The 202,287-nt window shown below is 47.3% G+C and carries 134 protein-coding genes and 1 tRNA gene (1 of these 135 cut by a window edge); 100 read left to right on the top strand and 35 right to left on the bottom strand.

Features of this window, described 5'->3' with window-relative positions; genetic code table 11:
• Positions 1–593 precede the first annotated feature (593 nt).
• The gene (locus DSZ37_RS08035) at positions 594–2,210 is read left to right on the top strand and encodes a carbohydrate binding domain-containing protein (protein WP_109726398.1); all 1,617 of its coding nucleotides are present in this window, start codon (positions 594–596) and stop codon (positions 2,208–2,210) included.
• Positions 2,211–2,510: 300 nt separating this feature from the next.
• Here the strand turns inward: DSZ37_RS08035 and DSZ37_RS08030 are convergent, their stop codons facing one another.
• Positions 2,511–4,049: a hypothetical protein gene (locus DSZ37_RS08030; RefSeq protein WP_109726397.1), complete on the bottom strand. Its 1,539-nt coding sequence runs from the start codon at positions 4,047–4,049 to the stop codon at positions 2,511–2,513.
• 219 nt (positions 4,050–4,268) lie between these two features.
• On the opposite strand from DSZ37_RS08030, the gene DSZ37_RS08025 reads away from it, so the two are divergent.
• The 11 genes from DSZ37_RS08025 (at position 4,269) to DSZ37_RS07975 (ending at position 17,298) form a co-directional block, all read left to right on the top strand.
• Positions 4,269–4,841 carry a 3'-5' exonuclease gene (locus DSZ37_RS08025; protein WP_181380279.1) on the top strand — a complete coding sequence of 191 codons (573 nt, stop codon included), beginning with the start codon at positions 4,269–4,271 and terminating at the stop codon, positions 4,839–4,841.
• A 1-nt stretch (position 4,842) separates the two neighbouring features.
• Positions 4,843–5,628, top strand: a complete 786-nt coding sequence (locus tag DSZ37_RS08020; protein ID WP_109726395.1) for an MmcQ/YjbR family DNA-binding protein — start codon at positions 4,843–4,845, stop codon at positions 5,626–5,628.
• A 207-nt stretch (positions 5,629–5,835) separates the two neighbouring features.
• On the top strand, positions 5,836–6,858 hold the full coding sequence (locus DSZ37_RS08015; RefSeq protein ID WP_109726394.1) for an alpha/beta fold hydrolase: 1,023 nt from the start codon (positions 5,836–5,838) through the stop codon (positions 6,856–6,858).
• Between the two features lie 67 nt (positions 6,859–6,925).
• Complete coding sequence (locus DSZ37_RS08010; protein ID WP_109726393.1) at positions 6,926–9,202, top strand: Tex family protein; 2,277 nt, start codon at positions 6,926–6,928, stop codon at positions 9,200–9,202.
• Between the two features lie 153 nt (positions 9,203–9,355).
• Positions 9,356–9,892 (top strand): hypothetical protein, encoded by a 537-nt coding sequence (locus DSZ37_RS08005; RefSeq protein WP_109726392.1) that lies wholly within the window; start codon positions 9,356–9,358, stop codon positions 9,890–9,892.
• Between the two features lie 11 nt (positions 9,893–9,903).
• The gene (locus DSZ37_RS08000; protein ID WP_109726391.1) at positions 9,904–10,320 is read left to right on the top strand and encodes a Fur family transcriptional regulator; all 417 of its coding nucleotides are present in this window, start codon (positions 9,904–9,906) and stop codon (positions 10,318–10,320) included.
• 124 nt (positions 10,321–10,444) lie between these two features.
• On the top strand, positions 10,445–10,954 hold the full coding sequence (locus DSZ37_RS07995; protein ID WP_109726390.1) for a hypothetical protein: 510 nt from the start codon (positions 10,445–10,447) through the stop codon (positions 10,952–10,954).
• 141 nt (positions 10,955–11,095) lie between these two features.
• Positions 11,096–12,145 (top strand): hypothetical protein, encoded by a 1,050-nt coding sequence (locus DSZ37_RS07990; RefSeq protein ID WP_109726389.1) that lies wholly within the window; start codon positions 11,096–11,098, stop codon positions 12,143–12,145.
• Between the two features lie 108 nt (positions 12,146–12,253).
• Positions 12,254–14,908, top strand: a complete 2,655-nt coding sequence (locus DSZ37_RS07985) for a YfhO family protein (RefSeq protein WP_181380278.1) — start codon at positions 12,254–12,256, stop codon at positions 14,906–14,908.
• 1 nt (position 14,909) lies between these two features.
• Positions 14,910–15,842 carry an AEC family transporter gene (locus tag DSZ37_RS07980; protein ID WP_109726387.1) on the top strand — a complete coding sequence of 311 codons (933 nt, stop codon included), beginning with the start codon at positions 14,910–14,912 and terminating at the stop codon, positions 15,840–15,842.
• Between the two features lie 235 nt (positions 15,843–16,077).
• Positions 16,078–17,298, top strand: a complete 1,221-nt coding sequence (locus DSZ37_RS07975) for a MarR family transcriptional regulator (RefSeq protein ID WP_109726386.1) — start codon at positions 16,078–16,080, stop codon at positions 17,296–17,298.
• A gap of 80 nt (positions 17,299–17,378) precedes the next feature.
• On the opposite strand, the gene DSZ37_RS07970 is transcribed toward DSZ37_RS07975, so the two are convergent.
• Positions 17,379–17,894 carry a VanZ family protein gene (locus DSZ37_RS07970; RefSeq protein WP_109726385.1) on the bottom strand — a complete coding sequence of 172 codons (516 nt, stop codon included), beginning with the start codon at positions 17,892–17,894 and terminating at the stop codon, positions 17,379–17,381.
• Between the two features lie 186 nt (positions 17,895–18,080).
• On the opposite strand from DSZ37_RS07970, the gene DSZ37_RS07965 reads away from it, so the two are divergent.
• The 9 genes from DSZ37_RS07965 to DSZ37_RS07925 all read left to right on the top strand — a co-directional run bounded on the left by DSZ37_RS07965 (position 18,081) and on the right by DSZ37_RS07925 (position 28,726).
• A complete protein-coding gene (locus tag DSZ37_RS07965; protein ID WP_109726384.1) occupies positions 18,081–19,382 on the top strand; it encodes a hypothetical protein in 1,302 nt (433 codons plus the stop codon).
• A gap of 146 nt (positions 19,383–19,528) precedes the next feature.
• Positions 19,529–21,052: a xylulokinase gene (gene xylB / locus DSZ37_RS07960; protein ID WP_109726383.1), complete on the top strand. Its 1,524-nt coding sequence runs from the start codon at positions 19,529–19,531 to the stop codon at positions 21,050–21,052.
• Between the two features lie 3 nt (positions 21,053–21,055).
• Positions 21,056–21,559 (top strand): GNAT family N-acetyltransferase, encoded by a 504-nt coding sequence (locus tag DSZ37_RS07955; RefSeq protein ID WP_109726382.1) that lies wholly within the window; start codon positions 21,056–21,058, stop codon positions 21,557–21,559.
• Positions 21,560–21,608: 49 nt separating this feature from the next.
• Positions 21,609–23,666 carry an Eco57I restriction-modification methylase domain-containing protein gene (locus tag DSZ37_RS07950; protein ID WP_181380277.1) on the top strand — a complete coding sequence of 686 codons (2,058 nt, stop codon included), beginning with the start codon at positions 21,609–21,611 and terminating at the stop codon, positions 23,664–23,666.
• A gap of 172 nt (positions 23,667–23,838) precedes the next feature.
• A complete protein-coding gene (locus tag DSZ37_RS07945; RefSeq protein WP_109726380.1) occupies positions 23,839–24,228 on the top strand; it encodes a metal-dependent transcriptional regulator in 390 nt (129 codons plus the stop codon).
• A gap of 22 nt (positions 24,229–24,250) precedes the next feature.
• Entirely contained in the window at positions 24,251–25,633 is a 1,383-nt protein-coding gene (locus DSZ37_RS07940) for a hypothetical protein (protein ID WP_109726379.1), read from the top strand.
• Positions 25,630–26,979, top strand: coding sequence for a UDP-N-acetylmuramoyl-L-alanine--D-glutamate ligase (gene murD, locus DSZ37_RS07935; protein WP_109726378.1), 1,350 nt, complete (start codon positions 25,630–25,632; stop codon positions 26,977–26,979). The genes DSZ37_RS07940 and murD overlap by 4 nt, the downstream gene beginning before the upstream one ends.
• A gap of 320 nt (positions 26,980–27,299) precedes the next feature.
• A complete protein-coding gene (locus DSZ37_RS07930) occupies positions 27,300–28,085 on the top strand; it encodes a M23 family metallopeptidase (protein WP_109726377.1) in 786 nt (261 codons plus the stop codon).
• Positions 28,086–28,186: 101 nt separating this feature from the next.
• Positions 28,187–28,726, top strand: coding sequence for a flavodoxin family protein (locus tag DSZ37_RS07925; protein ID WP_181380276.1), 540 nt, complete (start codon positions 28,187–28,189; stop codon positions 28,724–28,726).
• Positions 28,727–28,765: 39 nt separating this feature from the next.
• On the opposite strand, the gene DSZ37_RS07920 is transcribed toward DSZ37_RS07925, so the two are convergent.
• The 3 genes from DSZ37_RS07920 to DSZ37_RS07910 form a co-directional block, all read right to left on the bottom strand.
• A complete protein-coding gene (locus DSZ37_RS07920; protein WP_109726375.1) occupies positions 28,766–29,095 on the bottom strand; it encodes a hypothetical protein in 330 nt (109 codons plus the stop codon).
• A gap of 20 nt (positions 29,096–29,115) precedes the next feature.
• Positions 29,116–29,979, bottom strand: a complete 864-nt coding sequence (gene fba, locus DSZ37_RS07915; RefSeq protein ID WP_109726374.1) for a class II fructose-1,6-bisphosphate aldolase — start codon at positions 29,977–29,979, stop codon at positions 29,116–29,118.
• A 228-nt stretch (positions 29,980–30,207) separates the two neighbouring features.
• A complete protein-coding gene (locus tag DSZ37_RS07910) occupies positions 30,208–30,546 on the bottom strand; it encodes a hypothetical protein (RefSeq protein ID WP_109726373.1) in 339 nt (112 codons plus the stop codon).
• 137 nt (positions 30,547–30,683) lie between these two features.
• Between DSZ37_RS07910 and DSZ37_RS07905 the strand changes: the two genes are divergently transcribed.
• Positions 30,684–30,902, top strand: coding sequence for a helix-turn-helix domain-containing protein (locus DSZ37_RS07905; protein ID WP_109726372.1), 219 nt, complete (start codon positions 30,684–30,686; stop codon positions 30,900–30,902).
• Positions 30,903–31,105: 203 nt separating this feature from the next.
• Here the strand turns inward: DSZ37_RS07905 and DSZ37_RS07900 are convergent, their stop codons facing one another.
• From DSZ37_RS07900 to murC, 12 genes are all read right to left on the bottom strand, one after another.
• Positions 31,106–31,951: a VanW family protein gene (locus DSZ37_RS07900; protein ID WP_205521493.1), complete on the bottom strand. Its 846-nt coding sequence runs from the start codon at positions 31,949–31,951 to the stop codon at positions 31,106–31,108.
• Between the two features lie 116 nt (positions 31,952–32,067).
• Positions 32,068–34,341: a penicillin-binding transpeptidase domain-containing protein gene (locus tag DSZ37_RS07895; protein ID WP_109726371.1), complete on the bottom strand. Its 2,274-nt coding sequence runs from the start codon at positions 34,339–34,341 to the stop codon at positions 32,068–32,070.
• Positions 34,342–34,393: 52 nt separating this feature from the next.
• Positions 34,394–34,972: a rod shape-determining protein MreD gene (mreD, locus tag DSZ37_RS07890; protein WP_109726370.1), complete on the bottom strand. Its 579-nt coding sequence runs from the start codon at positions 34,970–34,972 to the stop codon at positions 34,394–34,396.
• Positions 34,962–35,828 (bottom strand): rod shape-determining protein MreC, encoded by an 867-nt coding sequence (gene mreC, locus DSZ37_RS07885; RefSeq protein ID WP_109726369.1) that lies wholly within the window; start codon positions 35,826–35,828, stop codon positions 34,962–34,964. The genes mreD and mreC overlap by 11 nt, the downstream gene beginning before the upstream one ends.
• 11 nt (positions 35,829–35,839) lie before the next feature.
• Positions 35,840–36,856, bottom strand: a complete 1,017-nt coding sequence (locus tag DSZ37_RS07880) for a rod shape-determining protein (RefSeq protein ID WP_109726368.1) — start codon at positions 36,854–36,856, stop codon at positions 35,840–35,842.
• Positions 36,857–37,032: 176 nt separating this feature from the next.
• Positions 37,033–37,293: a DUF4321 domain-containing protein gene (locus tag DSZ37_RS07875; RefSeq protein WP_109726367.1), complete on the bottom strand. Its 261-nt coding sequence runs from the start codon at positions 37,291–37,293 to the stop codon at positions 37,033–37,035.
• A gap of 34 nt (positions 37,294–37,327) precedes the next feature.
• A complete protein-coding gene (gene dut, locus DSZ37_RS07870) occupies positions 37,328–37,765 on the bottom strand; it encodes a dUTP diphosphatase (RefSeq protein WP_109726366.1) in 438 nt (145 codons plus the stop codon).
• Complete coding sequence (locus tag DSZ37_RS07865; protein WP_109726365.1) at positions 37,765–39,798, bottom strand: U32 family peptidase; 2,034 nt, start codon at positions 39,796–39,798, stop codon at positions 37,765–37,767. The genes dut and DSZ37_RS07865 overlap by 1 nt, the downstream gene beginning before the upstream one ends.
• On the bottom strand, positions 39,798–40,160 hold the full coding sequence (locus tag DSZ37_RS07860) for a cell division protein ZapA (protein ID WP_109726364.1): 363 nt from the start codon (positions 40,158–40,160) through the stop codon (positions 39,798–39,800). The genes DSZ37_RS07865 and DSZ37_RS07860 overlap by 1 nt, the downstream gene beginning before the upstream one ends.
• Before the next feature lie 287 nt (positions 40,161–40,447).
• On the bottom strand, positions 40,448–40,834 hold the full coding sequence (locus DSZ37_RS07855; RefSeq protein ID WP_109726363.1) for a hypothetical protein: 387 nt from the start codon (positions 40,832–40,834) through the stop codon (positions 40,448–40,450).
• Positions 40,835–41,099: 265 nt separating this feature from the next.
• Positions 41,100–41,681, bottom strand: coding sequence for a transcriptional repressor LexA (lexA, locus tag DSZ37_RS07850; RefSeq protein ID WP_109726362.1), 582 nt, complete (start codon positions 41,679–41,681; stop codon positions 41,100–41,102).
• Positions 41,682–41,684: 3 nt separating this feature from the next.
• Positions 41,685–43,100: a UDP-N-acetylmuramate--L-alanine ligase gene (gene murC, locus DSZ37_RS07845; RefSeq protein ID WP_109726361.1), complete on the bottom strand. Its 1,416-nt coding sequence runs from the start codon at positions 43,098–43,100 to the stop codon at positions 41,685–41,687.
• Between the two features lie 386 nt (positions 43,101–43,486).
• Here murC and spoVG point away from each other — a divergent pair, with 386 nt between their 5' ends.
• Positions 43,487–43,795 (top strand): septation regulator SpoVG, encoded by a 309-nt coding sequence (gene spoVG, locus DSZ37_RS07840; protein ID WP_028521108.1) that lies wholly within the window; start codon positions 43,487–43,489, stop codon positions 43,793–43,795.
• A 45-nt stretch (positions 43,796–43,840) separates the two neighbouring features.
• Here the strand turns inward: spoVG and DSZ37_RS07835 are convergent, their stop codons facing one another.
• Positions 43,841–44,377: an NUDIX domain-containing protein gene (locus DSZ37_RS07835; RefSeq protein ID WP_109726360.1), complete on the bottom strand. Its 537-nt coding sequence runs from the start codon at positions 44,375–44,377 to the stop codon at positions 43,841–43,843.
• A 16-nt stretch (positions 44,378–44,393) separates the two neighbouring features.
• Entirely contained in the window at positions 44,394–46,910 is a 2,517-nt protein-coding gene (locus DSZ37_RS07830) for a YfhO family protein (protein WP_109726359.1), read from the bottom strand.
• 188 nt (positions 46,911–47,098) lie between these two features.
• On the opposite strand from DSZ37_RS07830, the gene DSZ37_RS07825 reads away from it, so the two are divergent.
• The 34 genes from DSZ37_RS07825 to DSZ37_RS17675 all read left to right on the top strand — a co-directional run bounded on the left by DSZ37_RS07825 (position 47,099) and on the right by DSZ37_RS17675 (position 86,235).
• Positions 47,099–48,229 carry a cysteine desulfurase family protein gene (locus tag DSZ37_RS07825; protein WP_109726358.1) on the top strand — a complete coding sequence of 377 codons (1,131 nt, stop codon included), beginning with the start codon at positions 47,099–47,101 and terminating at the stop codon, positions 48,227–48,229.
• A gap of 1 nt (position 48,230) precedes the next feature.
• Positions 48,231–48,749, top strand: a complete 519-nt coding sequence (locus DSZ37_RS07820; RefSeq protein ID WP_109726357.1) for a hypothetical protein — start codon at positions 48,231–48,233, stop codon at positions 48,747–48,749.
• A gap of 36 nt (positions 48,750–48,785) precedes the next feature.
• Positions 48,786–49,964, top strand: a complete 1,179-nt coding sequence (gene thiI / locus DSZ37_RS07815; protein ID WP_109726356.1) for a tRNA uracil 4-sulfurtransferase ThiI — start codon at positions 48,786–48,788, stop codon at positions 49,962–49,964.
• 70 nt (positions 49,965–50,034) lie between these two features.
• Entirely contained in the window at positions 50,035–50,571 is a 537-nt protein-coding gene (locus tag DSZ37_RS07810; protein WP_109726355.1) for a CinA family protein, read from the top strand.
• A complete protein-coding gene (locus DSZ37_RS07805; RefSeq protein WP_181380275.1) occupies positions 50,571–52,271 on the top strand; it encodes a class B sortase in 1,701 nt (566 codons plus the stop codon). Before DSZ37_RS07810 ends, DSZ37_RS07805 begins: the two co-directional genes overlap by 1 nt.
• A gap of 20 nt (positions 52,272–52,291) precedes the next feature.
• Positions 52,292–53,254: a class B sortase gene (locus DSZ37_RS07800; RefSeq protein ID WP_181380274.1), complete on the top strand. Its 963-nt coding sequence runs from the start codon at positions 52,292–52,294 to the stop codon at positions 53,252–53,254.
• 39 nt (positions 53,255–53,293) lie between these two features.
• Positions 53,294–54,589, top strand: coding sequence for a SpoIID/LytB domain-containing protein (locus DSZ37_RS18215; RefSeq protein WP_109726352.1), 1,296 nt, complete (start codon positions 53,294–53,296; stop codon positions 54,587–54,589).
• Positions 54,590–55,005: 416 nt separating this feature from the next.
• Positions 55,006–55,437 carry a division/cell wall cluster transcriptional repressor MraZ gene (locus DSZ37_RS07790; RefSeq protein ID WP_109726351.1) on the top strand — a complete coding sequence of 144 codons (432 nt, stop codon included), beginning with the start codon at positions 55,006–55,008 and terminating at the stop codon, positions 55,435–55,437.
• A gap of 56 nt (positions 55,438–55,493) precedes the next feature.
• Positions 55,494–56,435, top strand: coding sequence for a 16S rRNA (cytosine(1402)-N(4))-methyltransferase RsmH (rsmH, locus tag DSZ37_RS07785; RefSeq protein WP_109726350.1), 942 nt, complete (start codon positions 55,494–55,496; stop codon positions 56,433–56,435).
• Positions 56,428–56,928 (top strand): hypothetical protein, encoded by a 501-nt coding sequence (locus DSZ37_RS07780; protein ID WP_109726349.1) that lies wholly within the window; start codon positions 56,428–56,430, stop codon positions 56,926–56,928. Before rsmH ends, DSZ37_RS07780 begins: the two co-directional genes overlap by 8 nt.
• A gap of 318 nt (positions 56,929–57,246) precedes the next feature.
• Positions 57,247–59,673 carry a penicillin-binding transpeptidase domain-containing protein gene (locus tag DSZ37_RS07775; protein WP_109726401.1) on the top strand — a complete coding sequence of 809 codons (2,427 nt, stop codon included), beginning with the start codon at positions 57,247–57,249 and terminating at the stop codon, positions 59,671–59,673.
• A 32-nt stretch (positions 59,674–59,705) separates the two neighbouring features.
• Positions 59,706–61,145: a UDP-N-acetylmuramoyl-L-alanyl-D-glutamate--2,6-diaminopimelate ligase gene (locus DSZ37_RS07770; protein WP_109726348.1), complete on the top strand. Its 1,440-nt coding sequence runs from the start codon at positions 59,706–59,708 to the stop codon at positions 61,143–61,145.
• Positions 61,146–61,167: 22 nt separating this feature from the next.
• Positions 61,168–62,205 carry a phospho-N-acetylmuramoyl-pentapeptide-transferase gene (gene mraY, locus DSZ37_RS07765; protein ID WP_109726347.1) on the top strand — a complete coding sequence of 346 codons (1,038 nt, stop codon included), beginning with the start codon at positions 61,168–61,170 and terminating at the stop codon, positions 62,203–62,205.
• A 28-nt stretch (positions 62,206–62,233) separates the two neighbouring features.
• Complete coding sequence (locus DSZ37_RS07760) at positions 62,234–63,514, top strand: FtsW/RodA/SpoVE family cell cycle protein (protein WP_109726346.1); 1,281 nt, start codon at positions 62,234–62,236, stop codon at positions 63,512–63,514.
• A 2-nt stretch (positions 63,515–63,516) separates the two neighbouring features.
• Positions 63,517–64,659 (top strand): undecaprenyldiphospho-muramoylpentapeptide beta-N-acetylglucosaminyltransferase, encoded by a 1,143-nt coding sequence (gene murG, locus DSZ37_RS07755; RefSeq protein WP_109726345.1) that lies wholly within the window; start codon positions 63,517–63,519, stop codon positions 64,657–64,659.
• Positions 64,646–65,524: an alpha/beta fold hydrolase gene (locus DSZ37_RS07750; protein ID WP_109726344.1), complete on the top strand. Its 879-nt coding sequence runs from the start codon at positions 64,646–64,648 to the stop codon at positions 65,522–65,524. The genes murG and DSZ37_RS07750 overlap by 14 nt, the downstream gene beginning before the upstream one ends.
• Before the next feature lie 52 nt (positions 65,525–65,576).
• Positions 65,577–66,836 (top strand): UDP-N-acetylglucosamine 1-carboxyvinyltransferase, encoded by a 1,260-nt coding sequence (gene murA, locus DSZ37_RS07745; RefSeq protein WP_109726343.1) that lies wholly within the window; start codon positions 65,577–65,579, stop codon positions 66,834–66,836.
• A gap of 22 nt (positions 66,837–66,858) precedes the next feature.
• Positions 66,859–67,950 carry a cell division protein FtsQ/DivIB gene (locus DSZ37_RS07740; protein WP_109726342.1) on the top strand — a complete coding sequence of 364 codons (1,092 nt, stop codon included), beginning with the start codon at positions 66,859–66,861 and terminating at the stop codon, positions 67,948–67,950.
• A 181-nt stretch (positions 67,951–68,131) separates the two neighbouring features.
• On the top strand, positions 68,132–69,265 hold the full coding sequence (ftsZ, locus tag DSZ37_RS07735) for a cell division protein FtsZ (protein ID WP_109726341.1): 1,134 nt from the start codon (positions 68,132–68,134) through the stop codon (positions 69,263–69,265).
• 451 nt (positions 69,266–69,716) lie between these two features.
• Positions 69,717–71,255, top strand: a complete 1,539-nt coding sequence (locus DSZ37_RS07730) for a hypothetical protein (protein WP_109726340.1) — start codon at positions 69,717–69,719, stop codon at positions 71,253–71,255.
• 96 nt (positions 71,256–71,351) lie between these two features.
• The gene (locus DSZ37_RS07725; RefSeq protein ID WP_109726339.1) at positions 71,352–71,942 is read left to right on the top strand and encodes a sigma-70 family RNA polymerase sigma factor; all 591 of its coding nucleotides are present in this window, start codon (positions 71,352–71,354) and stop codon (positions 71,940–71,942) included.
• Positions 71,943–72,040: 98 nt separating this feature from the next.
• Positions 72,041–72,316 carry a zinc-ribbon domain containing protein gene (locus DSZ37_RS07720; protein WP_028521131.1) on the top strand — a complete coding sequence of 92 codons (276 nt, stop codon included), beginning with the start codon at positions 72,041–72,043 and terminating at the stop codon, positions 72,314–72,316.
• Between the two features lie 97 nt (positions 72,317–72,413).
• A complete protein-coding gene (locus tag DSZ37_RS07715; RefSeq protein ID WP_181380273.1) occupies positions 72,414–73,871 on the top strand; it encodes a Nif3-like dinuclear metal center hexameric protein in 1,458 nt (485 codons plus the stop codon).
• 9 nt (positions 73,872–73,880) lie between these two features.
• Positions 73,881–74,699: a putative RNA methyltransferase gene (locus DSZ37_RS07710; RefSeq protein ID WP_109726337.1), complete on the top strand. Its 819-nt coding sequence runs from the start codon at positions 73,881–73,883 to the stop codon at positions 74,697–74,699.
• A 119-nt stretch (positions 74,700–74,818) separates the two neighbouring features.
• Complete coding sequence (locus tag DSZ37_RS07705) at positions 74,819–76,570, top strand: Rqc2 family fibronectin-binding protein (RefSeq protein ID WP_109726336.1); 1,752 nt, start codon at positions 74,819–74,821, stop codon at positions 76,568–76,570.
• A 1-nt stretch (position 76,571) separates the two neighbouring features.
• Positions 76,572–77,090, top strand: a complete 519-nt coding sequence (locus tag DSZ37_RS07700; protein WP_109726335.1) for a DNA-3-methyladenine glycosylase — start codon at positions 76,572–76,574, stop codon at positions 77,088–77,090.
• 4 nt (positions 77,091–77,094) lie between these two features.
• Entirely contained in the window at positions 77,095–77,871 is a 777-nt protein-coding gene (locus DSZ37_RS07695; RefSeq protein ID WP_109726334.1) for a helix-turn-helix domain-containing protein, read from the top strand.
• Between the two features lie 418 nt (positions 77,872–78,289).
• Entirely contained in the window at positions 78,290–79,099 is an 810-nt protein-coding gene (locus tag DSZ37_RS07690; RefSeq protein ID WP_109726333.1) for a polyphosphate polymerase domain-containing protein, read from the top strand.
• 4 nt (positions 79,100–79,103) lie between these two features.
• Positions 79,104–79,847, top strand: a complete 744-nt coding sequence (locus DSZ37_RS07685; protein WP_109726332.1) for a DUF4956 domain-containing protein — start codon at positions 79,104–79,106, stop codon at positions 79,845–79,847.
• Positions 79,848–79,953: 106 nt separating this feature from the next.
• Positions 79,954–81,363 (top strand): carbohydrate-binding domain-containing protein, encoded by a 1,410-nt coding sequence (locus tag DSZ37_RS07680; protein ID WP_109726331.1) that lies wholly within the window; start codon positions 79,954–79,956, stop codon positions 81,361–81,363.
• 516 nt (positions 81,364–81,879) lie between these two features.
• Positions 81,880–82,524: a hypothetical protein gene (locus tag DSZ37_RS07675; protein ID WP_109726330.1), complete on the top strand. Its 645-nt coding sequence runs from the start codon at positions 81,880–81,882 to the stop codon at positions 82,522–82,524.
• 50 nt (positions 82,525–82,574) lie between these two features.
• Complete coding sequence (clpB, locus tag DSZ37_RS07670) at positions 82,575–85,172, top strand: ATP-dependent chaperone ClpB (RefSeq protein WP_109726329.1); 2,598 nt, start codon at positions 82,575–82,577, stop codon at positions 85,170–85,172.
• A gap of 339 nt (positions 85,173–85,511) precedes the next feature.
• Positions 85,512–85,787, top strand: a complete 276-nt coding sequence (locus tag DSZ37_RS07665; RefSeq protein ID WP_028521141.1) for an HU family DNA-binding protein — start codon at positions 85,512–85,514, stop codon at positions 85,785–85,787.
• 19 nt (positions 85,788–85,806) lie between these two features.
• On the top strand, positions 85,807–86,235 hold the full coding sequence (locus DSZ37_RS17675; RefSeq protein WP_181380272.1) for a DUF6465 family protein: 429 nt from the start codon (positions 85,807–85,809) through the stop codon (positions 86,233–86,235).
• A gap of 199 nt (positions 86,236–86,434) precedes the next feature.
• Here the strand turns inward: DSZ37_RS17675 and DSZ37_RS07655 are convergent, their stop codons facing one another.
• Together DSZ37_RS07655 and DSZ37_RS07650 are read right to left on the bottom strand one after the other, a co-directional pair.
• Positions 86,435–88,522: a glycosyl hydrolase gene (locus DSZ37_RS07655; protein ID WP_109726328.1), complete on the bottom strand. Its 2,088-nt coding sequence runs from the start codon at positions 88,520–88,522 to the stop codon at positions 86,435–86,437.
• A gap of 204 nt (positions 88,523–88,726) precedes the next feature.
• Positions 88,727–92,551, bottom strand: a complete 3,825-nt coding sequence (locus DSZ37_RS07650) for a right-handed parallel beta-helix repeat-containing protein (protein ID WP_109726327.1) — start codon at positions 92,549–92,551, stop codon at positions 88,727–88,729.
• Positions 92,552–92,863: 312 nt separating this feature from the next.
• On the opposite strand from DSZ37_RS07650, the gene DSZ37_RS07645 reads away from it, so the two are divergent.
• The 5 genes from DSZ37_RS07645 to DSZ37_RS07625 all read left to right on the top strand — a co-directional run bounded on the left by DSZ37_RS07645 (position 92,864) and on the right by DSZ37_RS07625 (position 105,021).
• The gene (locus DSZ37_RS07645) at positions 92,864–95,017 is read left to right on the top strand and encodes a hypothetical protein (RefSeq protein WP_109726326.1); all 2,154 of its coding nucleotides are present in this window, start codon (positions 92,864–92,866) and stop codon (positions 95,015–95,017) included.
• Positions 95,018–95,352: 335 nt separating this feature from the next.
• On the top strand, positions 95,353–99,645 hold the full coding sequence (locus DSZ37_RS07640) for a glycoside hydrolase family 2 TIM barrel-domain containing protein (RefSeq protein WP_109726325.1): 4,293 nt from the start codon (positions 95,353–95,355) through the stop codon (positions 99,643–99,645).
• Between the two features lie 162 nt (positions 99,646–99,807).
• On the top strand, positions 99,808–102,348 hold the full coding sequence (locus tag DSZ37_RS07635; protein ID WP_181380271.1) for a LamG-like jellyroll fold domain-containing protein: 2,541 nt from the start codon (positions 99,808–99,810) through the stop codon (positions 102,346–102,348).
• A gap of 194 nt (positions 102,349–102,542) precedes the next feature.
• Entirely contained in the window at positions 102,543–104,462 is a 1,920-nt protein-coding gene (locus DSZ37_RS07630) for a GGDEF domain-containing protein (protein ID WP_109726323.1), read from the top strand.
• Positions 104,463–104,469: 7 nt separating this feature from the next.
• Positions 104,470–105,021: a GNAT family N-acetyltransferase gene (locus tag DSZ37_RS07625; protein WP_109726322.1), complete on the top strand. Its 552-nt coding sequence runs from the start codon at positions 104,470–104,472 to the stop codon at positions 105,019–105,021.
• Here the strand turns inward: DSZ37_RS07625 and cls are convergent.
• A complete protein-coding gene (gene cls, locus DSZ37_RS07620) occupies positions 105,018–106,550 on the bottom strand; it encodes a cardiolipin synthase (RefSeq protein WP_109726321.1) in 1,533 nt (510 codons plus the stop codon). The two genes, DSZ37_RS07625 and cls, sit on opposite strands and share 4 nt — an antisense overlap.
• Positions 106,551–106,759: 209 nt before the next feature.
• Between cls and DSZ37_RS07615 the strand changes: the two genes are divergently transcribed.
• Positions 106,760–107,194 (top strand): acyl-CoA thioesterase, encoded by a 435-nt coding sequence (locus DSZ37_RS07615; RefSeq protein ID WP_109726320.1) that lies wholly within the window; start codon positions 106,760–106,762, stop codon positions 107,192–107,194.
• 59 nt (positions 107,195–107,253) lie between these two features.
• Here DSZ37_RS07615 and DSZ37_RS07610 read toward each other — a convergent pair whose 3' ends face one another.
• Together DSZ37_RS07610 and DSZ37_RS07605 are read right to left on the bottom strand one after the other, a co-directional pair.
• A complete protein-coding gene (locus DSZ37_RS07610) occupies positions 107,254–107,949 on the bottom strand; it encodes a GTP pyrophosphokinase (protein WP_109726319.1) in 696 nt (231 codons plus the stop codon).
• Positions 107,946–108,821, bottom strand: coding sequence for an NERD domain-containing protein (locus DSZ37_RS07605; protein WP_109726318.1), 876 nt, complete (start codon positions 108,819–108,821; stop codon positions 107,946–107,948). The genes DSZ37_RS07610 and DSZ37_RS07605 overlap by 4 nt, the downstream gene beginning before the upstream one ends.
• 233 nt (positions 108,822–109,054) lie before the next feature.
• Between DSZ37_RS07605 and DSZ37_RS07600 the strand changes: the two genes are divergently transcribed.
• The 4 genes from DSZ37_RS07600 to DSZ37_RS07585 all read left to right on the top strand — a co-directional run bounded on the left by DSZ37_RS07600 (position 109,055) and on the right by DSZ37_RS07585 (position 112,641).
• On the top strand, positions 109,055–109,924 hold the full coding sequence (locus DSZ37_RS07600; RefSeq protein ID WP_109726317.1) for a leucine-rich repeat domain-containing protein: 870 nt from the start codon (positions 109,055–109,057) through the stop codon (positions 109,922–109,924).
• A 217-nt stretch (positions 109,925–110,141) separates the two neighbouring features.
• Entirely contained in the window at positions 110,142–110,915 is a 774-nt protein-coding gene (locus DSZ37_RS07595) for a PhzF family phenazine biosynthesis protein (RefSeq protein WP_109726316.1), read from the top strand.
• A 132-nt stretch (positions 110,916–111,047) separates the two neighbouring features.
• Positions 111,048–111,773: a MerR family transcriptional regulator gene (locus tag DSZ37_RS07590; protein WP_109726315.1), complete on the top strand. Its 726-nt coding sequence runs from the start codon at positions 111,048–111,050 to the stop codon at positions 111,771–111,773.
• 82 nt (positions 111,774–111,855) lie between these two features.
• A complete protein-coding gene (locus tag DSZ37_RS07585) occupies positions 111,856–112,641 on the top strand; it encodes a class I SAM-dependent methyltransferase (RefSeq protein WP_109726314.1) in 786 nt (261 codons plus the stop codon).
• Positions 112,642–112,698: 57 nt separating this feature from the next.
• Here DSZ37_RS07585 and DSZ37_RS07580 read toward each other — a convergent pair whose 3' ends face one another.
• The 3 genes from DSZ37_RS07580 to DSZ37_RS07560 form a co-directional block, all read right to left on the bottom strand.
• The gene (locus DSZ37_RS07580; RefSeq protein WP_109726313.1) at positions 112,699–113,493 is read right to left on the bottom strand and encodes a class I SAM-dependent methyltransferase; all 795 of its coding nucleotides are present in this window, start codon (positions 113,491–113,493) and stop codon (positions 112,699–112,701) included.
• A gap of 179 nt (positions 113,494–113,672) precedes the next feature.
• Positions 113,673–116,345 carry a cellulose 1,4-beta-cellobiosidase gene (locus DSZ37_RS07570; protein WP_181380270.1) on the bottom strand — a complete coding sequence of 891 codons (2,673 nt, stop codon included), beginning with the start codon at positions 116,343–116,345 and terminating at the stop codon, positions 113,673–113,675.
• A 583-nt stretch (positions 116,346–116,928) separates the two neighbouring features.
• Positions 116,929–117,456 carry a nitroreductase gene (locus DSZ37_RS07560; protein WP_109726311.1) on the bottom strand — a complete coding sequence of 176 codons (528 nt, stop codon included), beginning with the start codon at positions 117,454–117,456 and terminating at the stop codon, positions 116,929–116,931.
• A gap of 193 nt (positions 117,457–117,649) precedes the next feature.
• On the opposite strand from DSZ37_RS07560, the gene DSZ37_RS07555 reads away from it, so the two are divergent.
• Positions 117,650–118,105, top strand: coding sequence for a GNAT family N-acetyltransferase (locus tag DSZ37_RS07555; protein ID WP_109726310.1), 456 nt, complete (start codon positions 117,650–117,652; stop codon positions 118,103–118,105).
• Between the two features lie 6 nt (positions 118,106–118,111).
• Here DSZ37_RS07555 and DSZ37_RS07550 read toward each other — a convergent pair whose 3' ends face one another.
• From DSZ37_RS07550 to DSZ37_RS07540, 3 genes are all read right to left on the bottom strand, one after another.
• Positions 118,112–118,894, bottom strand: a complete 783-nt coding sequence (locus DSZ37_RS07550; RefSeq protein WP_109726309.1) for a ZIP family metal transporter — start codon at positions 118,892–118,894, stop codon at positions 118,112–118,114.
• A 216-nt stretch (positions 118,895–119,110) separates the two neighbouring features.
• A complete protein-coding gene (locus DSZ37_RS07545; RefSeq protein WP_109726308.1) occupies positions 119,111–120,697 on the bottom strand; it encodes a DUF1653 domain-containing protein in 1,587 nt (528 codons plus the stop codon).
• A gap of 19 nt (positions 120,698–120,716) precedes the next feature.
• Positions 120,717–121,319 (bottom strand): HD domain-containing protein, encoded by a 603-nt coding sequence (locus DSZ37_RS07540; protein WP_109726307.1) that lies wholly within the window; start codon positions 121,317–121,319, stop codon positions 120,717–120,719.
• Positions 121,320–121,646: 327 nt separating this feature from the next.
• On the opposite strand from DSZ37_RS07540, the gene guaA reads away from it, so the two are divergent.
• Positions 121,647–123,200 carry a glutamine-hydrolyzing GMP synthase gene (gene guaA / locus DSZ37_RS07535; protein ID WP_109726306.1) on the top strand — a complete coding sequence of 518 codons (1,554 nt, stop codon included), beginning with the start codon at positions 121,647–121,649 and terminating at the stop codon, positions 123,198–123,200.
• Positions 123,201–123,371: 171 nt separating this feature from the next.
• On the opposite strand, the gene DSZ37_RS07530 is transcribed toward guaA, so the two are convergent.
• A complete protein-coding gene (locus DSZ37_RS07530) occupies positions 123,372–123,653 on the bottom strand; it encodes a hypothetical protein (protein WP_109726305.1) in 282 nt (93 codons plus the stop codon).
• Positions 123,654–123,703: 50 nt separating this feature from the next.
• Positions 123,704–125,008 (bottom strand): GH25 family lysozyme, encoded by a 1,305-nt coding sequence (locus DSZ37_RS07525; RefSeq protein ID WP_109726304.1) that lies wholly within the window; start codon positions 125,006–125,008, stop codon positions 123,704–123,706.
• Between the two features lie 222 nt (positions 125,009–125,230).
• On the opposite strand from DSZ37_RS07525, the gene DSZ37_RS07520 reads away from it, so the two are divergent.
• The 3 genes from DSZ37_RS07520 (at position 125,231) to DSZ37_RS07510 (ending at position 127,972) form a co-directional block, all read left to right on the top strand.
• A complete protein-coding gene (locus DSZ37_RS07520) occupies positions 125,231–125,521 on the top strand; it encodes a hypothetical protein (protein WP_109726303.1) in 291 nt (96 codons plus the stop codon).
• Positions 125,522–125,573: 52 nt separating this feature from the next.
• Positions 125,574–126,347 carry an amidohydrolase family protein gene (locus DSZ37_RS07515; RefSeq protein ID WP_109726302.1) on the top strand — a complete coding sequence of 258 codons (774 nt, stop codon included), beginning with the start codon at positions 125,574–125,576 and terminating at the stop codon, positions 126,345–126,347.
• 65 nt (positions 126,348–126,412) lie between these two features.
• Positions 126,413–127,972, top strand: a complete 1,560-nt coding sequence (locus DSZ37_RS07510) for a hypothetical protein (RefSeq protein WP_109726301.1) — start codon at positions 126,413–126,415, stop codon at positions 127,970–127,972.
• 343 nt (positions 127,973–128,315) lie between these two features.
• Here the strand turns inward: DSZ37_RS07510 and DSZ37_RS07505 are convergent, their stop codons facing one another.
• A complete protein-coding gene (locus DSZ37_RS07505) occupies positions 128,316–129,110 on the bottom strand; it encodes an AraC family transcriptional regulator (protein WP_109726300.1) in 795 nt (264 codons plus the stop codon).
• A gap of 160 nt (positions 129,111–129,270) precedes the next feature.
• Between DSZ37_RS07505 and DSZ37_RS07500 the strand changes: the two genes are divergently transcribed.
• Entirely contained in the window at positions 129,271–131,442 is a 2,172-nt protein-coding gene (locus DSZ37_RS07500) for a SulP family inorganic anion transporter (RefSeq protein ID WP_109726299.1), read from the top strand.
• Positions 131,443–131,508: 66 nt separating this feature from the next.
• Here DSZ37_RS07500 and DSZ37_RS07495 read toward each other — a convergent pair.
• Together DSZ37_RS07495 and DSZ37_RS07490 are read right to left on the bottom strand one after the other, a co-directional pair.
• Positions 131,509–131,581, bottom strand: a tRNA-Ala gene (locus tag DSZ37_RS07495).
• A gap of 83 nt (positions 131,582–131,664) precedes the next feature.
• Positions 131,665–132,402: a glycosyltransferase gene (locus DSZ37_RS07490; protein WP_109726298.1), complete on the bottom strand. Its 738-nt coding sequence runs from the start codon at positions 132,400–132,402 to the stop codon at positions 131,665–131,667.
• Between the two features lie 469 nt (positions 132,403–132,871).
• On the opposite strand from DSZ37_RS07490, the gene DSZ37_RS07485 reads away from it, so the two are divergent.
• The 27 genes from DSZ37_RS07485 to DSZ37_RS07355 form a co-directional block, all read left to right on the top strand.
• Complete coding sequence (locus DSZ37_RS07485) at positions 132,872–133,558, top strand: 4'-phosphopantetheinyl transferase family protein (protein WP_109726297.1); 687 nt, start codon at positions 132,872–132,874, stop codon at positions 133,556–133,558.
• Between the two features lie 138 nt (positions 133,559–133,696).
• Positions 133,697–133,930, top strand: coding sequence for an acyl carrier protein (locus DSZ37_RS07480; protein ID WP_242978588.1), 234 nt, complete (start codon positions 133,697–133,699; stop codon positions 133,928–133,930).
• Between the two features lie 20 nt (positions 133,931–133,950).
• Positions 133,951–135,171: an ACP S-malonyltransferase gene (locus tag DSZ37_RS07475; protein WP_109726296.1), complete on the top strand. Its 1,221-nt coding sequence runs from the start codon at positions 133,951–133,953 to the stop codon at positions 135,169–135,171.
• A gap of 13 nt (positions 135,172–135,184) precedes the next feature.
• Positions 135,185–140,728 (top strand): SDR family NAD(P)-dependent oxidoreductase, encoded by a 5,544-nt coding sequence (locus tag DSZ37_RS07470; protein WP_109726295.1) that lies wholly within the window; start codon positions 135,185–135,187, stop codon positions 140,726–140,728.
• On the top strand, positions 140,721–144,884 hold the full coding sequence (locus DSZ37_RS07465; protein ID WP_109726294.1) for a beta-ketoacyl synthase N-terminal-like domain-containing protein: 4,164 nt from the start codon (positions 140,721–140,723) through the stop codon (positions 144,882–144,884). Before DSZ37_RS07470 ends, DSZ37_RS07465 begins: the two co-directional genes overlap by 8 nt.
• A gap of 44 nt (positions 144,885–144,928) precedes the next feature.
• Complete coding sequence (locus DSZ37_RS07460; protein ID WP_181380268.1) at positions 144,929–146,983, top strand: beta-ketoacyl synthase N-terminal-like domain-containing protein; 2,055 nt, start codon at positions 144,929–144,931, stop codon at positions 146,981–146,983.
• An 89-nt stretch (positions 146,984–147,072) separates the two neighbouring features.
• Entirely contained in the window at positions 147,073–152,994 is a 5,922-nt protein-coding gene (locus DSZ37_RS07455) for a non-ribosomal peptide synthetase (protein ID WP_181380267.1), read from the top strand.
• A gap of 219 nt (positions 152,995–153,213) precedes the next feature.
• Complete coding sequence (locus DSZ37_RS07450; protein WP_109726399.1) at positions 153,214–154,005, top strand: ABC transporter ATP-binding protein; 792 nt, start codon at positions 153,214–153,216, stop codon at positions 154,003–154,005.
• Positions 153,999–156,269 carry an ABC transporter permease gene (locus DSZ37_RS07445; protein WP_109726291.1) on the top strand — a complete coding sequence of 757 codons (2,271 nt, stop codon included), beginning with the start codon at positions 153,999–154,001 and terminating at the stop codon, positions 156,267–156,269. Before DSZ37_RS07450 ends, DSZ37_RS07445 begins: the two co-directional genes overlap by 7 nt.
• Positions 156,270–156,346: 77 nt before the next feature.
• Positions 156,347–156,979, top strand: a complete 633-nt coding sequence (locus DSZ37_RS07440) for an MBL fold metallo-hydrolase (protein WP_181380266.1) — start codon at positions 156,347–156,349, stop codon at positions 156,977–156,979.
• 43 nt (positions 156,980–157,022) lie between these two features.
• The gene (locus DSZ37_RS07435; RefSeq protein WP_022495050.1) at positions 157,023–157,871 is read left to right on the top strand and encodes a 3-hydroxyacyl-CoA dehydrogenase family protein; all 849 of its coding nucleotides are present in this window, start codon (positions 157,023–157,025) and stop codon (positions 157,869–157,871) included.
• A 72-nt stretch (positions 157,872–157,943) separates the two neighbouring features.
• The gene (locus DSZ37_RS07430) at positions 157,944–158,972 is read left to right on the top strand and encodes an HAD-IIIC family phosphatase (protein WP_109726289.1); all 1,029 of its coding nucleotides are present in this window, start codon (positions 157,944–157,946) and stop codon (positions 158,970–158,972) included.
• 15 nt (positions 158,973–158,987) lie between these two features.
• Positions 158,988–160,121 (top strand): acyl-CoA dehydrogenase family protein, encoded by a 1,134-nt coding sequence (locus DSZ37_RS07425; protein ID WP_109726288.1) that lies wholly within the window; start codon positions 158,988–158,990, stop codon positions 160,119–160,121.
• A complete protein-coding gene (locus tag DSZ37_RS07420; protein WP_109726287.1) occupies positions 160,122–160,871 on the top strand; it encodes an electron transfer flavoprotein subunit beta/FixA family protein in 750 nt (249 codons plus the stop codon).
• 12 nt (positions 160,872–160,883) lie between these two features.
• The gene (locus DSZ37_RS07415; protein WP_109726286.1) at positions 160,884–161,849 is read left to right on the top strand and encodes an electron transfer flavoprotein subunit alpha/FixB family protein; all 966 of its coding nucleotides are present in this window, start codon (positions 160,884–160,886) and stop codon (positions 161,847–161,849) included.
• A gap of 32 nt (positions 161,850–161,881) precedes the next feature.
• Positions 161,882–165,172, top strand: a complete 3,291-nt coding sequence (gene fabD, locus DSZ37_RS07410; protein WP_109726285.1) for an ACP S-malonyltransferase — start codon at positions 161,882–161,884, stop codon at positions 165,170–165,172.
• A gap of 29 nt (positions 165,173–165,201) precedes the next feature.
• The gene (locus tag DSZ37_RS07405; protein ID WP_022495055.1) at positions 165,202–165,444 is read left to right on the top strand and encodes a phosphopantetheine-binding protein; all 243 of its coding nucleotides are present in this window, start codon (positions 165,202–165,204) and stop codon (positions 165,442–165,444) included.
• Positions 165,425–166,696 (top strand): beta-ketoacyl synthase N-terminal-like domain-containing protein, encoded by a 1,272-nt coding sequence (locus tag DSZ37_RS07400; RefSeq protein ID WP_109726284.1) that lies wholly within the window; start codon positions 165,425–165,427, stop codon positions 166,694–166,696. Before DSZ37_RS07405 ends, DSZ37_RS07400 begins: the two co-directional genes overlap by 20 nt.
• Before the next feature lie 43 nt (positions 166,697–166,739).
• The gene (locus tag DSZ37_RS07395) at positions 166,740–167,972 is read left to right on the top strand and encodes a hydroxymethylglutaryl-CoA synthase family protein (RefSeq protein WP_109726283.1); all 1,233 of its coding nucleotides are present in this window, start codon (positions 166,740–166,742) and stop codon (positions 167,970–167,972) included.
• 6 nt (positions 167,973–167,978) lie between these two features.
• Positions 167,979–168,737, top strand: coding sequence for an enoyl-CoA hydratase-related protein (locus tag DSZ37_RS07390; protein ID WP_022495056.1), 759 nt, complete (start codon positions 167,979–167,981; stop codon positions 168,735–168,737).
• Positions 168,738–168,783: 46 nt separating this feature from the next.
• Positions 168,784–175,734, top strand: coding sequence for an SDR family NAD(P)-dependent oxidoreductase (locus DSZ37_RS07385; protein WP_109726282.1), 6,951 nt, complete (start codon positions 168,784–168,786; stop codon positions 175,732–175,734).
• A gap of 12 nt (positions 175,735–175,746) precedes the next feature.
• Positions 175,747–180,159 carry an SDR family NAD(P)-dependent oxidoreductase gene (locus DSZ37_RS07380; protein WP_109726281.1) on the top strand — a complete coding sequence of 1,471 codons (4,413 nt, stop codon included), beginning with the start codon at positions 175,747–175,749 and terminating at the stop codon, positions 180,157–180,159.
• Positions 180,159–189,419, top strand: a complete 9,261-nt coding sequence (locus tag DSZ37_RS07375; protein ID WP_109726280.1) for an SDR family NAD(P)-dependent oxidoreductase — start codon at positions 180,159–180,161, stop codon at positions 189,417–189,419. Before DSZ37_RS07380 ends, DSZ37_RS07375 begins: the two co-directional genes overlap by 1 nt.
• 25 nt (positions 189,420–189,444) lie before the next feature.
• Positions 189,445–194,613 carry an SDR family NAD(P)-dependent oxidoreductase gene (locus DSZ37_RS07370; RefSeq protein ID WP_109726279.1) on the top strand — a complete coding sequence of 1,723 codons (5,169 nt, stop codon included), beginning with the start codon at positions 189,445–189,447 and terminating at the stop codon, positions 194,611–194,613.
• Complete coding sequence (locus tag DSZ37_RS07365) at positions 194,610–199,724, top strand: polyketide synthase (RefSeq protein ID WP_109726278.1); 5,115 nt, start codon at positions 194,610–194,612, stop codon at positions 199,722–199,724. Before DSZ37_RS07370 ends, DSZ37_RS07365 begins: the two co-directional genes overlap by 4 nt.
• An 11-nt stretch (positions 199,725–199,735) precedes the next feature.
• Positions 199,736–201,109: a PfaD family polyunsaturated fatty acid/polyketide biosynthesis protein gene (locus DSZ37_RS07360; protein ID WP_109726277.1), complete on the top strand. Its 1,374-nt coding sequence runs from the start codon at positions 199,736–199,738 to the stop codon at positions 201,107–201,109.
• A gap of 89 nt (positions 201,110–201,198) precedes the next feature.
• Positions 201,199–202,287, top strand: the 5' portion of a protein-coding gene (locus tag DSZ37_RS07355; protein ID WP_109726276.1) for a hydroxymethylglutaryl-CoA synthase family protein. 141 nt of this gene lie beyond the right edge of the window; only the first 1,089 of its 1,230 coding nucleotides appear in the window; the start codon lies at positions 201,199–201,201; its stop codon lies beyond the right edge, outside the window.

Here is a 202,287-nt window from a genome sequence, read left to right as displayed (position 1 = left end):
ACGCCCTCACTTGCAGGGCGTCCCCTCTCAAAAAACAGTCCACCGGACTGTTTTTTGATTCACCCCTTGCGGAGCGCTTTGTTTTATTTCGTCGCCTTAAAAGCTGAAAGCGACGACCAGAGGCGCTGCCTCTGGACTCCGCCAAAGGAACACAGTCCCTTTGGAATCCCTTACATAGGCTCGGCGTACTTATTGCGCTGTAAGCGATGTACAAATACCATTTTTGATATTATTAAGCGAGTTTACGAGCGACAACGTGGCAAGCGGTCGAGCTGGCTCAGCTCGAAATTCTGATTTGTGATAGTAACAAATATAGTATCAGAGCAGAATACTGCTTATGTTATATTGTAATTTCATGACACTGATATATTGTGCTGTTCGTAAACAGCTGCTAATGAAAAAATATCACCGCTACATCATAAAAATGTTATAATAGCACAAAAATAGTATTCATATTATTATAACGTAAAAAACAAATTCTCATTTGCACCTAATCTGCGTTTTGTGGGTTGACGGATGAAAAAATATATGTTAAAAAACAGTATATAATATGTTCTTTTATTATTAACAAAGACATAAAAGGAGGATTGGAAATGAAAAAAATATTACCACTCATCACTGCGGCAGCGCTTTCCCTCTCAGCTGTCGCATCAGTACCCGTGACCGCTGCGGATACTGATTATCTTCTTCACAGCACCTTTGAGGACGGCACAGAAAAGTGGACGGGACGCGGTTCTGCGTCGGTCAAGGTAGTCTCGGGCACCTCTCGCTCGGGAGAAGCTTCCCTCTACACCAGCGGCAGAGAAAACAACTGGAATGGTGCCACAGTAAGTCTCGGCTCCACATTCAGCGCAGGGCAGTCCTATGCTTTCAGCGCATATGTAATGACCGAGGACACTTCTTCTCCCGTGACCTTCTGCCTCACTTTGCAGTACAGTGACGGTACTACGGATAAGTACCCGAAGATCGCACAGGTAACTGCCGAAAAGGGCGAATGGGCTCATCTGGAAAATAATGATTTTACCATTCCCGAGGGTGCAGACAATATCCAGCTCTACATCGAGACTGAGGAGGGCAAATGCAGCTTCTACATCGACGAGATAGTGGGCGCCAAGAGCGGAACGACTATCGAGGAGCCGCCTGCTGCTGTTAAGATGAACAAGGGCGATATCAACTACGACGGAGTTATCGACTCTCTTGACATCGTGGCTGCCCGTAAGGGGCTCATCAACGGTATAACCGACAAGAGAACTCTCAAGGCGGCTGACGCTGACAGCAACGGCGTTTACGAGCTCAACGACGCTATCCTCATCATGCAGTTCGTTGCGGCAAAGATAACGGAGTTCCCCGTAGTTGAACCTGTTATTATCCCGGGTCAGCAGAAGTACACCACCGAGGAGCTGACAGAGCTCATGCAGAGTCAGGTAGTTAACAGCGAGCCTGCGGATTCTCACACCGAGAAGCCCGGAGTAAAGTACGGTACCATCAAGAAGGAGACCTACTTCTCCAAGAAGGCAAACAAGAACAAGCCCTACAACATTCTGCTTCCTGCTGATTACGACGAGAGCAAGGAATACCCCGTTCTTTACATTCTCCACGGCTTCTTCGAGAACGAGAACCGTATGATAACACAGGGCAACGGTCAGATGTACACCAAGCAGATAATCGGCAATGCCATAGCTTCGGGCGAGGCTAAGGACATGATCGTTGTAGTTCCCTTCGTATTCACCAGTGCAACCATGAATGACGCAACAGGCTTTGCAGATCCGGGCTCAAACGAGGGCTACGACAACTTCGTTGATGATATCGTTGACAGTCTTATGCCTCATATCGAGGAGAAGTACAGCGTCAAGACGGGCAGGGACTACACTGCGGTAACAGGCTTCTCAATGGGCGGACGTGAGTCTCTCCAGATAGGTATGAAGCACGGTGACAAGTTTGGCTATGTAGGCGCTATATGTGCAGCTCCCGGCGCACAGGGCGCGTTCAAGTGGAGCAATCCCGAGGATCAGCCCTACCTCTTGTTCATCACAGGCGGTACACAGGATGATGTAGTTCGTCTCGATACTCCTCAGGGCTACCATAACAACTTTGACAAGAACGGCGTTCCTCATGTATGGCACGTTGTTCAGGGCGGACACCATGGCGACGACTCTATCCATGCACATCTGTATACCTTTGTAAGGGGAATTTTCCAGGCAACAGACTGACAAAACATTTTTCAAACAGAGATCCATAAATAGCTTTGCCCCTGAGCGCTTTAAAGCGCTCAGGGGCATTGTATTATTTGCACTGCTCAAATAAATCAAAATTTAGCAAAGCTAAATTTTGATTTAAGCCGTTAGCCCATAGCCATTAGCCGTTAGCCCATAGCCATTAGCCGTTAGCCTGATGTAGGGGCGGCGTTCCGCCGCCCGATAATAAAGCGGCGAAGCCGCTTCCTAATGGCTAAAAGCTAAAGGCTAAGGGCTTCGGAATTTAACACCGAAGGTGTTAAATTCTGATTTATATCATTTTATTGCAAGGAGCCTATTCTGGATGGCGAGGGCGTCGTTTGCGGTGATACCGCCGCCTGCTTCGTAAACATCACCCTTGAATCTGCCGAGTGCAGAGAGCTCATACTTATCGGGATTTGCAAGGGACTGCATAATGAATATAGCATCTGCAAGATCGGTCTCTCCGTCGTTGTTTGCATCGCCGGTGCGGTCATCGTCTGTCATATTTGACATCTGACCGTCAGGACTGAACTTAAGGGGAGGGAGACTCTTTAATGAGGCAAGCTGAGCGGCATACTCATTGAGACGAGCCATATAATTATTGCAGATCTCATCCATTTCCTCCTCGGTCTTATCTTCTATGGAGATGAAAAGGTCGATGATTTCGAGGTCGTTCATATCGCCGCTGAGACCGTTGTCGTTAACATCCATATCATTTATGAACGTATTGCGCACATCCTTGGGAAGTATGGACTGTTCATCGGTGACGCCTGCTCTCTGCTCGCACTTGAAGATATATGTGTTGAAGGAGTCAAGTGAGTTGAGTATACCGTCATCATTGGTGTCGGGGAGTGACTTTTCGCCGTTATGCACCGCCTCCACAAAGGCATTGTACTCTCTGTCGAACATCTTGGCGTCGTAGTCGATGTACGGATCATTCTGAGGAACGTAGCTGAAGTAATCCTCTGTGACAAATCGAGTGAGCTCCAGCTTGGAGGCGCCCTCCAGAACGCTCTCAAAGAACTCGTCTGTTATCATATCCTTGGTAACATTGCCGTGCTCATAATAGTACATATTAGTGAAGTTGAATCTCCAGTCTCCGCCGGGGGCAGATTCGGGCAGAGCGTCATAAATAGCCTTGGCGCGGGCGAAAATGTCCTTATCCATGTTCTCGCTGATAGAGTTGTCCGCAGGATTAACGGAAAATACTTCTCTGTTGAGGGAATATGCCCAGAAATATGTAAGATCGGTCAGATCGCAGTTTCCGTCGGCGTTAAGGTCGGGGTCAATAGTGCCGTTATCCACATACTCGCAGTAGATATCGTAACCTGCCATAAGATAGGAACAGTCCATTTTGAGCTGACCGATAAAACCTTCTACCAGAGAATGGGTGGTTACAGAGGGCGAATGGCATACGAAGCCTGTATGTGTGACTTCGTATATCTGCTCATAGTCAGCATAGGTATCAGGATCGAAGTCCTTTAATGACATATGGTGAGTAGTGATGTAGTACCTGATGAGATGCTCTGCGTCATCCCAATTCTCCATGCCGTCACCGGTAAGGTCGCCCAGCGCTTCAAGTGTATCCTTGTATTCTTCGTTGTAGTCAAGTCTGTTGGTATATGCGAAATAGATAAGACAGTCGATGAGATCAAAGGTGCCGTCGCCGTTGACATCGGTAGGTATCTCGCCCTTGTCAAAGGCATCGAACATTTCTATTTCCTCATCCCATATCCTGCTCTGAGGAATGTGCTCATATGCAGCTGATGCAGGCAAAGAAGCTGCTCCTGCTGCGACAGTAAGTGCTGCGGTAAGTGCTAAAAGTTTCTTCATGGTTATTACCCCTTTCTGTAAGAAGTGGTTGGTGGGTGTATATTAATCTCCATTATAATGATAGCACTCTTTACGGTAATAATCAAGTATTTTTGATAAATAATGTGAAATATTTATTATCATTACAGTAAAACAGAGGAGAACAACTGCTGATTTGACAATTGCTCCGCTATATATTATAATTGTAGAGTATAATGCGGAAAGGGAAGGAGCATGAATGTGAGCGAGACTAAACGCCGCAAGGGAAAGAGCAGGATGGCTTTCCCCGAGGATTACTGCGTAGTGGATATAGAGACCACGGGACTTGCTCCCGAGGAGTGCGAGATAATCGAGATAGCGGCAGTACGTTACAGAAACGGCAGAAAAGCTGCGGTATTCAGCACTCTTATAAAGCCTCACAGCAGGATAACCCCGTTCATCACCGAGCTTACGGGCATAACAAACGATATGGTAAAGGATGCTCCCGATATAACCTCGGCTATCATGGATTTCTATGAGTTTGCAGGAAGTGATATGCTCATGGGCTACAATGTGAATTTCGATATAAACTTCCTCTATGACAATCTTCTCCGCTGCCACGGTATATATCTTACCAATGATTTTGTGGACGTGCTGAGATTTTCACGGAAGGCTCTGCCAATGCTGCCCAACAGGAGACAGACCACTGTGGCTGCTCATTACGGTATCGAGATAGAGGGCGCCCACCGAGCGGAAAAGGACTGCGAGATATGCAACGCCTGCTACCTGCGTCTCAGGGACGAGCTGAGGAAAATGACTGAGGAGACTGACTGATATGGGCGGACTGAAAGAAAGACTCTTTGGATATGCTCGTGAGCGTTACGGCTCCGAGCCCGAGTATCTGTGGAAAAGATACCCTGATTTTGCAGTGTTCCGCTGCGCTGCCAACAAGAAGTGGTATGCCATTTCCATGGGAGTTGACGGGAAAAGTCTCGGGCTGGAAAAGGGCGTTAAGTACGAAATAGTCAACGTGAAGTGCAGTCCACTGATGACAGGCTCTCTCCTTGCTATGAAAGGCATACTGCCTGCATACCATATGCAGAAGGAGCAGTGGGTGTCGGTGCTTCTTGACGGCACAGTGGACGAGGAGCAGCTGCTGGGACTGCTGGACATGAGCTATGAGCTTGCCTCACAGAGCGGCAGCGGCAAAAGGCTTCGCACAGACACAAAGGAATGGCTTATCCCTGCCGCACCTGCCATGTACGATGTTGAGCAGGATTTCCGACGGGACGGTGCTATAATCTGGAAGCAGACCTCGGATGTGATAGTGGGGGACACGGTCTATATCTATATGGCTGCACCAATCTCTGCCATAATGTACAGGTGCGTGGCTGAGGAGGTCAATATTCCCTACAACTACGATGACGGCAGCTACCGTATAAAAAAGGCTATGAAGCTGAAGCTTACCCACAGGCTCGCTCAGGAGGATATGCCTCTATCGGAGATGAGGAAGCTGGGAGTGTCAGCGGTAAGAGGAGCAAGAGGAGTCCCCAACACTCTTTCGTGCAGGCTCAGGGAGCTTTGCAGAAGCGGGGAGCCCCCGCAGGCTGTTTCGCGGTGAAGTGCGGCAGAAACGGAACTTTAACGCCGCGCTCTTTGCCTTTTTAAACCAGTTGTGTTATAAGCGGGGAGCCCCCGCAGGCTGTTGCGCAGCGAAGTACGGCAAAAGCGGAACTTTAATGCCGCGCCCCTTGCCTTTTTAAAACAATTATGATATAATTAACTGTATACACTTTATTTTTCCCCGATTTTTGACAGGAGGATCTTTATGCTTAATGCTGATCTGAAGGAATTTGTATTTACTTCCGATTATGACGAACTTGTTGTCTCAGCTGTACTGGCGGTGCCCTCGGGAGATATAAACGGCATTGTTCAGGTGATCCACGGCATGAATGAGCACAAGGAGCGCTATTACCCGTTTATGGACTACCTTGCGGAGCAGGGCTTCATTACGGTCATAAGCGACAACAGAGGACACGGAAAAAGTATCGTTGAGCCCGATGACATAGGCTTTATGTTCAGGAGAGGCGGAGAGGGTCTTATCAGCGATATTGCTCAGCTCAACCGCAAGGTGAAGGCTGCCTATCCCGATGTTCCCGTATTTATCGCCGCAAGCGGCATGGGAGCCGCAGCTGCAAGATGCTTCATGAAGGAGCACGATGCCGAAATAAACGGTATAGTTCTTCTGGGTACTATCTGCCACAGCGCATTTTCTCAGCCTGCCCGTATCATAGGGTCGGTATCTTCAAAGCGTCCCGGAAGCCGTTTCAGGAGCGAGAAGATATTCGATACTATCGATGACAGCTTCGGCAAGTTCTTTGAGGATCCCATAAATTCATGGAGATGCAGCGATCCCGACGCAGTCCTTGCGTACAACGAGGATCCGCTGTGCAACTTCAAGCCCACTCTCAATGCCTATCAGGAGCTGCTCTGGCTGGTGAAGCAGTCCGAGTCGGGACGCGGCTGGAATGTTGCCAATCCCTCGCTGCCCATACGCTTTATCTCGGGCAGGGACGACTCCGCTATGATATCGGAGAGAAAGTTCATGGGCTCCATGAAGAAGCTGGAAAAGCTGGGCTATGAGAGCATATCCCACCGTCTGTTTGACGGTATGAGACATGATGTGCTCATGGAGAAGAACTCCGTCAACGTGTATAAAGACATTGCAAAGACCCTGTTCTCGTGGCTGGATCGCTGGAACGACGAACGCTTTGAAGCCATGGCTGAGGAAGCTGCGGCAGAGGAGCTGCCCGTTCAGCAGGAGGAGCCTGCGGAAGAGGTAAACGAATAAATTACGGATAGCAGGACCGCGGCAGCACCCGTCGGTCCTTATCATCGTAAAAATGAAAGGATCAATTATGGATATCAACAAGACACTCGCAAAGGAATTCGGACTGAAGCAGGAGCAGGTGGACAACACTGTCGCTCTCATAGATGACGATAAGACCATACCCTTTATCGCCCGTTACCGTAAGGAGCTCACAGGCTCCCTCGATGACCAGATACTCCGTGAGCTCTACGACAGGCTCATGTACCTCCGCAACCTTGAAAAGCGCAAGGAGGAGGTAACAAACGCCATCACGGAGCAGGAGAAGATGACTCCCGAGATAGAGGCTGCCATAAGCGCTGCCGTAACTCTGGTAGAGGTGGAGGACATCTATCGTCCCTTCAAGCCCAAGCGCCGTACCCGTGCAAGCATTGCCCGTGAGAACGGTCTGGAGCCGCTGGCTGAGATGCTCATGGCGCAGGAAAATTCCACAGACCCCGAGAAGGAGGCAGAGGCTTTCATCGACGAGGAGAAGAAGATAAACGACGTCCAGACAGCACTTCAGGGAGCTATGGACATCATCGCGGAGGATATCTCCGACGATGCGGATATCAGAAAGAAGCTCCGTGCCCTTGCAGGCGAAAAGGGCGAGCTGGTATCGAAGGCTTCTGACCCCGAGGCTGAGAGCGTATATATGAACTACTACGAGTACTCCGAGGCTATCCCCAAGGTGGCTAATCACCGCGTTCTCGCACTTGACAGAGGCGAGAAGGAGGGCTTCCTCAAGGTAGCTGTTACCCTTGACGAGACTCTGGCTACGGACGTTATCTTCGGCAAGTACATAAAGGCTAACAACGCCTGCGGAGAGCTTGTGAGAGCTGCCGCCGCAGACAGCTACAAGAGACTTATATTCCCCTCAATCGAGCGCGAGATACGCTCCGAGATGAGCGCAAAGGCTGCGGAGGAGTCCATAAAGGTATTCGCAGCAAACCTCCGTCAGATGCTCCTTCAGCCCCCGCTCAAGAGCAGCATTATCCTCGGACTCGACCCCGGATACGCTCATGGCTGCAAGACCGCAGTTATCGACGGAACAGGCAAGGTGCTGGATACCGCTATCATCTACCCCGTTGGCTCTGCCGGAGCAGTTGAGGCTGCAAAGCGCAAGGTCAAGGAGTTCATACAGAAGTACAACGTAAACGTCATCTCCATCGGAAACGGCACCGCTTCACGCGAGACCGAGAGCTTTGCCGCAGAGATAGTCAAGGAAGTTCCTCAGGACGTAAGCTACATGGTAGTAAGCGAGGCTGGAGCCTCTGTATACTCAGCTTCCAAGGTAGCTGCCGAGGAGTTCCCCGAGTATGACGTATCCATAAGAGGAGCTATCTCCATCGCAAGACGTCTTCAGGACCCCCTTGCCGAGCTGGTAAAGATAGACCCCAAGGCTATCGGTGTAGGACAGTATCAGCATGATATGCCTCAGGCAAGAATGAGCGAGGCTCTGGGCGGCGTAGTCGAGGACTGCGTTAACTCGGTAGGTGTTGACCTGAATACAGCTTCGCATTCGCTCCTGTCATATGTTTCGGGAATTAATGCCACAGTTGCAAAGAACATCGTTACCTACCGTGAGGAGAACGGCAGATTTACCGACCGCAAGGAGCTCCTCAAGGTTCCCAAGTTGGGCAAGAAGGTTTTCGAGCAGTGTGCAGGCTTCCTGAGAGTCCGCGACGGCAAGAATCCTCTTGACAATACGGCAGTTCACCCCGAGAGCTATGCGGCAGCTTCTTCACTGCTCAGCGAGTGCGGCTTCACCCTTGCCGATATCGCAGGCGGCGGTGCAGAGGGCATAAACGAAAAGGCTGACAGCATCGGCATAGAGAATATCAGCAAGTCACTGGGAATAGGCGTTCCTACCCTCACCGATATCATCGGCGAGCTGAAGAAGCCGGGACGCGACCTCCGTGACGAGCTTCCCGCACCTCTCCTCAGAAGCGGCGACGTTATGGAGATAAAGGACTTAAAGCCCGGCATGGAGCTTGTGGGAACTGTCCGCAATATCATCGACTTCGGCTGCTTCGTGGACATCGGCGTTCACGAGGACGGTCTGGTGCATATCTCACAGATATGCAGCCGCTACATCAAGCACCCCCTCGAGGCTGTAAAGGTGGGCGAGGTAGTCAAGGTAAGAGTACTTGACGTTGACCTCAAGAGAAACCGTATATCCCTCACCATGCGTCTCAACGACGAGGAGGAGAAAAAGCAGCAGAAGTCCGAGCGCAGACCCAACAACAGAAAGCGCGAGGACCGCAAGCCCAAGGGCTTTGACGCTTCTCAGCTCCGCAACAGCAGCTTCCGCATAAAGCAGAAGTAAGGGGAAACAGTTTCCGTTAACACAGAAGACAGGACCTGTAACAGCCGCACCGAATGGTGCGGCTTTATGTCGGGATAATTCATTGACAACGACGCAGAATAGTGTTATAATCTGAATGAATGTACATAAACGATGATCACGGAGGATAATGAAATGAGAAGATCAGCAACAGTTCTTTTTGCCTGTGCCCTTGCTTTCTGCGGCTTAGCAGGCTGTCAGTCCAAGAGCAGCATCTCAACTGCCAAAGTCACCATGCAGGACGGCGCTTCCTATGAAGACGCACTGAAGGAGTGCTTCGATGCTATGCACACAAGCGGCGGCGGCGGGATTTTCTACGCCTATATGTTTCCCGACGAAGCGGTAAAGGCTATAAAGGACAGCGGTAAGTACGATGATCTCGTGCAGACCTTCAATGAAAGTCAGGAGAAGAGTTTTGCTCTTGAGGAGTCGGTGTATACCTTCGGCAGTGTGACCTCCTCACAGGAGCTCACCGATGAGCAGCGCAGCGGAATAAAGAGATATTTCGTTAATCTCTGCGATCCCTATATAAAAATGACCGAGAAGGAATTTGATATAAAGGAGGGCTACGAGCTCACCTTTGACTACCTCAGGAATGGCGAGAAAGGCGGAGAGGAGTCAGTAATCGTTCTCAGACTCAACGACGAGGGCTGGAAGATCATCACACAGTAACGGAGGGGAAAATGAAAAAGGACTCTGGATATAACACAAAGCAGAAGGAGAATCTTCTGTCGTACCTCATGAAGAATAAGGACAAGCACACCAACGTTCAGGAGATAAGCGCCTTTCTGTCGGCGGAGGGCACTCCCGTCGGCGTTGCGACTATTTACAGACAGCTCGACCGTCTGGTGGAGCAGGGGATCGTGCGTAAGTACGCCTTTGACGGCAAGACCTGTGCCTGCTATCAGTATATAGAGGACGAGGAGCAGTGCCGCAGTCATTTTCACCTGAAGTGTCTCAGCTGCGGCAGGCTCATACATCTTGACTGCGATCACCTTGCCGACCTCACCCGTCACATCGAGGAGGAACACGGCTTCGCAATAGATTATTCCCAGACAGTGTTCTACGGGCGCTGCTCGGACTGCTGCGGCAAGGACTGACCGCTGTCTGCGGAGCCCTTGGGAATGTATATCTTAACGTCCTGTTCGTCATTATCGTGCATAGTAACACCTCCGGTATTATTATGCGCGGAAAAAGGCTGAATATGCGCAGGAAGTGAAAGCCATGAGATCAAAGACCATAAAAGCCGTTGTGAGATATATTGCCGCACAGCTGCTCTGTCTGTTCGTGAATATAATGCTTGCGGCGCTCAAAGGCGGCGTTTTCAGGGCGATATGCCTTGTATGCACAGCTGCCGTACTGGTATGTATTCTGGCGGACCTCGGAATAAAGGAAGCAGCGGCAGACCTTAAAAGTGAACGTATCAGCGGCAAACCGATCCCGATGACAGGGATGTTATGTGCAGCGGCGGCAGTTACACTGTTTCCTGCGGTAAACAGGATAGTGCTGTTCATATCTGCGCTGGGCGGCGGTTTTGAGTTCTACGGCATATTCAAGCTGCTGGAGCCGTCGTTTTTGCAGCTGTGCAACTTTATAGAGCCGTCTGCGTTATCTGCAAACCTGTCTGCTGCGGAGCTGACTGCTTTGCTGCCGACAGCAGCGGTGCCCGGGGCGGCGCTTCTGTTATCCTATATCATCGCGCGTAAAAAACACATCAAGAGCACCGGCTTTTAAAGGAAAGTCGGTGCTTTTTGGCTTTTTTATGCAAACTGACGAAAAAGAATTTTTGCTTTCCAAAATAAATGGTTTTGCTTGACAATATATAGGATATATGATAAAATAATTATTGAAATTTTTTATTTTGGAGGTTATCTTATGGCATTTTGTAAGTACTGCGGAAAGCAGATCCCCGAAGGTGGCTCCTGCGACTGTGCAGGCGCTAAGGCAGCAGAAGAAGTTAAGGACACCGTAGAGAGCGGAGTCAACACTGCTGAAAACGCTGTAAGCGAAGTTAAGAACGAGGCAGCAGAGGCTGTAAGCAATGTTGCAGATAAGGCTGCTGACGCTGCTCAGAACGCAGAGCAGAAGGCAGCAGAGGCTGTAAGCGGTGTTGCTGACGGTGCTGCAAATGCAGTTAACAACGCTGTGAACGAAGTTAAGAACGACGCTGCTCAGGCTGTAAGCAATGCGGCTGATGCTGTTAACGACGTTAAGAATGACGCAGTACAGGCTGCTCAGGATGCAGGTCAGCAGGTAAACAATGCTGCTCAGAATGCAGGCAACGGCTTCAAGCAGCTCAACGGTGCTGACATCGCAAAGAAGGTTGACAACATCGCAGGCGGTATATCCGAGAACCTTCCCGGCGGAATGAAGAACAACAAGAATGCCGTTTATATAGCAGTAGCTGCTATTGCAGCTCTCATTTTACTGCTTCTCTGTGCACTCTGCTTAGGCGGCGGTGCAAAGGGCGCAGTAAAGAAGTATGTAAAGGCTGCTTCCAACAAGCACGGCGGTAAGGCAATGATGGAGCTCACTCTCCCCAAGTCCGTTATCAAGGAGCTCAAGGATGAGGACGAGTTTGAGGATAAGGTTGACAGCTACAACGAGATGATCGAGGATATGATCGACGATCTCGAGGACAAGGAGACTCTCCCCAAGTTTGACAAGATCTCTCGTAAGGAAAAGCTCAAGAAGTCCGATATCAGACAGGCTGAGAACTACTTCGAGGATATGTGTGAGGACTATGATGCTGATGATGACGATATCGAGATCTCACAGGGCTATGAGATGAAGGTCAAGACAAAGCACAAGGACGAGGACGGCGATACAAAGCACGAATCCACAAAGCTTTGCGTTGTAAAGATCAAGGGCGACGGCTGGAAGATCATTCCCATGTCAGCTGACGGTCTGGATTATTATGACTGATAAAGACTGAAGAATTTAAAGATCCGAAGCAGAAATGCTTCGGATTTTTTATTGACTATTGCGGCGAAATATGATAAAATAATTTGGTTAATGCAAAGGAGGGACAGCATGAAAAAACGTGATATTTCTTTATTTACCGCACCGCTCATGGCAGGAGCGGTTACGGCTGTGCTTTTCATGCTGTTCTATCTGATACACGGCTATTATCCCTTCGGGGAGCGCTCCGCGGCATGGTGCGATATGGATCAGCAGTACGTTCCGCTGCTTATGGAGCTGAAAACAGCCTTTTCAGACGGTTCTCTGCTGCTGGGACGCGGCGGAGGCATGATGAATTTCTACGGAGTCTTTCTGTTCTTCCTGTCCTCGCCGCTGTCTCTTATAAGCCTTGCGGTGGACAACTCTCATATGATATGGTTCGTGAACATCCTCATCGTCATTAAAGCTGGGCTGAGCGCGGCTTCTGCGGAATTTTATTTCCGAAGGGTGCTGCCGAAGCTTAATGTCCCCATGGGAGCCCTCATGTCGGTGATGTACGGCACAAGCGGCTATGTTATGCTGTATTATCAGAACGATATGTGGCTGGATATGATGATAGTATTCCCGCTGCTGCTGACGGCGCTGTTCAGGCTCCTGAGCAGCGGCAAATGGGGAGCTTATACTGTTTGTTTGTCGCTTTGTGTGGTCATGAACTTCTACATCAGCTTCATGGTCATCATTTTCACAGCAATGCTCGGTGGAGCTGCTCTGTACCTGTGCTGTGAGCCTGAAAAACGCGGCAGCAGAGCTCTGCGGCTCCTTGCTGCCGACCTGTGTGCTGCTCTTATAAGCGGAGCTGTCTGGCTGCCTGCCTTTGCGCAGTATACAGCCTCGGGCAGAGGAAATTCCCTCAGTGACGCCTTTTTCGGCGGATATTTTGTGGACAGGAACTTCGACAAGATGGCGGTGCTGTCGGGAAGCTCCCTTGTTTTTGCAGGAGCTGTGCTCATTTTAGTATTCAGGAAAAAGCTGAAGTCGGGAAAGGCGTTTTTATTCGGTGCTTCGGGAATAGCTGCCCTTATAGGTGTTTTTGCGGAGCCTGTGAACAAGCTGCTCCAGACGGGCAGCTATCAGGCGTATCCGCTGAGATACGGCTTTATCGTTATCCTGCTCATATTTTCAGCCTGCGGAGCGCTGCTCGAGGAGGAGCCCGAAAAGAACCACAGGCTCTCCGCCTGCGTCATATCTGCCGCGTCTGCGGCTTTGTACATAACCGCAGCCTTTATAGCTTATTTTCACCGAAGCTCTCTCAGCTCCTACGCTCACAGCCTTTGGGTGGACAAAAAGGACGGCATCATCATCTCGGTTCTGGGACTTTTCGGCGGAGCGGCTTATTTTATCTGCCTTTACAGCTTCCGCAGGGGCAGTATCCCGAAATGGCTCACGGTAACGGTCATGGCTGCCGTGGTTTTCAGCGAGAGCTTCATGACCTTCGGTATAAATGTTGCCGAGGCAGGGGAGTCCTCGGATTATTTCCGCGTTACCTGCGATTCCCTTGAGCGCATCCCCGACGAGGGATTTGTCCGCGTAAAGGAGACGAAACGCTATTACTATCCCAACTATGCCGAAGCCATGGGAAAATACTCCATCGGGCACTATACCTCCCTTACGGACAGTGATGTGCTCTACACCCTCAAGCGCATGGGCTACTCCTCCCACTGGCTGGATATGGACTCCACAGGGGGGACTATGCTGACCGATGAGCTGCTGCTCAATAAATACATTGTGGGCGACCCTTCGGGCAACCGTTTCTATGAGCCCTATGACCTCAGCGGTAATATTTCCATTCGCACAGACCCATATGTGCCAAAGGGAGCTGTTGTCTCCGAGGTCGCGCCCGAGGAGCTTTCCGACTATGAGGACTTACAGCGTATGGAGACTACAGACTTCATTGCCGACAGGCTTTTCGGCGAGGGCGGCACTGTTATGAAGCATTTCCCAAATACTGTCAGCGGAGCCGTCATTAGTCAGACTGACGGCGAGACTATGGTCTCGGTCATACCCGACGAGCCTGCGGAGCTTGCCTACGAGATAGATGTGACAGGCTGCAAAGAGCTGTATTTCGACCTTTTTGACCGCTATTCCACCGATGTTGAGGAGGAGTACTATAACAGCGTTGAGGTCAGTGTCAACGGCAGCCTTAAAGTGAGCAGCTACCCAAGCAGCTCTGTAAACGGCATAGTGGACCTCGGCACATATGAGGACGAGACTGTCACCGTAAAGGTGAGGGTGCTGAAGGACTTCACAGCCGCAAGCTTTGGCGTTTACACCTTTGACGCGGAGAGAGCGGCTAAGGCAATAGCCGCTGCGGAGACTGCTTCCGTCAGCGTTGAGGGCAATACCATTACTGCAAAGGCAGAGTCGGGCGGATATGTGTATCTTCCCGTGACATGGTCCGAGGGCTGGAGCTGCACTGTCAACGGTGAAAAGGCTGAGCTCATCAGGACGCTGGGAAGCTTCTGCGCCGTAAATCTGCCAGAGGGCGGCGGCACAGTGCGTATGCGGTTCTGCCCCAAGGGACTGAAAACGGGAGGGCTTCTCACCTGTGCGGGAGTGCTTCTCTTTGGAGTGCTGCTGATGGTGCTCCGCGGAAAAAACAGCGGCGTGACGGGAAAGGCAGCCGCAAGGGCTGTGTACGCCCTGAGCGCGGTCACTGTACTGATATTCTATGCGGCAGCTCCGCTGGTCTGGACTGTCGTCAATATAATCTACCTTATCGGAGGATAAAATGGTTTCATCGACTATCTTCAATCAGACGCTGATAATGCTGATACTCATAGCCATAGGCGTTATCTGTGCCAAAACAAAGCTTATAAGCGAGGCTTCCAACAAGGACCTGTCAAAGTTCGTGCTTCAGGTGGTGAACCCCGTGGTCATATTCATGTCCTACCAGAAGCCCTACCGCACGGAGCTTGCGAGAAATCTCCTCATAACCTTTGGCATCTCCGTGGCAGCCATGACCCTTGTGATACTGCTGTCATACCTGTTTGTCAGAAAAAAGCAGGGCAGGGAATTCGAGATAGAGCGCTTTTCGTCGGTGTACTCCAACTGCGGCTTCATGGGCATCCCTCTTGTAGACGCTATTTACCACGATGAGGGAGTTTTCTACCTGACCGCATTCATAACCGTGTTCAACCTTATCGTCTGGACTCACGGCGTTATACTCATATCGGGCAAAAAGGACTTCCGACAGGTGGTAAAGGTGTTCTACTCTCCCACCATAATCTCCATAGTCCTCGGACTTATCACATTCTTCTTCGAGATAAGGCTGCCCTCAACGGCGCTGAACGCACTGGGCTTCATCAAGGAGGTCAACACTCCCATGGCGATGATAGTTTCGGGAGTCACCATAGCTGCGACAAATGTGCCGAAGCTGCTGAAAAATCTCAGAGTGTACTACGTCTGCCTGCTGAAGCTCATAGTGGTGCCGCTGATACTGGCGGTGCCCCTGTCTCTGCTGACGGGAGTAGACGAAAAGGTACGCATGACAGTGCTCATAGCAGCCTCTGCACCTCCTGCGGCAATGTGTACACTCCTGAGCATAAGATACGGCAGAAATTCCGTGTACGCTTCGGAGATATTTACGGCAGGAACTATACTATCCGTAGTGACCCTTCCGCTGGTCGTTAAAGCTACGGAATATTTAACAAAAATACTCTGAGTACTTTGTCAAAAATGCTGATTTTATAAATATTTGCGTTAAAAGGTTTGAATTTTAATAATATTGTGTTATAATATAAATACGTTAAAAGAGATTGTCTTTTTTATAAAAAGATAAAATTATACGGGCAGTTATAACAGCCGAGGCTGTTTAAAACTCCTGTGGGGATATGCAGTTTGTACAGCGTGGGACATGGTCCCGAAACAGAATCAAGAAGAAATGGAGTTGTTGAAGTATGGAAAAAAGAGGTATTAGTAAGCTTGATCTGAAAAGACGTAACAGAATGCAGATACTCAGGGTCATCAGAGAATCAGGACCTATTTCCAGAGTGGATGTGGCAAGTGCTCTGGAGATAACAAGAGCTGCCGTTACTATCATCACTAACGAAATGATCGAGGAGGGAGTTCTCGTAGAGATCGGAGAAGCTCCCGTAAACACAGAAAAGCTTCAGAAGGGAAGAAGAAAGATACTTATCGACATCAACGTGAACAGCCGTTTTGCACTGGGCGCTACCGTTGATGAAAAGGAGGTAAGCATCGGTCTTACCAACCTTAATTCCGAGGTTCTCGACAAGGCAAGCATGGTCATCGACGACAGGACCACAAGCAAGGATATCATCAACTACATAATCAAGACCAGCAACGAAATGGTCGAGAACAGCGCTCTTACCAAGGATAAGATACTGGGTCTCGGTGTGGGCGTTGTGCCTTCTATGTGGGGCAAGCTGAAGATATTCTACAAGGACGGAGTGCTTGATTTCACAAACTTTATCGACAAGCTCTCGGGCGGTCTCAATTTCGAGATACACTGCGGAAATGCCATCGGTCTCATGGCTCTGGCAAGCAACGATTTCAGAACACAGAACGGCTATCAGACCAATCAGGCGTTCATCCACAACGGAAATCAGGTGAACCTTGCTATCATCAACAAGAACGAGCTGTCTGCGGACTACGTTTCGTATACGTCAACTATCGAGAGATATATCGTTTGTCCCAACGGAAAGTCCTATGAGGGCTATCCCAATGGCTCGGTAAAGGCAGAGCTCTCAAGAACAGCTATGCTCAATGCCTTCTATGAGATCTACTCGAAGGACAAGACCCCTGTGCTCTATGAGCTCACAGAGGGCGACAAGACCAGAATCAATACCGATAACGTATTCATGGCGCTCATGAGAGGTGAGGAGCCTGTCAAGAACGTTGTGGACGACCTTATCGCAAAGTATACGGTCCTCATCAACAATCTGGCTATCAGCCACTTTGCAAAGAGGATAGTTCTCCACAACTTCAAGCTCAACGAGAAGCAATTCGACTACTGCAAGCGTGAGATGATACGTCTTGTAAGCGAGGAGATCGCTGACAGAGTTGTCCTCAGCAAGCTGGACGGAAAGAACAATTTCCTCGGCGGCTGCGCACTTATCATTCAGGATAACTTCTATGTAAGAGGCGGAATGCAGTAAAAGCCAAAAACCTGAAGGAGCTTTGCTCTTTCAGGTTTTTTTGTCAGCATAAAGAAAAAAGAGTGCCTCAGGGCACTCTTTTACTGTTTTATCTTGGTTTTGCGGCGCTTGGCAGCTATTATACCGACGATCCCCATGACTGCAACTGATATGAGCATACCCAGCGCTGCTCCGCCCGTGTCTATCATCATGTCGCGGAATTCGCAGGAGCGGCCTGCGGAAAAGCTCTGGTGGAACTCGTCGGAGAGAGCGTACAGAAAGCCGAATAACACCGTTCCGAGGCTCCTTAGGGTAAAGAGCCTGCGTCTGCCTGCTGCAACGGACGCGCAGAAGCCCAGCACGGTGTATATGGAAAAGTGTGCCAGCTTTCGCACTATGAATGAAGCCTGATGCCAGATCTCCTGCTGCTTTGCAGGGGGCTCGTTATAGTAGTTCTTGTCGATGATGGTCACAGCCACCTTTGTCAGCGAGGAGCTGGTCTGAGAGGAGGTATCGGCGTCCTCTGAGGAGAAGACGAATATGGTGACCATTACTGCCAGAGTGAGGGCAGCGAATAATATCTGATATATTTTCAGCTTTTTAGTATTATCTGCCATTGTGTTTTCCTTTCATTTCTTGCTCTATATATTATACAATTATTGCGGACTTTTGTAAAGTGCGGTTTTTTTAATGAAAAAATTTCAAAAATGCCTTGTAAACCATAAAGAAAAATGATATAATATACTGTGTGTGACTTTATAGCCGCATAGCTTTTATATATAGATCAAATTTCGGAGGCAATAATGAAAAGTTTTTTTGGAAATGTCTGGACAAAAAGAGTCATTTCGGTTCTTAGCATAATCTACACCTATTTTGTCTGCAGGCTGGGTTACATATCCATATTCTATGATATGCACGTTCAGCAGCGTACATCACTCTGTCTTGCAGTCACTGGTATATCCCTTCTGGCGCTGATAATCATGCTGTATACCCGCCATCAGATAATCACGAGGATATGCAGCTTCATCATACTTCCTGCCATGCTCCCCGTTGTACTGCTGTACTTCGGCGAGTGGGGACTCATTATCCCCATAATCGTGGTGGGTATAGTCATACTTCTGCTTTCGGGCGCAGGAGAGGGCGTCAAGACAGCCCTTGCCACCATCATACTTCTTTTGTATATCTTCGGTGCACTGGGATATTTCCTCTTTACCACATTCTTTGTAGCTGCTACAAAGGAGGAGGTCATCGAGACGGGCGTGTCTCCCTCGGGAACATACCGATACAGGATAGTCAATACACAGGATACCTCAAACGGCAGCACAGCTATTTATGTTGAGCCTAATACAGCCGATCTCAAGTATTCTTTCGCTACTTTCACCCTCAAGAATATGGAGAGAGTAGTATATATGCACAGACCTACTCAGGACAATGTTACCGTGAACTGGACTTCACAGAACCGTCAGGAGATAACCGACCATCTCAACTCCATCTCCGACAAGATAGAGGTAACTGTCACCGATGCCGAGCTGGAGCATCTGGGCTACACCTATGACAATAAGCTCATGCTTGCAGACCTGTCCGCAAGCCGTAAGTTCGCTATAAACAAGACCGCTTCCGACGTTGATCCCGTGCCTATGGACACTCTCACCGATGAGCAGCTGGACTTCTTCGGCATAGGCAAGGATGCGGACGGCAGATATTACATCAAGCAGCCATCAAAGGAAGTCCTTGAGGAAATGGACTACACAGCAGGCAAGAGAGTTTACTTCAGCGATATGACTGCGAAAGCGCTCAAGCAGTACAACACAGAGCACGTTGACGAGGCTACGGGAATAACCTACTTCCATGTAAAAAAGAGCCATACGATAATGCTCAATACTCTGACCGACGAGCAGCTCGCATATCTGGGAGTTTCGGAAAGCGGCGACGTTATGACCGTATCGGCTGAGCCCCATGTTTACGCAGAGGGCGAGGAGGTCCCCGAGGGCGTCAACGATACCGAGGTCATTACCGACAAGGTGGTATTCCGCTACTATGTTGCCGAGCTTGAGGACTACTACGATGTGAACTCGAGACATTTCTCGGTAGATCTTCTCAACTGAGATGACAAAAGGCGCTGCGGACAGATCAGCTCCGTAAGTGAGCTGACCGCGGCGCTTAATTTATAAGCTTATCAGGGATATTATGATTTAGAGAACTATAATGCAGGGGAGGCTCCCTGTAAATATTCAAAAGGAGTTGCTAATCTATGGCATATGTAATTGGTGTGGACTGCGGTACCAGCGGTACAAAAACAGTCCTTTTTGACGAGAAGGGAAGCGTTATCGCTTCAAAGACTATCGAATATCCCATGTATCAGCCCAAGAACGGCTATGCGGAGCAGGATCCTGCGGACTGGGCAAACGCAATGATCGAGACCGTAAAGGCTGTTATGGCTAAGAGCGGTGTTAAGAAGGAGGACGTAAAGGGTATCGGTATCTCGGGACAGATGCACGGTCTCGTTATGCTGGACAAGGACAACAATGTTCTCCGTAAGTCCATAATCTGGTGCGACCAGAGAACAGCTGCCGAGGTTGAGGAGATGAACCGCATCGTCGGCAGAGAAAAGCTTGTTGATATCACAGCCAATCCCGCACTCACAGGCTGGACTGCTGCAAAGATACTCTGGGTAAAGAACAATGAGCCCGAGATATACTCCAAGGTAGCTCATATCCTTCTTCCCAAGGACTATCTGAGATTTATCCTCACAGGCGAGTATGCTACCGAGGTCTCTGACGCTTCCGGTATGCAGCTTCTTGATGTTCCCAACCGTAAGTGGTCCGACGAGCTCCTCAGCGCTTTCGAGATCGACAAGAACTGGCTGGGCAAGGTATACGAGAGCTGTGAGGTAACAGGAAAGCTCACAAAGAAAATGGCTGAGACCATCGGTCTCTGCGAGGGCACCATCGTTGTAGGCGGCGCAGGCGACAATGCAGCAGCTGCTGTCGGCACAGGCGTTGTTGAGGACGGCAAGGCTTTCACGACTATCGGTACTTCGGGCGTCGTATTTGCTCATACCTCCGATATATCCATCGATAAGCAGGGCAGAGTCCACACCTGCTGTGCTGCTGTTCCCAATGCATGGCACGTTATGGGCGTTACACAGGGTGCAGGTCTCTCACTGAAGTGGTTCAGAGACAACTTCTGCATGAGCGAGAAGGAGACTGCAAAGCTCATGGGCGTTGACGAGTACTACCTCATGGACAAGCAGGCTGAAACAGTTCCCGTAGGCGCTAACAGACTTCTCTATCTGCCCTACCTCATGGGCGAGAGAACTCCTCACCTTGACCCCGATGCAAGAGGAGTATTCTTCGGACTTTCAGCTATCCACACCAGAAAGGATATGCTCCGTGCTGTTCTTGAGGGTGTTACATATTCGCTCCGCGACTGCGTAGAGGTATTCCGTGAGATGAACGTAAACGTAAGCGACATGATGGCTTGCGGCGGCGGCGGTTCCTCACCCCTCTGGAGAAGTATGCTTGCCGACCTTTACAACTGCAACGTAAAGACAGTTGCCTCCAAGGAAGGTCCCGCACTGGGCGTAGCTATCCTTGCAAGCGTTGGCGCAGGCATCTACAGCAGCGTTACAGAGGCTTGCGGAGCTATCATCAAGACCGACAAGGTTCAGGCTCCCGACGAGAAGAACGTTCCCGAGTACGAGAAGTACTATCAGCTGTACAGAGAGATCTACCCTGCACTGAAGGCGCAGTTCGCAAAGCTGGCTTCACTCTGATAAATGGAAACAGTTACTACCGAAAGACTTATCATACGGCAGTTCCGTGAAACTGACGCCGAGGACGTTTATGAGCTTCGCTCTGATCCCGAGGTCAACAGGTTCATGCCCTATCCCTGCGACGCTGATATAAGCGAGACAAGGCTGAGGATAGCGGAGTGGATGGAGAAAAAGTACCGTATGGCTATTGAACTCAGGGAGAGCGGCAAGGTCATAGGAGATATCAGCCTTAGTCCTCGTGACGGCGACAAGCTTGTGGAGCTGGGCTATAATCTCAACCGAAGCTTCTGGGGCAAGGGATATGCCACTGAGGCGGCAAGAGCTGTAATACAGCAGGCTGTGTCCGAGGGTATCCGCGATTTCATGGCGTATTACGCCAAGGAGAACGGCGCTTCGGGGAGAGTTCTGGAGAAATGCGGCTTTGTGCCGGAATATACGGGGCAGTACTCCCGCGACAACGGGAAAGAGGTCTTTGAGGCAGTAATATCGGAGCTTCATATCAAATAAACAAAAGGCGGACTTAATGTCCGCCTTTGGAAATTGTGAGGATAACAAATTGGATATATCTCTTCTGAAAAAATTCGCAATGAATGCCCGCAGTGAGCTTATGGCGGAGTCCGACGAGAAAACTGCATATTTCGGCTTCATGCGCCTTTGTGCTTTGCATATGGCGGACCCGTCCTTTGTGGCGGAGCTTATGAGCAAGGCAGAGGAGCTTCGCAGTGCACTTTTCAAGGAAAAGTGCAGGCAGCTCGGCAGCAGATTTGGCGGTATATTCAAGCTTTCTCCCGAGCTGCCCGTTCCGCCGCAGCTGTTAGCTGACGGCGGAACAGCTGCGAAGCTCCTCTGCCTTGGCGGCGAGTACTTTGGCAGCGACATGGTACCGGGACAGCTTCACCAGTACTTTAACGAGCCATACAGGCAGGAGATAGCTGTGGGACTGAAAAACAGCAAGCGCCTCAGCGGTGACAAAGTTGCCGCAGCAACGCAGATATTCACTCCCGAGTGGGTGGTGCGGTACATGGTGCAGAACACGCTGATACGGTATATCCGCAGATGCGGACATGATATCGCCGAGGGGGAGCTGAGCTTTGGCAGTCCGCTGGGGACAAGCGTGACAGCTCCCGAGGGGATAAAGCTCATAGACCCGTGCATGGGCAGCGGCAATGTGCTGCTTTACGCCTTTGATGTGTTTATGGAGCTCTACCGCAGCTGCGGCTGTACGGACAAGGAGGCTGCGGAGAAGACTCTGACCCATAATCTGTTCGGTCTGGAGCTTGATCCACGTGCCTGCTGCCTTGCAGAGACCGTGCTGAGAATGAAAGCGGCGCGTTACGGAGCTGAGACTGCTCCACAGGTGTATGACTTTTCGGGAGTAAATGAGACAGTGGGCTCACTCATAAACAGCGATGAGCTTTCGGAGCAAGATAGTAAGAGCGCAATTATCGGTCAGCTCTTGCGACAAGAATACGACATAATCGTGACTAATCCGCCCTATCTGGGAAAGCCTGCAATGAATACTGAGCTCAGGGACTACATCTGCGGAAACTACGGCGATTACTGTGCGGATCTGTTTTCGGCATTCATGGCAAAAAGTGTGAAAATGCTGAAAGGCGGAGGATACATGGGATTTCTCACGCCTGCCACATGGCTGTTTCTCCAGTCCTATGAGAAGCTGCGAAGGCTAATATTTACGGAGTGCCCCGTAAGTACAATGATACATTTTGAATATTCCGCCTTTGATGACGCGACTGTGCCGCTGTGTGCATTTACGGCGGTGAAGGACAGCGCCGAAAGCAGAGGGATATATGTCAGACTTGCCGATGTCAGGGGAGATATGGAGCAGCAGCGCCGCAGTGTTATTGCTGCTGTCGGCAATGAAGGCTGCGGATATCGCTTTAATGCCGACGCAAAAAAGATGTCCGCGATCCCTACGGCTCCCGTGGCGTACTGGCTGGGAGAGGCTGTACTCAGGGCTTTTGAGGGCACAGCTCTTGGAGAGGTCGTACCCGTCAGGGAGGGCCTTATCACAGGAGACAATGACCGTTTCTTGCGGAGGTGGTTCGAGGTAGAAGCTGACAAGATAGCATTTTCGGGCAGTCAGAAATGCAAGTGGTACCTGCTCAACAAGGGCGGCAGCTACCGCAGGTGGTACGGCAACCGCGAATATGTGGTGAACTGGGAGAACAATGGCGAGGAGATAATGGATTTCCACGACGAAAAGGGGAAGCTGCGCTCCCGTCCTCAAGGGCTTTCCTACAATTTCCGCCCCTCTGTGAGCTGGTCACAGATAACCAGCGGAGCCATTTCTGTACGATATTTCAACGAAAACTTCATGTTCAACGTCGCAGGCACAAGCGCCTTTCCCGAGGACGGGGACAGCCTTGTCTTTCTGCTGGGACTCCTTAACAGCAAGCCTGTGCAGGTGCTTTCGGAGGTGCTGAACCCCACAATGAACATGAACCCCGGAGACATAGCAAGACTGCCGCTGCCCGAAAAAAGTGGACATATAGCGGAAATAAGCGCACTCGTCAAGGAGAATACCGAGCTTTGCCGTCAGGACTGGGACAGCTTCGAGACCTCATGGGACTTCAGCCGCCACCCTCTGGTCTGAATTATCAGCCAACGTCATAAGAATAAAGAGAAGCACTTCTGTTTCTGCGTTTTACATAAGAAAAACAGAACTTTTTCGCCGCGGCTGTTGCTATTTTTATAATTATATGATATAATGTATTTGTATACCATTATAACAATTGGCAATCATTATATTGCAAAGGAGAATCAGAATGGCTATTACTGAAGCAGTTGAAAATTATCTGGAGACTATACTCATACTCTCCCAGAAGCAGCCCGACGTTCATGCAATAGATATCTGTTCATATCTCGGATATTCACGCCCTACGGTTTCCATAATCCTCAAGAAGATGAAGGATGAGGGACTCGTTACCGTTGACGGCGATAATCACATACGCCTGACGGACGCAGGCAGGAGCGTTGCAGAACACATCTATGACCGCCATACTGTGCTCACCGATTTCTTCATTCTTCTCGGCGTTAACCGCGACGTTGCCGCTGAGGACGCCTGTAAGGTAGAGCATGATATTTCCGACGAAACTTTTGCCCTTCTGAAGGCACATTACAGAAAGCTTGCGGGAGAAGCAGAAAACAAAAAATGAACCCTGTCAGCGGAGGATAGTAATGGGTAAGTATGAAGAATTCAGGGAGAAATACCCCGTTTTTGTATACAGATCATATAATATAAACGAAACGGCTGAGACCGTGGAGATAGGCTATAAGTTCAAGATAGAAGGACTTGCTGAGTTCCGTCCCAGCTGGACCTTTGGCAAGCCTGCGGGAATGTCCGTCAAGGGCGACCTTAAATTTGAAAGGCTGGCTTTCTCACTGGGAATGGCAGAAGCCGTAAGCTACTGGAAGGCTGCCTGTTCACCGATATTCCGCGTGGAGTGCGGCGAGCTGGACGAGGACCAGAAGAAGTGGTGGAAAAAGCTGTGGTACATGGGACTGGGCGAGCTGTTCTTCGTAAACGGCATCAACGCTGATCCTGACAGCTTCGTGGAGATAATCTCCGAGGGAAGCTTTGACAGCTCACTCGTGGAAAGGGAGCGTCAGCCAAAGGGCTGTCTGGTTCCTATCGGCGGCGGAAAGGACTCCGCCCTCACTCTTGAGACTCTCGTGAACGCAGGAATGGACTGTATGTGCTATTCCATCAACAAGCGCCGCTCCATCAGCGGCACCGTTGCGGCAGCAGGACTTCCCGAGAGTTCACTTATCACTGCACAGCGCCATTTTGACCGCTCGCTGATAGAGCTGAACAACAAGGGCTTCATCAACGGTCATACGCCTTTTTCGGCAATAGTTGCCTTTTCTGCGGAGATAACCGCATACCTTAACAGTCTGAAATACATCGTTCTTTCCAACGAGTCCAGTGCCAATGAGAGCACCGTCGTGGGACAGGACGTTAATCACCAGTACTCCAAGAGCTTTGAGTTCGAGCAGGACTTCCACAGCTATGAGGAGAAATACCTGCGCACGGGACAGTATTATTTCAGCTTCCTGAGACCCCTTTCGGAGTTTCAGATAGCAAAGATGTTCGTGTCACACAGGAAGTACCTGTCCGTGTTCAGAAGCTGCAATCTGGGCAGCAAGGTATCGCCCGACATATGGTGCGGCGAGTGCCCAAAGTGCCTTTTTGTAAGCCTGATACTTTCCCCGTTTCTCAGCCTTTCGGAGCTCAGGGACATTTTCGGCAAGGATATGCTGGACGACCCGAAAATGAAGGAGTACTTCGTCGAGCTTATCGGACAGTCCCTGCATAAGCCATTTGAGTGCGTGGGAAGTATCGACGAGGTGAATTTAGCCGTATCACTTGCCATACGGAAGCTTGAACAGCAGGGCGAAAAGCTGCCGCTGCTGTTTGAGGAATACAAGTCCCGCGGACTCTACCGCCCCGAGACCATCGACGGTATCAATAAGGAGTACTGCGGCTCGTTCAACGAGCAGAACCTGCTGCCTGCTGAATTTGCAAAAATACTTAAAAATGAAATGGAGCGTCTGCTTTGAACAAATTCTGCGACTATATAAAGGAATACACCAAGGGAAAGAAAGTCTGCATACTCGGCTTCGGCAGAGAGGGCAGGTCAACATACAAGATACTGGAGAAGTACGGCGCACAGGCTTCACTTGCCATCGCCGACCTCAATCCTGTGGACGCCGCTGCAAACGGTCTTCCCGAAAATGTGGAGCTTATCTGCGGCGAGGACTATCAGAAGTGTCTGGACCGCTTTGACATGGTGTTCAAGAGCCCGGGTATCGTGCTGGAGAAGTCTCTTTCCGAGCTTAAATGCCTCATAACCTGCGAGACACAGGTGTTCTTCGAGGTGTTCCGCGAGCAGATAATCGGCATTACGGGCACCAAGGGCAAGAGCACGGTGACTTCACTTATCTACCATGTGCTGAAGGAGAGCGGTATAGACTGCCGTATCGCAGGAAATATCGGTATCCCCGTATTCGACATCGCCGAGGGCATGAACGAGGACACAGTTGTAGTCTGCGAGCTTTCCTGCCACCAGCTGGAGTATATGACGGTTTCGCCCAGATGTGCGGTATTCCTCAATCTCTATGAGGAGCACCTTGACCACTACGGCACCATGGAGAACTACTACAACGCTAAGAAGAACATCTACCTTCATCAGGACGTATGCGACGTTCTGTGGTGCAATAAAGCAATCAGGACTGACGATATACCGTCAATCGCGGTAACTGTGTCAAATACTGACAGCAGCGCCGATGTGTACGTTGCGGACGGTATCGTGTACGACTCCGACGATGAGGAGTACGAGATACCTGTGGACAGCATAAAGCTTCTGGGAACTCACAATCACTACAATATCGCAATTGCATGGGATGTATGCAAGGACAGGGTAGAGGAGGAGGACTTCACAAAGGCGCTTTGCAGCTTTGATTCTCTGGCTCACCGTCTGGAATATGTTGATACGGTAAAGGGCATTCGCTGGTATGACGACTCTATCTCGACAGCCTGCGCTACTGCGATATCAGCGCTTCAGAGCGTTCCCGAGGTGGGAACTATCCTCATCGGCGGTATGGACAGAGGTATCGACTACACCTCTCTTGTGGACTTCCTTGCAGACTTCGGTGTTCAGGTCATCTGCATGGAGGCTTCAGGCAGGAGAGTGTTCGATATGATACAGGCGAGGGAGGACTTCTCGGACAAGTCCCGCGTACACTACGCCGACCACCTTGACGGTGCAGTAAAGCTTGCTGCGGAGATAACTCCCGAGGGCATGAGCTGCGTAATGTCGCCTGCGGCTGCAAGCTACGGCATATTCAAGAACTTTGAGGAGCGCGGCGATGCTTTCAAGAAGCTGGTTTCCGAGCTTGGTAAATAAGCGCAATATGCTGATATAAAAGAATTGAGCCATAGTATTTCTGACAGGAGGTACTATGGCTTTTTCTGATTACATTTTAGCAGTATCATGATATAATGTGTCCTGATATAAATCGGATTTTAACACCGCAGGGTGTTAAAATCCGAAGCCCTTAGCCATCAGGAAGCGGCTTTGCCGCTTTATTATCGGGCGGCGGAACGCCGCCCCAACATCAGGCTAACGGCTTAAATCAGAAGTGTGTGATTTGGAACGCTTGAGGAACTTTTCATGCAATGTATATTTTCCGATTTTATGTCAAAAATAAAGTCGGAGGTGTTAGTGTGAAAAAAAACGAACTGACCGATAAGAATTACGCAAAAGTCTCAAAGGGCTTCTATGCCGCTCTGGTCATCAGCGTGGCAATGGTGGGAGCTGCCTGCCTTTTCGCTCATAAGCAAGGGGATAAGCTGTCTCAGAAGCCGAATTCTCCCGTTGTGCAGGATGCTCAGGTAAACAAGCCCGTCACCGACATACCCAAAGCAACTGCCCCTGCACAGAGAGCCACAGCTCCTGCGGTTACTGCTCCCGTTTTCAATGACGAGCCGCAGATCACCATTCCTGCCGCAGAGATAACCGTTGACGCAGCCGTTCCCGAGGAGCACGGCTTTGCTGAGCAGCCCGAGGCACCTGCCGCTGCCGTGGACAATATGTCCTCTGCAGCCGCTCCACTAAGTGATATGAGCAATGTGCTCTCTCCATTCAGCAGCGGTGAGCTTGTAAAAAACGAGACCACAGGCACATGGCAGACCCACAACGGCACGGATATCGCCGCTGAAGTGGGGGCAGATGTATTTGCTGCGGAAAACGGTGAGGTAGCTTCCGTGACCAACGACCCACTGTGGGGAGTCTCGGTCCTCATCGACCACAAGAACGGCTTTACCACCAGATATTGCGGACTGGGCGCCGATCTTGCAGTTCAGCAGGGCGACACCGTTGACTGCGGTGCTGTCATAGGAGCAGTAGGCGAAACTGCCGATATAGAAAGCTCTATGCCGCCCCATCTGCATATCGAGGTCACTCACAACGGCAAATTCATCGACCCCATGACAGTTCTCGGCTCACAGTAACAGAGGATCACTTCCGTAACGGCGGGAGTGATCTTTTTCTTGACAAATCAATGCTTCTGTGATATAATCATGTTTATATTTTTATAAACGGAGGTATTGTCATGAAAGCACTCGTTATCAATTGCAGCCCCGTCAGGAACGGCGCTACGGCGGAGATAGTAAGGATAGTCTCGGAGAAGCTGTCGGCGAGGTACGAAACCAAAAGCATATGTATTGACGACTATGAATTCAGCTTCTGCAAGGGCTGCCGCAGCTGCCATGAGACAGCCCGCTGTGTTCAGAGCGATGATATTGACCGTATAATGGAGGAGTTTGACAGCGCTGACATCATTGTTTCCGTGGCGCCCTCATACTGGGCAGATATCCCCGGGCAGTTCAAGGCGTTCATTGACAGATGTACTCCGTGGTGCAACACACATGAGCCCCATGCAGCTATAAAGAGCGGCAAGAAAGGATATTCCGTCGCCCTGAGGACAGGTCCCTCCATGAGAGAGTGCGAAAGGATAATCGGAAGTATCGAGCATTTCTACGGTCACCTTGAGATAGAATGCTGCGGCAGTCTGGGACTGTGCTCCGTGGAATACAGAGAGGCGGTTGAGCCGCGCAAAGCCGAGATAACCGCTTTCTGCGGTAACATATAAAAATAGCCTGAGGATCAACCCTCAGGCTATTATGCTTATTTATCTTGGCGGAAGGAAGAAATTGAGCGCATTTACCAATTTCAGTACATTGCTCTCGTTCCTTGACTTGGCAGCGATCTCTGTTCCGAGATTTGATGAGCTTCTGATGTTTACTCCCGTCTTTCCGTCGGGAAGGACTCCAAGAGTAACATAGACCTCCTCGCCCCATGTAAAGAGCGATATGCCCGTGCTGAACTTTACTCTGTAAGCAGCTCTGTCCGCAGACTTCAGCTTCAGCTTTACCTGTGCAGCTGCACGCATGACTGCATCAAGAACCGCATTTATGTCATAATTATAGACATAGTTCTGCTCATAATTACCCCAAGCCATATCTTATACCTTCTTTATGATCAAGCCTTGTTTACGCTGCCGAAGAGTTCCATCTTCTCCTTGACCTTAGCCTTGATAGCCTCAAAGCCGGGTGCGAGAAGCTTTCTGGGATCGAAGCCCTTGCCCTGCTTGTCCTTGCCTGCTTCAACATAGCCTCTTGTAGCCTCTGCGAATACCAGCTGGCACTCTGTGTTAACGTTGATCTTTGCAACGCCGAGAGAGATAGCCTTTGTGATCTGGTCGTCAGGGATACCTGTACCGCCGTGGAGAACGAGGGGCATTTCGCCGACTGTCTTGTTGATAGCCTCGAGAGTCTCAAAGCTGAGTCCCTCCCAGTTTGCGGGATATACACCGTGGATGTTACCGATACCTGCAGCGAGGAAATCTACGCCAAGATCAGCGATCTGCTTGCACTCTGCGGGATCTGCGCACTCGCCCTTACCGATAACGCCGTCCTCTTCACCGCCGATAGCGCCTACCTCAGCCTCGATTGAGAGACCAAGACCGTGAGCAACGTTAACGAGCTCAGTTGTCTTAGCAACGTTCTCGTCGATGGGGAAGTGTGAACCGTCGAACATGATAGATGTAAAGCCAGCCTTGATGCACTTGTAGCAGCCATCATATGAGCCGTGGTCGAGGTGAAGTGCAACAGGAACTGTGATACCGAGAGACTTGTCCATAGCTGCAACCATAGCTGCAACAGTCTCGAAACCGCACATATACTTGCCTGCGCCCTCAGAAACACCGAGGATAACGGGGCTATTGAGCTCCTGAGCTGTGAGAAGGATAGCCTTTGTCCACTCAAGGTTATTGATATTGAACTGACCTACTGCGTATTTGCCTGCTCTTGCTTTCTGGAGCATTTCTGTAGCTGAAGTTAACATAGATATAATTCCTCCTGAGAATTCATTTACGGGGCTCATGACCCCATCGTTAATATTATATCATAGCTTGCGGTGAATTGCAAGAGTTTCCGAAAATTTTAGCAATATAAGTTAACGATGGGCAATTATTGAGGGAAGCCGTATGATGTTAGCAGAAATAACTAATCGGAGTATAATAATTGCTATGCATAACAGAATTGAACTATTAGTTTTTATCTATACTTCCTTTTATTCTTCATCATGTTCTGGAGCATCATTTTTCTCAGCATTTAACTTTTTATTTATATTATAAATGTTTGTCGAAATGAAAACTATACCTTCGCTCATTGTTCCAGTGATATCGTCTTTTATTTCATTAACATTTTCACAAAGTTCAGCAAAAGCAAAAATAACAAGATGAATTATATAATTGGGAATTATTGCCACCAAAAAAATAATTAACCATAAAATATAATTTTGAGTTGTTTGATAAGCGATAAACATAAATAAGATAAATAATATAAGTGTGGATAAAGAGAATGATAGTACAATAATTGTCTTTAGTTTTCCACCTGCTTTTTTGAACATATTAACACCTCCTGATTGCCTGATATCCGATTGGATATATCACAATAATTATATACCTGTTTGGATATGCTGTCAATACAATCTTAGTAATCTATGATAAACTTTAGTTGATAATATAAAATAAAGGCGGTGCTTTTGTGTACTATTTACAACGGTTAAAAGATCTCCGTGAAGATAAAGACCTACAGCAAATAGATATAGCAAATCTTTTAAACACTACACAGCCACAGTATTCACGTTATGAAACAGGAGAAAGAGAATTGCCGATACGTCACCTTGTTACACTTGCAAATTTCTACGGTGTTTCCGCTGATTATATACTGGGAAGAACGAATGATAAAAGGCTATATAAATAAAAACGGGACTTTAACATATAAAAGCTCCCGTTTTTTCAATATTAAAGGGCGGATAGCTCCGCCCTTATTCTTATCGGTACACATTCTCAGTTTATCAGATTATCAGTTGCTTTTTAGCACAATGTACTTTATCATATTAAATCGTAATAGTGATAATCTGATAATGTGATAATGCTGTTCTCAGAGCCTTCGGGGCAACGTCATTATGAGTGAGCTTCCTCCCTTATCTCCAGACCTGCCGTATCGTACATGACCTTAGCGTGATTTTTTCGGATAAGCTTCTTCTCGATGTGGTTGCCTGTTTTGCAGTCCACCTTGTCGCGATATATCTCACCGTTGCGGTAGACGGTCCCGTTTTCACGGGAAAAGAAAACGTTTTCGGCGGAAATATGGTACTTGTAACGCTGACGCTTGTCCGCTCTCAGCTCACCGCAGAGGTACTCGTCCGTAGTGTGTACAAGGAGCTGATAAGTCCTGTCCGTATTATTGGTGAAGCGGTAGTCAAGGTAGTTATACATTATGGAAGTACCAGTGCCGAAGGGTATCTTTCGCTGAAAATCGGGGAAAAGGTCCAGACCGTCGTGGTGGTGGTGCTCGGTGATATCCATATCCGAGTGGAGTATCATCCAGTGTATGAGGTTGGTCATCTGGCACATTCCTCCGCCAACTCCCGAAGACGGGTGGTCCGCAAATATGGTGAGTCCCTCCTTGAAGCCCTTTTTCTCGGTGAGTTTGCCCACCAGATACCAGAAGGAGAAGGTCTCGTGGGGACGTATGATAATGCCGTTTATTCTGGGAGCAGCCAGTGACAGGTTTACCGCCTTGTTCTCCTGAAGCGCCATGTTTACGTTGCCGAGTCTTCGCCTGATGAGTGAATTATGTTTATAAATGAGATACTCCAGCGGCTCCTCCTGCTTGGAAGCGGCAAGATGCCTTGCAGTGAGGAGGTTCTTGACGGACCTGAGAAAAATGCATTTCTTCTCGGAAATAGCATAGGTCAGTGGGGATATCTCACAGAAAAGTCTGCGTTTTATAATTGTCATCTCCATGTTTGTTTTTTTTATAACAATTATACATCATATGCACAATAGTGTCAATACAATAATTGCGGTATGTGAAAATAATATTGCCCCCGAGTGCTCATCTGAACACACAGGGGCATTTATCAGTTATAGTTGGGGTCCTGAGAAGCCTCGGGAGCGTATGCATTGGGGTCATAGGGGATAACGGGTTCAGTGGGAACAGCTGCGGGATATTCTGTCCAAGGCTGCTGTTCCTGAGGTGTCCAAGGCTGCTGCTCGTTGTAGGGAGTCTCATTGGCAGGCTCGGTATAGGGCTCTGTGGTTATCTCCGCTGTGGTAGTTGTAGTAGTTGTTGTGGTAGATTCGGTAGAGGAGGTGGTGGTAAGCTCGGGACGTATCTCCTCGGGAAGCTTCTGCTTTGTGGGCTTTACGCCGTTAAGTCCGTAGCATTCCTGATAGGCGAGAATGATATCGCGTATCATATACTTTGAGTACTCACCGTCCTCGATGACGCCTGCGAAGGCTATCTCGGGGTTATTTGCGGGAGCAAAGCCGATGAAGAAGGAGTTCTGCTTTTCGAGGTTTGCGCCTGTCTGAGGAGTACCTGTCTTTATTGCCACATCAAAGCCAAGGTTGCTGAGAGAGTGGTTTGCAGGCATATTGTGAGATGCGTCTATCATACCGCCTATGATGAAGTCATAGAGGTCGGGAGTGTTGAGCTCGATCTGCTGAGCGATAGTGGGCTCGGTCTTTTTGATAAGACTGCCCGAGCCGTAGCTGTAGTAGCTGTCTACCAGATATGGCTGATATCTTACGCCGCGGTTAGCGATGGTGTTTGCCACAACAGCCATCTGAAGGGGAGTCATACCGCAGTCCTGGTTACCGATACCTGCCTGAATAACATAACCGACATACCATTCCTGACCGTTCTCGGCAAAGGTCTCGGGGTTACAGAGATAACCGGGAGCGTCCCCTGTCTCAATGCCCGTACTGGAGCCGAGTCCGTAGAGCTTTGCATACTTTGTGATGTTGTCGATACCCAGCATTCGGGAAACTTCATAGAAATAGGAGTTACATGATACCTCAATGGCACGGCGCACGGTGATATTGCCGTGATATCCCGTACAGGAGTAATGGGTGCCGTAGAAATCGTAGCCCTGATTACATACCAGAGGGGTTCCGCCTGTTACCACGCCCTCATTGAGAGCTGCCGTAGCGGTAACGGTCTTGAATGTGGAGCCGGGACGGTAGAGACCGTAGGTGCAGCGGTTTACCAGAGGCGAATTTGCAGCCTGAAGGAAGTAATCGTAGTTTTCCGAATAGTCCTTGAGGTTGTATGTGGGTGCGGAAGCCATGCCCTTAACGGCACCTGTTTTAGCGTCCAGTACGCAGATAGCTCCGCACTTGGCATCGAGTATGCCGGGCTTCGGGTTGATAGCAGGGAAGCCTGCGATGAAGTTATCAAGTATGCCTTGCAGCTTCAGCTGGAAGCTTCCGTCCACTGTGAGCTTTATAGTCTCGCCTGAGGTGGCTTCGGAGATCGTCTTTACGTCGCGGACCTTTCCGTCCTTGACAGCTATCTGCTCCTCGCCGTTGACACCGCGGAGGGGAGTCTCCATAGCAGCTTCGATACCGCTTTTTCCAAGGGTGTCGTTGTAGCTGTAGCCCTTTGTTTTCAGCTCGTCGTACTCCTCGGCGTAGATAGGACCGACTGTGCCCAGCTCGTGGGGGAGAATATCTCCGCGGACTATACGTCTTTCGGAAGCGTCAACAGCTTCGATGCCGCGGTAGAAGTTTCCAAGCTCCTTCATGTCGATGACAGTCTGCTCGTCCACTCCCTCAGCCAGCAGCAGGTCGTTGCTGTATGAGAAGTCCTTGTCTATCATCTGATAGCGCATACCTGCGATGATACGCTTCTCCTCGTCGGTGTACTTCTCGTCTATCTCATAGTCGGAAATGAGCTTGTCTATGCAGTTTTCCGCAGTGGCATAAACGTTGAGGTTGAGGTCAGAGATAAGCTCCTCGGTGTCATTGGATTTGAACACATAGGGCTTGCTGAAAGATATGGGGATGCTCTCCTCGAACTTTATGCCTCTTTCCTCAAGGGCTCTGTAAATGCCCAGCAGCGCCTTGTTTCCCTCCTGAAGGTCGGTGGGGAAGAAAGCCATCTGGAGCACAAGGTCTGTACGGGAGTCATTGGTGATGAGCACATTACCCGCATAGTCCATTATCTCTCCTCGGGTAGCCTTTACGCCCTTGGTGTAAGTGAGGGTGCCCGGCTCATAGAGCTGGGGCGTAGCTATCTCCTTGTCGCCCACCACCTGAATTTTCATAAGGCGGAAGGAGCTGAGGAGCGCCAGCGCAACTACCAGCAGTATTATAATGATAGATTTGAGATTTTCCGCAAATCCTTTCAAAGGTCTGCCTCCTTTATGATTATGACCGCACGGGAAAGTGCGGTCTGTGTCTTTATCTTCTGTTTTCTGTCTGTATGTTAGTGTTGATAGCCTCCTCGATAGTCAGGTGCTCACGGGGCATGAGGAGACGGTTTACCAGCTTCAGCACAAGGAACACGAATACTGACGAAATGACCGTATACAGCCATACCTTCATGGAGACCTTCCTGAATATGCGTCCGACGTGCTCATAGTCCCATATCTGGTAGTAGAACTTGTAATCCAGCCAGCACTGTAAAAAAGCAGCGGCAGCAGTAATGATGAAGTAGTTGATGAACCTGTCCTTCAGATACAGCTCAAATACCAGATTTGCTGCGATACAGAACACCGTGAGTATGACGGCGTTGTAGCCGAAGAGCTTGCCGCAGCAGATGTCGATGAGAAATCCGCAGATGGCTCCTGTTACCGCAGAGGCATAGATGTTGTTGTTGACAGCTATACCCACAGCCAGCGGCACAAGCAGTATGGGCTTATAGAGAGTGCCCGAGGTCATTATGATGAAGCTTATGAAAATGAGCAGGTAGTAAATCATCCACCGCAGAGTGGTCTTGAAGCGGAGGATATGCTGCTCACGGGTAGTTCTAATCCTCATCCTTGTCTTCCTCCTTCTTGCCGCTGAAATCGGTTATAACGATGACAGAGGTAAGACGGGTAACGTCCACACAAGGCTGTATATCGGCGCATACTGAAAGACCGTTGGAGTCGAGGCCGATATCGAGGATGGTACCTATGGGGTAATCCTTGGGGAAGAGTCCGCTGGTTCCCGTGGTGATCATGAGGTCGCCGCGCTTGAGCTTGTTCTTCTTTGGAACGTGTATGAGCTTGGTCTGACCGCTTTCCGATGAGAGCACATTGCCCTCGATAATGCCCTGATCGGCACTTGATGATGAAGCCATTGCGGCTACGGAAAGATCGGGTGAGAGGATAGTCCTTACGGTGGAAACGTGCTCGGACACCTCAACGGTAATGCCCACCAGTCCCTCGGCGGTAACAACGGGACAGTTCACGAGAATGCCGTCTGCCGAGCCCTTGTCGATAGTGAAGGACTTGAAGGGATCGTTGGTGACATAGCCCAGAACGCCGCAGGGCTGTGAGAGCATATAGTCCTCATGCTCCTCCTTTATGGAAACGAACTTTCTGAGCTCCTCCACCTCAGCCTTTATGGCGTCGTACTCGGTGAGCTGAGCATTGAGTTCGCCTATCTGCTTTTTCAGCTTCTGGTTTTCCTCGTAATACTTATCCGCGTTGGAGAGCTTATCAACCGTGCCCTCCATCTTCATGCTTATGCCGTTTGAGGCAGCGCGGAAGGGCTTGGTGATGGTGTTGATAAATGAAGCTCCCGAAACGGAATAGCCGCCCTTGGTGACAGCATATATCATAATGCCCACAAGGAAGGCGAGAAAGCCAAGAAGTATCTTGAAACGGGTGCTTTTTAAGAAATCACGCATGGCGCTCCTCCTTAATAGTACTTGACGTTTTCGGTGAGAGCGTCCTGATAATCGCTGATGTTCTCCAGTATCTTGCCTGTGCCTTCTGCAACGCAGTCCAGCGGATATTCCGCGATATAAACGGGCATACCCGTCTCGCGGTTGATGAGCTTGTCCAGACCTCTCAGGAGGGCGCCGCCGCCTGCGAGGGTAATGCCGTGGTCGATGATGTCTGCGGAAAGCTCGGGAGGAGTTTCCTCAAGGGTGGACTTGATAGCGTCGATGACCCTTGAAAGGGGCTCTACCAGAGCATCGCGGATCTCCGCGGATGTAACGATGATATTCTCGGGGAGACCGTTGAGGAGGTTTCTTCCCTTGATCTCCTGAGACTCCTCCTTCTCACTTGGGAAAGCGGAGCCGATATCAAGCTTGATGTTTTCGGCAGTTCTTTCGCCTATGAGGAGGTTGTACTTTTTCTTGATATAGTTGATGATAGCCGCATCGAACTCGTCGCCTGCACATCTTACAGAGCGTGAAGCCACGATGCCGCCCATGGATATAACAGCCACCTCGCTGGTGCCGCCGCCGATATCCACTATCATGCTGCCTGCGGGCTCGTTTGTGGGGAGACCTGCGCCGATAGCCGCAGCCATAGGCTCCTCGATGATGAGGACGTTGTTAGCGCCTGCCTTCTTGCAGGATTCGCGTACAGCACGTCTCTCAACGGCGGTAACGCCCGAGGGAATACAGATGATAACATTGGCTTTGGTGAAAAGGGTGCCCTTGAGGGCTTTCCTAATGAATTCCTGAAGCATAGTCGTCGCGATGTCGAAGTCAGCGATAACGCCGTCCTTGAGAGGTCTTACGGCAACGATAGAACCGGGGGTCCTGCCGATGACGTCCTTAGCCTCCTTGCCGACATAGCGGCATTTATCAGTTCTGGTATTTACGGCAACTACCGAAGGCTCTCTTATTATTATACCTTTTCCCCTCATATATACAAGGGTGTTAGCAGTTCCCAGATCAATGCCGATATCTTTTGTAAACATTTTGAAGCTCCTTAATTTATGCTGTTATCGTATTTACTCACATTATATTATATCACCAATGGGAAATATGTACAAGTTTATTCCGCGGGGATTTTCCCCATGTCGGAAAATTTAGTATAATACGGAAACTAAAGGGGAGGCAGGTGATAAAAAACTGTCGAAAAATACAATAATGATCACTTGTCAGCGCATATCTTGCCTACGGTCTTGATGTAGGTGTATATCGCGATGGCGATGAAGATGACCTGAGCCACGCTGATGCTGAGGCTGAAGCCGAAGGTCAGGGAAATTATGTCAGTTGAGAATGTACTGGGTTTGAGTGAGATACCTCTTGACCAGCCCAGCCATGCAAATGAACCTGATGCAGAATTTGCGATCACGCCGCCGAGGACGCAGGCACAAATCAGAAGAAGCAGAAAATAGAGTGTTTTTTTCATGATCGATCTCCTATCTTTTGTTATAAAGCATTTATCATATACCCGATGAGCCGAAGCCGCCGCTGCCTCTTTCGGTCTCGGTGAGTTCGTCGCTGACTTCAATATCGGGCATTAATATACGGGTGGGTATCAGCTGGGCTATACGCATACCGTGTTCAACGGTAAAGGGCTCTCTGCCGTGATTTATGAGGGGTACGAACCATGCTCCGCGGTAGTCGCTGTCCACAACGCCCACACAGTTGGCGAGGGAGACTCCGAATTTTGAGGAGAGTCCCGATCGCGGATATATGAGGAGGGCGATATCGTCGGAATCGGTCTGGGCAGTTATGCCTATGGGGATCATTTTTATCTCTCCGACAGCAAGCGTGACGGGACCGTCAAGACAGGCGCAAAGATCAAGGCCTGCACTTCCTGCGGTGGCCCTTGTGGGGATAACAGCCCTCGGGTCCAGCTTTTTGAATGTAAGTTTCATTATTGGATACCTCTGTAATAAAGTCCGCGGGTGATGTTTCCCTGCGGCTTGCGCCCTGAGAGGGCGGATCTGGTGCCGTCGGCGTCCTCGTCGGAGAGGTATATCACGCCGAAGGAGATATTATGTATTTCGTCGAGCCTGTCAAGCATACACAGTCTGTCTGAGTTGAGTATCTCGGCGTAGTCCCTTGTACAGACCACAGGGAGCTCCCTGCCTGTGCGGTCGATGAGCTTTTTCGTGCATTTTCTGCAGCCCACCTCGTTTTTGATGGGGCAGTTTCTTGTGAGCATCAGGGGCAGGCGTCCGTATATGACAGCTCCCAGCGGGAGAGCTGTGCTGACACTGCCAAGCTGACCGAGAGTAGCCTCCACGGAGAAAACGCAGTCCTCAAGTCCAAGCTCGTGCAGATATTCTGCGCTGTAAGAGTTGAACACATTGAGGGTGAAGCTGCCGTGGAGCTTCATACCCAGCTTCTTGCCGATGGCGACGGAGTCGGGGGTGTGGCAGTAAAGTCTGCCGACGCCCTTGGAGATAAGCTCCTCGAGACGGCTTGTGAGCCTGTCCTCGTCGGTGATGAAGCGGGGAGGTGATACTATTATCTTATCCCTGTCCACGGTGCCGAGAATATCATCTGTGAGCAGCTCCTCGGGGATGATGAGAAACTCCGACATATCAGCCGCCGCTTTTATCTGTTCGGCGGTGCGGCAGAAGGTCCTCACAGGCAGCCTGTCCGCAGTCTGCACTGCATGAGCGGCAGGTACGGCAGGGGAGTAATCCGTGACCGTATATTTCGGGGTATGTTTTTGTGTGACGAGCTCTGTCAGCTTTTCCGTCACCTGTCGGCGGAGCTCATTGAGCTTTCCTGCAGGGACAATAAGTCCCTCATCTATGTCGGCAGTGAGCCTTCCAAAGCTGAACACCGTGTCTCCCAGTTTGGAGAGCTGCTTTGTCAGCATAGCCTCATCGGTGGGGCGGTTCATAGCCTTCTCGGGGACATCGCCCTGAGCAGAAGCAGTAATATCGCCGCAAACAGCCTCTATGACCACAGGCTGTCCCTCTTTTATGACAGCACGGAAGTCCGCGGTATGAGCCTTTCGCTCAAAGCGGTACAGCTCATGTATCTTGGGTATCAGCTCATGGGCAGAGATAACGTCGTCCTTTTCGCGTACTCCGAACATATCCTGCCTTTTGCCTGTGTAATAGCCGTCGGTGAAGCCTCCGCGTGAGAAAACTCCCCTGAGCATAGCCATATCGGGGGTACCGCCTTCAAGAGCAGCCTTCAGCTCGCTAACGGCGGAAGCCACATATTCGGGGCGCTTCATGCGTCCCTCTATCTTGAAGGAGTCGACGCCCATATCCGCAAGCTCACGGGCTTTCGGCAGCAGTGACAGGTCTTTCAGCGAAAGGGAAGCCCTGTCCTTATTTCCCACAGCGGAAAAGGGCAGTCTGCAAGCCTGTCCGCAGCAGCCGCGGTTGGCAGAGCGTGAGCCTATCATCGCCGACATATAGCACTGTCCCGACACAGACATACACAGAGCGCCGTGAACGAATATCTCCGTCTCGATACCTGTGCGGCAGATACGGGAAATAGTGTCCTTATCCAGCTCTCGTGCGGGGACAACTCTTGCATATCCCAGTTTTTTGAGCATTTCAGCTCCTGCAGCAGTGTGTACCGACATCTGAGTTGAGCCGTGGAGCACAGCATCGGGGACGCAGCGGCGGATAAGCTCCGCACAGCCCCAGTCCTGAACTATAAAGGCGTCAACACCGCACTGAGCGGCGGACTTTATGTACTCGCAGAAATCCTCAGCCTCATCGTCGGAGATGACAGTATTCACAGCCAGATCAAGCTTTGCACCGTATCTGTGGCAGAGGCTTGCTGCATCAGCTATCTCCTCAAGGGAGAAGTTTGCGGCACTGCTTCGTGCAGAAAAGCGCTTTCCGCCTATGTATACAGCCTGAGCGCCGGAGCGGAGAGCCGCACGGAGAGTTTCCATGCTGCCTGCGGGAGCCAGTATCTCGGTTTGTTTCATTAAATGCTGTCGCTGAGCTGCTTGAGCTTGACCATATTCTCAAGCTGAACGATCTTGGACTTGAGCACCTCGATCTCCTTCTGGGCAGCGTCGCGCTCGATTCGTGTCCTGCCTGCCTCGTCAACGTACTCCTTGGTCTGGTCGCGGATATTGTCAAGGCGCTGATTAGCCTTGTTGAGGTCGTCGAGGAGAGCCAGCGACACCATTATGGAAGCGGCATAGGGAGAAGAACCGTTAGCCGATGTGATCTCGTTGATCTTAGTCTCCAGCGCTCTTGCGAGGGCGAAAACGTAATTCGGAGCTTCGGCGGTCTTTATCTTGTACTCCTTACCGCAGATGATGACTTTTACTTCATTAAGCATTTGTATCGTCCTTTCCGTGGCGTAAATTTAACCACCTTACATTATACACTATTTTTTATGAAAAGGGAAGTGTTTTTTGAAAAATATTTATTTTTAGCGGTTAGTTGACGGTGAGAGTGTAGGGACGACCATTGGTCGTCCGAGAGTTGACATTATTATAAATCAGTATTTAACACCGCAGGTGTTAAATTCCGAAGCCGTTAGCCTGATGTAGGGGCGGCGTTCCGCAGCCCGATAATAAAGCGGCAAAGCCGCTTCCTAATTGCTGAAAGCTAAAGGCTAAGGGCTCATTTATCCTCAAAAACGAAAATATGATCATCAACATTTCTTGGCAGTGATCCGTAATCAGAGAGCCCCTTTGCTTCACGAAAAGCGCGTTTTATAGCTTCACGGATATCAATGCGATCATTTTGCAGCTCATTGGGAATGCTTATCCAGAGCTTTGGAGGATCATAAGTTATGTCGGGTTCGGGAAGAATAAATTCAAATAAATGTGACTTATAAAGCATTTTAAAAATGACAGGTGTTTCGACTCCGTGCTTCCCTGTACAAACGATATAGATATCGTTTTCTCTGTCGGCGCCCCACTGTGACCACTTTTCATCATACAAACGATCGGATACTTTTTCATATAATTCTTTGTCATTCTTGTCAACTTTTTCATAAACAAACATAATTGCATACCTCAGATCACTATCTATACAACATTTAGCGGAGCTGAATTTTGATTTGAGTTTAGAGTTGAGAGTTTAGAGTTGAAAGTTGTGGAGTCGCCTGCGGCGACAATATTTAAATATTGTGAGCGAAGCGAACACATTAACTCTCAACTCTCAACTTTCAACTATCAACTTAGCGCATACGCGCTAAATTCCGATTTATCTCAGCAATGTTTATCAGCTTGCGTGACGTCGCTGGCGCCGTCCCCTGCAAGCTAACGGTTCAATAATACCGTTTTAAGCCTATGACCTTGCCGAGGACCTCCACCTCGTCCACGATAATTGGCTCCATGGTGGGATTTTCTGGCTGGAGACGGTAGTGTCCTTTCTCCTTGAAGAAGCGCTTTACGGTAGCCTCCTCATGGTCGATGAAGGCAACGACAATATCACCGTTTTCAGCGTAGTTCACACGCTGGACGATGACTATATCACCGTCGAGGATGCCTGCGTCTATCATGCTCTCGCCGCGTATTTTCAGTGCAAACAGCTCCTGAGGGTCAACACCGGGAGCTTCAAAGCCGATGTAGCCCGTGATGTCCTCAACGGCAGTGATAGGCTGACCTGCGGTGACGGTACCCATAACTGGGACGGAAGTGGTGCCGCTGTTAGGCAGGCGCAGGGTGCGGTTTAAGTTTCCTGTCTTTTCGATAAGTCCCTCACGGACCAGAGTTTCTATGTAGCGGTGGGCAGTGGACGTGGACTTGAAGCCCATAGCGTCCATTATCTCCCTTACCGACGGCGACATTCCGTCGCTGAGACGTGCTTTTATATAGTTGAAAACAGCGATTTCCTTATCCTTCAGCATAGTTTATTCCTCCGAAAGCTTTTTCAGTATCATTTTAGCGATCTTGTAGGCATCTCCGCAGCCAAGAGTTATGACAAGGTCTCCCTCCTGAGCGTGTTCGCAGACATAGTCGCAGATCTGCTCAAAGTTTGCGTATTTTCTCTCGTCAGTCCACTCGGCTGACTCGTCCTGCGGGAACCATATGCAGTCCGGTATCTTTTCCGCAAGGTGTCGTGTGAAGATGCCGTAGGTGTTCTTTTCACGGCTTCCCATGATATCGGTGAGGACAGCATGGTCGGGTATCTGCAATACTCTTGCGAAGTCGTCCAGCAGGAGCTTTGTACGGGAGAAGGTGAATGGCTGGAAAACTGCCCATACATGGTTAAAGTTCATCTCCATAGCAGCATTGAGTGTAGCCTCAAGCTCTGTGGGGTGGTGAGCGTAGTCGTCCACAACGGTTATGCCCTTCTCAAAGCCCAGCTTCTCGAAGCGGCGCTTGGCTCCGCGGAACTCCTCCAGACCCTTCTGTATGAACTCAAAGTCAACGCCCACATATCGTGCAGCGGCAACTGCTGCAAGGGAGTTGAGCACATTGTGGATACCTGCCACATGGAGGGTTACGGTGCCCAGCTTTTCGCCCTTGTACATGGCGTCATAGGTGGTGAGGAGACCGTTCTCGTGCTTTACGTTTTCGGGATAGTAGTCACAGGAGCTGTCCCTGCCGAAGGTGATTATCTCCTTGCCGCTTATGCCCTCCAGAGACTTCATGGAATTCTCGTCTGAGCCGTTGATGATTATGCATTTTGTGGTGTTCTCGTTGAACTTGCGGAAGGACTTGATGATATTCTCGAGAGTGCCGAAGTAATCCAGATGGTCGGCATCGATATTGAGTATAACGGATATATCGGGGAAGAACTTGAGGAAGTGGTCCTCAAATTCGCAGGATTCACATACCATTATATCACTTTTGCCTGCGATTCCGCTTCCGCCGATGCAAGGCAGCTTTCCGCCGATATATGCGGAGAGGTCAACACCTGCGGTATAGAGTATCTGAGTGATCATTGAGGTCGTGGAGGTCTTGCCGTGAGTTCCCGAAACGCAGATAGCGTTGTCGTACCAGCTTGTGACGATACCGAGAAGGTCAGCACGTTCAAGTACGGGAACTCCGCTGGCTCTTGCCGCCATGAGCTCGGGGTTGTCAGCCATGATAGCAGCGGTGTGGACGATAAGGTCTGCGCCCTCGATGTTCTCGGCGCGCTGCCCTACGAAAACGGGGATACCCATTTTTCTTACGGCGTCAAGAGTCTCTGTCTCGTTATTGTCCGAGCCTGTCAGGTAATAGCCCTGAGAGTGGAGTATCTGTGCGAGGGGGTACATACCCGAACCGCCGATACCAATGAAGTGAATGTGCTTTTTTCCTTTTAAGATGTTGATATCCAAAATGATCACCTTTCTTTGAATGAATAGAATAGCCCCGATGTGAGAGGCTGATATAAGCAGTCCGCAGCTCTGCGGACAGGACTTTCGAGTGAAAAAGCTGTGCTTTTATAGCACAAAAATATTAAAAAATTAAGAATTAATGTCAATTAATATGACACTGATGAGTAATTATTTGGCTCTATCACGTTGTTTTCACCGTTCTTTCACCGCTTTAAAACGAAATAATTATAATTTTTCCTTAAAGGAACGCAAAAATAGCTTGCATTTTTACAAAATATGCTGTATAATAGTTCATAGGTTTACTTTCTGCTGAAAACGGTTGAGAAAAAGAAATAATTTTTCAGCGTATAACCAAGGAGTCACACCACATATAAGGAGGAAAAATTATGGAAATTACAGATGTGAAGATCAGAAAGATCATGTCTGACGGACGACTCAGAGCGGTAGTTTCGGTGACTATCGACGATATGTTTGCTGTGCATGATATCAAGGTCGTTCAGGGCGATGAAAGACTGTTCGTTGCAATGCCCAGCCGCAAGGACGAAAACGGAGTTTTCCGCGATATCGTTCATCCCATCTCACCTTCAGCAAGAAAGCTCTTTGAGGAGAATATCCTTGATGCATATGAGAGACAGCTTGCGATCATGGAGACCGAGGCTTCCGAGGAAGCAAACGAAGAAGCTGACGAGCTTTGATCAGTGATCTTACATAAAGACCTGCCTGTTAGGTGGGTCTTTTTGTTATATACCCAGCATTCTTGCCGCCTTGAGTATTGCTATCTGGGTCTTGCCGTCGCGGATAGTGCCGTCCATGACCTGTGCAACAGCCTCTGAGAGCGGTATTCTCTCCACATCGAGGAACTCGTCGGGGTCAAGGCTCTGTGAGGTGAAGGTAAGCCCTTTTGCGAGGTACATATAGGTTATCTCACTGTTGTAGGCAGGGGTGGGGAGCATCTCCCCGAGGTAGATGTACTCCGAGCAGGTGCAGCCTGTCTCCTCGAGGAGCTCGCGGCGTCCGCATTCGGCGTGATCCTCGCCTTTTTCAAGCTTGCCTGCAGGGACCTCTCTCGTCACCGTCTGAAAGGGATAGCGGAACTGCTTGACGAGAAATATCTCATTGTTCTCCGTAACGGGTATCACGCAGACTCCGCCGTTGTGATGGAGAACGTCGCGTGCGGCAGTCTTGCCGTTTTCAAGCTCGGCGGTATCATGGGTTATGGTGAAGATGACTCCCTCATACTTGACATCGCTGGTGAGAGTTTTTTCCTGAAGATGCATTATATTTCCTCCTTGGTCATGCTTTGGTATTGAACAGGCTGTCGCAGTATTCCTGCGCCGCCTTTATTTTTTCACAGGAGCTGTAATCATAGAAGTGCCTGTGGTCGGCGTAGTCTCCCTTGCTGCGCTTTCTGCGGGATATAAGCACATATACCGCCAGCACCGCTGTGCTTATACAGCTTATGATAACGCCCTCCCTGAGGTACGGCGTTCTGTATCTGAAAACAATAGTGTTGCTGCCCTTTTCGGCTCTGACAGCCATAAAGCCCTCGTTGACCTTTTCCACGTCAACAGGAGAGCCGTTTACCTCGGCGGTCCAGCCGCTGCTGTACGGTACGCTGAAGAATACCAGCTCAGGCGAATCAAGGTCTATCTCGGATGTAAAGCCATGGGAGTCGAAGCTGAAGCTCTTTGCGGAGCAGGCTATTTTTTCGCGGCAGAACATCCTGTATGACTCCCGCGACATGGAAGTATCTCTCTCGGGATCGTACTCCCTGAGGATATCGCTGTACTTCTCAGCCTGCTCGTCGGTGAGTATCAGGGACTTCATCATTACCTTCTCGCGCTGGAGCTTTCCCTTGTCATCGGCAGCCTTTTTGGTGATATAGGTATTATATGCAAAGCCCATGGGTACATACAGTTCATTCTCGTAAATCTCGAAATGCTCGGTCTCGCCGACGTATCTGAAATCGGGAAGCTCGTCGGGGATAATGGCAATGTCGGTATTCTCGTCCGCAGAATTAGAAGATGATGACGAGGAGCTGTCGGGAGTGGAGCGGAGAAGCTCCTCATAGGAGCATCCCTCTTTTTTCTCCTTGTAGTAATACTTGACGGAGAAAAGTCCGCGGAGAGTATAATGGCTGAGCTTTGCTCTGGAAGCCACATCTCTCGGTACTCCCACATAGCTGTAGAAGTCCATTATAGATGTATTTACCACGCTCTGGAAAGCTCTCATGGTGGGGAGCCCCCAGATCATGGGATAATTGTCGCAGTCTGCGGAAATATCTATCCTGAAGAAGTTGTCCTCGCTGACAGGCTCCCAAACCTCGTCCTCGCCGTCGATGGCGGTGTCGATATACTCACGGGCGGAGGTGACACTGTTTGCGGCGTAGAGAGTGGTGGTGAATACGCAGATTATAGAGGAGACCGCTGTGACGAATACCACAAATGCAGTGCTGAGTCTGCCTTTTTTCTTCCTGCGGAAAATGAGGTAGGAGCAGACAAGGAACAGCACCGTAACACCAATGGTTATCCAGAAATAGAGGACGTCCTCGGGCATGGTGAACAGCTTTGCCTTTTCGCCGTCCTTGGGCTTGGCAGGAAAGCAGCCCATGACCGCAAAGGCGATCGTCATGGCGGCGCAGACCTTCAGTCCCGTAAAGCCGCTGTTTTCCTCATCGTCAAGGCTGTGTGCGGTCATCATAGCCATAATGAGTATGGGCATATAGAACCACCGCGCATAGTAGTAGGAATTCACTGCCTGAAACAGACTGTTGAGTATGGGTATCACCGCGAAAACTCCGCAGCAGAACAGCAGTTTTGAAGCCCAGTGCTTCCTGCGCAGATGCATGAACGAGATGACTCCCGCCATTGAGAAAAGGGGCAGGTATGCGCCGATGGAAGCCCATTTTTCGTAGTCCGAGCTGAACAGGTTCGGATAGGCAGGGGGGTCCGCAGGCATGAACAGGGTCTGCACCAGACGTGGCAGGAGGGTCTTGTCGGTGTAAGCGGTCATATCCGCGCCGTAGAGCCTCTCGCTTATCCTGTAATTGCCCATGAGAGCCATAGCCGACGGCAGCAGTATGAAGGCTGCCATGAGGGAGCCGATGATAGCTTCAAAGAGAAGTCCGAAGAATTTTTTCCATGAGGTGTGGAAGTCCCTGCACCTCATCCGGAAAAGGTAGTATAGTATCAGGAACACTGCCTGACCTGCGAAGAAGTAGTAGTTCACGCAGGCGCAGAGCGCCACGGTCAGGGCGAAAACGCCCTTGCGGCGGCAGTTGATGTTTTCCTCCATGGCAATGAGCATGAGAGGGAACAGGGCTGTGACGTCCTGAAAGTGGTTGAAGAAGATGTTGTATACCTGAAAGCCTGAAAAGGCGTAGAGGAGAGCTCCTGTGACAGCGGCGTTCTTGCCGCGGACGAACCGCCTGATATAGGCATATGCGGTCAGTGTGGCGATGCCGTGCTTCAGCGCGAGGACAACAGGCATGGCATACAGCACCAGTCCCCTCGGGAGCAGGACGGTCAGCCAGAAAAAAGGACTGCCGCTGAGATAGAATGAATATGATGTAAGGAAGTCCGAGCCCAGATCCGTGAACCAGTTCCAGCCGAGTCCGCCGCTTCTTGCCGCGTCATTGGCAAGGCTGTAAAAGGGTATCTGCTGAGCGTTGTAATCGCCGTAGTATATGAAATAACCGCGCTCGGTGAGCATCATGGGCAGTACAGTGAAAAGCATGGTGCCGAAGCCCAGCAGGAATGCCAGCAGATATTTTTCTTTTGTACAGCCCTTGGCGGCGACACTTCTCTTCAAGGTTTCTTCCTCCGTAAAAAATAGATATACACATTGATTATAACATAACAGGCGAAAAAAAGCAACAAAAAACAGAATATATTTTCGATTTTGTCTGCGGAAGCTTTTTCTCCGCGCCTCTTGCCTTTTCTTTAATAATATGTTATAATATAAGGTATGCTACTATACTGATAAAAGGGGAACATATAATGGAAGTTTACCTTGATAATGCGGCGACCACCAAGCCCTGCGAGGAGGCAGTGGCGGCAGCAGTGACCGCAATGACACAGAAATATGGTAATCCATCGTCGCTCCACCGCGCAGGTCTCGAAGCGCAGCTCCTTATGGACAGCGCAAGAAAGACCATAGCCGACTCCATAGGCGCGGACAGCGGCTGTATATACTTCACATCGGGAGCTACCGAGAGCAACAATCTTGCACTCCGCGGAGCTTCCGCAGCTTACGGCAGAAAACGGAAAAAGATAGTCATTTCCGCAGTGGAACACGCCTCGGTGGAGGAGACTGCCGCAGACCTTGAGACCAAGGGCTTTGAGGTGGTAAGGGTGTCGCCCCGTGAGGACGGACGGTTCTATGCGGCGGACTTCATAAGTGCATGCGATGAGAATACCTGCCTTATAAGCATGATGTATGTCAACAACGAAACGGGCTATATACTTCCCGTAAAGGAGGTCTTCTCGGCGATAAACCGCCGTATGCCCGATATCGTGACCCATACGGACTGCGTTCAGGCTTACATGAAGCTTCCCGTCAAGGTCAGCGCACTCAATGCAGACCTTGTCTCCCTCAGCGCCCACAAGATACACGGAGTAAAGGGAGTGGGAGCGCTCTACATCAGAAAGGGCGTCCGTGTGCTTCCCGTAGTTACGGGCGGCAAGCAGGAAAAAGGCATACGCTCGGGAACAGAGAGCGTTCCCCTCATAGCTGCCTTCGGAGCTGCCGTGGAGAAATACCTGCCCACAGTTGCACAGCGCTATGAGAAGGCACTTCGCCTCAAGGCGTATCTGCTGGAACAGCTGAAGGATATCGAAGGAGTTGAGGTGAACTCTCCCGAGGACGGTTCGCCCTATGTCATAAATATCTCCGCAGGGGGCAAAAGGTCGGAGATAATGCTGCACTTTCTTGAAAGCAGGGAAATATATGTTTCCAGCGGCTCAGCCTGTTCAAAGGGACAGCAGAGCGGCGTGCTGGGACAGTTCGGCATAAGGGATAAACGCGCTGACAGCGCACTGAGAATAAGTATCACCGCGGAGACTGCTGAGTCAGAGCTTGATGATTTCTGTGAGGGACTTCGCGCCGGTATGGAAAAGGTAAGGGGTTAATATGGAAGAAGCAAAGAAAAAGAAGAAAAGTCCGCTGAAAGTGCTTATTATAATTTTTATTGTGCTTGCGGTGCTCTGTGTTGGCGGCTTCTGGTTCCTTTGTGAAGCAATGAAAACGACCACAGGCTCAAAGGTCAGCACGCGAAATGCAACGGCGAAGTCTTACCTCAAGGCTGTGACCGCACAAGTAGAGGATGTGTACAAGGAAAAGGGCGAGAAAGTTCCTGCTGACAAGGAATACATCATCAGGGGCAAGGGACAGATGAACGATCCCTGTGAGCTTCTCGGAGAGAGCATGACAAATCGTTATTCCTCCGACAACAGGCATTACTGGGTGGTGAAGTTCAAGGACGGATATGCCTCAGAGGCGTGGACTGCCCTCCGACCCATTAAGGACAGCGAGCTCAGGTACTACAGCCGCAAGGAGCTGATAGATGAGTCAAACGAGCATCCCATGAAGCAGGACAAGCTTGTCATCGGATACTACAGCGCTGCCGAGGGAGATACCTACACGAATTGATATTTATATTTATAATAGTATATTAGGAGAATAGATATGAAGGAATTAGTACTTGTAAAATACGGCGAGATGGCTCTGAAGGGTCTGAACAAAAAGACCTTCGAGGATATGCTCATCAAGAACATAAAGCGCAGACTGAAGCCCCTCGGTCACTTTCAGATGACCAGCGCTCAGTCTACAACATACATCACTCCCCTTGACGAGGACATTGACCTTGACGAGGTTGTGGACAGAGTGGGAAAGATATTCGGTATCGCAACTCTGTGCCGTGCCTGCGTATGCGAGAAGGATTTTGAGGACATATGCGCCAAGAGCTATGAGTACCTTGATACGGTGCTCAGCTGTGCAAAGACCTTCAAGGTCAACGCAAAGCGCTCTGACAAGGCTTTCCCCATGAAGTCTCCCGAGATATGTGCGGAGCTGGGCGGAAAGCTTCTTGACAGGTTCCCGAACCTGTCCGTGGACGTAAAGAACCCCGAGGTCACTGTTACTGTTGAGATACGCGACGAGAACGCCTTTGTTCACGCCGAGAACATCAAGGGAGCAGGCGGACTTCCCGTGGGAAGCAGCGGAAAGGCGCTCCTTCTGCTTTCGGGCGGTATCGACAGTCCTGTTGCAGGCTACATGATGGCAAAGCGCGGCGTCCATATCGCTGCCATTCACTATGTGAGCCCTCCCTACACCTCCGACCGTGCACAGCTCAAGGTCGAGCAGCTCTGTCAGAAGCTGACGGACTACTGCGGCGGCATAGCATTCTACTGTGTGCCCTTTACGGAGCTTCAGGAGGCTATCAAGGACCACTGTCCCGAGGAGTTCTTTACTATTATAATGAGAAGGCTCATGATGGAGATAGCACAGCGCATCGCCGCCAAGGACAACTGCCTTGCCCTTATAACAGGCGAGAGCGTTGGACAGGTGGCAAGCCAGACCATGGCTGCCATCGCCTGCACCGACGCAGTTTGCAGGATTCCCGTGTTCCGTCCTTGTGTCGGCATGGACAAGACCGAGATAATCGACATTGCGCGCAAGATAGATACATTCGATACATCCGTCCTTCCCTACGAGGACTGCTGTACCGTATTCACTCCACGTCATCCCAAGGTGCGCCCCGTGCTCAGCGACGTTGAGAAGGCTCAGAACAGCTTCGATTTCGAGCCGCTGATACAGAAGGCTGTTGAGGGTACGGAGATGAAAACTTTCAATTATGGCGAATAATTCTTAATTTTCTCACAAAATTATCACACTGATTTTGTATAATGTTTACTAAAGCAAGGGCGGCGATTTAGTGGTAAGCAGTAAATTTTCTGAATGTAATGCCGAAAAACTTGACAAATCGGTCAGTAATGTTGTAAAATTATTAGAACGGAAAGGTCTGACCATTGCTACGGCGGAAAGCTGTACGGGCGGACTTCTTTCAGAGCTTATTACATCAGTATCGGGTGCGTCTGCGGTCTTTGAGCTGGGGATATGCACTTATTCCGAGCGTATAAAGACCAAGTTCCTCAATGTACCTGCCGAAACTATCCGTAAGTACGGCGTGGTCAGCGAGGAGACGGCTCTGGGCATGGTCAGGGGACTGAAGGAATGCTCGGGGGCAGACGTCTGCGTTTCGGTAACGGGGATCGCAGGTCCATCGGGCGGAACTGCCGAGACTCCCGTCGGAACGGTCTATATCGGTTTCGATATCTGCGGCAGGCAGTTCGTGTGTCTGCCAGAGCTTTGGAAGCTCAGCGACCTGAGCAGGGACAATATCAGAAGATGTGCCGCTGCTTTTGCGTTCGATACGATAGAAAAAATACTGATGGAGGCGAGGACAGACTGATGAGCGAAAAAATGACCGACGGAATGACCGAGGCTCAGCGCAGAGCTGAGAAGATAAAAGCTATCAGAAGGTCTATCCGCGGTGAAGCGGAAGTCGCTCCGACGACATATGAAAACAAGGCAGAAGCTGAACGCGCCGATGTCAATGTGGGACGCCTCAGAAGCACTGAGGACAGGTCGGGTTCAACTGCTGCTGATATACTTTACGAGCTGGACAAAGCCATCGCCAATGAAAAGGCGGAGGCTGAACGTATTGCAGCCCGTGAGGCTGAGGCTGCTGCCGCTGCTGCTGCAAAGGCAGGCCCCGATATCTCGGATATAATCCCTGCACTGGAGCCTAACGCACAAGAGAAGCTCCATGAGATAGCTGAGGAGATAACTGAGGATTTCTCGGAGGTCCGTGCCAATGTCACCGGTGATGTAATGGACTTCACGGAGACTGAGACGGCGGATACGGCATACAGCGAGCCTGAACAGGAGCATACCTATTATAATGAGCCTCGGGCTCATGAGACAGCTGCGGATATCATAAGAGCAGATGCAGCTGAGGACACTGTGGTATTCACTCCCGTGGGACATCATCATGAGGAGGCTCCTCCGCCTGCTGCGGAGAAATGGGCTGAGCCTGTCATGAGAGCTGCCGCGGAGGGTATGACGACAGAGAAGTCCCATAAGAAAAAGAAGAAGAAAAAGAAGACCTTCGCACAGAAGCTGAGAGGGCTTTTCCCCGAAAAGGGCGACAGCGTTCTCGAATGTGTGAGAAAAATAGTATTTCTCGGTTCTGTCATAGCGATATTCGTCTGCGGTTACCTTGTGGGCGATTATTACTATGAGCTGTGGGCAAGTAAGCACAAGACCGAGAATATCATGGAAATATACGACATCTACGACGGCAGGGAGGCTGCGACCGTTGCCGTTGAGGAGGAAGGCGAAACAAGGATAAGGTTCGAGGGTATGCTGGACGGAGCGCGCAAGCTCTGGGACCAGAACCACGATATCGTGGGAGTTATCAATATCCCCGATACACCTATAAACAATCCTGTGATGCAGGCCGATGACAATAAAAAATACATGAATATGAAGTTCGACCTCAGTGAGAACAGGGCGGGCGAGATATTCCTCGATTACAGAAACCACTTCGACGAGGTGGGCGAGGACGGCTATCTCAAGTGCCCCAATTCGGGAAATCTGGTCATCTACGGACACAATATGCTTGACGAGCAGATGTTCGGAAGCCTTAAATGGTACCAGAGACACGAGGATTACTACGGCAAACACCCTATCATCTATCTCAGTTCAAATTACCGGAAATACACTTATAAGATATTTGCCTACTTCATTCTGGACAGCGGAGACGAAACCGATACCAAGTTTGACTGCTGGAATGAGCTTGAGTTCTCTGACGAGGATGAGTTCTACGGCTTTGTCAACGAGGCTAAGAGGAGATCTCTCCGACTTAACGACGTTGATGTGAAGTACGGCGATCCGCTCATAACTCTTTCTACCTGCAACACCACGCTTCCCGACGAGGATGCCGGACGTCTCATCATCATGGCGAGACTGGTCAGGGACGGCGAAGATCCTATGGCGGGCACACAGAACAGCAAGCCAAATCCCAATATCAAGTGGCCCACAAGTTACTATCAGGATCACCCCAATGAGCGTTACGATCCCAACGCGGAATTTGTTCCCTACGGCTGATGGAGGAAGATGAAATATCAATGAGCAAAAAAGCGAAAACTATTGCAGCCTGTGCGGTATGTGCCGCAGCTCTCGGACTGGGCGGATATGCTCTTTTCCTCAACAAGGAAACGGACACAGTACCGAAATTCAGTGAGGTGACCGAGACTGCCGAGCTCACTTCTGAGGATGTGGGCGTTCTTCCGCTGGGCTGGGCTGAAAATATAGACTATGCACCGTCATCGGACGGTATGACGGAGAGGGCAAAGTCCCTGCTCAGAGTCAACAAGGACATAGTCGGCTGGCTGAAGATCGATGGTCTCCAGCTGGACTACCCCGTAGTAAAGGACCCCGGCGAGATACCTGCTAACGATCCCTACTACGGTCCCGAGGAGTATGTCCCCGATGCATTCTACCTTGACCATGACCTTTACAGGAACCACGATCAGGAGGGTACTCTCTATCTGGACTACCGCGATGAGTTCGGAAGTGACGAGAGTCAGCACTCCGAAAATCAGGTCATCTACGGCCATGCAATGTGGAACGGCAACATGATGGGCTGTCTCAGGCGCTATCGTCAGGACTTCGATTTCTATGACGTAAGCCCCTTTATCCAGTACAGCTCAAATTACAAGACCTATGATTATGTTATTTTTGCTTTCCTTATTACCAGCGGAAGCTACGATGCTACCGACTTCCACTACTGGAATATGGAGGAGCTTGATTCAGAAGAGGACTTCAACTTCTATATCGACAACTGCAAAAGCAGATGGATGCTCGATACGGGAGTGGATGTGAAGTACGGCGACCAGCTGCTGACCCTCTCCACCTGCTATGCGGACGAGGATAACTCCCGTTTCTTAGTAGTTGCCAGAAGGCTCAGGGACGGCGAGGTCGCAGGAGACATGACAACTATCCAGCGCACTGAGGAGTGGAAAAAGGCTCGGGAGGAAAAAGAGAAAGAGGCAGTCGAGCACGATACTCCCCCGAAGAACGACGAATAACGTTAGTGAGCTACCTTATGTTTTTAAAAGGAGATTGTTATGATTATGCAGAAAATGCTCAAACGAGCGGCAGCTGCTGTATCGGGAGCTCTTGTGCTCTCGGCTGCAACAGGCATGGATACTGCGGACAGTACAACGGCTGAGGAGACCTCCGCTGTCACAACTGCTGCGGTGGAAAGCGCTGCGGCTGATGAGACTGAGGCTGCTTCTGCTGCCGAGGCTGTTATAGCCGAGGAGGAGCAGAAAATGCCAGAGGATTGGGTCAAGGCTGATATCAGCGACTATGACTCAAGTATGTCACTCATAAGCTATGAGCTTGCAACGCCTGAAATGGCGAAAGTGGGCGAGCCTGTGGATCCCTTCGCAGGACTTTCCGAAGAGGAGCGCAAGGCTCTTGAGGAGGAGATCGCCAAGAAGAAGAGCGCACTGAAAAAAGGTACGCCGACCCTTTCCAAGAACGCTGCAAAGAGCAGGAGCAAGGAGCCTACTGCCGTAGAGCTCAAGACCTCGGGCGCCTTTGTGGGAGATATCCCCGAATCCCAGCCCGATCCCAGCATTGCTGCTCAGCCCGGCGAATTTGCCTTTGTAACATATGGCTGGGGACACGGAGTCGGCATGAGCCAGAACGGCGCCAACTTCTATGCAGCCTATGCAGGCTGGACATATCAGGATATCCTGTTCCACTATTACCCCGGAACTTACCTGATGAATACGGGACTCACCGATGAGGAGGAGCTTACCATTGCTCATGAGCCTGCGGGCGATACCCTCAAGGTAGTCTCTGAGATAGTCAACCGCGAGGTGGGCGGAAGCTTCTCATACGAAGCTATCAAGGCTCAGGCAGTTGCAGTATATACTTATATAAAGTATAACGGCGACGACTCAAAGGACCTGAGAGGCAAGCCCAATCCGCCGCAGATAGTCATCGACGCCTGTGAGGAGGTCCTCGGTGAGGCTCTTTATTACGACGACAACTACGCGCTGACCGTATTCTCCGCATCAAGCGGAGGCTGCTCGGCAAACTGCTATGAGGTGTTCTATGCGGATTATCCATACCTCAGAAGTGTGCCCAGCGACTACGATGCAGCCTTTGATCCCCACTGGGGAACAGTTACATATATGAGCGCGGAGGTAGTGAGGAAGAAGCTGGAGACAGCCTACAACATCACCCTTTCCGATGACCCGGGCAACTGGATACAGCCCGTGTACTCTGACGAGACAGGCTATGTCACCGAGGTGCTCATAGACGGACAGACCTACGCGAAGGGCTATCCCTTCTCAATGATGATGGGTCTTAAATCATCGAAATTCAGTCTCACATATACATATGACTGATCGCGGTATACCGCACATATAGAAGAACAAAAGAAATAAGTCTTTGGATACAGGAGATCGCCACGGTGCTCTATATCCGAAGACTTATTTCGCCTTTTGGGTGACGAAGGGGGAAGCCGAGAGGTGAAAAAAACCTGAAAAACATCCAAAAAGGTGAAGAAAGGTGAAAAGCAAGAAAATAATTTAACAAAAACAAAAACGTTTGTTTCGCGTCAAAGCAGCCTTTGGTTAATCATTGAACAAAATCAACAAAAAATAGGCGATTTCTGTGTTAATGATTGTGAAATACTCCGTCTTGATATTCTACCCGATTGATGATAAAATAGTTTTAGGGTGAAAAAAGGTGATGGGAAGTGAAATTTTCCAAAAAATGGTAAATCATTCCTGAGTTTCAAAGGAAAGCGAGGCGAAGTTCGATGGCAGATCTGTTATGCGGTACATATTACCCCAGTATAGATCAGAAAGGCCGTATGAGCTTCCCCACAAAGCTCCGTGAAATCCTCGGAGCCGAGTTTTACCTTTGTCAGGGCCATGATGATGCCTACATCGCCGTTTACTCGCTCGATGCATTTCAGGACTATTGTGAAACGCTCAACTCCATACCCGGTAAGCAGGGAAGCGACATAAGACGTAAGCTCCTTGCAGGTGCAGATAAGCAGATCCCCGATAAACAGGGACGTATCTTCATCACCCAGCAGCTCAGAGATCACGCAGGCATAACCGACGAAGTCGTTGTTATCGGCGCGAACAGGAGATGCGAGATATGGAATAAGGCTAAATGGGAGGAATTCAATAACAACATCTCTCAGGAGGAGATCAACAATGCGCTTGCGGATCTCGTTCTGTGATACGGACGTTTTTGTCTTTGTTCCGACACCCGTCGGATTAAGGAGAGTTTTAGCTAATGGAATTCAGCCATATACCTGTTATGCTTGAGGAATGTCTCGACGGTCTCAACATCCGTCCCGACGGTATCTATGTTGACGGTACCGCAGGAGGTGCAGGCCATTCCTCTGCAATAGCAGCCCGCCTTGGCGAAAAAGGCAGACTGATCGCTCTTGACAGAGACCCCGATGCAGTCGCAGTTGCGACGGAAAGGCTCGCGGTCTATAAGAATGCGAAGGTGTTCCACAGGAACTATTCGGAAATAAGAGCGGTCCTCGATGAACTCGATATCGGGTACGCCGACGGTATCCTTATGGATCTGGGCGTATCTTCATTCCAGCTCGACGAGGGAAGCAGAGGCTTCTCGTACCACTCCGATGCTCCGCTGGATATGCGTATGAGCAAGGAGGGAATGAGCGCTGCCGATGTAGTCAATACCTATACCGAGTCTGAACTTGCAAGGATAATATTTGAGTACGGAGAAGAAAAATTCTCCCGCAGAATAGCTTCAAATATAGTAAAAGCAAGAGAGACAGCTCCTATAGAGACCACACTTCAGCTCGCTGACATTATAAGAGAAAGTGTTCCTCAGAAGGCGAGACGTGAAAAGAACCCATGCAAAAAGACCTTTCAGGCAATAAGGATAGCAGTCAACGGAGAATTCGAGCACCTTTCAAAAGGGCTTGAGGACGCATTCTTCAGTCTGAAGGCAGGCGGACGCCTTGCAGTAATAACCTTCCATTCCCTCGAGGACAGACTCGTGAAACAGAAATTTGCGGAATGGTGCAGGGGCTGTATATGTCCACCGGATTTTCCCCAGTGTGTATGCGGTCATAAGCCGCAGGGGAAGCTTATAAACAGAAAGCCCATTGAGGCTAAAGAACAAGAACTCGAAAGAAACAACAGAAGCAGAAGCGCTAAGCTCAGAATAATAGAAAGGAGTGCGGAAAGCAATGGCTGAAAACACTGTACGCTATTATAACGATGAAAGCTACGATGACGCCGATTCGGACGAGACGACCGATACAGAAGGCGCTCTGCACAACGACTCTGAGCAGAAGCCCGAGATCGAAATGAGCAGGAACGAAGCAAGAAGCGGTTCCATACTCGCAATATTATTCGTATCTCTGCTGGCTGCCGCGCTGCTGGGCTCGGTCATCTATTCGCTTGACAAGCGCAACACCATGTACAACAAGGTGTCCGCAATGAATGAAAAGCTGGATAGCGCCGAAGCCGAAAACGTAAGACTCCAGTCTGAACTTGACAGTAAGATGAGCGCAAAGAATATAGAAGAATATGCTCAGTCTCTCGGAATGGTAAAGCTTAATTCCTCACAGATCTTTTACATCAAGACGCAGACAGGCGACGTCGTAACAATTCCCGAACAGGAAAAGGGCTTGATCGCGAAAATTAAATCCCTTTTCGATAAGTGCGTGGAATATTTCAGAGGGTAGTACCAATATAAATATAACACATGGACTGCCTGTTATTAAAATGAACACTATCGGCGACAAAAAATATATATGCCGAAGTTATATGTAGAACACGGAGATACAGCGGGTGATCGGAATAACGGAATTGCAGTTCCCGGGCTTTGGGCGTGATTAAAAGCCCGGGAGCGGCAGTCCCACGCTTGAATAGCGATAAATCCTTCGTCGTATCAGAACAAAAGGACATCCCAGAAAAAAATAAGATGTTCAGAGGCGGGGCACATGAAAACCCTGCCTTATTTATTTATAGATGAATTTTTCACGGAAAGGAAGAATCCTGCGGTGATAAATACCAATCCCTCAAATGCAATGAGGTTCAGGAGCAAGATCGTGATGACGGCGGCATTCAGCCTGCTGTTCACTGCGGTAGCTGCCAACTTTTTCAAGATATCGGTGCTGGATAACAAAAAGTACCAGACAATGGCAAACGACCAGCACTTCGGTTCCATAAGCATATCAGCCCACAGAGGCTCAATATATGACGCAAACGGCTATACCTTTGCCAAGAGCGCCACTGTATACAAGATATTCATTGACCCACAGAGCTTTCAGGAGGATATGAAGACCCTCGGCAAGCTCATAGAAAAGAGGAATGCGGATAAAGCCAACGGCACCTACACTCCCGTTTATGACGAGGAGGGGAACGAGACCAACGTCCTCCCTGCATCAACGGATGAGTTCAGAGAGCAGGCGGCTACGTTTCTTGCGTCAAAGCTGTCCGTCACTGCCGACAAGGTCAAGGAGGCTATGGATGCCGAAGGACGCTATGTGGAGTTCAAGACGCAGATAGAGAAGCCTGTTGCAGACGAGATAGCCGAGTTCTTCGGTGATGTGGGCTTTATATCCGTGGGAAGCGTAGAGGATACCAAGCGCTATTACCCTCAGAATGAGCTTGCTGCTCAGGTGGTGGGCTTTACAAACGGCAATATCGCCTACGGCATTGAGTCTTACTATGACAGCTACCTCTCGGGCGTAGACGGAAGAACCGTTTCTGCGGTAGACTCAAACGGCAAGGAGCTGCCTTACAGATACTCCAAGACCTTTGAGCCCAAGGACGGCTCCGACGTATATCTTACCATAGACAGAGAGCTCCAGTTCATACTGGAAAAGCGGCTTCAGGAGATGTCTGTGGAGCACGACGTCAAGAACAGATCATGCGCTATCCTCATGAACCCCCAGACAGGCGCGGTCCTGAGCATGGCTACGTATCCCAGCTTTGACCTTAACGATCCTATGGAACTTGCCGATGACGGTATGCTTCTCAGGAAGATATTCACCGAGAAGAAGATAGATAATCCTACGGAAAAGGATATTGAGGAATATACTCCCGAAGCTCGTGAGCGTCAGTGGAAGAACAAGTGCATAAGCGAGACCTATGAGCCGGGCTCTGTATTCAAGATAGTTACAGCAGCCTCAGCTATTGAGGAAAAGACCATAGATGTCAACAAGTTCAGCTATAACTGCGAGGGTTTTGTGCTCCGTGATGACGGAACCGAGACGCCGCTGAGGATCAGTTGCCATGAAACAGGCGGACACCATGTACAGGACTTCAAGACAGCTCTCAAGAATTCATGCAACCCTGCGTTTATATCCATAGGAGAATCCCTCGGCATCGAAAAGTTCCACCAGTATTTTGATGCGTTCGGCTTTGAGGAAAAGTCGGGTATCGATCTTCCTTATGAGGTCAAGGGTAAGATCCCGCCTCTTAAAGATACACCCGAGGAAAGGGCAATGACCAATATCGACCTTACACTTTCATCCTTCGGACAGTGTGTTACCGTTACTCCTCTGGAGCTCATAACAGCCTGCAGCGCTGTTGTCAACGGCGGCTATCTGCTTGAGCCTTATGTGGTGGACAGAGTAGTGGACAGCGACGGAAACATCGAGCTGAAAAACGAGCGCACCGTAAGACGTCAGGTAATATCCGAGGACACCTCCGCCATCATGCGCGAATCACTGGAATATGTGGTTGAGAATAACCAGACAGGAAATGTCAAGATCAAGGGCTATGCTATCGGCGGTAAGTCGGGTACATCACAGCGACTCAGCGAAATGGACAATACTCTTGACGAGAACAAGCAGGAAAACGCTGAGATACAGGAATACGGTGCTTCTTATATCTGCTTCACTCCCGCTGACCATCCCGATCTCATGCTTCTTGTTCTGGCAGATATGCCTGATACTGCCAATGAACAGTATTACGGAAGCAAGGTCGCGGTTCCATGCGCTGCGAATATACTTCAGGACGTTCTCGAATACATGGACAAGAGCCCTGAGTACAGCGAGCTTGAGCTGAAGAACCTTGACATAAAGATACCTCTTGTAAGGGGCTCATCTATCGACGATGCCAAGAAGACACTTCTCGGACTGGGCATCATGGAGGATCACATCGTGACCGTCGGAAGCGGAATCGAGGTAGTGGAGCAGTCTCCCAAGACCGGAATGTCCATATCCAAGGACGGATATATTTACCTTTACACCGAAAAGGGCAACACGACCGACCCCGTAACGGTGCCTGATCTGACAGGCTACTCTCCAGAGGCGGTAAACCAGACCATCTATGCCTACGGACTGAACTATGTTTCAAAGAACATAGTGGGCGATCAGGAAGATGCCTATGTGGAGAGCCAGAGCATCGAGGGCGGACTTATGGTAGAAAAGGGAACTACTATCGAGGTAAAGTTCAAAGCACAGCAATTCAACGACTAAAGATATATAGAAAGACAGGAGGCAGACAAAAAATGAAATTACGCGATCTTATCGAAAATAACGCCGTAACAGCCATAGGCGATACAGAAATAAGCTCCGTGACCGATGATACGCGCAAGGTGACTGAGGGCAGCCTCTTTGTCTGCGTTAAGGGCGGCAGCTTCGACGGACATACGGCTGCCAAGGAAATGCTTGAAAAAGGCGCAGCGGCAGTGGTCTGCGAGCGCGATCTGGGACTTGGTGACAGACAGATACTCACCGACAATTCCAGAAAGCTCTACGGACAGATCTGCTCGGCGTGGTTCGGTCATCCCGAGCGCCGAATGAAGATGATAGGCGTTACCGGCACCAACGGCAAGACTACCATAACAAACGTCATCAAGCATATACTTACTAAAAACGGCCACAAGACAGGTCTTGTGGGTACGATACAGAACGAGATAGGGGACGAGGTGCTCCACACGGACAATACCACTCCCATGACCTATGATTTCATGCAGCTTCTTGCGAAGATGGCAGACGCAGGCTGCGAGTATGTGGTCATGGAGGTCTCCTCCTTCGGACTCTGCCAGTACAGGATAGGAGCTTCATACTTCGATGTTGCGGTATTCACGAACCTTACTCAGGATCATCTTGACTACCACAAGGATATGGAGGACTACTATCAGGCAAAGAAAATGCTCTTTGACATCTGCGATACAGCTATAATCAATGCGGACGACGACTACGGAAAGAGGCTTTACGGCGAGGTGAGCTGCAAAAAGCTCAGCTTCAGCGTAAAGGAAAACGCGGATTACTATGCCGACGGCATTAAGATAAAGTCCACGGGCTCCAGCTTCTGGTTCTGCAGCGGCGACAAATCCCACCTGATAAAGACAAGGATGCCGGGCGCATTCAATGTGTCCAACATCACGGCAGCTATCGCTGCCTGCCTCGAGGAGGGACTGTCCATCGACAATATCATTCCCGCCATTGAGGAGTACAACGGCGTCAAGGGGCGCTGCGAGGTCATTCCCACGGGCAGGGACTTCACTGTTATCTGCGACTATGCTCACACTCCCGACGCCATCGAGAATATTCTCAGGAGCGTAAAGGAGTACACCGAGAACGATCTCATCTGCCTGTTCGGCTGCGGAGGTAACCGCGATGCGGCAAAGCGCCCGAAAATGGCGAAAGCGGCTGCAAAATACGCCGACAAGCTCATAATAACCTCGGATAATCCCCGAAACGAGGACCCCGAGGCGATCATAAAGGATATCCTTACGGGTATCGAAGATTCGCCTGTTAACTATGATGTTGTCGCCGACAGGCGGAAAGCTATATATCATGCCTTGAAAATTGCTGAAAAAGGTGATATAATAGTTCTTGCAGGCAAGGGCCATGAGGACTATCAGATACTTGCAGGCATGGAACATATCCACTTCGACGAGCGCGAAGTGGTAGCTGAGGGGCTAAAGCTCCTCGAGAATTAAAAACTGGAGTTGTTTTAATAAAATGTCTTTCTGGATAATCGATCTTATAACAGCACTTTTGTCATTCGTCATTGCAGGCGTTTCGGGTATCTTTCTGGTGCCCTTCCTGCACAGGATAAAATTCGGTCAGCCTATCAAGACCGAGGACGGACCCAAGTGGCACGCCAAGAAGCAGGGAACTCCCACCATGGGCGGCTTCATGTTCATCATATCCACAGTCATAACCTCTATCGCAGGCTACTGGATATACAGGTGGAAAACAGGCATCGACACCACCGATAAGGACAGCTTCAAGCCCTTTTATCTGCTGCTCAGCGTTCTTGTGTTCTCGGCGGCATTCGGACTTATAGGCTTCATTGACGATTACACAAAGGTCGCCAGAAAGAAGAATGACGGACTGACACCGTGGCAGAAGATAGCCCTCCAGCTGGTATGCGGCGCAGGCTTCCTCTTTGCGGTAAGATGCTTCGGTGACAAGTCTACAAAGCTTGATCTGGGATTCTGGACCTCGCCCTCACTGGGAATATTCTACTATATCCTCATGATGGCGGTCATAATATACCTTACAAATGCAGTAAACCTTACAGATGGCGTTGACGGTCTCTGCGGCTCGGTCACATTCGTGGCTATGCTGATATTCACAGTCTGCTGCTCAATACTGAAGCAGAACGAGATGTCATGCTTCACAATGGCACTTGCAGGCGGCTGTCTCGGATTCCTGCTGTGGAACCTCAATCCCGCAAAGTGCTTCATGGGCGATACAGGCTCTATGTTTCTCGGCGCAGCCGTTACGGGCGTGGGACTTATCCTCCACAAGCACCTGCTGCTTCTCCTTGCAGCTCTGGTCTACATCATCGAGGCGCTGTCTGTAATGATACAGGTGCTCTACTTCAAGTACACCAAGAAAAAGTACGGAGAGGGACGCCGTATATTCAAAATGACGCCTATCCACCATCACTTTGAGATGAGCGGCTTCAGCGAATACAAGATAGTGATAACTTTTTCGCTCTGCGGCATTATCTTCGGAGTTCTGGGCATAATCACACTGATAGTATTTTAATAGTCAGGTCGGACCATAAGGAGGAAAAATGGCGGCAACCAAAACTGAAAAGAAAAAGCGTCCTGCTGTCCCGAACCCTTTTTCGGGAGGCAGGCGCGGTGATATAAGTCTGTCTTTCTTTGCATATGTAATGATACTGCTTGTTGTGGGCATAGTAATGATGTCCTCGGCGAGCTACGCTTGGGCATACAGCGAGCACGGGGGAGACGGACTTTACTACGCTAAAAATCAGGCAAAGAATGCCGTCATCGGCTTCGTTGCTATGATTTTTTTCATGAAGATGGATTATCATAACTTCAAGAATCTGAAGCTCCCCGTGCTGAAAAAGCTGAATATCGCAGGATTGCTTTATATCATCGGAGGAATACTCCTCATCGCCGTTCTCCTTATCGGTAACGACGAGGGCGGTTCCATGGGCGCGAGAAGATGGATAGACATCGGTCCCCTCAACCTCCAGCCTTCCGAGGTGGCAAAGCTGGCACTTATAATCTTCTTTGCATACAGCATGGAGCGCGACGGTCAGAAGATGAATACCTTTACCACAGGTATTATCAAATACGCGGTGATACTTGGCGTGTACGTCCTGCTCATCGCTCTTGAAAAGCACATTTCGGGTATCATACTCATCGGTACCATTGCCGTAGCAATGATACTCTGCGGCGGCGTAAACAAGAAGCACTTCCTCGCGCTGGGCGCAGGAGCCCTCGGATTTGCCATAGCCTATATCTCGTGGCAGGCGCAGGTACCCGGAAGCTACGTTGCTGTCCGTATAAAGTCATGGCAGAACCCCTTTGCTGATAAGCTGGGCGACACATGGCAGACTGCAAACTCCCTTATCGCCATAGGCTCTGGCGGACTTTTCGGACTGGGTCTTGGCAACTCCCGTCAGAAGTATCTCTATCTTCCCGAGACCAAGAACGACTTCGTTTTCCCCATTGTCTGTGAGGAGCTTGGCTTCGTGGGAGCTCTTGCTATTATAATAGTATTCTTCCTTCTCATCGTAGAGGGTTACTCCATAGCAGTCCGCTGCAAGGACCGCTTCGGTATGCTCATCGCAGTGGGTATCACCACACAGATCGGCATACAGACCGTGCTCAACCTCGCCGTTGTCAGCAACCTGATACCTAACACGGGTATCAGTCTGCCCTTTTTCAGCTACGGAGGTACGGCGCTGATAATGCAGCTGGCGGAAATGGGCATCATGCTGAACATATCCCAGCACAGGTACTATCCCGACGAGAAGCCCAAGGAGAAAAAGAAGAAAAAACAGCGTGAGAAAGAGCAGATCGCTGAACCAAAAGGAGCATGACCATGAGAGTACTGATAGCCTGCGGAGGCACAGGCGGACATATAAATCCCGGACTTGCCATCGCTGATATCATAAAGAAAAAGTATCCCGATACGGAGTTCCTCTTTGCAGGAACCCCAAAGGGAATGGAGTCAAAGCTTGTACCAAAGGCAGGATATAGGCTTGAGACCATAAAGGTAGCAGGCTTCCAGAGAAAGATATCCCTTGAGAATATCGGCAGGAACGCCAAGGCGCTTGCATATCTTGCCACATCGGGCAGGAGAGCCAAGCAGATAATCGAGGGCTTCAAGCCCGACATTGCCATAGGTACAGGCGGTTACGCCGCAGGACCCGTTATCCGCAAGGCGGCAAGAATGGGCATACCTACGGCTATCCATGAGCAGAATGCCTACCCGGGCGTGACAAACAAGCTCCTCTCCAAGGAAGTGGACTACGTTATGCTCACTGTTGAGGAAGCACTGAAGTTCATGGACAAGAGCAAATTTGAGTACAGCGTTACGGGACTTCCCGTGCGAAGCAATATCAACACCATGAGCCGTGAGGAAGCCCGTAAGAAGCTGGGCTTTGACGACAGCTTCACCATCCTCTCATTCGGCGGAAGCCTTGGTGCAGGCTGCATCAACGAGACCATGACCGAGGTCGTGAAGTGGCACACGGGGAAGAAGCTTCCCATCAACCACATACACGGCTACGGCGGAATGGGCAAGGATACATTCCCACAGGCAATGAAGGAAGCTGGCATACCGCTGAAGTCCGACAGGCTCCGTATCACAGAGTACATAAATGATATGGATGTTTGTCTTGCGGCAGCCGACCTTGTTATATGCCGCTCGGGAGCCTCAACACTTGCGGAGCTTGAAGCAGCAGGAAAGGCTTCCATACTCATACCTTCTCCCATCGTCGCAGGCAACCACCAGTACCACAATGCAATGGTGCTGGGCAATGCAGGTGCAGCAGTGGTGATCGAGCAGAAGGACGTTACCAACGAGCGCATGATTGCTGAGATAGAAAAGCTCTACAACGACAGGGATAAGGTGAAGAATATGTCCGAAAGCGCGGCTAAGCTCCATCTTACAGATACCAATGAAAGGATATTGTCGGTAGTTGAGAAACTGGTAAAAAAGGAAAGCAATGGAAACAGGTAAAAAAGTTGAAGTGGGCGGCACAGAGCTCAATGTCTATACCGAGGGCAGCGGAAGTCCCACTATCGTGTTTCTTTCTGGGGGCGGAGTTACCTGCCCTGTGCTTGAGTACAAGCCCATATACCGCAGAATGTCAAAGAGCTACAGGATAGCTGTGGTGGAAAAGGCAGGCTACGGCTTCAGCGGAGCCATGAAGACTCCGCGTACTATTGAAAATCTTGTCAGCGAGGACAGGGAAGCCCTTCGCAGGGCAGGCATCGAGCCTCCCTATGTGCTTGCACCCCACTCCTATTCGGGACTGGAGACAGTCTATTGGGCGAATACCTATCCCGACGAGGTAAAGGCAGTCCTCAGCATGGATATGGGCATCCCCGACTATGCGGTATTGCAGGCGGAGGAGGTACCCGATGACAAGAGGGATAAGCTCCTTGCAAGACAGCAGAAGCTGCTGAGAATGATCGCAAAGGACGGTCTGCTGGCAAAGCTTTTCAGAAACAAGGCGGAGAATGCCTCAGGGCTCCTCGGGGGCGATGAGCTTACCGACGAGGAGAAGAAGATATACCGTCAGCTCTTCTACAAGAACATCGCCAACAGCGAGTATATCGAGGAGTCGCGGCTCATGACCGCCAATGCGGCAGAAGCCGTAAGGACGGGAGCGCTGAAATGCCCCTGCTGCTTCTACATAAGCGACATGAAGGGCATGAGCAAGCAGAAAACATGGCGTCAGGCAGGCGTTGAATACGCCGAAAAATGCGGCGCTGAGATACATTTATCAGATAAGGGGCACATGATGTATGCCCGTATACCCGACGAGATGTCGGAGACCTTTCTGAAATTCCTTACTGTGCAGGGAATAGGCGCAGAGTAACAACATATCGGTCCCCAGCATAATATACATAAAAATGCTGTGGGGTGATGATATGCAGAAATTCATGATAAGTGGCGGCAGGCGGCTGAGAGGCGAGCTTGCCCTGCAGGGCAGCAAAAACAGCTCACTGCCGATAATGGCAGCGGCGCTGCTGTGCCGCGGCGAGTGTACGCTGCACAGCTGTCCGAGGCTCACCGATGTTTATGCAGCTTCGAGGATACTCAACTGCGTGGGCTGTCGGTGCAGCTTTTCCGATAACACGGCGGTGATAAACGCCGAAACGATCGAGAGTACAAGTGTCTCGGAGGAGCTTATGCGCGAAATGCGCTCCTCCATAATCTTCATGGGAGCCATGCTTGGCAGAGCAGGGGAATGTACGGTAAGCGTCCCCGGAGGCTGTGAGCTGGGACCGAGACCGATAGATATGCACCTTGCCGCGCTGAGAAAAATGGCGGTGGATATCCGTGAGAGCGGCGGCAGTATCATTTGCAGGGCGCTCTGCGGCAGAGCTAAGGGCGCGAGGATATCCCTTGCATTTCCCTCGGTGGGGGCTACGGAGAACATAATTCTCTGTGCAGTCACGGCAGAGGGCGAGACAGTCATAAACAACGCTGCCCGAGAGCCCGAGATATGCGACCTTTGCGGCTTCCTGCGAGCCTGCGGAGCCGACATACGAGGTGACGGCGAGAGCCGTATCATAATAAGAGGAAAACAACAGCTTCACGGCTGTGAATATACAATAATGCCCGACAGGATCGTCGGAGCCACCTACCTTTCCATGGCGGCTGCGGCAAAGGGCGAGCTTATACTTACAAATGCCTGCGTCCCCGAGATGGAGCCCTTTCTTACGGTGCTCGAGCAGACGGGATGCAGTGTATATACATCTGAAAACAGGATATATCTTCGCAGCGGTACACGGCTGAGAGCGGTGGGCGAAAGGATAAGGACAATGCCTCATCCCGGATTCCCGACAGACGCTCAGGCGGTGCTTATGGCTGCACTTTCGCTTGCTGACGGTACCAGTATTTTTGAGGAGAACATCTTCGACTGCCGATACCGTCACACAGACGCTCTTGTGAAAATGGGAGCGGATATAGAGGTTCTCGGCAAGGTAGCTGTAGTCAAGGGCGTAAGCTCTCTCCGCGGTGCCAATGTGGAGGCAACTGACCTTAGAGGCGGAGCCGCAATGGTCATAGCTGCTCTGTGTGCCGAGGGGGATACCGAGATATCGCGCATCTGTCACATCGACAGAGGTTATGAAAAAATGGAGGAGGCCGTAAGACTTCTCGGCGGAGAAATGCGTCGGGTCTGAGGCTGAAAGAATTGGAGAAGATATGAAAGACGTCGAAAAAACCAGTGTCACAAGGCAGAACAGCCGCAAGCGCATAAGACGGCGTAAGAGAATGATGAACGTCTACGGACTTGTAGTTCTGCTGCTTGTTATCACCGCGGGAATAACCATCAGCTATACCTTTCTTTTCAATATCAATGAGATAAGAGTATCGGGCGAATCTGATATGTACTCTGCTGAGGAGATAGTTATGGCTTCGGGCATAAATGAGGGCGACAACCTGCTCAGGCTGGACTGTGCAGCCAGTGAGCAGAAGATACTTGACGAACTGCTCTATGTGGAGACCGCAAAGGTTGAGCGCGACTTCCCGTCGTCCCTTGACATAACAGTTACCAAGTGCATACCTGCATTCAATGTACAGTATGGCGACGGAACTCTCCTCGTCAGCAAAAAAGGAAAGATACTTGCGGATAACGGCTTTATAACAGACGGACTTCCCATAATCTACGGACTTGAGCCTGCGGACACAACTCCGGGAAAGCCTGTGTCTTCCGAAAATGAGCATAAGAACGACGCTTTCGCAGAGCTTATAGCCAGCATGGTCGCAAAGAGCGACAATAATATCATGTCGGTGGATCTCAGCGATGAGCACTCTATCATCGTTAACTATAAAAACGATATGATCTTCAAGATGGGCAACTGGAACGATGTTGAGTATAAGCTCAGTCTTGCGGATACAGTAATGAATCAAGACTCCGTAAAGGGCAAAAAAGGCTATCTGATGATGGTCGGCACAAATATGTGCAGCTTCAGGGACAGCGATACTCCCGTATTGTCGCAGGGCGCAATAGAGCCCACGACCGCTCAGAAGACCGATGAATACGGCAATCCCATCGACGAGATAAATGAGCAGGACCCCGATATGGAGGCAAAATTCAGCGAGATAAACAACAGCCGTACAACTACCGTTCCCACCACAGTTACAGAGGCTGCGGCCGAGTGGAGCGGCGGCGAGGACTACAACAGCGGCTATGACGACGGAAGCCAGTGGGACGGCGGCTATGATGACGGCAGCGGTTACGACAACGGCTACACCGATAACGGCTACGGCGGATATGACGGCAGCCAGTGGTAAGACAGAAATGTGTGCAAAATGGCAGTGTTATAGTATGCATTATTGTACAATTCGCTGAAAATAAAAAAAATTTTGTTTGCGCTTGAAAAAAATGCGACTATATGCTAAAATATAAAGTGTATTTATAGAGTGATATATAAAATTGATAAATTTAGGATAATAAACAGTAGGAGGAGTTCAAATGTCAGATTTCAATTATGAGGAAACACTCGAACCCGATGTTAATATAAAGGTCATCGGTGTTGGCGGCGGCGGCGGAAACGCTGTAAACTGCATGGTGGATTCGGGTGTCAATAATATAGAATATATAGCTATAAACACTGACGCCAAGGCTCTTAACAAGTCCAAGGCTACTACAAGGATACCGATCGGCGCTAAGCTCACAAAGGGCAGAGGCGCAGGCAACAAGCCCGAGATCGGTCAGCGCAGTGCTGAGGAGAACCGCGACGAGATCGAGACACACCTCAAGGGTGCTGACATGATCTTCATCACAGCAGGTATGGGCGGCGGAACAGGAACAGGTGCTGCTCCTGTTGTTGCCAAGATCGCCAAGGAAATGGATATCCTCACAGTTGCTGTCGTTACAAAGCCCTTCCTCTTTGAGAGAGAGCAGAAGATGGCTCAGGCTGAGAGAGGTATCGCAGAGCTGAGAAAGTATGTTGATTCACTTATCGTTATCCCTAATGAGAGACTTCTCGTAGGCCTTGATAAGCCCCTTACAATGATGCAGAGCTTCGCACTTTCAGACGACGTTCTCAAGACAGGTGTAAAGAGCATTTCCGATCTTATCGTTGAGGAAGGCTACATAAACCTCGACTTTGCTGACGTTTCGACTATCATGAAGGATGCAGGCTATGCTCACATGGCTATCGGTCACGGTACCGGCAAGGACAAGGCAAGAGATGCTGCAAACGCAGTTATCTCCAGCCCGCTTCTCGAGACATCTATCTCGGGCGCAAAGAGACTCCTTATCAATATCGCTATGTCCGAGGATATTCTTTCTTCCGATGTTGATGCAGCTACAAAGATGATCACAGATACAGCTGCTGAGGGTGTTGAGTTCATCTTCGGTACAGCATTCAAGGAAGATATGCAGGATGAGATGACAATTACAGTTATCGCTGCAGGCTTCGATGATGAAGATGCTCCCGCTCCTTCAACTATTGAGGAGTCCAATCCCGAGGAGGACGTCATTCCTATTGACAATCCTCTTATTGATGAGTTCGGCTTCGGCGGAAACAGTGCTCCTGCAAAGCCTGCTTCTTCAAGCCAGGACTACGACCTTGACGATATCTTCAAGATGCTCGGCAACTGATAAAGCAAATACAAGCGGTCCGTATGGACCGCTTTTTTGTTTGCCGTGAGAATAGGTGACGGGCTCAAAAACGGCATGATATTGCTGTTCATTGTGCAGTCTTGACACAGTTTTTCTTTATACAATTTATATTATCAATTTATTACTAAACAAATATATATAACCTTATAGGTTAAACTGATTTACATTTTTTTTAACGATTAGTATATTTTTGACTGTTTTTATAGTAAATTGCACTAAAATCAGTTCAAATTTTCTACATTTGGGTAGTTGAAATAATATATTCAATATGTTATAATTTATGTAAGGCATATTCATCAGAACCTGTATTCGTGGGCTGTGAAGGCTTTTTATATGCAAATTCACCAAAACGGACCTTCACAGAAACTGAGTATGGGTTCTTATTCCTTAATTTTTTACCTCGGTCTCACCGAGGGGAACGGAGTGTACCATGGGCGAACAGTCACCAACAGTATTAAGAGAAACCAAGATGGGTCAAAGAGGTTTCGTAAAGGAAGACGTTATTACTTACCTTGACGAACTCAATTCTAAGATCGTTGCTCTCGAGGACGAGCTTAAAGCTTCTAAGGAAGGCGGTGCTTCCGACCCTCAGGAGGTTATAAAGTACAGAAATCAGGTGGAGAATCTTCAGGAGAAGCTCAATACCTCCAATAACGCTCTCAGAGCTGCTAAGAAAGAAAACGAAGAGCTCCAGAAAACTATCGCACAGCTCAAGGCTGCAGGCGGTGCAGGCGCAGGCGGCGCTCAGGCTGCTGCTGCTCTGGAAGCTGCTAAGAAGGAAATAGAAACTCTCAAGGAACAGCTCAAGGCTTCAGAGGCTAAGGCTGCTGCTTCAGGAAATAATGCACAGGCTAATGCTCAGACTACTGCTGCTCTCGAGGCTGCAAAGAAGGAGATCGAAGACCTCAGAAGCAGACTCAAGGCTGCCGAGGCTAAGGCTGCTTCAGCAGGCGCTGCTATCGCTGCAGGCGGAAACGCTGACGGTGATGTGGCTAAGATCAAGCAGGAGCTTGCTAAGATCACAGAAGAACTCAACAATAAGAATAAGGACCTTGCTGCCAAGGCTAAGGAACTGGCTGATAAGGACAGCAAGATCGCTGAGCTTATAAAGAAGGGCGATGAGTCCTCCAAGATCAGTGAGCAGATCGCTAAGAAGGACGAGGAGATCAAGGCTCTTAACGAGCAGATCACCAAGCTTAAGGAAGAGTCTACCGATCCTATCGCTCAGATGGGCGCTATGTTCGCTGAGGCTCAGAAGAACGTTAACCAGATCAAAAATCAGGCTAAGCTGGATGCTGAGGCGGTTACCAAGGAAGCTAACGACAAGGCAACACAGATACTCAAGGACGCTAACAGCGAGGCTGAGAAGGCTGTTGCCAATGCAAACGCTGCTGCCGAGGCTTGCATAAAGGAAGCTAACAATCAGGCTAAGAACACTGTTGATGAGGCTAATACTCATGCAGACAAGGTAAACGCAATGTCCAAGACTGTACGCGAGATGCTCCTTACAGAGATCGAGAGCGTAAACAGCAAGTTCACAGATATCGCTTCTGTACTCAATAACCTGACAGGTCAGTGCTCAAGCAGAATGAACGAGGCTCAGAACATCATCAGTGAGGCTCGCAAGACTGTTGACGTTGCAAAGTCTGATAACAGCGTGAAGAAGGCTGAGGCTCCCAGAGCTGAATTCAGTCCCTCAAAGGCTCCCAAGGCCGACCTGAATGAACTGCCGTCAGCAAAGCCCTCTGACAACAGCGATCCCTTTGCTAATGTAGGCAACTTCAATAACGCTAACAAGAACAATAATAACAATAACAATAATAATATCAATAAGCCCGCTCAGGCTCCTGCTCAGAACCAGCAGCAGAATAACAACAAGCCTGCACAGGGCAACAAGAGTGCAAACTTCAACTTTGATATGGCAGAGCTTCTCAAGGCTGCCGAGGAAGAAGCTGCAAAGGAAAACTAATAACCGACAAATTTACCGACTCTCTTCGGAGTGTTCCGAGGAGAGTCGGCAATAAAAATATTTGTATGGGAAAATGCGGATTGTTGGGTGGATATCTTGCTTGATCTGGATCACGATTTGAATGAACTTAACAGCAAAACAGACGAGGAGCTCGCTGTGCTCGGCAAGACCGACAAGGCGGCTGCAGCTGTTCTGATATCACGCTTTTCAAGACTTGTTTTCATAAAGTCGGAGATATTTGCCAATTCGGAGTCGGACTGCGATGACCTCCATCAGGAGGGCATGATGAGTCTGCTGAAGGCTATTGAAGCCTTTGATCCGAAAAAAGGGGTGAAGTTCTCTACCTTTGCCGAGGTCTGTATCGTTAACCGAATGAGGACCCTGTCCAGAAAATCGGTGAAGGACCTGTCCTTTACGGAAAGGATTGACGAAGACGAGGCTGAGGATATACTGTCTGTGGAGGAAACTCCGGAAAGCATTTATTTTTACAAAGAATTTTTTTCCGGGCTGTGGAAGACTATATGCTCGGTGCTGTCTCTCACGGAGCTTAACGTTCTGACACTGTGCGTGCAGGGACTCAGCTATAAGGATACTGCGGAAAAGCTGGGAATTACCGAAAAGGCAGTGGACAACGCTATGCAGCGTGCGAGAAAAAAGATCCGTGCAGTAATGCATGATACAAATTAAAATATGACCGTGTAGCTCAACCCAGAAGAGCGTTGTTTTACAAAGATGTGGGTGGAAATCCGACCGTGGTCGAAAATAATTAAGCGAGGTATTGTACTATGTACGAAGACAAGACATTAGTTTGCAAGGAGTGCGGACAGGAGTTCATTTTCTCCGCAGGCGAACAGGAATTTTATGCAGAGAAAGGCTTCGTGAACGAGCCCCAGAGATGCAAATCATGTCGTGACGCCAGAAAAAATGCAGGCAAGGCTGAGCGTGTAATGTATACAGCAGTCTGTGCTTCATGCGGCGGCGAGGCAAAGGTTCCCTTCGAGCCCAAGGAAGGAAGAGCTGTTTACTGCAGCGACTGCTTCGCAAAGATGAACGAGGCATAATTAATGAGACCGAAAGCACAGTCGGAAACGGCTGTGCTTGGTTTTGTTTATGCGTACTGCTATGCGGTGCGCTATTTTAATGTAGATGAGGTGCAATATGCTTGATAACAGACTGAAAAAGATCGCGGAACTCGTAAGCGGGGTGGGGATCGCTGTTGATGTTGGAACAGACCACGCCTATCTCGCGGCGGAGCTTGTGGGCAGCGGAAAGTGCAGCAGAGTCATTGCCTCCGATGTTAAGGAGGGACCGCTTGACTCCGCAAGAAATACAGTTGAGAAGTATGGTATACAGGACAAGGTGGAGCTTGTGCTATCCGACGGACTTGAAAAAGTGACGCTTGATGGTGTGTCAGATGTGGTGATCGCAGGCATGGGCGGCGAGACTATTGCTGATATCATCGGCGCAGTAAAAATAGATTCCGTGGATAAAATGAATATCCGTTGGGTCCTCCAGCCTATGACCAAGCCTGAGATACTCCGCAGAAGGCTTTATGAGTATAACATGGAGATAACAGGTGAGTATGTGGTCGAGGAAGGCGACAAGCTGTATGTTATTATGACCGCTGAGTATTGCCCCTTCCCGAGAAGGCTAAGCGAAGCCGAGTCTGTCTGCGGATTTTTCGACGATGAGGACGAAACTGCCAATAAGTACCGTGCCCGTGAGGCGGAGCGCCTTGAAAAGGTAGCGGAAAACCTTGAAAAGGCAGGCAGGAATTCGGACGCTCAGCATTATAAGGCACTTGCACAAAAAGTCATAAACGGCATCGGCATTGAGCAGATAAGTGATGTGATAGACTATCTTGACGGGCTCTATCCCTTTGCTGCTCAGGAGAAATGGGATAACTCGGGCTATCTTGTGGAAAGCTCCGAACAGGAGTGCAGCAGGATACTGCTGAGTCTTGATATCACTTCGGAGGCTGTGGACGAGGCAGACCTGAAGTGCGCCGAGCTTATCATCTCCCACCATCCCGTTATTTTTGAGCCACGCAGGAGCATAAAGAGCAGCGACCCCGTGTACAAGCTTATTGCAAGCGGTATCGGAGCGGTTTGTATGCACACCAATCTCGATATAGCTGCGGGCGGCACAAACGGCGTGATACTGAGCAAACTCAGCAGCAAGTTCCAGTTTTGCGGAGATCCCGAGCCCTTTGAGGAGCTTGGCGGCGGAAACAGTCTGGGCTGGATAGTGACGCTGAAAGAGGAGGTCACGGCGAGGGCTCTTGCGGAGGTCTGCAAGGAAGTCTTTTGCTGCGAGTATGTAAGGACTTCCCGTCACAGCAATAAACTTGTGTCAAAAATTGCTTTTTGTTCGGGTTCAGGCGGCTCTATGCTGGGACTTGCAAGGGAAAAAGGCTGCGATGCACTCATAACGGGAGACGTAAAGCACGACGTCTGGGTAGATGCAAACAACTACGATATTGCCCTGCTGGACTGCGGACATTTCCACACCGAGAACATCGTGCTTGAGGAGCTTCGCCGCGTTCTGGAGGAGAAGTTCCCTCTGCTGGATGTAGAGATAGCGGAGTCATCAACAGACCCCTGCGAGTATGTCTGAGGTGAACAGATGAGCGTATTCATATGTCCCGTATGCGGACAAAAACTCGATATATCGGGAAATTCTTACATTTGCCCAAACAGGCACAGCTTTGACAGGGCAAAGAGCGGCTATGTCAATCTGTTGCTTTCAAAGCACATGGGCAAGACCGTCCACGGTGACAATAAGCTCATGGTGCAGGCGAGGAGGAACTTCCTCGGCAAGGGCTACTATAAGCCGCTGTGTGATGCACTCTGTTCGGCGGTCACAGAGCATTTTACGGGTGGAACGATTATTGATGCAGGCTGCGGTGAGGGCTACTACACAGACGCAATAATTGAGCAGTTGAAGCAGCGTGATATTGCGGCGGAGGTATGCGGTATAGACATATCCAAAGCAGCAGTTGAATACTGCGCCAAGCTGTGCAGGGGAGCCGAGCTGGCAGTTGCCAGCGTTTTCCACATACCTGTTGCAGACAGCTCCTGCGATATGCTGGTGACTCTTTTTGCTCCCTACTGCGGAGAGGAGTTCCGCAGAGTGCTGAAAAAAGGCGGTGTCATGATAATGGCGATACCCTCGGCAGACCACCTCTGGGAGCTGAAGCAGGCGGTGTACGATACTCCCTACAAGAACGAAGTCAAGCCCTATGAGCTTGAGGGCTTCGAGTTCATTCGTGCACAAAAAGTAACCTACAACATGGAGCTTACATCTTCCGAGGACATTATGGCGCTGTTCTCCATGACGCCCTACTATTACCGCACAGGACGGGATCAGCAGGAGCGCCTTGCAAATCTTGACAGCCTGAGCACAAAAGCTGATTTCGAGCTTCTCGTTTATCGCAATATTTGATTAGAATGATAGCGCACAAAATGTTATAATAAACATAGAAAAGAATATGTGCAATTCCGACAGAGCAGCGTTGTCAGCCTTATCATTATTCAACAATTAAACAGCAAAGGATTGATATTATGGCTCTGGACGGAGCATTCTTATATACAGTCAGGAACGAACTCCTCCCCCTTATCGGCGGAAGAGTCGAGAAAATACATCAGCCCTCCCGTGAGGAGGTCATCATCTCCATACGCACAAAAAGCGGCAGCAAAAAGCTGTACATCTCCGCCAATGCAGGCAGTGCGAGAGTCCACATAACCGAAAACACCGTGGATAACCCGCAGACTCCGCCTATGTTTTGTATGCTTCTCAGGAAGCGCCTCGGCAGCGGCAAGCTCATAGATATCCGTCAGGACGGTCTGGAGCGTATACTTTTTCTTGACTTTGAGTGCGTAAACGAGCTTGGCGACATAGTTACCGTCACCCTTGCGGTGGAGATAATGGGCCGCTGCTCCAACCTTATAATAGTAAGCGGCGATGGCAGAGTCATCGACAGTATCAAGCGCGTTGACGAGGAGATGTCCCGTGAGCGAATGGTGCTTCCGGGAATGGAGTACACTCTCCCTCCGCGCGATGACAGACTGAATTTCCTCACCTGCGAGCCTGAGGATATAAAGGAGCGCCTTGCCGGAACTCAGCCCAAGGAGCTGTCAAAGGCTCTTATCCGCATTTTCGAGGGTATTTCCCCCATACTTGCCCGTGAGTGGGCTTACTTTGCAGGCAGGGGAGCACATATAGAAAGCGATACCATCAGCAGCGACCAGCTTGACAGGCTGCTGTTTACCATAAAACGTACCCGTGAGCAGGTACTCAGCGGAGAGTGCTGCTTCTCGGTGGTCAGCGACAAGGAAGGTCAGCTGAAGGACTTCTCTTTCGTGCGCCTTTCACAGTTCGGAACACTTATGTACACCAAGGAGCTTTCTGGACCCTCAGAGCTTCTGGACTTTTTCTATTCGGAGCGTGACCGCGCAGCCCGTACAAAGCAGCGTGCCAACGACCTTTTCAAGCTGCTCATGAACCTTACGGACAGGACCTCAAGGCGTATCGCCGCCCAGCGTGAGGAGCTGGACGCCTGTGCCGATAAGGACCGCGCAAAGCTGTTCGGTGACCTTATCTCAGCGAATATGTATCGCATACAGAAGGGCGACAGCAGCGCTGTTGTGGAGAATTTCTACGACGAGGAATGTCCGCAGGTGACTATCCCTCTGGACGTGAGAAAGACTCCTGCACAGAATGCCCAGCATTACTACGGTGAATACAAGAAGTCTGTTACTGCCGAGGAAAAGCTGGCAGAGCAGATACAGAAGGGCGAGGAGGAGCTTCAGTATCTGGAGAGCGTATTTTACTCACTCACACGAGCTTCCTCCGAGAACGATATAATCCAGCTGAGACTGGAGCTGCGCGAGCAGGGATATGTCCGCTATGCGGGCGGAAAGGCAAAGCCGCCAAAGGCTCTGCCGCCCATTGAGTATAAGTCAAGCGACGGCTTCTCTATCCTTGTGGGGCGCAATAACAAGCAGAATGACCAGCTGAGCCTTAAATTTGCGGAAAAGACCGATATATGGCTGCATACCCAGCTCATCACGGGCTCTCATGTCCTTATTCTTACGGACGGTGAGACTCCTCCCGACAAGACCATAGAGGAGGCTGCGGTGATAGCTGCGGTCAACAGCAGCGGCAGGGATTCGGGACTTGTCCCAGTGGACTACTGCCTCGCACGCTATGTAAAGAAGCCCGCAGGCGCAAAGCCGGGCAAGGTCATTTTCACAAACTACAAGACCGCCTTTGTCAAGCCGGACCGCGAGCTTGAACAAAGTCTGAGGGTATGATATGAACAAGAGGATAGACCCCGAGTTCTTTCACCGCGATGTTCTGGAGGCTGCTCCCGACCTTGTGGGAAAGATACTGGTACACCGTCTCCCCGACGGTACGGAGCTCCGCGAGCGCATAGCCGAGGTGGAGGCGTACAGAGGCGAGGAGGACAAGGGCTGCCACGCCGCAAAGGGACGAACTAAGCGGACGGAGCTGCTTTACGGTGAGAGCGGTATCATATATGTATACCTCTGCTACGGTATGCACTGGCTCATGAATGTGATAACAGGGGAGAAGGATCAGCCTCAGGGACTGCTTCTCCGCGCAGGCGTCAGATTTGACGGACCTGCAAAACTGACAAAAAATATGATGATCGACGGAAGCTTCAATGGTGTTGATCTTCGCGATTGCGAGGAGATCTGGTTCGAGGACGACGGTTTCCGTCCTGACATTAGGACTGCCCCGAGAGTCGGTATAGACTATGCAGGGGAGTACTGGAAGGACGTTGAGTGGCGTTTCATCGGAAGCGAGGAGTGATGTTGTGAATATACGGTGTTTAGGCTGTAATTCCATATATGACAGCAGCTCGGTCTTTCGCAGGGCTGCAACAGGCGAGTACATGATAATGCTTACAAAGAGCCGATGTCGGTTCGATATAAACGGTCTGACCATGAGAGTGCCGCAGGATGCATTCATTATCTGCGACGGAAGGCTTCCTGTGGTCTATTCGGCTGAGGACTGCCCTCTCATTTGCGACTGGATATGCTTTGACGGCGAGGACGAAAGGGAATTCATCGACGCTCTTGAGCTGGTATTCAACCGCCCTGTGCTATTTGCAGACACCGATTTCATCGGTGAGCTCATGCGGAATATAGCTTCTGAGTTTTATTCTCTGGCTTCCCGCAGAGCGAAAATGCTTGAAAACCTCATGCGGCTCCTGCTTGTCAAGGCAGGTGACGCCATGAACCGCGGCGGCGAAAAGGTACAGACCTCCGAGCCCCACTATGCAATGCTCATTGAGCTCCGCGAGAAGATATACCGCAACCCTCAGATGAAATGGAATGTGGACACCATGGCAGCGTATGTGAGTATGTCACGCTCATATTTCCAGCACCTCTACCGGGAGACCTTCGGCGTGTCCTGCATTGCAGATGTTATCAGCGGCAAGATCGAAAAGGCAAAGGAGATATTAACGGAAACGGGCTGTACCGTTTCGCAGGTGGCAGCTATGTGCGGCTACGATAATGAGGAGCACTTCATGCGGCAGTTCAAGAAGATCGTCGGGGTCACTCCTACCCGATACAGAAAACAGGTATAATTAGGAAGAAAATTGGCAGTACCTTTTATATAAAGACACGAAAAGACGGCACTTTCGTCAATTATTGCGGAACACTGTTCAAAAATTGCTAAAATCAAGTTTTAAGGAGGCATTTAATCTCAAAAATCAACATCTATGACGTGTTGAAACTGTGAAAACTAAATAAAAATATATGAATTATTGATGTACAAAAACAGACAATGAACTATGAATAAACGAAAAAAACATATTTTTCAGCTCTTGAAATGACGGAATATAGCTGATTTTCGGCGTTGTGTACAAAATTGCGGCAGGATATTAAAGATTTGGTGATTTTTTGGCAAACTTAAGACTATTTTAAGAAAACGTCACTATAATATAATCAAACGATACGAAAGGAGTGTGAGCTTCGGGCGGCAGGACCGCTGCGAAGGCGATTATGGCTATTAATACATTCGCTCGTAAAGAGATCAAGTTCCTCCTTAATATGGATCAGTATCACGGACTCATGGAGGTCATAAACCAGTATATGAACCCCGATAAATTCTGCATTGGCGGAAAAGAGTACGGAATCTACAACATCTACTATGACACCCCTGATGATTATCTTATAAGAGAATCACTGTCCAAGCCTTATTATAAGGAAAAGATCAGGCTCCGCAGTTATTATTCACCTGCGTCACCCGATGATACGGTATTCCTTGAGATAAAGAAAAAGATCGGCGGCATCGTTACCAAGAGGCGTGTGTCCATGACTCTTGCCGAGTCGGACGCTTATCTGCGCGACCGTTCAAAGCCCGAGTGTACAAAGTACATCACCGAGCAGGTTTTCAGAGAGCTGGATGTGTTCCTCGATAACTACCCCATAGCTCCCAAGCAGTACATCAGCTATCAGCGCGAGGCTTTCTTCGGAAAGGATGACGGAGACTTCCGCCTTACTTTCGACAGAAAGATCACCGAGAGACGCTATGATCTGGGACTGAACTATGAGAGCTACGGCAACTACATAATCGGTGCTGACCAGAGACTCATGGAAGTCAAGGTCTCCAACGCTATCCCCGACTGGCTGGTAAAGAAGCTCTCAGAGCTTGAGATCTACAAGACCAGCTTCTCCAAGTACGGCAGAGCCTACCAGAATTTTGTAAAAAGTCAGGTAGAGGGCGCACAGCAGGCGTCGGGAGGCAGGCGCATATATATATCGGGGATCTCGATGGTAAATAACAACATCATTATGAACAGGAGCGTATAATTTTATGTTTGAACATGGTTTTTTCGGAAATGTACTTTCAAAGTATTATGAAAACGGCGACTCGGTGATCAACAGCAGCAGTTCTGGTCTGAGCACCATCAAGCCGGGAGAGTTCTTCCTCTGTGTGGGAGCCGCACTTGTTATCGGCTTCCTTATCAGCCTTATATACATCGTTACTCACAGAAAAGAGGGCTATTCACAGAGTTACGTCCTTACGATGATAATGCTTCCCACCATCGTTTCACTGATACTTCTGCTTATCAATACAACTGCGGGAGCTCTCAGCCTTGCAGGTGCATTTACTCTTGTACGATTCCGAAGCGTGGCGGGAGACCCGAAGGATATTGCCTATATCTTCTTCGCAATGGCAGCAGGTGTTGCCTGCGGAATAGGCTATATCGGATTTGCTATCGTATTCTTCATCATTCTCGGCGCTGTAATGTTCGCTCTCAGCGAGACTGATTTCGGCGGCTGCAAGAAGAGACATATGACCCTGAAGATAGCTATTCCCGAGAACCTCGACTATCAGGGAGTTTTCGAGCCCGTGCTTTCAAGATACACAACATTCCACAAGCTCAGAAGAGTCAAGACCACAAACTTCGGTACACTGTTCGAGCTCATATACAGTGTTGATGTTCTTGATAATGTGGACCAGAAGAAGTTCGTTGACGAGCTCCGCGCACTCAACGGCAATATGACCATCAATCTCGTATTCTTCAAGTACGATGATAAGATCTACGAAAACTAAATAGAAATAAAGAAGAAATACCACCCTCTTACTTAAAAATTTGTCAGACTTGATATCCTTTGAGTCTGGCAAATTTTGTATATGGAGGAAAAAAGGAGCGTTTATTATGAAATATAGAAGGTTTATGGCAGCGGTTGCAGCAATGACAGTTATGGCATCAATGGTTTCCTGCGGAAAGGATAAGCAGAAGAGTTCTTCCTCCACGGTGAGCAGCAAGGCAGTATCCGATACGGACACAGGCAGTAACGATACTTCATCTGCCGATGATGAGGAGACAACTGACTCTGACGGAAAAAAGACTACCACAACAGCAAAGGATAAAGATGAAAAGTCCGACAAGAGCGGCACTACAACCACAAAGGCAGGGGAGAAGAAGTCTGAGGGCACGACTACGACTGCCAAGAGCGGCTCATCCGGAAGCAGCAGCGGCGGCGATAATTCGTCCTCAGGCGGCAGTAACTCCTCGGGCAGCAGTAACACTTCGGGCGGCAACAGTTCATCCGGCGGAAGCTCCTCCGGAAGCAGCAGCGGAAACAGCTCCGGCGGAAGTTCATCGGGCGGCAGCAGCACAGGTGCCACTGGCGAGGTAAAGGAATACACCGCTGAGATCGTGCTTGGAAACGCTCCAAAGGTAACAGGCAGCAACGTTACCGTAAACGGCTCCACCGTCATTATAACTGCGGAAGGCGATTATATCTTCTCTGGAAGCGTTTCCGAGGGACAGATAATCGTAAAGACAGGAGTTGCAAAGACTGAGGACAAGGTCACGATAGTTCTTAACGGCGTTGACATATCGAATTCTTCCCAGCCTGCAATATTTATAGAGGAGTGCAAGCGCTGCACTATCAAGCCTAAGGAAGGCTCGGTCAACTATGTTTCCAGCGGTGTTGAGAAGAAAAGCGCTCACGAAACCGGAGCCATATTCTCTAATGATACAATAAAGCTCAAGGGCAACGGCGAGCTGAATATCACAGCGACAGCTTCTCACGGCATCAACAGCGACGACGACGTCGTCATCGAAAGCGGTACATATAATATAGAGTCCCGTAAATCAGGCATTATCGCCAATGCTGATGTAACAATAAACGACGGAAATATCCGTGTCAAGTCAGGCACAAACGGCATCAAGTCCGAGGGAACGCTCAACGTTAACGGCGGATATACCGTTATCTCCGGCGGCACAAAGGAGGAGAAGAGTGCAGTTTATGCCTACAGCACATTCAGCTACAAAAACGGCTATCTTTATGCGGCGGGCAATAAGGTGTCCACTCCCACATATTCCGACCATCCTTACATAGTTGCTGACCTTGGCGAGGTCATAGGCGGCGGCAGCACAGTGGAAATGGTACTTGACGGAACGCAGGTAGTGTCCATGGAGCCCCACAATGAATTCCGCTGTCTGATGCTGCTCTCACCCGACGTACATGAGGGTTCAAATTTCTACACAGTCATCAACGGAAACAGCAGCGAAGAATTCAACGTATCTGTGGGACAAAACCTGTTTTCACTGAAATAACAATGAATTTTCATAAATAATATGTAAATAAATAAGAACAGAAAACATATTCATAAAAAATTGACATTAAAAAATAAGAAAAAAACGAGAAAACTACACATTATTATATTTTTGTTTGCAAATGTATATTTACAAACGAGCAGTTTTGCAATATAATAATATCAGCAAATGAAGATTATTGGTATTCAATATCAAGTACCCTCCCCTCTCATGTGCTTGATAGTGAGTATTAGTTCACTTGCACGCCATAGAAATAGTTTTGTCAAGTAATAAAACTAACCCCTTTCATTTGTAATTTTTTCATGTTTTCTATTCTCAATAACTTTTTTTAACTTATTGTCTATGGCTCGGTCCACAGTGCTAAACGATGAAAATCGTTTGGGCCGAATTATCCGCTCCTCGTGAGCGGACTTTTTTTACATTGTGAAATTTGCGTGAAAGATTATATAATCCGCTTGACAAATTCTATAATCCGTGTTAATATGAATATAACAGAGAAGGGAAGTGATGTACCTAATGAAAAAAAGTGTATACAGCCTCGTCCTTATGGACGACGTCATAAAGGCAGTGGATGAGCAGGCTTATCGCCTCGGCACCAGCCGCTCCAACCTTATAAATCAGATACTGGCTGAGCATCTCTCTTGCGTGACTCCCGAGATGCGGATGAGAGAGATATTTGCACAGATGACGGAGCTCATGAACAGCAGCTTCCGCATTCAGGAGCAGCGCTCGCCGTCACTTATGACGGTTAAGACAGCACTGGAATACAAGTACCGCCCCACTATCAATTATAAGGTTGAGCTTGAACGCTCTCCGCAGCAGTATCTCGGCACACTGAGAGTGAGCATACGCACTCAGAGTGCGGCGCTCATAGATATGTTCCACAGCTTCTTTGCATACCGTGCAAAGCTGGAGAACAGCTACCTGAGCCGTCTGGGAATAAACAGCTACAGCTGCGAGATAGGCGACGGAAGCTTCTCACGCAGGCTGATAAATACGGGAGCCCTTACGGGCGAGCAGGCAGGTGAGGCTATCGGCGAGTACATCAAGGACCTTGACCACGCTGTAAAGACTTATTTTGCAGCTCCCGAGACCTTCGGCGAGAGCGCTCCCATACTTGAGAAGGACTACCGTGCGCTGCTTGGACGGTACATTATTTAGGCAGACAATGAAAAGGATAAATGTGAAAAATAAGAATGGAGGATATTGATATGAATGCAGAGAAACTTACTCAGAAGTCAATTGATGCTGTAAGGAAGGCTCAGAGCATAGCCGTTATGCAGTCTAACTCGGTCATCGAGCCTATACACCTCCTTGCAGGACTTGTGCGTCAGGAGAACGGTCTTATCCCGCAGCTCCTGAAAAAGATGAATATAGATGAGGATATTTTCGACAGCGAGATTGAGAAGAAGATCAACGGGCTCCCCAAGGTAACAGGAAGCGGCAGGAGCAGCAACCTCGGCATCTCGGCAGAGTGCGACCGTGTGCTCACTTCCGCCGAGGGAATAGCTTCAAACATGAAGGACGAGTTCGTGTCCGTTGAGCACCTTATGCTTTCCCTTATCGACAGCAAGGACAGGGAAGTGTCACAGCTTTTCGGTACCTTCAACATCACAAAAGACAGCTTCCTCAGCGCTCTTATGTCCGTAAGGGGCAATACCAGAGTTACAAGCGAAAATCCCGAGGACACCTACGATGTGCTCACCAAGTACGGTCAGGAGCTTGTGGGACTTGCCAGGCGCAACAAACTTGACCCCGTTATCGGACGCGACAGCGAGATACGCAATGTTATCCGCATACTTTCAAGAAAGACGAAAAACAACCCTGTGCTCATCGGTGAGCCGGGCGTCGGAAAAACTGCCATCGCAGAGGGACTTGCCCTTCGTATCGTGGCAGGAGACGTACCCGACAGCCTTAAAGACCGCAAGGTCTTCTCACTTGATATGGGAGCTCTCGTGGCAGGCGCCAAGTACAGAGGCGAGTTTGAGGAGCGTCTGAAGGCTGTCCTTAACGAGATTAAGAACAGCAACGGACAGATACTTCTCTTTATAGATGAGCTCCACACCATCGTCGGTGCAGGCAAGACTGACGGTGCTATGGACGCCGGCAACCTGCTGAAGCCTATGCTGGCAAGGGGCGAGCTACACTGTATCGGAGCTACCACCCTTAACGAGTACCGCCAGTACATCGAAAAAGACCCTGCTCTTGAGCGTCGTTTCCAGCCTGTAATGGTTGACGAGCCAAGCGTTGAGGACACTATATCCATACTCCGCGGACTCAAGGAGCGCTATGAGGTGTTCCACGGCGTAAAAATAAGCGATAATGCGCTTATTTCTGCGGCTGTGCTGTCCAACAGGTACATCACCGACAGGTTCCTCCCCGATAAGGCTATCGACCTTATAGACGAAGCCTGCGCAACTATCCGCACGGAAATGGACTCGATGCCCACAGAGCTTGATGTTATCTCCCGTAAGATAGTACAGCTTGAAATTGAGGAAGCTGCACTTAAAAAGGAGAGCGACAATATCTCTCAGGAGCACCTTGAGGAGATACAGAAGGAGCTTGCGGAGCTTCGCGAGAAGTTCAGCGGCATGAAGGCAAAATGGGAGAACGAAAAGAACGACATCTCCGCAGTTCAGAAGCTCCGTGAGGAGATAGAGCGCACAGGCGGAGAGATAGAAAAGGCAGAGCGTGAGTACGATCTGAACAAGGCTGCCGAGCTTAAATACGGCAAGCTGCCACAGCTTCAGAAGGAGCTGGAGGAGCTTGAAAAGCAGGCAGAGCATGACCTTGAAAATGACAGGCTGCTCCGCGACAGAGTTACAGAGGACGAAATAGCGAAGATAGTCTGCCGCTGGACAGGAATCCCCGTATCAAAGCTCATGGAGGGCGAAAAGGAAAAGATACTGGGACTGGAGGGACTGCTCCACAAGAGAGTTATCGGACAGGACGAAGCTGTTACCAAGGTCAGCGAAGCTATCCTGCGCTCCCGTGCAGGCATACAGGCTCCCGACAGACCCATCGGTTCATTCCTTTTCCTCGGACCTACGGGCGTGGGCAAGACAGAGCTTGCAAAGGCTCTCTCGGAGATACTTTTCGACGACGAGAGAAATATCATCCGTATCGACATGAGCGAATACATGGAGAAATTCAGCGTGAGCCGTCTTATCGGAGCGCCTCCCGGATATGTGGGCTACGATGAGGGCGGTCAGCTGACGGAAGCAGTCCGCAGAAAGCCTTATTCGGTAATTCTCTTTGACGAGATAGAAAAGGCACACCCCGATGTGTTCAATATACTGCTTCAGGTGCTGGACGACGGTCGTATAACCGATTCGCAGGGCAGGACAGTGGACTTCAAGAACACTATCATAATCCTGACCTCAAACCTCGGCTCACCCTATATCCTTGAGGGTATAGACGCAAACGGTGAGATAACCGACGAGGCACGTTCACAGGTGGAGGGGCTGCTGAAAACTCAGTTCCGTCCCGAGTTCCTCAACCGTCTTGACGAGATAATCTTCTACAAGCCTCTCACCAAGGACAATATAATGAAGATAGTTGATCTTATGCTGGCTGACCTCCAGAAGCGTCTGGACGACAAGCATATCCGCATAAACGTAAGCGATGCGGCTAAGAACTACATCGTGGACTGCGGTTACGATCCCAACTTCGGCGCAAGACCGCTTAGAAGGTTCATACAGCGCAATGTGGAGACACTGGCAGCTAAGCGTATCATCGGCGGCAACCTGTCCGCAGGAGACGTTATAGACATCGACCTTGATGCCAACGGAAAGCTCATTGCAGACTGACAGTCTGAGTCGGCGGAACAAAAATAGTAAAATGCTTCCCCTGAGTGAAAAAACATCGCTCAGGGGCATTTTTTTTATAAAAAATTCATATTTCAAAGTCGGTTTTTTATGTATATTTCGGAATAAAATGACTATAATATACATAATGTATATTCAGCTGAGCAGCACCTGAAAATTCTCAACGAAAAATAGGCATATTCTATGGTGGTTTTGAATAAAAAACAGGCTGTAAATACCCAAATATAGGTGGATTTGTCATTTTTTCGGGAATTCCTTGACAAATCGTTATAAAGGGTATATAATTCAATTGTAAAATCTTATTTTATGGAGGATAATACTATGACAAAGACCGAATTAATCAGTGCAGTTGCTGAGAAGGCTGACTTCACTAAGAAGAATGCTGAGACAGCTGTAAATGCTATCATTTCTACGATCACAGATGCTCTCGCAGGCGGAGAGAAGGTTTCTATCGTTGGTTTTGGTACTTTCGAGGTTCGTGACCGTAAGGAGAAGCAGGTTATCAACCCCCAGACAAAGAAGATGATGACTGCTCCTGCTTCAAAGGCACCTGCTTTCAAGGCTGGTCAGGCACTCAAGAACGCTGTTAACAAGTAATTCTAAGGAGGAAATTATCATGCCGGATAAGAAGATTGCAGAAACAAAGGCAGTAGAGACAGCTGCTCCTGCTGAGGAGAAGAAGACTGCTGCTGCAAAGAAGCCCGCTGAGAAGAAGGCAACTGCTGCAAAGAAGCCTGCTGAGAAGAAGGCTACAGCTGCAAAGAAGCCTGCTGAGAAGAAGGCAACTGCTGCAAAGAAGCCCGCTGAGAAGAAGGCAACTGCTGCAAAGAAGCCTGCTGCAAAGAAGACTGCTGCTGCTGAGGAGAGAAAGGTTGTGATCCAGTACAACGGTGCTGAGGTTGCAGGTACAGATCTCGTTGACAAGGCAAAGGCTGATGCCGGAGTTAAGTCGGCTAAGAGCGTTGTTGTATATGTTAGACCTGAAATAAACAAGGTTTACTATGTAATCGACGATAACACATTCGGCAATTTTGATCTTTTCTGAGAATTATAAAGCTCCGCTTCACGCGGAGCTTTTTTGCGCCATTTTATATAATTAAAATACAGTCTCTGAGGGAGATCTCTGCGGCAGATCACGCATATTGTCATAAAAATAAAAATCCCGATACATAAAGTATCGGGATTTTTATTATTCGGTCTGATATTGATCATTCATTGTTAAGAAACGTGAACTCAGGGAGCTGTTATTTTACATTGGGATCAAGAGTTGTTCTCATCTTGAGGAGGTACTCCTGAATGAACAGAGCGTCATTGGAGGTAAGTCCCTTTGTAGCTGTGTCAACATCGCCGTTAGCCTTGCCCTGATCGGTTATAACATACTTGTTGGGGTTAGCCAGTCCCTGCATGATGAGGATAGCGTCTGCAAGCTCAACAGTACCGTCACAGTTTGTATCACCGTAATTAACGTCCTTGACCGTACCGCTTGATGTTACGGTTGTAGTCGTGGTGGTGCTTGTTACTGCGGTGGTGGTAGTTGTGGTCTTGGAAGGCTCTGAGCTTCCCTTAAAGAGGTCCTTGGGGAGTTCTGAAAGTGTGATACAGAAATCGCTCTTGTAAAGCTCTGTAAAGGTCTCGGGGTCCTGATACTCCTTGCCGCAGAGGAAGTGGGACTGCTCTGAGTCGTACCACGGGCAGAAGTACAGCCAGTAAGCGTGCTCTACCTCCATATTGTTAAGGCTGGGGCACGAATCGTTCTCGGGCATAGCTACCATTTTCTTGCCCTTGACGAATTTGTTCAGTGTGTAGAATATACCTGCCTCAGCGTCCTCGTTGGGAGTACCCTGCTGCTTGCCGTCGTGGCGGTTGTACTGGCAGTTATACTTATCAAAGCCTACTATATCGACTCTGTCGTCGCCTGAATACCACTTTGCGGAATTGTCAGACCATGCATAGAGGTTCTGCTCGTAGATGAGGTTGTGGAGACCATACTCGTCCCTGAGAGTGTCCTGAAGGAAGTTCCACAGCTGCTTGTAAACTACAGCACCTTCCTTTGCCCACCAGAACCATGCTCCCGAACCGTCAATGGGATCCTCGGTACGGCTGGGGTTTCCCTCTGCCTCATGGAAGGGACGGAAGATAACGGGGACGCCTGCGTCCTGGAGCTTCTTCAGCTCAGCTGCAAGGTTTTTCATGCAGAGCTGGAAGTAATCGTACTCCATAGTGCCCTTTACCATGCAGTTCTTGGTGATAAAGTCGGTCTTTTCGGTGTATGTGGTCTTGGAGAAGTCAAGAGGCTCTCCGAGAGTATAATCGGCCTTGCTGGTGGGAACGTTGATATGCCATGAAGCTGTGCATATACCGTTCTTCTTGGTGGTCCAGTCTATCATACGCTGAGCCACACCGTCGTCCCACGCATAGCAGGGGCAGTAGCTTCCGAAGTCAAAGCCGCGGATAGCAGGCTCCTCGCCTGTGAGGTTCTTGATGTATCTGACCTCAAAGTCGTAGTCATTGTATGAGTAGTTGCGGTTCTGAGTGCTGTATGTATAGACCTGTCCATCGGGACCCGTGCAGTGCCACGGGAACTTCTCACCGCTTTCGGTCTTGTCCCAGCTCTCCTCATCGATGACATACTCAACGCCGTCGCTGTCAACGCACTTGTTTGCATTTGCGTCATAGCGGATCGTGGTGTCAACGCCGTGACCGCCGCCATAGATCTCCTGCTGACCCGAGAGGATATTCTTTCCGTAAACGCTCTTGAGATACTTCATGAGAGCCTTTGTCTCGGGAGTTGCATCGGGATCCACTGTTGTTCCGTCAGCCTTTGAAAGATCGGGGAACTGTGCTTCGTCCACCGTAACAGTATCTATTGCCATATAGCCGTATTCGCTGATGAATTCGATAGTGTTCACACCCTTGTTCATTCGCACCATTCCGAAGTCATAATCAGTCCACTTATCGGAATAGGCTGCCTGTGTTGTGTATTTTACTCCGTTTATCTTTACTGCCTGCTGTCTTGCGCCCTTGTCGAGTATCTGTGCGCCGTGTACTGTTATGGAGTACATTCCGTCGGCGGGAACAGTTACCTCAAACGAAGCGGGTGATGCTGTCAGATAGAAGAATCCATCGCCGGAATAACCGGGTATCTCTGTCTGATAGATACTTGTCCACAGGTCTGCGCCCTCCATTTTTTCGCCCTCGATAACATAGGGGAAAGATGTCGCAGCTGCCTCTCCTGCTGCGATGGAAGTGAAAAGTCCTGCGGAGCTGCACTGTACTGCTGCCATAACTCCCGCAGCTGTCAGTGCCAGTGTTTTTTTAAGCTTTCCATTCATTTTCAATATCCTCCTTTTATTGGATACTACCAATAACTTCTAACTTTATTATAGTCCTTTTTAAGCCCTATGTCAAGGTTTTTCAACTGTCGAATATGTAAAATTATTGTGATTATTTAAGCTGTTACTTAAATAATGAAAAAAGGAACCTTATGGGGAGGTTCCTTTTTCCATCATATCATTATACCGCAGTCCTGTCGGATCTCAGGACTCGGGGAGAGCTGGCACAAGACCAAGGAGATACTTCTGTATAGCCAGTGCGTCATTGGCTGTTATGCCGCTGCCGCGCTCGTATACATCGGCGTTCACACGCAGCTCGGGTCTGATCTGGTATTTGTCGGGATTAGCAAGTGACTGCATTATGAATATTGCATCAGCAAGCTCTACCTCGCCGTCGCCGTTAGCGTCGCCTGCTTTGCCGTTATAGGGCTCAAAGGTGGTAACGGGAGATGTTGTCACGGGAGCTGTTGTTGTAGTTGTAACAACAGGCTGTACCGTTGAGGGCGAGAATACCATGTAGAACAGGTTGGCGGCGTCAGCCTTTGCGACGGTATGTGCGCCTGCGGAAAGATCTGCGGTGATGATGCCGTTGCCTGACGATGTATACTTGGTACCGTCTATCTTGATAGTTGCCGCAGGCTCTGTGAATACGAGGGTAAGTCTGCCGTTTGAGGGAGCATTGAAGCTTACAGCTGTTGCTGTCTCGATCTTCAGGCATCTTGTCAGTGTCTTACCGTCATAATTCACAGTTCCTTTAGCGTCAGAGAGGTTACCTGTAATGCTGTAGAAGCTGCTCTGTGTACCGTTCTCGGTGAAGTTGTGGATATATCCGCCCGATACGGGTACAAAGGGTGAAGTTATCGTAGTTGTAGTGCTCTGGACAGGCTTGCTGCTCGTGGTTGTCTGCTGTGAGGGAGCAGAGGTCTGTACGGGAGCTGTTCCTGCTGCATAGGGGTTCGGAGTTGCGGTCTGTGTAATTCCGCCGCTCATGTGATAGCCTATGCTCTTGTATGTGCTGCCCGAAGCTGTCTCGGCAAATCCCGAGGGCTTGGGAGAGCCGTCTGCGTTTCTCCATGCCTTGTGGAAATCTGTTCCCATGGCTGCAACGCTGAGGCTGATGAAGTCGCTGCCGGCAGGTGTTACGATGTCGCCCAGCTTTGCGCCGTTGGTCATGGTAACAGCTGACTTTGCGTAATAATACTTGGCGTTGTAATATACGGAATCGCTCATGATACCCACGAACTTGTCGTTGGATACCTTGATGCCTGCGGCGTTGGTCTTTGAGACCTTGCCTGTGTTGATGTAGGACATCATGCCGCTGAACTTAGCCGATGTGTCGCAGCGGTATACCATGTAGTTGGACTTGCCGTTACCGCCGATACCATTGTTGTATGCGGTGCAGTTCTTCATGTCGCCGAACTTTGGATTGTTGTTGTCGGTAAATCCACAGTTCAGGTTCTCGAAGGAGAGGCAGTTCTCAACGGTGTGGCGTGTACCTACTCCGCCGCCGCCCAGCTTGAAGCCGTTTCCGTCGCAGTCGCCGTAGCCTCTGCCGTTCTCGGTAAAGCCGTTGCGGAAGGCTATGCTGTTCTTTATAGTCACACTGCCGATAGGACCTGTCTCTGTCTTTGCATAGAGGTCCCAGCCGTCATCGGAGTTGTTGTATGCGATACAGCCGTCGAATACGTTGCCCTCGCCGCAGGTGAGCTTTGCAGCAAAACCGTCTGCGTTCTCCATTGTTGCATCGTCGCAGTTGTTACGTGAGGTGCAGTTCTTCACAAGGTTGTTGGTGGGCCACTGTGATACGCTGGTGTATGAGGTATTGTATCTGGATATCTGTAAGCCCGTATCCTGATTATTGTCAAATACCATCATCTCGATGATATTGTTGTCGCCCGAAAGGAGCATTCCGTTATCGCCTGCATTGGCTATCTCAAAGCCATAGAAGTGCCAGTATGAGCCGTCAAGGACGAATCCGCGGTTAGTGCCTGATACCGCTTCGCCCGAGAAGTCGAACTTTACCGCCGCATTGGGGTAGGCTGCGATGGTCTTGTATGCGCCCGACTTGCCTGCATTGCTCTCCTCTATCATAATGGGCGAGCTGTATTTATATGTGCCGCCGAGAAGATAGACAGTACCGCCGGCAGGTACGGACTTTATTGCGGTAAGAACATCCGTAGGGGTATTGAGAGTCTTACCGTCTCCTCCGCCGTTGGGAGAAGCATAGATCACGTTAGCGCCTGTAACCGGGGTAACTGATGCAGGTACGCTTGTGGTGGTCTTGGCAGGCTGTGTTACGGAGATAGTCGTAACTGCAGGCTGCGTGTTGATAACGGGAGCTGTAGACGTTGTAACTGCCGGGGCTGCGGAGTTGTCCTCCTTGAAGCCGCTGCCTATTGCGGTCACTGAGCCCTTGTAGGAGCTGAGTGCAGATTTAAGTGCCTGATTTACTGCATAGCTCTCATCGTCTACTGAATTGTTGAACTGCCACTTGAAGTCGCCGCCGTCAACTCTGCCTGCCTTTGCCGTTACTATGGCAGGTACGTCAGCTGCATTGTCAGCTGTGTAGCTGTACATTACACTTGATGTGTCGAAGTTGTTGTAGGCTGTTCCGCCCGATTTAGCCTTTACGGAAGCTCCTATCTTCTCTGTCTTTGAGGAGGCTTCATAGGCGTCGAAATCAGTGCTGTTCTCCTGATAGGTGGTATACGCCTTCTGACCTGTCATGATGTTGCCGTAGGACTTGATGACTCCGCCTGCTTCTCCCGAGAAGGTGCCGCCTGAAAGATCATCGGAGCCCTGAAGTGATATGAGCATGGGGTACTTGCAGTTGCGGAAATAGTTGCTCTCCACAAAGCAGGAAGCTCCCATGGTAACGCCTACGCCGTACTTTGCATTGCCGTCAAAGTAGTTGTTGTAGCAGTGTACGGAACAGGTCCTTATTCTGGGGTGGCGCGAGTCGGAATGATCGTACCAGTTGTGGTGGTAGGTTATGTAGTTCTCAGTGCTCTCTGATTTCATGCCCTGGAGATTACACTTTCCGTTGTCCCAGAAGTGATTGTAAGAGTGAGTGATATAAGTGGAGGTCTTGGTATCAAGAGCTCCGTCGCCCTTTGCCTGATCGGCGTCAGAGCCTGCGTCACCATAGAAGAAATCGCAGTTGTGGACCCAGATGTGGTTGTTGTTCTGCTGGAGTCCGCAGTTGTCGCCCTCACTGCTGTTGCAGTTCATGAAGCCGAGATTTCTTACCTCTACGTTGGAGCAGTTCTTCATAACGAGACCGAAGCCGTTGAGGGTAGCGTCATTGCCTATGCCCTCGATGGTGCAGCCTGCTGTGACTGTGTCCACCATAAGGTCTCCCTTCATGAGAACGGAAGGATCAGTGATATTGCCGATGAAGCGGATATTCAGCGGTCTTGACTCCTTTCCCTTCTTATACGCGGTGATTATATTCTGCACGCCTGTCACCGCCGTGGCTCCCTTTCCCGTGGAGTCGATGCTTGCTGATACCGTGTCCTTGTTTCCGTCTGTAACATAGATCACTATGGCATTGCTTTTAAGAGTACCGTCATTGTTGTAGGCACCGCTTGAGCTTCCGTTTACGAAGCCGAAGCCGCTGCGGTCATGTGCATAGGCAGTAGCTGTTGCCTCTGCCGCCTTTGAGCCGTCCTCTTTTCCGCCTATTACGGGGACTACTCGCATGGTATGGCTGCCTGCCTTCAGTCCCACGGCATCTGCTCTCAGATAGCCGCTGTACTGCCTTACAAGCATGGTGTCGATCTGTACGCCGTCAACATAGACGTTGTAGCCGCCTGCACCGGATACCGATGACCATGTGGCATACATTCCCTCGCCGAAGCCTGCGGAGCTGAGTATCTTCACGCTGCTTTCGGCTGCATAGGCTGTGAGCGAGCTTCCTGCATAGATAACGGGCATTGATGAGGCTGCCGTGCCGACTGCTGCCGACACTGTCATCATAGCGGCTGCTGCGATAGAAGCTGCTCTCCTTTTCAGCAAATTGTTCTTCATAAGTGATCCCTCCAAATTTTAATATCCTCTGATGAGCGCCCTATCGGCGCTCCTTTCTCTTACTGTATATATTATATCCCCGTAAAGCTGACATTTCAATGACATATAATACTCAGAATATGACATTTTATGCTATTGGTTTCCAAAGCCGAATACAATCGGTCATATTATTCCGCAAAGGCCATTATCCTCTTATTTATATATGCTGTAATGTCATATGTTTACAGAAAATAATAAAAAATCTGTGAGAGTTCATGTTTTCTCATGCGTCAAAGTTATAGAATAAAACGTTGCCATAAAGGAGGTATCTTTATGTTATTCAAGAAAATCTTATCTTTTGCCCTTGCAGCTGCTATGGTATCAGCTCTGCCTGCTTTTCCTGCCATCAATGGCACTAAAGTCATTGCAGCCGACTCTGCTGCCGCAGAAAGCGGAGACTTCTCCCTCCTCACTTCCGAATATGAGGTAGCGGTGGGAAATACCGTTCAGATAGCCTACAGCGGCTCCGCAAACGGGCTCATGACACAGATCGACAACCCGTTTGTCATCTCCGATGATGCCACAGGTCTTGTCATAAAGGGACTGAGAACAGGCAGTTCCGGTGTGTCGTTCTTCTCGGGCGGAAAGGAGTTCAAGGCACTCATAACTGTTGTCCCCAATCCCGATATCACCGATGTATGTGATATCTGCCGCGAACCGCTCAACACCGATATCAACTACACTACCACCTCCGACGGGGAAAAGCTCTGTCAGAAATGCTATCCTACAATAGGAGACTGCTGCCCGAGAGTACATGACACCATCACCGACGAGGTCACTTCCGTTGTACTCGACAACGACGATACATACCACATCTTCTTCAAGGAACACGGCGAATACTGTCTCTACTCCGAGACCTTGTACAATGTGATCACCAACAGGCTCGGCGCAGAGATAAAGGAAGGCGACAAGGTAGTCCTCGACTATGACTATTACGACCTCGGTCCCGACACCCGGAAATGCAGCGTATGGCGTATCAGGAGCGTAAAATACGCTCCCGAGGAGTTCACCTTCACAGGGCACGTTGAGTACAGCTGTGCGAGATTTGTCCGGTTCGGCAGAGAGGGACTCTTTATGCTGCCCGACAGTCTCGAATATCCCGACGGAAATCCCTTTGCAGAGGGAAATACCGTTAAAACAACTGTTTTATGCGAGAAAAAGGACGATATCCGCGTCATCACCGAGATAGAGAGCGCAGAGGTCGTAGGCACCGAGGAGCCTGTCCACATAGAGGCGCCCTATAAGGAAAGCTTCACTGACATAGTTGTCGAGAGAGACTCCGAGCATATCACATTCAGGGAGCACGGCAGATTTTTCCTCAACAAGGGCTATTCCACGGACAGCAGCACCGATGTCAATAATCTGAACATCGGCGACTCCTGCGAGATAGTTTTCTACTACAGAGGGCTTTCCGATACAGTAGATCTTATCACCTATATCGAGTCGCTTTCAGCTGCTCCCGTGACTACAGCAGATGTTTCCGTAACAACTGTGACCACCACGACCACAGATGCCAAAGTAACTACTACAACTACTTCAGATGGACCCGAGATATGGATGTGGATGACAGGTGTGGACCACTTTGACAGCATCAGGACTCGCCCCACAAAGACCATCTACACCGAGGGCGAGGAGCTTGACCTCAGCGGTCTCGTTATCAACGCTTATCATCAGGCAGATAAATTCTCCAACAAGGGCAATTCAATGACCGTAAGGACGGACTATGTCTGGGAGGTTGAGGAGATCGATCCCAAGTACATCACCATAGAGAAACTCGGCGGCGAGATCATAGGCGAAAACGGCGATATGAGCAAGCTCCGCGGCGGATACGCTTACACGGTAGTCATCGGCGGCGGAAATACCATCAGGCTTAATGTCAAGGGCGATCAGTACGAAAAGGAAATGTACGATACGCAGGGATTCCGATTCAGGATATATGTTTCACCCAAGGAAGGAGTGGGCAAGTTTATCGCCATCGACAAGGGCGAAGTCGAGGCATTCGACTACGGCAGCTATTCCCACGGCTTTGTGATCAAGGGTTACGGCGCGTTCAGCATCGATATGGACGCTCATATGCACATTAACTACAATATGCCCTCAGGCCTCCAGAAGGGCGATATAGTTTCGGGTGTCCTCTATATCAATTCCGAGACAAACTACATCATAACAGGCGACATGGAAGTGTTCCGCCCCACGCTCGGAAACGGCGACGCAAACTGTGACACAAAGATAGAGCTGGCAGACGCTATCCTCATCATGCAGGCTCTGGCAAATCCCAATAAATACGGCATAGATGGTTCACATGAGCACTGTCTCACCGAAATGGGCAGGACAAATGCCGATGTAAACGGCGGCGGAATGACCTCCGACGACGCTCTGGACATCCAGCTCCACCTCCTCGGAAAAAAGACTCTCGCCATGAGATAACGAAAAGGCTCTCCTCTGAGATATCCCCATACTGCGGGAAGTCATCGGTCACTTTTCAAAGACTTTATAACCAAAATCAGCCCCGACAGGGCGCTCCGCATAGAATGCGAAAAACGGCAGTTATACCGTGAGCGCCCTGTCGGGGCTGATCATTTTCGGTAAGATAATGCGCTTATCCTATAAAATATGGAAAAATTACACCATATCTTTATAAAATATGTTGCAATCTGCCGGTTTTTATGCTATATTATACATAATAAGAGGATATGTGCCGAAAAAGATATATATTAAGCACAATCTGTTAAAGGGGAATTATTAAAAAGGAGGAAATACTTATGAAACGACTCATCTCCGCAGCTGTTGCCTTTGCAGCGGCTGCAATGTCACTGTCCGCTTTGCCGCCTGTCAGGACGGAAGCCGCTGACGTCAAGTTCAGTGGAAGTGAATGGACGGGCAGGAACGGTGCAGAGGACGTCTTCGCCGTGAACCGCGAGGCAGCTTCCTGCAATCCCGTGCCATTCCATGACAGGGACTCTGCTGTGGGTGCCGTATGGGACTACAACGCCCGTGAGAACTCAGAATATCTCCAGATGCTCACAGGCGAAGATCAGGACTGGCGGCTCACTGTTGTCCAGAACGCCAAGGACGCAGAGCGCCACATTGACTATGCTCTGAACAACAAGTACATCGACGATCCCAATGAGAGTATATGGAAGACCGTTCAGCTGCCGAAAAGCTGGACCTGTCAGGGCTTTGACTTTCCTATCTACTCCAACATCAACGAGCCGTGGCAGGCTAAATACGACAGCAATGTGCCCGTGCCGCAGGCTCCCACCAACTACAACCCCGTAGGTATCTACAAGAAGATATTCACCCCCGACAGCTCCATGCTGGAAAGCGGCAGACGCATATATATCGAATTTGACGGAGTTGAGTCCGCTTACTATGTTTACCTCAACGGCAAGGCTGTGGGATACAGCGAGGACACATTCAGCCCTCACCGCTTCGATATAACCTCATATCTTCAGGAGGGCGAGAACGACCTTGTGGTAGAGGTCCACAAGTTCTGCGACGGAACATGGTTCGAGGATCAGGATATGATCTATGACGGCGGTATCTTCCGCGATGTCTTCCTCGTAAGCGCTCCAGAAACACAGATAAGGGATTACACTGTGCATACAAATGTAAACACAGAAAATAACAGCTCCTCTCTCACCATCGACCTCGATCTTCGCAATGCATGCGGCAATGACAGGTCCGACTGGAAAGTCAAAGCGGAAGCCTTTGACGAGAACGGCGTAAACGTCCTCGGCGGCGGCTCCGATGCAGGTTTCTCTCTGAAGGCGTGGAGCGACGGAACCGCAAGGATAGAGACCTATGCCGAGAATATCAGGCTATGGTCCGCCGAGCACCCCGACCTCTATGCGCTGGTGCTGACTCTTTACGACAATCATGGCAATGAGCAGGAGATAATCTCCACTCAGCTGGGCTTCAGAACTATCGACTTCACGCCCGCAGAGGTGGACTGGTCCTACAAGGTGACCACCAAGAGCTGGAAGCCTGTTACCATAAACGGACAGCGGCTCATATTCAAGGGCGTCAACCGCCACGATACCGATCCCTTCAACGGCAAAGCCGTGCCTCAGGAAACTCTCCGCGAGGACATAAGGCAGATGAAGCTCAACAACGTCAATGCTATCAGAACTTCACATTACAGCAACGATTCCTACTTGTACTGGCTCTGCAACAAATACGGTATGTATGTAATGGGCGAGACCAATATGGAGTCCCACGCCCTCATGAACAACAACGACGGCAAGGCTCTGTTCTATGAGCTGGCTATGGACAGAACAGAGACAGCCTACAAGAGACTCAAGAATAATCCCTCGATCGTTGCATGGTCAATAGGCAACGAGATGGCTTACACGGGCAACCCCAATGACGCAGGCGGTATGTTCCGCGATATGATCTGGTACTTCAAGAAGCAGGATGGCTCACGACCCGTTCACAGCGAAGGTCAGGGCAGCGGAATGGGCGTTGATATGAGCAGTAATATGTACCCCTCGTCCGACGGCATAAGAAACAACGCAGGTCACGGAAGGATGCCATATGTCATGTGCGAATACGACCACGCCATGGGCAACTCCGTAGGCGCTCTCAAGGAGTACTGGGACGCCATCAGAAGCGCAGACAATATGCTGGGCGGCTTCATCTGGGACTGGGTGGACCAGTCAAGAGCTACTCCTCTGCCGAACGGCGGCTGGGACTACTACTCGGAGGACTATGCCCGCAAGAACCTCTACTCTGAGGAGAGCAAGGGCAATTACTATGCTTACGGCGGCGACTGGGGCGACTGGCCTAACGATAACAGCTTCTGTGAGAACGGTCTGGTGAGCCCCGACAGAAATCCCCAGCCCGAGCTTTCCGAAGTAAAATACCAGTATCAGAACTTCTGGTTCTCCTCAATGGGCGGCGGTCAGGAGGTATCGGTCTACAACGAGAACGGTTTCGCCGACCTCAGCGAATTCGACGTTGACTGGAAGCTGCTGAAAAACGGCATACAGATACAGGGCGGCACTCTCGAGAATGCTTCCTGCGCTCCGTATTCAAAGTCCACTCTCACCGTGCCTTTCAATATGCCCAAGAACATCCTCTCCGGCGACGAGCTAATTCTCGAGCTTTCCGTAAAGACAAGACAGGGCACCGACCTTATCCCCGAGGGTACTGAGATATCCTACGGACAGGTGGATGTATCCGCAAGCGGAAGCACAGTCAAGTATGACTACGGCACCGACAACGTAGACGTTATCGAGACTCCCGATGCCTATGTCCCCACAGGTCACGGCTTCAATATGCTCATAAGCAAGTCAACAGGTCTCATGAGTCATTACTCATATCAGGGCAATACTCTCATCGACGAGGGTCCTGCTCCCAATTTCTGGCGCGGAAACGTGGAAAACGACGGCGGAAGCGCCCGTGCCAAAGCCTTCGATACAAAGTGGCGCTATGCTATGGACAAGGCGCGCTGTGACGGTATCGACGTCAAGGACGGCGAAAACGGCGCAAAGGTGGTCGTTTCCCACCTCACACTCACCAATGCAGGCAATACCAAGGTGGATATGACCTATACCATTCACTGCGACGGAAGCACAGACGTTGAGCTCAATGTGGACGGCACCAAGTCAGGTCTCGGCAATTTCCTCCGTGTGGGCTCTGTCATGAAGCTCCCCACAGGCAGCGAGAACATAAGCTGGTACGGAAACGGTCCCGTTGAGACCTTCAACGACAGAAAGAGCGGCGGCAGACTTGGTATATGGAACAATACCGCCTCGGGTATGTTCTATCCCTACATGAAGGCTGACGACTGCGGAAACCTCACCGATGTAAGGTGGATATCCGCAGACACGGGCACAAGCGACTATAAGCTCCTCATTGCTGCTGAGGGCTCCGTGGAGGCAAGCGCTCTCCACTTCACTCCCGAGGACCTGCAGAATGCCGACCATACCTACAAGCTCCGCCCCCGTTCCGAGACATACCTCAGCGTGGACTACGGCTCAATGGGTACGGGAAGCGCTACCTGCGGTCAGGCTACACTTGATAAATACCGCCTGCCTTCATCGAGAAAGTATAACTGGAAATACACCATAATGCCCGTGGCAAAGAATGCTTCCGAAAAGGAGATATCCGACAAGGCTGCAAAGCTTCGCTCAGACGGCATATCCATTCAGGACAAGAGCCGCAATGCGCTCACTATCCCCGTAGGCAGCACCGCAAGTCTGGAAAGCTCCGAAAACGGAAACTATATCACAGGCTCACTCACGATACCTCACAACTCAGATATCGAGTCGGCAGTTGAAGGAAAACACTCATTTACAGTCGAGGTCAATGTTGTCCCCACAGGTACTCAGCAGTTCAATATGTTCGCAGGCAAGGGCGATTACACATTCGGTCTCCGCGCAGGCTTCAACTGTGTAGAGTTCTTCGTATACGCCGACGGCGACTGGAGAAACCTCTATTGCAGCATGAGCACAGACGCCTCATCGGGCTGGCTGGGCAGAATGCATCAGGTGGCAGGTATCTATGATGCTGAGAACAACATGATACGCGCTTATGTTGACGGAAAGATAATCGGCGAAAAGAGCACAGGCACCTCCGCAGGCGTAGGTCACTCCGACTACAATATCACCCTCGGTGCTTGTCCCGAAACGGGCAGAAGCTCTGTGGCTGACTTCTACGAGCTGAGAATGTACAGCAAGGCGCTCAGCACAAATGAGCTCATCTCCCAGAACACAGCTTCTCCTGCTTATGCTCCCGAAAATGAGAACGTTCTGCTCTGGCTGGATTTCGACAACATCGCCGAGCCCGAGGAGCCTCACGTTGAGGATATCATCTACGGCGACACCAACTGCGACGGAGTTGTGGAGCTGGCGGACGCTCTGCTCATCATGCAGGCTCTTGCAAATCCGAACAAGTACGGCACAGAAGGCTCCTATGAGCTGCACCTTACCGAACATGGCATCGCCAACGGTGATGTTGACAAGTCCACAGTTGGTCTCACCTCAAACGACGCTCTGAAGATACAGCGTTATCTCCTCCACCTCATTACAGACCTTGCTCCCGAGGGATAAGCGCTGTGCACAAACTATAAACTTTATCAAAGCCCCGAAGCTGCAAAAAGTCCGCTTCGGGGCTTATTATCGCAGAAAAAATACTATTTTTATTGCTATTTCAGCATAAATATAGTATAATTGGAATAACATAATATGTTATCTTTAAAAAGGAGGAATATCATGGATATCAGGAAAAAGCTACTGTCCGCCGCTGCGGCTCTGGCTCTTATGCTCTCGGCAGCTCCCGTGCAGCTGTCAGCTGTTCACGGGGCAGGACAGGCTCCCTCGGAAGCAATATCGGAGGAGATAGGTCTGGTGGGGAACCTCTTTACCGTTGCTGACAGCGGAAAGGCTGACCACGCAGAGCTCCAGTGGGCAACCACACTGTCCGCACAGAGCTATGTGCTGTACCGCTCCATCGACAGCAGCAGCGGCTTCGTGCCCGTTTACGAGGGTACGGGAACATCATGGACCGACAACGATATGTCTGTGGGGCAGACCTACTACTATCAGCTGAGAGTCATCGGCAAGAACAGCGAAAACTGCTCAGAGGTCAAGGAGCTCACTCCCTGCGCCCTGCCTTCGGGACTCAGCACCTACGACAACCAGAAGGGCAGCAATCTGGTATATGAGACCAGCGGCTACAAGGTGGGCGACACCTACTACAGCTACTCACTGAAAAAACACGCAGGCAAGGACGATATCTACCTTGCGGAGACCACATCAAAGGATGGAAAATGGTTCTCAAACGAGAAGAACGTGGCGGACAGCTCACAGAATTCGGCGCTGGCAAGCTGCAAGATAGAGTCTGTTCACATCGACTATATCCCCGCCAAGAACAAAGTGGTGGTCTGGGCGCACTGGGAAAAGCCCAGCGGATACAGCGACGGAAAAGCCCTTGTTATCACTGGCACTCCCGGCGGACAATTCACGGTGCATCATGTTTACAATCCGCTGAATATTCAGGTCCGTGATATGGCTATATTCTTCGACGACGACGGAACAGGCTACCTTATCGCAGCCGCCAACAAGGAGGGGCAGGGTGCCAACGCCACTATGTACATCTTCCAGATGAACGAGGATTACAGCGACGTTACCCGAGTGGTAAAGACTCTCTTTGAGGACCAGTACCGCGAGTTCCCCAACCTTATCAAAAAGGACGGCTACTACTTCCTGTTCACCTCACAGGCGGCAGGCTGGTACCCCAGCAGCGGCGCTTACAGTGTTACCACCGATATCGGCGGCAAGTGGAGCGACCTGCGCAGTATAGGCAATACCTCCACATTCTCCTCACAGTCGGGCTGGATAGTGAATATGCAGGACAAGAACTACCTCATGCACGCCTACCGCTGGCTGAGAGCCTCCGATACCAGCGGAACTACGCTCTGTCCGCTGTACTTCGACAACGGCTTCGCATTCTACGACTACTGCCCCTACTTCAAATACAACACCTCTACGGGAGACCTGTTCCCCGTTCAGCAGGGAGAGCTTCTCTCTCAGGACAAGCCTGCTTCATCATCATTGGCGGCTAAAAGCGGCAACTCACCTGCTAAGGCTGTGGACGGTTCCTACCAAAGCTCATTCAATGCCATCGGCGACTACAAGAAGTGGCCGTTCTATGTTCAGGTAGACCTCGAACAGGTCTGCGACCTCGCCAATATCCAGACCTCATGGTACATCTGCAAGGGCTCGGAGGGCTACTACACTTACACCGTGGACGGCAGTCTGGACGGCGTCAACTGGACACAGATACTTGACCACACCAACAAGAACAGCGAATCAGTCACCAAGACCTACGGCTTCAACAGCGATATGCTCAAGGGCCGGGCAAGGTATGTAAGGCTCAATGTCAAGAACGCTACCCTCCAGAACAATCCCGACAACAACTGGTACAATCCTCAGGTCTACGAAATGAAGATATTCGGCACTCCCGTCAGCAAGTCGGAGACACCTTCACCTGTTATCGATATCGACTTTGAAAACGGCACGGGTGACCTTAAACTCAGCAGCGGCGCTTCCGTTGACGGAAATGGCTCCAGCGGCAAGGGGCTCCGTCTCGACGGAAGTGACAGCTCCTATGCAGAGCTGCCTGCGGGACTGCTGGACGGCTGCCGCGACTATACGGTGAGCATGGATATAAAGTCCGACTCAGAGGGCAATTTCTTCACCTTTGCCGCCGGCAAAAACGATGAGAAGTATGTCTTCTTCCGCGTTGCAAAGGATACTTTCAGATTTGCCGCAACTACCGACTCATGGCGCGATGAGACAGTCATCGAGCGCGATACTGACGGCACAGGCTGGCACAACTATACCATGGTTTTCAGCGGCGCAACTTCAAAGCTCTACATCGACGGAAAGTTCGTCAGCGAGACCACCGAGACTCACGGTCAGATAGCCGATATGGGCTCGGGCACAAGCTGCTATATCGGAAAATCCTATTACGGTGACGACACCTGCTTCAAGGGTGAGATCGACAACCTGAAAATTTACAAGTGCGCTCTTACGGACGCCGAGATAACGGGCAGCGCTCCCGAGGTGCCTGCACCTGTTAAGGGCGACGTAAACAACGACGGACAGTGTAATGTTGCCGACCTCATTGCCATGCAGAGCTTTCTCCTCGGCAAAGACAGTCTGGCAGCTCCTATGAACGGCGACCTGTGCGGCGACGAAGTCATCGATGTTTTTGACATGATAGCTCTCAGAAAGCACCTGCTCAGCTGAATACTCACTGATAAGCCTGCAAGGCAGTAAAGCTGCTTTGCAGGCTTTTGCATTGCTTGACAGCAACGATGATACGGGAACAAAAAATCACACAAAAAAATCTCTTTTCTCTGTTGCAATAATAGCTATTTTGTGTTATAATGAATTATCATTAATGTTGCATTTTTTTCTTGCATGATCGGGGGGATAAGACCATGAGAAAAATAATAGAAATAGCTGTTATAGTGGCAGGGATAGACGAGGAGTATCAGAACAGTCTCCTTGACGGGATCACAAAATGCGCTAAGATGAACCATGCCAATATTTCCTGCTTCTGTGCTTTCGGAGGAGTTCTCTCCAGCAGCAGATACGATCAGGGAGAGTATAATATCTACTCGCTTGTAAACTATAAGAAGTTCGACGGTGTTATACTTATGACCAATACCATAAGCGACCCTGTCGAAAAGGAAAAGATACTCACAAAAGTAAGAGATTCGGGACTTCCTGTCACTGTCCTCGACTGCGGCGAGTATCCGGAGTTTTACAACGTCAGCATTGACAACTATCAGGCAATGAAGGATATCGTCGAGCACGTTATCAAGGTACACGGGGCAAAGCTCATCAACTATATCTCGGGTCCTCTTGCCAACCCCGAGGCATCTGACAGATACAGGGCTTTCCTCGAGGTCATGTCGGAAAACTCCCTCGTCATCGATATGGACAGGGTCTTCTTCGGAGAGTTCAGACCTTCTGACGGCAAAAAAGCTGTTGAAAAATTCATAAGGTCGGGAATGTCCCGTCCCGAAGCTATAATCTGTGCAAACGACGCTATGGCTCTGGCTGCCATCGAGGAGCTTAGCAATTTCGGATATGTGGTGCCTGATGACATAATAGTCACGGGCTTCGACAACACATACAACGCCAGACACCATCTGCCTGCGCTGACCACTGTGTCCCGTCCTCTTGACGAGGCAGGCTTCACAGCGTGTGAGATACTCATTGATGTCATCAGCGGCAAAGAGCACGACAAGACAACTACCCTTGAGTCATCTCCCGTCTTTACGGGAAGCTGCGGATGCAGCAGCAGCGGCACTGACGATATGGCGGAGTACATGGTGTCAATATACAAGTCTCTTAACAGCTGCAAGAGAGATATATCCATAATCAACCGCATGACAACGGAGCTTGCCGAAAACGAGACCTCCGCCTCAAATATGCGAACTATCGCTCAGTTCATTAATGACATACAGTTCGACAGGTTTGCGGTGTGCCTGTGTACCAACTGGGATAAGGTCATCAAGGGAAACTCACACAACAGTGTTCCCGAAAAAATACAGGTAAACAGCTATACCGAAAAAATGACCGCCCCTATCGTTATTGAGGGCGGCATAAACTCTCCCGTAAAGCTTTTCAGCACCGCTGATATGCACCCCCGGCCGCTGACAGGCGGCGGCAATGTCAGCTACTTCCTGCCCCTGCATTTCCGCGAGCGCTGTCTCGGCTACTATATCTTCACAAACAGCAGCTTCCCCACAAAGAGCCTGCTCTGTCACACACTTATCCTCAACATAAGCAACTCTGTGGAGAACATCAGAAAGCTGCTCCACCTCAACAGCATGATAGACGAGCTTGACAGGCTCTATGTCATAGACCCGCTGTGCAATATCTATAACCGAAACGGCTTCATAAGGACCGCCGACGTTATGTTCAGACATTGTCAGGAAAAGGGAAGCAAGCTCCTTATCGCTTTTATCGATATGGACGGTCTTAAAATGATAAATGACAACTACGGACACAAGGAGGGAGACTTCGCTCTCCAGCGCCTTGCGGGCGTCATCAAGGACTGCAGCGGAAGCGGCAGGATATGTGCCCGTTTCGGCGGCGATGAGTTCATCATTCTCGGCAGTGATGCCTCGGAGGATGACGCCTCCGCCATAGAGACCGCTTTCTATGCACAGATGGAAAACATCAACAGCATCATCAAAAAGCCGTACAGCATAGACGCAAGTATCGGCACCATAGTCACCGAAGTCGAGGGCGATAAAACTCTGTTCAACCTCATAACTCAGGCTGACGAGATAATGTACGCAAAGAAAAAGCGCAAGAAGACCTCAAGGTACCTGCGCCGCGACTGATACGGAAATGAAACATTTAGGAACAGTTAAACTCGAAACAAAGCGCCTCGTTCTGAGGCGCTTTGAATATGCCGACTCGGAGGCGGCTTTCCGCAACTGGACAGGTGACCCGAGGGTCACGGAATTCCTGCGGTGGAAAAAACACTCCGCCATTTCAGAGACTCAGAGTCTCGCCCGTTTCTGGGACGGAAAATACTCAGACCCCAAATGGTACCACTGGGCAATAGTGCCCAAGGATATCGGCGAGGCTGTAGGGACTATATCCGCTGCCAACATTTACGACGATACGGATACCATCGAGGTGGGCTACTGCATCGGCAGAGCCTTTCAGAACAAGGGATATACCACTGAAGCGCTCAGGGCAGTCATCGGCTTCTTCTTTGTCTCCGTGGGAGCCTGCCGTATAGAAGCAAAACACGACCCGCGCAATCCTGCTTCGGGCCGTGTCATGGAAAAGTGCGGTATGACATACGAGGGTACCCTGCGGCGCTCTGAGCGCACAAACAAGGGCATTGTCGATGTCAGGGTGTACAGTATCCTCAGAGAGGAATACCGTTAGAGCAGCGGTGCAAACATATTCAGCACCGCTCCTGCTGCTTTCTTAAATACGGGTCTTGATGCACAGTCCTCCGCTGTGACAAGATGTGATACTTCCACAGTCTTTTCAAAGTCGCGTACTATCTTCTTTATCACGGAGCAGTCGTACAGCACCGAGCCGCATTCAAAATGCAGGTAAAAGCTTCGGTAATCAAAATTGATAGTGCCGACCACTGCGGTCTTTCCGTCCGCAACACAGGTCTTGGCATGGATAAATCCCGGGGTGTATTCGTATATCTTTACTCCTGTTGCCGTGAGAGCGGCGTAATTGTTCCATGCTATCATGTGGACATACCACTTGTCGGGGATGTGAGGGGTGATGATACGGACGTCAACCCCCTTTTTTGCTGCAAAGCCCAGAGCATTCATCATTTCCTCGTCCAGTATCAGATAGGGCGTGGTTATGAAGATATACTCACGGGCGTTGTTGATAAGCTCCATGTACACTCTCTTTCCCACAGGCTCCTCGTCGAGGGGAGAATCGGAAAAGGGCTGTACAAAGCCATCGCTGCCGAGGAACGAGAATACCTCGGGATGCTGCGGCTGATACTTCATAAACTCCTCGTCCTCAGCCTTTTCCCAGAGCTGAAGAAACATGACTGTATAATTCCACACAGCCTGTCCGCGTATCATTATGGCAGTGTCCTTCCAGTGTCCGAAGCGCTCCTTGCGGTTGATGTACTCATCTGCAAGATTGGTACCGCCGTTGAACGCCGTATGACCGTCGATTATGACTATCTTGCGGTGGTCGCGGTTGTTCTGAACAGAGGAGATCATGGGACGGAAGGGGTTGAACACCTTGCACTTCACGCCGCCCTCCTCCAGCTTTCGGAAGGGCTTTACGGAGTTGAGCATTCCCGTGCCTATGCCGTCATACATGAGTCTTACATCCACGCCCTCTCTCGCCTTGCGTATGAGGAGCTCGCTCATCGTGTCGAACATATAGCCCTCGGTGATTATGAAAAACTCAAGGAAGATAAAGCTCTTTGCAGTTTCAAGCTCGGCTATGAGGTTCTCGAACTGTATCTCACCCAGCGGATAGTATTCCGCATGAGTGTTCCTGTACACGGGATATAGCCCGAAATCAGTAACGTAGCGGGCAAGATTGACCGAATCGGGGCAGCGCAGCTTCAGCTCCTCCATTACCGAGTCCTCCTGCACAAGAAGCGTTCTTGTCTGCTTCTGGTTACGCATATCTATGGACTTTGGGAACTGCTGGGTGAGCTTGATGAACAGATAGGAAACTCCTCCCAGTAAGGGAAAGATACTGATAATGATTATCCACGAAACACGGTATGAAACGGGTTCGTTTTTGTTTGTCAGGTATATCGCAAGTATTATGTCAAGTACGATGAGAGCGAAATAGACGAATACGAAACGCTCTCCCAGACTCATAACTGCCAGCATAAGGAAGCCTATCTGCAAAAGCAGCATGATAACGAATGCGGCGTTGCTGCTGAGTATGCTGCTGAGAATTTTTTTGAGCTTCATACCTCACCTCCGAATATAATGATAAGATTATTATACCATGTGAGTACAAAAATAGCAAGATGCGCGGAAAAAACTGCCGTTTTTGATGTTTATACCGCGAAACAGCCTGCGGGGGCTCCCCGCTTATAACATATAATAGCGTAGAAATCAACGGTATGCGGCGTAAAAACTGCAAATGCCGTATTTTTATAACAGAAAGGATAAACACTATGACAGAGATCAGACCATACGAAAGAAAGGTCAATTACTACGAGACCGACAAAATGGGCATCGTCCATCACTCAAACTATATCCGCATTTTCGAGGAGACGCGAGTCCACTATCTGGCTGAAATGGGTATGCCATTCGAGAACATTGAAGCAGAAGGAGTACTCATGCCTGTTCTGTCCGTGGAATGCAGCTACAAGCATCCTCTGGTATTCGGCGAGCCCTTTCAGTCCAGCATAAGGGTCACAAAGTTCAACGGAACTACTCTCCATCTTGCGTACAGGATCATCAGCCTGAAAACAGGCGAACTCTGCGCCGAGGGCAGCTCTGCTCACTGCTTCACCGACATGGATATGAAGCCCATAAGGACCAAGACAAAATTCCCCCACATATACAACATCTTCAACGAATTAACAAAAACTACCTCCGAGGAATAAAACAAAAGCTGCACGGTATATGAAGCACGGGAGCGCTATTATATTTGTTATACAGCGGTTCAGTCGCTTTCGAGGATATTCTTGATATCCTGCATACGGCTGTCCCATTCCGCGCTCTGGTCGGCGCATTTTTTCAGGTCGTCGGTGAGCAGGTCCAGCTTGAACGGGGGAAGGTCCTTTTTGTAGCGGAGCTTATGTTCAAGGCTTGCCCAGAAGTCCATGGCGATGGTGCGGAGCTGCACCTCAGCTTTCACAAGGCGCTTTTCATTCTCAAGGAATATAGGCACAGCCACAATAAGATGGAGACTTCTGTAACCGTTGGGCTTGGGATTTTGTATGTAGTCCTTTTTCTCGATGAGAGTAATGTCGTCCTGCCTGAGAAAGCAATCGGCAAGACGGTAGATGTCCTGCACGAATGAACAGACCACTCTTATGCCTGCGATATCTGAGATATCGCGCTCGATAGCTTCGATGTTGCGAGGGATATGTCTGGTCATTATTTTGCGGTAGATGCTGCCGTAGCTCTTTATCCTTGACTGTATGAATTCGATGGGGTTGCTCTCGCCGTTCAGCGAGAACTGCTCGTTGAGTACGCGGAACTTGGTCTCTATCTCCATGATGGCGCACTTGTAATATGTGAAGAACTGCTGCATGGGTATCATGTTGCTCTCCACAGACTGGAGAAACTCAGCCTCGGTCATATCGGCGTCCACGAGATCGCGCAGATTTCTTATCACTTCATTGTTTATGTTCATGGTGTATCCTTTCTCTTTTCTATGTTATTTGTATATCTGCATTTGGGGAAGCTGCTGCATCCGTAAAACTGATTTCCTGCATTTTCACCCTTTTTTGCTGTTCTGAGAACAAGCGGGCTTCCGCAGCGTGGACATACAGGCGGAGCAGTGGAGTTTGAGGCTGCTGTTTGCTGAGCTGTATTATTTACAGGTGAAATGGAAGCTGCCGGCTTTTCTGCCGGAGTATTTCCGTGTGCTCGTTTGTTTACGCTGTCGATATGAGCCTGCTTTTGCGCATCTGAAACATTTGTCAGCCTCATAAGGATATTATAAGTTGCCTCTATGTCTTTTTGAGAAAAAATGTCTGGAAGAGCGTCCCATAGCCTTCTTATTTCCCAGTATAAACTGTCTCTTTTACAGATAATGGCAGCCGGACTGTTATCAGGTACTTTTTTCAGTTCACATCTTTCGGAAAAAACGATGACCGAATACATGGGTATCTCGATCGATGAGAATTGAGACATATAGCTGCTCAGCCATTTTATGTGGGTGCGATTTTGCTTTAATGGATTGTAAAAACGGTTTTTTGTTTTATTGGGCAGGCAAGATGTCCAGTAATGAGATTCTGCATCACCGAATATCCATCCCGAATAGTTTTTGCTTTCGAGTACGAATATACCTTTCGCAGTTATATATACAAGATCTATTTCTGAAGTCTCGCCATTATCCTTTGGAATATATATGTTTTTGAGCGTTTTGCCCTTGCGTCCAAAAAGATTTATCAGGTTTAGTTTGCGTTCCGTAAGCTTTTCGCCATACTTTCCGATACGTTCATCTGTCCAGTAAATATCGCTGATCGCTTGTGCAAGCAGATCGGTCAGTCCCTTGGGCATCGGATCACCTCCGGAGTTAATTATCAACTAATAGAATTATATCATTTATATTCCCAAAGGTCAATGAAAACAGGGATAATTTCACTTTCCTGACACACGGGAGAAAGGCTGTAATATATTAACTTTATATGGGGTTATTGCCGCTCATTTTAACAAAAAAACTTGACATTATTGAGGACATATGGTAAAATAACCACAGTCGCGACAATAAATTTTACAAGGAGATATTAATAATGAGATTTAGCATCAGATCTAAGAAGATCATTTCATCTTTAATGGCACTTACTATGCTTACAGCAGCAACAGCAGCTGCTGAGTCAAACGTATTCAGCAAGATCATTCCCACAAACGCAATTACCGCAGATGCAGCAATTTCAGGCGACTGGACATATCAGGTAACCGGCTCTGATACTTGCAGGGTCACAAAGTACAACGGAACCGAAGAGTACGTTCATCTGCCTGCGAAGATCAATGGCTATAGAGTAACTACTGTTGCGTCCGGCGCATTCAAGAACAATCACACAATGAAGGTATTCTTCTTCTCGTATGATATAAAAGAAGTACCCAGTCAGGCATTCATGAACTGCACAAATCTTTTACAGGTTTATGTAAATTCAGGTGTAAATGTCATCGGTACAAGTGCATTCGAGAACTGCACAAACCTCACATATGTTTCCTGCCCTCCCAATCTTGACAGGATCAAGAGCCGTGCATTTGCAAACACAGCCATCACAAGTTTTTCTGACCCCTATCTGCATGACGATGTAAAGTACATCGAGTCATACGCATTCCTCAACTGCCACAACCTCACAGAGATCCATTTCAAGGATAAGTGGGAACTTGGTATGTCGGTATTTGAGAACTGCGATCTTCTCGAGAACGTTGAGATCAGCGACTACTCTGTAAGATCGGGACTTGCAAACCGCGGCTTCAAGGGCGCACACAATCTTCAGTTCGTATACGGACACCGTCTCTATGCGTGGAACGGTCCGAGCCGTTATATAATGGGACCCTATAATCCTACATTCGGACAGAATTATGTACAGCTCCTTGAGGACGAAGTAAGAATGGCTCTCGACTTCCATAACGGAGTAAGAGACTGATCGCAGCAAAACAGACATTGTATAGATCGCAAAGCGCACTCATTACAGTGAGCTTTCCTTAACGAAAAAACGTGAGTTACCGAGCCTGAGATCACAGGCTCGGTAATTCTTTGCCACGATTTCGATGTAGAGGCGCTCCCATTTGGGAGTGCTTTTTATTTGACACAGGGTTTCGGGATATGATATACTTAGCTATAACCAAAAAGGAGATCATGTCATGAAGCAATATATAGTTGACGCTTTCACAGATAGAGTATTTGCAGGAAATCCCGCTGCCATATGTGTGCTGGACAGCTTTCCTGCGGACAGTCTTATGCAGAGCATAGCCGCTGAGAACAATCTGTCCGAGACTGCCTTTGCAGTCAAAGAGGGAGAGCGCTATCACATACGCTGGTTCACTCCGAAAAGCGAGATAGACTTCTGCGGTCATGCCACACTTGCGGCAGCCTATGTGCTTTTCAGCTTTTATGAAAAGACCGCTGAAAGGCTTGACTTTTGGGGGCAGTGCGGAGAGTTCTCCGTGTTACAAAGGGACGGGCTGATCGAGATGGACTTTCCTGCCTACCGACTTGAACACACAGAGATAACCGACCTTATGATAGAGTCTCTGGGAACTATCCCCCTTGCAGCTTACCGTGACCGCGACCTGCTCTTTGTGCTGAGGGACGAGGACGAGGTCAGGGGGCTTCAGCCCGATATGGCTCTGCTCTCACAGCTGGACGCTGCCTGCGTGGCAGTTACCGCAAAGGGAAGCGGATACGACTGCGTATCGAGAGTGTTCGCGCCGAGATACGGCATAGCAGAGGATCCCGTCACAGGCTCCACTCACTGCATGATAGCGCCCTACTGGAGCAGGAGACTTGGCAAGGAGAGCCTCACTGCATTTCAGGCGTCAAAGCGCTCAGGGGAGCTTTACTGTACGGTCTGCGGAGACAGGGTAAAGATATCGGGCAAAGCCGTACTGTTTGCGGTTTCGGATATAATGCTGTGACAATGAATTGTATGCATTTTCAATAATACATACAGACGCTTTTTGTGAGTTCCTACAAAGTTCTCGGGGGACTATTGACTCTGACGTTACGTCATGGTCTATACTGAGATCACACGAGAGGAGGTCATTGAGATGATGACGGTAAAACAGGTCAGTGAGCTTACGGGAGTGAGTATACGCACTCTCAGATACTATGACAAGATCGGGCTGCTGAGTCCCTCGGATCACACCGAGGGCGGTTACAGGCTGTATGACGATACGGCACTGGAGAGATTGCAGCAGATACTGCTTTTTCGTGAGCTTGAGTTTCCGCTTAAAGATATAATTGGTATCATGGGGCGGAAAGAATTTGACCGCAGAAAGGCTCTTGATCAGCAGATAGAACTGCTTGAGCTGAAAAAGCAGCACCTTCAGAAGCTTATCGACTTCGCTCGGGGAATAAAAATGTTAGGAGTGAGAGCAGTGGATTTTACTGCATTTGACAGATCAAAGCTTGATGAATACGCACAGAGGGCAAAGGCAGAATGGGGAGATACCCCCGAATACAAGGAGTTTGAGGAAAAGGACAGCAAGCGCACAGCCGCGGAGAACGATCAGCTCACAGAGCGATTTATGACGTTGTTTGCGGAGTTCGGCGAGCTGAAAGGCGGCAGTCCCGACAGTCCCGAGGCGCAGGCACAGGTGAGAAAGCTGCAAAGCTTCATAACCGAGAATATGTACACCTGCACCGATGAGATACTCCGAGGACTTGGAAAGATGTACGCGGCAGGCGGAGAGTTTACGGAGAACATCGACAGGGCAGGCGGAAAGGGTACAGCGGAGTTTACGGCAGCCGCAATAGAGGTTTGCTTAGGCTAACAAATATGATTTGTATGATCTTCTGTGATATAATAAAAAGGTGCTCAATGCACCTTTTTATTTTGCTGAAGGAGAACTTGATATGGAACTTAAACTCGGAGACGTTCAGGAAACCGCACTTATCCCCCTTGCAATAAAGGCAGATGAGAGCAAGAGAAGCGATCACAGGATATACGATGCAAAAGCCGTTGAGATCATCGACGGACTCGGTATAGATACCAAGAAGTACGACAAATATATGTCCCATGAGGGAGTAGTCGCAAGGACCATACTTTTCGACAATGAGGTGAAGAAGCTTCTGGAAAAGTACCCCGATGCCGTGTGTGTCAATATCGGATGCGGCTTTGACGACCGTTTTTCCAGAGTTGACAACGGCAGAGTAAGGTGGTACAATATTGACCTTCCAGACTCCATTGAGCTGAGAAAGAAGGTCTTTTCCGAACGTGAACGCGAGTTCATGAAAGCAGGGGACCTGACAGGCACAGAATGGACAGAGGGCATACCCAATGAGGGCGTTACTATCATCATCGCCGAGGGACTCCTCATGTATTTCAGTGAGGAGCAGGTCAGCTCTCTTTTTGAACATATATGCAGCTATTTCGGAAACGGCTACATACTGGCTGAGATAATGCACCCCTTTGCGGTAAAGAACAGCAGCCACCACGATACAGTAAAGAATACCAAGGCTTCATTCGGCTGGGGAATTGAGAGCGGCAGGGAAGCGGAGTCACTGTGCAGCGGTCTCAGCTTTGTCAAGGAGATAAACTTCTTTGAGGAGATAAAGAAGTATTCTCTCATCGGCAAGATAGGAAGCAAGCTGTTCAATAAAGTTATGGACAGACTGGCGGTTTACAGATTTGAACGATAAAAACAGCCCCGAAGCGTTGAGAAAAACGCCTCGGGGCTTTGTGTTTCAATCGTGGGATCATGCTTTCTTTTTCAGTACAGCTATGGCTGCATAGTGGAGTATATCGAACTTCTCGGGAGCTGTTTCACTAAGGAACTGCATATGCTCCTTTTCCCAGCGGACAGTCTCCTCCTCGGAGAGAGAAGCCTGAACACCGCGGCAGGCTTTCATTCTGCCGTTCCAGCTCTCACGGGTAAAGGGGATACTCACATCGAAGCCTATCTGCTCCTCGATGGTGAAGTGCTCCAGCACGGCTTCATCTATGTGTACCGGCTGCCTTGTCCAGCCGCCGCCCGTCCATGTGGGATTGTATTTCAGCACAAGCTCTTCACTTTTGCCCGCGATAGGATCATCAAAGGGCAGCCATGCCATCTGCATGACGCAGAGCCTGCCGTCGGCGCCGAGCAGATCAGCCAGTATGGGCGCCACGGTCTTGTGGTCGAAGTACCAGAAGCACTGACAGGCAGTTATAACGTCAAAGGTGCCTGACGGGAAGGATATCTCCTCGGCAGGAGCTGCGAAGAAGTCTATATCCATGCCCTCTTTTTCTGCGAGGAGCTTAGCCTGTTCTATCTGGTTCTCGGAGATATCACAGCCCGTCCACTTAGCTCCGAAGCGGTACATATTCCGCGGTATAACACCCGTACCCGTACCGAGGTCAAGGACGTGCTGACCCTTTATGCAGAGTCCTCGTTCTGTCAGGCAGCTGTAGAACTCCTGAGGGTAAATATCTCTGTATTTAGCGTAGCTTTCCGAAGTCTTTCCCCAATCGAAGGCTTTTCCGCCGTCGATATCCTTGTTTATGATGTTCATGGTATCCCTCCTGATGTAAAATATATTACAGTATAGCATATAATACTTTCAATTGCAAGTCATAAAAAAATATCAGTTATTAGTGATAAGTGCTTAGGGTACAGCAGGAGCAGTATTACATATCAGGTGCAAAAAAGTGCATGAAAAAGGCTGTACGGAGCTCCGTACAGCCTTGAATATTATGCATTGGGATCAAGGGAATCTCTCAGGTGGAGAAGATACTCCTGAATGTAGAAAGCGTCATTCGCTGTAAGACCCACTGTGGATCTGTCAACGTCTGCATTTGCTCTGCCCTGATCGGTAATGGTGTATTTATTGGGATTTGCAAGTACCTGCATGATAAGTATAGCATCTGCCAGCTCAACTGTACCGTCACAGTTTGAGTCGCCCCATACCACATTGCTTACGGGAGGAGCTGTTGTGGTTGTGGTAGCAGTCGTGGTAGTTGTAGTCGTGGTGGTAGTTGTCGTTGTTGTGGTAGTTGTGGTAGTCGTTGTAGTTACCACTGTGGGTTCCTTTACGAAAACTGTGTAGTTTATAACATTGCCTGTCATTCCGTTAGTGCCGAGGAGAACCTTTTCGCCTGCCTCGAAGGTCTTCTTGTAAGCCACGAAGTCAACGCCGTTGCTGGACTTAGCGGTGAGCGCCGTCCTTGTGTATCCCGAAAGCCATGAGGGAACCAGATTTGCCTCTTCCTCTCTTGTATCAACGAGGACATATACCTCAGCCTTGTCCGCAGCTGTGAACTCGGCAAGGTCGCCGTCGGTGTTCTTGGAGTTGCAGGCAGTCATGATATATTCGCTGCCCTGAAGCTCGGAAGCCAGCTCTGTGTATGTAAAGTCTCTGTCGCCGTAGATAGGACCGTTTATGCTGTTTGACTCCATGAGCTTCCATGCGAGGGAGTTGTTATAGTCCTTCACAAGAAGGTTATTTACCAGCTTGCCGTTAACGGGCTCGGGAGGAGTATTGTTCATCTTTACGTCGGGTCTTGCGGGCAGCTGAGCCTCTGTGCCGAGGTAGAAGCTGGGGTGAGGAGGCTGATTGTATGAGCTCTGCTCACAGCCTGCCTGCATACGGTACTGCATATCATGCATGAGAGTTGTCAATCTGTACTTTGTCTCGGTGTTCGTGCAGAATATGCGGAGCTTGGAATTGTCCTCAGTCCTGAGCACAAGCTCCTCGCGCCAGTCGCCGAAGATATCTGCGGTAAGACAGGGAACTGCCTTTGTGCTGTTGTTGGAAGCACAGCCTGAAGCTGTAAAAATTGCAGGATAATTGTTTATAGCCGCACCGTCTGTAATGGTGATGTTATCAAGCAGCTCGCGCTCAAGGTCGCCGTCCCAGTAGATAAGGAAGTTTGAAGAAGGCCATTTGTTGCCTATCTGCTTGCCCGTAACGTCGAATACTGCATTAGCAGGTCTTGAGCCCCAGAACTCGGCACCGCTGTTACCTGATACGATATTGTCGGCGCAGCAGCGTCCTGTGTCCTTGTCGCCGTCGTAGTGCCAGATTATCTGACCGTTTCTGCCGTCAACAAGGGAGATACCGTAGTTGCCGTCCTCGTGGCAGATAAATACCTCCTGACCCTCATGATTGGGGTCAAGGTCTCCGACGTGCATAGCGTCGCCGTGCATCTTCTTTGTGGACCAGAGGAGTTTTCCGTCATCGTCGATAGCGCAGGCGCCCATGCAGACCTCCTGCTTGCCGTCATTGTCGAAGTCTGCGACCATTACGTTATGGTTTCCGCAGCCATAAGCAGGATTGGACTTGTCAAATCCTGTGTCGAATACCCACTTCTTCACCAGCTTCTTGTCCTTAACGTCAACAGCTGAAAGGGTAAGTCTTGTATAGTAGCCTCTGCCGTAGATAACAGAGGGGTGAACTCCGTCAAGATAAGCGATAGCGCAGTTATATCGCTCGCAGCGGTTACCGTAGTTGTCGCCCCAAGTGCTCTTGGCGTTGTTGCCGGTAGCAACGCCTCTCGGCACAGGGGAGTCGATGGTATCAAGAGCAGCTCCGGTAGCACCGTCGAATAATGTCATATACTCCGGACCTGTCAGGACAGTACCGTTGCTGTCAACATAGTTTGCGCTTCCATTGCCGATTACCTTGCCTGTGCCGTCAACAGTTCCGTCGCAGGTCTTGGTTATGAACTCAGCCTTGCCGTCACAGTCGAAGTCCGCAACAGCCATCTGTGTATAGTGCTGACCTGCACGGATATTCCTGCCCAGATCTATTCGCCAGAGCTTCTTGCCCGTCAGGGTATAGCAGTCAATGTAGACATTTCCTGTGTAGCCTCCCTGAGAGTTATCCTTTGAGTTTGAGGGGTCCCATTTAAGGAAGATCTCATACTGACCGTCGCCGTCAACATCTCCCACGCAGCAGTCATTGGGGGAGTAGCTGTAAGCCTCGCCGTTGATAGTTCCGCCCTTGGGAACATCAAGTGGTATATCGAAGTAATTGGAGCCGGAGCTGAAATGACAGCCGTCAGAGCTTACCACAGTGCCGTTCACAAGGGTATCAACTCTGTAATTTGAGTTTGCATTGCCGCTTGCGTCCCAGTAGTTGGTGGGATCGCCTGCCTTGCTTGTGTAGATGAGCTGATCGTCGCGGAACAGCTGGAACTCGGCATTATCGTCGTCGTTTGCGTTGAAGCGCCAGCTTACGAACATACCGTTGCCCGACTTGATAGCGTAGATGCCGCGGTCAAGGTACTCCATAATGGCAGCGCCGTTTCCGCCCACTCCGTAGGCTGCATCGGCAGTCAGAAGCGAAGCTGCGCTGAGGTTAGAGGTCGCAGCTATCGCCAGAGAGGCAGCAGCAGCCACGATACGTTTGAATTTTAGGTTCATTTTAATTCCCCCTGTGTGTTTTTTTCATCGTTTCGGAACAAATCAGCTCCATGTCTATTATATTATACTATTTTATTCATGATTTAGCAATGATTTATTGTATCATTTTTCTTTCTTTTTGTACATAATAGTGGACGATATGTACAATAATGTGCTGAAAACGCATTGTCAAGTGCACTATCCGATACATAAACAAAGCCCCGAAACATAAGGGCTACACTCATATAGAATGTTATAGCAAATTATCGGGGAAAAACCTTTCTGAGGAAAGGTTCTCCTCTGACGGAGGCGCGCCCCTCTGTCACTGCGTGACATCTCCCCGCACTGCGGGGAGTCACCCCGAACCCCTTTTCCAAAGACTTTATAACTGAATTTAGCCCAGACAGGGCGCTGCACACAAGATGTGAAAACCAGTATAATACTGGGAGCGCCCTGTCTGGGCTAAATTAAATGCTGAAAGTTTTAGGGGAGGAGTTTGAGGAGAGACCCTTTTTCAAAAGGGTCCTCCTCAATAATAAACTGTAAATCTTCTATATTAGTACCGCCCTTATGCTTCAGGGCTTGTAGTTTCTGTGTCTGCCTATCAGTCGATGTAGATGACTCTGTTATCCTTTCTGGGCGGTATAGGAGCAGCTTCGCCGTCGGGATAACCGAGAGCGAGGTGGCCAATGCCTATATACTTACCGCTGAGACCTGCCTTGTTCAGTATCTCATCACCGAGAGCGCCTTCCATTTCCTCTTTGGCGCGGTGTATCCAGCAGGTACCCAGTCCCAGCTCGTGAGCCTTCAGCATCATGTTGCCGAGGGTGAGACTTCCGTCGTAAACAGAGGTGGGTATCTCCTCGGGAGCAATTACCAGAAGGATAACGGGAGCGCCGTAGAATGGGTCGAAGCCCTTGTCCCAGCCGCCGATAGCACAGTTCTCCTCCATTATACGGTGGCGGAGCTCCTTGTTGGTGACAGCAATGACTACGGGAGCCTGCTTGCCTCTGCCCGAAGCTGCATAAATACCTGCCTCGATGACCTGATCGATGAGAGACTTGTCAGGGAGCTGCGAGGTGAATTTGCGTATGCTTCTTCTTTCCTTGATGATATTTGTAAGATCGTTCATGTCAAGACCTCCTTAAAAAATGTAATATTATTATAGCACCGAGAGCAGTTTTTTTCAAGTATGAGCGGATATTATACTTACGCAAGAAGCGAATCGGAACGCCGAGGGCGGCGTTCCCTACACTAATAAATATTAACTGATATTGTATTATCTAAGATTATATGCTATAATCAGCAGTAAAGGAGATGAGGATATGGTAATAAGACGAGCAGAAAGAACAGATCTGGAAACGGTAAAACGAATAGTGCATGAGACTATAAGAGCGGTCTATCCTCACTATTATCCCAAGGGAGCGGTGGAGTTCTTTATTGCCCACCACAGTCCCGAAAACATCATGAAGGACATAAGCGCAGGCAGCGTGTATATACTTTACGACGGCGGAGTTCCAGCGGGAACGGTAACTGCTGCGGAGAATGAGCTGAACAGGCTTTTCGTGCTGCCGGAATATCAGGGCAGGGGATACGGCGGAAAGCTCCTTGCCTTTGCTGAGGAGCGCATTGCCGAGAGGTATGACAATATAGTTCTTTCCGCGTCACTGCCTGCAAAGCCCATCTACATGAAAAAGGGCTATATTTTCAAGGACTACAACAGTATAGAGTGCAGCGGCGGAGACTACCTCTGCTATGATGAGATGGAAAAGAAGCTGTGAGCGCTCTCAGCCCAGAGCCACGTCCAGTATCATCATGGCGGTGAAGCCTCCTGCGAATGAGATAGTACCCACGTTGGAGTGCTCTCCCTCGGACATTTCGGGGATAAGCTCCTCCACAACGACGTATATCATGGCACCTGCGGCGAAGCTGAGGAGATAAGGCATAGCAGGTATGACAAGACCTGCGGCGAGAATGGTGAGAATAGCTCCCACAGGCTCGGCAGCTCCCGATAGAACTCCCATGAGGAAAGCCTTTGGCTTGCTCATGCCGCCAGCGCGGAGGGGCATAGAGATTATAGCGCCCTCGGGGAAGTTCTGAATGGCGATACCAAGTGCAAGGGCGAAGGCCTCGGCGGCGGAAATGTTGGAATTACCGTAGAAAAGTCCTGCATAGACAACTCCCACAGCCATACCCTCTGGGATATTGTGGAGGGTCACGGCAAGGAGCAGCATGGTATTCTTTGACAGCTTTGCCTTTATGCCTTCCGCCTTGTCGCTGTTCATGTGAAGATGTGGGATGAGTCTGTCGAGCAGCAGCAGGAAAGCTATTCCTGCGAGAAAGCCCGCTGCAGCAGGTATGAATGCCAGACGTCCCATGTTTTCCTCGGACTGCTCTATGGCAGGTATGAGAAGGCTCCAGACGCTTGCGGCGGTCATGACACCTGCGGCAAAGCCTGTAAGTATGCGCTGTATGGTAATGCTGAAGTTGTTCTTCATTGCAAAGACGCAGGCAGCGCCAAGGGACGTGCCAAGAAACGGTATGGAAAGTCCTTTTACAATTTCAAGCATAATTACTCCTTTCATAGTTAGCAATCGCTAACTATTTACATTATAACATAACACAGTTAAAATATCAAGGGCGCAGTGCACTGATGTAACAGTCACCGCGCCCTGTTATTATATTATTCGCGACAGCCTCTGTAAGTGATTGCCATCTGCACAGAGATATCAGAAAAGCCATAGTATCCCGACATTTTATCGGAACACTATGGCTTTGATACTATATCAGTCCAGCTTTGTGAAGCGTCTTACCTCACCTGATTTACCCACGAACATTGCCTTGGGTCTTGCCCAGACCTCGCCGTCCTTGAGTGACTTGTACACCACCAGCTCCTCCATGGTCTCGCTGTGTCTTGCAACTGCGATGACCTCGTATTCGTTGCCCTTGAAGTGGCGGTACTTCGCCCCAACAACTATCTCGGTATCCTTGTCCTCAACGGGCACCTTGTCCTCGGGCTCGATGTTGACGATATCGTCAGCGACGATTATCATAGCCGAATAGGGTCTCATGCGTACATAGGCATTGCCGTTCTCCACCTGAAGGGGAGAAGCTGTGAAAACGTCCACCAGTCTTGACATATGGGTGCCGAAGTTAAGGTCAAAGTCATAGTCTGCAAGGTTAAGGGCAACATAAACGGTCTGCTCGCCCTGCACCTTCTTGAAAAGAAGCTGCTGATTGGTTATCATTATGCGCTCATAGCTGCCTGTTCTGAGGGCAGGGTAAGCGCGGTATATCCGACCAAGCTTTACGATATGCTTATAGAGCGAAACATTCTCGCGCTCCATATCCTGAAGGTGGAGGCAGGGGCGGAGATTATCATCGGAGTTGTTTTCCTTTCTGCCCTCGATGCCGTATTCGCTTCCGTAGTAGATAGATGGGATACCGGGCATGGTGTACATGAGAGTGTATACCAGAGGCAGATGTGCATGGTTGTGGAGAGTACTTGCCAGACGGTTGACATCGTGGTTGTCCACGAAGTTATACAGGTTGATATTGCGGTATATGCCGCCGTTAGCGCCTGACTGCCTGTTGATGGAGTAGTCTATCTCGAAATAGTTCTTGTCGTTGTGTGAGGACCACAGTCCCTTGTAGCACTCATAGTTGGTGACGCTGTCAAGCATCTCGGGGTTGGCCCAGCGGTTGTAGTCTCCGTGGATTATCTCGCCCATGAGCCAGAAATCGGGCTTCTTGCCCTTGCAGAAGCTTCTTATGCGCTTGAAGAAATCGAAGTCGATGCAGTCGGCGGCGTCGAAGCGGATACCGTCTATGTCGAAGGACTCTATCCAGTAATTCACGGCGTCGATGAGGTGGTCACACACACCGGGATTGCGGAGATTGAGCTTGACCAGATTGTAGTGGCCGTTCCAGCCCTCGTACCAGAAGGGGTCGCCGCAGGGGCTTGGACCGCCGAAGTTGAGGTTCTGGAACCAGTCGCAGTACTCAGAGCCCTGACCCTTTTCCTGTATATCAACGAACTGAGGGAATTTTCTGCCGACGTGGTTGAAAACTCCGTCAAGGATAATGCGTATGCCGTTTTCGTGAAGTCTGTCACAAATGAAGCGGAACGAGTTATTGTCACCGAGTCTGCGGTCTATCTTCTTGTAGTCGATGGTGTCGTAGCCATGCTCTACGGACTCAAAAACGGGTCCGAAGTAAACAGCGTCAACGTTCATCTCCTTGAGGTGAGGTATCCAGTCGAGGACCTTGTCAAGACGGTAGGTAACATCCTCGCTTCCGTCATTGAATTTTGGCGCTCCGCAGAATCCCAGCGGATAGATGTGATAGATTATCGCGTTATCGTACCAATTCATAATAACACACTCCTTATTTTTATTTGTTTGAGCCTTCAAGGAAATATGACGCCTCCATATCAGCCACGTTCAGTGCCAGCGCGAGCGGATACATTTCCAGCGCCTTTCCGATGGTACCTCTTTCCTCGGTACCACCGTATGAAAAGCCCATGTGGTAGCGTATTGCGAATGCTTCCTCACGGGTAAGACGGTTCTCACCGTAGAAATAACCCGAGAGTATGTATACGGACTTCTCCCCATGTCCGTAAGGCAGCGTATCATTGATGGCGTAGAAGGGGACTTTTTCCCACTGACCTGTTTCATCGTTCTTCTTGTTGCGCATCTCGACGGTGTAGAAATTCACCTTGCAGATGTCATGGAGAAGGGCAACGAGGGCGATAGTCTCCTCAGAATAGTCCATACCGTAGAGCTCTTTGGTGCGGGGACGTGAAAGGTAGTCCTTCAGGCAGTGGTAAACATTCAGGCTGTGCTGAACGAGCCCTCCCTCATAAGAGCCGTGAAATCTTGTGCTGCTGGGAGCGGTGAAGAAATCGCTTCTCTCGAGAAATTCAAGAAGCTTGTCTGCACCTTCGCGTTTGATGTTTTCCTTGTAGATAGATATGAATTCTTCTTTTGCAGTCATAATGGTACTCCTTAAAATACAATATAATTATTATACCACAAATTGTTATTAAATTCAATAGGTGTATATGATTTTTTTATGGATTTTAACTATAATTGGCAGTACAACTTTTGCGGCAGAAAAAAAGTGGGTGCAGGCACTTGAAATTTCTTCTGAAATATGGCATAATTAAAACATGATCCTTTAGCCGTCAGCCATTGGCATCGTAAGGATTGTATTATCCGTATGTCTGAGCGGCGAAGCCGCTGCCAAGGGCTAAGTGCTAAAGGCTGACAGCTTCATAAATACGGCGTCCGCAGCCGAAAAGCGGAAGTTAAGGAGGGACTTATGTCTAACCAGCTTTGTATAGTCCTCGATTTCGGAGGTCAGTACAATCAGCTCATCGCAAGAAGAGTCAGAGAGTGCGGCGTATACTGCGAGATCAAGAGATTTGACACGCCAATAAGCGAGATCAAGGCGATGAACCCGACCGCTATCATTTTCACAGGCGGTCCCAACAGTGTTTACGATCCAAGCTCGCCCCATATCTCGGAGGAGATATTCAGTATCGGCGTACCGATCCTCGGTATCTGCTACGGATGTCAGCTCATGGCGTACACTCTCGGCGGCAAGGTAGAGAGCTGTGAGAAAAGCGAATACGGAAAGATCGAGATCTCTCAGAACAGCGGAAGCCTTATATTTGAGGGCGTTCCCGAAAAGAGCGTAGTATGGATGAGCCACACCGATTTCGTAAGTCAGCTTCCCGAGGGCTTCAGTGTAACGGCAAAGTCTGCGGACTGTCCCTGTGCCGCATTTGAAGCACCCGAGAGAAAGCTCTATGCAGTGCAGTTCCACCCCGAGGTGACACACAGCGAATACGGTAAGCAGATACTCCATAATTTCTTATATAACGTGTGCGGCTGCACAGGCGACTGGGTAATGGATGATTTCATCGAGAACACAGTTGCGAAGCTCCGCGAGCAGATAGGCGACAAGAAGGTAATACTGGGACTTTCAGGCGGAGTAGACTCCTCAGTCGCAGCAGGACTTCTCAGCCGTGCAGTTGGCAAGCAGCTTACCTGCGTATTCGTGGATCAGGGACTCATGCGCAAGGACGAGGGAGACTTCGTCGAGGAGACCTTTACAAAACTTTTTGATATGAACTTTGTCCGTGTAAACTGCAAGGAGCAATTCCTCAAGGCGCTCAAGGGCGTCAGCGACCCCGAGCAGAAGCGTAAGATAATCGGCACAGAGTTCTATAACGTATTCTGGGACAAGATAAGAGAGCAGGGAACAGACGGATTCTTCGCACAGGGAACCATCTACCCCGACCGAATCGAATCGGGCAGAGGAAATCAGGCAGGTCACGGCAGTACAGCCGTCATCAAGACCCACCACAACATGGTAAAGATGCCCGAGGACATCAAGTTCGCAGGGACCATCGAGCCTCTGGGTGACCTGTTCAAGGACGAGGTAAGACAGGTCGGCGAGAAGCTTGGAATCCCCCATGATCTTGTGTGGAGACAGCCATTCCCGGGACCGGGTCTCGGAGTTCGTATCATCGGCGAGATAACCGAGGAGAAGATAAAGATACTTCAGGAAGCAGACGCAGTATTCCGTGACGAGATACGCAAGAGCGGCATAGAGTCGGAGCTCAAGCAGTTCTTTGCAGTTCTTCCCGACGTGCGTACAGTAGGCGTAATGGGCGACCACCGTACATACGACCACCTTATCGCTATACGCGCAGTTACCACCGATGACTTCATGACAGCTGACTGGGCGCGTATCCCCTATGATGTGCTTGCGAGGGTATCCAACCGTCTCTGCAACGAGGTAGAGCACGTTAACAGAGTAGTGTATGATATAACCTCCAAGCCTCCGGGAACCGTGGAGTGGGAATAATTCCTGCACATTGATTAATAAAAGTGAAAGAGCTGACCAGGCGGTCAGCTCTTTTTTTAGTTATTGTAAAGCTATATTTCCATTGAGATAACGAATGTGGTGTATCTTATCTCCTATCATGCTCATGGTGGTTCATTCCTTAATTATGTTCTGTTTGGCAAAATACTCTGATTATACTAAATGCTTGATTCTTTTACTTGAATCCAAATCATTATTCAAATGCCCTCTTAATGTTTCGTAGCTTGCGACAAGCGGCGTTAGCAAAGCATTGAAAACACCGGTTTCATCTTGAATAGGAATCTCTACAACAACCTTATGATAGCTGTCAAAAAATAAAGTTGAACAGTTTCCGACAATTTTACTGTCGTCTGGCATTTCCAAGTGTTCCAAAATCTGTTTCCTAAGTTCTTCATTATGCTTGGCGGTATACATTTGCTCAAAAGGTTTAATCATGGTATCACACTCCTGAGAATAATGGTTTATCTGCATTATAACATATTTGTTTAGGATAGTCCATAAAGAATATCCATATCCACATCTCCAACAATACCGGGGATATGACCGTAGGCGCTTGCCTGCCAGATAGCGTAGTCTCCCTCGTAGTCGGTCTCGTCGACGAAGTGAGCCAGCCAGACGGGGTGAGAAGCCTTTGTGCGTTCGCTCCAGAAGTTATTGAGGAAGTTCTTACTGCTGTAGAGCATAGCGGAGTAGCCGCACTTTTCCATTTCGTCAGCGAAGGCAGCATATATGTCATTGAGGTCCTTGATGCTCATGCCGTATTTCTGGAAGTTTCCGAACTCCTCCCAGTCGAAGGCGACGGGGAAGTCCAGCTGCTGACCGTTCAGGTTATCGGCTATCCAGCGGGCGTGTTCGCGGACGCCCTCCTCGGAGTTATCGGTGGTATAGAAGTAAACGCCCACATCGAGACCTGCGGCGGTAGCGTTCTCGATATTCTGGCGGAAGTAGTCGTCCATGGTGATCTGGCTGTAGTAATAGCCGATACGGATAATGACGAAGCTGCACCCTGCGTCGCGGACCGCGTTGTAGTCTACATTGGTCTGCCATGCAGATACATCGATACCGAAGCGGACACCCTCCTGATCGTATCTTGCGATGAAGTCGCTGTAATCCACTCTCGGGTTATTGTCAACGGGAGCAGGCACCTGATCCACCACAGATATAGTCAGGTCCCATGAAACGGAATTGCCGGAGCTGTCCGTGGCGGTGGCGGTCAGTGGATAATCGCCCACAGCGTTGGGGTCGACATCTCCCTCGTATGTGAGAGTGGGAGCCTTATCGAAGTTATCCGCAAAGCCGACGTAGTTGTTGAGGTCGAATGGAGTCCCCACCTTATGATTGGGAGTCCATCCTGCATTGAGCACGATGGGAGCGGTAGTATCAATGACGCTGTACTGAAGCTTCTGCGTGAACTCGTTTCCTCCGTAGATATAAGGTATCTCCACCTCATAAACGCCGGTATCCGAGGTGTTGAGCAGGACATCTCCGTCCTTGAGGTCCACGTTTTTTTCGGTAATGAAGTCCTTGAGCTTTATTTCCTCATAGACCTCAACGGATTCCTTGCCCTTGAGCACCAGATCCTTGGGAGGTTCGGGCTTTGCGGCAGCAGTGGTGGTAGTTGTCACAGGTTTAGAAGTCACAGCGGCAGCAGAAGTGCCGACTGAGGTCGTAACAGCTGAGGTGGTATTCACCTCAACGGAAACGCTTACAGTATTGCTGACTTTTTTGCCGCCGCAGCCTGTGAGGAGGCAGAGTGCAGCAAAAACGGGTATAATATATTTTGATCTCATGTTGTTCCTTTCGGCAGATGTGATTTATCGTGTAAAGATATAATCAATTATATCATAAGATGAGCCGAATGTAAAGAAAAACTATATCATGTGCGGAAAGAATGAGTACAGATTTGACTTTTTATGAGCTGTTTGCTATAATAGCAGTAATTACTTTGTGGAAATAAGATGCCTCTTGGAGAACATCTTGAAAAAACACAGCAGCGGAAAGGAAGTGCGGCGATGAGCAGGCTTGCAGATCGTATTAATGATGACAATGGCTTTATGGTAAAGCTTCGTATGGACAGTAGATTTGATTTAAAGGACTATGATGATATAAAGTCAGCTCTGAAGGATGTGATCTCAGGGTGGAAAAGTGACGGAAAGGTAAGCACTGAGGATTTTGTGGCTTTTCTTGACCTTATTCAGTGCCTTGCAGGAGGGAGCCGCTTCTGGAGCGATGAAACAGCGCTGATGGCTGAGGATGCCGAGCTGGAGCTTATGGAAATTATCCATGATGAGCTGGATCTGTAAGTGCAAATCCGATAACAGCAGTCCTCTGCGGCATAAATGAAAGGAATAACATATGGTAACAGATGCACATATACATCTTCCGTGGCAGGAGCCCGACCTTGACGCAAAGAGGGACAGGCTCATGGCGGAGCTTGACAAAAACGGCGTCAGCAGCGGAGTAGTCATAGCTGATTCAGAGCTTGAAAGCGTTATCGGCTCCGCCGCAGAGTGTGCGGAGCTTTTCCGCGGCAGCGATAATATAAGGGTAGTTGCTGGCATAAGCCCTCTTATCAGCTTTGAGGGGCAGCTCCGACTTTGCAGGGAGCTTCTTGACTGCAGGGACATAGCAGGGCTGAAGGTGTACACAGGTCATGAGGACTTTTACTGCACCGACAGCAGCCTTTTCCCCGTGTATGACCTTGCAGCGGAGTACCGTGTGCCCGTGCTTTTTCACACGGGCTGGGACAACTCTCACTATGCTTCTCCCGAGCGGATGAAGGAGCTTGCTGAGAGCCGTCCGCAGAACACGTTTGTTTACTGCCATTGTTTTTATCCCGACACTGAAAAGTGCTTTGAGGTGCTTGGGGACTGCGGCAACGTCATGTTTGACACATCCTCGCTGGCGGACAGTGAGGAGCATATCCCTGCCATAGCCGAAAGCCTCGAGGGAGCAATTGAGCGTATGCCATACAGGATAATGTATGGCTCGGACTACGGAAGCTGTGACATGGGAGCCCATATCCGCTTTGCGGAGGGACTTCACCTGACAGATACCCAGCGGCGCCTTTTCATGTGGGGGAATGCAGCAAGGCTCTACGGCATAATGCAGGGACGGCGTCCACGTTGAAAGCGGACGTTGCTTTATTGGTGAATAAGTGTTATAATATCAATGCATGAAAGGAGGCGAAGCATATGGACTACATCTGCAAGATGTGCGGCGGTATCATATCCCCCGATGACGGTACGGGAGTATGCGACTGTGAGCACTGCGGCTCACGGCAGACCTATCCGCTGCGGTATTTCGGCGACCATGCGGAGATGTACAACAGAGCCTGTCAGCTTCGCCTCAAGACGGATTTTGAGGGAGCGGAAAAGCTTTTCACGAAGCTGTCCGAGGAGATTCCCAACGAGTCCGAGGGCTTCTGGGGAGTGCTCATGTGCCGCTGCGGACTTGAATACGAGGACGACCCCATTTCGGGCATGAAGATACCCGTTTGCAGCAGGACTGAGACGGGAGAGATAACTGCCGACCCCAACTATCATGCTGCCCTGCTTACCGCAACTCCGTCGCAGGGAGCCTTCTATCGCAGAGAGGCGGCTGCACTGGAAATGCTGCGCCGCGAGACTGTTGAGAGGGTAGGTACAGGCGAGAAATACGATGTGTTCATCTGCTGCCGCCTGACCGATGACAGCGGACGAGCCACCACCGACAGTGTAGTTGCTGAGGAGATATGCCACCAGCTCACCGAGGAGGGCATGAAGGTATTCTACGCTCCCGTAACGCTGACGGACATCTCCGAGAGTGAGTATGAGCCCTATGTGAATGCAGCCATAGGAAACTCATCTGCGCTGCTTGCAGTGGGCTGCAAGGCGGAGAATTTTGCCGTACCGAAATTCAGAAGCGAGTGGAGCAGGTGCGGAGCTGCCGTAAAACGGGGCGAGAGCAGGCTGCTCTATGTCTGCATAAAGAATACAGACCCCCGTGACCTTCCCACTGAGCTGAGGGAGTACCCTGTCAAGGACGTTACGCGGATGGGATTTCTGACGGAGGTCATAAGGAGTATAAACGCTCTCGGAGACAGCAGCGGCAGCCGTCCGAGGAGCATAGCGAAAAAGACTCCCGAGAAGCTTATCCGCCGCATGAAGATATTCCTTGCGGACGAGGATTTCGATGCCGCCGAGGAGTACAGCGGACTTATACTTGACGCGGACCCATACTGCTGGCAGGCGCATTTTGCAAGATTTCTGGCGGACAACGGCTGCCGCAGCACCGATGACCTTATGCTTGAGGAGATGGTGGGCAGCTTTGCCGATGACTATATAGAGCGGTTTGGCTTTGATTTTACAGATGACGATATCTACCGCGCCCAGCTTTCCGATATGCTGGGAAGCTCTCTCCGCAGCGCACTCCGCTTTGCAGAGGGGGAGGACAGTGTCAGGCTGACTACTCTCTACGAGCGCTTCGTGAGTGCAGTCAGGGACTCGATTTTTGTCAGGGAGCAGGAGCAGATAGACAGCGAGGAGCAGGCTGAGATGGAGAAGCTCCGACGGCTCCATGCGGAGGAGGAGACAGAGAGGGAGTCGCGAAAGCGCAAAAAGCAGGTTATTAAAGCACGCTTTCTGGGATATATGGCGGTCATTGCCGCAGTACTTCTGGTACTTGCCATAAAGTTCCATTTCAAGTTCGCCATAGTTCTGATAGCAGTGCTTGTGGTGCTTATGATATTGGTGTTTGCAGGACTTGAAAAATAAAACAGCCCCTGAGCATATAAGTGTTTCTATTGACAATACGGCAATGTCATGCACATAAATCGGAATTTAACACCTTCGGTGTTAAATTCCGAAGCCCTTAGCCTTTAGCTTTTAGCCATTAGGAAGCGGCTTCGCCGCTTTATTATCGGGCGGCGGAACGCCGTCCCCTACATTAGGCTAACGGCTAATGGCTATGGGCTAACGGCTTAAATCATAATTTAGCAAAGCTAAATTATGATTTATCTTAGCAATCGTATAAAATACAATGCCCCGAAGCATTTTAAAGTGCTTCGGGGCAAAATGTCTATATGGTTATCTGTAATATTTGCTCAGGGGCTTGATTTTATCGTTTATCCTCGGACTGTCTGAACTGTAAAGGCGTGAGACCGTAGGAGCTTCCGAAAAGCTTTACGAAATAGGAGGTATTGCTGTATCCCACATTGACACCCACGTCCTTGACGGAGAGGTCGGTAGTCCTGAGCAGCTCCGCAGCCTTGTTCAGACGGCTGGTGATAACGTCCTTGTTGACGCTGACGCCGAAGGTTTCGGTATAGAGGTGCTGGAAGCGTGAGCGGCTGAGAGATAGCTCCTTAGCCATATCGTCGATGGAGTAGTCTCTGCCGGGCCAGCGGTAAATGGACTGGCGTATCCACAGCAGCTTTTCGGAGTAGATACCCTCGGGACGGTCGGTGAAGGTACGCTTTTTGCTGAGCTTTTCCGATGTCTTGTACATAAGCAGCTGATAATAAAGGTCGATAGCCTTTTCCTTAAATGTGTTTGTTGAGTAGTGTTCAAAGCACATACTGCGTATCATTTCCGACATTTCCGTTATGTCGGTTATATCCACGGGACGGTCGAGAGGGATATTCAGCTCCTCCATCATCTTCTGTTCATTCTCATCGGGGAAGAAGTGCATCCAGTCGTCGAAGTATTCGGTGCTGGCAGGATAGTAATATTGAGGCGTATCGGGACGGAATATGATGAACGAATGAGCGCCTGTGCGGATATCCTTGCCATTTATCCTGAAATGTGCGGGGGTCTTTACTATGAGCATGAGCCAGCTTTCTGTGCCGTTTGGTCTGTCTATGCAGAAACTTCTGCCGTGTCTGTGATTGTAGCCTATTTCGACCATTTTCATGAGCTTTCCCTCCTTTGACAAATTACGGGAATATTATACCATAGTGAAGACGGGCGTGTCAATTACTTTCAGCACAAAAGTGATATATAAATACCTTATCATCCGATAGTTGAATTTAAAAAACGGATATGGTATACTTATTCTATCGGGAGGCGATAAATTGAAACTAAAGGACATTACTGCCAAATCGGCGGCAAAAGATATATTCACGGGCATCATCATAGCACTTGTGTCGATCCCTATCTCTATGGGATACGCGCAGGTATCGGGACTCCCTGCGGTTTACGGTCTGTACGGCTCGGTGTTCCCGATACTCATTTTCGGACTTTTCTCCACCTCCAAGCAGTTCATTTTCGGAGTGGACGCGGCACCTGCCGCCCTTGTGGGAGCCTTTCTCGCAGCGCTCGGCATAGAGAACGGCTCTGACGAAGCGGTACAGCTTGTCCCTGTTATCAGCTTTTTCGTGGGCGTATGGCTGCTGCTCATGGCACTGTTCAAAGCGGGCAGGGTGGTATCCTACATCTCCACTCCTGTCATGGGCGGTTTTATAAGCGGCATTTCCACCACCATAATCTTCATGCAGATACCCAAAATACTTGGCGGCACAAGCGGCAGAGGAGAGATAGTAGAGCTCATTGCTCACATCGCTGATACCTGCGCTCACAGCTTCAATGTCACATCAGCCATACTGGGCGGAACCGCGCTGGTGGTGCTGCTCATCTCGAAAAAGCTCATGCCGAAGCTGCCCATGTCAGTGTTCGTCATGATAGGTGGAGCGGTTCTGGGGTACACCGGATTTGCGGAGACTCACGGAGTTGCACTTCTTGAAAATGTGGAGCGCGGACTGCCTGCGTGGCGGCTCCCTCACTTCAGCGGATTGGACATTACGCAGGTGCTGACCACAAGTCTCACCGTCGCCGTAGTAATAATGGCTGAGACACTTCTCGCCTCCAGCAGCTATGCTGCAAAGAACGGCTACAAGCTCAAAAACGACCGCGAGATAATGGTGTACGGACTTGGCAACATAGCGGCGTCAATGACAGGCTGCTGCCCCGTGAACGGCTCTGTATCGCGAAGTGCAATGGGTGAGCAGTACGGCGGAAAGTCACAGCTCATGTCCATAGCGGCATCCTTTTCCATGATGCTTATAATGCTTTTCGGAACGGGCTTTATCAAGTACTTGCCTGTCCCCGTACTTACAGCTATAGTGGTATCGGCACTTCTGGGCGCGGTGGAGTTCCACCTGATGAAGCGCCTTTTCAAACAGGACAAGAGGGAGCTTTTCATCTTCTTCGGGGCTTTTTTCGGAGTTCTTGTTTTCGGCACGGTCTACGGAGTAATGACGGGAGTCATACTCTCGTTCATCAGCCTTATCATCAACGTTGCCAATCCCAAGCGCTCATTTCTGGGAGTTATCGAGGGGCATGAGGGCTTTCACAGCCTTGAACGCAACACATATGCTCATCCCTTGAAAGGAGTGGTGCTGTACAGATTTTCGGGAAATCTCTACTTTGCCAATATCAGCACGTTCATATCCGACATTGAGGCAGCATTTAAGGACGACACAAAGGCAGTTGTGGTGGACTCGGGAGCTGTCTGCAACATAGACATTACCGCAGCCGACAGGATAGCCGAGCTGAGAAAGCAGCTGGAGGACAGGGACGTGAAGCTGTATTTCGCTTCACATATCGGCTCTCTCAACGACCGCTTCCGTCAGCTCGGACTGGGCTCAATGGTTGAGAAAGGGCATTGCAGGCGGACTATTCCTGCGGCGCTCCTTGACGCAGGCTTCACAGCTCCCTATGCAACGGAAAACGATAAGGAAACAGCTGCCGACAAGCTTCCCGTGAGGAGCTTTGAGCGTCTGGAGTTTGAGTGGGCATTCGGAGCCTCTGCGGACGAGGAGATGGAGAAGTACGCGGAGAAGCTCCTCGTAAACATCAACAGCAGCGGCAGTGCCGAGGAGCAGCTCACAGGGATAATCAACGCCGACGAGAACTGGAAGGGAATGGGGGACCTTGACCGCGAGGAGCTCCTTGTGCATCTGGAGTCCCATCTGAAGGAGCTGTCAGAGAAGCTCCACATCAGCGAGGAACACATCGAGGAAGCCATAGAGCTGAGGAAGCTGCGGCTTGCAAGGAATATCGGCAGAAAAGACCCCAAGGCACTGAAAATGCTCCGTGAGCACGACCGCCGCTTTGATAAGGAGCTGAAAAAGCACGATTCAAAGCTGTATGAGAAGCTGCTTGCACACAGGCGTGAAGCCCTTGACAATCTGCGAAAGACCAATCCCGAATTCTCCGACCTTATCGACGAACTAAGCAAGCAGTGACAACACTTGTTATATAACGTAAAAAAAGCCTGAGAGCGATAAAACTCTCAGGCTTTATTACTGTAATGGACCCGAAGGGGTTTGAACCCTCGGCCTCTGCGTTGCGAACGCAGCGCTCTCCCAACTGAGCTACGGGCCCGCGTTATTCCGTCATTAATTATATCACTGAAAAAGTGGTAAGTCTATTATCAGCAACGAATGTTTACAATTTGTTCACAATTTTTAGCGTACGTCATAATAGAACTTATCTGCTGCCTTTTTGTTGTATCCTGTGAGAATCGCCTTTGTAAGATCACGGTTCTTCAGGAGATACCAATCTCCGAATTCGTCAAATTTCCGGCTGGAAGTGATGACGGAGGGTTTTTTTATGACACCGTATTTCATATTTTTGCTATCTCCGAGAGCCTTCAGACGTTTTGCAAAATCTGCGTCCTCAACACTGACAAGCTCCTCATTAAAACCACCTAAGAGTTCAAAATCCGTTTTTCTGAACCAGAACATGGTCGCAGAAAGGATACCTCCGCTTTTTTTGATAATAGGGAGCAGTTTTAATACGATGTAGATCTCTGTAATAAGGATTCCCAGCGACATACGTTCAAACTTTGGACGGGCTCCTCCACCGATATACTCGTTGCTTTCAAGCATGGACTTTATTTTTGACAGTGCATTGTATGGCATCATACTGTCGGCGTCAATGGTAACGATGAAACGCCCTTTGGCAGCTTTTACACCGGCATTTCTTATCTTGCTCAGGCATTTGTCACTGTTGTATATAACATCTGCTCCGTATTTCCTGGCGATCTCTTCTGTCCTGTCGGTACATCTGTTAAGGACAACAAGTATCTGAACATTATCATCCGGAACATTTTTTTCAGCACGGCGTACAGCCTTTATACATTTTGCAATATATTTCTCTTCGTTATGAGTGGGGATCACTATCGTAAAAGTGTAATCATTCATTGATCTGACCTCGTTTTTTACCGGCACAGCCGATATTGATTATTAACTGCGGAACGATCCTGCATATATTTATTATAATATATAAATAATCACTTTTCAACTGTTTACACAAATCTTTTTGCTGAGCAGGGCGATCAAATGGAGATTAATGCTAATGAAGAGAAATGCAAAATAGACGAAATGTATATTATTGTGCTATAATTGCTAATTGTACACAATAGGAACCGTAAGAACAATCCTGAAAATGTAGGAATTGACAAATTTTTTAAATGAGAAGAAAAAATATATAATCATTCTTGAAAAAAGTGTTGTTATATGTTATAATAACTCAAATACAAAACTGGGAGTATTATTTGTGAAGAAATTATAAACCAGTTATATTTGGCTGTTTTGCGTTTATGACAATAACGGCTCTGTAAAAACACGGTTCTGTTCTGAAAAAAGTGATGGCAGGAGTAAGAGAATAGGCATGATATATCAGGGAATAGTTAATGTTTCGGCTATTAATGATTTTGATAATGTTAATTACTTAACAGACTGCGTTTCAGCGGAGAGAAAAAACAGGATCAGCAAGTTCCTTCGGGACGAGGACAAGATAAGGTCACTTGCCGCCGAGCTTCTTCTCAGGCATATGCTGAGTACGATATATGGCATCAACGTAGCAGAAATAATGTTCGGTGCTGATAAATACGGAAAGCCATATCTGATAGGAAGTGAGCTGAAGTTCAATATCACGCATTCGGGAGATTATGTTGCCTGTGCTGTTGGAGATGCTGATATGGGCATAGATATCGAGAAGATCAGCAGAATGGAACTTCCGGAGGTATACAGCGTTTTTTCAGGATCAGAGAGAGAAATGATAAATGCCTTGCCGCAGGATATTCAGGCGGATATGTTTTACAGGCTCTGGACTTTGAAAGAGAGCTATGTCAAGAAAACAGGAGATGGCCTGCATTGCCCGTTTGATTCCTTTTCCTTTGATCTTACGGGTGACAGGATACTTCTGAAGAATAGTAAAAAGACAGACAGTGAAAATGCTTTTTTCAACAGAAAGCTTGACGGCAGGTATTGGTATTCGGTTTGTTTTCCGTCGGATGAAAGGCTTGAAGATATTGCCGAATATGATCTGCTGCGTGTGATCGATGCTTTCAGATGATTTAGCTAAGTGTGGGGGATATAAAGGGATATGATGATTAAAGGGTTTTTACATCTTTTATTCTGCTCCTTGCCTGTTCCGTCTCTTAGTGAAAATATAAATTATTATTTGCTATAAGAAAGGTAAAAGGTGATCGAAGTGAATGTTAATGAGAAAGTAAGAGGATTTATTTCAAGATTCGTAAAAATGGACGATTGTAATGATGACACGAATATTTTTGAGAGCGGTATGGTAAATTCACTCTTTTCCATGCAGCTTATCATGTTCCTCGAGAATGAGTTTTCGATCCAGATAGAAAACGATGAGCTGGATCTTTCAAATTTTGAAACGATCAATAAGATCTGTGCTTTCGTAGAAAGAAAAACTGCCTGAATAGTCTTGGGAGAGAAATAATGAAAAGAATAGCTATGTTATTTCCCGGGCAGGGCTCGCACTTCCGCGGAATGGGAAAGGAGCTTTATGAGCAGTTTCCTGTTGCAAGAAAAGTGTTTGATGAGGCAAATGATGTTCTGGGCTTTGATCTGGCGGGCAAGTGCTTTGAAGGAAGGATAAGTGAGTTGAACCTTCCCGATATAATGACACTGTCGATACTGACTACTTCCTATGCTTCGTATAAAGTATGGATATCCGAAACAGGTGTATTTCCTGAAATATGTGCAGGACACAGCATCGGAGAGTTTTCTGCACTGACTGCCGCAGGTGTTTTATCCTTTGAGGATTCACTCAGGATCGTAAAGCTGAGGGCAGACCTTGCAAAAGCTGTGGCTGACAGTCAAAGGGGGGCAATGACCATTGTTGACAACTTCAGCAAGGAACAGCTTGAGAAACTATGTGACGGTTTATCGGATAGTGAATACTTTGCAGAGATAAGCTGTGTTAATTCGGGTAAACAGTTTGCTGTTTCAGGACATCAGAGCGTTCTGATGGAGCTTGAAAAAGAGGTAATGAAGTTTAACGGTAATACTACACCACTTCTGATGAGCCCTCCGTTCCATTGTTCAATGATGACAAGTGTAAGAGAGGAGCTTCGTGAAAAGCTAAGTTCATGTAAGCTGAATCCTCCTGAATTCAGTGTTATATCAGACTTTACAGCACGGCCTTACCGCTCTGAGTCAGAGGTGCCTGAATTGCTTAGCCTTCAGGTTTGCAGCCGTGTAAGATGGGATGAGGCATTAAGATATATCGCGGATACCGATGTGGACGCGATGATCGATATCGGGCCGTCATCCGTTGTTTCAACTCTTATCAGAGAAAATGGCAATGGCCATATACCTGTTTTTTCCTTTGCGGTGGCGGGGGAACGCGATCATATAAAGGAAATGTGCAGAAACAGTTTTGCTGATATGAGCAATTTTATAAATCTATGTATTAAAGAAACTATTAACTGCAAAAATAATAATAGTAATGCAAAGGAATACAGTCAAGCAGTTGATTATATAAACGAACTGATCCAGCTTAAATGTACCAATAATGACACCATAACTGATACTGTAGATAAAGCTTTAGACCTGTGCTCGCAGATATTTGAATTGAAGAGTTTGGACCATAGGGTCATTACCGGAAAGGTGAATAAACTCAGGAGCATGGCTGAAAAGCTTGGTAATATTGTTTAGGGGAATATACAATATGTCTATTAGTATTCATGGGGAAAGCCATGCTTTCGAGCAGAGAAAGCGTGAGATATACTTAAAGGTCAGCAGAGGTGAGATAACTCCTCAGAATGCTGTCGAATTATTAAAGCATATCTCAGATAACAACAGAATAGATACGAAGGCGTCAAATTCTTCTTATCAGGTCAATGATATTGCTGTTATAGGCATATCTTCGTTACTTCCCGATGCGGAAAATGTTGATGAGCTCTGGGACAATCTTGTAAAAGGAAAAGATTGCATCTCGGATGTCCCTCTTGAACGTTGGGGAGCAGAATACGAAGATATCAAGGATGACAGCAGTTCATCTGCGTGTGATAAGATGGGTGTGGTTGAACACATCGACAAATTTGACGCCTCTTTTTTTAACATACTCCCTCTGGATGCACTGAATATGGATCCCCAGGAAAGAGTATTCATGCAGGAGGCTTGGCACGCACTGGAAGATGCCGGCTATGCAAACGACAGGCTCGATAAAAAGAACTGCGGCATTTTTGTAGGTGCCATGGGCGGAGACTATAAGATACAGACAAGAATGGGAGGATTGGGAAATTCTTTTATTTCCGCAAGACTTGCCTATAACCTTGACCTTAACGGTCCGAATATGACTATAGATACTGCTTGTTCATCTTCACTGGTAGCTATCCACCAGGCGTGTCAGAGCCTAAGGAACGATGAGTGTACTGTTGCTGTTGCAGGAGGTGTTAATGTTATCTCAACTCCTGATACTCATTACATCTCAAATAAAATGGGTATGCTATCAAACAGCGGCAGGTGCAGGACCTTTGACAATGATGCTGACGGCTTCGTTCCCGCTGAAGGTGCTGCTGTTGTTATCCTGAAGAAGCTTGATAAAGCTATAGAGGATAAAGACCATATATATGCAGTCATAAAGGGTTCGGCAGTCAATTATGACGGCGCTACAAACGGTATTACTGCTCCGGGCAGTCCTTCTCAGACTGCTCTCGAAAAGGAGGTGTATGAGAGATACGATATAGATCCCTCTGAGTTCTCTTATATAGAATGCCACGGAACAGGCACAAAGCTTGGTGATCCGATAGAGATATCAGCGATGAAGAACGCCTTTGCAGGATATACCGATAAAAAGCAGTTCTGCTATATCGGAGCACTCAAGTCAAATATTGGTCATACTCTTGCTGCTTCGGGAGCTGCCGGTGTTGTTAAGCTCATGCTTTGCCTCGAACATAAAATGCTTGTCCCGTCCATAAATCTTAGTAAGGAAAACGAGCATTTTGATCTGAGAACTACTCCTTTCAAGGTAGTCAGGGATACTGTCAGCTGGGACAGCAAGTCTCCCCGCAAATGCGCGATAAATTCATTTGGACTCAGCGGTATAAACTGTCATATGGTCTTTGAGGAGTATTCATCTCCCATGACTGAGTATAAGTGTGGACAGAAAGAGCTTCCTTTCGTTTTCTCGGCAAAAAAGGACAGTGCTTTGAAAGAACTCCTGATAAATATGAAGGAGTTCTTTGAGAAAAATGATATTTCCGCTCTTGATGCCGTATCATATACTCTTCTGAATTACAGGAAAAGCTATTCAAAGAGACTTGCGATCATTGCCGGCAGCAGGGAAGAACTGTGTGAAAAGATCGGTTCGCTTATAAAGCTCGGTGATACCAAAGCCATGTCAGCAGCAGACCAATCGGGCAGCTGTGAAAATGAGATATTAAAGAAGATCGTTACGGATTATATCGGAAATGGCAGCGTTTCTGACAAGCTGATCAAGGAATTCTACGGAGAAGGCTGTCCCCCTGTACGCCTGCCGGTTTATCCTTTTGAAAAGAGACGATACTGGCTTGAAAAAAACGACTCAAAAAAGAATGTCTATCCGTATGACCGTATACATATCAGTTCATGTGATGATAACTCTCTTTTACTTATAAAGGATATCAGCAAGAACGAGCCGTATATCAGAGATCACAGAGTAAATGACCATTTTGTAATGCCTGCTGCTGAATATGCTGAGATATTTGCAGATCTGGCAGAGGAATTGCTTGGTTCTGAGAGGATAATTGTTGAGGATTTCTACTGGGTCAATATGCTCACAGCTGATGAGGACAAAAGCATCAGAATAATGATCAGCAAGGAAAAAGATGGCTTGATATTCAAGGCTCTCTCTGATGATGACAGCGAAACGCTTTATACAAAGGCTCTGATAAGCAGAGCAAATGAAGAGCCAGCTGCCATTCCGGATCTTTCGGCTGTCAGACAGAAATTGCATCATAAAGCAGAACGCGATGAGATATATGATTATTATTCTTCGGTAAACATTGAATACGGAAGATCATTCCGCGGACTTGAAAACGTTGTATGCAGCGAGAGTGAAGCGATCGGTTCTTTTGAGGTCACATCTTCAGATGGAGTACGGATGAGCTATTCTGTTTTCGACAGTGCTTTACAGACGATCGGAGCTATGGCCTGTGCTCTTGGCGGAAAAAGCGGAGGCACTTATGTTCCTTACGGGATAAAGAGGATAGAGCTGTATAACAGCCTGCCGCAAAAAGGACAGGCATATGTCCGTGTGATAAGTCAGAACAGGTTCGACGTATATATTTATGATGAAAATGAAAAGCTTTGTGCATATATCAAGGAATTTTCTACCAAAACAGTATCATCGGGAGAAGTTCCGGATATAACTTATCTGGTGAAAAAATGGAAAGAGACAGATCTTGATAAATACAGAAATGACGATAAGCGTTATAACGGTACTGTCATAATCTGTACAGAGGATATGAAGGACTTTGCTGATGAGATCGCCGGGTACAGAGAAAGCTGCCGTATCGTTCTCAATGATAAAGAATGCTTCAGCAAGCTTGGCGATCTTGATGATGCCGAGGAGATATTCTTCATGGTCGGAACGGAGTCTGAAGATAATGGCAGGGAACATCTGTCTGTACTCGGAGAGTCTGATGAAAAGGGCGTCGTATCAGTATACAGATTATTTGGTATCCTTGGCAGCAGAGCAAACAGAAATACGAAGCTCAATATTGTTACTGCAAATCAGTCGGCATTGTCAGACAGTGATCATGTGTTTCCTTATTATTCGTCTATATATGGCTTTGTTGGTTCTGCCAAAAAGGAGTATCCCGATTATGGGATAAGCGTTCTTGATGCAGATCTTATCTCTCCTGATCGCAGCAGACATATCAAGGAGCTTGCGGAAAAGGTATATTCGGATATGCGGTTTGATTCCTATTCGCGCATAGTAGTCGAAAGAGACAACAGATTCTTTATATATGAGCTTGAAAGCTGTGAAAAGGCTGAAAACGCAGATGTATTTACAAAAAACGGAACATACATTATCGCAGGCGGTCTTGGTGGCGTAGGCTCCGAAACAGCAAAGCAGCTTGCTGAAAAATATCAGGCAGATCTGATACTTATTGGCAGAAGTAAGCTTAATGACGATAAAAAGAAGATTCTTTCCGAGATAGAGGGATACGGCGGAAAAGTAGAATATATAGCTGCCGATGTTACCGACAATGAAAGAATGGAAGCGGTGATCTCTGATGTGACTGAAAGGCACGGCAGGATCGATGGAGCTGTTTTTTCTGCATTTGTTCTAAGAGATCATATGATCCGGAATATGACCGAGGAAGAGCTGAAAGAGGTCGTAAGAGTAAAGGCACGAGGTACTACATCGTTTGTTCAGCTGATGATGAAGGCTGAGGCAGGATTTGTTATAACATATTCTTCCATACAGACATATGCCCTTGCTGAAGGTCAGAGCAACTATGCGGCTGCAAGTCTTTTCCAGGACTATGTCTCCGAGTATTTCAACAGATGCGGTAATACGGCAGTTAAGCATATCAACTGGGGATACTTCGGCTCATTCGGTAAGGTCTCAGGTGCTGACTATAAGGAATCAATAACGGGTCAGGGGCTTTATTCCATAGAATCAGATGAGATACTTCCTGCACTGAGATATCTTATGGGATCAGATAACGATCAGATTGTCAGTATCAAGGCTGACAGCAGCGTTATAGAAACCTTTATAAAAGCGGAAGATGTCAATGATAATGAAAAGACTGCTGATAATACCGAGCCGGTTGTTTCTCATATCGGAAGCTATGAGGAAGTTGAGAACAGAGTCATTGCCTGCACGATTAAAGAGCTTTTCATGCAGGAAGAAGACATAGATATTGAAGAGGAATTCGCCGAGATGGGTATAGATTCCATTTCAGGTGTTAAGTATATCAATGCGATCAATAAAGAATTCAATGTCAATCTTAAAACAACTGTACTCTTTGAAACAGGCAATATAAGAAAGCTTTCGGAATATCTGTTAGAAAACTACTCGGTTGCAGAGAATGACAAGGATGAAGAAAATGTCAGTGAATCACTTCTGAATAACGTTACTGATGAGGAGTCTGAGTTCAAGGCTGTAGTATTGAGAAAGAGTGGAGATATAAGCGATATCGAGATCTGCAATATAACTCCCAAGCCGCCGGAGTATGGCGAGGTTCAGGTAATTGTCAAGGCTTTTTCATTGAACTTCGGTGATCTTCTTTGCGTTCAGGGACTTTATCCTACTATGCCGGATTATCCTTTTATTCCCGGATTTGAGTTCTCGGGCGTTATTGTCAAGCTTGGACCGGGAGTAACCGGATATAACATAGGTGATGAGGTAATAGGTCTTACTGACAGCAGAATGGGCGCACAGAGTGGTATCATTACCGTAACAGCAAATGCGCTGACCCGCAAGCCGGGAAATGTCAGCTTTGAAGAAGCCTGCGCTTTCCCTGTTGTTTTCATGACAGTGCATCATATCTTTGAAAGCATAAGGGTCAGGGAAAACGAGAAGATACTTATACAGAGTGCGGCAGGCGGTACAGGACTTATAGCCGTTCAGTACGCACTTGCAAAGGGGCTTGATGTGTATGCTACCGCAGGTTCCGATGCCAAGCTGGAATATCTGGCAGGCATGGGTGTAAAACACCTTATCAACTATTCGACTCATGATTTCAAGCAGGAAATACTGAGAATGACAGAGAATAAGGGCGTTGATATAGTGATAAACACACTCTCCGGTGAAGCTATACAGAAGGGAATGGATATACTCGCGCCGGGAGGCCGCTATGTCGAGCTTGCAATGACGGGTCTGAAGAATTCCGCTAAGCTTGATCTTTCTAAGTTCACGCACAATCAGATGTTTGTGAGCATTGATCTCAGACGAGTGATGCTGTCGGATGCTGATATTGTCAGCAAATACCTGAAACAAGTCAGCGAGACACTTGCAGAGGGAAGGATACGTCCAACAGTGGGTAAGCAGTTCGATTTCAGCGATGTCATCAAGGCATATGAATTTATTAGCCACAGAGAGAATATCGGTAAGATAGTAGTCAGAAACACTATCAGCGACAGCAGGATCAATGAGATCGCAGACATTGAACGCAAACGCGAAAAAGAAGGTATAAGCAAGATCGTTACGATGCTTTCTGAAGGAAGTATCTCACTTGATCAGGCAGAGAAGTTTATGGAGGAAAGAAATTATGAATGATATTTCTTTTCAGAGGAAAGAGATACTAAAAAAGGTAAAGGATAAAACGATCTCTAAGGAATGTGCAGTGGCTGAGCTTGAGAAACTGAATTCTCTTTCATGCATTGATGATAAGCCATTATCTGCTGATGATAAAAAAGCAGAAATCACATCGCCTGTGAAAAAAACTGACGGAGTAATAGAGAAGATCGCTGTTATCGGAATGTCATGCAGATATGCTGACGCCGATACTGTGGGTGAATTCTGGGATAATCTCTGTGAGGGCAGAAATTCTGTAAAAAGAATTGAAAGATGGGGAAAAGACAAGAATTACTGCGGTTCAGTTATCGGCGACATTGATTCATTTGATCACAATTTCTTTGGCTTTAGTCATAAGGAAGCGTGCCTTACAGACAATCAGCAGAGGATATTTCTTGAAGAAGCATATCATGCTCTTGAAGATGCGGGGTATTCGGACACCATGCTCAGCGAAACGGATTGCGGTGTATTTTTGGGATGCAGACGCGGTGATTACTTTAACCTGATCGATGAAAACGTAGAAGATCAGGAAGATATCAGTATCTTTTCGGGAAATGATGAAGCTATACTTCCCGGACGCATATCCTATTTCCTGAATATGAACGGTCCTTCAGTTTCTGTGAATACGACTTGCACATCAGCTTTGACAGCAATACATCTTGCGGCTGAGAGCCTGACCCTTAATGAGTGTGAAATGGCTCTCGCAGGCGGTATACTGGTCATGAATACGGAAAGCCTAATAAGCTCCCTCACAGGTGTAGGGATGTCTGCCGGTGAAGGAAAATGCTGTCCGTTTGATGAAGATGCCAAAGGAAGCTTTTTCGGAGACGGAGTAGGTCTTGTAGTGCTCAAAAAGCTGGATAAGGCTATAGAGGACAACGACAGGATATATGCTGTAATTTCAGCTTCGGGTATAAACTATGACGGAAGGACCAACGGACTGACTGCTCCGAGCGTCAACGCGCAGAAACGTCTTCAGAGGCAGGTCTATAACAGATATAAGGTGGACCCGAGCGATATTTCCTATGTTGAAGCTCATGGTTCGGGTACAGTAATGGGCGATGCTCTTGAAGTTCAGGGGCTGACATCTGTTTTCATGGACCATACTGAAAAGAGGCAGTATTGTTCTATCGGTTCGGTAAAGGGGAACATAGGCAATACCATAAATTCGGCGGGAGCTGCAAGCTTCATAAAAACTGTAATGTGTCTGAAAAACAAGGAGCTTGTTCCGTCGATCAACTGTAATAACGTCAATAAACTTATTGAGCTGGAAAAGACTCCCTTTGTGATCTCAAAGGAGCACAGAGACTGGAATGTTCCTGATGGTAAAAAAAGGATCGCTGCTATCAACGCCTATGCCTACAGCGGATCAAATGTACACATGGTGTTGGAGGAATGGGAGCCTCAGTATAAAGCTGCTGCCAATGAAGCAAAAGAGAATGTATTTGTTTTTTCCGCCAAATCCAAAGAAGCTTTAAAGAATTATCTGGAAGCGTTCTGCATTTTTCTGGACGAGAGTAAGCAAGTACTTCTTGATGATATTTCTTATACACTTGCGGTAAGAAGAAGCCATTATAAGTACAGATGTGCTTTTACCGCTGCATCTGCGGAAGAGCTGATATCTGCTGTCAGAATGTATTTATCGGCTGATCATGAAGAAAACGATTCCTTTGGCGGAAGCTTCTGTAATGTCAGAAAAAAGAAGAATGCAGCATTTTCTGTATCAAGGCTTGCTCTTGAAAAGAATGCGAGGGCGGAGCAGCTGAAGAAGATATCGGATGAATATGTAAGAGAGTATATCACCGATTTCAGCAGCCTTTATGACAGCAGAGAGTTTCATATCGCTGATCTGCCGCAGTATTGCTTTGAGAAGATCAGATGCAGCGTTTATAATATCGATGATGAACTTACACTTGATGAAAAGAACGTTGAACGCAGCCCGTCACCGATAACAGAGTTTTCCGATGCTTCAAAGCAGAGTATATACAAATACCTGTCTTCAGTTGTTGCGGAGATTATCGAGGTGGATGAGAGCGAGCTGGATCCAGAGCTGAATATAAGCGATTACGGCTTTGAATCAATGCATATTTATAAGCTGGTTGACAGGATCAATTCCGATCTCGGTACTGATATCAAGCCTACTGCTATATATGAATTCTATAATCTGGAAGGTTTTGTAGATTATCTCGTATCCGAATATCCGGAACAGCTAAGAAGTTTTACAGGCGAGCAGGGCGAGAGTTCCAAAAAAGTGAGCAGTCTTTCTGCTTTAAGCCAAAAAAAGACATCTGTAAAGAAACTCAGCATATCCGAAAATGATAATGATGAGATTGCTATTGTCGGTATAAGCGGTGTGATGCCTCAGTGTGACGATCTTGAAGAGTTCTGGAAGAGGCTTTCAAATAATGAGAGCATGATAACAGAGATACCTGCTGACAGATGGGACTGGAAGGAATTTTACGGAGATCCGTATACCGAGATAAATAAGACAAAGTCCAAGTGGGGCGGATTCATGAAGAATATCAGAAGTTTTGATGCCAATTTCTTCAATATCTCGCCCAGAGAGGCTGAATACCTCGATCCTCAGCACCGTATGGTCATGGAGGACGTATGGAAGGCAATAGAGGATTCGGGACATAAGGCATCTGAGTTTTCAGGTACAGATACAGGAGTATTCACAGCTATTTCCTCAATGGATTACTCATACCTGATAGGTGACAGACAGAAGGATGTTCAGGCACAGACTACTACCGGAAATGCTCATATAATGCTTCCTAACAGGATATCATATTTTCTGAATACGCACGGTATAAGCGAGATCGTAGACACAGCTTGTTCAAGCTCGCTTACTGCTGTATATCATGCTGTAAATGCACTTCAGAGACATGAATGCAGTGCGGCGATCGTAAGTGCAGTAAACATTATCATCAGCCCTGTTGCATATCTTTCATTCTCGAAGTCGGGAATGCTGTCAGTGGACGGAAAGGCGCGTACTTTTGATAAAAAAGCTGCCGGATATGTCAGGGGAGAGGGCGTTGGTACGATCATTCTCAAACCGCTCTCAAAGGCTGTTGAGGATGGCGATCATATTTACGGCGTTATAAAGAATATATGTGTTAATCACGGAGGAAGAGCAAGCTCATTGACAGCTCCGAATCCAAGAGCTCAGGCAGACCTTATCAGAAGGGCGTGGAGCAGGAGCAACATAGATTTTGAAAACGTTTCGTATATAGAAGCTCATGGTACAGCTACTCCGCTGGGAGATCCGATCGAGATCAACGGACTGAAAAAAGCATTTGCACAGATGTATGGTGATGCAGGGAAGAAAATGCCGGAGGCAAAGAAGTGCGGAATAGGTGCTGTCAAGACTAATATCGGACATCTTGAATCAGCAGCCGGAATGGCAGCTCTGTTTAAGGTACTGCTTTCCATGAAGCATGGCATGATACCTGCAAATATAAGCTTTGAGGAGCTTAACAGCAATATCGACCTGAACGGTACACCTTTCTATCTTATCAATGAGAATGTTCCATGGGAACCTGTTGACGAGGATGGAAACAGGATAAAGCGTATCGCCGGTATCAGTTCATTCGGCTTTGGCGGATCAAATGCACATATGGTAGTTGAAGAATACGTTGGAGATACCGATGATCCTTCTGAAACAGAGGGCGATCAGCTCATTGTACTGTCAGCTAAAAATACTGACAGACTCAGGGAAAGAGCTGAGGATCTCCGGGATTATATAAAGAGTTCTTCCGAAAAAGAAAGCTTATCCGATATCGCCTTTACTCTCATATCAGGACGTGAGGATATGCAGGAGAGACTGGCGTTTACAGCAAACTCCGCAGAACAGGTAATTGAGCGCCTTGAGGATTATCTCGCGGGCGGCAAGAATGAAAGCATCTATACAGGAAATGTCAATAAAGCTAAAATTGATCTGAAAGAGATCACGACCGGAAGAGTCGGCGAAGAACTGACAAGGATACTTATTGAAGACCGCGAGCTGGATAAAATAGCTAATCTCTGGGTAAACGGAGTCAAGCTCGATCTTGGAGGACTGTTTGACAAAAACAGTACACACAGAAGGCTGGCTTTACCTGTATACAGATTTGCAAAGGATGAGTTCTGGATCAGATGATCCGGAAGGATAATACTAAGTCCAAAACTTTGAGAGGTGGATTTATGAGTACGACAGATATCGCAGTGATCGGCGAAGCATACAGATTTAACGGGGTACGCACGGCAGACGAGCTTTTTGATGCGTTATGCGGTAAAAAGGTTCTTAAAACAAGGATCAAAGCTCCGAATATATTTGATCAGAGTGCTTCATATGTTCCGTACAGATCAATGCTGGATGATATACAGTTGTTTGATGCAGAGGCATTTGGGATAGACAGTGAAGGCGCAGCAATACTTGACCCTCAGATAAGGATCCTGCTGGAATGTGCATGGGAGTGCCTTGAAAGCGCAGGCTGGTCTGTCTCGGAGAATACTCCGAGAAACATCAGCGTGTTTACAACAGCTTCATTGAGCAGCTATCTATTGAACAATTTGCTCAATAATGCCGAGGCTCTCAGCAAGCACAGCCATATAGAGCTGCTGGATCGTAATGACAGAAACGTTATTTCGTCAATGATATCAAAGATATTCGGTCTGCATGGTGAGAGTATGTCTGTGCAGAACGGGAGTACAAGCTTTCTGCAGTGTGTCTGCCTTGCCTGTGATTCGATCATAAGCGGCAGATGCAATGCAGCAATTGCAGGCGGAGCATCGGTATGTGTTCCGCAGAAAGCAGGATATGTATATCATGAGGGCGGACCTCTTTCCGGAACAGGAAAAAACAATGTGTTCGGAAATGACTGTGACGGTCTTATACCTGCTTCGGGTGCGGGAATGTTTCTGCTTAAACGTCTTGACGACGCTTTAGCAGACAATGACAACATTTTAGCGGTGATAAAAGGCTATTCCTGTGGATATGCAGCGGACAGAAAAGGCAGAAAAGAGCTTATACATGATGCATACAGAGCAGCTGATGTTGCTCCGACAGATATCTCATATGCAGAGATCACCGGTACCGGGATCATGGCAAAAGATATTGAGGAGATAAGATGTTTATCCGAAGTGTTCACTGAAGAAGGTGCAGCAGGCTCATCATGTTGTCTTGGTTCGGTAAGTGCCAATACAGGATATGCAGGTGAGGCATCGGGGATTGCAGCTATGGGCAAACTTGTTCATATGCTGAGAAACAGGGTTCTCATCCCGCAGGCAGAATATACCATCCCCTTTGACGGATTTCCTTATGACGGAGCATTTTACATAAATGATTCGGCTGAAGCAGTTGAAAAGGCTGAAGGCTGTATGTGCCTGAATCATGTGAGCGAATACGGAAACAACATTCATATTATTCTTGCGGAAGCTCCTGAGACTGATACGGAGACAGAAGTACAGGATAACGGATATGTTCTTCTTTCAGCTGATTCCAAGGTTTCATTAATGGCGTTGAGAGATCAGTATATTCGTGCTATAGAGCTTGATCCTGACATGAATGCAGCAGATATTGCGTATACAACTCAGATTTCACGTTCACAGTACAGATTCAGGGCTTGTATAAAAGCAGGTGATATTAAAGAATTACATTCCGGTCTTCAGGATATCGATATAAAAGAGTTTTCTGACTGCCCTTATTATCAGCCTGATGAAAATGCAGATATAGAAGAACTTATCGATAAGTGGAATGAAGGCTATAATATCGACTGGAGTGCCTACTATAAAAACAGAAAGCACGGCAGAAAGATTAGGCTCCCGTTATATCAGTTTGACAGAAAGCAGTTCTGGTATGAGGCAGCCGAGCCCGGAGCTGCATCTGTCGTATCATTTGAAAAAAGTACAGAGAGCAGCGATCCACCTGCTGAAAAAACAGCAAAGACATTATATGAAAGACCTGATCTGTTTACGGAATATGTTGCTCCCGAGAGTGAGATAGAGCAGGAACTCTGTGCAATATGGAGTGATCACCTTGGAATAAGAAATGTCGGAGTTAACGATAATTTCATGGAGCTGGGCGGAAATTCCATTATTGGAACTCAGATCCTTAACCGTATACAGCAGAAGTATCCTATTGATATACAGATAAGTACATTTATCAAAATGCCCACTGTAGCGCAGCAGGCAGAATTTATCGACGAGGAGCTCGAAAAGATAATAAACGGTATGGATTCGGATTTTTCATTTATGTGAAATACGCGGGATCATGTGACATAAGATGATAATTCATTATAGCAAGGCTCTAAATGCATATAATATTAAAAACAGGAGGAAATGCAAAAATGGATCTGATGGAAAAAAAGAAGCAGCTTTTAAGCCGGTACAGAAGCGGAAAGATGTCTGTATTACAGGAAAACAAGGTCTTAAAGCACAGAGCTGAAAATGAAATGGTCCCCTTGACATTTCAGCAGAACAGAATGTGGTTCATAAATAAGCTTATCCCCGGATGTATAGCTTATAATATACCGATGGCGATAAAGATCGTCGGAAGTCTTGATATTGAAGCTTTTGAAAAGGCGATAAATGTTCTTGTGGAGAGGTATGATATTCTCAGAACAGTTTTCAAGGATTATGACACCTATACGGTACAGGTAGTTGTTCCGGAATTACACGTTAGTGTCGGTTATGAAGCACTTGACGGCATGAGCGAAGCTGACCGAAGGGAATACATAAAGGAGAAAATGCACCATGAAAGCCTCCGCCCTTTCGATCTTGAGAACGGACCCCTTATCAGAGTTAATATATGGAGACAGAATGACAATGAGAATATGGCGCTGATAAGTGTTCATCACATAATTGCCGATACATGGACAATATCCATGTATCTTACAGAATTATGCAGAATATACGATATGATCGTGAACAACAAGCCTGTTGCTCTCGAAGCTCCTGAATTTCAGTATGCTGATTTTGCCTGCTGGCAGAACAAGTACTTTACAGGAGAGGTCCTCAGAAAACAGATGGAGTTCTGGAGCGAGCAGCTGAAGGATGCACCTACAGTTATTGAGCTTCCTACCGATCATCAGAGAATGGCGATCGAGAATTTCAAGGGCGGACTTGAGAAGTTTGCTATCCCTGCCGATCTTATGAAAAAGATCAATGATCTTACGGCAGGATATGATGTTACACTGTATATGTTCCTTATGAGCGTATTCCAGCTGATGATGTACAGATATACCAATCAGAAGGATATTCTTGTCGGAACTCCTATCGCAAACAGGACAAAGAGAGAGTTTGAGAAGATAGCGGGATTTTTCTCAAATACAGTTGTTATTCGAGGTAAGATCAGTGAAGAGATGAGATTTACTGATTTTATGTATGCTCTGAAGGAGAACATCCTCAATGCTTTTGAGAATCAGGAAATGCCCTTCGAGAAGATCGTTGACGAGCTCAAACTTGAACGTGATATGAGCGTAAACCCTTTGTTCCAGGTCATGTTTGTTCTGCAGAATACTCCATTTCCCGAGGTAAAAGCCGGAGATATTACTCTTGAGCCTCTTGATTTCCATAACGGAACGTGTAAATTTGATCTGTGGCTCTCGATAATCGACTGTAATTCCGTAATGGAATGTGTAATGGAATACAACAGCACCATCTTTGAGCGTTCTACGATATTGAGAATGATAAAGAACTATCTTAAATTACTTGAAGAGATAGTAGCTGATCCCGAAAAGAAAGTTACAGATTATGACATAATAAACGATAGCGAAAAGCAGCTTATAATGCATGACTGGAATAATACCCGGCATGATTTCGGAAGGTCTCCATATCTGCACAGACTGATCGAGGAAGCTGCACAGAAGTATGGAGATAAAACAGCTGTTCGCTTTGAGGGGGAAACGCTGACTTATGCTGAATTGAACAAACGAGCAAATCAGCTTGCAAGATATATCAGATCAAGAGTAAGCGGTACTGAGAACCTCATAGGTGTGTGCCTTGAGCGTTCGCTTGAAATGGTGATCGCACTGACTGCTATTATCAAATCGGGCAATGCTTATGTATCACTTGATCCTACTCTTCCCGAAGATCGTCTTTTATACATGATAGATGATTCGGATTTTGCATTTATGGTAACAGTAGACAAACACAGAAGTATGCTCGGCATAGATGACAGCAGATGTATCTCGCTTGACAGCGGATGGAGTTCTGTGGAAACGATGCCCGGAAATGATATCGAAGATGTCGTGCTTACGCCTGAGAGCCCTGCTTATATGATCTATACATCAGGCTCTACCGGCAAGCCAAAGGGATCTATAAATACTCACAAGGCGATCACCAATCGTATCCTCTGGATGAAGGAATATCTCGGTGTTACAAGCGAGGACAGGATACTTCAGAAAACTCCGTACAGCTTTGATGTTTCGGTCTGGGAGTTCTTTCTGCCGCTTATTACAGGTGCCGAGCTTATCGAGGCGAAGCCGGAGGGCCATAAGGATAATATTTATCTTATGGATATTATCGAGAGAGAGAAGGTAACGATAATGCATTTCGTTCCCTCGATGCTCCGTGTTTTCCTGGAGAGCCTTGACAGGAACAAGTGCAGAAGTCTTGAAAAGGTGATATGCAGCGGCGAGGCACTTCCCTTTGAGCTCCAGCAGCGATTTTACAGACTATTTGATAAAGCTGAGCTGCATAATTTCTATGGCCCGACAGAAGCAGCTGTAGATGTGACCTACTGGCACTGTCCGCGTGACTGCAGCAATGAACTGGTTCCCATTGGTAAGCCGATATCGAACTGCAAGCTGTACATACTTGATAACAATATGCATCCGGTTCCTATTGGTGTCCACGGAGAGCTGTATATAGGCGGTATCTGTCTCAGTAAGGGATATCATAACCGTGAAGAGCTCACAAAGGAGAAGTTCGTTCCGGATATCTTTGGTGATCAGGGCGATCTGCTTTACAGGACAGGAGATATTGTTAAATACCTTCCTGACGGAAACATTGCCTTTATCGGAAGATGTGACAATCAGGTCAAGATCAAGGGCTTCAGAATAGAGCTTGGCGAGATCGAAAAATGTATATCGGCTCATGAAGATGTTCAGGATGCTGTTGTTGTTGTAAAGGATATAAGAATAAATCAGAGCCACCTTGAAGGCTCTGCTTCCATCGGTCAGCGACTGGTTGCATATATCAAGCCAAGGACAGAAGAGATATCACAGAGCAATGAGGCTCTTGACGAATCACAGGTAGATCAGTGGAAAAATGTTTTTGATATGGCTTATGAAAAGGAGCAGTCTGATAACCCGCTTTATAATTTCATTAGTTGGAACAGCAGCTATACCAATGAGCCATTCCCACTTGAGAACATGATCGAATGGGCAGATGAAACTGTCACCACCATAAAAAGTGTCAAGCATGACAGGATACTTGAGATAGGATGTGGAACAGGTCTGTTGTTCTTCCGTCTGGCAGATCACTGTTCGGAATATGTGGGTACAGATATATCTCAGAATTCACTTGATTATATCCGAAGATGCGCTGAAGGCAGAAAAGAAGGCATATGTGATTTTGAACTTCATAAATGTTCGGCTGATGATATCTCGGCTTTTGAAAACAAAAAATTTGATGTGATCGTTATCAATTCTGTTGTACAGTATTTCCCGAGTGTTCATTATCTGTACGATGTGCTCAGCAAGCTTGCAGGTTTACTGAGCGAAAACGGTCATATATTCATCGGTGATGTGAGAAACAATGAATTGTTGTCGGATTTCCACCATTCAGTGGAGCTGTTCAAAATGCACTCGTCCACTCCTGTGATAGTGTATAAGGAAAGAGTACAGAGAATAATCGAGAAGGAAGAAGAACTCAACGTAAGTCCGGCATTCTTCAGATATGCTGCCGATAGTATAGAAGGACTTAAAAATGCAGCAGTAATGCTGAAAAGAGGCTCATATCTGAATGAGATGTCAAAGTTCAGGTATGATGTGCTTCTTTCAAATGCCGAGCCAGCAGAAAAGCCGGTAGTCAAGGATATCAGTTCATTCAGTCTCCCACTGGAAATGATCAGGGAGGAGCTTGATAAATGCGAGGATAATGCTCTGCTGATAAAGGGTATTTCCAACAGCAGGATCGATGACGATGTGCTCATATCCGAATTGGCAGAAGGAATGGATGATAATGTTCCGATAAGTGTATTGAAGCAGGAGATAAGCATAAGAAGCAAGAAAGCCATTGATCCTAATACGCTCATAAGGCTCGCCAAGGAAAAGGATATGAAATGCATCTGCCTCATATCGGAAAATGACAGAAAGTGTTATGACGCCCTGTTTATGAGCAATGAACATGATCTTGATGAAGTGATCACATCAGCTGCGACAAGCGTAAAGGATATCCGCACCTGTGCAAATGCTCCCGAGGAGTCCAACAGAGTAAGACAGCTGGTACCTCAGGTAACCAAGCTGCTGAAATCCCAGCTCCCTGAGTATATGATACCGTCGTTCTTTGTGATAGTATCAGATTTCCCTGTAAACTCCAACGGCAAGCTCGATCAGAGCAAGCTCCCCGACCCTTCCACTATCAAGCTGCTTGACGATGAAAGTTATGTAGCTCCTTCGACTCCTATCGAGAAAAAGATCGCTCAGGTATGGGCAGAGATACTTGGCATCGAAAAAGTCGGAATCAGAAACAATTTCTTTGAAATGGGCGGCGATTCGATCCTGTGTATCAGGTCCGTTTCAAGAATAAATAATGCAGGTATAAAGATCACTCCCAGTGATGTATTCCAGAACCCAACCATAGAGGAGCTTGCAAAGATAGCTGCTGTATCCGACGGAAATGAGGACGAGGATATTATTGCTGAGCCATGGTCTATGGTGACGCCCGAAGAAAAGGAAAAGATCAATGCTCATTTTGATGATGATATCGAAGATGCATATCCTCTGAGCCCGTTCCAGATGTATATGTACAAAAAAGTCACAAATGAGCCTGAGTACGGCGAATTTGTAATGCAGAAGGTAATGACTCATTCCGAAGCCCTTGATATAGATGGTTTCGAGAAGGCTTTCCAGTATGTAGCATCAAAGACGCCCATAATGAGGACATCATTCTGGTGCCCCGAGCCGGGAAAGGTGTTACAGGTGGTTCACAAGACAACAAGTCTTCCCTTCAGGTACATTGATCTGACGGAAGTTCGTCCCGAAGATCAGCATACTCATGTTAAGGAGTATCTGCTTGAGGACGAGAGAAGAGGACTTGAGACCGACAGACCCTGCCCGTTCAGACTCTGTGTAGTAGAGTATATAAAAGGCAATTATATGCTTATTATGACCAATAGCTATCTCTGTATAGACGGCTGGTCACTCAGGACGATAATGGAAGAAGTATTCATGGTATACAATTCTGTATCGAGCGGAGTAGAAATGATCTCTTATCCTGAACATCGTTCGTACAGGGATTTTATCCGTTGGGTGAATTCTCAGGATATGGAAGCCGCCGAGGAATTCTGGAAGGGCTATATGTCAGGATATAAAAAGTTTGAGATCATAAAGGAATACAAGCACGGCCAGATTTACGACGAGGAAGGCTACCTCAGATACAGTACCTTCATAGACGGTATGCTGAAGAATGCTATCGAGATGTTTGCGAAGAAAAACGGTCTTACTCCGAATATTGTTTTCCAGGCTGCATACTCGCTGCTGCTTGCATTGTATTCAGGCAAAAAAGAAATATGCTACGGAAACCTCGTAAGCGGAAGACCTGCACAGCTGAAAGGTGTTGAATCCATAGTCGGTACCAATCTTAATATAATCCCGTTAAGAGTAAATATCCCCGATGATGTCAAGCTTGTATCATGGTGCAAGGAGATAATGAGCAACCAGAGCAGTACGAGAAAGTTTGAGAATATCCCCATATCTGATATAGCGCAGTGGTCAGGATATGATCGTGATGAAAGGATATTTGACTGTTACATCATCTATCAGAATGTTGTAACGCTTTCTGAGGCGGAAAAGCAGGTATCAAGGGAAAGCACGTTCTCTGATGAGTGCTGCCTCAGACTCGGATATCCGCTCAGATTCGATATTTTCCCGACAAGTGATCAGGTAGCTCTTATGACAACATACAAGCAGAAATTCCTGAATAAGGATGATGTAAGAAAAATGCATTCTGATCTGCAGACCATTCTTGAATATCTTATCAATGTTCCGAATGAATTCCTTAAATCAATATACTCAGATCTTAAAAACGAACTTGACATAAAATGAAGCAATAGATAAAGCAAACGATCATATCATATTTTTATGGGAGCTGCGGCGGTTTCGGCAGGTCGCGGCTCTCCATAGAAATGATAAAACCAAAGATGATGCTGCGAATTATTATGAGCTCTCGAGAGTCATATTACAGCAGCACGATCAATTAAGGAGGAAAAAATGGCATCATATTATTACACACCTAACCCGATGAATTATACTGACAGGAATCAGATGGGGTATTCAGACAGCACAGAACAGGATTATAATCAGAGGCAATCAGCCGGGAAGCCGTTCATTTACATCAGAAATATTGAAAAGACATATTTTACGGGTGATCTTCCATATCTTGCCTTAAAAGATATCTCCCTGACTATAGATGACGGAAAGATAACCGTTATTCTCGGTCCTTCAGGCTCGGGAAAATCAACACTGATGAACATTCTTGGCGGTATCGACTACTGTGATAACGGAGTGATCAATGTTGACAGTGAGGATATCAGCATGATGAACTCCGCACAGCTCACTAATTACAGAATGAAGAAAGTCGGTTTTGTGTTCCAGTTTTATAATCTTATCCCTAACCTGACTGTATATGAGAATGTTGAGGTAGCTGCAAATCTTACAGGTAATCCCAATGAAAACAAAATACTGAAGAGAAGAAGGAATTATCGTGAGATAATGAACGCGCTTGAGGCAGTGGATATGTGGCAGATGAAGGACCGTTTTCCCAAGGAGCTCAGCGGAGGTCAGCAGCAGCGTGTTTCTATTGCGAGAGCTATAGTAAAGAAGCCGAGAATGCTGCTGTGCGATGAGCCGACCGGTGCGTTGGATGTTGAAATGTCGATTCAGGTCATGAAGGTCCTCAAAAGACTTAATGCGGAACAGAGGACTAATGTTATCATTATCACGCATAATCCGGTTATAGCCGAAATGGCTCATAAGGTCATAACCATCAAAAACGGTACGATCGCCGAGGAACGTATCAACGAGAACCCTAAGAGTGTGGAGATGATAGAATGGTAAGAAAGATTCCTCATTTTATACCGGTTCTTCATCGTAAAGTGTTAAGAACTATTTTTGATAATAAACTTGTATATATCGGCGTAGTTATCCTTGTATTGCTTGGTTCGATGCTTTACACTTCATTCAATGTTTCAGCGAGCAATCTTGATAAGGAGATAAAAGATTTCAGATCAAGATGCTGTCAGGAGGATGTTAATTTTACTCTGCAGGAACCTCTCAGCGAAAAAAGAATGAGTGCTCTTGAATCAAAATATGATGTCGTTATCGAAAAAAGAAAGATCGCGAATTATGAAAAAGACGGAGACACAGTAAGAGTACTTGAAGCTACTGAAAAGATCAATAAATATGAGGTGATCTCGGGAGAAGATATCTCAAAATCCGGAGAGATACTTGTGGATAAGCTATATGCTGATGCTCATAAGCTTTCGGCCGGTGATGAGATAACTCTGTATTCAAAGAAATACAAGATCAAAGGCTTTATGGCAGAGCCTGACTATCTGTTTATGCTCAAGACCGACAGTGATATGGTAGTCAATCATAAGACCTTCGGTATCGCAATAATGTCCAAGGATGATATTGCAAAGATAAAAGACGGTTATGATTACTATATGCTGAGAAGGAATGATGATAATGATGAAGATGTGCTTGATGAGATAAAAGCTGATCTTAATTCAGATAATATCGTCCTTGATTACCGACTTGCAGAGGATAATGTCAGGATAACCACCATTGACGGTGATATAACCACATTTATACAGTGCTCGGGACTGGTGCCGACAGTGATACTCATCATATGCTGCCTTCTCGTGGCGGTATTCCTTTGGAGGATAATCCGAACGGAGTATACAATGATCGGTACATTGTTTGCAATAGGCTACAATAAGCGTAAGATAGTAGGCGAATATCTTGCGTTCCCCATATTTATCTCTCTTCTGGGTGGTCTGCTGGGCACCATACTGGGAATACCGTTTTCCAAGACTGTGATCGGCATGGTGTTTGAGAATAAATACAGTATGCCGGGCGTACTCAGCAAGGTAGACCCCAAATACCTGCTGATCAGCCTTATCCTTCCGTATATCTTTATGATCCCTGTGACCCTTTTTGTTATTCTTTCCGCACTGAAGCTGACTCCTGTCAATCTTATGAGAAATGTGTCAAAGGAGAAAAATATAGGTATACTTGAGAAACTGCTGAAGTTTAAGAATATGAGCTTTGACCTGAAGTTCACGCTCAGGGAGGTTTTGCGTAATATCAGGCGTTGTCTTATCGTTTTTGTAAGCATACTCTTTGCCTCTCTGCTGCTTCTTTTCGGCTTTACTGCCAATGATTCAGTAAGCTATATGTATGATAGTATGAAGGGAACATATGTCAATCAGTACAATTATTACTTCAACTCTATACAGGTCGATCAGCCTGAAAAGGGCGAGAGACAGAATTTCTCAAAATTCGCAGTAGAAGATGATTACGGCAAAGAAGTGACTATTACGATTTTTGGAATAGATTCAAAAGCAAAGCTTGTCAAGTTCAAGGATGAGGGCGGAAAGAGGATCAAGCTCTCTAATACTGTTATCTCGAGCGGCATAGCTGAAAAGTTGAACATAAAGGAAGGCGATCTCCTTTATGCCGAGAATAAGCTCACCGGTAAAGAGATAGAAGTCGAGATCGATAAGATAGCTGAGGATTATAACTATTACATATATATGCCTATCGATCAGTTTAACGAGATCAATGAATATCCTGAGGGCAGCTATATAAGTCTTATATCCAATGACAAGCTCAATATCGATAAGGAAAAGATACTCAACGTTCTTGATGCTGACGATCAGCAGAAGGGATATAAAGAGTATACCAAGACATTCAAGTCATTGATAAATATTGTAAGTATCATTGCTTTCATAATAGGTGTTGTGGTCATCAATATCATTATCACTATATCTGTGGAAGAAAACAAAAACAATATCTCAATGATGAAAGTCCTCGGATATCATAATAAAAAAATCATCTCCCTTATGATAAGATATAACATCTTTATTGTCATCGCGGCATACCTGCTTTCAGTCCCGATAATAAAGTATCTTATCAAGCAGCTTTTCGATATTCTGGGTGAAAGTATGAATGCAGTTATTCCTGTAAAGCTTTATTCGCACAATGTGCTGATAGGTTTTCTTATAATCCTTCTGACATATGAGGTATCAAAGTTTATCAGTGTACGCAGAGTATTTAAAATATCGATGGTTGATAGTTTAAAATCCAAGAATGAATAAAACATCGGACGATAGTGAGAAATATGAAACTTGTATATTATTCAAAATCGAGAGTATATATGATACGGTCATCATATATGGGGATGATCAATTATTCGTATATTATAATAGATGATTCGACGGGAAAGGTCGGTATCATAGATCCTTCATGGAATTCTTCCGATCTTGAGCTTTTTCTGTTGAATACAGATTATAAACTGGATGCGGTACTGCTGACCCATTCACATATGGATCATGTCTGCGGAGTGGACAGGCTTATTGCGGAATACGATGCAAGCGTTTATATTTCAGCCGAAGAGGCAAGATACTATGATTACCGCTGTACAGGTCAAAGCGTTTTCCGAGATCATGAAACTATTATTCTCGGCAGTCTTGAAATAAACTGTCTGGTAACCCCCGGGCATACAAAAGGAAGTACCTGTTATCTTGTGGATGGTGCGCTTTTTACGGGCGATACGTTGTTCATAGAGGGGTGCGGGATATGCTTTGGAGACGGCGCAGATCCGTATGAGATGTACAGGAGCGTTCAGAGACTTAAAGGTCTTGATGAAGATATAAAGGTATTTCCCGCTCATTCATATGGAAGCAGCTTCGGCAAGACTATCAGAGAGCTATATAAAAGCAACATCTATTTTTCCATTGAAAGAATGGATCAGTTTGTTGCTTTCAGGCAAAGGGCAAATCAGAACAATATATTTGATTTTAAGTGATACAGCTGTACTATGCTGTGACAAACGATCAAGGAGGAGAAAGATGGAAGTCAAGAAAGTCGGTATAATCGGAGCTGGCGTAATGGGAATGGGCATAGCTCAGAAAATGATATGCTATGATAAAGAAGTTATACTTGTGGATAACGATGCTTCTGTAGTGAACAGCGTGAAAAACAGGATACAGAGGAATATGATGATCGCAAGGATCACCAATAAGGATAATACAGATATAGCTCATGCATTGAGTCTGCTCAGCGTGACGGATGATTATTCTGCATTAAGCGGATGTGATCATATTATCGAGAATATCCCCGAGAATGAGGATATGAAGTATGAGGTGTACCGGAAGCTGAGCGATATAGTATCTGAAAACTGTATCTGCATGGCGAATACCTCTTGTATCTCAATAACCAAGATAGCAAAGTGGCTTGGTAATTCCCAAAATGTCATCGGTGTACATTTTATGAATCCCGTACCACTTCAGAAGTTTGCCGAGGTCATAAAGGGTAATTTTACATCTGATGATACTATTGAAAAGGTGAAAAGCTTCTTGAAGGAGATAGAGATCGACTGCACCGTTATAAATGACAGTGTCGGATTCGTATCGAACAGATTGTCCCATTTATTCATGAACGAGGCTATAAACCTTGTTATGGAGGGCGTTGCAACGCCTGAGCAGATAGATCAGATATTCACCGAAGGCTTTCATCACAGCATGGGACCGCTCCATACTGCTGATCTTATAGGGCTTGATACTGTAATGTACTCGCTTAATGTGCTTTATCAGAATTATCAGGATCCCAAGTACAGATGCTCGCCTCTGCTGAGAAAAATGGTGGACAGCGGGCTCCTCGGAAGAAAAAGCGGCAAAGGATTTTTTGAGTATTACTGATACTACTGACGGACAAAAGCATTAGGTGCGGCTGTTATATGATTATAGTATGTATGTAAAAGGAGAGCGTAAATGGGAAAGATAAAATGTGTTGTATGGGACCTTGACAACACTGTCTGGGACGGAGCACTGACAGAGGGCGAGGTCACATTGAAGTCTGATATAGTTGATATTATCAGAGAGCTGGACAAAAGAGGTATACTTCAGTCAGTATGCAGCAAAAACGATGCAGGTTATACTATGGAAAAGCTGAAGGAGTTCGGTATAGACGAGTACTTCCTCTATCCTCAGATAAACTGGAATCCTAAGTCAGAAAACATCAGAACTATCTGCAAGTCTTTCAATTTCGGCATAGATGCTATCGCCTTTGTTGACGATCAGCAGTTTGAGCTTGATGAGGTTAGCTTCAATATCCCTGAAGTTCTTTGCATCAATGCTGAGAATGCAGATGCTATTCCTGATATGGATGAATTCATACCCTTGTATATCACCGAAGATTCTAAAAACAGACGTCATCTTTACATGAATGATATAGTCAGAAATGATGAGGAATCAAGATTTGAAGGTACTTCTGAGGAATTTCTCAGTACTCTGGGGATGCGTTTCATAATAAGGAGAGCACAAAAGGAAGACCTTAAACGAGTTGAGGAGCTTACTGTAAGGACACATCAGCTCAATTCAACAGGTACTGTCTATTCCTTTGATGAACTAAACGAAATGATAGGCTCTGATAAGTATGAAGTAATTGTTGTTCAGCTTACCGATAAATATGGTGACTACGGAAAAATAGGAGTATCTGTTATTGAAAAGGAAGAAGGCAAATGGCATCTTAAAATGCTCCTTATGTCCTGCAGAGTTATGTCAAAGGGAGTAGGCTCTGTCCTTCTGAAGTATATCGTGAATTCTGCAATGGATTCAAATGTTAAGCTTTATGCAGATTTTATTTCTACTGATCGTAACAGGATCATGTACGTTACATACAAGTTTACGGGATTCAGGGAGATATCGAAGAACGGTGACGTTATACAGCTTGTTTCAGAAGCCGAAAAGCCTTTTAAATATCCCGATTATATCGACGTTGATGCTGATATAGAGTTTTGATTTTGGAGGAGCAATATGAGTACAAATGAAGAAATGCAGCTTATAGAGGCAGTCAGGGAATTTGCTGAGAATAATCTGAATGATCCCGAGTATCTTGAAAAGTTCTCACCAGAGATGTGGGAAAAGATCGCAGACTTCGGACTGCTTGGTATAACTGTCGATGAAAAGTACGGCGGACTCGGAGAAAGCTATCGTACAGCAGCGGCGGTCTTTGAGAACCTTGGATACAGCTGTAAGAACAATGGGTTCGTTTTTGTGGTGAACAATCATATCTGGGTATCTCAGAACCTGATATATCTTTACGGCTCTGAACAGCTCAAGGATAAGTATCTTTGTGATATGACCGCAGGAAAAAGGATAGGAGCTATCTGTATAACCGAAGCCGAATCGGGCTCCGACGCTCTTAGCATGGTCACAAGGGCAGAAAAAACAGATGACGGTTATATACTTAACGGTAGCAAGGCTTTTATCTCTAACGGACCAATTGCGGACATCTTTATTGTTTTTGCGCGTACAGGAGAAGGAAATAACAAAAGCTTCACAGCCTTTGTTGTGGAAAAGGAGTTCCCGGGCGTGAAGATAGGCGCGGATATCGAAAAAATGGGACTGGGTTCATGCCCGACCTCGGAGATCGTATTTGATAATTGTATGATCCCGAAGGAGAATGTTCTGGGAAGGTACAATTTCGGTTCCCTTATAATGACAATGGCTCTCGAATGGGAAAGGTGCTTTGAGTTCGTTCCCCATATCGGAGCAATGAGAAGAGTCATGGAAAGATGTATCGAACATGTAAGATCAAGACAGCAGTTCGGCAGACCTATCGGAGATTATCAGGCTGTTTCTCATAAAATAGCAGATATGAAGGTAGGGATCGAGATGTCAAGAGCTATGCTTGACCGTATAGTTGATCTGAAGGATAATATGAAGACTGCGTTTATCGATACTTCTATATTCAAGCTATATGTGAGCGAGGCATACATAAAGACCTGCCGTGATGCAATGCAGATCTTCGGCGGATATGGCTATACCAAGGAATATGACATTGAACGTGAGTTGCGTGATGCGCTTGCCTGCAGTATCTATTCGGGAACAAATGAAATGCAGAAGAACACCATTTATAACTTTACAACAAACGGGGAGTCATTATAAATGATTAAAATAGTCGTTTGCCTTAAAATGGTGCCCGGAAAGCTTATTGATGCAGAAAGAAGCGGTCTTATCATCAATCCCTACGATCTTTTTGTGCTCGAGAAGCTTGCCGAGTTCAAAAAAACCACTGATATCAGTGTTATCGGTATTTGCATGGGCGGAGAGAGCGCAAGAGAAGGACTTGTAAGAAGCAAGGCACTGGTTTGCGATGATATATACTGGCTGAACGATATTAAGTTTGCTCAGGCAGATACCATTGCGACAACAAAAACTCTATCTGCGGCAATAAAAAAGTATATTCCCGATGCGGATGCAGTCATATGCGGCGGACATGCTATAGACGGCGAAACAGGTCAGGTGCCTGCGGAGCTGTCCGAAAAGCTCGGGATCACTTATTTTTCATCCGTAGCGGATATAGAAAGCTTCGGTCATGATTCAGCTGTTATCGTGAAAAAAGATGAAGGGTCCGAAATGACTGTCAGATGCAGATATCCTTTCCTGCTAAGTGTGGACAGTTTCCTCACATATGCATCTAATCTGAATATCATTGCACTTAAAAGAGCTCAGAAATGGGAATACAAGATCATAAGCTCGGAAGAACTGGGGATAGCTCAGACTGATTGCGGAGCAGCGGGCTCAAAAACAAAGGTCATAAATTCCGTAAATATCATTTATAAGAAAGAAAGTATCGAGGTCGGCGGCAGTATTAAAGAAAAAGCTGATCACGTTAAGAAGCTTTTACAGCAGTAATTGAGGTGACATATGGATAAAAGAAATATTTGGGTCGTATGTGACGCCTTTGATCATGTGGACAGCTTTACAGGACAACTTATTTCAAAGGCGTATCAGCTCAGCAAAGAGAGCAATGGTTGCGTTCAGGTGATTTTTTTAGGAGATACCTCAGAAGATGAGCTGAAAAGGTGTGCATTATACGGCGCAGATGAGGTCGTCTATCAGCATTGCGAGACTAAAGACGAGAGGCTTTGGCTGGATATACTGAGTGATATATACAGTTCTATTGGTGCTGATGTCATAATGTTTACAAACTCTGATTTTTCAAAAACTCTTTCTTCGTTCTTTGCCTCAAGGTTTGAAGTCGGTCTGACTGCCGACTGTATCGATATATGCTTTGAAGATGAAAACGGATTTGTCTTTGAACGAGCGGCTATGAGCGATTCCGTACAGGCTCGGATAATCTGTATCGATTCTCAGTGCTGTACTTGTACAGTAAAGAAGAATGCTTTTGTAGAGAATGTGATAAATGAAGTAAAAGAACTCAGCATAAGAAAATGGGATTATAAAGGCAGTTTCAATACAGATGATACATATGAAGTTATAAGCTGCGTTAAAAGAGAGATTGAAAACAGCGCTGATCTGGACAATGCAAAAATTGTATTCGGTGTTGGCAGAGGAGTAAAGGATAAAGAGACCTTTGATTTGATTTGTCAGGCAGGGAAAAAATACAATGCTGTTGTCGTGGGAACAAAATGTGTCGTTGATGACGGTCTGCTGCCGAAAAAGTATCAGGTGGGCCAGTCGGGACGCAGCATAGCGCCGGATATCTACATAGCATTCGGTATATCTGGAGCTAACCAGCACCTTGTTGGAATAAGGAATTCAAGACAGATAATAGCAGTGAATAATAATGAGAATGCTCCTATATTCAATATTGCAGATGTAAAGATAGTTGCTGATGTAAAGGAGTTTATAAAGGAATTCTCAGAATAATCTATTGTTTATGACATGAAAAGGAAGAAAAGATGTATAAATCTATTGTTTTTATGTTTGCAGGGCAGGGAACTCATTATTACCATATGGGAGCTGATCTGTTCAGTAAAGACCTTGTTTTCAGACAGAATATGCTTCGGCTGGACGATATCGTCAGAAAGGAATGCGGCTTTTCGGTCATAGACAGGTTATATGACGAAGAGCACCGAAAAACAGATGATCTTACAGATCTCGGAACAACTCATCCTGCCATATTTATGACCGAGTATTCACTTGCTCAGGTAATGAGATCTAAAGGCGTCGAGCCCGATTATGTAATGGGGTGCAGTCTTGGTGAAATAGTTGCTCTGGCGGTTGCCGGGGCTGTTTCGGCGGAAGATGCACTGAGATTCGTGATAAAACACGCTCAGACAGTTCAGCAAACAGTTGAATACGGCAGAATGATATCTGTTTTTGCTGACAAGTCGTTTTATTATGAAAATAATGAGCTGAAGCTTAACTGCGAGCTTGCAGGCGTTAACTACAGCGGTAATTTTATAGTTTCGGCGGCACAGGATAAAACAGCAGATGTTACAGCATTCCTGAAGCAAAAAGGTGTTATTTTTCAGGAGCTTCAGGTCAGCTATCCGTTCCACTCGTCAATGTGTATGAGATCAAGGGACGCAATGAAGCAGCTTAACGGAACAATTTCTGTGGGAGTGCCAAAGATACCAGTTATTTCCTGCCTTACGGGAGAGATAACAAATAGCATCGATTTTGAACATATGCTTGACATCCCTGTAAAAACCATGCAGGTCAAGAAGGCTTTTGAAGCTGCCGAAAAAACAGGACCTAAACAGTATGTCGATCTGTGCTTTACAGGTACGATGGCGAACTTCATCAGATATAACGAGCGCAGGGATACTGCGACAGATATCGTGGCAATGGCTTCCATAATGCGTGATTTTTCAGAAAGCTTCAAGAATAACTATGAAAAGATCAAGCTTAATATGGTGGAAAAAGAAAACTATACGGAAAGGAATAGAAAAATGTCCGACACACTGATATATGCATTTCCCGGACAGGGCTCGCAGAAAAAAGGAATGGGTGAGGAACTGTTTGATGAATTCCCCGAATATGTAAGGCGCGCTGATGAGGTTTTGGGATATTCCATCAGGGACCTTTGTCTGAACGACAGCGAGGGAAATCTGAACAAAACAAATTATACGCAGCCTGCACTTTATGTGGTCAATGCGCTGAGCTACCTGAAGAAAATAAAGGAGACAGGCAGAAAGCCTGATTTTGTTCTCGGTCACAGTCTTGGCGAGTATGATGCATTATTTGCGGCAGGAGCATTTTCATTCGAGGACGGTCTCAGACTTGTAAAGATACGCGGTCAGCTCATGTCAGAGATAAAGGGCGGTGCAATGGCGGCAGTCATAGGTCTTGATGAGGAGACTATCAGCAATATCCTTACAGAAAACGGTCTGACAGATCTGCAGATCGCCAATATCAATTCTCCTGTTCAGGTAATTCTTTCCGGAAAAAGAGATGATATCATCGCAGCGGAGCAGCTATATATGGACGCAGGTGCAAGAAAATATGTTGTTCTGAATGTGAGCGGTGCTTTCCATCATGGGAAATACATGAAGGCGGCACAGGATAAGTTTGCGGAATACCTTGATAAGATGACTTTCAACAAGCTTCAGATACCTGTTATCTCAAACTATACCGCTCGTCCGTATGATGATCTGCGCTTAAAGGAGACCCTGAGAGAGCAGATGTCACATGGTGTCAGATGGGTGGAAAGTATTAGATATCTCCTCGCTGAAAACGAGCCTGTATTTGAGCAGATCGGTCCAGGAGACACAGTTTATTCTCTGATGATGATGATAAAGAGAAAGTGTGAGCCATTATCGGAAGAGGAGAGAAAGGCGAATATCCTTGATGATGTCCCTGTTGAAGCAGTAAATGTCCAGGGACCTGAGACCGGTACAAAAAAAGGATTGACCGCCTCGGAGCTTGGAAACATGGCATTCAAGCAGGAATTAGGTCTGAAATATGCTTATCTTGGCGGAGGAATGTATAAGGGGATCGCTTCTCCGCAGATGGTGATACGCTTAGCAAATGCAGGAATGCTCGGATTTCTCGGTACCGGGGGACAGTCTTTCGATAAGATCAGAGAAGGTATAAAGCTTATCCGATCATCTGTTACGGACGGTGCTTTTGGTGTCAACTTCCTTTTTGATCCTGATGATATGAGAAAACAGCTTGAACTTGTTGAGCTTTTCATCCGGGAGGATGTTCGCATTATAGAGGCAGCCGCGTTCATGAGCATAACCATGCCTCTGGTATATTATAAAGCAAAGGGACTGTCGGTAGATCAGACAGGAAATATAGTCCGCAAAAACAAGATATTTGCAAAGATATCGCGGCCTGAAGTGGCAGAAGCTTTTATGAGCCCCGCACCGCAGAAGCTGCTGAATGAGCTTGTTGAAATGGGGAAGATAACGAAGCTTCAGGCTGATATTGCCGCTTCACTTCCTATAGCTGATGCTATAACAGTGGAAGCGGATTCCGGAGGACACACTGATCAGGGCGTAGCTCTTGCACTTTTCCCGGCTATAAAGAAGATATGCGGAAATTGCATGAAAAAATACAATTATGCTGATCGTATATATATAGGTGCAGCCGGAGGAATAGGAACGCCTGAGGCAATGCTTGCGATGTTCATGCTTGGGGCAGACTATGTTCTGACCGGTTCATTGAATCAGTGTACAGTCGAAGCTGATACCAGCGATGCCGTCAAGGATATCCTGCAGAGTATAGGAGTACAGGATACCGGATATGCACCTGCGGGAGATATGTTTGAATACGGTGCAAAGGTTCAGGTGGTAAAAAAAGGCGGCTTTTTCCATGCAAGAGCTAACAAGCTGTATTCGCTTTATTGCAATAATGAGTCACTTGAGGAGCTCGATGAGACTACAAGAAAGAATCTTGAATCAAAATACTTCAAGTGCTCGTTTGACGAAGTTTATAACAAGGTAAAGCAGCATTACGATCAGGATATCATCAGAAAAGCGGATAATAACCCGAAGTATCGTATGTCGTTGATATTCCGCTGGTATTTTCATAATGCTACTGTTTCGGCTATATCAGGAGATATGGATAACAAGGTGAATTTCCAGATACACTGCGGTCCTGCTCTCGGTGCTTTCAATGAGTGCGTGAGGGGTACAGAGCTGGAAAGCTGGAAAAACAGGCACGTTGACAGTATAGGAATTTTCCTTATGGAAGGAACGGCGATGCTGCTTGAGAAAATGATAGGCAGCTACAGTAAATAAATGATTAATTTTATCAGGAGGAAATAAAGATGGATAAGGATCAGATCAAAAGCATTCTGTTTTCAAATATTGCAGATATAATGGACATGGACGAGAGCGAGATAGATGTTCAGGAGAGCCTTCGCGATCTCGGAGCAAATTCTGTTGACAGAATGGAGATAATTGTTGAGACGATGAGAAAGATCGGCGTAAAGATCAATATGCTTGAGTTTGCTAACATAAAGAATATTCAGGAAATGGTGGATTTCTTATATGAGAGATCAGAAAAGTAACCGATCTGTTCTCATAACAGGAATGGGATCGCTGAATTCGGTTTCAAGAAATGTTGAAGGCTTCAGAGAAGCCTTGTATAACGGCAGATGCGGAATAGCAAAGTCCTCTGAAGGAAATGAACAGATATCATTCGGAGGCTTTATAAAAGATCTGGACTTCAGAGGACAGACAGACAGCCTTGCTGTTTCGGATGAACTGAAGAAAAAGGCTTTATCGCTGGGAAGGCGAGCACCTGATGGGATAAAGTATTCGATACTTACTTCTCTTGAGGCATGGGCACAAGCAGGCATGGAGGGGAGAGAGTGCGACAATACCAGGATAGGAATTGTTCTTGCAGGTTCAAATCTTTCCGTTAACGAGCAGTTCAGAGTTGCTTCGGAATACTCAGATCAGCCTGAATTCATCTCTCCGTCCTATGCTTTCCAGTTTATGGACACATATCATATAGGTGTCATAAGCGAGCTCCTTTCTGTTAAGGGTGTCGGTTTTTCTGTGGGAAGTGCTTCTGCAAGCGGCAATTCTGCTATAATACAGGGATATAACCTTGTGAAAAACGGAAGCTGTGATATCTGCCTTGTGGTCGGTACAGCAGCGGATCTTTCGTACATAGAAAAACACGCATTTGCAAATCTTGGGGCTCTTGGCGGAAAGGATGCTTCGATCCCGCCAGAATCTGTTTATCGTCCTTTTGATAGGAAGCATGACGGTTTTATTTACGGACAGGGGGCAGGATGTATTATCCTTGAGTCGTCTGATACAGCGGAAAAAACTAAAGCTCTGGCTGAGCTTTCAGGGGGATGCATAGTTCTTGACGGCAATCATGGCCCCGAATGTAATCCCGATGGGGAAGCAAGAGCAATGAGAGCTGCAATTGAGATGGCAGGTATAGAGTGCGGAGATATTGATTATATAAACGCTCATGGAACGGGTTCTCCGCTTGGGGATGAAAGTGAAGTCAGGGCTATCAGAGAAGTGTTCGGCAGTCATGCTGCTAATATCAGGATAAACTCAACGAAGAGCATTATCGGCCACTGCCTTTTTTCAGCAGGGGTGTGCGAATGTATAAGTACAGTTATACAGATGACAAATAGTTTTGTTCATCCAAATATCAATCTGAACGCTCCCATAGATGAAGGGCTGAATCTTGTAAAGGGAATGTCATCTGAGCACAGTATCAGATATGCACTCAGCAATTCCTTTGGGTTCAGCGGATTCAATACATCTATAGTGCTGAAAGCACTTGAGGGATAATTCTGAAAGGAGGTATCCTGCATCTGTAGCAGGATAAAAGAGAATGAGAGTCGGAATCGAAGCGATTAATTTTTACGGCGGCGGCGCATATATAAAAGTAAGCGATATTTTTGAAGGAAGAGATCTTGATAAAAGCCGTTTTTCAAATCTTCTCATTGATAAGAAGTCTGTAGCTTTACCATGTGAGGACCCTGTAACTCACGGAGTAAATGCTGCCAAACCTATCATAGATAATCTTTCCGAGGAAGAAAAAAACAAGATCGAGCTTGTAATAACTTCCAGTGAATCAGGTATAGATTTCGGAAAGTCGATGAGCACATATATTCATGACTATCTCGGACTGAGCAATAAGTGCAGATTGTTTGAGGTAAAACAAGCGTGCTATGCGGGGACAGCCGCCTTTAAGATGGCAAGTGCATTCATTGCCTCAAATGTATCTCATGATGCAAAGGCACTGGTCATATCCTCCGACGTTTCAAGAGAGGCTGCAAGAGGCTCATATGCCGAGCCCTCTCAGGCAACGGGAGCGATCGCAATGCTCATAAGCTCACATCCTCATGTGCTGGAGCTGGATCAGGGGGCATACGGTATCTACGGCCGTGAGATCATGGACACTTGCCGTCCGCGTCCCGAACTTGAAACAGGCGATGCTGATCTGTCTTTGCTGGCATATCTTGACTGCCTTGAAAACTGTTATAATGCATACACAGAGAAGATCAGGGGCGTCGATATTCTTGATACCTTCGGGTATATGGTGTTCCATGCTCCTTTCGGAGGTATGGTGAAGGGCGCTCATCGAAAGCTCATGAGAGAGCATACTAATCTGTCAAAGGACGAGATAGAGAGAGATTTCGATAAAAGAGTTCTTCCTTCTCTTTACTATTGCAAAGAGGTAGGAAATGTATATGCTGCAACAGTGTATCTTGCACTGTGCGGCCTTATAGATTCTGAGGATATAAGGGCAAAAAAACGTATAAGTATGTATTCTTACGGTTCGGGAAGCTCCGCTGAGTTTTACAGCGGTATAATATCCCCTGATTCAAAGGCTGCACTTGCAAAGATGGATATCAAGGGTGAGCTTGATAAAAGGTACGTTCTTGATATGCAGGAGTATGATAATATACTCAATGAGAATATGAAGCATATGTTCGGAGTTCAGAACTACAGGTTCGAGACCTCAAATTATCAGAAGGTATATGACCATTTTTTCAAGGACAGAGGTCTTTTGGTGCTTGACAGTATTTCTGATTTTCACAGAACATATCGTTGGAGTTGATCTGAAATGGATTACAGGAATATCTTAGTCAGCAATATATATGGCGGGATCAAGATCGTCATCAACCGTCCACAGCAGAAGAACAGTCTTTCAATGGATCTGGTGAAGGAGCTGAGAGGAGCTATAGAGGCTACACTGGACGATAAAGATGTGAAAGTTATAATCATTACGGGTATCAATGACAAATTCTGTACGGGAATGGATTTCAATCAATGCGTTTCCGGAGAGCATGGCTCTGATTTTACAGTATACTATATGGAGCTTCTGAAGCTGATCTCGACGGTGTCAAAGGTAGTTGTCTCGGAAGTCAACGGAGAGGTAATGGCAGGCGGTATGGGACTTGTTGCTGCAAGCGATCTGGCAGTTGCCGTGCCGGAGGCAAGATTCAGCTTATCCGAAGCCATTTGGGGAATTATCCCTGCAATGGTAGCACCTTACCTCATAAGAAAATCAGGCTTCAGTCAAGCATATCGTATGTCTCTGACAGCTCTCCCCATAACAGCAGATCAGGCATTGCAGCACGGCATAGTTGACGCTGTCGGCAGCAATACCGAAAGAGAGACAAGGACTCTTTTGTCAAGAATTTACAGGATGGATTGCTCAACTATTGAGCGGATAAAGAGCTATTACAGAAAGATATGGATAATAGATGACGATATGGAGAAACTGGCTGCAAGAGAGAGCGCAGATGTTATACTGAGTGATAAAGTACAGAAGAATATCTATAATTTCATCAATTATAAGAAGTTCCCCTGGGATGAATAAACGGGTGTAAACGCTATTGATTCGTAAAAAGGATGGAAAAGTTTTTATGGAGACTATGAATCGTAAGAAGGTACTGGAATTAATAAAACAGAAGAGCATTTCGGCTGAGCAGGGACTCGAATTGATAAAGCTTATGGAGAATGACAGCAGGAAGAATGACAGTGTTGACATAGCTGTTATAGGTATTGCGTGCAGACTTCCCGGTGCCAATGATCCTGACAGCTTTTGGTCTAACCTTAAAAACGGTGTTTGCAGCGTTAAGGATATATCAGCCGACAGGTTTACCGAAGATATAGATGGTATTTACTGCAAAAAAGCAGGAATGCTGGACAGTATCAATAAATTTGATCCTCTGTTTTTTTCCATTTCTCCAAAGGAAGCGGAGATCATGGATCCCCAGCAGCGTATATTCCTCGAAGAATGCTGGAAGCTTTTTGAGGATGCAGGCTATTCGCCTGCTGAGCTCAGAGGCAGCAGATGCGGAGTGTTTGCAGGAGCGGTTTCGGGTGACTATCTAAGTGTATTGAAGGACGCTGAGCTGGAAAACGAAGGAGATGCTCTCCTTGGTATGGCACCGTCTATTTTAGCGTCCAGGATAGCGTATTATCTTGATCTCAAGGGACCGAGCATATCTGTGGAAACAGCCTGTTCTTCAAGCCTTTCTGCATTGCATATGGCATGCATGAATATCCGTGAGGGTACCTGTGATATGGCTATAGCCGGAGGCATATCCCTTTTCCCTGATACAGGTCTGTTAAGACGCGCCTGCAATCTGAATATGTTGTCGCCTTCCGGCGTGTGCAGTCCCTTTGACAATAGTGCTGACGGAACTGTCCTCAGCGAAGGTGCAGCTCTGGTACTGCTCAAACCTGTTGATAAGGCTTTAAGAGATAAGGATCATATCTACGGAGTCATAAAGGGAATAAGCATAAATCAGGACGGCAAGACAAATGGTATTACAGCTCCGAGTATCTCATCTCAAAGCGAGCTTGAAAAGAGCGTGTACAGAAAATATGGTATAGATCCGGAAAGGATCATATACATTGAGGCGCACGGGACGGGAACAGAACTTGGTGATCCCATAGAAATAAAGGCGCTCTCCGAAGCATTCAGGGAGTTTACCGACAGAAAGAATTACTGTGCAGTGGGCTCTGTAAAGTCCAATATAGGTCATTGTACGATCGCATCGGGCGTGGCAGGTCTTATCAAGCTGCTATTATGTATGAAAAACGGTGAGATACCTGCGACTCTGAATTACACTTCCCCCAATGAGCATATAGATTTTGAAGGCAGTCCTTTTTATGTGGCTGATAAAAAACAGAAGATCGAAGCGGGAAAAGGCAAAAGCTATCTTATGGCACTGAGTGCATTCGGATTCAGCGGAACTAATTGCCATCTTGTAGTCGAAAATCATAGTGAGGAACACAGTGCATCTGATGATATAAGATCGCTTATCCTGCTGTCAGGCAGAAAAAAGAAGCAGTTGAGAGCAAGGATAGACAGTCTGAGAGAATTCATCAGGAATAATATGCAGGAATTAAGACTCCAGGACATCTCTTATACTCTTGCTATGGGAAGAGAGCATATGGCAGTGCGCTATGGCTTCTGGTGCAGCAGTATCGGAGAACTGCTGGAAAAACTCGGCTGCATCGCAGATGAAGAGTTCTGTGATATTAATTCTGCCGGAAAAGTTACAGTGTCAGAGGATGAGACAATTAAAGAATTCTATTCGGTAAAAGAACCTGATTTCGGCAAATTGTTTGAGAGCAGGGAATGCTTTAGGATATCTTTGCCGACTTATGAGTTTGAGGAAAACGTGTACTGGCCGAAAAGAAAAGAAGCATCACAGCCTGTTGGCGAAAAAGCCTCTGTAACGGTAAGAAGATCATCGACTGATAGTAAGGATATGATTTCTTCGGCAATAATGAATGCATTAAAGAAGGTCCTCAGGGTATCAGATGATGATATTTTCGGAGATATCCCATTTGCGGAATACGGAATGGATTCCATAACTGTCATTGACATTATAAACAGTATCAATTCCGAACTTGGTATCGAACTGCCCAAGACAGCGCTTTTCAATTATTCCACACTGAATGTACTTACAGAACATATCAGCGAAAAGTTTGTCATAGACAATGACACTGTATCAAAGTCTGATGAGCTCACGGCAGAGAATGTTACGGATGATGAGAATGACGAGATAGCGGTTATAGGTATATCACTGAATTTCCCTGATGCTCCCGATCACCGGATATTCTGGGAAAATCTCAGAAGCGGCAGAAACTCTGTAAGAGATGTTACCAGATGGAAGGAAGAGGATTACTATTCTTCTGATAACAGGAAGAATACGAGCTACAGCAAGTGGGGAGCCCTTATTGACGACATATCATTGTTTGACGAGGCGTTTTTCCATGTCACTCCCAAGGAAGCCGAGGAGATGGATCCGCAGCAGAGATTGTTCCTGATGGAAGCATACAATGCCTTTGTTGATGCAGGATACCGCTCGGATGAGCTTTACGGCTCGGATTGCGGAGTTTTTGTAGGCTGCGGAAGCAGTGAATACGGTACTGCCATCGGAAGCAAGGCGGACAAGCATAATGCACATTTCTTTTTGGGAAATATTTCTTCAGTGCTTGCTGCAAGGATATCATATTTCCTAAATCTCAGGGGTGTGAATATTGCTGTTGATACAGCATGCTCTTCTTCACTTGTTGCCATAGATATGGCTTGTGAGAGCCTTAGGAACCATAAATGCTCCATTGCTCTGGCAGGCGGAGTATATCTTATCCCGTCCTCGGATTTCTATGTGAGTACAAGCAATGCAAAAATGCTTTCTCCAACAGGAAAATGCCATACCTTTGATAACAGTGCAGACGGTTTCGTACCCGGAGAAGGCGCGGCTGCTGTTATACTGAAGCCTTTGAAGCAGGCGATAAAGGATAAAGACGATATATACGCTGTTATATGCGGCAGCGGCTGCAATTATGACGGCAAGACTAACGGTATAACCTCTCCCAGCGGACCGTCTCAGTCCGAGCTTGTCAGGGACGTATATTCCGCATACGGAATAACTCCTGACAGGATAGGCTATGTGGAAGCACATGGAAGCGGTACAAAATTAGGGGATCCTATCGAGGTAGATGCCCTTTCCGAGGTGTTCGGAAAGTATTCAGATGAAAAGCAGTTCTGTGCAATAGGTTCCGTAAAAACCAATATCGGACATTTATTGTCTGCTTCCGGCATAGCAGGATTTATAAAAGCAGTCCTTTGTGTGAAGAACTCGCTTTACGTTCCTTCACTTAACTTTGAACAGGCGAATGAAAATATAGACTTTGCCAACAGCCCGTTTTATGTCAACACCGAAACACGGCCGTGGAGGTCAGATGACAGGCTTGCTGCTGTCAGTGCTTTTGGTGTAAGCGGTACAAATGCCCATGTTGTTATAAGAGACCACAAGGACAGCAGAAGTCCTTCGCCCGTAAAGAAGCACTATCTGTTTGTTTTTTCGGCTAAGACAAAGGCTTCTTTGGAAAAGGCTCTTGGACAGATGGTGATATGGCTCGAAGACAATAAGGAAGTCTCCCCGTTTGAAGTGTCTGCGTCGCTGATAGGATGCAGAGATCAGCACTGTTTCAGAAAGGCATTTGCAGCAGACGGTATAAGTGGTCTTACAGCTCAGCTCAAAAGCTTTTTGTCTGATATCGGCAGAGAGTATCACGTTATAAAAAGAAAGAGGGAAACCGTTGATATTACGGAGTTGTACCTCAATAACGCAGATGTAACATCTGAAACGGTTCAGGAACTTGCAGATGATTTTGAAAATGGTACGGATCTGACGATCGCAAAAGAGTTTAATAAGATATCAATGCCTGCATATCAGTTCGATTTGAAGCCGTTCTGGAGCGGCGAGAAAAAACAGCCTGTGCATTTCTACGGAAAGCAGTTTACAGAGACGCCTTACAATGGCGGAAATACCATAAAAGGTTCTCATAACTGTCTTGTTATATCGAACAGCCGCATTTCTGATAGTGTATCAGAGTATTTCCACAGTAAAAACGGATATACTACAGTTGATGTCTGCGATCTTTCACGCATGGCAGGTCTAATTGATATGTCAGCGTATGATACGGTCATAGACCTTGCTGATATAGAGAGTAATGAGAACGGGAACTGTGCAGACAGGTTAGAGTTCCTGAAAAGCTTCATTGCAGGAAATAAAAAGAAGACAGTTTATGTTTTCCATTTTACCACGGGACTGTTTCCCTTTGACAATGAGAAAGTATCAGCTGATGGTGCAGAACTGACTGGCGTTTATAAGCTTCTTGGAGCTGAGTGCCGAAGAAGTATTATCAAAACAGTGGATACTGATGTTTTTGATATCAGCAGTATAACAGAGATCGCAGCTTTTGAAATGGAAAATGATACGGAAGTGACAGAGGTATGCTACCGAAGAAACAAAAGATTCATTCCTACGGTGTCAGAACTGGTGCTTTCGTCGGAAAAGGCTGTGTTCCGTAAGAGCGGAACATATATCATAACAGGTGCCGCAGGAGACATAGGAATTCAGATCATAAAGCATCTGATCAGCAGAGGCGTAAGGAATATAGCTGCATTTATTCACAGCAGGGATATTCCTGTCGAGATCATGGTATACGCAGCGAAAAATGATACTAAAATAGATCAATACCGTGTTGACCTGTCTGACAGCAGAGCTGTTGCTGATACCGTAAGTAATATCCGGTGCAGAAGCCATGTGAATGGAGTTATCCATTGTGCGGGCTGCGTTGGCAGCAGCACTCCGTCTTTTTTACAGAAAAGTGTATCAGACTTTGAAAAGACCTTCGCTCCCAAAATATCAGGAACGAGAAATCTCTACAATGCACTGAGAGATGCAGAGCTCGATTTCTTTGTAATGTTTTCGTCGGTTTCAGCGTTTATTCCAGAGCTTGGAGCAGGTGTGATGGATTATGCTTCGGCGAATGCTTTTTCCGAGTATTTTGCGGAGTATATCGCAGCAAGTTTCAATGGTGTACACGCTGTGTTCTGGCCTGTATGGTCAGATACCGCAATGGGAGCTCTCAAGACGTCAAAGTTTTACGATATGGGCTTCAGAAGCATATCCTATGATGAGGGACTGGATATTCTGGACAGGGTGATAGCGTCAGATGCGACTGTTGTTCTTCCTGTTCTTGGTGATGACTTCGATATGCAGAAAGCATTCAGTGTAAGTCCGCGTCAGCTTGCTTCAGAGATATCCGAAGCAAGGAAAGAAAAGAGCTGCGGCACCTGTGACAGCCTTGAAAAAACTGTTATGGAAGCCATTTCAGCTGAAACCGGAATGGAAAATATAGACTATGATGACGATTTTTACGATCTGGGTATTGATTCCATCATTATGATAGATGTAATGCAGGTCTTGGAGGAAAAACTGGACATAGTTATGGATCCTGCTGCATTTGTTGATTATCCTTCAATAAGGAAAATGAGCGATTACATCAGAAATAATTTTGAAGTCGGGACTCAGCCGGCTGAGCAGGATATTTCGTTTGAAACAGTAAGAGAGGATATACGTTCATCTGTAACAAGCGGAGATGATCAGGCGGATAAGAAGAAAAAGATCGCTGTGATCGGCATGGCGTGTCATTTCCCGAAATCTGAGAACATTCAGGGCTTCTGGGAAAAAATCGTTAATGGTATAGACTGTATTTCCGAGATACCTTCGTCAAGATGGGACTGGAGAGAGTATTATTCCGACAGCCATTGTAAGGGTAAGACGATCAGCAGATGGGGCGGATTTATAGATAATATAGAACTGTTTGATCCCGGATTTTTCAATATTTCCGAGAATGATGCAATATATCTTGATCCGTTGGTAAGACAGTTCCTTGAAGTGACTGCGGAGACCTTTGATGACGCAGGTTACACCCGTGAAGAGATAGCAGGCAGGAAAATAAGTGTTATCGCAGGTGCTCGCTCGGGTCCTTTCAGTGAGAAATATCATACTGATTCGGCACATTCTATTACCGGGATGGGACAGAATTTCATAGTTGCTCACGTTGCACAGTTTCTTGATCTTAAAGGTCCGGCATTTACAGTTGATTCAGCCTGCTCTTCATCTCTTATGAGTATACATCTCGGATGCAGGAGCATATTGAACGGAGAGGCGGAGATGGCTGTTGTCGGAGGTACAGAGATACTTCTGGACGAAAAGCCGTATATTCTGCTGAGCAGTGCAAAAGCGCTGTCTCCCGACGGAAAGTGCTATACCTTCGATGAGCGTGCAAACGGTTTTGTTCCCGGTGAGGGCTGCGGTGCGGTGCTGCTGAAGGAATATGAAAGTGCTGTCCGTGACGGAGATAAGATATATGCCGTTATCGAGGCTTCGGCGGCAAATAATGACGGAAAGACCATGGGCATAACGACACCTAATCTTAAAGCGCAGAAGGAAATAATACTGACTGCACTTGACAGGGCTGACATAGACCCTTCTACCATCAGCTATGTGGAGACTCACGGTACGGGAACAATGATCGGTGATCCTATTGAACTCAAGGCACTGTCAGAGGTATATTCCTCGTTCTGTGATAAAAAGAGATATTGTGCTGTAGGCAGTGTAAAGACCAATATAGGACATCTGATGAGTGCAGCGGGTGTTTCGGGGCTTATTAAGACAGCACTGGCAATACATAATCGTATCATACCTCCGACACTTAACTGCATTACTCCCAATCCGCGTTTCAGGTTTGACGATTCACCGTTCTATGTTGCAGATAAGGCTGAAAAGTGGGATTCTGACAGAAGAGCGGCTATAAGCTCATTCGGATTTGGCGGCACAAATGTACACATGATCCTTAGCAGTGCTCCTGATGGATATATCCCGAGAAGATGTGCCCTTAGGCAAATAGCTTATAATAAGAAGAGATACTGGCCTGAACAGGGAAGAATTGAACACAGCCCTGCTGATAGGATGCTCAGAATACATAAAGTTTATTAAAAGGTGAACAATATGAAGATGTTGAAAAGCTTTGAATATAATGTGACAGTAAAGAATGATGACCTGATAGTATGCGATCATCGTGTGCATGGCGTAAAGATCATGCCGGGTGTAACGTTTCTGGAGCTGATCTATGAGATACTTGCTAATGAAGGGTATGACAGGAGAGATTTTGTCTTATACAATGTTGTTTTCAAGCGCCCTGTTTCAGTATCTGACGGTTACAACAGAAAGGTCAGGATAAAGCTCTTTGAGACAGAGGCGCATAACGGAGAATTCAACATCTTCGCAGACAGTATACACCTTCTCAACGATTGCGAGACAGGTGAGTGGGTACATAATTTCGAGTGTAATATCAGGGCTGCTGAAGGTCACGGGCAGGACGACAGGATAGACATAGACGAGATAAAGCGTACAGCCTTATCATCTGAGGATATGGATATCGTGTATAAGCACGCAAGAGAGTATGATATAACTCATTATACCTTTATGAAGAGTCTTGGAACAGTTTATTATCTTGGTCAGACTGTGTGTGCAGAACTGCATCTGAGCGAAAAGGCACAGGATTATCTTGATGTATTTGTATCTCATCCCGTATATCTTGACGCAGCGACGCTGATCGCACCTTACTACGCATATCTCAATTCAGAATCGACAGGAATGGACCTTACAGACAAGCGTCCCTTTATCCCAATATGGATAAACGAGATAAGAGCCATGAGAGATCTTGGCAGAAAATGCTATATCATTGTAAGAGTTAGTGATATAAATATCCATTCCGATGTAATGTACACGGATTTTTATGTGTATACAGAATCAGGCGAGCTGGCATTGAGCTTTAAAAGGTTTGCCTATAAGAAGATACGTTCAAACGAGCTTATAATCAGCCTTGAGAACGAGGATGATGATACTGTACAGGAGAATGCCGAGAAAGCCGCCGCTTCGGCAGATAAAGCTGAGTACAACGGCGAAGATATCACTGAAATGCTGAAAAGCATACTCCTTGAAGTTGCAGACGGCAGGATCAAAAATATCAATACCGATGAGACTTTTTATGATATGGGACTGGATTCCGGAGATCTTCTCCAATTCGTCAAGATACTGGAAAAAACTATCGGACATACTCTCTATCCTACGCTTTTGTTTGAGTATCAGACGATCTCCGAACTGGCTGTTTATCTAAGTGAAAACTTTGATATAGAACCTGTGAAGGCAGCTGTCAGCAAGGAAACTACAACTGATACTGCTGTCAGGACCGAACTGCTCTTCTTTACATCTGCGGAAAAAGAACAGGGACCTTTTCTGAAGAGAAAGAGGTCGTCAAACGTTTTTGTGTGCAGCAGGAACAGAGAGGGTATAAGCTTAGGCAGGGCAGAGACAGATCGCTTATTTGTCGATGCTGCCGTTAACTGCGTTCATGACGTAAAAGGCAGTATTGATATCACAGATACAGTGGATGAGCTTTATATACTGGTGCCTGTAACGGAATGTGACGGTCGGGAGGTAATAAGCCTTCTTTACGATATATCCATGTACATTCTTGATAAAAAGCTGCTCAATAATATCCGACTTGTATTTGTGTCAGATGACAGAGGGAAAAACGCTTCTCCGTATAGAAGAGCAATAGGCGGATTCATAAGGAGCCTGCACAAGGAGTATCCGACTATTTCCGGCTGTTACATTAGACTGGAGGATAATTCTGCCGATAGTATAAAAGTATCAGAGCTTATTGCAGAGAGTGATCTTGAAAGCTCTACGGGTTATCATGAGACTATCCTGAAAAACACAAGAAGGTATGCAGTGCTGTCAGAGCCTGTCAGTGTACATGACCGTGCTGTATCAGCGGCAGCAGGCAAGTACTGTCTTATAACAGGAGGACTTGGAAAGCTTGGTATAATTACAGCACGTCATATGATTGAAAAGTATGGCGTGAAGATCATACTTTTAGGACGACGCAGCGAAAGTGATCCCGGAGTTGCAGAAATCCTTTCCGGTTTTTCTTCGGAAGATATAAGGTATTACAGTGTGGATATCGCGGATCAGGAACAGGTTGAGGAGCTTTGCAGGAGACTGGACTCGGAAAGAATAAGCGTGAGTATTCTGATACACTGTGCAGGGATCAATCATGAAGCATTTATAAATCGTAAGGACATGGTCGATATAAATGATGTCATAAATGTCAAGACGGAAGGCTGCAATAATCTGGACAAGTGTTTTGGAAATGCGGAGCTTGAGCATTTTGTGCTTTATTCATCGATATCCGGCGTTACAGGTAATGCGGGACAGACGGATTATGCTTACGCCAATGCCTATCTCACTGCCTTTGCACAGAAAAGAAACAGAATGGTGAAGTCAGGAACGCGCTGCGGCAGGACTGTAAGCATAGAGTGGCCTCTCTGGCGAAACGGCGGTATGACAATGAAGCAGGAGCAGCTTGAATTGCTGAAAAAGAAGCACGGTCTTGATCTGTTGGATGATGACGAAGGCATGAGGATTCTGGATATTGCTCTTGCAGGTGAATATGATAATCTGACCGTGTTCAAGTGTTCATCAGAGAGTGCGGCGAATAATATCGACAGTCTGCCTGAATTGACATACGATGACCATGAAACTGAAGTTCCTGACAATGATATCGCCATCATTGGTATAGATATACGTTTCCCCGGGGCTGATAATGCGGATGAATTCTGGGAAAAGCTTAAAAATGGTGAGGACTGTACCGAAGAGATACCCATGGACAGATGGGACAGCAGTAAGTACACAGGTGACGGCATATATTGTACAAGAGGCGGATTTATCGATAAGTATGATGCATTTGATGCGGATTTCTTTAAAATATCCGATGATGAGGCTGTATTTATGGATCCTCAGGAAAGACTTTTCTTACAGTCTGTATGGCACGCGGTGGAAGACGCCGGCTATACAAGAGAAAGCCTCAGGGATAAAAACGTATCGGTTGCCGTAGGTGCAATGTATAATCATTATCAGCTTTATTCAAAACTTAATTCCGGCATATATGATGTGGGAGCAGGTGGAGCGGCGTTTTCAGCTATTGCAAATCGAGCTTCGTATATCATGGATTTTCATGGCGAGAGCTTTGCTGTGGATACCGCGTGTTCTTCGACAATGACCGCATTGAAGAGCTCGATCGATTCCATTCTTCTCGGAGAAACGGATATAGCAGTTGTAGGCGGAGTAAATCTGACCATACATCCGTCAAAGTATGAGCTGCTTTGCAGGGCAGGTTTCCTTTCCCATGATGGGAGGTGCAGGTGCTTCGGCAAGGGCGGAGACGGTTATGTTCCGGGCGAGGGTGTAGGAGCGTTTGTGATAAAGCCGCTGTCTGAGGCAAAGAAAAACGGCGATCATGTTTACGGCATTATAAAGGGCATCGCGGCAGGTCATTCCGGAAAGACCAACGGATATTCTATCCCCAACCCTAAAGAAGAGGCTGCGGTCATGGATAAAGCAATAAGAAAGAGCGGAATAAGTCCGGAGCAGATAACCTATGTAGAGGCACAGAGCTCTGGTACAGAACTTGGCGATGTAATTGAGTTCTCAAGCCTTGAAAAGGTATTTTCGTCTGTCGAAAAAAAGGGATACTGCACAGTAGGTTCCGTAAAAGCGAATATCGGACATCTTGAAGCGGCTTCAGGTGTTGCATCACTTGTAAAGGTGCTTATGCAGATGAAGAACAGGCAGCTTGCTCCTTCAGTGTACTGCGATCCGATAAATCCTATGCTTAATATCAAGAACAGTCCCTTTGTAGTATCAGAAAAGCTGTCAGACTGGGACAGCACGGCGCTGCATAGAATGGCGCTGATAAATACCTTCGGAGCCAGTGGTTCTAATGTGAGTCTTGTGGTTGAGGAAGCCGAAGAAAGTACATATTCTGCAATAGACGGTGTTATACCGGTATTTGTGCTTTCTGCTCGCCGCAAGGACGTTCTGAGAAAATATGCAGAGAGTGTTCTGAGCTTTGTTTGCGGAAATGTTGATGATAGAAACATCGGCAGCTTCCTGTACACTTATCAGCTTGGAAGAGAATTGATGGAGCAGAAGGTAGTGTTTATCGTCCGTACAGCTGACGAGCTCAGGGAAAAGCTCGGTGTATTTATCAGTAACGGCACTGAAGGGCTCTCATGTTTTAAGGACGATGGATATTCCGATTATATAGAAGAAATAAAGAACGGCAGGACAGATCTTCTGAAGGGCTTTTATTGCGGAAAGAAGATCGGCAGAATGTCAGTTCCCGTGTATCCTTTCCGTGAAACAAGGTATTTTCCTGAAAGGCTCTGCGGAGAAAAGCATAACGTTGATGCGTATACCGAGAATGAAAACGATGTTATGATGCAGCTGCTTGAAAGCGTATATTCAGGCGAGCTTGAAGATGATGCAGCGTATGCTTTGTTGGAGGAATTATAATGAATGATCAGATAAAAGAAATACTGAAACAACTGAAAGATAAGACCATCACACCTCAGCAGGCAAAGGAGATGATGCAGCGTGTCACCAGCGTTTCGGAGAGAGATACAGTTAATGTGAAAACTTCTTCTGCTGATGTTGCGGAATGTACTGCTGATCTGCCGATAGATACAGTCAATAACGAGGTAAAAAGGATAGCTGCCGAAATAATGAACGTTTCCCCCGAGGACATAGATGCAGATGTGGATTTTGGCGAGTACGGACTTGATTCTGTAAGCATCGTTATGTTCATTGAGAAGATAAATGATTTTTACGGCATTGAGGCATCTCCGGCTGTATTATTTGAGCTCAAGACTCTTAACGATCTTTCGGAATATCTTATAAGAGACCACAGGCAGGCTGTTTTTTCAACATTTTCTTACGACAAGTGTTATTCAGAGAATAAAACTACCGAGGCACAGTCAGCCACTGTATCCTGCGATGATAATGAAAGAGTATCTGAAGTTGATGTATCATGCGGACTGAAAGAAGATGACATAGTAATAGTAGGTATGAGTTGTGTTATGCCTAAGTCAGAGAACAAGGAAGAATTCTGGAAGCGCCTATGCGACAAGGAATGCATGATAACCGAGGCGGACAGGACAAGATGGAATGATAATGCCGATATCAGCGGCATATACGGTGGTTTTATCGATCATCCTTATGATTTTGACCCGATGTTTTTCAATATATCCCAGGCTGAAGCTGAGCTAATGGATCCGCAGCAAAGAGTGTTTCTGGAACAGGTATGGAATGCTGTGGAAGATGCCGGCTACAGGATGAGTGATCTTTCAGGTGAAAAGGTCGGTGTATATGCCGGGGTCGGTACGCATGATTTTACTGAGGTACTGCTTGAAAGCGGAAATATCGAAAAGCCGTACAGCGCAACAGGAATAGCTCATTCTGTGCTTGCAAACAGGATATCATATCTTTTTGATTTTAAAGGACCCAGTGAGCCGATAGATACAGCCTGCTCAAGCTCACTTGTAGCAGTACATAATGCTGTTGAATCTCTCAGGGCAGATGAGTGCAGGATAGCCATTGCAGGCGGCGTAAATGTCATGATATCTCCCTCCTTGTTCCGTGCATTCCAGAACAGTGGTATGCTCAGTCCTGAGGGGAAGTGTAAGACCTTTGATGCAAAAGCTGACGGATATGTCAGAGGTGAAGGCGCGGGAGCGTTTGTGCTCAAGAAGCTCTCGGATGCTATAAAGGACAGAGATCATATCTACGCCGTGATAAAGGGCAGCGCAGTAGCTCACGGCGGAAAGGTATCGTCACTGACTGTGCCTAATCCCGTTGCACAGGCAGAGATGATATGCGATGTATGGGAACATTCTGATCTGGATATAAGCAATCTGTCATATATAGAGGCACACGGAACAGGCACTGCACTTGGCGATCCGGTAGAGGTGAACGGTCTGAAGAAGGCATTCAGAGCGTACTGTGATAAAAAGCATATCTCTTTTTCCGATATTCCGGAGAAATGCTATCTCGGTTCCGTAAAACCGAATGTGGGACACCTTGAGACAGCTGCAGGCGTGGCAGGTATGGCAAAGATAATCATGTCAATAAAGAATAAGTTCCTGCCCGGAAACGTTAATTTTGAAAAGCTCAACCCATATATCACATTTGAAGATGTGCCATTGCAGGTACTTGAGAATGGTGTGAAGTGGGATAACAGGGAAGGCGCTGACGGTGTTGAACCTCTTACTGCGGGTATCAGCAGTTTTGGCTTCGGCGGCGTGATCTCTCATGTCGTTTTTGAAGAGTATATAGATAGCCGAAAAAAGAGCTGTGTAGATTCAGAAGAGGTTTTTATCCTCTCTGCTGCGACTCGGAAACAGTTGAATGAATACTGTATAAAGTTTCGTGATTGGCTGAAGGAAGAGAGAGAAAATGTAAGGTGCAGTGACATTGCGTTTACTCTTATAAACGGACGAGAGGAATTCAGTTCACGTCTTGCTTTCACTTTCAGTTCTGTTAACGATCTTGAAAAAAAGCTTTCCGATTTTATCGGCGGTGTGATGAGCAAAGATATGTTTTGCGGTGAAGCTGAGAACAGCTCCGCAAAAGCTGTCATCTGTGACCGTGCAAATGCATCCGAATGTGCAAGGCTCTGGACAGAAGGCGGAAATGTTGACTGGAGCGGTATGATCTCTTCAGACGCATTCCGAATTTCCATGCCTACATATCCTTATGCAAAGCATTTCTGCTGGCCTGAACAGAACAGGGTCAGACTTTCCGAAAAACTTGATACATTCATTGACAGGAATATATCAACGATAAACGAGCATCGTTTTGTGAAGAGGTTCACTGTTAATGATAACTATGTAAAGGATCATATAGTAGGGGATAAATATATGCTTCCCGCAGCTGTATCGCTTGAAATGGCACTGGAGGCCTGCAGGCTGTCTTCTCAGGATCCGCAGATCAATCAGGTTTATTCGGTTGAGTGGAAAAGAGCGATACTGATAGGTCAGCCCTATACTGATGTGATCATAGATATTTATCCTGACGGGGATGATATATTCTTTGAGATCGGCCTGCTGAATACTGACGGTGACACAGAGGTATGTGTTTCAGGATATGCAGCTTCATCAACAGCTGCGGACAAGCGCGTTGATATAAATGATATTCTGAACATCTTTGATGACGAGTATTCAGAAAAGGAGATATATGATTATTTCGACAATGTCTCCATGCTCTACGGCGGAGCGCTGAGATGTGTTAAAAATGTCAGGGTATCCGGCGGTGCAGCTTTGGCAAGGTTAGATACCGCACAGTGTTCTGCTGATGATTTTATACTGGTTCCGGCGGTAACCGACGGAGCTTTCCAGTCCTTCATTACTATAAGCGACCTCAGATCTAAAAAGAACGCTTATCATCTGCCCTATTCAGCTGAAAGGATAACAGTCTCCGGGAAAGCTTCAGATATCTGCTATGCATATATCCTGAAAACTGATGAGACGGATAGCATACGAAAATATGATATCACCCTTATAAATGATAAAGGTATTGTTTTTGCGGAATTCAGCGGTATGTGTACACATTCCTTTGCTCATGACAATATTGGCGTGATTACTTATTCATATGAATATATCAGGCAGGATATTGAAACTTCAGCATCGGGTGATGATATATCTTATATCATAATAGACACCGATCAGAGCTTTTGTGACGAACTCAGAAGGTGCAGCTCTGATGTGAATTATCTGGAATATGTTCCTTCCGCAGATATCATGACAGGCTTGAACAGGATATCGGACAGCTTTGAACGACTTTACAGAGGCCTTAAAGATCATATCGCTGTTATCAATCTCACAGACAGAAACAGTTCCGAAGGCGCTGATGAAAGCATACTTAAAAGTGCGCTCATACCTATGAGTATAGCTAAGAAGCTAATGGATGACAGATCCGGCAGGAAGCTGTCCTTCATAAATGTTTATAGCGGCGATAATAATGATGTCAGCTATTACGCTGCGGCGGTGGCATTCGGTAGATCACTGAATAAGGAATGGGATAATTTTGACCTGAAGAGCATCAGGACAGACGGAGTTTTTTATAACAACAGGAAGCTTGCTGATATAGTGCAGAACGAAGTGAACGATCCATCATGCTATGATGATATATGCTATAACGGCGGCATAAGAATGGTGAAAAAATATTCCAGGATCGAAGAAGCTGTATCTTCATCCGATAACATAAACAGGAACGGAGTCTATCTTATCGCCGGCGGCGGCAAGATAGGCGGAGATCTTGCAGCCTATCTGTCACTTAATTACGGCGCAAAGTCTGTAATATTCAGCCGAAATGCTGATGCATCAAAGTACAGTGAGAATGCAGATATTTCATGCTTCAGAGGTGATATTACCGTAAGCAGTGATGTAGCCGGATTAAGCAGATATATCACTGAACGATATGGCAGACTTGATGGTATCTTTCAGTGTGCAGGCCGTATCAGTGATTCTACCGTTGCAAACAAGAGTACTGATGAATTCCTTGTAAACATTAAGCCCAAGGTCCACGGTACAAACAATATACTTTCGCTTACAGAGCAGTTCAGCGTCAGATTTTTGGCAATGTTCTCATCGATAAGCGCTATGTTTGGAAATGAAGGTCAGAGTGATTATGCATATGCCAATGCGTATATGGATTCACTTGCTTCAGAAAACTCATCCGACTGTCATATGCTCTCTGTTCAGTGGCCTTTGTGGAAAGACGGCGGAATGAGTGTTGACAAGAGCAGGATCGATTATCTCAAGGAAAGATTCGGACTCCACCTGCTCGGAACAGATACAGCTTTTGAGCAGCTAAGCAGACTCATATCCTCAGACCGAGCATTTGAAGCTGTAATGTATGGAAATATCGGTCAGATAGCTGCATCTGTAGGAGCAATGTATAATAAAGACAGCGTCTCAAAGGCAGATGCGTCAGCATTAACGTCTGATGTCGGAGATCTTGTGATATGGCTCAAGGAGCTTTTTGCAAAGAGTTTCAAAATCAGTCCTGAGTCTATCAATGAGAAACTTCCGCTGGAGAAATACGGTCTCGATTCCATAATGATAATGGACCTCAGCAGAGGACTTGAAAAGTATTTCGACAAGATAAGCAAGACCATGTTCTATGAGTGCCTCACTTTGAAGGATATATCCGATTACCTTGTTGAACACTATCCCGGGGCTGTAAACGATATCCTGCCAAAGAGCGGAAAAAGCAGTGTTGATGAGCAGATCGCTGATATAAAGCCTGCGAAGAAAAGAAAGGCATACTCACGGGAGAAAAGTTCAGTTGCTGAAAATGAAGATATTGCTATTATCGGTATAAGCGGCAGATATCCGCTATCGGATGATCTTTCGGAGTTCTGGACAAATCTTTCCGAGGGAAGAGATTGTATTACCGAGGCCGGAAGAGTACGCTGGGATTCTGACGGGTATAACAATATAACAAGTTACATGGGCGGTTTTATAAACGACTATGATATGTTTGATCCTCTTTTCTTCAATATATCTCCGAATGAAGCAGCAACAATAGATCCTCAGGAGAGATTGTTCCTTGAAACTGTATGGCATACGATCGAAAGCTCAGGCTACAGGAAAAGCGACCTTGAAGGCTCTAATACAGGTGTATTTGTAGGAGTCATGTACGGTCAGTATCAGCTTCTCGGCGCAGAGGAGACTGCAAAGGGAAATAGAGTTTATGTTCCGTCATACTATGCTTCTGTGGCAAACAGGATATCATATTTCTATAATTTTACCGGTCCGAGTCTTGCACTGGATACCATGTGTTCATCTTCTCTCACGTCAGTATATCTTGCGTGTGAAAGCCTGATAAGGAACGACTGTGAAACTGCTATAGCAGGCGGTGTGAATCTTTCCATACATCCGCACAAATATTCTATACTCAGTCAGACCGGATTCATTGCGCCAAAGGGTAAATGCAGAAGCTTCAGTGCCGACGGTGACGGTTATATTCCCGGTGAGGGTGTGGGAGCTGTACTGCTCAAAAGATATGATAAGGCGGTTCATGACGGTGACAGAATATACGCAGTAATAAAGGGCGGTGCACTGAACCATGGCGGAAAGACCAATGGCTATACTGTACCGAATCCGAATGCGCAGATGTCACTGATATGTGATGCTATAGACAAGACAGGTGTATCACCTGATTCGATACAGTATATCGAAGCTCACGGTACGGGAACTCCTCTGGGTGATCCTATCGAGATAAACGGTATAACAAGAGCTTTTCGTAAATATACCGATAAAAAAGGCTTCTGTTCAATAGGTTCGGTCAAGTCAAATATTGGTCATCTTGAATCTGCGGCAGGTATTGCAGCTATCACAAAGATAGTATTGCAGATGATGAATAAGAAGCTTGTTCCGTCCATACATTCGGAGAATATAAATCCTGATATAGATTTTGGCTCCACTCCTTTCTATCTTCAGAAGGAACTGACTGACTGGAAAGTCAGCGGCGGAGCTAAGAGAAGAGCTGCGGTAAGCTCATTCGGAGCAGGCGGCTCCAATGCACACCTTATCCTTGAAGAATATGTTGGAGATCATACAGTTGAAAGCTATACTACAGATGATGTATATGTAATACCTGTATCTGCTGCTTCAAAGGCAAGCCTGAAGTCTTACTGCGGGCTCCTTATTGATCTGATAAAAGAAAAAGATGACGTGACTATCGGAGATATAGCTTATTCCTTGGCAGTATCAAAAGATGCGCTGAATTACAGAGCGGCATTTATCGTCAGTGATAAGGACGAGCTGACGGAACTCATGAGAAAGTATACTGATGGTATCAACGATGAAAAAATTCTCGTTTCTTCATTCTATGACTTTGATGAAGTCAAGAGCAAGTATTCTGACAAGATTGATGAAATCAGCAGTCGGGCAATCAGAAACGCAGTCAGATGGTGCTGTTTTGATGATCTTGACTGGAGAGAGTACTACGGACGCAGCTTCAGAAAGATCGATCTCCCATTATATCCCTTTGAAAAGCACAGATGCTGGATAAAGACGACAGGCAGCGCTTTGACAGCGGAAAGCAAAGGAATAGACTGGATCGACGGATTCAATATCTCCGATAATATGAACTCGGGAATTGAGATGAAGAAGACGTTGAGTTCGGATGATGCATATATAAAGCATCATATGGTGCTGGGGCAGCATATCCTTCCCGGAGCATTTTCGGTTCACATCATATGGTCTGCATTGCATAAGCTTTTCGGTGATACGAAATTCCGCATCGAGAACCTGACATGGAGAGAAAAGATCGCAGTAGACCATGCAAAGGACCTTATCGTCAGGATAACGAATGACGGAGAGTATGTCATAGCTGAATGCTTTGACAGGAATGACCGCAGCAGTATATATGCTGACTGTAAGGCAAAGAGAATCAGTGAAAATCTTGGTTATGCAATAAATGATATAAACGAACTCAGAGAAGGCTGTTATATAAGCGTTGACGTTGAGCAGCTGTATGAATACTTTTCAGAGGGCGGTATAGTTTACGGAGAAAGCTTCCGTCTGATCAGGGAACTATGCGTCGGAAACGGAGAAGCGGTCGGCGTGATAGAATCGAAGGATACTGTACATGGTTTCGATCCGACTATCATTGACGCTGCATTCCAGACTATATCAGCAATATATCTCAACAGCGACAAAAAAAGCAGTAATACAGCTGTGCCTTACAAGATACAGGAGTATATCCTTTGCAATAAGGTCAGCAAAAGGTCCTATGTATACACATTCCAGAAGGATGAAACACATTTCGATATCGCTGTAATAAACAGCAATAACGAGGTATCTGTACTTATAAGAGACCTTGAGATAGCAGTGGTGAAGTCAGCAGGGAAGGACATTTCTTTGCCTGACAGATCTGATGAGAATATATCCGATAGTGAAATACATGATATCTGCTATGTGAATGAATGGAAGAAAGCAGATACATCGGATATCGTTTCGTCTTCTGTAAACAGTTATTCTGACAGTGTTATATTCTATACAAAATATACTGAGAAATTAAAGAATGCGATAATAAAGTACAGCAGTGAAACATGGACTGCTATAGAGCTTGGTCATGAAAACTATGCTGAAGGTGACCGCTATTGTATTGATGTCAATGATCCTGATGCTGTATCTGATCTGATCAGCAGGCTGAGCATCTCCGACAGGATACTCTTCCTCGGAAGCAGCGGCAATAATAATGAGATCGGGACAGCTGAGCTTGAAAGCATACAGCAGACAGGTCTGATGTCACTGTTCCGTCTGTTCAAGACTCTTGACGCTTCTTCAGCTGTAGATATAAAGCTCATCACTGACAGGGTATATCATACCGGAAATAATGACAGGAGCACATTCCCGTCAGATTCCTCGATGATAGGCTTCTTCAGAGCGGCTGTTTCGGAGTATCCGGAGGTATACGGAGCGGTTATAGATGTTGACACTGAACAGGCGGCTGAGAATAAAAACGGAGAGATCGACCTTATCCTGTCAGCTGAGGTGCAGAGTGCCCCCGGAATTATTCTGATAAGGGACGGCAGTGTTTTCCGCAGCAGACTCAGAAATTGCAGGAATGACGAACTCAACAGAAGACCTGCGTTCCGAAAGGGAACTTATCTTATAATTGGAGGAACAGGTGGTATCGGCTTTGAACTGTCGAAGCTTCTTTCCGAAAAGTATAATGCTGATATTATAGTTACCGGCAGAAGAGAACAGGATGAAACTGTAACAGAGAAGATAAACACGATCAATTCATTTGGAGGCCGCTGTGAGTATATAAGAGCAGATGTTGCTGATATGCGGGATATGCAGGCGGTGCGCGAACACATTATAGCGAAATACGGTAAGATAGACGGCTTGATCCATTCTGCTCTGTATCTGAATGATGTATCTGTTGCGAATATGAGCGAGGATGTGCTGAAGAGTGTATTAAAGCCCAAAACATACGGCCCTGTGGTAATGCATGAGGTGTTCAAGGATGACAGACTTGATTTTGTTCTGTATTTCTCATCCGCACAGTCTCTTGCTCCTTCTCCCGGGCAGTCCAATTATGCAGCTGCAAGTGTTTTTGAAGATCGGATAGCAAGGTATTACTCATCACCGGAATACCCGTCTTGGGTCATCAACTGGGGCTATTGGGGCACAGTAGGCAGAGTTGCCAATGACCGATACAGAAAGAGTCTTGAAAGAAAGGGTTTCTATTCAATTAATATCCCCGAAGGGATGAAGGCAATATCTATGGTGATAGGTTCTGATTCGGAGCAGGTCGCTGTAATGAAGTGTTCGGACAGTATACTGAGCTACTTTGGATATCATGCTGATACCGAAGAAGGGATAACTGAGCCTTTGAGTGATAAAGCTGAAGAAGCACAGGAAGTTGTGACCGATAACGATATCAGAAACGAGGCTGTCGAAACAAGATCAGAGAGCGCTGCAAGGACAAATGATAATGCTTTATACGACAGAGTATACGGCATTATAATAGATACGATCGTCGATATACTTGGCGTTGATGCAAGCAGCATCGAAAAGAACAAGCAGTTCTCGGAATATGGTATAGATTCAATAACAGGTCTTGAATTTGTAAAGAGCATCAATGAAAAGCTGGGACTTGCAATGCGTACAACTATTGTATTTGATTATGGAAATGTGGATGCCTTGACTAAATACATTATTGCCGAATTCAGTGATAAACTCGGAAATAATATCTGAAGTTTGTATCCACGGAGGGTTTAAGATGAATTATGGAAAAATGAATGCTGATGGTGAGAAAGGCAACACAGTAAGGATCGGAAAGCAGAGGCTGAAGGGGATATTGCGGAATACCTCAAGGCTGTCTGTTGATCCGGGAAAAAAATACAAGGTCTTGCTTGATTCACCGGGTGAAGTAAGTGAGATCAGACTTGCTGTTCTGCCTGACATGAAAACAGGGGATAACGAAGTAAAGATAGAGGTCTATGCCTTTTCACTTAATTTCGGAGATCTTCTGTGTGTAAAAGGTTTATATCCCACAATGCCGGATTATCCCTTTACTCCGGGTTTTGAGGTATCGGGAAAGATAATTGAAACAGGCAGAAATGTTAGCCGTTTCAAAAAGGGAGATTCTGTAATAGCAGTAATGTCTCATGATCTTGGCGGACATAGTCAGATAGTTGTATCAGACGAAAGATTTGTTGTAAAAAAGCCTGATAGCGTTACATATGAAGAAGCTTGCTCCTTCCCTGTTGCATTTATCACAGTACATCATGTGTTCAGGAAAGCATTGCCGAGAAAAAACGAAACTATACTGATACATACCGCAACAGGCGGTGTGGGACTGATAGCTGTTCAGTATGCAAAAAAGTGCGGATTGAATATAATCGCTACAGTGGGCTCAGAGGAAAAGATAAACTATCTGAAGGGGATAGGCATAGAGAATTGCATAAACTACCTCGTATCCGATTTTAAGGAAGAAGTTTTGAAGCTTACCAACGGAAGAGGTGTTGATATCATCATCAACACTCTTTCGGGTCAGGCTATATCCCGTAATATGGATATCCTTGCCCCCGGCGGAAGATATATGGAGATAGCCATGACAGCACTGAAATCGCTGAAATCCTTTGATATCTCCAGACTTAATGACAATCAGACCTTCTTCAGCATTGATGTAAGAAAGCTCTATAAGATAGCTCCCGAGCTTATTAACGAATATCTGGAGGATATGTATGATTTTCTTGAAAAGCGTGAGATCGTACCTACCGTTGGCAAGGTATACGATCTGACAAATATCAAGGAAGCCTTCTATGCTTTGGAAAACCGTGCAAATATCGGCAAGGTCGTAGTTAATGCAAGGATCGCGGCTCATGAAAAGAGAAGTGTTTCTTTGATCAGAATGTCTGCCGCAGAAAGCAATAACAGAGCTTTGAACGAAGAAATAGCGGTAATTGGAATGAGCTGCAGGCTTCCCGGAGCTGAAAATGCGGATGAATACTGGGACAATTTGAAAAACGGCGTGAACTGCATAGGTGATCTTCCTTACGATCGCTGGGGGTTATCTCCCGAGGACTGCGGTGAGCTCAGATGCCATTACGGTGGATTTCTTGAAAATGTCGGAGATTTTGATCCGTTGTTTTTCAATATGTCGGGCATGGAAGCAGAAATGGCTGACCCTCAGCAGAGGATACTTCTCGAGCAGATGTGGTCGGCTCTGGAGGATGCAGGCTGTTCAGCAGAGTATATGTCAGGCAGGAAATGCGGCGTATTTGTCGGTGTAGGTCAGGGAGATTATCAGAGCTATATCAAAGAGCGCGGCGGAGAGATAAATGCACAGTCATTTATTGGCAATTCCAGCTCAGTATCAGCTGCAAGGATATCATATTTTCTCAATCTGAAAGGTCCGTGCATATCCATAGATACAGCCTGCTCATCATCGCTTGTTGCTGTGGATCTGGCGTGCAGGAGCCTCAGGAACGGCGAGTCTGAAATTGGACTTGCTGGCGGCGCATTCATATCAATGACACCGCACTTCTATATGCAGACCGAAAGATCAGGAATGCTTTCACCTGACGGAAGATGCAAGACCTTTGACAATTCGGCAAACGGATTTGTACCGGGAGAAGGCGTTTCTGTTCTGGTACTGAAGAGACTCAGCGATGCTATAAGAGACAATGATCATATCTATGGCGTTATAGCAGGAAACGGTATCAATCAGGATGGCAAGACCAATGGTATAACAGCTCCGAGCACATTATCACAGACAGAGCTGGAAGCAGACGTGTATAATAAGTTCGGAATTGATCCCGAGAAAATCAGTTATATCGAAGCCCATGGAACAGGCACAAAGCTTGGCGATCCGATCGAAGTCGAGGCACTTACCAACAGCTTTTCAAGGTTCACCGACAAAAAGAATTTCTGTGCTATCGGCTCCTGCAAGACCAACATAGGTCATACGGTCATGTCGGCGGGAATAGCAAGTGTGATAAAAGTCCTGCAGAGTATGAAGCATGGTATGATACCGCCTTCAATAAACTATGATACTCCAAATGAACATATAAACTTCAATGACAGTCCGTTCTATGTAGCCGATAAGCTTATGGACTGGCAGGGAGGGGCTGATGCTCCAAGATATGCTGCTGTGAGTTCATTCGGATTCAGTGGTACCAATGCACATATTGTATTGAAGGACGCTCCTGCTGTATCTGCTGCGGTAAATAAGCTGCCTGTATATATTATTGTCTTGTCTGCAAAGAATCAGGCTTCACTTCGCAAAAAATATGAGGAGCTTTACTCATGGATATCTGATGAAGGAAATGATTCTTCCATACAAGATATAAGCTATACACTTCTCTGCGGAAGAACACATTTTACAGAACGCTGTGCGTTTACTGTAAGAAACAGGGATGAGCTCATAGAAAAACTTAAAGCTCTTGCCGTAGGCAACTATGCTGAGGGAGTATATCTGTCAGCTGATAATAAAGCACACACTGCTGATCTTAACAAGATCACAGAGATGCTTGCTGACGTGAGAGCAGTTCGGACCTACACAGAGGGAGCGGAAAAACTTGCTGCAGCCTATGCGGACGGTGAGACCATTGACTTTGCGGGAATATTTGAGGGCACCGGCAGAAAGATATCGATGCCCGCATATCCATTCAGCAGAAGGACTTATCTTTACGGCTATGATGAAAAAAAGCAGAGTATTAAGAGCTCTCACGGGATCAAAGCTGACGATGGATTAAAGTATGAGATAATCAGAAAAGCTGACAGTACGGAATGCAGAGTAAGCCTTTCACCCGGATTGACAGTAGTCAGAGATCACGTTGTATTCGGGCAGTATATAGTATCTGCTGCATTCCAGACAGAGCTGATACTTTCTTCTGTCAGAAAAATAGGTGTTACCTGCAATTGCTGCATCAAGGATCTCATGCTCCTGAAGCCGATTATATGTGCTGAGGACGGAACCGAGATCAGGATCGTATTCTCAAGGGACGAAAACAGGATAAAAGTTAGGATCACAGATGATGAAGACATGGTGTTTACTATAGGTGATATAGCTCCGGGAACAAATCAGTTTCGCAGCAAAAAAATGGATATCAGAGCTGTAAAAGCTCAGATGACAAGGAAAGAGGCTCCTTTATCGATATGGAAGCTTTTTGAAAACGGCGGAGTCCGCTACGGAAATGCATACAAAGGTCTGAAAAGCGTCGATCATAATAACACTATGGAGATATGCGCTATCGAATCAGTAAAGACCGGGATGGTGCATAATCCCTATGTTTTTGATTCTGCTCTGCAGGGAACATCGGTATTCTATAAATCAGCTGACGGAATGCTTGTACCGTCACGGTTCAGAACAGTCGAGTTCTATGCTCCTGTCCCGGATAAGGCATATTCCATTGCAATGAAGCAGAACGGAGCATTGTCGATATGTATTACCGATGAAAGCGGAAATGTATGCTCCTACATAGAGGGAATAGAGTACAGAGAGATCAGGAAAAATGATACCTCTGATGAAAGCGAAGATAAAAGCTATGATGAAATGTTCTTTATGCCGGTGTGGGAAAAGGTACAGACAGGCAGAAGCATAAATAAGTATAGCAATACGCTCTTTCTGTGTTTCAGAAAGATGCATAAGAGTGCGGTATCCATAGCTGACAGGGTGTGCTCGGATCATACTGTGATCGATATCGAGGACATTATAACAAAGGGAAGGATCGATATAGACAGACTCCTGAAAGCGGCAGACATTGCTTCGTTTGATTCGATTTTCATGCTTCTGGTAAATAATAATCTTCCAACGGATATAAAGGACATCTCTGTCGGACAATGCAGAAGGAGCATAGAGCTTCTGCACGGATTGATGAAAAAGCTTTGCGGGCTCGGACTGGATTCAAAGAAGATAGTATGGAGAATAATAACAAATAATTCCTTCAACGTATCGGAGGATGAGCTGATCGACCCTACCTTTTCGCCTATACACGGCATAGCAGCCACAGCATCGGACGAGTTTATAAACTGGAATATCTGTTCATTTGATATAGACATAACTGACTGCACAAAGAACGACATACTCTCATGCTTCAAGGAATATGAAAGCGGAGGAATGATAGCAGTGCGCGGTCATGTTCCGCTTCAGAGGAAGATAAAGAGAACAGACGGAATTATAAGCAATAACTGCTTTATCAGAAACGGTACATATATGATCATAGGGGGCTTAGGCGGGATAGGCAGGACTCTTTCGCGTTATCTTGCAGATAAATATAAGGCACATCTTATACTTGTTGGCAGGAAGAAGGATAATGAGGAAATATCCGGCTTTGTAGATGAATTGAAAGCCGTTGGCGGAGATGCTGTATACTACAGCGCAGATGCCGGGAATGAAGCGGATATCGAGAATGTCATCCTCAAAGGAATAAAAAAGTTCGGACAGATCACAGGCTTTATACATTCTGCTATTGTTCTGAAGGACAGGATGCTCAGAACAATGACAGATGAGGAGATGAACGCTGTGTTGTGGCCCAAGATAAACGGGACGGTCGTACCCGCAAGGATACTGAAAAGACTGGGTACAGAACATATAATGTTCTTTTCCTCAGCACAGTCACTGTTCCTGAGATCAGGACAGAGCAATTACTGTGCGGCGTGTATGTTTGAGGACAGCTTTTCAATGTTTTTAAAGAATAATATCGGAATGGATTCAAAGGTGTTTAATTTCGGATTCTGGGGAGAAGCGGGTATAGTTGCCAATAGCAGATACAGAGATAACCTCAGGAGAGCAGGCCTTGTTCCGCTTACAAACAAAGAGGGATTATTCGCTATCGAAAACGGGCCCTTTCCGAAGAGCGGACAGCTGGTCGTAATGAAAGCCGACGATAAGCTTCTGAGTATGAAATTAACGGATAATAATAATTGGAGGTCGGAAGAATGAGTGGCAATACATATGATTTCAGCATTGCTGATACCATCAGATCGGTAAAAAGTCCTGATAATGATTTCGCATTTATGGACGGTTATAACAAACTGAAAAAGATCGGATGCAGATTGGCTGCGGATTCATTGCACAAAATGGGATTTTTTTCGGTAAAAGGAAACATCGGTGTTGATGCTCTGAGGGAAAAACTGGGGATACTTCCCATGTATACCCGTATGTTTGAAGCAATTCTCAGCCTTTTGTCGGAAGAGGGGATCGTTGAACTTGAAGCTGATAACGTTCATATTACAGGAAGCTATGTGCCTTATCCCGAGGGCGAATACCGCAATGATATGGATGCCCTGCAGAAAGAGTACCCCGAGATAATGCCCTACAGCAATCTTATAGATCGTTGTGTAAAGGCATATCCCGAAGTGCTGACAGGTAAGAAGGGCTATACAGAGGTAATGTTTTCGGATAATACCGTATCACAGAGTGTATATTCAGGTTCGGGTGAGGTTGACTATTACAACAGTATAGTTGCACAGCTGATATATGATTATATTGCAGTCAATAAGGGCAGAGGCGACACAATACGTCTGCTGGAAATAGGTGCGGGAACAGGCGGCACCAGTAAGAGCGTGCTTGAAAAAATATCCCGATTTGTGGACGACAAGGAAGATATCAGATACTGCTATACAGATATCTCAAAATATTTTACGCTGTTCGGCAGAAAGACATTCTATGACAGGTATCCGATCCTTGATTTCGGGCTTCTGGATATAAATGGATCGCCTGCGGATCAGGGCTTTGAGTTAGGGCAGTACGACATCATTTTTGCCACTAATGTTATACATGCTACAAGAGATATAGCCAATTCTATATCAAATGCAAGGTCACTGCTGAAAAAGAACGGTATAATCATTATAAACGAGCTTATCAATAAAAATGACATTGCAACAATGACATTCGGTCTTACTGACGGCTGGTGGAGCTATACAGATGATATCAGGATAAGAAATACACCTCTTCTGACAGCTGAAAGCTGGAAAAAGGTCATGAGTGATTCAGGCTATAATGAGGTCATTGTTCATCCTGACAGCAGCAATTCACGTCAGGGCATAATCGTCGGTGTAAACGGCAGCCTCAGCAGATCCTCGGCATCCGAGGCGGAAAGCACCCGGAATAGTAAAAACTCAAAGAAGGAACTTATAAAGTATCTTAGAAAAGTCTTTTCTGAGGTGCTTAAAGTTCAGGAAGAGGACATCAAAAATGATCTAACCTTTGAGAATTACGGTATAGATTCGCTTATTTCAGTAGAGATACAGAAAAGGCTGAGTGAAAGATTTGACGGATTGTCGTCAACACTTCTTTTTGAGTATAACACTATAGAAAAGCTTGCTGATCATCTTGGTACAGCATACTCCGGGAAGCCCGCATCGGTCGCTGAAGCTGATACAACAGAAGCGGAAGATGATTTCAGTCTTTTCTTTGTGAATGATAAAACAACTGATGACGATGATACCGATGAAAGCTTTTTCACATCAGGGGAAGATGTTTCCGATGCAATAAACGACGATACGCTCTATGAAGCGGAAGAAAAAGCTGTGTCTTTCCATACTGACAATGATATCGCGATCATTAGTGTGGAGGGAAGATATCCTGATGCAAATGAACTCTCAGAACTCTGGGAGAATATCAGGAGCGGACGATGCTCTGTTACTACAGTTCCCGGTGACAGATGGGATACGGAAGGTTTTATTTCCGAGAATTACAAGGCTGAGAAAAAGAGCTATACCGCAGCGGGAGCATTCATAAACGATATCGACTGCTTTGACAATAAGCTTTTCAGGATAGCACCAAAGGACGCCGAGTATATGGACCCTCAGGAGAGATTGTTCCTTGAGTGTACATGGAAGCTCTTTGAAAAAGCAGGATATACGGGCGCGCATTTCAAGGATATCCACAACAAGGTCGGCGTTTTTGCAGGCGTAATGAGCTGCGACTATTCAAAGCTTGGCGCACAGCCGTCATATTGGTCGCTCACAAACAGAGTGTCCTATTTTTATGATTTCTGCGGCCCCAGCATCACAGTGGATACAGCTTGTTCTTCGGGACTTACGGCTGTTCATCTTGCTTGTCAGAGCCTTCGCCTCGGCGAGTGTAAAATGGCAGTTGCAGGCGGTGTCAATATCATTATACACCCTGAGCACTACAATAACCTATGTAGTATGGATATGCTGTCACGAAGCGGAAAGATCCATGCATTCGGCGAAGGAGCTGATGGATTCGTTGACGGAGAGGGTGTTGGTGCATTACTGCTGAAGCCGCTGAGAGATGCAATAGCTGACAACGATCATATCTACGGTATAATCAAGGGATCGGCTATCAATGCAGGCGGAAAGACTTCGGGATATACTGTTCCTAATCCGAATGCACAGGCAGATGTGATCAGGACTGCGATAGATAATGCAGGAGTTGATGCAGAGACTATCAATTATATCGAAGCTCACGGTACGGGCACTGCTCTGGGGGATCCCATAGAGATCAGAGGACTCGATAATGCATTTAGAAACTATACCGACAAAAAGCAGTTTTGTGCCATAGGTTCTGTCAAGAGCAATGTTGGACATCTTGAATCAGCATCGGGCATACTTTCTATCACCAAGATACTGCTTCAGATGCAGAACGGAACTCTCTGCCCTTCAATAAATGCCGAAACTATAAATCCGAAGATCTCCTTTGAGGATACGGCTTTTTATCTTCAGCGTGAAGCAGCGGAATGGAAGCATATCACAAAGGAAGAAGGCGGTAGAAAAGTTGTTCTGCCATACAGAGCGGGTGTCAGCAGCTTCGGAGCCGGAGGTGCGAACGCACATATCGTTTTAGAGGAATATCCCGATAATAAAGATGTTCTTCCTGATGAGAGCAATGCCGAAAAGGTATTTGTGATTTCTGCAAGGACAAAAGAGCAGCTCAGATGCTATGCAAATGCTGTATACGAGTATCTCTCGGCATACGGAAGCGGAGATTCTGTTGAAGAAATAAACGACAAGGTTCTGTCCGTAGTTTCCGATATACTGTATATAGACAAGAATGAAATAGATACAGATTCTGATTTTGAGACAATGGGATTCGGAAGATACCAGTTTAATACGCTGCTTGAAAAGCTCAGGGATTCATATGATATCACTTCCGATCCGGATATGCTCATAAAAAACAACACCGTAGCTTCGCTTGCTTCATATATTTACGGACTTTGCGGTGGTAGCAAAGCTGAATGCACTGCCGCACAGATAGCTTATACCATGCAGTGCGGAAGAAACGCCATGGAAGAAAGAGCAGCGATCATATACACCGGTATATCAGACCTGACATCAAAGCTTGGTTCATGGCTGAACGGCAGTGAAGACAGTATCATTTCCAAGAACAATATAAGCAGCGATATCAGGGAAAGCTTCAGAGAAAACGGTTATGATACTGATTATCTTGATGATATGCTCAGAAGCGGTAATATGTCAAGAGCGGCTGGATTCTGGGTACTTGGAGCTGATATTGACTGGAGACTTCTTTACGGACGCAGGTATACTGTTGCTCCTCTGCCGTCATATCCCTTTGAGAAGAGGAGATGCTGGATAAGCGGCAATACAGTCAGCATTCAGCCCTCTCACAGTGTTACTGTTACAGCATCGGCAGAGAGAAAGCAGCAGTACATTTCGGACGCCGGTACAGAGCTTAATTCCGCAGTATCGATGGAGATAGTGAACAATAGCATTGCTGTGGTCAGGATGCACGACACAAAGAATCGCAATATGTTTACCCGTGAGCTGGTAGACGGAATGAAGCTTGCTTTTGAAAAGATCAACAGCAGCAATGAGATAAAGGCAGCTATTATCACAGGCTATGACAATATATTCTGTACAGGCGGGACCTTTGACGAGCTTATTGATATGAGCGACAAGAAGGGTCAGTTTACCGACGCTTCGTTTATATACAATGCATTCCTTGAGTGCAGGGTGCCCGTGATCAGTGCTATGCAGGGTCATGCCTTCGGGGGTGGATTTGTATTTGGCCTTTACGGAGATATGATCATTCTTAACAGCGGCAGCATCTATAATGCCAACTTCATGAAGTATGGTTTTACTCCGGGACTCGGAGCGACCTTCATACTGAAGGAGAAATTAGGTCAGAGCCTTGCAAACGAGATGATGTTTACCGCAAGGGATTACCTTGGCAGCGAGTTGAAGGAAAGAGGTGCGTCACTTATCTTTGAGACTGACGGCAAGATCCTCGAAACTGCATTGTCTATTGCAGAGATGATTTCCAAGAAGCCGATGACTTCGATAGAAGTGCTTAAAAAAGAGCTTTCAGGTCGTTCGCTCGAGGCAGTCAACAATATCGTTAAAAATGAAGCGGATATGCACTCCGTAACCTTCGGCCTTCCCGAAGTAAAGGAGAAGATCACCTATTATAAGGATATTTACAGTAATAATAAGAAAAGCACAATACCTGAGGACAGCACAGGCGTAATACCAAAAGAAACAGCATTAAGATCAAGCAGCATAAAGGCAGCTCCTGAAGTTTCATGTGAGAAGGCTCCCGACAGGATACCGTGCGGTGAGATAAAGGAAAAGGTGACAGAGATAGTGGCAGCGAAACTGCACTATGCCCCTGACGAGATCAACACTGATTTTGCATTCAGTGATCTTGGTGCCGATTCTATAAGCTGTGTGGAGATAATAAGGGATATAAATACAAAATTCAACCTTGATCTTGAAGCTGCTGATCTATACAACTATCCCACGGTGAACAAGCTCACGGCACATATCGGTGAGATATACGGAAGTTCTGACAGAGTTAAGGACAAAGCAGATAATAATATCGCAGAAACGGTGAAAAAAGATGATGATGACAGTTCGGACGGCCGCATTACACTGAAGCCCGTTGATTCCGAAAATGATGAAGATGCAGCTGAGCAGGACGGTCTCATCACTCTTTCGTCACTTGATGACGAAGCCGCTGACAAGGGCACTCAGGATGACTATGTATTGTCGCTGATGGACAGGCTGAGTAAAGGTGAGATATGCGTTGACGACGTTGAATCAATACTCAGCACAGATAAGGATTAAGGAGCTTTGATTTGGATAACGAATATGTAAGGATAAAAGCGCTGAACGGTAAAGCGCTTGGTTCAGATGAGTTCAGGAAAGAATTCGGAATTGAATACGCTTATGTAGTCGGAGGTATGTATAAAGCCATAACTTCAGCCGAAATGATCGCTGTGCTGTCCCGGAGAGGCATCCTTGCCTTTCTGGGGAGCGGCGGTCTAAGGCATGAAGCTGTTTCACAGGAGATAAGCAGCATAAGGGAAAAGATATCCGACGGAGTTTTCGGTGTTAATATAATACATACTCCCAAAAATACGGAAGCAGAAGAAAAACTGATCGATCTTATGCTGGACAACGAAATACGCTTCATTGAAGCGGCAGCTTTTATAAGTGTTACACCGTCACTGGTAAAGTATAAGATAAAGGGACTCACAAGGAATGAGCATGGCGATGTTGTTTCAAGGAACAGGATAATGGTAAAGATATCCCGTTCTGAAGCGGCTGAGGTCTTTATGAGACCCATACCAGACAGTATAATATCAGAGCTTTTATGCCGCGGAGCGATAACAGCTTCCGAAGCAGATCTTGCTGCAGGCATACCGCTTGCCGATGCCGTAACTGTTGAAACCGATTCGGGCGGTCATACCGACGGTGGAGTAGCCTATGCGGTTTTCCCCAGTGTGATGTATTTGCGTGACCGGATCATGAAGGAATACAATTACAGATCAAAAATATATATAGGCGCAGCAGGCGGAATAGGCGATCCCGATGCGGCATCAGCGGCATTCATGATGGGAGCGGATTATATAATGACAGGCTCTGTCAATCAGTGTACAGCTGAGGCAGGGACAAGTGATATTGTCAAGGATATGCTGAGCATTGCAACAGTACACGATACTGATTATGCGCCCTCAGCAGATATGTTTGAGATGAATTCCAGATCACAGGTGCTTAAACGCGGAACTTTATACTGTGTCCGTGCCAAAAAGATATATGAGCTGTACAACAGGTATGACTCGCTTGAGAGTATAGACAGTCAGACAAGAGATATGCTGGAAAAGCGTATGTTCCATGATTCGCTGGAAAATGTATTTGCGGAGTCGGCGAGATATTATCCGATGTCGGTGATACAGAGAGCGGAAAAGGAGCCCAAGCTGAAGATGTTTATTGTTTTCAAGTCCTATTTTCACCGTTCATCAAAAGCGGCATTGAACGGAGATGAAAAGGATATATCGAATTTTCAGATAAACTGCGGCCCTGCAATGGGCGCGTTCAATTCATTCGTGAAGGGAACAAGGTTAGAAAACTGGCGTGATCGTCACGCGGATGAGATAGCTGTTCTTATTATGGAAAAGGCAGCAGAAAAGATGAACGAATTTTTCAGGGAAAGATTTATCGCCGGATAAGCAGAGATTTTGTTCATGCGCTTCATGCAAGAAGAAAAAGATTTTATCGGTATTGTTTTCAGAAGATCAGACCTTTAGGAGGAAATAAAGTGGTTAATGTTGGAATTGAGAAGATTGATTTTTACGGTGGAGCGTGTCAGATAGAGGTATCTGAGATATTCAGACAAAGAGAGCTGAATATTGACCGCTATGCTAACTTGCTTATGAACAAGAAGAGCGTAGGACTGCCTTTTGAGGATGCCGTTACAAACGGCGTGAATGCAGCTATGGGGATAATCGGAAGAATGACCACCGATGAGATATCAAAGATAAAGATGGTGATAACTGCCTCTGAATCCGGAGTGGATTTCGGGAAAAGTCTCAGCACATTCATATATGAATTTCTTCCTCTTGAAACAGATGTGCGTCTTTTTGATATCAAACAGGCCTGCTATGGATTGACAGCAGCCTTTAAGCTCGCAGCAACACATATATGTTGTTATCCTGATGAAAAGGTTCTGATAATTGGCACGGATATAGCCAGGAGCAGCAAGGAGGCAGGATATGGTGAACCGTCTCAGGGATGCGGCTCCATAGCAATGCTCATCAGTTCAAGACCTGATATATTCAGGCTGGATATAGGTGCTTACGGAAATCACAGTATGTCACTTTATGATTCCTTCAGACCCGACAGCCTGATCGAGATAGGCGATCCCGATCTGTCGCTTATGGCATATCTTGACTGCGTAGAGGGATCTTTTGTTTCATACACTCAGAAGGTAAAGGATGTTGACATAGAAAAGACCTTTGATCACTTTATTTTCCATGTTCCTTTCGGTGGACTTGTCAAGGGGGCACACAGAAGACTTGTTACTCTCGGCAGGGATATGAAAAGGAATGAGATAGAGTCCGACTTCAAAAAGAGAGTAGAGCCCTCTTTGAAGTTCAATTCACAGGTAGGCAATATCTATTGTTCGGCAGTATATCTTGCTCTTTGCGGACTTCTTGATTCTGTTGATATCATGAATGAAAAAAGGGTAGGAGTCTTTTCTTACGGTTCAGGCTCGTCCTCGGAATTTTACAGCGGAGTGATCACTCCCTTATCGGCAAAGAAAGTTAAGGAACTGGATATCCAGAAGAGGCTCGATCGCAGACATAAGCTTGAGTTTGATGAATATGAATATCTTCTGAAGGAAAAC

It is taken from the genome of Ruminococcus flavefaciens (assembly GCF_900116855.1).
GTDB classification, from domain to species: domain Bacteria; phylum Bacillota; class Clostridia; order Oscillospirales; family Ruminococcaceae; genus Ruminococcus; species Ruminococcus flavefaciens_R.
Note: the sequence above shows the minus strand (reverse complement) of the source record. Positions and strands in the feature narration are given on the sequence as shown.

Coding starts and splice junctions, on each gene's coding strand:
- xylB (WP_109726383.1), top strand. CDS start 19,529: ATGGCATATGTAATTGGTGTGGACTGCGGTACCAGCGGTACAAAAACA.
- DSZ37_RS07630 (WP_109726323.1), top strand. CDS start 102,543: ATGAGAAAAATAATAGAAATAGCTGTTATAGTGGCAGGGATAGACGAG.
- murA (WP_109726343.1), top strand. CDS start 65,577: ATGCAGAAATTCATGATAAGTGGCGGCAGGCGGCTGAGAGGCGAGCTT.
- lexA (WP_109726362.1), bottom strand. CDS start 41,681: ATGCTGAAGGATAAGGAAATCGCTGTTTTCAACTATATAAAAGCACGT.
- DSZ37_RS07715 (WP_181380273.1), top strand. CDS start 72,414: ATGCTTGATAACAGACTGAAAAAGATCGCGGAACTCGTAAGCGGGGTG.
- DSZ37_RS07940 (WP_109726379.1), top strand. CDS start 24,251: ATGGGTAAGTATGAAGAATTCAGGGAGAAATACCCCGTTTTTGTATAC.
- mreD (WP_109726370.1), bottom strand. CDS start 34,972: ATGAGGATTAGAACTACCCGTGAGCAGCATATCCTCCGCTTCAAGACC.
- DSZ37_RS07975 (WP_109726386.1), top strand. CDS start 16,078: ATGGAAAAAAGAGGTATTAGTAAGCTTGATCTGAAAAGACGTAACAGA.
- DSZ37_RS07800 (WP_181380274.1), top strand. CDS start 52,292: ATGAGCAAAAAAGCGAAAACTATTGCAGCCTGTGCGGTATGTGCCGCA.
- DSZ37_RS07910 (WP_109726373.1), bottom strand. CDS start 30,546: ATGTTCAAAAAAGCAGGTGGAAAACTAAAGACAATTATTGTACTATCA.
- DSZ37_RS07920 (WP_109726375.1), bottom strand. CDS start 29,095: ATGGCTTGGGGTAATTATGAGCAGAACTATGTCTATAATTATGACATA.
- DSZ37_RS07875 (WP_109726367.1), bottom strand. CDS start 37,293: ATGAAAAAAACACTCTATTTTCTGCTTCTTCTGATTTGTGCCTGCGTC.
- DSZ37_RS07560 (WP_109726311.1), bottom strand. CDS start 117,456: ATGAACGATCTTACAAATATCATCAAGGAAAGAAGAAGCATACGCAAA.
- DSZ37_RS08030 (WP_109726397.1), bottom strand. CDS start 4,049: ATGAAGAAACTTTTAGCACTTACCGCAGCACTTACTGTCGCAGCAGGA.
- DSZ37_RS07680 (WP_109726331.1), top strand. CDS start 79,954: ATGAAATATAGAAGGTTTATGGCAGCGGTTGCAGCAATGACAGTTATG.
- DSZ37_RS07675 (WP_109726330.1), top strand. CDS start 81,880: ATGAAAAAAAGTGTATACAGCCTCGTCCTTATGGACGACGTCATAAAG.
- DSZ37_RS07880 (WP_109726368.1), bottom strand. CDS start 36,856: ATGTTTACAAAAGATATCGGCATTGATCTGGGAACTGCTAACACCCTT.
- DSZ37_RS07545 (WP_109726308.1), bottom strand. CDS start 120,697: ATGAATTGGTACGATAACGCGATAATCTATCACATCTATCCGCTGGGA.
- DSZ37_RS17675 (WP_181380272.1), top strand. CDS start 85,807: ATGCCGGATAAGAAGATTGCAGAAACAAAGGCAGTAGAGACAGCTGCT.
- DSZ37_RS07520 (WP_109726303.1), top strand. CDS start 125,231: ATGAGCAGGCTTGCAGATCGTATTAATGATGACAATGGCTTTATGGTA.
- DSZ37_RS07995 (WP_109726390.1), top strand. CDS start 10,445: ATGAGATCAAAGACCATAAAAGCCGTTGTGAGATATATTGCCGCACAG.
- DSZ37_RS07375 (WP_109726280.1), top strand. CDS start 180,159: ATGAATGATCAGATAAAAGAAATACTGAAACAACTGAAAGATAAGACC.
- cls (WP_109726321.1), bottom strand. CDS start 106,550: ATGAAGCTCAAAAAAATTCTCAGCAGCATACTCAGCAGCAACGCCGCA.
- DSZ37_RS07700 (WP_109726335.1), top strand. CDS start 76,572: ATGAACAAGAGGATAGACCCCGAGTTCTTTCACCGCGATGTTCTGGAG.
- DSZ37_RS07665 (WP_028521141.1), top strand. CDS start 85,512: ATGACAAAGACCGAATTAATCAGTGCAGTTGCTGAGAAGGCTGACTTC.
- DSZ37_RS07985 (WP_181380278.1), top strand. CDS start 12,254: ATGAAAAAACGTGATATTTCTTTATTTACCGCACCGCTCATGGCAGGA.
- DSZ37_RS07460 (WP_181380268.1), top strand. CDS start 144,929: ATGAGTACGACAGATATCGCAGTGATCGGCGAAGCATACAGATTTAAC.
- DSZ37_RS07430 (WP_109726289.1), top strand. CDS start 157,944: ATGGGAAAGATAAAATGTGTTGTATGGGACCTTGACAACACTGTCTGG.
- DSZ37_RS07425 (WP_109726288.1), top strand. CDS start 158,988: ATGAGTACAAATGAAGAAATGCAGCTTATAGAGGCAGTCAGGGAATTT.
- DSZ37_RS07435 (WP_022495050.1), top strand. CDS start 157,023: ATGGAAGTCAAGAAAGTCGGTATAATCGGAGCTGGCGTAATGGGAATG.
- DSZ37_RS07685 (WP_109726332.1), top strand. CDS start 79,104: ATGTTTGAACATGGTTTTTTCGGAAATGTACTTTCAAAGTATTATGAA.
- mreC (WP_109726369.1), bottom strand. CDS start 35,828: ATGCGTGATTTCTTAAAAAGCACCCGTTTCAAGATACTTCTTGGCTTT.
- DSZ37_RS07990 (WP_109726389.1), top strand. CDS start 11,096: ATGGCATTTTGTAAGTACTGCGGAAAGCAGATCCCCGAAGGTGGCTCC.
- DSZ37_RS07730 (WP_109726340.1), top strand. CDS start 69,717: ATGGGCGAACAGTCACCAACAGTATTAAGAGAAACCAAGATGGGTCAA.
- DSZ37_RS07640 (WP_109726325.1), top strand. CDS start 95,353: ATGAAACGACTCATCTCCGCAGCTGTTGCCTTTGCAGCGGCTGCAATG.
- DSZ37_RS07900 (WP_205521493.1), bottom strand. CDS start 31,951: ATGGAGATGACAATTATAAAACGCAGACTTTTCTGTGAGATATCCCCA.
- rsmH (WP_109726350.1), top strand. CDS start 55,494: ATGGAATTCAGCCATATACCTGTTATGCTTGAGGAATGTCTCGACGGT.
- fabD (WP_109726285.1), top strand. CDS start 161,882: ATGTATAAATCTATTGTTTTTATGTTTGCAGGGCAGGGAACTCATTAT.
- DSZ37_RS07650 (WP_109726327.1), bottom strand. CDS start 92,551: ATGAAGAACAATTTGCTGAAAAGGAGAGCAGCTTCTATCGCAGCAGCC.
- DSZ37_RS07860 (WP_109726364.1), bottom strand. CDS start 40,160: ATGCTTAATGAAGTAAAAGTCATCATCTGCGGTAAGGAGTACAAGATA.
- DSZ37_RS07780 (WP_109726349.1), top strand. CDS start 56,428: ATGGCTGAAAACACTGTACGCTATTATAACGATGAAAGCTACGATGAC.
- DSZ37_RS07820 (WP_109726357.1), top strand. CDS start 48,231: ATGGAAGAAGCAAAGAAAAAGAAGAAAAGTCCGCTGAAAGTGCTTATT.
- DSZ37_RS07550 (WP_109726309.1), bottom strand. CDS start 118,894: ATGCTTGAAATTGTAAAAGGACTTTCCATACCGTTTCTTGGCACGTCC.
- DSZ37_RS08035 (WP_109726398.1), top strand. CDS start 594: ATGAAAAAAATATTACCACTCATCACTGCGGCAGCGCTTTCCCTCTCA.
- DSZ37_RS18215 (WP_109726352.1), top strand. CDS start 53,294: ATGATTATGCAGAAAATGCTCAAACGAGCGGCAGCTGCTGTATCGGGA.
- DSZ37_RS07750 (WP_109726344.1), top strand. CDS start 64,646: ATGGAAACAGGTAAAAAAGTTGAAGTGGGCGGCACAGAGCTCAATGTC.
- DSZ37_RS07770 (WP_109726348.1), top strand. CDS start 59,706: ATGAAATTACGCGATCTTATCGAAAATAACGCCGTAACAGCCATAGGC.
- DSZ37_RS07490 (WP_109726298.1), bottom strand. CDS start 132,402: ATGAATGATTACACTTTTACGATAGTGATCCCCACTCATAACGAAGAG.
- DSZ37_RS07415 (WP_109726286.1), top strand. CDS start 160,884: ATGGATAAAAGAAATATTTGGGTCGTATGTGACGCCTTTGATCATGTG.
- murG (WP_109726345.1), top strand. CDS start 63,517: ATGAGAGTACTGATAGCCTGCGGAGGCACAGGCGGACATATAAATCCC.
- DSZ37_RS07610 (WP_109726319.1), bottom strand. CDS start 107,949: ATGAACATAAACAATGAAGTGATAAGAAATCTGCGCGATCTCGTGGAC.
- DSZ37_RS07925 (WP_181380276.1), top strand. CDS start 28,187: ATGAAAGCACTCGTTATCAATTGCAGCCCCGTCAGGAACGGCGCTACG.
- DSZ37_RS08010 (WP_109726393.1), top strand. CDS start 6,926: ATGGATATCAACAAGACACTCGCAAAGGAATTCGGACTGAAGCAGGAG.
- DSZ37_RS07740 (WP_109726342.1), top strand. CDS start 66,859: ATGAAAGACGTCGAAAAAACCAGTGTCACAAGGCAGAACAGCCGCAAG.
- DSZ37_RS07445 (WP_109726291.1), top strand. CDS start 153,999: ATGGTAAGAAAGATTCCTCATTTTATACCGGTTCTTCATCGTAAAGTG.
- DSZ37_RS07965 (WP_109726384.1), top strand. CDS start 18,081: ATGAAAAGTTTTTTTGGAAATGTCTGGACAAAAAGAGTCATTTCGGTT.
- DSZ37_RS07395 (WP_109726283.1), top strand. CDS start 166,740: ATGAGAGTCGGAATCGAAGCGATTAATTTTTACGGCGGCGGCGCATAT.
- DSZ37_RS07465 (WP_109726294.1), top strand. CDS start 140,721: ATGAATGATATTTCTTTTCAGAGGAAAGAGATACTAAAAAAGGTAAAG.
- DSZ37_RS08000 (WP_109726391.1), top strand. CDS start 9,904: ATGAAAAAGGACTCTGGATATAACACAAAGCAGAAGGAGAATCTTCTG.
- DSZ37_RS07955 (WP_109726382.1), top strand. CDS start 21,056: ATGGAAACAGTTACTACCGAAAGACTTATCATACGGCAGTTCCGTGAA.
- spoVG (WP_028521108.1), top strand. CDS start 43,487: ATGGAAATTACAGATGTGAAGATCAGAAAGATCATGTCTGACGGACGA.
- DSZ37_RS07710 (WP_109726337.1), top strand. CDS start 73,881: ATGAGCGTATTCATATGTCCCGTATGCGGACAAAAACTCGATATATCG.
- DSZ37_RS07525 (WP_109726304.1), bottom strand. CDS start 125,008: ATGAGATCAAAATATATTATACCCGTTTTTGCTGCACTCTGCCTCCTC.
- DSZ37_RS07390 (WP_022495056.1), top strand. CDS start 167,979: ATGGATTACAGGAATATCTTAGTCAGCAATATATATGGCGGGATCAAG.
- DSZ37_RS07585 (WP_109726314.1), top strand. CDS start 111,856: ATGGAACTTAAACTCGGAGACGTTCAGGAAACCGCACTTATCCCCCTT.
- DSZ37_RS08020 (WP_109726395.1), top strand. CDS start 4,843: ATGGGCGGACTGAAAGAAAGACTCTTTGGATATGCTCGTGAGCGTTAC.
- DSZ37_RS07720 (WP_028521131.1), top strand. CDS start 72,041: ATGTACGAAGACAAGACATTAGTTTGCAAGGAGTGCGGACAGGAGTTC.
- DSZ37_RS07370 (WP_109726279.1), top strand. CDS start 189,445: ATGAATTATGGAAAAATGAATGCTGATGGTGAGAAAGGCAACACAGTA.
- DSZ37_RS07790 (WP_109726351.1), top strand. CDS start 55,006: ATGGCAGATCTGTTATGCGGTACATATTACCCCAGTATAGATCAGAAA.
- DSZ37_RS07570 (WP_181380270.1), bottom strand. CDS start 116,345: ATGAACCTAAAATTCAAACGTATCGTGGCTGCTGCTGCCTCTCTGGCG.
- mraY (WP_109726347.1), top strand. CDS start 61,168: ATGTCTTTCTGGATAATCGATCTTATAACAGCACTTTTGTCATTCGTC.
- DSZ37_RS07515 (WP_109726302.1), top strand. CDS start 125,574: ATGGTAACAGATGCACATATACATCTTCCGTGGCAGGAGCCCGACCTT.
- DSZ37_RS07405 (WP_022495055.1), top strand. CDS start 165,202: ATGGATAAGGATCAGATCAAAAGCATTCTGTTTTCAAATATTGCAGAT.
- DSZ37_RS07945 (WP_109726380.1), top strand. CDS start 23,839: ATGGCTATTACTGAAGCAGTTGAAAATTATCTGGAGACTATACTCATA.
- DSZ37_RS08005 (WP_109726392.1), top strand. CDS start 9,356: ATGAGAAGATCAGCAACAGTTCTTTTTGCCTGTGCCCTTGCTTTCTGC.
- DSZ37_RS07380 (WP_109726281.1), top strand. CDS start 175,747: ATGAAGATGTTGAAAAGCTTTGAATATAATGTGACAGTAAAGAATGAT.
- DSZ37_RS07855 (WP_109726363.1), bottom strand. CDS start 40,834: ATGTTTGTTTATGAAAAAGTTGACAAGAATGACAAAGAATTATATGAA.
- DSZ37_RS07440 (WP_181380266.1), top strand. CDS start 156,347: ATGGGGATGATCAATTATTCGTATATTATAATAGATGATTCGACGGGA.
- DSZ37_RS07580 (WP_109726313.1), bottom strand. CDS start 113,493: ATGAACATCATAAACAAGGATATCGACGGCGGAAAAGCCTTCGATTGG.
- DSZ37_RS07590 (WP_109726315.1), top strand. CDS start 111,048: ATGATGACGGTAAAACAGGTCAGTGAGCTTACGGGAGTGAGTATACGC.
- DSZ37_RS07400 (WP_109726284.1), top strand. CDS start 165,425: ATGAGAGATCAGAAAAGTAACCGATCTGTTCTCATAACAGGAATGGGA.
- DSZ37_RS07760 (WP_109726346.1), top strand. CDS start 62,234: ATGGCGGCAACCAAAACTGAAAAGAAAAAGCGTCCTGCTGTCCCGAAC.
- DSZ37_RS07705 (WP_109726336.1), top strand. CDS start 74,819: ATGGCTCTGGACGGAGCATTCTTATATACAGTCAGGAACGAACTCCTC.
- DSZ37_RS07970 (WP_109726385.1), bottom strand. CDS start 17,894: ATGGCAGATAATACTAAAAAGCTGAAAATATATCAGATATTATTCGCT.
- DSZ37_RS07980 (WP_109726387.1), top strand. CDS start 14,910: ATGGTTTCATCGACTATCTTCAATCAGACGCTGATAATGCTGATACTC.
- DSZ37_RS07385 (WP_109726282.1), top strand. CDS start 168,784: ATGGAGACTATGAATCGTAAGAAGGTACTGGAATTAATAAAACAGAAG.
- DSZ37_RS07825 (WP_109726358.1), top strand. CDS start 47,099: ATGGAAGTTTACCTTGATAATGCGGCGACCACCAAGCCCTGCGAGGAG.
- DSZ37_RS07420 (WP_109726287.1), top strand. CDS start 160,122: ATGATTAAAATAGTCGTTTGCCTTAAAATGGTGCCCGGAAAGCTTATT.
- DSZ37_RS07600 (WP_109726317.1), top strand. CDS start 109,055: ATGAGATTTAGCATCAGATCTAAGAAGATCATTTCATCTTTAATGGCA.
- DSZ37_RS07510 (WP_109726301.1), top strand. CDS start 126,413: ATGGACTACATCTGCAAGATGTGCGGCGGTATCATATCCCCCGATGAC.
- DSZ37_RS07470 (WP_109726295.1), top strand. CDS start 135,185: ATGTCTATTAGTATTCATGGGGAAAGCCATGCTTTCGAGCAGAGAAAG.
- DSZ37_RS07635 (WP_181380271.1), top strand. CDS start 99,808: ATGGATATCAGGAAAAAGCTACTGTCCGCCGCTGCGGCTCTGGCTCTT.
- clpB (WP_109726329.1), top strand. CDS start 82,575: ATGAATGCAGAGAAACTTACTCAGAAGTCAATTGATGCTGTAAGGAAG.
- ftsZ (WP_109726341.1), top strand. CDS start 68,132: ATGTCAGATTTCAATTATGAGGAAACACTCGAACCCGATGTTAATATA.
- DSZ37_RS07505 (WP_109726300.1), bottom strand. CDS start 129,110: ATGAAAATGGTCGAAATAGGCTACAATCACAGACACGGCAGAAGTTTC.
- DSZ37_RS07450 (WP_109726399.1), top strand. CDS start 153,214: ATGGGGTATTCAGACAGCACAGAACAGGATTATAATCAGAGGCAATCA.
- DSZ37_RS07655 (WP_109726328.1), bottom strand. CDS start 88,522: ATGAATGGAAAGCTTAAAAAAACACTGGCACTGACAGCTGCGGGAGTT.
- DSZ37_RS07530 (WP_109726305.1), bottom strand. CDS start 123,653: ATGATTAAACCTTTTGAGCAAATGTATACCGCCAAGCATAATGAAGAA.
- thiI (WP_109726356.1), top strand. CDS start 48,786: ATGAAGGAATTAGTACTTGTAAAATACGGCGAGATGGCTCTGAAGGGT.
- DSZ37_RS07540 (WP_109726307.1), bottom strand. CDS start 121,319: ATGACTGCAAAAGAAGAATTCATATCTATCTACAAGGAAAACATCAAA.
- DSZ37_RS07805 (WP_181380275.1), top strand. CDS start 50,571: ATGAGCGAAAAAATGACCGACGGAATGACCGAGGCTCAGCGCAGAGCT.
- dut (WP_109726366.1), bottom strand. CDS start 37,765: ATGAAACTTACATTCAAAAAGCTGGACCCGAGGGCTGTTATCCCCACA.
- DSZ37_RS08015 (WP_109726394.1), top strand. CDS start 5,836: ATGCTTAATGCTGATCTGAAGGAATTTGTATTTACTTCCGATTATGAC.
- DSZ37_RS07555 (WP_109726310.1), top strand. CDS start 117,650: ATGGTAATAAGACGAGCAGAAAGAACAGATCTGGAAACGGTAAAACGA.
- DSZ37_RS07615 (WP_109726320.1), top strand. CDS start 106,760: ATGACAGAGATCAGACCATACGAAAGAAAGGTCAATTACTACGAGACC.
- DSZ37_RS07455 (WP_181380267.1), top strand. CDS start 147,073: ATGGATCTGATGGAAAAAAAGAAGCAGCTTTTAAGCCGGTACAGAAGC.
- fba (WP_109726374.1), bottom strand. CDS start 29,979: ATGTTAACTTCAGCTACAGAAATGCTCCAGAAAGCAAGAGCAGGCAAA.
- DSZ37_RS07625 (WP_109726322.1), top strand. CDS start 104,470: ATGAAACATTTAGGAACAGTTAAACTCGAAACAAAGCGCCTCGTTCTG.
- DSZ37_RS07645 (WP_109726326.1), top strand. CDS start 92,864: ATGTTATTCAAGAAAATCTTATCTTTTGCCCTTGCAGCTGCTATGGTA.
- guaA (WP_109726306.1), top strand. CDS start 121,647: ATGTCTAACCAGCTTTGTATAGTCCTCGATTTCGGAGGTCAGTACAAT.
- DSZ37_RS07595 (WP_109726316.1), top strand. CDS start 110,142: ATGAAGCAATATATAGTTGACGCTTTCACAGATAGAGTATTTGCAGGA.
- DSZ37_RS07475 (WP_109726296.1), top strand. CDS start 133,951: ATGAAAAGAATAGCTATGTTATTTCCCGGGCAGGGCTCGCACTTCCGC.
- DSZ37_RS07485 (WP_109726297.1), top strand. CDS start 132,872: ATGATATATCAGGGAATAGTTAATGTTTCGGCTATTAATGATTTTGAT.
- DSZ37_RS07690 (WP_109726333.1), top strand. CDS start 78,290: ATGGCTATTAATACATTCGCTCGTAAAGAGATCAAGTTCCTCCTTAAT.
- DSZ37_RS07365 (WP_109726278.1), top strand. CDS start 194,610: ATGAGTGGCAATACATATGATTTCAGCATTGCTGATACCATCAGATCG.
- DSZ37_RS07835 (WP_109726360.1), bottom strand. CDS start 44,377: ATGCATCTTCAGGAAAAAACTCTCACCAGCGATGTCAAGTATGAGGGA.
- DSZ37_RS07865 (WP_109726365.1), bottom strand. CDS start 39,798: ATGAAACAAACCGAGATACTGGCTCCCGCAGGCAGCATGGAAACTCTC.
- DSZ37_RS07605 (WP_109726318.1), bottom strand. CDS start 108,821: ATGCCCAAGGGACTGACCGATCTGCTTGCACAAGCGATCAGCGATATT.